General features: G+C 72.3%; 223 protein-coding genes and 3 tRNA genes (2 of these 226 only partly in view). 99 read left to right on the forward strand and 127 right to left on the reverse strand.

The annotated features are described in order from the left end of the window. From ACZDYF_RS09095 to ACZDYF_RS09110, 4 genes are all read right to left on the reverse strand, one after another. Window positions 1-386, reverse strand: partial view of a glycoside hydrolase family 3 N-terminal domain-containing protein gene (locus ACZDYF_RS09095; protein WP_475055698.1) — the 5' portion only. The gene continues 832 nt to the left of window position 1, outside the view; only the first 386 of its 1,218 coding nucleotides appear in the window; its start codon is at window positions 384-386; its stop codon lies off the left edge, out of view. Window positions 387-423: 37 nt separating this feature from the next. After that, window positions 424-1,041 (reverse strand): carboxymuconolactone decarboxylase family protein, encoded by a 618-nt coding sequence (locus ACZDYF_RS09100; protein ID WP_191789969.1) that lies wholly within the window; start codon window positions 1,039-1,041, stop codon window positions 424-426. A gap of 130 nt (window positions 1,042-1,171) precedes the next feature. Further along, window positions 1,172-1,762, reverse strand: a complete 591-nt coding sequence (locus ACZDYF_RS09105; RefSeq protein ID WP_475055703.1) for a TetR family transcriptional regulator — start codon at window positions 1,760-1,762, stop codon at window positions 1,172-1,174. A 27-nt stretch (window positions 1,763-1,789) separates the two neighbouring features. After that, window positions 1,790-2,290 carry an FBP domain-containing protein gene (locus ACZDYF_RS09110; protein ID WP_475055707.1) on the reverse strand — a complete coding sequence of 167 codons (501 nt, stop codon included), beginning with the start codon at window positions 2,288-2,290 and terminating at the stop codon, window positions 1,790-1,792. 227 nt (window positions 2,291-2,517) lie between these two features. Between ACZDYF_RS09110 and ACZDYF_RS09115 the strand changes: the two genes are divergently transcribed. From ACZDYF_RS09115 to ACZDYF_RS09125, 3 genes are read left to right on the forward strand one after another with little or no spacing between them, the layout of a single operon-like run. Further along, window positions 2,518-4,035: an amidohydrolase family protein gene (locus ACZDYF_RS09115; RefSeq protein WP_475055709.1), complete on the forward strand. Its 1,518-nt coding sequence runs from the start codon at window positions 2,518-2,520 to the stop codon at window positions 4,033-4,035. A gap of 43 nt (window positions 4,036-4,078) precedes the next feature. Next, window positions 4,079-5,794, forward strand: coding sequence for a S41 family peptidase (locus ACZDYF_RS09120; protein ID WP_475055711.1), 1,716 nt, complete (start codon window positions 4,079-4,081; stop codon window positions 5,792-5,794). A 21-nt stretch (window positions 5,795-5,815) separates the two neighbouring features. Further along, window positions 5,816-6,595: a uracil-DNA glycosylase family protein gene (locus ACZDYF_RS09125; RefSeq protein WP_475055713.1), complete on the forward strand. Its 780-nt coding sequence runs from the start codon at window positions 5,816-5,818 to the stop codon at window positions 6,593-6,595. Between the two features lie 13 nt (window positions 6,596-6,608). Here the strand turns inward: ACZDYF_RS09125 and ACZDYF_RS09130 are convergent, their stop codons facing one another. From ACZDYF_RS09130 to ACZDYF_RS09140, 3 genes are all read right to left on the reverse strand, one after another. Then, window positions 6,609-8,141 (reverse strand): ArnT family glycosyltransferase, encoded by a 1,533-nt coding sequence (locus ACZDYF_RS09130; RefSeq protein ID WP_475055716.1) that lies wholly within the window; start codon window positions 8,139-8,141, stop codon window positions 6,609-6,611. A 146-nt stretch (window positions 8,142-8,287) separates the two neighbouring features. After that, window positions 8,288-8,494, reverse strand: coding sequence for a hypothetical protein (locus ACZDYF_RS09135; protein ID WP_191789964.1), 207 nt, complete (start codon window positions 8,492-8,494; stop codon window positions 8,288-8,290). A gap of 131 nt (window positions 8,495-8,625) precedes the next feature. Continuing rightward, window positions 8,626-9,636: a LacI family DNA-binding transcriptional regulator gene (locus ACZDYF_RS09140; protein ID WP_475055718.1), complete on the reverse strand. Its 1,011-nt coding sequence runs from the start codon at window positions 9,634-9,636 to the stop codon at window positions 8,626-8,628. Between the two features lie 191 nt (window positions 9,637-9,827). Between ACZDYF_RS09140 and ACZDYF_RS09145 the strand changes: the two genes are divergently transcribed. From ACZDYF_RS09145 to ACZDYF_RS09175, 7 genes are all read left to right on the forward strand, one after another. After that, the gene (locus ACZDYF_RS09145; RefSeq protein WP_475055721.1) at window positions 9,828-11,135 is read left to right on the forward strand and encodes an ABC transporter substrate-binding protein; all 1,308 of its coding nucleotides are present in this window, start codon (window positions 9,828-9,830) and stop codon (window positions 11,133-11,135) included. A 25-nt stretch (window positions 11,136-11,160) separates the two neighbouring features. Continuing rightward, entirely contained in the window at window positions 11,161-12,081 is a 921-nt protein-coding gene (locus ACZDYF_RS09150; protein WP_191789961.1) for a carbohydrate ABC transporter permease, read from the forward strand. Beyond that, window positions 12,081-13,031 (forward strand): carbohydrate ABC transporter permease, encoded by a 951-nt coding sequence (locus ACZDYF_RS09155; protein ID WP_475055723.1) that lies wholly within the window; start codon window positions 12,081-12,083, stop codon window positions 13,029-13,031. The genes ACZDYF_RS09150 and ACZDYF_RS09155 overlap by 1 nt, the downstream gene beginning before the upstream one ends. 7 nt (window positions 13,032-13,038) lie before the next feature. Next, window positions 13,039-15,507: a beta-xylosidase/alpha-l-arabinosidase gene (locus tag ACZDYF_RS09160; RefSeq protein ID WP_475055725.1), complete on the forward strand. Its 2,469-nt coding sequence runs from the start codon at window positions 13,039-13,041 to the stop codon at window positions 15,505-15,507. Between the two features lies 1 nt (window position 15,508). Further along, window positions 15,509-17,239: a glycoside hydrolase family 43 protein gene (locus ACZDYF_RS09165; RefSeq protein ID WP_475055727.1), complete on the forward strand. Its 1,731-nt coding sequence runs from the start codon at window positions 15,509-15,511 to the stop codon at window positions 17,237-17,239. Between the two features lie 194 nt (window positions 17,240-17,433). Beyond that, window positions 17,434-18,930, forward strand: coding sequence for an MFS transporter (locus ACZDYF_RS09170; protein ID WP_475055729.1), 1,497 nt, complete (start codon window positions 17,434-17,436; stop codon window positions 18,928-18,930). 144 nt (window positions 18,931-19,074) lie between these two features. Then, window positions 19,075-19,545 carry a MarR family winged helix-turn-helix transcriptional regulator gene (locus ACZDYF_RS09175; protein WP_475055731.1) on the forward strand — a complete coding sequence of 157 codons (471 nt, stop codon included), beginning with the start codon at window positions 19,075-19,077 and terminating at the stop codon, window positions 19,543-19,545. 5 nt (window positions 19,546-19,550) lie between these two features. Here the strand turns inward: ACZDYF_RS09175 and ACZDYF_RS09180 are convergent, their stop codons facing one another. From ACZDYF_RS09180 to ACZDYF_RS09200, 5 genes are all read right to left on the reverse strand, one after another. After that, a complete protein-coding gene (locus tag ACZDYF_RS09180; RefSeq protein WP_475055734.1) occupies window positions 19,551-20,126 on the reverse strand; it encodes a VanZ family protein in 576 nt (191 codons plus the stop codon). A gap of 163 nt (window positions 20,127-20,289) precedes the next feature. Beyond that, entirely contained in the window at window positions 20,290-21,027 is a 738-nt protein-coding gene (locus tag ACZDYF_RS09185) for a HEAT repeat domain-containing protein (protein WP_475055736.1), read from the reverse strand. A gap of 115 nt (window positions 21,028-21,142) precedes the next feature. After that, window positions 21,143-21,895, reverse strand: coding sequence for a DinB family protein (locus tag ACZDYF_RS09190; protein ID WP_475055738.1), 753 nt, complete (start codon window positions 21,893-21,895; stop codon window positions 21,143-21,145). 47 nt (window positions 21,896-21,942) lie between these two features. Further along, a complete protein-coding gene (locus ACZDYF_RS09195) occupies window positions 21,943-22,965 on the reverse strand; it encodes a hypothetical protein (RefSeq protein ID WP_475055740.1) in 1,023 nt (340 codons plus the stop codon). A 1-nt stretch (window position 22,966) separates the two neighbouring features. Next, window positions 22,967-24,007 carry an SPFH domain-containing protein gene (locus ACZDYF_RS09200; RefSeq protein WP_475055743.1) on the reverse strand — a complete coding sequence of 347 codons (1,041 nt, stop codon included), beginning with the start codon at window positions 24,005-24,007 and terminating at the stop codon, window positions 22,967-22,969. A 96-nt stretch (window positions 24,008-24,103) separates the two neighbouring features. Here ACZDYF_RS09200 and ACZDYF_RS09205 point away from each other — a divergent pair, with 96 nt between their 5' ends. The 5 genes from ACZDYF_RS09205 to ACZDYF_RS09225 all read left to right on the forward strand — a co-directional run bounded on the left by ACZDYF_RS09205 (window position 24,104) and on the right by ACZDYF_RS09225 (window position 31,943). Beyond that, window positions 24,104-24,877, forward strand: coding sequence for an NUDIX hydrolase (locus ACZDYF_RS09205; RefSeq protein WP_475055745.1), 774 nt, complete (start codon window positions 24,104-24,106; stop codon window positions 24,875-24,877). Window positions 24,878-24,985: 108 nt separating this feature from the next. After that, window positions 24,986-25,462, forward strand: coding sequence for a VOC family protein (locus tag ACZDYF_RS09210; protein WP_475055748.1), 477 nt, complete (start codon window positions 24,986-24,988; stop codon window positions 25,460-25,462). Window positions 25,463-25,636: 174 nt separating this feature from the next. Continuing rightward, window positions 25,637-26,920, forward strand: coding sequence for an inorganic phosphate transporter (locus tag ACZDYF_RS09215; protein WP_191789949.1), 1,284 nt, complete (start codon window positions 25,637-25,639; stop codon window positions 26,918-26,920). After that, a complete protein-coding gene (locus ACZDYF_RS09220) occupies window positions 26,917-27,195 on the forward strand; it encodes a hypothetical protein (protein WP_364074876.1) in 279 nt (92 codons plus the stop codon). The genes ACZDYF_RS09215 and ACZDYF_RS09220 overlap by 4 nt, the downstream gene beginning before the upstream one ends. Window positions 27,196-27,485: 290 nt before the next feature. Then, window positions 27,486-31,943, forward strand: a complete 4,458-nt coding sequence (locus ACZDYF_RS09225; protein ID WP_475055754.1) for a DUF5979 domain-containing protein — start codon at window positions 27,486-27,488, stop codon at window positions 31,941-31,943. 55 nt (window positions 31,944-31,998) lie between these two features. On the opposite strand, the gene ACZDYF_RS09230 is transcribed toward ACZDYF_RS09225, so the two are convergent. Continuing rightward, complete coding sequence (locus ACZDYF_RS09230) at window positions 31,999-33,126, reverse strand: threonine aldolase family protein (protein WP_475055758.1); 1,128 nt, start codon at window positions 33,124-33,126, stop codon at window positions 31,999-32,001. A gap of 250 nt (window positions 33,127-33,376) precedes the next feature. On the opposite strand from ACZDYF_RS09230, the gene ACZDYF_RS09235 reads away from it, so the two are divergent. Together ACZDYF_RS09235 and ACZDYF_RS09240 are read left to right on the forward strand one after the other, a co-directional pair. Next, the gene (locus ACZDYF_RS09235; RefSeq protein ID WP_475055762.1) at window positions 33,377-34,852 is read left to right on the forward strand and encodes a tyrosinase family protein; all 1,476 of its coding nucleotides are present in this window, start codon (window positions 33,377-33,379) and stop codon (window positions 34,850-34,852) included. After that, complete coding sequence (locus tag ACZDYF_RS09240; protein WP_475055765.1) at window positions 34,849-35,712, forward strand: copper chaperone; 864 nt, start codon at window positions 34,849-34,851, stop codon at window positions 35,710-35,712. Before ACZDYF_RS09235 ends, ACZDYF_RS09240 begins: the two co-directional genes overlap by 4 nt. Window positions 35,713-35,725: 13 nt before the next feature. Here ACZDYF_RS09240 and ACZDYF_RS09245 read toward each other — a convergent pair whose 3' ends face one another. Further along, the gene (locus ACZDYF_RS09245; protein ID WP_364074860.1) at window positions 35,726-36,169 is read right to left on the reverse strand and encodes a YchJ family protein; all 444 of its coding nucleotides are present in this window, start codon (window positions 36,167-36,169) and stop codon (window positions 35,726-35,728) included. 28 nt (window positions 36,170-36,197) lie between these two features. Between ACZDYF_RS09245 and ACZDYF_RS09250 the strand changes: the two genes are divergently transcribed. From ACZDYF_RS09250 to ACZDYF_RS09260, 3 genes are read left to right on the forward strand one after another with little or no spacing between them, the layout of a single operon-like run. Then, the gene (locus ACZDYF_RS09250; RefSeq protein ID WP_475055767.1) at window positions 36,198-36,629 is read left to right on the forward strand and encodes a VanZ family protein; all 432 of its coding nucleotides are present in this window, start codon (window positions 36,198-36,200) and stop codon (window positions 36,627-36,629) included. A gap of 48 nt (window positions 36,630-36,677) precedes the next feature. Then, window positions 36,678-37,466 carry an SDR family NAD(P)-dependent oxidoreductase gene (locus tag ACZDYF_RS09255; RefSeq protein ID WP_475055771.1) on the forward strand — a complete coding sequence of 263 codons (789 nt, stop codon included), beginning with the start codon at window positions 36,678-36,680 and terminating at the stop codon, window positions 37,464-37,466. Next, window positions 37,463-37,981 carry a MarR family winged helix-turn-helix transcriptional regulator gene (locus tag ACZDYF_RS09260; protein WP_475055776.1) on the forward strand — a complete coding sequence of 173 codons (519 nt, stop codon included), beginning with the start codon at window positions 37,463-37,465 and terminating at the stop codon, window positions 37,979-37,981. Before ACZDYF_RS09255 ends, ACZDYF_RS09260 begins: the two co-directional genes overlap by 4 nt. A gap of 19 nt (window positions 37,982-38,000) precedes the next feature. On the opposite strand, the gene ACZDYF_RS09265 is transcribed toward ACZDYF_RS09260, so the two are convergent. After that, on the reverse strand, window positions 38,001-38,630 hold the full coding sequence (locus ACZDYF_RS09265) for a hypothetical protein (RefSeq protein WP_475055778.1): 630 nt from the start codon (window positions 38,628-38,630) through the stop codon (window positions 38,001-38,003). Between the two features lie 140 nt (window positions 38,631-38,770). Here ACZDYF_RS09265 and ACZDYF_RS09270 point away from each other — a divergent pair, with 140 nt between their 5' ends. Next, entirely contained in the window at window positions 38,771-39,526 is a 756-nt protein-coding gene (locus ACZDYF_RS09270) for an SDR family oxidoreductase (RefSeq protein ID WP_475055781.1), read from the forward strand. Between the two features lie 50 nt (window positions 39,527-39,576). Next, entirely contained in the window at window positions 39,577-40,038 is a 462-nt protein-coding gene (locus tag ACZDYF_RS09275; protein ID WP_475055785.1) for a hypothetical protein, read from the forward strand. 116 nt (window positions 40,039-40,154) lie between these two features. On the opposite strand, the gene ACZDYF_RS09280 is transcribed toward ACZDYF_RS09275, so the two are convergent. Further along, window positions 40,155-42,224 (reverse strand): beta-galactosidase, encoded by a 2,070-nt coding sequence (locus ACZDYF_RS09280; protein WP_475055787.1) that lies wholly within the window; start codon window positions 42,222-42,224, stop codon window positions 40,155-40,157. Window positions 42,225-42,423: 199 nt separating this feature from the next. On the opposite strand from ACZDYF_RS09280, the gene ACZDYF_RS09285 reads away from it, so the two are divergent. The 4 genes from ACZDYF_RS09285 to ACZDYF_RS09300 all read left to right on the forward strand — a co-directional run bounded on the left by ACZDYF_RS09285 (window position 42,424) and on the right by ACZDYF_RS09300 (window position 46,862). Continuing rightward, window positions 42,424-43,734, forward strand: coding sequence for an ABC transporter substrate-binding protein (locus tag ACZDYF_RS09285; RefSeq protein ID WP_475055789.1), 1,311 nt, complete (start codon window positions 42,424-42,426; stop codon window positions 43,732-43,734). A 106-nt stretch (window positions 43,735-43,840) separates the two neighbouring features. Then, a complete protein-coding gene (locus ACZDYF_RS09290) occupies window positions 43,841-44,803 on the forward strand; it encodes a carbohydrate ABC transporter permease (RefSeq protein WP_475055793.1) in 963 nt (320 codons plus the stop codon). Window positions 44,804-44,805: 2 nt separating this feature from the next. After that, complete coding sequence (locus tag ACZDYF_RS09295) at window positions 44,806-45,747, forward strand: carbohydrate ABC transporter permease (protein ID WP_475055797.1); 942 nt, start codon at window positions 44,806-44,808, stop codon at window positions 45,745-45,747. A gap of 134 nt (window positions 45,748-45,881) precedes the next feature. Continuing rightward, the gene (locus ACZDYF_RS09300) at window positions 45,882-46,862 is read left to right on the forward strand and encodes a LacI family DNA-binding transcriptional regulator (RefSeq protein ID WP_475056567.1); all 981 of its coding nucleotides are present in this window, start codon (window positions 45,882-45,884) and stop codon (window positions 46,860-46,862) included. 262 nt (window positions 46,863-47,124) lie between these two features. Here the strand turns inward: ACZDYF_RS09300 and ACZDYF_RS09305 are convergent, their stop codons facing one another. Continuing rightward, a complete protein-coding gene (locus ACZDYF_RS09305; RefSeq protein ID WP_364074849.1) occupies window positions 47,125-47,778 on the reverse strand; it encodes a chitinase in 654 nt (217 codons plus the stop codon). A 92-nt stretch (window positions 47,779-47,870) separates the two neighbouring features. Further along, window positions 47,871-49,028: a hypothetical protein gene (locus tag ACZDYF_RS09310; RefSeq protein WP_475055802.1), complete on the reverse strand. Its 1,158-nt coding sequence runs from the start codon at window positions 49,026-49,028 to the stop codon at window positions 47,871-47,873. Between the two features lie 269 nt (window positions 49,029-49,297). Between ACZDYF_RS09310 and ACZDYF_RS09315 the strand changes: the two genes are divergently transcribed. From ACZDYF_RS09315 to ACZDYF_RS09370, 12 genes are all read left to right on the forward strand, one after another. Then, window positions 49,298-50,338: a LacI family DNA-binding transcriptional regulator gene (locus ACZDYF_RS09315; RefSeq protein ID WP_475055806.1), complete on the forward strand. Its 1,041-nt coding sequence runs from the start codon at window positions 49,298-49,300 to the stop codon at window positions 50,336-50,338. Then, entirely contained in the window at window positions 50,335-51,303 is a 969-nt protein-coding gene (locus tag ACZDYF_RS09320; protein ID WP_204806975.1) for a carbohydrate ABC transporter permease, read from the forward strand. The genes ACZDYF_RS09315 and ACZDYF_RS09320 overlap by 4 nt, the downstream gene beginning before the upstream one ends. A 4-nt stretch (window positions 51,304-51,307) precedes the next feature. Next, window positions 51,308-52,135, forward strand: coding sequence for a carbohydrate ABC transporter permease (locus tag ACZDYF_RS09325; RefSeq protein ID WP_191789933.1), 828 nt, complete (start codon window positions 51,308-51,310; stop codon window positions 52,133-52,135). A gap of 80 nt (window positions 52,136-52,215) precedes the next feature. Next, on the forward strand, window positions 52,216-53,502 hold the full coding sequence (locus ACZDYF_RS09330; RefSeq protein ID WP_191789932.1) for an ABC transporter substrate-binding protein: 1,287 nt from the start codon (window positions 52,216-52,218) through the stop codon (window positions 53,500-53,502). Window positions 53,503-53,609: 107 nt separating this feature from the next. Then, entirely contained in the window at window positions 53,610-54,788 is a 1,179-nt protein-coding gene (locus ACZDYF_RS09335; RefSeq protein ID WP_475055814.1) for an ADP-ribosylglycohydrolase family protein, read from the forward strand. After that, window positions 54,785-56,179 (forward strand): ADP-ribosylglycohydrolase family protein, encoded by a 1,395-nt coding sequence (locus tag ACZDYF_RS09340; protein ID WP_475055816.1) that lies wholly within the window; start codon window positions 54,785-54,787, stop codon window positions 56,177-56,179. Before ACZDYF_RS09335 ends, ACZDYF_RS09340 begins: the two co-directional genes overlap by 4 nt. Further along, a complete protein-coding gene (locus ACZDYF_RS09345; RefSeq protein ID WP_475055818.1) occupies window positions 56,176-57,129 on the forward strand; it encodes a ribokinase in 954 nt (317 codons plus the stop codon). The genes ACZDYF_RS09340 and ACZDYF_RS09345 overlap by 4 nt, the downstream gene beginning before the upstream one ends. Continuing rightward, a complete protein-coding gene (locus ACZDYF_RS09350) occupies window positions 57,126-59,177 on the forward strand; it encodes an SUMF1/EgtB/PvdO family nonheme iron enzyme (RefSeq protein ID WP_475055820.1) in 2,052 nt (683 codons plus the stop codon). Before ACZDYF_RS09345 ends, ACZDYF_RS09350 begins: the two co-directional genes overlap by 4 nt. Then, window positions 59,174-60,382, forward strand: coding sequence for a CaiB/BaiF CoA transferase family protein (locus tag ACZDYF_RS09355; protein ID WP_191789927.1), 1,209 nt, complete (start codon window positions 59,174-59,176; stop codon window positions 60,380-60,382). The genes ACZDYF_RS09350 and ACZDYF_RS09355 overlap by 4 nt, the downstream gene beginning before the upstream one ends. Then, the gene (locus tag ACZDYF_RS09360; protein ID WP_475055823.1) at window positions 60,379-61,209 is read left to right on the forward strand and encodes an HpcH/HpaI aldolase/citrate lyase family protein; all 831 of its coding nucleotides are present in this window, start codon (window positions 60,379-60,381) and stop codon (window positions 61,207-61,209) included. Before ACZDYF_RS09355 ends, ACZDYF_RS09360 begins: the two co-directional genes overlap by 4 nt. A gap of 77 nt (window positions 61,210-61,286) precedes the next feature. Next, complete coding sequence (locus tag ACZDYF_RS09365) at window positions 61,287-63,824, forward strand: alpha/beta hydrolase-fold protein (protein WP_475055826.1); 2,538 nt, start codon at window positions 61,287-61,289, stop codon at window positions 63,822-63,824. Between the two features lie 290 nt (window positions 63,825-64,114). Beyond that, window positions 64,115-64,732 (forward strand): nucleotidyltransferase domain-containing protein, encoded by a 618-nt coding sequence (locus ACZDYF_RS09370; protein ID WP_475055828.1) that lies wholly within the window; start codon window positions 64,115-64,117, stop codon window positions 64,730-64,732. 66 nt (window positions 64,733-64,798) lie between these two features. On the opposite strand, the gene ACZDYF_RS09375 is transcribed toward ACZDYF_RS09370, so the two are convergent. After that, complete coding sequence (locus tag ACZDYF_RS09375; protein WP_475055830.1) at window positions 64,799-65,773, reverse strand: glycoside hydrolase family 19 protein; 975 nt, start codon at window positions 65,771-65,773, stop codon at window positions 64,799-64,801. A gap of 337 nt (window positions 65,774-66,110) precedes the next feature. After that, window positions 66,111-67,151, reverse strand: coding sequence for an ADP-ribosylglycohydrolase family protein (locus tag ACZDYF_RS09380; protein ID WP_475055832.1), 1,041 nt, complete (start codon window positions 67,149-67,151; stop codon window positions 66,111-66,113). Between the two features lie 158 nt (window positions 67,152-67,309). On the opposite strand from ACZDYF_RS09380, the gene ACZDYF_RS09385 reads away from it, so the two are divergent. Continuing rightward, on the forward strand, window positions 67,310-68,149 hold the full coding sequence (locus ACZDYF_RS09385; RefSeq protein ID WP_475055834.1) for a VOC family protein: 840 nt from the start codon (window positions 67,310-67,312) through the stop codon (window positions 68,147-68,149). Between the two features lies 1 nt (window position 68,150). Here ACZDYF_RS09385 and ACZDYF_RS09390 read toward each other — a convergent pair whose 3' ends face one another. Further along, window positions 68,151-69,128 carry an HNH endonuclease gene (locus tag ACZDYF_RS09390; protein WP_475055836.1) on the reverse strand — a complete coding sequence of 326 codons (978 nt, stop codon included), beginning with the start codon at window positions 69,126-69,128 and terminating at the stop codon, window positions 68,151-68,153. 255 nt (window positions 69,129-69,383) lie between these two features. After that, window positions 69,384-70,787: an exonuclease domain-containing protein gene (locus tag ACZDYF_RS09395; RefSeq protein WP_475055838.1), complete on the reverse strand. Its 1,404-nt coding sequence runs from the start codon at window positions 70,785-70,787 to the stop codon at window positions 69,384-69,386. Between the two features lie 133 nt (window positions 70,788-70,920). Between ACZDYF_RS09395 and ACZDYF_RS09400 the strand changes: the two genes are divergently transcribed. Continuing rightward, the gene (locus ACZDYF_RS09400; protein ID WP_191789918.1) at window positions 70,921-71,184 is read left to right on the forward strand and encodes a hypothetical protein; all 264 of its coding nucleotides are present in this window, start codon (window positions 70,921-70,923) and stop codon (window positions 71,182-71,184) included. 7 nt (window positions 71,185-71,191) lie between these two features. On the opposite strand, the gene ACZDYF_RS09405 is transcribed toward ACZDYF_RS09400, so the two are convergent. Beyond that, the gene (locus ACZDYF_RS09405; protein ID WP_475055840.1) at window positions 71,192-72,151 is read right to left on the reverse strand and encodes a hypothetical protein; all 960 of its coding nucleotides are present in this window, start codon (window positions 72,149-72,151) and stop codon (window positions 71,192-71,194) included. A 134-nt stretch (window positions 72,152-72,285) separates the two neighbouring features. On the opposite strand from ACZDYF_RS09405, the gene ACZDYF_RS09410 reads away from it, so the two are divergent. After that, window positions 72,286-73,227 carry a hypothetical protein gene (locus tag ACZDYF_RS09410; RefSeq protein ID WP_475055842.1) on the forward strand — a complete coding sequence of 314 codons (942 nt, stop codon included), beginning with the start codon at window positions 72,286-72,288 and terminating at the stop codon, window positions 73,225-73,227. A gap of 101 nt (window positions 73,228-73,328) precedes the next feature. Next, window positions 73,329-74,174, forward strand: a complete 846-nt coding sequence (locus ACZDYF_RS09415) for an SDR family NAD(P)-dependent oxidoreductase (protein ID WP_475055844.1) — start codon at window positions 73,329-73,331, stop codon at window positions 74,172-74,174. 148 nt (window positions 74,175-74,322) lie between these two features. Here ACZDYF_RS09415 and ACZDYF_RS09420 read toward each other — a convergent pair whose 3' ends face one another. From ACZDYF_RS09420 to ACZDYF_RS09440, 5 genes are all read right to left on the reverse strand, one after another. After that, the gene (locus ACZDYF_RS09420) at window positions 74,323-74,739 is read right to left on the reverse strand and encodes an Hsp20/alpha crystallin family protein (protein ID WP_475055848.1); all 417 of its coding nucleotides are present in this window, start codon (window positions 74,737-74,739) and stop codon (window positions 74,323-74,325) included. Between the two features lie 139 nt (window positions 74,740-74,878). Continuing rightward, window positions 74,879-75,688 (reverse strand): excalibur calcium-binding domain-containing protein, encoded by an 810-nt coding sequence (locus tag ACZDYF_RS09425; protein WP_475055851.1) that lies wholly within the window; start codon window positions 75,686-75,688, stop codon window positions 74,879-74,881. Between the two features lie 145 nt (window positions 75,689-75,833). Then, window positions 75,834-76,451 (reverse strand): class I SAM-dependent methyltransferase, encoded by a 618-nt coding sequence (locus ACZDYF_RS09430; RefSeq protein WP_475055853.1) that lies wholly within the window; start codon window positions 76,449-76,451, stop codon window positions 75,834-75,836. 254 nt (window positions 76,452-76,705) lie between these two features. After that, a complete protein-coding gene (locus tag ACZDYF_RS09435; RefSeq protein ID WP_475055855.1) occupies window positions 76,706-77,344 on the reverse strand; it encodes an SDR family oxidoreductase in 639 nt (212 codons plus the stop codon). A gap of 82 nt (window positions 77,345-77,426) precedes the next feature. After that, window positions 77,427-77,849, reverse strand: coding sequence for an organic hydroperoxide resistance protein (locus ACZDYF_RS09440; protein ID WP_475055857.1), 423 nt, complete (start codon window positions 77,847-77,849; stop codon window positions 77,427-77,429). Window positions 77,850-78,028: 179 nt separating this feature from the next. On the opposite strand from ACZDYF_RS09440, the gene ACZDYF_RS09445 reads away from it, so the two are divergent. Together ACZDYF_RS09445 and ACZDYF_RS09450 are read left to right on the forward strand one after the other, a co-directional pair. Further along, the gene (locus tag ACZDYF_RS09445; RefSeq protein WP_475055859.1) at window positions 78,029-79,513 is read left to right on the forward strand and encodes an amino acid permease; all 1,485 of its coding nucleotides are present in this window, start codon (window positions 78,029-78,031) and stop codon (window positions 79,511-79,513) included. A gap of 77 nt (window positions 79,514-79,590) precedes the next feature. Continuing rightward, on the forward strand, window positions 79,591-81,714 hold the full coding sequence (locus ACZDYF_RS09450) for an MMPL family transporter (protein ID WP_475055863.1): 2,124 nt from the start codon (window positions 79,591-79,593) through the stop codon (window positions 81,712-81,714). A gap of 128 nt (window positions 81,715-81,842) precedes the next feature. Here the strand turns inward: ACZDYF_RS09450 and ACZDYF_RS09455 are convergent, their stop codons facing one another. The 4 genes from ACZDYF_RS09455 to ACZDYF_RS09470 all read right to left on the reverse strand — a co-directional run bounded on the left by ACZDYF_RS09455 (window position 81,843) and on the right by ACZDYF_RS09470 (window position 85,107). Then, on the reverse strand, window positions 81,843-82,304 hold the full coding sequence (locus ACZDYF_RS09455) for a hypothetical protein (protein WP_204807050.1): 462 nt from the start codon (window positions 82,302-82,304) through the stop codon (window positions 81,843-81,845). A 10-nt stretch (window positions 82,305-82,314) separates the two neighbouring features. After that, window positions 82,315-82,542 (reverse strand): BrnT family toxin, encoded by a 228-nt coding sequence (locus ACZDYF_RS09460; RefSeq protein ID WP_204807052.1) that lies wholly within the window; start codon window positions 82,540-82,542, stop codon window positions 82,315-82,317. A 104-nt stretch (window positions 82,543-82,646) separates the two neighbouring features. Then, entirely contained in the window at window positions 82,647-83,561 is a 915-nt protein-coding gene (locus ACZDYF_RS09465) for a lysylphosphatidylglycerol synthase transmembrane domain-containing protein (protein ID WP_191789908.1), read from the reverse strand. Between the two features lie 199 nt (window positions 83,562-83,760). Further along, on the reverse strand, window positions 83,761-85,107 hold the full coding sequence (locus ACZDYF_RS09470; RefSeq protein ID WP_475055866.1) for an NAD(P)/FAD-dependent oxidoreductase: 1,347 nt from the start codon (window positions 85,105-85,107) through the stop codon (window positions 83,761-83,763). Window positions 85,108-85,384: 277 nt separating this feature from the next. Between ACZDYF_RS09470 and ACZDYF_RS09475 the strand changes: the two genes are divergently transcribed. From ACZDYF_RS09475 to ACZDYF_RS09485, 3 genes are all read left to right on the forward strand, one after another. Further along, window positions 85,385-86,326, forward strand: coding sequence for an ATP-binding cassette domain-containing protein (locus tag ACZDYF_RS09475; RefSeq protein ID WP_475055868.1), 942 nt, complete (start codon window positions 85,385-85,387; stop codon window positions 86,324-86,326). A 91-nt stretch (window positions 86,327-86,417) separates the two neighbouring features. Further along, the gene (locus ACZDYF_RS09480) at window positions 86,418-88,736 is read left to right on the forward strand and encodes a YhgE/Pip family protein (protein ID WP_475055870.1); all 2,319 of its coding nucleotides are present in this window, start codon (window positions 86,418-86,420) and stop codon (window positions 88,734-88,736) included. A gap of 22 nt (window positions 88,737-88,758) precedes the next feature. Continuing rightward, window positions 88,759-89,415 carry a TetR/AcrR family transcriptional regulator gene (locus ACZDYF_RS09485; protein ID WP_191789905.1) on the forward strand — a complete coding sequence of 219 codons (657 nt, stop codon included), beginning with the start codon at window positions 88,759-88,761 and terminating at the stop codon, window positions 89,413-89,415. A 36-nt stretch (window positions 89,416-89,451) separates the two neighbouring features. On the opposite strand, the gene ACZDYF_RS09490 is transcribed toward ACZDYF_RS09485, so the two are convergent. After that, window positions 89,452-90,189 carry an MIP/aquaporin family protein gene (locus tag ACZDYF_RS09490; RefSeq protein WP_138826684.1) on the reverse strand — a complete coding sequence of 246 codons (738 nt, stop codon included), beginning with the start codon at window positions 90,187-90,189 and terminating at the stop codon, window positions 89,452-89,454. A gap of 258 nt (window positions 90,190-90,447) precedes the next feature. Between ACZDYF_RS09490 and ACZDYF_RS09495 the strand changes: the two genes are divergently transcribed. Further along, a complete protein-coding gene (locus ACZDYF_RS09495; RefSeq protein ID WP_475055874.1) occupies window positions 90,448-92,181 on the forward strand; it encodes a M20/M25/M40 family metallo-hydrolase in 1,734 nt (577 codons plus the stop codon). A 109-nt stretch (window positions 92,182-92,290) separates the two neighbouring features. Here ACZDYF_RS09495 and ACZDYF_RS09500 read toward each other — a convergent pair whose 3' ends face one another. Next, a complete protein-coding gene (locus ACZDYF_RS09500) occupies window positions 92,291-93,835 on the reverse strand; it encodes an APC family permease (RefSeq protein ID WP_191789904.1) in 1,545 nt (514 codons plus the stop codon). Between the two features lie 128 nt (window positions 93,836-93,963). Here ACZDYF_RS09500 and ACZDYF_RS09505 point away from each other — a divergent pair, with 128 nt between their 5' ends. Next, window positions 93,964-94,656 (forward strand): MOSC domain-containing protein, encoded by a 693-nt coding sequence (locus ACZDYF_RS09505; RefSeq protein WP_475055876.1) that lies wholly within the window; start codon window positions 93,964-93,966, stop codon window positions 94,654-94,656. A gap of 81 nt (window positions 94,657-94,737) precedes the next feature. Here the strand turns inward: ACZDYF_RS09505 and ACZDYF_RS09510 are convergent, their stop codons facing one another. Together ACZDYF_RS09510 and ACZDYF_RS09515 are read right to left on the reverse strand one after the other, a co-directional pair. Next, window positions 94,738-95,262, reverse strand: coding sequence for a PH domain-containing protein (locus ACZDYF_RS09510; RefSeq protein WP_475055878.1), 525 nt, complete (start codon window positions 95,260-95,262; stop codon window positions 94,738-94,740). 48 nt (window positions 95,263-95,310) lie between these two features. Next, window positions 95,311-95,940, reverse strand: a complete 630-nt coding sequence (locus ACZDYF_RS09515; protein ID WP_475055880.1) for a histidine phosphatase family protein — start codon at window positions 95,938-95,940, stop codon at window positions 95,311-95,313. A gap of 217 nt (window positions 95,941-96,157) precedes the next feature. Here ACZDYF_RS09515 and ACZDYF_RS09520 point away from each other — a divergent pair, with 217 nt between their 5' ends. Continuing rightward, window positions 96,158-96,352: a hypothetical protein gene (locus ACZDYF_RS09520; RefSeq protein WP_191789900.1), complete on the forward strand. Its 195-nt coding sequence runs from the start codon at window positions 96,158-96,160 to the stop codon at window positions 96,350-96,352. 8 nt (window positions 96,353-96,360) lie between these two features. On the opposite strand, the gene ACZDYF_RS09525 is transcribed toward ACZDYF_RS09520, so the two are convergent. Then, on the reverse strand, window positions 96,361-97,029 hold the full coding sequence (locus tag ACZDYF_RS09525) for an N-acetyltransferase family protein (RefSeq protein WP_475055886.1): 669 nt from the start codon (window positions 97,027-97,029) through the stop codon (window positions 96,361-96,363). A 251-nt stretch (window positions 97,030-97,280) separates the two neighbouring features. Between ACZDYF_RS09525 and ACZDYF_RS09530 the strand changes: the two genes are divergently transcribed. Continuing rightward, on the forward strand, window positions 97,281-98,588 hold the full coding sequence (locus ACZDYF_RS09530; protein ID WP_475055888.1) for an ROK family transcriptional regulator: 1,308 nt from the start codon (window positions 97,281-97,283) through the stop codon (window positions 98,586-98,588). Between the two features lie 398 nt (window positions 98,589-98,986). Here the strand turns inward: ACZDYF_RS09530 and ACZDYF_RS09535 are convergent, their stop codons facing one another. Continuing rightward, complete coding sequence (locus tag ACZDYF_RS09535; RefSeq protein ID WP_475055890.1) at window positions 98,987-100,789, reverse strand: FAD-dependent oxidoreductase; 1,803 nt, start codon at window positions 100,787-100,789, stop codon at window positions 98,987-98,989. Between the two features lie 75 nt (window positions 100,790-100,864). On the opposite strand from ACZDYF_RS09535, the gene ACZDYF_RS09540 reads away from it, so the two are divergent. The 4 genes from ACZDYF_RS09540 to ACZDYF_RS09555 all read left to right on the forward strand — a co-directional run bounded on the left by ACZDYF_RS09540 (window position 100,865) and on the right by ACZDYF_RS09555 (window position 102,612). After that, on the forward strand, window positions 100,865-101,038 hold the full coding sequence (locus ACZDYF_RS09540; RefSeq protein WP_191789895.1) for a hypothetical protein: 174 nt from the start codon (window positions 100,865-100,867) through the stop codon (window positions 101,036-101,038). A 145-nt stretch (window positions 101,039-101,183) separates the two neighbouring features. After that, window positions 101,184-101,618, forward strand: coding sequence for a hypothetical protein (locus tag ACZDYF_RS09545; protein WP_475055895.1), 435 nt, complete (start codon window positions 101,184-101,186; stop codon window positions 101,616-101,618). A gap of 11 nt (window positions 101,619-101,629) precedes the next feature. Beyond that, the gene (locus ACZDYF_RS09550) at window positions 101,630-101,890 is read left to right on the forward strand and encodes a metal-sensitive transcriptional regulator (RefSeq protein WP_138826660.1); all 261 of its coding nucleotides are present in this window, start codon (window positions 101,630-101,632) and stop codon (window positions 101,888-101,890) included. 113 nt (window positions 101,891-102,003) lie between these two features. Continuing rightward, window positions 102,004-102,612 (forward strand): DinB family protein, encoded by a 609-nt coding sequence (locus ACZDYF_RS09555; protein WP_475055898.1) that lies wholly within the window; start codon window positions 102,004-102,006, stop codon window positions 102,610-102,612. 101 nt (window positions 102,613-102,713) lie between these two features. On the opposite strand, the gene ACZDYF_RS09560 is transcribed toward ACZDYF_RS09555, so the two are convergent. After that, window positions 102,714-102,983, reverse strand: coding sequence for a hypothetical protein (locus tag ACZDYF_RS09560; protein WP_475055900.1), 270 nt, complete (start codon window positions 102,981-102,983; stop codon window positions 102,714-102,716). A gap of 146 nt (window positions 102,984-103,129) precedes the next feature. Between ACZDYF_RS09560 and ACZDYF_RS09565 the strand changes: the two genes are divergently transcribed. Next, entirely contained in the window at window positions 103,130-103,801 is a 672-nt protein-coding gene (locus tag ACZDYF_RS09565; protein ID WP_138826654.1) for a DsbA family oxidoreductase, read from the forward strand. A 217-nt stretch (window positions 103,802-104,018) separates the two neighbouring features. Beyond that, the gene (locus tag ACZDYF_RS09570) at window positions 104,019-104,177 is read left to right on the forward strand and encodes a hypothetical protein (protein WP_191789886.1); all 159 of its coding nucleotides are present in this window, start codon (window positions 104,019-104,021) and stop codon (window positions 104,175-104,177) included. Window positions 104,178-104,326: 149 nt separating this feature from the next. Here ACZDYF_RS09570 and ACZDYF_RS09575 read toward each other — a convergent pair whose 3' ends face one another. From ACZDYF_RS09575 to ACZDYF_RS09605, 7 genes are all read right to left on the reverse strand, one after another. Next, window positions 104,327-105,163: an ABC transporter ATP-binding protein gene (locus tag ACZDYF_RS09575; RefSeq protein ID WP_475055902.1), complete on the reverse strand. Its 837-nt coding sequence runs from the start codon at window positions 105,161-105,163 to the stop codon at window positions 104,327-104,329. 2 nt (window positions 105,164-105,165) lie between these two features. Further along, entirely contained in the window at window positions 105,166-106,245 is a 1,080-nt protein-coding gene (locus tag ACZDYF_RS09580) for a FecCD family ABC transporter permease (RefSeq protein ID WP_475055904.1), read from the reverse strand. Next, window positions 106,242-107,300, reverse strand: coding sequence for a FecCD family ABC transporter permease (locus ACZDYF_RS09585; RefSeq protein ID WP_475055906.1), 1,059 nt, complete (start codon window positions 107,298-107,300; stop codon window positions 106,242-106,244). Before ACZDYF_RS09585 ends, ACZDYF_RS09580 begins: the two co-directional genes overlap by 4 nt. Window positions 107,301-107,313: 13 nt before the next feature. Then, window positions 107,314-108,372 carry an iron-siderophore ABC transporter substrate-binding protein gene (locus tag ACZDYF_RS09590; protein ID WP_475055909.1) on the reverse strand — a complete coding sequence of 353 codons (1,059 nt, stop codon included), beginning with the start codon at window positions 108,370-108,372 and terminating at the stop codon, window positions 107,314-107,316. A gap of 357 nt (window positions 108,373-108,729) precedes the next feature. Beyond that, window positions 108,730-109,698: a DNA-3-methyladenine glycosylase family protein gene (locus ACZDYF_RS09595; protein ID WP_475055911.1), complete on the reverse strand. Its 969-nt coding sequence runs from the start codon at window positions 109,696-109,698 to the stop codon at window positions 108,730-108,732. A gap of 138 nt (window positions 109,699-109,836) precedes the next feature. Continuing rightward, a complete protein-coding gene (locus ACZDYF_RS09600; protein ID WP_204807094.1) occupies window positions 109,837-110,430 on the reverse strand; it encodes a ribonuclease H family protein in 594 nt (197 codons plus the stop codon). A gap of 219 nt (window positions 110,431-110,649) precedes the next feature. Next, the gene (locus tag ACZDYF_RS09605; protein WP_030151190.1) at window positions 110,650-111,027 is read right to left on the reverse strand and encodes an FKBP-type peptidyl-prolyl cis-trans isomerase; all 378 of its coding nucleotides are present in this window, start codon (window positions 111,025-111,027) and stop codon (window positions 110,650-110,652) included. Window positions 111,028-111,150: 123 nt separating this feature from the next. Between ACZDYF_RS09605 and ACZDYF_RS09610 the strand changes: the two genes are divergently transcribed. Beyond that, on the forward strand, window positions 111,151-112,269 hold the full coding sequence (locus ACZDYF_RS09610) for a VIT1/CCC1 transporter family protein (RefSeq protein ID WP_475055914.1): 1,119 nt from the start codon (window positions 111,151-111,153) through the stop codon (window positions 112,267-112,269). A 195-nt stretch (window positions 112,270-112,464) separates the two neighbouring features. Here ACZDYF_RS09610 and ACZDYF_RS09615 read toward each other — a convergent pair whose 3' ends face one another. After that, window positions 112,465-113,877 (reverse strand): GntT/GntP/DsdX family permease, encoded by a 1,413-nt coding sequence (locus tag ACZDYF_RS09615; protein WP_364074687.1) that lies wholly within the window; start codon window positions 113,875-113,877, stop codon window positions 112,465-112,467. Then, window positions 113,874-114,494, reverse strand: coding sequence for a gluconokinase (locus tag ACZDYF_RS09620; protein WP_475055918.1), 621 nt, complete (start codon window positions 114,492-114,494; stop codon window positions 113,874-113,876). Before ACZDYF_RS09620 ends, ACZDYF_RS09615 begins: the two co-directional genes overlap by 4 nt. Window positions 114,495-114,624: 130 nt before the next feature. Between ACZDYF_RS09620 and ACZDYF_RS09625 the strand changes: the two genes are divergently transcribed. The 3 genes from ACZDYF_RS09625 (at window position 114,625) to ACZDYF_RS09635 (ending at window position 118,573) form a co-directional block, all read left to right on the forward strand. Then, window positions 114,625-115,311, forward strand: coding sequence for a FadR/GntR family transcriptional regulator (locus ACZDYF_RS09625; RefSeq protein ID WP_475055921.1), 687 nt, complete (start codon window positions 114,625-114,627; stop codon window positions 115,309-115,311). Between the two features lie 128 nt (window positions 115,312-115,439). Further along, window positions 115,440-116,801, forward strand: a complete 1,362-nt coding sequence (locus ACZDYF_RS09630; RefSeq protein ID WP_475055923.1) for an MFS transporter — start codon at window positions 115,440-115,442, stop codon at window positions 116,799-116,801. Window positions 116,802-117,085: 284 nt separating this feature from the next. Beyond that, window positions 117,086-118,573, forward strand: a complete 1,488-nt coding sequence (locus tag ACZDYF_RS09635; RefSeq protein WP_475055927.1) for a sugar porter family MFS transporter — start codon at window positions 117,086-117,088, stop codon at window positions 118,571-118,573. Between the two features lie 96 nt (window positions 118,574-118,669). On the opposite strand, the gene ACZDYF_RS09640 is transcribed toward ACZDYF_RS09635, so the two are convergent. Further along, window positions 118,670-119,356 carry a response regulator gene (locus tag ACZDYF_RS09640; RefSeq protein ID WP_475055929.1) on the reverse strand — a complete coding sequence of 229 codons (687 nt, stop codon included), beginning with the start codon at window positions 119,354-119,356 and terminating at the stop codon, window positions 118,670-118,672. Continuing rightward, complete coding sequence (locus ACZDYF_RS09645; protein ID WP_475055931.1) at window positions 119,353-120,810, reverse strand: sensor histidine kinase; 1,458 nt, start codon at window positions 120,808-120,810, stop codon at window positions 119,353-119,355. The genes ACZDYF_RS09640 and ACZDYF_RS09645 overlap by 4 nt, the downstream gene beginning before the upstream one ends. Window positions 120,811-120,937: 127 nt before the next feature. On the opposite strand from ACZDYF_RS09645, the gene ACZDYF_RS09650 reads away from it, so the two are divergent. Together ACZDYF_RS09650 and ACZDYF_RS09655 are read left to right on the forward strand one after the other, a co-directional pair. Then, complete coding sequence (locus ACZDYF_RS09650) at window positions 120,938-121,747, forward strand: GAP family protein (RefSeq protein WP_475055932.1); 810 nt, start codon at window positions 120,938-120,940, stop codon at window positions 121,745-121,747. A 104-nt stretch (window positions 121,748-121,851) separates the two neighbouring features. Then, window positions 121,852-122,508 (forward strand): class I SAM-dependent methyltransferase, encoded by a 657-nt coding sequence (locus ACZDYF_RS09655; protein ID WP_475055933.1) that lies wholly within the window; start codon window positions 121,852-121,854, stop codon window positions 122,506-122,508. A 12-nt stretch (window positions 122,509-122,520) separates the two neighbouring features. On the opposite strand, the gene ACZDYF_RS09660 is transcribed toward ACZDYF_RS09655, so the two are convergent. The 6 genes from ACZDYF_RS09660 to ACZDYF_RS09685 form a co-directional block, all read right to left on the reverse strand. Next, window positions 122,521-123,072 (reverse strand): DivIVA domain-containing protein, encoded by a 552-nt coding sequence (locus ACZDYF_RS09660; protein ID WP_475055934.1) that lies wholly within the window; start codon window positions 123,070-123,072, stop codon window positions 122,521-122,523. 93 nt (window positions 123,073-123,165) lie between these two features. Continuing rightward, on the reverse strand, window positions 123,166-124,647 hold the full coding sequence (locus ACZDYF_RS09665) for a flotillin family protein (protein ID WP_191789868.1): 1,482 nt from the start codon (window positions 124,645-124,647) through the stop codon (window positions 123,166-123,168). Window positions 124,648-124,717: 70 nt separating this feature from the next. After that, window positions 124,718-125,212, reverse strand: coding sequence for an NfeD family protein (locus tag ACZDYF_RS09670; protein WP_475055937.1), 495 nt, complete (start codon window positions 125,210-125,212; stop codon window positions 124,718-124,720). A 175-nt stretch (window positions 125,213-125,387) separates the two neighbouring features. After that, a complete protein-coding gene (locus tag ACZDYF_RS09675; RefSeq protein ID WP_475055941.1) occupies window positions 125,388-126,524 on the reverse strand; it encodes a phosphotransferase family protein in 1,137 nt (378 codons plus the stop codon). A 114-nt stretch (window positions 126,525-126,638) separates the two neighbouring features. Further along, entirely contained in the window at window positions 126,639-128,426 is a 1,788-nt protein-coding gene (locus ACZDYF_RS09680) for a pyruvate dehydrogenase (protein ID WP_475055945.1), read from the reverse strand. Between the two features lie 210 nt (window positions 128,427-128,636). Further along, entirely contained in the window at window positions 128,637-129,920 is a 1,284-nt protein-coding gene (locus ACZDYF_RS09685) for an MFS transporter (protein WP_475055948.1), read from the reverse strand. A gap of 144 nt (window positions 129,921-130,064) precedes the next feature. On the opposite strand from ACZDYF_RS09685, the gene ACZDYF_RS09690 reads away from it, so the two are divergent. Next, complete coding sequence (locus tag ACZDYF_RS09690) at window positions 130,065-130,364, forward strand: GNAT family N-acetyltransferase (RefSeq protein ID WP_191789864.1); 300 nt, start codon at window positions 130,065-130,067, stop codon at window positions 130,362-130,364. An 84-nt stretch (window positions 130,365-130,448) separates the two neighbouring features. On the opposite strand, the gene pgm is transcribed toward ACZDYF_RS09690, so the two are convergent. Continuing rightward, on the reverse strand, window positions 130,449-132,131 hold the full coding sequence (gene pgm / locus ACZDYF_RS09695) for a phosphoglucomutase (alpha-D-glucose-1,6-bisphosphate-dependent) (RefSeq protein ID WP_475055951.1): 1,683 nt from the start codon (window positions 132,129-132,131) through the stop codon (window positions 130,449-130,451). Window positions 132,132-132,243: 112 nt separating this feature from the next. On the opposite strand from pgm, the gene ACZDYF_RS09700 reads away from it, so the two are divergent. Beyond that, window positions 132,244-132,567 carry a rhodanese-like domain-containing protein gene (locus tag ACZDYF_RS09700; RefSeq protein WP_475055955.1) on the forward strand — a complete coding sequence of 108 codons (324 nt, stop codon included), beginning with the start codon at window positions 132,244-132,246 and terminating at the stop codon, window positions 132,565-132,567. Window positions 132,568-132,596: 29 nt separating this feature from the next. Here ACZDYF_RS09700 and ACZDYF_RS09705 read toward each other — a convergent pair whose 3' ends face one another. Beyond that, on the reverse strand, window positions 132,597-134,378 hold the full coding sequence (locus tag ACZDYF_RS09705) for a metallophosphoesterase family protein (RefSeq protein ID WP_475055960.1): 1,782 nt from the start codon (window positions 134,376-134,378) through the stop codon (window positions 132,597-132,599). 111 nt (window positions 134,379-134,489) lie between these two features. Here ACZDYF_RS09705 and ACZDYF_RS09710 point away from each other — a divergent pair, with 111 nt between their 5' ends. Together ACZDYF_RS09710 and ACZDYF_RS09715 are read left to right on the forward strand one after the other, a co-directional pair. Then, window positions 134,490-135,314: a DUF5926 family protein gene (locus ACZDYF_RS09710; RefSeq protein ID WP_364075713.1), complete on the forward strand. Its 825-nt coding sequence runs from the start codon at window positions 134,490-134,492 to the stop codon at window positions 135,312-135,314. A gap of 404 nt (window positions 135,315-135,718) precedes the next feature. Then, a complete protein-coding gene (locus ACZDYF_RS09715) occupies window positions 135,719-136,498 on the forward strand; it encodes a glycosyltransferase family 2 protein (RefSeq protein ID WP_191790042.1) in 780 nt (259 codons plus the stop codon). Between the two features lie 50 nt (window positions 136,499-136,548). Here ACZDYF_RS09715 and ACZDYF_RS09720 read toward each other — a convergent pair whose 3' ends face one another. The 6 genes from ACZDYF_RS09720 to ACZDYF_RS09745 all read right to left on the reverse strand — a co-directional run bounded on the left by ACZDYF_RS09720 (window position 136,549) and on the right by ACZDYF_RS09745 (window position 147,864). Then, the gene (locus ACZDYF_RS09720; RefSeq protein ID WP_475055963.1) at window positions 136,549-141,246 is read right to left on the reverse strand and encodes a hypothetical protein; all 4,698 of its coding nucleotides are present in this window, start codon (window positions 141,244-141,246) and stop codon (window positions 136,549-136,551) included. Between the two features lie 131 nt (window positions 141,247-141,377). Continuing rightward, a complete protein-coding gene (locus ACZDYF_RS09725; protein ID WP_475055965.1) occupies window positions 141,378-141,524 on the reverse strand; it encodes a hypothetical protein in 147 nt (48 codons plus the stop codon). Window positions 141,525-141,675: 151 nt separating this feature from the next. Beyond that, window positions 141,676-142,893: an AI-2E family transporter gene (locus tag ACZDYF_RS09730; protein WP_475055967.1), complete on the reverse strand. Its 1,218-nt coding sequence runs from the start codon at window positions 142,891-142,893 to the stop codon at window positions 141,676-141,678. Window positions 142,894-142,946: 53 nt separating this feature from the next. Then, window positions 142,947-144,191, reverse strand: coding sequence for a diacylglycerol/lipid kinase family protein (locus ACZDYF_RS09735; protein ID WP_475055972.1), 1,245 nt, complete (start codon window positions 144,189-144,191; stop codon window positions 142,947-142,949). A gap of 65 nt (window positions 144,192-144,256) precedes the next feature. After that, window positions 144,257-146,110, reverse strand: coding sequence for an ABC transporter ATP-binding protein (locus ACZDYF_RS09740; protein ID WP_475055976.1), 1,854 nt, complete (start codon window positions 146,108-146,110; stop codon window positions 144,257-144,259). Continuing rightward, on the reverse strand, window positions 146,107-147,864 hold the full coding sequence (locus tag ACZDYF_RS09745) for an ABC transporter transmembrane domain-containing protein (RefSeq protein ID WP_475055978.1): 1,758 nt from the start codon (window positions 147,862-147,864) through the stop codon (window positions 146,107-146,109). Before ACZDYF_RS09745 ends, ACZDYF_RS09740 begins: the two co-directional genes overlap by 4 nt. A 55-nt stretch (window positions 147,865-147,919) precedes the next feature. Between ACZDYF_RS09745 and ACZDYF_RS09750 the strand changes: the two genes are divergently transcribed. The 10 genes from ACZDYF_RS09750 (at window position 147,920) to ACZDYF_RS09795 (ending at window position 158,002) form a co-directional block, all read left to right on the forward strand. Next, entirely contained in the window at window positions 147,920-148,942 is a 1,023-nt protein-coding gene (locus tag ACZDYF_RS09750) for a helix-turn-helix domain-containing protein (RefSeq protein WP_475055981.1), read from the forward strand. A 58-nt stretch (window positions 148,943-149,000) separates the two neighbouring features. Beyond that, entirely contained in the window at window positions 149,001-150,020 is a 1,020-nt protein-coding gene (locus ACZDYF_RS09755) for an ABC transporter substrate-binding protein (RefSeq protein ID WP_191789855.1), read from the forward strand. A 102-nt stretch (window positions 150,021-150,122) separates the two neighbouring features. Continuing rightward, window positions 150,123-151,112: an ABC transporter substrate-binding protein gene (locus tag ACZDYF_RS09760; RefSeq protein WP_475055984.1), complete on the forward strand. Its 990-nt coding sequence runs from the start codon at window positions 150,123-150,125 to the stop codon at window positions 151,110-151,112. Then, a complete protein-coding gene (locus ACZDYF_RS09765) occupies window positions 151,112-151,987 on the forward strand; it encodes a siderophore-interacting protein (RefSeq protein ID WP_475056571.1) in 876 nt (291 codons plus the stop codon). Before ACZDYF_RS09760 ends, ACZDYF_RS09765 begins: the two co-directional genes overlap by 1 nt. A gap of 1 nt (window position 151,988) precedes the next feature. Next, entirely contained in the window at window positions 151,989-153,092 is a 1,104-nt protein-coding gene (locus ACZDYF_RS09770) for a Fe(3+)-siderophore ABC transporter permease (RefSeq protein ID WP_475055986.1), read from the forward strand. Beyond that, entirely contained in the window at window positions 153,089-154,165 is a 1,077-nt protein-coding gene (gene fepG, locus ACZDYF_RS09775) for an iron-enterobactin ABC transporter permease (protein ID WP_475055988.1), read from the forward strand. Before ACZDYF_RS09770 ends, fepG begins: the two co-directional genes overlap by 4 nt. A 53-nt stretch (window positions 154,166-154,218) precedes the next feature. Continuing rightward, on the forward strand, window positions 154,219-155,118 hold the full coding sequence (locus ACZDYF_RS09780) for an ABC transporter ATP-binding protein (protein WP_475055990.1): 900 nt from the start codon (window positions 154,219-154,221) through the stop codon (window positions 155,116-155,118). 73 nt (window positions 155,119-155,191) lie between these two features. Next, window positions 155,192-156,505, forward strand: coding sequence for a serine--tRNA ligase (gene serS, locus ACZDYF_RS09785; protein WP_475055993.1), 1,314 nt, complete (start codon window positions 155,192-155,194; stop codon window positions 156,503-156,505). Then, complete coding sequence (locus tag ACZDYF_RS09790) at window positions 156,502-157,443, forward strand: HAD family hydrolase (protein WP_318243678.1); 942 nt, start codon at window positions 156,502-156,504, stop codon at window positions 157,441-157,443. The genes serS and ACZDYF_RS09790 overlap by 4 nt, the downstream gene beginning before the upstream one ends. A 112-nt stretch (window positions 157,444-157,555) precedes the next feature. Next, complete coding sequence (locus ACZDYF_RS09795; protein WP_475055996.1) at window positions 157,556-158,002, forward strand: GNAT family N-acetyltransferase; 447 nt, start codon at window positions 157,556-157,558, stop codon at window positions 158,000-158,002. Between the two features lie 76 nt (window positions 158,003-158,078). Here ACZDYF_RS09795 and map read toward each other — a convergent pair whose 3' ends face one another. Next, a complete protein-coding gene (gene map, locus ACZDYF_RS09800; protein WP_475055998.1) occupies window positions 158,079-158,861 on the reverse strand; it encodes a type I methionyl aminopeptidase in 783 nt (260 codons plus the stop codon). A 226-nt stretch (window positions 158,862-159,087) separates the two neighbouring features. On the opposite strand from map, the gene ACZDYF_RS09805 reads away from it, so the two are divergent. From ACZDYF_RS09805 to ACZDYF_RS09825, 5 genes are all read left to right on the forward strand, one after another. Then, a complete protein-coding gene (locus ACZDYF_RS09805) occupies window positions 159,088-160,095 on the forward strand; it encodes a LacI family DNA-binding transcriptional regulator (RefSeq protein ID WP_191789850.1) in 1,008 nt (335 codons plus the stop codon). A 254-nt stretch (window positions 160,096-160,349) separates the two neighbouring features. Then, a complete protein-coding gene (locus ACZDYF_RS09810; RefSeq protein ID WP_475056000.1) occupies window positions 160,350-161,738 on the forward strand; it encodes an ABC transporter substrate-binding protein in 1,389 nt (462 codons plus the stop codon). 180 nt (window positions 161,739-161,918) lie between these two features. After that, window positions 161,919-162,908 carry a carbohydrate ABC transporter permease gene (locus ACZDYF_RS09815; protein WP_191789848.1) on the forward strand — a complete coding sequence of 330 codons (990 nt, stop codon included), beginning with the start codon at window positions 161,919-161,921 and terminating at the stop codon, window positions 162,906-162,908. Beyond that, window positions 162,905-163,843: a carbohydrate ABC transporter permease gene (locus tag ACZDYF_RS09820; RefSeq protein WP_475056003.1), complete on the forward strand. Its 939-nt coding sequence runs from the start codon at window positions 162,905-162,907 to the stop codon at window positions 163,841-163,843. The genes ACZDYF_RS09815 and ACZDYF_RS09820 overlap by 4 nt, the downstream gene beginning before the upstream one ends. Before the next feature lie 105 nt (window positions 163,844-163,948). Further along, window positions 163,949-164,842, forward strand: coding sequence for an EamA family transporter (locus ACZDYF_RS09825; RefSeq protein ID WP_475056005.1), 894 nt, complete (start codon window positions 163,949-163,951; stop codon window positions 164,840-164,842). 24 nt (window positions 164,843-164,866) lie between these two features. Here ACZDYF_RS09825 and ACZDYF_RS09830 read toward each other — a convergent pair whose 3' ends face one another. Beyond that, complete coding sequence (locus ACZDYF_RS09830) at window positions 164,867-165,550, reverse strand: bacterial proteasome activator family protein (protein ID WP_475056007.1); 684 nt, start codon at window positions 165,548-165,550, stop codon at window positions 164,867-164,869. Between the two features lie 46 nt (window positions 165,551-165,596). After that, a complete protein-coding gene (locus ACZDYF_RS09835; protein WP_475056009.1) occupies window positions 165,597-166,688 on the reverse strand; it encodes an NAD(P)H-quinone oxidoreductase in 1,092 nt (363 codons plus the stop codon). Between the two features lie 108 nt (window positions 166,689-166,796). Here ACZDYF_RS09835 and ACZDYF_RS09840 point away from each other — a divergent pair, with 108 nt between their 5' ends. The 9 genes from ACZDYF_RS09840 to ACZDYF_RS09880 all read left to right on the forward strand — a co-directional run bounded on the left by ACZDYF_RS09840 (window position 166,797) and on the right by ACZDYF_RS09880 (window position 177,644). Further along, window positions 166,797-170,471 (forward strand): sensor histidine kinase, encoded by a 3,675-nt coding sequence (locus ACZDYF_RS09840; protein WP_475056012.1) that lies wholly within the window; start codon window positions 166,797-166,799, stop codon window positions 170,469-170,471. A gap of 40 nt (window positions 170,472-170,511) precedes the next feature. Next, the gene (locus ACZDYF_RS09845; RefSeq protein WP_030151141.1) at window positions 170,512-170,961 is read left to right on the forward strand and encodes a roadblock/LC7 domain-containing protein; all 450 of its coding nucleotides are present in this window, start codon (window positions 170,512-170,514) and stop codon (window positions 170,959-170,961) included. A gap of 10 nt (window positions 170,962-170,971) precedes the next feature. Beyond that, window positions 170,972-171,388, forward strand: coding sequence for a DUF742 domain-containing protein (locus ACZDYF_RS09850; RefSeq protein WP_030151140.1), 417 nt, complete (start codon window positions 170,972-170,974; stop codon window positions 171,386-171,388). 295 nt (window positions 171,389-171,683) lie between these two features. Beyond that, window positions 171,684-172,325: a GTP-binding protein gene (locus ACZDYF_RS09855; RefSeq protein WP_475056016.1), complete on the forward strand. Its 642-nt coding sequence runs from the start codon at window positions 171,684-171,686 to the stop codon at window positions 172,323-172,325. Window positions 172,326-172,484: 159 nt separating this feature from the next. Beyond that, window positions 172,485-172,569, forward strand: a tRNA-Ser gene (locus ACZDYF_RS09860). Window positions 172,570-172,716: 147 nt separating this feature from the next. After that, a complete protein-coding gene (locus tag ACZDYF_RS09865; RefSeq protein ID WP_318243675.1) occupies window positions 172,717-173,988 on the forward strand; it encodes a threonine/serine exporter family protein in 1,272 nt (423 codons plus the stop codon). A 68-nt stretch (window positions 173,989-174,056) separates the two neighbouring features. Beyond that, window positions 174,057-174,752 (forward strand): TetR family transcriptional regulator, encoded by a 696-nt coding sequence (locus ACZDYF_RS09870; RefSeq protein ID WP_475056018.1) that lies wholly within the window; start codon window positions 174,057-174,059, stop codon window positions 174,750-174,752. Window positions 174,753-174,792: 40 nt separating this feature from the next. Continuing rightward, window positions 174,793-177,399 carry an MMPL family transporter gene (locus ACZDYF_RS09875; RefSeq protein ID WP_475056020.1) on the forward strand — a complete coding sequence of 869 codons (2,607 nt, stop codon included), beginning with the start codon at window positions 174,793-174,795 and terminating at the stop codon, window positions 177,397-177,399. 156 nt (window positions 177,400-177,555) lie between these two features. Next, window positions 177,556-177,644: transfer RNA gene (locus tag ACZDYF_RS09880), tRNA-Ser, on the forward strand. Between the two features lie 152 nt (window positions 177,645-177,796). Here the strand turns inward: ACZDYF_RS09880 and ACZDYF_RS09885 are convergent. Together ACZDYF_RS09885 and ACZDYF_RS09890 are read right to left on the reverse strand one after the other, a co-directional pair. Further along, on the reverse strand, window positions 177,797-179,161 hold the full coding sequence (locus ACZDYF_RS09885) for an FtsX-like permease family protein (protein ID WP_475056022.1): 1,365 nt from the start codon (window positions 179,159-179,161) through the stop codon (window positions 177,797-177,799). Next, complete coding sequence (locus ACZDYF_RS09890) at window positions 179,158-179,895, reverse strand: ABC transporter ATP-binding protein (protein WP_475056025.1); 738 nt, start codon at window positions 179,893-179,895, stop codon at window positions 179,158-179,160. The genes ACZDYF_RS09885 and ACZDYF_RS09890 overlap by 4 nt, the downstream gene beginning before the upstream one ends. Before the next feature lie 174 nt (window positions 179,896-180,069). Here ACZDYF_RS09890 and ACZDYF_RS09895 point away from each other — a divergent pair, with 174 nt between their 5' ends. Both ACZDYF_RS09895 and ACZDYF_RS09900 read left to right on the forward strand, forming a co-directional pair. Then, window positions 180,070-180,669, forward strand: coding sequence for a TetR/AcrR family transcriptional regulator (locus ACZDYF_RS09895; protein WP_475056027.1), 600 nt, complete (start codon window positions 180,070-180,072; stop codon window positions 180,667-180,669). Then, entirely contained in the window at window positions 180,666-181,988 is a 1,323-nt protein-coding gene (locus ACZDYF_RS09900; RefSeq protein WP_475056029.1) for a DUF418 domain-containing protein, read from the forward strand. The genes ACZDYF_RS09895 and ACZDYF_RS09900 overlap by 4 nt, the downstream gene beginning before the upstream one ends. Window positions 181,989-182,004: 16 nt before the next feature. Here the strand turns inward: ACZDYF_RS09900 and ACZDYF_RS09905 are convergent, their stop codons facing one another. Continuing rightward, window positions 182,005-182,742 carry a fumarylacetoacetate hydrolase family protein gene (locus ACZDYF_RS09905; RefSeq protein ID WP_475056031.1) on the reverse strand — a complete coding sequence of 246 codons (738 nt, stop codon included), beginning with the start codon at window positions 182,740-182,742 and terminating at the stop codon, window positions 182,005-182,007. A 283-nt stretch (window positions 182,743-183,025) separates the two neighbouring features. On the opposite strand from ACZDYF_RS09905, the gene ACZDYF_RS09910 reads away from it, so the two are divergent. Continuing rightward, a tRNA-Arg gene (locus ACZDYF_RS09910) sits at window positions 183,026-183,098 on the forward strand. Between the two features lie 114 nt (window positions 183,099-183,212). Here the strand turns inward: ACZDYF_RS09910 and ACZDYF_RS09915 are convergent. The 3 genes from ACZDYF_RS09915 to ACZDYF_RS09925 form a co-directional block, all read right to left on the reverse strand. Beyond that, complete coding sequence (locus ACZDYF_RS09915) at window positions 183,213-183,380, reverse strand: hypothetical protein (RefSeq protein ID WP_475056033.1); 168 nt, start codon at window positions 183,378-183,380, stop codon at window positions 183,213-183,215. 480 nt (window positions 183,381-183,860) lie between these two features. Further along, window positions 183,861-184,118, reverse strand: a complete 258-nt coding sequence (locus ACZDYF_RS09920) for a hypothetical protein (protein WP_475056036.1) — start codon at window positions 184,116-184,118, stop codon at window positions 183,861-183,863. A gap of 113 nt (window positions 184,119-184,231) precedes the next feature. Beyond that, a complete protein-coding gene (locus ACZDYF_RS09925; RefSeq protein WP_475056039.1) occupies window positions 184,232-184,387 on the reverse strand; it encodes a hypothetical protein in 156 nt (51 codons plus the stop codon). 168 nt (window positions 184,388-184,555) lie between these two features. Here ACZDYF_RS09925 and ACZDYF_RS09930 point away from each other — a divergent pair, with 168 nt between their 5' ends. Then, window positions 184,556-184,783, forward strand: a complete 228-nt coding sequence (locus ACZDYF_RS09930) for a helix-turn-helix domain-containing protein (RefSeq protein WP_475056041.1) — start codon at window positions 184,556-184,558, stop codon at window positions 184,781-184,783. 5 nt (window positions 184,784-184,788) lie between these two features. Here the strand turns inward: ACZDYF_RS09930 and ACZDYF_RS09935 are convergent, their stop codons facing one another. The 11 genes from ACZDYF_RS09935 to ACZDYF_RS09985 all read right to left on the reverse strand — a co-directional run bounded on the left by ACZDYF_RS09935 (window position 184,789) and on the right by ACZDYF_RS09985 (window position 193,829). Continuing rightward, a complete protein-coding gene (locus ACZDYF_RS09935) occupies window positions 184,789-185,295 on the reverse strand; it encodes a hypothetical protein (RefSeq protein ID WP_475056043.1) in 507 nt (168 codons plus the stop codon). After that, window positions 185,292-186,275 carry a M15 family metallopeptidase gene (locus ACZDYF_RS09940; protein WP_475056045.1) on the reverse strand — a complete coding sequence of 328 codons (984 nt, stop codon included), beginning with the start codon at window positions 186,273-186,275 and terminating at the stop codon, window positions 185,292-185,294. The genes ACZDYF_RS09935 and ACZDYF_RS09940 overlap by 4 nt, the downstream gene beginning before the upstream one ends. Window positions 186,276-186,338: 63 nt before the next feature. Beyond that, complete coding sequence (locus ACZDYF_RS09945; RefSeq protein ID WP_475056047.1) at window positions 186,339-186,620, reverse strand: putative phage holin; 282 nt, start codon at window positions 186,618-186,620, stop codon at window positions 186,339-186,341. Continuing rightward, on the reverse strand, window positions 186,617-186,820 hold the full coding sequence (locus tag ACZDYF_RS09950) for a DUF7620 family protein (protein WP_475056049.1): 204 nt from the start codon (window positions 186,818-186,820) through the stop codon (window positions 186,617-186,619). Before ACZDYF_RS09950 ends, ACZDYF_RS09945 begins: the two co-directional genes overlap by 4 nt. Continuing rightward, the gene (locus tag ACZDYF_RS09955) at window positions 186,817-187,098 is read right to left on the reverse strand and encodes a hypothetical protein (RefSeq protein ID WP_475056051.1); all 282 of its coding nucleotides are present in this window, start codon (window positions 187,096-187,098) and stop codon (window positions 186,817-186,819) included. Before ACZDYF_RS09955 ends, ACZDYF_RS09950 begins: the two co-directional genes overlap by 4 nt. 34 nt (window positions 187,099-187,132) lie before the next feature. Then, window positions 187,133-187,792: a hypothetical protein gene (locus ACZDYF_RS09960; RefSeq protein WP_475056053.1), complete on the reverse strand. Its 660-nt coding sequence runs from the start codon at window positions 187,790-187,792 to the stop codon at window positions 187,133-187,135. After that, window positions 187,792-187,944: a hypothetical protein gene (locus ACZDYF_RS09965; RefSeq protein WP_475056055.1), complete on the reverse strand. Its 153-nt coding sequence runs from the start codon at window positions 187,942-187,944 to the stop codon at window positions 187,792-187,794. Before ACZDYF_RS09965 ends, ACZDYF_RS09960 begins: the two co-directional genes overlap by 1 nt. A 9-nt stretch (window positions 187,945-187,953) precedes the next feature. Then, window positions 187,954-188,913 (reverse strand): hypothetical protein, encoded by a 960-nt coding sequence (locus tag ACZDYF_RS09970; RefSeq protein WP_475056057.1) that lies wholly within the window; start codon window positions 188,911-188,913, stop codon window positions 187,954-187,956. Then, window positions 188,910-189,989, reverse strand: a complete 1,080-nt coding sequence (locus ACZDYF_RS09975) for a hypothetical protein (protein WP_475056059.1) — start codon at window positions 189,987-189,989, stop codon at window positions 188,910-188,912. Before ACZDYF_RS09975 ends, ACZDYF_RS09970 begins: the two co-directional genes overlap by 4 nt. A gap of 10 nt (window positions 189,990-189,999) precedes the next feature. Further along, window positions 190,000-190,800 carry a hypothetical protein gene (locus tag ACZDYF_RS09980; RefSeq protein ID WP_475056061.1) on the reverse strand — a complete coding sequence of 267 codons (801 nt, stop codon included), beginning with the start codon at window positions 190,798-190,800 and terminating at the stop codon, window positions 190,000-190,002. Then, window positions 190,800-193,829 (reverse strand): phage tail tape measure protein, encoded by a 3,030-nt coding sequence (locus tag ACZDYF_RS09985; RefSeq protein WP_475056063.1) that lies wholly within the window; start codon window positions 193,827-193,829, stop codon window positions 190,800-190,802. Before ACZDYF_RS09985 ends, ACZDYF_RS09980 begins: the two co-directional genes overlap by 1 nt. A 186-nt stretch (window positions 193,830-194,015) precedes the next feature. On the opposite strand from ACZDYF_RS09985, the gene ACZDYF_RS09990 reads away from it, so the two are divergent. After that, window positions 194,016-194,228: a hypothetical protein gene (locus ACZDYF_RS09990; RefSeq protein ID WP_475056065.1), complete on the forward strand. Its 213-nt coding sequence runs from the start codon at window positions 194,016-194,018 to the stop codon at window positions 194,226-194,228. Here ACZDYF_RS09990 and ACZDYF_RS09995 read toward each other — a convergent pair. The 15 genes from ACZDYF_RS09995 to terL all read right to left on the reverse strand — a co-directional run bounded on the left by ACZDYF_RS09995 (window position 194,225) and on the right by terL (window position 205,095). Next, window positions 194,225-194,479 carry a hypothetical protein gene (locus ACZDYF_RS09995; RefSeq protein WP_475056067.1) on the reverse strand — a complete coding sequence of 85 codons (255 nt, stop codon included), beginning with the start codon at window positions 194,477-194,479 and terminating at the stop codon, window positions 194,225-194,227. The two genes, ACZDYF_RS09990 and ACZDYF_RS09995, sit on opposite strands and share 4 nt — an antisense overlap. A gap of 32 nt (window positions 194,480-194,511) precedes the next feature. Continuing rightward, a complete protein-coding gene (locus ACZDYF_RS10000; protein WP_475056069.1) occupies window positions 194,512-195,207 on the reverse strand; it encodes a hypothetical protein in 696 nt (231 codons plus the stop codon). A gap of 15 nt (window positions 195,208-195,222) precedes the next feature. Then, window positions 195,223-195,495: a hypothetical protein gene (locus ACZDYF_RS10005; RefSeq protein ID WP_475056071.1), complete on the reverse strand. Its 273-nt coding sequence runs from the start codon at window positions 195,493-195,495 to the stop codon at window positions 195,223-195,225. A gap of 95 nt (window positions 195,496-195,590) precedes the next feature. Beyond that, entirely contained in the window at window positions 195,591-196,112 is a 522-nt protein-coding gene (locus ACZDYF_RS10010) for a phage tail tube protein (RefSeq protein ID WP_475056073.1), read from the reverse strand. 6 nt (window positions 196,113-196,118) lie between these two features. Continuing rightward, a complete protein-coding gene (locus ACZDYF_RS10015) occupies window positions 196,119-196,304 on the reverse strand; it encodes a hypothetical protein (RefSeq protein WP_205307938.1) in 186 nt (61 codons plus the stop codon). 66 nt (window positions 196,305-196,370) lie between these two features. Beyond that, window positions 196,371-196,790, reverse strand: a complete 420-nt coding sequence (locus ACZDYF_RS10020; RefSeq protein WP_475056075.1) for a hypothetical protein — start codon at window positions 196,788-196,790, stop codon at window positions 196,371-196,373. Next, complete coding sequence (locus ACZDYF_RS10025; RefSeq protein ID WP_475056077.1) at window positions 196,787-197,155, reverse strand: HK97-gp10 family putative phage morphogenesis protein; 369 nt, start codon at window positions 197,153-197,155, stop codon at window positions 196,787-196,789. The genes ACZDYF_RS10020 and ACZDYF_RS10025 overlap by 4 nt, the downstream gene beginning before the upstream one ends. Continuing rightward, window positions 197,152-197,601, reverse strand: coding sequence for a DUF6093 family protein (locus ACZDYF_RS10030; protein WP_475056573.1), 450 nt, complete (start codon window positions 197,599-197,601; stop codon window positions 197,152-197,154). Before ACZDYF_RS10030 ends, ACZDYF_RS10025 begins: the two co-directional genes overlap by 4 nt. Next, window positions 197,601-198,005, reverse strand: a complete 405-nt coding sequence (locus tag ACZDYF_RS10035; RefSeq protein ID WP_475056079.1) for a hypothetical protein — start codon at window positions 198,003-198,005, stop codon at window positions 197,601-197,603. Before ACZDYF_RS10035 ends, ACZDYF_RS10030 begins: the two co-directional genes overlap by 1 nt. Window positions 198,006-198,031: 26 nt before the next feature. Continuing rightward, window positions 198,032-199,147, reverse strand: coding sequence for a phage major capsid protein (locus tag ACZDYF_RS10040; RefSeq protein WP_475056081.1), 1,116 nt, complete (start codon window positions 199,145-199,147; stop codon window positions 198,032-198,034). Window positions 199,148-199,161: 14 nt separating this feature from the next. Continuing rightward, the gene (locus tag ACZDYF_RS10045; RefSeq protein WP_475056083.1) at window positions 199,162-199,497 is read right to left on the reverse strand and encodes a DUF2190 family protein; all 336 of its coding nucleotides are present in this window, start codon (window positions 199,495-199,497) and stop codon (window positions 199,162-199,164) included. Between the two features lies 1 nt (window position 199,498). Then, window positions 199,499-200,671, reverse strand: coding sequence for a hypothetical protein (locus ACZDYF_RS10050; RefSeq protein WP_475056085.1), 1,173 nt, complete (start codon window positions 200,669-200,671; stop codon window positions 199,499-199,501). Between the two features lie 231 nt (window positions 200,672-200,902). Beyond that, window positions 200,903-201,964 carry a phage minor head protein gene (locus ACZDYF_RS10055; RefSeq protein ID WP_475056087.1) on the reverse strand — a complete coding sequence of 354 codons (1,062 nt, stop codon included), beginning with the start codon at window positions 201,962-201,964 and terminating at the stop codon, window positions 200,903-200,905. Then, on the reverse strand, window positions 201,964-203,556 hold the full coding sequence (locus tag ACZDYF_RS10060) for a hypothetical protein (protein WP_475056089.1): 1,593 nt from the start codon (window positions 203,554-203,556) through the stop codon (window positions 201,964-201,966). Before ACZDYF_RS10060 ends, ACZDYF_RS10055 begins: the two co-directional genes overlap by 1 nt. An 18-nt stretch (window positions 203,557-203,574) precedes the next feature. Beyond that, on the reverse strand, window positions 203,575-205,095 hold the full coding sequence (terL, locus tag ACZDYF_RS10065) for a phage terminase large subunit (protein ID WP_475056091.1): 1,521 nt from the start codon (window positions 205,093-205,095) through the stop codon (window positions 203,575-203,577). A gap of 41 nt (window positions 205,096-205,136) precedes the next feature. Between terL and ACZDYF_RS10070 the strand changes: the two genes are divergently transcribed. Beyond that, entirely contained in the window at window positions 205,137-205,316 is a 180-nt protein-coding gene (locus tag ACZDYF_RS10070) for a hypothetical protein (RefSeq protein WP_475056093.1), read from the forward strand. A gap of 223 nt (window positions 205,317-205,539) precedes the next feature. Here ACZDYF_RS10070 and ACZDYF_RS10075 read toward each other — a convergent pair whose 3' ends face one another. From ACZDYF_RS10075 to ACZDYF_RS10105, 7 genes are all read right to left on the reverse strand, one after another. Continuing rightward, complete coding sequence (locus ACZDYF_RS10075) at window positions 205,540-205,734, reverse strand: hypothetical protein (RefSeq protein ID WP_475056097.1); 195 nt, start codon at window positions 205,732-205,734, stop codon at window positions 205,540-205,542. Between the two features lie 38 nt (window positions 205,735-205,772). Then, the gene (locus ACZDYF_RS10080) at window positions 205,773-206,447 is read right to left on the reverse strand and encodes a hypothetical protein (RefSeq protein WP_475056101.1); all 675 of its coding nucleotides are present in this window, start codon (window positions 206,445-206,447) and stop codon (window positions 205,773-205,775) included. Beyond that, on the reverse strand, window positions 206,444-206,842 hold the full coding sequence (locus tag ACZDYF_RS10085; RefSeq protein WP_475056103.1) for a DUF6221 family protein: 399 nt from the start codon (window positions 206,840-206,842) through the stop codon (window positions 206,444-206,446). The genes ACZDYF_RS10080 and ACZDYF_RS10085 overlap by 4 nt, the downstream gene beginning before the upstream one ends. Continuing rightward, on the reverse strand, window positions 206,839-207,084 hold the full coding sequence (locus ACZDYF_RS10090; RefSeq protein ID WP_475056106.1) for a hypothetical protein: 246 nt from the start codon (window positions 207,082-207,084) through the stop codon (window positions 206,839-206,841). Before ACZDYF_RS10090 ends, ACZDYF_RS10085 begins: the two co-directional genes overlap by 4 nt. Continuing rightward, a complete protein-coding gene (locus ACZDYF_RS10095) occupies window positions 207,081-207,317 on the reverse strand; it encodes a hypothetical protein (protein WP_475056109.1) in 237 nt (78 codons plus the stop codon). Before ACZDYF_RS10095 ends, ACZDYF_RS10090 begins: the two co-directional genes overlap by 4 nt. A 111-nt stretch (window positions 207,318-207,428) precedes the next feature. After that, window positions 207,429-207,854 carry a hypothetical protein gene (locus tag ACZDYF_RS10100; RefSeq protein ID WP_475056112.1) on the reverse strand — a complete coding sequence of 142 codons (426 nt, stop codon included), beginning with the start codon at window positions 207,852-207,854 and terminating at the stop codon, window positions 207,429-207,431. Between the two features lie 146 nt (window positions 207,855-208,000). Continuing rightward, window positions 208,001-208,816, reverse strand: a complete 816-nt coding sequence (locus ACZDYF_RS10105; protein WP_475056116.1) for a hypothetical protein — start codon at window positions 208,814-208,816, stop codon at window positions 208,001-208,003. Between the two features lie 356 nt (window positions 208,817-209,172). Here ACZDYF_RS10105 and ACZDYF_RS10110 point away from each other — a divergent pair, with 356 nt between their 5' ends. Beyond that, entirely contained in the window at window positions 209,173-209,352 is a 180-nt protein-coding gene (locus tag ACZDYF_RS10110; RefSeq protein WP_475056118.1) for a hypothetical protein, read from the forward strand. A 57-nt stretch (window positions 209,353-209,409) separates the two neighbouring features. Here the strand turns inward: ACZDYF_RS10110 and ACZDYF_RS10115 are convergent, their stop codons facing one another. Next, window positions 209,410-210,345 (reverse strand): SRA domain-containing endonuclease, encoded by a 936-nt coding sequence (locus tag ACZDYF_RS10115; RefSeq protein WP_475056120.1) that lies wholly within the window; start codon window positions 210,343-210,345, stop codon window positions 209,410-209,412. A gap of 89 nt (window positions 210,346-210,434) precedes the next feature. Between ACZDYF_RS10115 and ACZDYF_RS10120 the strand changes: the two genes are divergently transcribed. Next, on the forward strand, window positions 210,435-211,001 hold the full coding sequence (locus ACZDYF_RS10120) for a hypothetical protein (protein WP_475056122.1): 567 nt from the start codon (window positions 210,435-210,437) through the stop codon (window positions 210,999-211,001). Between the two features lie 352 nt (window positions 211,002-211,353). Here the strand turns inward: ACZDYF_RS10120 and ACZDYF_RS10125 are convergent, their stop codons facing one another. From ACZDYF_RS10125 to ACZDYF_RS10220, 20 genes are all read right to left on the reverse strand, one after another. Continuing rightward, window positions 211,354-211,548: a hypothetical protein gene (locus ACZDYF_RS10125; RefSeq protein ID WP_475056125.1), complete on the reverse strand. Its 195-nt coding sequence runs from the start codon at window positions 211,546-211,548 to the stop codon at window positions 211,354-211,356. A gap of 430 nt (window positions 211,549-211,978) precedes the next feature. Further along, window positions 211,979-212,647, reverse strand: a complete 669-nt coding sequence (locus ACZDYF_RS10130) for a DUF4145 domain-containing protein (RefSeq protein WP_475056127.1) — start codon at window positions 212,645-212,647, stop codon at window positions 211,979-211,981. 51 nt (window positions 212,648-212,698) lie between these two features. Further along, window positions 212,699-213,004: a hypothetical protein gene (locus ACZDYF_RS10135; protein WP_475056130.1), complete on the reverse strand. Its 306-nt coding sequence runs from the start codon at window positions 213,002-213,004 to the stop codon at window positions 212,699-212,701. Window positions 213,005-213,215: 211 nt separating this feature from the next. After that, the gene (locus ACZDYF_RS10140; RefSeq protein ID WP_475056132.1) at window positions 213,216-213,359 is read right to left on the reverse strand and encodes a hypothetical protein; all 144 of its coding nucleotides are present in this window, start codon (window positions 213,357-213,359) and stop codon (window positions 213,216-213,218) included. Next, the gene (locus ACZDYF_RS10145; RefSeq protein WP_475056135.1) at window positions 213,352-213,681 is read right to left on the reverse strand and encodes a hypothetical protein; all 330 of its coding nucleotides are present in this window, start codon (window positions 213,679-213,681) and stop codon (window positions 213,352-213,354) included. Before ACZDYF_RS10145 ends, ACZDYF_RS10140 begins: the two co-directional genes overlap by 8 nt. After that, window positions 213,678-214,226, reverse strand: coding sequence for a DNA N-6-adenine-methyltransferase (locus ACZDYF_RS10150; RefSeq protein WP_475056137.1), 549 nt, complete (start codon window positions 214,224-214,226; stop codon window positions 213,678-213,680). The genes ACZDYF_RS10145 and ACZDYF_RS10150 overlap by 4 nt, the downstream gene beginning before the upstream one ends. Beyond that, complete coding sequence (locus ACZDYF_RS10155) at window positions 214,223-214,477, reverse strand: hypothetical protein (RefSeq protein WP_475056139.1); 255 nt, start codon at window positions 214,475-214,477, stop codon at window positions 214,223-214,225. Before ACZDYF_RS10155 ends, ACZDYF_RS10150 begins: the two co-directional genes overlap by 4 nt. After that, window positions 214,470-215,111, reverse strand: a complete 642-nt coding sequence (locus ACZDYF_RS10160; RefSeq protein WP_475056141.1) for a hypothetical protein — start codon at window positions 215,109-215,111, stop codon at window positions 214,470-214,472. Before ACZDYF_RS10160 ends, ACZDYF_RS10155 begins: the two co-directional genes overlap by 8 nt. A gap of 154 nt (window positions 215,112-215,265) precedes the next feature. Next, a complete protein-coding gene (locus ACZDYF_RS10165) occupies window positions 215,266-215,508 on the reverse strand; it encodes a hypothetical protein (protein ID WP_475056143.1) in 243 nt (80 codons plus the stop codon). Further along, complete coding sequence (locus ACZDYF_RS10170) at window positions 215,505-216,173, reverse strand: hypothetical protein (RefSeq protein ID WP_475056145.1); 669 nt, start codon at window positions 216,171-216,173, stop codon at window positions 215,505-215,507. The genes ACZDYF_RS10165 and ACZDYF_RS10170 overlap by 4 nt, the downstream gene beginning before the upstream one ends. Next, window positions 216,170-216,478: a hypothetical protein gene (locus ACZDYF_RS10175; protein ID WP_475056148.1), complete on the reverse strand. Its 309-nt coding sequence runs from the start codon at window positions 216,476-216,478 to the stop codon at window positions 216,170-216,172. Before ACZDYF_RS10175 ends, ACZDYF_RS10170 begins: the two co-directional genes overlap by 4 nt. Next, window positions 216,475-216,711, reverse strand: coding sequence for a hypothetical protein (locus ACZDYF_RS10180; RefSeq protein ID WP_475056150.1), 237 nt, complete (start codon window positions 216,709-216,711; stop codon window positions 216,475-216,477). The genes ACZDYF_RS10175 and ACZDYF_RS10180 overlap by 4 nt, the downstream gene beginning before the upstream one ends. Before the next feature lie 181 nt (window positions 216,712-216,892). Then, complete coding sequence (locus tag ACZDYF_RS10185) at window positions 216,893-217,048, reverse strand: hypothetical protein (RefSeq protein WP_475056152.1); 156 nt, start codon at window positions 217,046-217,048, stop codon at window positions 216,893-216,895. A gap of 178 nt (window positions 217,049-217,226) precedes the next feature. Continuing rightward, window positions 217,227-218,399, reverse strand: coding sequence for an AAA family ATPase (locus ACZDYF_RS10190; RefSeq protein ID WP_475056155.1), 1,173 nt, complete (start codon window positions 218,397-218,399; stop codon window positions 217,227-217,229). Further along, window positions 218,399-219,373: a hypothetical protein gene (locus ACZDYF_RS10195; protein ID WP_475056157.1), complete on the reverse strand. Its 975-nt coding sequence runs from the start codon at window positions 219,371-219,373 to the stop codon at window positions 218,399-218,401. The genes ACZDYF_RS10190 and ACZDYF_RS10195 overlap by 1 nt, the downstream gene beginning before the upstream one ends. Window position 219,374: 1 nt before the next feature. Beyond that, window positions 219,375-219,779, reverse strand: coding sequence for a RusA family crossover junction endodeoxyribonuclease (locus ACZDYF_RS10200; protein ID WP_475056159.1), 405 nt, complete (start codon window positions 219,777-219,779; stop codon window positions 219,375-219,377). 2 nt (window positions 219,780-219,781) lie between these two features. Continuing rightward, entirely contained in the window at window positions 219,782-220,270 is a 489-nt protein-coding gene (locus tag ACZDYF_RS10205; RefSeq protein ID WP_475056161.1) for a single-stranded DNA-binding protein, read from the reverse strand. 2 nt (window positions 220,271-220,272) lie between these two features. Further along, window positions 220,273-220,503, reverse strand: coding sequence for a glutaredoxin family protein (locus ACZDYF_RS10210; RefSeq protein WP_364075449.1), 231 nt, complete (start codon window positions 220,501-220,503; stop codon window positions 220,273-220,275). After that, complete coding sequence (locus ACZDYF_RS10215) at window positions 220,500-220,832, reverse strand: WhiB family transcriptional regulator (RefSeq protein ID WP_364075446.1); 333 nt, start codon at window positions 220,830-220,832, stop codon at window positions 220,500-220,502. Before ACZDYF_RS10215 ends, ACZDYF_RS10210 begins: the two co-directional genes overlap by 4 nt. Continuing rightward, a protein-coding gene (locus ACZDYF_RS10220) for a DUF2637 domain-containing protein (RefSeq protein WP_475056165.1) crosses the window boundary here: on the reverse strand, window positions 220,829-221,063 show its final stretch. 428 nt of this gene lie beyond the right edge of the window; the window shows 235 of its 663 coding nt (coding positions 429-663); the start codon falls outside the window, past its right edge — the gene reads right to left on this strand; it ends in the stop codon at window positions 220,829-220,831. Before ACZDYF_RS10220 ends, ACZDYF_RS10215 begins: the two co-directional genes overlap by 4 nt.

A 221,063-nucleotide genomic window follows, 5' to 3' on the forward strand; every position in this document is an offset into this window, starting at 1 on the left:
TCGGACACGAGGGCAGTGAACGAGTCGACGAGGTTCTTGACGCGCACCGACCCGGCCTGGGTGCGCCCCGCGAGGAACACGTTGCCGACGTGGTGCTGGTGCACCGCGTCGTAGCTCGCCTGGTCGATCTTCCCCACGTTCACCCCGACCATGAGGAGCTGGCCCACCTTCTGCTCCAGGCTCCACCCGGCGAGGGGGTCCGGGGCGTCGGTGGTCGGGTCGGGTGCGGGGGTCGGCGTGGGCGTCCCGGTCGCGGTGGGGGTGGGCGTGCCCGACGGCGGAGCGCTCGTCGGGGAGGGCGTCCCGCCTCCCGGGGAGCACGCGGCGAGCAGCAGGACGGTGGTGAGCAGGGCGGCGCTCGTGGCGCCTCGACGGGACGACCTCATGCTTCGACCCTAGGACGGTTCCCGGGGGGGCCGGGCGTCAGCCGGCGAGGTGTCGGCCCACGGGGTCCGGGGTCGCGATCGGCCGGCCCACGGTCAGGGCGTCGCGCATCGCCGGGTCGAGGTCGGCGAACACCGCGTCGGCCTGCGTCCCGGTCGCGTCGAGGACCGAGCTGAAGAAGCAGCGCGCAGACGCAGCCAGGATCACGTCGAGGATCTCGCCGTCGTCGAGCCCGAGGTCGCGCAGCTCGGTGAGGTCGGGCTCGGACATGTCGGCGGCCCCGGCGGCGACCTTGTCCGCGAGGTCCATGACGGCGCGGTCGATCGGGGAGAGCTGGACGGTGTCGTGCCCCTCGGCGACGTCGCGCACGGCGTCGGCACCGACGTGGTGGTCGGCGAGGACCGCGCCGTGCGCGAGCGCGCAGTAAGTCGACCGGAGCCGCAGCGCCGCCGCGAGGGTCGCGAGCTCGTACCGGCGCGGCGACATGGACGCCTTGATCGCGCCGTTGAGCCCGATCCACGCGTCGAGCACCGCGGGCCGGTTCGCGAGGAGCCGCGTGAGGTTCGCGACGTACCCCAGCGACTCCTGGTCCTTCGCGAACGCTGCCGCGACGGCGCCGCTGGGCTCGCTCTCGTCGGCCTCGCGGATCCAGCTCATGGCAGGTCTCCTTCCCGGGCGGCTGTGCGCTCGCGGTAGGGAGCACCGCGCCCCGGGGCTGTCCCTCCAGGCTGGCACGGCGGCGGCGGGACCGGAAGGTCTTCCGCGCCGGCACCGTGAGAGGAGGCCGCTAGGCGTGGGGTGGCGTGCGGAGGCGGGCGAACTCCTGTGCGATCGCTGACCCGACGACCTGCCCCGGGGCGATGCCGGTCTCGTCGGCCGGTGCGATCGCGGTCAGCCCGGCCAGACCGATCCCGACCATGAGCAGGCACAGGGCGGCGTCCCGGTTGCCGTCGTCGGGACGGGCCCGGTCGAGGAGCCGTTCGAGGACGGTGCAGACCTGCTGGAGCGACGCCAGGTACGCGGGGGCGAACTCCTGGGCGAACCGCGCGTACGAGCCGGCCTCGGCCCAGAGAGCGAGGGCGCCGCTGTCCTGCCCGCCGCGCAGGCCCTCGAAGAAGTGGCCGACCGCCTCCTGCGGGTCGAGGCTCGCCGTCTCGACCTCGAACTGCTCGACCTCGGTCCGGGTGTACAGGAGCCAGGCCTCGGCGACGAGCTGGGTCGTCGACCCGAAGTGGTGGTGGATCTGCCCCTGGGAGCCGCCGAGCTCGGCCGCCACCGATCGGGCGGTCACGGCGGCGATGCCGTCGCGTCCCAGGACGACCACGGCCGAGTCCAGGATGGTCCGGCGGCGCGCGTCTCGTGCGAGATAGCTCCCCATGGTGGTCTCCTCGGTGTCGGCAGCGGCCTATTGCATCACGACGGAGCGCACGAACGCGCTGGTCCGGGCGCGCAGCCCGTCGCGACGGGACGCGACGATCTGCGCGGCCGGCGGGTCGAGGGGGCCCGGGAGCGGGGTGCTGTGCACGTTCGTGTGGCAGTCGAGGTCGACGCACACGTAGATGCCGAGGGTGTCGAGGCGTGCTCGCTTGTCCGCCCCTGCGCGGGCGGCCGAGAACAGGGCGACCTCGTTGAAACGACGCGTGAAGCGGCACAGCACGCACATCACGGCGCGGCTCGCGAGCTCGTTGCGGGTCGCCGACTGGCGGAGCATGACGCCGTGGGGCACCTCGTCGACGAGGGCGACGAGGTACGCGCGCAGGGGTGACCGGGGGTCGCGCCAGCCGAGGTAGTCGAGGCGGGACCAGTCGAGCGAGTCGAACGTGGCGGGGAGCCGCAGGACCTTCGTCTCCTGCGTGGTCGTGTTCCTGAAGGCGTGGCGGGTCTCCTGCCGGGTCAGTGGTCGCACGTGCGGCTCCTCCGGTGTCCGTCGGTCAATTTGTACGCGTGTTCAAGTTGGACACTAGTACAGATGGATGCGGCAGGGCCCACCCTTTTCCGTCCCGTTCTTCTGGGCGGCCAGGGAAATCACCCTCCCGCTCCGTCGCCGACCCGGCGCGGCGGGTCTAGCGTCGAGAACAGGTACGCCCGTCGCTCGACCGGGGGGATCTCATGTGGGCGATCCGTGGACGCGTCATGGCACTGTCGGACGACCGGTCGGTCGCGCCGTCCGAGTCCGCGGTCTTCACGGGCCGCGTGTGGATCGACGACGACGGCCGCGTCGCCGACGTCACCCGCAGCACCCGGCCCGGCCCCGCACGATTCGACGGCTGCCCGGTCGTCGACGTCGGCACCTCGCTCGTCCTGCCCGGCCTGATCGACCTCCACAACCACCTGGCCTACGACACGCTGCCCCTGTGGACCGAGCCGTCCCAGGCCGTCCCGTTCGCGCACCACGACTCGTGGCCCCGCGCCACGACCTACGCCGCGAGCACCACGTGGCCCGCGTACGCGTTCATCACCGCGAGCCCGCACGAGCTCCTCGCGTACGTCGAGACCAAGGCCCTCGTGGGCGGCACGACCTCGGTCCAGGGTTCCCCGCCCATGAACCGCCCCCGCGACGGGTGGCTCGTGCGCGAGATCGACGACGAGAGCTTCGGGACCGGGGACCGCAACAAGGTCCTCGCGTCGGTCCTCACGGCCAAGCCCGCCGACCTCGCCGACCGCGCCAACCGCATGCGCGCCGGCTCGCTGTTCGTCTACCACTGCGCCGAGGGTCAGCCCGGCAGCCTCGTCGCCCGCGAGTACACCGACGCGGAGTCGGCCGGCTGTCTCCAGCCCCGGTTCGTCGCGGTCCACGCGACCGCGGTCGACGCGGCCGGCTTCGCCCGGTGGACCGACCCGGGGGCCGTGGTCTGGTCCCCCTTCTCCAACCTGTGGCTCTACGGCGTCACGACCGACGTCCCTGCGGCGAGGGACGCCGGAATCGCGGTGTGCCTCGGGGCCGACTGGGCGCCGTCGGGCAGCAAGAACGTCCTGGGCGAGCTCAAGGCCGCGCGCCTCGCCGCCGACCACGCCGGGTGGAACCTCAGCGACGAGGACCTCGTGCGCATGGTGACCTGCGTGCCCGGCGACGTCCTCGCGCGCGGCTGGGGTCGGCAGACCGGGCGGCTGCAGCCCGGGGCGCTCGCGGACGTCCTCGTGCTGCGCGCCGAGCGTGGCGCCGACCCGTTCCGGGCCGTCGTCGCCGCGACCGAGGAGGACGTGGACCTCGTCGTGATCGACGGCGTCGCACGCTACGGGACGCCCGCGCTCACGGCCGCGGCGGGGGCGCCCGATCTCACGCCCCTCACGGTCGGCTCGCGCGACGTGCGCCTGAGCCTCACGCACCCCGACGACGGGACGACGCCCTGGGCGTGGTCCGACGTCGTCGACCGCCTCGAAGAGGTCCGCGCCGACCCGCAGGCCGAGATCACCGCGGCCCAGGCGCGGGCCGCGGCGTGGGCAGGGAGCCTCGGCGACGCGGGCGCGCCGCTGCGCCTCGCGCTCGACATGCCCACGGGCGTCGGCCCGGTCGGCGGGCTCCCGCGCGACCTCGGGTCGATCACCGTCCCGCCGCTCGAGTCCCTGACGCCCGACGACGCCTGGCTCGCGCAGGTCGTCGGGCGCGGCTTCCACGCGGGCGTGCTCGACGGCCTGCGCGCCTACTACTGAGGTCGCACCGCAGCGATCCTGCCGACCCGGGGGAGGGAGCACGATGACCGGGAGCACGAGCACCGACCCGCGCGACGCCCGCGTGCGGCGCCTGCTCGCCGAGGCCGCCACGGGCACCACCCTCGCCGACGTCCCCTCGGCCGCGCACCTCGACGGCGGCGAGCGGCTCCAGGTCGTCGACACGTTCGTCACGGTCCTGGGCGGCCTCTACGCCCACCTGCCGGCCAAGCGCGCGGCCTACGCGAGCGACCCCGTACAGGGGCTCGTGCTGCTGCGCCGTCGCGCCGTCGACCTGACCGACGCCGAGTTCCACCTCGCCCTCACGGGCGTCCTCACGGGGCTGCGCGACGCGCACACCCGCTATGTCGGGCCCGTCGCCGCGCGGGGGCAGGTCGCGACCCTGCCGTTCCTGGTCGAGGCCTACGGGCCAGAGCACGAGCCGCACTTCCTCGTGACCAAGGTGGGGCCCCGCGCCACCACGGACAGGTCCTTCGCCCCGGGCGTCGAGGTCCTCGCGTGGAACGGCGTGCCCATCGCCCGCGCGGTCGAGGTCCACGCCGACCGCGAGACCGGCGGACGGCCCGACGCGCGGCGCTCGCGGGCGCTCGAGTCGCTCACGTTCCGCGCGCTCGACTACGGCCCGCCGCCCGACGAGCACTGGGTGGTCGTCGAGTACCGGACGCGCCGCGGGGCGAGCCGGGAGACGCGCTTCGACTGGACGGTCGTCGCTCCCGGGCGGGCCGAGACGGCCGTGGGCCGGGCTACGCGGGCCGCGCTCAAGGTCGCGGTAGACCCGGCCGCGGACGCCGTGCGCCGGGCCAAGAAGCTCACGTTCGTCCCCGAGCTGTGGGCCACCGAGGACGAGGCCGAGCCTGCCGCGCCACCACCGCCGCCCCTCCCCCCGGCGAGCGCGACGCGAGCGAGCGTCGCCCGCGCAGGGAGAGCGGCGCCGTCGGGCGGTGACTGGATCCCCACCCCGCTCCAGGACGTCCTCGCCGCGCGGGCGCTCGACGCCGACCACGGCCTGCTGCGCCTGTGGTCCTTCGACGTGGGCGACGACACCGCCTATCTCGACGAGATGACCCGGCTCCTGGGGCTGCTGCCCACGGGCGGGGTCGTCGTGGACCTGCGCGGCAACCCCGGCGGGCTCGTCTGGGCCGCCGAGCGCGCGCTGCAGCTCTTCACGGACCACCCGGTCGTCCCCACGCGCTTCAGCCTCGTCGCCACACCCCTCACCCGGCTCATGGCCGCCAGCCCGTTCAACCGGCTCGAGCTCGAGGCGTGGAACGGCTCGCTCCAGGACGCCGTGTCGACAGGCGAGCAGTACGCGCAGCCCCTGCCGCTGACCGACCCCGCCTGGTGCAACGACCGCGGACGGGCCTACCCCGGACCCGCCGTCGCGGTCGTCGACCCGAACACGTACTCGTCGGGCGACCTGTTCGCGGCCGGGTGGGTCGACAACGACGTGGGGCCCCTCGTCGCCGTCGGGCAGGCCACCGGGGGCGGCGGGGCCAACGTGTGGACGCTGTCCCAGGTGCGCGACGCGCTCACGGGCACCGAGCGCGCGCTGCCGCCCATGCCCGCCGGGACGTCGCTGACCGTCGCGGTGCGGCGGACCATCCGCTCGGGCCGGGGCGACGGCATCCCGGTCGAGGACCTCGGCATCGCGGGCGTCCCGTACGACATGACCCGCGACGACCTGCTGCGGGGCAACGTCGACCTCCAGGCGTTCTGCCTGGGGCTGCTCCGCAGCGGTTGAGCGGGGACGACAGGAGGAGACATGAGCACCGACCACGACCCCGGACCACCGCCCCAGGTCGCCGAGATCTTCGAGCGGCTCCCGGGCTACGGCGAGCACGCCGCGCTGTTCTGGCACGACTGGGGGCCGGTGTTCTACCGGGGTCGCCTCGACGGGTCCGCGCGCCTGCTCGTCATCGCGTCCGACCCCGGGCCGACCGAGCGCATCGCGGGCCGCTCGCTGGTGGGCAACGCGGGCCAGCGCGTCCAGGGCTTCCTCACCAAGCTCGGGCTGACGCGCAGCTACGTGTGCCTCAACGCCTACGCGTACGCGACGCTGCCCTCACGCGCGGACGAGGCCGCGCGCGAGATCCTGCGCGCGCCCGAGCACACGCGCTGGCGCAACGAGCTGTTCGACGCCGTCACGGGGCCAGGGCTCCAGGCGGTCGTCGCGTTCGGGGCCCAGGCGCGCGACGCGCTGGCGCGCTGGGAGGGCGCCCCGGACGTCCCCGTGCGCAAGGTCCCGCACCCCTCGAGCCGCGACCCCGAGGCGCTGCTCGACGCGTGGCGCGACGCGGTCGCCGCCCTGCGGGGCGTCGTGACCCCGGACCCCGACGGCGACCCGACCGTCCCGACCTACGGCGCGACCTTCGCGGAGAGCGACTACGCACCGATCCCGCGCGGCGACCTGCCGTACGGGATGCCCGCGTTCTACGGGGACGACGCCTGGATCCGCGCGCTCGGCGAGAACGGCAGCGTCCGGCGACCACGCAGCGACGCCCTCCACACGATCGAGTGGAGGGCGCCGGGAGGAGCGGTCTGAGGTCCTGGTCGCCCTACGGCTCGCCGCCCGGGACCAGCACCCGCACGCCGCGCAGGTCCAGGACCGTCGTGGTCGTCTCGTCGAGGGTTCGCGTCGTCGCCTCGTCGAAGCCGTTCCCGACCGAACGCACCAGGAGCGTCGCCGACCCCGACGTCAGGTAGCGCAACGCCTCGCGCTGCCACGCGGCGTTCCGGGCGCGTGGTACGGGGTTCCCCGCGGAGTCCTTCGACCCGACGTCGTACGCGTACCCCGACAGGTCGACGGGCAGCTCGCAGCCGCGGGCCAGGTCACGGCTCAGGACGTCGGTCAGCGCGAGCAGCGCGGGGGAGTCGGCGCGGACGCACCCGTCGACCGGCAGGTGGGAACGCACCTCGGCGGCCGGGAACGGCACGACGCGCTGCGTCGCCGTCACCCCGGCCCCGAGGGTGAAGCCCAGGCACGCGAGCGCCGCGACCGGCTCCCGCCAGCGCACCGGCACGAGCGTGACCGCTGCGGCCACGACGAGGACCAGCGCCGGGACGACGAAGGCCGCGTACTGCTGGTACGCCGACGGCGACGCCACGAGCACCACGGCCTGCACGACGAGCAGCACGACCCACAGGCGACCGCGCCGCCCGACCCAGGCGGCGACCGCCGCGACGACCACGGCGCCCAGCACCGCCCAGACCAGGGCGAGCTGCGCCGTCGGGGTCTGTACCCACTGCGCGTCGCCCGTGCCCGCGATCCACGTGAGCCGCTGGAGGACGCCCGTGTCGTTCTCGCGCGGTCGCCCGAGCTGGTCGAGCACCACCATGTGGAACATGTCCCCGCCCGCGGCCAGCGCGAACGGCGCGACCACGACCGCGACCGCCGCGAGGGCCCCTGCGGCCGCCCGCGCCGCGACCTTCCACCCCGCGGTCACGAGCAACCAGCCGACCACGACCGCGAGCGGCACGACGCCCCAGATCTTGACCGTCACGCCGAGCCCCAGGACCGCGCCGCCCGCCCACAGCCAGCGCACCCCGGGGCCGGTCGCGGGGGGCCGGTCCGCATCGAGGCCGCGCAGCACCAGGACGACCCCGCCCAGCAGGCACAGCGACCCCAGCGGCTCGAGCAGCGTGATGCGCTCTGCCCACGCCGCGGCGTACGACACGGCGTACAGGACGCCGCCCACGACCATCGCGGTCGTGCCCCACCGCCGCGCGACCCGCGTCACGAGGACAGCGTTCGCGGCGCCGACCAGCAGGAAGCCCACGCGCGCGGCGACCAGGGCGTCGCTGTCGCTCGTCCACGCGGTGAGCGCCGCGAAGGGCGTCAGGGCGAGCATCGAGCCGGGCGGGTGCAGGAGCAGGAAGTCGCGATAGGGCAGGAGGCCGTGCACGAACGACACGGCCGACGAGAAGTACACGCCGTCGTCGTACCCGTGATATCCGCGGAGGCCGACCGTCCCGCCGACGAGGTGCCACCGCACGAGGAACGCGAGCGCCCCGACCCCGGCGGCGACCGCCCAGCCCAGCGCAGCGCCCGGCCGGCGGTCCGGGCGGGGGATGCGGGGTGCGGGGCTCACTTCTTCGAGTCTGCCCGGCGTGGCGCGGTGCCGCGCGCGGAGGCCTGACGCCGCACCTCGCCGCCGCGCCGTCGAGTGCGGAGAAGCTGTCGTCGCGGCGGCGGATCGACGACGACTGCTCCGCACTCAGCGGGAGGGCGACGTCGTCAGAGGTTGAGGAGCGCGCCCGCGCCGATGCCCGCGAGGACGCCGACCGCGACGGTCGAGACCGTGAGCGCGACCGGGTGGGTGGGGGAGGTGTGCAGGCGCTGCCAGAGGCTCGGGGCAGGGGAGGCGGTCTGGGCGTGGTGGATCTCGCGGCGCGAGAGCCCGGCCGTGACGGGGGCGGGCTCGGTGGCGTGCTGGGTGCTCATGGTTCGTACCTCCGGGGTTGTGCGTTCACCACGGTAGACACGGTTGCGGGTCCCGCGTGACGCGAGATGCGCGTGAAGAGAGTCACGTGGCCCCCGGTGGCGGGGCGTACCGGCCTGAGGTATCCCCGGTGCTAGCGAGCCGCCGTGCTCCCGCGCACCACGAGGCTCGTCGCGAGGTCCATGCGCGTGTTCGTCACGTCGCCGTCGCGGGCCTTGAGGACGAGTCGCGCGGCCTCCTGGCCCATCTCCTGGAGCGGCTGGTGGACCGTGGTGAGGGCGGGGCTGGACCAGCGGGCCACGGGGACGTCGTCGTACCCGACGATCGAGAGGTCCTCGGGGACGCGCAGCCCGTGGCGGCGTGCGGCCTCGAGGACGCCGAGGGCCTGGAGGTCCGAGCCCGCGAAGATCGCGGTGGGCGGCTCGGGCAGGCTCAGGAGCTCCTCGGCGCGGTCCGTTCCGCCCTGGGGGTGGAAGTCGCCGAACCGCACGAGGTCGGGGTCGGCCGCAATCCCGGCCGTGCCGAGCGCCGACCGGTAGCCGTCGAGGCGCGCGAGCGAGCACATCATGTCCTCGGGGCCCGTGATGACGCCGATGCGGCGGTGGCCGAGCTCGATGAGGTGCCGCGTGGCCATGAGCCCGCCCTGCCAGTTCGCGGAGCCGACCGACGGGACGTCGGGCTCGGGGTCCCCTGCGGGGTCGATGACCGCGAACGGGATGGCACGTGAGCGGAGCTGTTCCTTGACGGCCGCGGGCAACGTCGAGAAGACGAGCACGACGCCGAGCGGCCGGCGGGCGAGGACGCCCTCGATCCACTCGGGCCCGGGGGCGTGCCGGGTGCCCGACTCGGTCAGCACGACGCTCGCCCCGTGCTCGCGCGCGACGTCCTCGACGCCGCGGATGAGCTCCATGGCCCAGATGCTCTCGAGCTCGTGGAACACGATCTCGATGAGGGGGGCCGAGGCGGTGGGGCTCTTGCGGCGCCGGTAGCCGTGCTGGACGAGCAGCGCCTCGACCCGGTCGCGGGTCCCCGCGGACACGTCGGTGCGCCCGTTGAGCACCTTGGACACGGTCGAGAGGGACACCTGGGCCTCGGCCGCCACGGCGGCGAGGGTGACCCGGCCGGGAAGAACGTCGTCGGTCATGCCGGTCAGCGTAGCGCCTCGCACAGAAAGTTTCGACGGGTGAACTCCGAGGTCTCGGCGGGCAGTTCTCAGGCTTCTCGCAGCAGATAACGGTTCAGACTCGGTGTTGACCGCGAGCAGTTCGCGTCTTAGAGTCCAGGGCAACCGAGTACTTTCGGCGCAGACGCCGAAACTTTCGAAAGGGTTCGATGATGAACACAAGAACGCGGAAGTCGCTCACGGCCGCCGCCGTGGCGTCGGCGCTGGTCCTCCCGCTCGCAGCGTGCGCGAGCGGGGACTCCGGTGGGTCGAGCCGCCCCGAGAACGAGATCCACGTGATGGTCTACGGGGACGCGACCAACAAGGTCGAGCAGCAGATGGTCGACACCTTCAACAAGACCTCGGACGTCAAGGTCGTCCTCGACACCATCCCCGGCGCCGACTACCAGCAGAAGCTCCAGACGATCATCGACACCAACGCGGCGCCGGACGTCTTCTTCAACTGGGGCGGCGGCTCGATCGAGCCCTTCGTCGACGCCGACCTGCTGCTGCCCCTCGACGACTTCATCGCCGAGGACCCCCAGCTCAAGGACGCGTTCCTGCCCGCGGTGTTCAACTCGGCCGTGATCGACGGGAAGTCCTACGGCATCCCCATGCGCGGCACGCAGCCCGTCATGCTGTTCCACAACAAGCAGGTCCTCGCAGACGCGGGCATCGAGGCCCCCCAGACCTGGGACGAGCTCCTCGCCGCGGTCGAGACCCTCCAGGCCAAGGGCGTCACCCCGATCGCCCTCGGCGGCGCCGACCAGTGGCCGACCCTCATGTGGTACCAGTACGCGTTCGACCGCGTCGCGGGACCCGAGCTCTTCGAGAAGGCCCTCGCGGGCGAGACCGACGTGTGGGACTCGGCAGAGAGCCACGAGGCGCTCGACAAGCTGTCCGAGCTCATCGACGCGGGCGCGTTCGGCACCAACTTCGACTCCGTGAAGTTCACCGACGGCGGCTCGCCCGCGCTCCTGCGCACGGGCAAGGCCGCGTTCGAGCTCATGGGCTCGTGGAACTACTCGACGCACTACGACGTCGACCCCGAGTGGACCGACGCCAACCTCGGCTACACCGCCTTCCCCGCGATCGACGGCGGCAAGGGCGACGCGGCCAACATCACGGGCAACACCAACAACTTCTACTCGGTGCTCGCCACGACCCGCTACCCGGACGCCGTGCGTGACTTCCTGAAGCTCATGTACTCGGACGAGTTCGTCGAGGCGCAGCTCGCGATCGGCAACCTGCCGACCACGACCAACACCGAGCAGTTCCTGGACCAGGCCGCGAGCCCCGAGTACGCCGCCTTCCAGTTCGACCTCGTGAAGAACGCGCCGCACTTCCAGATGTCCTGGGACCAGGCGTTCCCCCCGGCTGCCGGCACCCCGCTCAAGATCGCGGTCCAGCAGTTCTTCAGCGGCCAGATCGACGCCGACGGCTTCATCGCTGCGATGAAGTCCCTGCCGGCCTCGCGCTGACCCGGTCCCCCGGACGGAGATCGTCATGACCACCCGCGCACCCCAGGGGCGCACGCGCCCGGGCGCCGCCGACCTCCAGGTCGGTCGCCCGGGCGTGGTCTGGGCACTGCCCGCCGCCCTGTTCTTCGGGCTCTTCGCCCTCCTGCCCATGGTCCTCGTGCTCGTGCTGTCGTTCACGCAGTGGAGCGGCCTGGGCAGCCCCGAGTTCGTCGGGACCGAGAACTGGTCCCGTCTCCTCGACGATCCCGTGATGCTCAAGAGCATCGGGCTCTCGCTCGTGCTGACGGCGCTCGGCGTCGCGACCCAGACCCCGGTCGCGATGCTGCTGGGCGTGTGGGCCGCGGGCCACCAGTGGAACCGTGCGGTGCTCTCGGCGATCTTCTTCGTGCCGCTCCTGCTGTCCGCGGCCGCGGTGTCGGTCCTGTGGCGCGCGGTGCTCGACCCGAACTTCGGCGTCCCGGCCCAGATGGAGTGGCTGTTCGGCGACGGCAACCTGTTCGGCAACCAGTCGACCGCGATCGCGGTCCTGGTGTTCGTGAGCCTGTGGCAGTTCACGCCGCTGCACGCCCTGATCTACCAGGGCGCCGCGAAGGCCGTGCCGCCCATGCTCTACGAGGCGGCCGAGATCGACGGCGCCGGGCGTGTGCGCTCGTTCTTCGCGATCACGCTCCCGCAGCTGCGCAACACCATGATCACGTCGGTCATCCTCATGGTCGTCGGTGGTCTGACGACGTTCGACACGGTCCTCATCCTGACCAACGGCGGGCCCGGCACGGACACGACCATCACGGCCTTCTACATGTACCAGAAGGCGTTCCGCGGCTTCGACTTCGGTCTCGCCTCGGCGATCGCCGTGGTCCTGGTCGTCGCGGCGACCGCGATCTCGCTGGTCATGGTCCGCCTGTCCGGGTACGACAAGATGCGCAGCGAGCTGGAGGGCGTGTGATGAGCAACGACCTGAGCGTCACCCCCGCGGAGCAGGTCTCCGGCCCGACGACGTCACCCGGCTCGGGTGGTGCGTCCCGCCCGGGCACGACGAGCGCGGGCGTCCCTCTGCGCCGTCGGGCAGGAAAGGGCAGCCGCAACCGGCCCAACTGGGGCGCGGGCGTCGCGGTCACGATCTGGCTGCTGATCGTCGCGATCCCCCTCTACGTGCTCGTCACCGCGTCGTTCCAGACCCAGGCCGGGTACGCCCAGGGTGGCCCCCTGTCCCTACCGACCACGTTCACGCTCGACAACTTCACCAACGCGTTCGACCAGGGCTTCGGCCGCTACTTCCTCAACACGCTCGTCGTGACGGTCGCCGTGGTCGGGATCGTGGTGCTGCTCGTGCCGCCGCTGTCGTACGCGATCGTGCGCAACCGCTCGCGCGCCACCACGGGCATCTTCCGGATGTTCCTCCTGGGCCTCGCGGTCCCCGCGAGCGCCGTGATCGTCCCGATCTTCTACGTCATCTCGGTCGTGGGCCTGTACGACAACCTCATCGGCGTGATCCTGCCGACCGCGGCGTTCTGCCTGCCGATCTGCACGATCATCCTCAGCGGCTCGATGCGCGACATCACCAACGAGCTCTACGAGGCCATGGCCCTCGACGGCGCATCGCCCAAGCGCGTGTTCATGCAGCTCGTGCTGCCGCTGTCCAAGGGCGGCGTCGCGACGATCATCGTCTACTCGGCCCTGCAGGCGTGGAACGGGTTCCTGTTCCCCCTGATCCTCACGCAGTCCGAGTCGACCAAGGTCATCACGCTCGGCCTCTTCAACTTCCAGACGCAGTACGGCGTCAACATCCCCGGCCTCCTCGCGGCGGTCGTCATGTCGATGATCCCGATCCTGCTCGTGTACCTGTTCGCCCGGCGAGCCCTGGTCCAGGGCCTCATGGGCGTCGGCGGAAAGTAGCTCCACCATGACTCTTCAGACGAACCAGACCGACCTGCCCGTGTGGTCCGACCCGTCGGTCGACACCGCGACCCGCGTCAAGGCGCTCATGGCCGAGATGACGCTGCGCGAGAAGGTCGCCCAGCTCTTCGGGGTGTGGGTCGGCGCGTCGGCCGAGGGCGGCGAGGTCGCCCCCCACCAGCACGACATGGAGGACGGCGTCGACCTCGACGCGATCCTGCCCGACGGGCTGGGGCAGCTCACCCGGCCCTTCGGGACCAACCCGGTCGACCCGGCCCTGGGCGCGCTGTCCCTGCTGCGGACGCAGGAGCGCGTGCGCTCGGCGAACCGCTTCGGTATCCCTGCCGTGGCGCACGAGGAGTGCCTCGCGGGCTTCGCCGCGTGGGGCGCGACGGCCTACCCCGTGCCGCTGTCGTGGGGCGCGTCGTTCGACCCCGCGCTCGTGCGCCGCATGGCGGAGCGGATCGGGCAGGACATGCGCTCGGTCGGCGTGCACCAGGGCCTGGCCCCCGTGCTCGACGTCGTGCGCGACGCCCGCTGGGGCCGCGTGGAGGAGACCATCGGCGAGGACCCGTACCTCGTCGGGACCGTTGCCACGGCCTACGTGCAAGGCCTGGAGTCCGCCGGGATCGTCGCGACGCTCAAGCACTTCGCGGGGTACTCGGCCTCGCGCGGCGGGCGCAACCACGCGCCCGTCTCGATGGGGGCGCGCGAGCGCGCCGACGTGATCCTGCCGCCGTTCGAGATGGCCGTCCGCGAGGGCGGCGTGCGCTCGGTCATGCACGCCTACACCGACACCGACGGCATCCCCTCGGCCGCCGACCGCGAGCTCCTCACGGGGCTGCTGCGCGAGGAGTGGGGCTTCGACGGGACCGTGGTCGCCGACTACTTCGGGATCGCGTTCCTCAAGATCATGCACGGCGTGGCCGGCGACTGGGCCGAGGCCGCCGCGGCGGCGCTCGCGGCCGGGGTCGACGTCGAGCTGCCGACCGTCAAGACGTTCGGCGAGCCGCTCGTCGCGGCCCTCGAGGCCGGCGAGGTCGACGTCGCGCTCGTGGACCGCGCCCTGGAGCGCGTGCTGCGCCAGAAGGTCGAGCTCGGCCTGCTCGATGCCGACTGGGACCCCGTCCCCGCGGTGCTGCGCGACGTGCCCGCGGACGTGCTCGCCGGGGTGGCGGCCGGCTCCGACGACCCGGCTGCCGCCCTGCGAGGGACCGTCGACCTGGACGGCCCTGCCAACCGCGTGCTGGCCCGCGAGGTCGCCGAGCAGGCCGTGGTCCTGCTCGCGAACGACGGCGTGCTGCCGCTCGGTGCGGACGTGCGCCGGATCGCGCTCGTGGGTCCCACGGCCGAGGACCCCATGGCCGTGCTCGGCTGCTACTCGTTCCCCGCCCACGTGGGCCTGGCCCACCCCGAGATCCCGCTCGGGCTCGCGCTGCCCACGCTCGCCGAGTCCCTGCGCGCCGAGCTGCCGGGCGTCACGGTCGACGTGCTGCCCGCGATCACGCTCGACGGCACGAGCGACCCGTCCTCGACCGGGGCCGTGAGCACGGCCGAGGTCGCGGCGGCCGACGCCGCGGGCATCGCCGCGGCGGTCGAGCTAGCCCGCCAGGCCGACGTCGTCGTGGTCGCCCTGGGCGACCGGGCCGGGCTGTTCGGCCGCGGCACGAGCGGCGAGGGTTGCGACGCCGAGTCGCTGCGCCTGCCCGGCGCCCAGCAGGACCTGCTCGACGCGCTCCTCGCGACGGGCCGTCCGGTGATCGCGACGATCCTCTCGGGTCGGCCCTACGCGCTCGGCGCGGCCGCGACCCCCGCGCCCGGTGAGCCCGGTGCCGCGGCGATCGTCCAGGCGTTCTTCGCGGGCGAGGAGGGGACCCCCGCGGTCGCGGGCGTCCTGTCGGGGCGCGTGGCGCCGTCGGGCCGGCTGCCCGTGAGCGTGCCCGGGACCGAGGGCGCCCAGCCCACGTCCTACCTGGCCGCGACGCTCGCGCAGGCGACCGACGTGTCGAACATCGACCCGACCGCGGCCTTCGCGTTCGGCCACGGGCTCACGTACACGAGCTTCGACTGGTCGGACCTCGTGGTGAGCGCGGCCGAGGCCGCGACCGACGGGGCCTTCGAGGCGTCGTTCGTCGTGCGGAACACGGGCGGGCGCGACGGCGTCGAGGTCGTGCAGCTCTATGCGCACGACCCCGTGGCGTCGGTCGTGCGGCCCGTGCAGCGGCTCGTCGGGTACGTGCGCGTGCCGCTCGCCGCGGGCGCCTCGGCGCGCGTGAGCGCGACCGTGCCCGCCGACGTCCTGTCCTTCACGGGCCGTGACGGGCGCCGGATCGTCGAGCCCGGCGCGATCGAGCTGCGGTTCGGGGCGTCGAGCGCCGACGTGCGGCTCGTGGCCCCCGTGTCGCTCGTGGGCGACGTGCGCGTGGTCGACCACACGCGCGAGCTGCACGCGCCGCTCGTGGTGGACGAGGCCTGAGATGACGGACCCGAGGCCGGTCAGGCGGCTGACCCCCGTGCCGGCCTCGGGTCCGGCGGCCGGGGCCATGCCCGCCGGGTCCACGTTCACGAACCCCGTCCTGCCCGGGACGCACCCCGACCCGAGCGTCTGCCGGGTCCCCGGCTCGGGCGGTGCGCCCGACGACTACTACCTCGTCACCTCGACGTTCGAGTACTTCCCGGGCCTGCCGGTCTTCCACAGCCACGACCTCGTGACGTGGACGCATGTGGGCCACGCGATCCACCGCACCGACCAGGTGGACCTGTCGACCGTGCCGTCCTCGGGCGGGCTGTACGCCGCGACGATCCGGCACCACGACGGGACCTTCTACGTCGTCACGACGCTCGTCCACACCCAGGGGCAGGGTGGGCACCTCCTCGTGACCGCGACCGACCCCGCCGGGCCGTGGTCCGACCCCGTGTGGCTCGAGGGCGAGGGGATCGACCCGTCGCTCTTCGTCGACGACTCGACCGGGCGCGTGTGGCTCACCGCGACGCGCCTCGCCGACCCGGGGGAGTGGGAGGGCCAGACCGAGGTGTGGCTGCGCGAGCTCGACCTCGCCGCGGGCGCGCTCGTCGGCCCCGAGCACGTCCTGTGGCGCGGCGCGCTGCACGGCGCGGTCTGGGCCGAGGGTCCGCACCTGTACCGGGTCGGCGACCACTACTACCTGCTGGCCTCCGAGGGCGGGACCGAGCACCGCCACGCGGTGTCGGTCGCGCGCGCCGACACCGTCACCGGTCCGTACACGGGCAACCCCGCGAACCCGATCCTCACGCACCGCCACCTGGGCCGGGACTTCCCCGTGGTCGGCGTCGGGCACGCGGACCTCGTGGAGACCGCCGCCGGCGAGTGGTGGATGGTCCTGCTCGGCAGCCGCCCCTACGGCGGCTACTTCCCCAACCTGGGGCGCGAGACGTTCCTCGCCCCCGTCGTCTGGGAGGACGGGTGGCCAGTGGTCGCCCCGGGCGTGGGCCACGTCGCGGGGAGCTTCCCCCTGCCCGACGTCGGAGCGCGGCTTCCGGGGAGCGGCTCACCGGCTGAGGTGGTGGGCCAGCCTTCAGGGGTGGGTGCCGTCGTCGTGCACGAGACGTTCGACGAGGCGGACGAGGTCGACCTCGCGTGGAACCAGGTACGGACCGGGGAGCGCTTCTGGTCCCTGACCGAGCGGCCCTGGCACCTGCGGCTCCCGCTGCTGCCAGCGACGCTGTCCGACGTCGCGACCCCCGCTTTCCTGGGCCGCCGCCAGCAGCACGCGGACATGGATCTCACGGTGCGCGTCGACGTCGACCCCGCCGGGCCCGACGAGTGGGCCGGGCTCGCGGTGCGTCAGTCCGAGGAGGCGTGGATCGCGGCGGTCGTGACGCGGGCGGCCCCCGCTGACGACTCCGCAGAGGCGACCGGCGGGCGCGAGGTGCTCGTGGTCGAGCGCTTCGGCGGCGAGGAGGTCGTCGTGGGGCGGGTTGCGCTCGGGCCGCTGGGGCTGGCCGAGGGGCCCGTGGACGTGGTGCTGCACGCCACCGGTCAGGAGTACGCGCTCGGGGTCCGGACGCTGCGTGGCTTCCACGCCGTCGCGACCGTGCGCGGCGGGCGGCTCAGCTCGCCCGAGGCGGGCGGGTTCCTGGGCGTGTGGGTCGGTCCGTACGCGACGGGCCGCGGGACGACGACCGCGACGGTCGCGGACGTCGAGTGCGTGGAGTACCGGGGCCGCTAGAGCGCGTCGCTCCGCCCGGTGACGATGGTCGCTCCCGCGCGCCTCCGACCAGGCGAGGCCTGGCCTCCGCCGGCATGCGTGCAGGGCGTCTCCGTCGAGCGGCGGCCGCACCCCCGTGCAGGGTGTGGTTTGACACCCGACAGACATCGCCTCATTCTTGCTAAGAATATTGGTAATCAAGAATGCGAGGCAAGATGAGCACCGACCCGACCAGCGGCCCGTACCGATGGCGATGGCTGATCCTGGTGGTGATGATCGTCGCGGAGGTCATGGACCTCCTGGACGCCTCGATCGTGAACGTCGCAGGCCCCGCGCTGGAGGAGTCGCTCGGCGCGAGCTCCGTCGGCCTGCAATGGGTGATCGGTGGCTACGCCCTCACGCTGGGGGCCGGTCTGGTCCTGGGCGGCAGGCTCGGTGACCGGTACGGTCGCCGCCGGATGTTCCTGACCGGCCTCGCGGCCTTCACGCTGAGCTCGCTGCTGTGCGCGCTGGCGCCGAACATCGAGGCGCTGATCGTCTTCCGGCTGCTTCAGGGGGCTGCGGGGGCGATCCTGCTCCCGCAGGGACTGGGGCTGCTGCGCGAGAACTTCTCCGGACCTGAGCTCACCAAGGTCTTCGCGATCTTCGGTCCCGTGCTCGGGCTGGGCGGCATCATCGGCCCGGTCCTCGGCGGCTTCCTCATCGAGGGGGACATCCTCGGCCTCGGGTGGCGCGCGGTGTTCCTGATCAACCTGCCCATCGGGCTCGCGGCCCTGGCCGTCGCGGCCAGGTTCGTCCCGAAGAAGCAGGGGGACCGCACGGTGCGGGTCGACGTGGTCGGCGCGGGCCTGGTCATGGCGTCCTGCGCCCTCCTCGTGCTGCCGCTCAACCAGGGGCAGGAGGACGGCTGGCCGCTGTGGACCTGGATGAGCATGGCCGCGTCCGTCGTCGGGTTCGGCCTGTTCGCGCTGCAGCAGCGCCGCACCGCCGCTGCGGGCCGCGAGCCCCTGGTCACCCCGGCACTGCTGCGAAAGCCCGCCTTCACCGTCGGTCTCGGCGGTATCGCCCTGTTCTTCGCCGGGCTGGTCGGCACGCAGCTCGTGCTCACGCTGTTCCTGCAGATCGGACAGCAGTTCAGCGCTGGGGACGCCGGCCTGGGCAACCTGCCGCTCGCGGTGGGGACGGCGATCGGTGGCGCGATCAGCGGCGCGTTCCTCGCCGACAAGATCGGCCGCAAGGTCCTTCAGGTCGGGCCGGTGATCCAGCTCGCCGGCGCGGTGCTGCTCTGGTTCGAGCTCGACGGCGTGAGCACCGGCTCGTTCTCGATCTGGGACATCGCCCCGGGCATCGCCGTGTCCGGTGTCGGGGCAGGGATGGTGATCGCCGCTCTGTTCAGCTTCATCCTCGCGGCCGTCGACGACGACGAGATCGGCTCGGCCTCCGGCGTGCTGTCCGCGGTGCAGGCCATCGGCGGTTCCATCGGCGTCGCGGTCTTCGGCTCGGTGTTCTTCGCGCAGGCGAAGACCGGCGACTTCACCGCCGGCTTCCACCACGCGCTCGTCGGCCAGGCGTGCCTGCTGGTGGCGTTCCTGGCCATCACCTTCCTGCTGCCGACGAAGGGTCGACCCGAGGAGGAGCAGCACGGCACCGTCGTCCCCGCCGCGGGCGGTGTCCATGCCGCCGCAGGTGCCGAGCAGGGCGTCACGGTGTGACTCCACGTCCGGGGCCGTCCTGGCGGCGGCCCTAGGCCCGGTGCGTGGGGATCGCCGGAAGGTCGGTCGCCGTGCCCCCCGCCCGTGGAACTCACGCATCATTGATTGCCACGTCCTCAGCGATCCAGGAGCAGGGTCCCCGCCATGACTTCCAGCCAGCCCATCGATCCTCAGCCTGCGGCACCAGCGCAGGGGCCGATCCGTGACCAGCTGAGGAACCTCACCCGTCGTCAGCAGCGGTTCGAGCGGTACCTGGGCAGGCAGATGCACGTCGACCCTGCCGGGCTCGCGGTGATGGACCACCTCGTCAGCGCAGGTCCGGCGACCCCGACCGAGCTGGCTCGCGAGCTCAGCACGTCGACGGCGGCGATGACGCTGGTCATCGACCGCCTGGCGGACGGCGGGCACGTGAGTCGCCAACCGCATCCCAGCGACCGACGCAAGGTGCTCGTGACACCGGCAGAGCACTGGGAAGAGGATGCGTTCGAGCACGTCGGGCCCCTCGTCGTGGAGCTCGGCAGGATCGCCGAGTCCCTCACCGCCGAGGAGCAGGTCACGGTGGTGACGTTCCTCGAGCGGGCGGTCGCGGCCTACGACCACGCGACCAAGGCCTAGGCGGCTCAGGTCACGGTGTCGTGCCGCTCCTGGACCGCGGTGAGCTCGTGCCAGCGGAACCGGTCGACGACGGCGCTGACGGACGGGATCTTCACGAGCGCCGAGAACAGGGCGAAGCCGACCGCCCCGCCGGTGATGTTGAAGATCAGGTCGTTCACGTCCGCGATGTGCCCCCCACCCACCAGGTGCGCCGTCACGAGCTGGGTGACCTCGATCGTCAGGCTGAGGGCCGCTGCCGCCGCCACGGCCCGTCTCCACGAGGCCCGGGGCGCGAGCAGCGGCACGAGGACGCCGACGGGGACGAAGACCAGGACGTTCATGACCGCATCGGCGACCTCGTAGTCCACGAACGGCACGACGGCGAGATGGCTGCCCCAGGGGGCGCTGCTGACGGGCTTGTCCAGGAAGACCGGGAAGACCGTGTTCGCGACGATCCCGGCGACGTAGACGCAGAGCGCGAGGGCGACCGCGGCTCGCGGTACGGAGAAGCGCCCGCTGCGGATCAGTGACCACATCAACCCCGCGAGCACCGCCGCTGCGAGAGGGATGACGACCGGGAGGACCGGGACCTGGTGGAACACGGACGACCTGCACTTTCTCCGAGACCTGCGCGGCGGCTGGTGCCGCGGCTCCACGCAAGAGTGCCCGTCGCGCGACGAGCTCGGCATCCGTCCGTGGTCGGACCCGACATGACGGCGAGTACGACCGTCGTCGTCGCCCGGGCGCGCTCGTGCGGCGCCCGGATCACGCGGACGGGACGTCGGGCGGGTCGAGCAGGCGGCGAAGGCGGGTCTTCTTCTCGTTCTCGCGCACGACCCAGGCCACGTCCGGGTCGTCCGAGCCGCGCAGCGCGGCGAAGCGCGGCAGACCTGAGGCCGGGTCACCCGCGACGGCGACGCTCCAGCAGTACCCGAGGGCCTGGCGCAGCGTCCGGACGCCGGTGTCGCGGCGGGCGTCGGACGGGAGCGCGTGGATCGAGGCGGTCGCGGCCGCGCAGGCGTCCAGGGCGGTGGCCGCGGTGTCGGGGCTTCGGAGGAGGCGCGGCTCGCAGATCCCGGCGACCGCGGCTCGGCGAACCAGCGGGTCCTGGTCGTCGACCCAGGACGCCACGAGCGCGACGAGGGTGGCGGGCTCGGCGTCGCCGATGCGCTGCAGCGCCATCGCGACGGCCTCGCGGACGCGCCACGACCCCTCGGCCGCGCGGACGCGCAGCAGGTCGGTCAGGTCGGTGCGTGCACGGGCGGGGACGTCGACGACGAGCCGGCCGAGGCCGACCGTCCCGCAGCAGCGCAGGTACTCGTCGGGGGAGTCGGCCAGGGAGAGCACGAGGCCTGCCGGCGCGACGTCGGCGAACGCACCGATCAGCTCGAGGTTCGCCCGAGGCCCGGGGAGCCCTGAGCGGGCCGTGAGGTAGGCGCGCACGGCGGCCGGATCATCGTCGAGCGCGCGCAAGGCCGCCCGGTGCTCTTCACGCACGCTCATGACCAGCACGCTAGGGCTCCCGCCCCTGCCCGGGTAGGGCCGTTCGGCCGATGTGCGGCCGTCGAAAGACCCGTCTCGGCGGGCGTCGCGCGCTCTCGGCACCCGCCCCGGAGCCTCACGGCGACGCGGGCGGGGCCTCACGCAGCAGAGCGAGATCCCGGCGGACGTAGCGCAGGTGCGCCCACTCCTCCTCCAGGATCACGCGCACGCAGTCCCCGACGCTGGGGTGCCAGTCTTCGCCGCCCCACGGGTCGTCGCGTTCCTCCGCGAGCAGCTCCGTGGTGGCCGTCGCCAGGAACTCGGTCACCTGCCCTTGGCGCTCGGACCGCACCGCGAGGATCTCCTCGTACGTCGGTGTGTCCGTGCGGAAGATCGACAGGTCGAAGCCCATCTCGCCGGCGCCGGTGAAGATCTGCCCGATCTCGTGGAACGGTTGCTCGATCCGCAGGATCCCGCCGCGGAGCCAGGCGTCGGTCGCCAGGACGAGGTGCCGCAGGGTCTGGGCCAGGGACCACTCGTCCTCGACGTGGGCGTCCACCAGGTCGGGTGGCGTGCCTTCCACGGTCTCCTGCCACGCGGACTGCACGGCGACCCACCCCTCGCGCAGCCCGTCGACCGTCTGCGCCTTCTGCAGCTCGCGGCCGGGGAACTGCCGGTTGAGCTCGGCGTCCACGTACGGCACGACGTCGACCCCGTTGACGATCAGGCTGCCGAAGAACAGGTCGTGGCTGTCGATGTCGAGACCGCCCACGTCGACGCCGCGCATGGTCACGCCGCTGACGTCGGAGAACCGCACGGTGGCGCCCTTGAAGCTGGCCCTGACGAAGGTCGCGCCCTCGAACTCCTTTGTCCTGGAATAGGTCGTCATCGCTCCACGATGACGGACCCCGGGCAGTCCTGCCCGCTGACGACAGGTCACCCGACGACGAGTCGCAACCGGTTCTCCCCGACGCGGACCGTGACCTCCTGGCCCCAGGTCGCGACGAGCCGGTCCGACTCGACGCCGTCGCCGAAGACCACGAGCTGGTCCGACTCGACCGTGAGCCGGAGCTCGCCGCCCGCGTCGAGCAGCCCCTCGGTCAGGTCCGCGCCCGTCGCGGGCGACGGCCACGCCTCGCGCACGAACCACGCGAGCAGCGGGTCGGTGGGGCCGGGGAGGCGTCGCCCGCCGCGCTCGTGCGCGATCGACGCGCACCAGCCCGTCGCCCCGGCACCGGTCGCGACGATCACGCCCGACGACGACTGCCGCTCGACCCGGACGGACCCGCGCTCCCTGCCGCGACCCCCTCGCTCCCCGCCGGCGCCACGGCTCCCGCCCGGCCCGTCCGCGGTGATCCGGTACCGCGCCGACTGGTGCGACGGGTGCCCCACGAAGACCTCGTTGAGCGCGGACAGGTGCTGCCCGTCGTCGAGGTGCGCCACGACCGTCGTGAGGTCCTCGGTCCGCCAGCCGAGGCCGCCGAGGGGCGCGGCGCCGTCGGGCCGGGGGCTGGAAGGGCCGGGACCGGCCGGAGCGCTCGCGGTCCTTCCCGCGCGGGCCAGGAGACGCACGGCCGTGGTGACGTCGAGCCGGACGAGCGCGCCCGCGTTCGTCCCCGGCTCGGGGTCGACGCCCAGCACCGGCTGGTCCGTGAGGTACTTGGCGACGTTCGCGACGAGCCCGTCCTGCCCGACCACGACCACGACGTCCTCGGGGGCCACGAGGAACCGGCCGAGGTCGGCGCGCTCGACGTCGGCCCGCCGCCAGCCCTCGGGGATCGCGGCGACGACCCGGGCCCGGGCCTCGGCCACGGCGTCGTGCCGCTCCTGGACCGCGGCGAGCGTGCGGCCGCGCGTGCGGAGGAAGAACTCGGCCTGACCGCGGGTCGCGTGCCGGTCGAGGAGCTCGTCGAGCTCGGTCCGCCGGTGCACGACGACCACGCGTCGCTGGAGGGGCACGTCAGGCTCCCCGGCCGGCGGTGGCGCCGCCGCTGGCGGGGCCGCCCGCGGCTCCCGTGAACGCGGCGAGCGCCCCGCTGAGCAGGTCCGGCGTGATGGTCAGGCTGCCGATCTTGGGCAGCGCCCCGGCGAGGTCGCGCATCGCCACGGCCAGGATGGTCGACTGGTCCATGCCCTCGTAGACGTCCATGACGGTCCGGAACTTGGCGTTGTTCGCCTCGCCGAGCCGGCGGATCTCCTCGGCCTGCGCGGCCGACGTCAGGTCGCGACGCTCGGCCGCTGCGCGGGCCTCGACGAGCGCCGCGGCGGCGGTCTCCTCGGCCTCGCGCCGGAGGTTGGCGCCCTCCTGCGCGACGAGCCGCTCCCGGCGGGTCGCGAGCTCGATCTGGCTCGCGAGCTCGTTCTCCGAGATGGTGCGCTCGCGCTCGACGGCCAGCGCCCGTCGCTCGTACGTCGACCGGTCGGCCTCGGCCTGGACGTGCTCGCGCAGCGGGGTCTGGAGGGCGCGCTCGACGTCGCCGTCGGGGCGGACCGCGAGCACGTGGACCCCGAGGACCTCGATGCCGGTCGAGGCCAGCCGGGCGTCCGAGCCCAGTGCCTCCACGAGTTGGGCACGGACCTGGCTCACGCCCTGCTCGAGCGCGGTCGTCAGGGGGACGGCCGCGAGGTGGTCGATCGCGTGGCTCTGCGCGAGCTGGCCGATGATCGTCGCGACCTGGTCGCGCCCCGTGGTGGTCGCGGCGCCGGTGTCGGGGTCGATCCCGAAGTCGAGCCGCTGCGAGACCACGGCCGGGTCCGCGAACCGGTACGTCACGTTGACCTGGACCGTGACGTCCTGGTGGTCGCGCGTCGTGGCGTGGAAGAGGACGGGCAGCTCCTGGTCGTCTACCGGTACCTCGCTGAGGACCGAGGTACCGGGGCGGAACCAGAAGGCCTGGCCGATCCCGCGGTGCGCGACCCGTCCTGCCTTGAGGTGGATCACGGCGCCCGTAGGGCTGCCGAGGAAGTGCCGCAGCCAGGGGTAGCGCTTGATGGTGGCCATGGGAGGCTCCGTCCGTCGTCGGTGTTTATGTCACTTTGACGATAAGCCTCGACCGTCTTTAGTGTCAACCTGACGATAAGGAGATAGGATGGGGGCATGAGCGAGCACCCGGAGACCCCGCCGTCAGCCGCCCGGATCCCCGTCACGGTCGACGTCGTCGCGCTCACGGTCCGTGACGGCACGCTCCAGGTCCTGCTCGTGACGCGGCTCCTCGACCCCTTCCAGGACCGCCTCGCCCTGCCGGGCGGGTTCGTCCTGCCCGACGAGTCCCTGCCGCAGGCCGCCGCCCGCGAGCTCGCCGAGGAGACGGGCGTCGCGGTCCCCGGCCACCTCGAACAGCTCCGCACCTACGGGCCGCTCGGCCGCGACCCGCGCGGCCCCGTGCTGACCGTCGCGCACCTCCTGCTCGCACCCACGTACGGCCTGCCGACCGCAGGCAGCGACGCCGCGCAGGTCGGCTGGTACCCGGTCGAGGAGGCGCTCGCGGACCCGGACGGGCTCGCGTTCGACCACCACCGGATCCTGCGCGACGGCGTCGAGCGTTCCCGCGCGAAGCTCGAGTACTCGACGCTCGCGACGGCCTTCTGCGGCCCCGAGTTCACGATCGCCCAGCTCCGCGCCGTCTACGAGGCCGTGTGGGGCACCCGGCTCGACCCCCGCAACTTCCACCGCAAGGCCGTCGGCACCCCAGGGTTCCTCGTCGAGACGGGGGAGTCGACGTCGGGCGGGACCGGGCGGCCCGCCGCGCTCTACCGGCTCGCGCCCGAGGCGGAGCGCTCCGCCGGGGCGCGCGACGCCGTCGGGCAGGACGAGGCGCCCGCGTCCGTGCCCGCCGTGCTCAACCCGCCCCTCATGCGACCCGCGGGCTGAGCCCGCCATGCCTGGGGTGCTCGCCGGATGCGCCGCGGCGCACCGTCGCTAGCGTGAGAGACGTCAGCACGAACCGCTGCTGGACCGCACGGCACGAGGAGCCCGACGATGAGCGACACGACCGGCACGACCCCGAGCACGACCACCCCCCGCACGACTGCCACGACCCCGCGCGGCCTGACGACCGTGAGCTTCTGGTCCGACGACGTCCCCGCGGCGGTCGCCTGGTACACCGAGGTGTTCGGCGTCGACCCGTACTACGTCATGCCGCCCGCGCCGGCCCCGGCCGCCTACGTCGAGTTCCGGGTGGGCGACTACCAGCACGAGCTCGGCATCATCGACCGCTCGTACGCGCCCGCAGGCGCCGCGACGGTGCCCGGCGGGGCGGTCGTCTACTGGCACGTCGACGACGTCCGCGCCACGTACGCGCGACTGCTCGCGCTCGGCGGGACCGAGTACCAGCCGGTCACGCCGCAGGGAGACGGCGGGTTCGTGACCGCGGCCGTCGTGGACCCGTTCGGGAACGTGCTCGGCGTCATGGAGAACCCGCACTACCTCGCGGTGCTGGACGGGCGCGAGGGGTGAGCGGGCGGCCACCCGCGCCGCACCGTGGAGCGTCCGGATAGCGAGCCGTTTCCGCCCGCCAGACGGCGCCCACAGGGCACTTTCGAAGGGCCTTCGAACGTCAGATGAACACCAGGTGAACAGTCGCCGAAGACTCGCCGACTTGGTTCAGACCCCTGTCATCCAGCGTCCACCATGGAGTACGTGACCGAGACGATCCTGCTCGCGCTCGTGGTGGTGACGGCCCTGGCCTTCGACTTCACGAACGGCTTCCACGACACCGGCAACGCGATGGCCACGTCCATCGCCACACGTGCCCTCAAGCCCAAGACCGCCGTCGCGCTGTCTGCAGTCCTCAACCTGGTCGGGGCGTTCCTGTCCCTGGCCGTGGCGGCGACCATCGCCAAGGGGATCGTGGACGCGAACGTCATCACCCTCGAGGTGGTGCTCGCCGGTCTGGTGGGTGGCATCACCTGGAACTTGCTGACCTGGTTGCTGGGTATCCCGTCGAGCTCGTCGCACGCCCTCATCGGCGGCGTCGTCGGCTCGGTCCTGGCTGCGGTCGGGACGAGCGGGGTCCTGTGGACCGGTGTCCTGTCCAAGGTGATGATCCCCGCCCTGCTCGCCCCCGTGATCGCGATCGGGGTCGCCGCGCTCGGCACCTTCCTGGTCGCGCGCATCACCAAGGACCTGCCGCAGGACACGACGAGCCGCGGGTTCCGCTGGGGCCAGATCGGCTCCGCCTCGCTCGTCTCGCTCGCGCACGGCACCAACGACGCGCAGAAGTCGATGGGCATCATCCTGCTCGCGCTCATCGCGGGCGGTGCCGTCCCGTCCGACTCGGGGGTCCCGTTCTGGGTCGTCCTGTCGTGCGCGTTCTTCATGGCGCTGGGTACCTACCTGGGCGGCTGGCGCGTCATCCGCACGCTCGGCAAGGGCCTCGTCGAGATCGACTCGCGCCAGGGCATGGCCGCCGAGACCTCGTCGGCCGCGGTCATCCTCCTCTCGAGCCACTTCGGCTTCTCGCTGTCGACGACGCACGTCGCGACCGGTTCGATCCTCGGCTCGGGCGTCGGCATGCCGGGCGCGAAGGTCCGCTGGGGCGTCGCGGGCAAGATGCTCGCCGCGTGGGGCCTGACGCTGCCGGCCGCCGGCGTCGTCGGCGCGCTGTGCTTCTGGCTGCAGGACGTCATCGGTGGCGTCGGCGGGACCGTCGCGGTCTTCACGATCCTCATCGGCGTCTCGACCGCGATCTGGGTCGCGTCGCGCCGCAAGCCGGTCGACGCGTCGAACGTCAACGACGAGTGGGACGGCGAGGGCGAGACCGCTGTGGTCGACGCCGCCGAGTCCTTCACGGCCGTCGCCGTCGAGGTCACGGCCGAGGCCGAGGCCACGATCGCCGCGACCACGGCAGCGAACACCGCTGCTCCGACCGCCACCGCCCCGACCGCCACCGCCCGTGAGGGAGTCCACGCATGAGCGAGTTCATCCACTTCGACGCCCTGCTCCAGGTCGTGGTCGCCGGCGCGATCGTCGGCGCGGGCCTGCCCGCGCTGTTCGCGCTGGGCGTCCGCCTGCTCGCCCCGTCGCAGGGTGCGGCGCTCGCGGTGGAGGGTGCGCCGTCGGGTACGGACTCCGGCCCGACGACGGCGCGCCCCACGGGCCTTCGTCTCACCGGCGCGGTGGTGTGCTTCGGCACGGTGCTGGCCGCGTGCGCGGTGGGCATCTGGTTCCTCGCGTCCGGCGGTCACTGACCCCCCCCGCACGACCCCCGACAGGAGGCCGCCCCGTCGTTCGACGACGGGGCGGCCTTCGTCGTCCTCGCGGGAGGCGCCGCCCGCACGACGTGATGAGGCGAACACCACATCCGGGCGGTAGTGGTCGAATTACCACGGTCGCCCCACCTTGTCCCGCATGTCGAGGGGTTGATGTGCGACCGTGTCGCACGATGTGATCGGGAGCACGGGAATCTCCCGTCATACCGCCGTCGGGGTCTGGTCTTCTGGGTAGTTGGACAACTGTTCAGGTCACCAGAAGGAGCGTCATGAGCACCCCCCACCGGGCTCGTCGAGCGGGTACACCGTTCGGTCGGGCCGTCGCCGCCGCCACCGCCGCGGTCCTCGCCCTGACGGGAGCGGTCGCGCTGGGCGCGGGACCGCTCGCGGCGCCTGCGTCGGCGGCACCCAAGGCGCAGCTCCCGCAGTGCCCGGCGCCGGGGGAGATGCCCGGGATCGGGAACCTCCCGGCCTTCACCGACTCGAACATCGCGGTCTACGCAGGTGGCGACTACTCCGCGACGGGCACGGCGGCCGAGTCCGAGGGGCTCCTGGTCGTCATGGGCGACGCGACGTTCGACAAGGCCGCGGGCGGCATCTACAACGTCGGTTCGGCGGGCGTGGGCTCGCAGATCACGCCTCCGGGAGGCACGACGATGCTGGCCGTCGGGGGCGACCTGACGGTCGGTCCCCGGACCACCATGGACGTGGGTGCGAACGTCGTCGGTGGCGGCAACGTCGACGTCGGCGGCTCGATCACGAACACGGTCCCCCTCGCGCTCAACGGCGGCGTCGCGACCCCGAACATGGGCGCTGCGGCGGTCGCGTCGCACGCCGGCTTCCAGGACGTCATCACCGAGGAGTCGAGACTGCTCGCCCAGCCGGTCGGCACGCCCGGGACGATCGAGTCCTGGGGCGAGCTGCGCTTCACGGGTGACCCGGCTGCCTCGATGCACACCTTCACGGTCGACGGGGCGGCTCTGTCGAGCCTCGGGAAGAAGATGTCCGTCTTCTTCGACGACGTCGGCAGCACAGCACCGATCGTCGTCAACGTGACCGGCTCGACGGTCGACTTCGACGCGCAGTCGTTCTTCTTCGGCACGACGCAGGTCAACTCCCTCTCGTCCCCCGAGATCGGTAACGCCGCGTCGCGCATCCTCTGGAACTTCGTGGACGCGACCTCCGTCGAGCTCGGCGAGAACGACCAGTTCTTGGGGTCGGTCCTCGCGCCCCACGCCGACACGACGCTCAAGACGAGCACGAACGGACGCGTGTACGTGGGCAAGACGCTCTCCGTGGTCGGCACCGGCGGTGGCATCGAGCAGCACAACTACCCGTGGATCGGCCCCGGCCCGTTCGCCTGCCTCTCGGCCGAGCCGGGCGGGTTCACGGTCGCCAAGAGCGTGGTCGGTGACGGCGCGGACCTCGTGCCGGCCGGTACCGAGTTCACCGTCGCCTACTCGTACACCGCGAACGGGACGCCCGTCGCCGGCACCCTCACGGTGAAGGCCGACGGCACGGTCGTGGACGGCCCGGCGGATCTCCCTGCCGGGACCGTCGTCACGCTCTCCGAGCCCGACCTGCCCGTCGTCCCCGGCGTCGAGTGGGGCACGCCGTCGTTCGCCCCGTCGGACACCGTCACGATCGGTGCGTCCGGGACAGCCGCCGTGCGGCTCACCAACACCGCGTCGGCGCAGCTCGGCGGGTTCTCGGTCGCCAAGGCGCTGACCGGGCTCGCCGCGAGCCAGGTCCCCGCGAGCACGGAGTTCACCGTCGCCTACACCGTGACGGTCGACGGCACCTCGACCCAGGGGACCGTGACGGTCCTCGCCGACGGCACCGTGGTCGACGGTCCCCAGGACCTGCCGGTCGGCGCGGTCGTGACGTTCGCCGAGATCGACCTACCGACCGTGCCCGGCGTCGTGTGGGGCGCGCCGTCGTTCGACCCCGTCTCGATCACGGTCGCCGACGGCGAGAGCCCCCGGGTCACGCTGACGAACACGGCCGACGCCGCGGTGATCCCCGTCGGCGGGTTCTCGGTCCAGAAGGTCGTCGAGAACGCTCCCGCGGGCATGGTGCCCGCGGACACCGCGTTCACGGTCGCCTACTCCTACGAGCTCGACGGCGTCCCGACGTCGGGCACCCTGACGGTGCGCGCCGACGGCACCGCCGTCGACGGCCCGCAGAACCTCCCGGCCGGCACGGTCGTCACGTTCGGCGAGGTGAGCCTGCCCGACGTCGACGGCGCCGTGTGGGGAGCACCGGTCTTCAGCCCGGCGAGCCTCGTGGTCGGCGCGAACGAGAACGCCAAGGTCACGCTGACCAACACCGCCGAGGAAGCACGGGCGGGCGGGTTCTCGATGGCCAAGTCCGTCACGGGCGAGGCCGCGGACAAGGTGCCCGCGGGCACCGAGTTCACCGTTCGCTACGCCTACGACCTGGACGGGGTGCCCACCACGGGCACGATGACCGTGAAGGCCGACGGGACCGTCGTCGACGGCCCGCAAAACCTCCGCGAGGGCACGGTCGTGACGTTCGAGGAGATCGCGCTCCCCGCGGTCGACGACGTCGTGTGGGGCACCCCGGTGTTCAGCCCGGAGAGCCTCGTGGTCGGCGCGAACGAGAAGGCCGAGGTCACGCTGACCAACACGGCGCTCGACGCCCCGGCGGGCGGCTTCTCGCTCGCCAAGGCCGTCACGGGTCTCGCAGCGGACAAGGTGCCCGGTGCGACCGAGTTCACCGTCCGTTACACCTACGACCTGGGCGGCGTGACGACGACGGGCACCCTCGCGGTGACCGCGGACGGGACCGTCGTCGACGGCCCGCAGAACCTTCCGGTCGGCACGGTCGTGACGTTCACCGAGCTCGCCCCGCCGTCGCTCGACGGCGTGGTCTGGGGCACGCCGGTCTTCAGCCCCGCCTCGGTCACGGTCGCCGACGGCGAGAACACCCTGGTGACGGTGACGAACACCGCGAACGCGGTCGTCGTCCCGCTCGGCGGCTTCTCGATGGCCAAGGAGCTCACGGGCGAGGCCGCAGGCCGCGTCCCGGCCGACACCGAGTTCACCGCGACCTACGAGTACACGATCGACGGCGCCACGCTCGGGGGGACCCTGACGCTGCTCGCCGACGGGACCGTCGTCGACGGCCCGCAGAACCTCGTCGCGGGCACCGTCGTGACGTTCACCGAGCTCACGCCCGCCCACGTGGTCGGCGTCGAGTGGGGCACGCCGGTCTTCAGCCCGGCGAGCGTCACGATCGGCAGCGGCGAGAACACCGCCGTCACGCTCACGAACACGGCGAACCTCGCCGTGGGGACGTTCTCGATCACGAAGGTCGTCACGGGTGCGGCCGCCGACCTCGTCCCGGACGGGACCGAGTTCACCGTGCAGTACTCCTACGAGCAGGACGGCCAGACGCAGACCGGCACCCTCGCGGGCCTGACCGACGGCACGTCCGTGCCCTTCCCGCGCGACCTCGTCGAAGGCACGGTCGTCACGTTCGAGGAGATCGCGCTGCCGGACGTCGACGGCGTGGTGTGGGGGACCCCGGTCTTCAGCCCCGACGTCGTCACGATCGGTGCGGACGACACCGTCGAGGTCACCCTGACCAACACGGCGAACGCCGAGCCCGCGGGCGGGTTCTCGATGAGCAAGACCGTCGCGGGCGAGACGGCCGGCCAGGTCCCGGGCGGCACCGAGTTCTCGGTCCGCTACTCCTACGACCTGGGTGGCTCACCGACGTCGGGCACGCTCGTGGTGCGCGCTGACGGGACCGTCGTGGACGGCCCGCAGAACCTGCCGGTCGGGACGGTCGTGACGTTCACCGAGGCCGACCTGCCGGCGATCGACGGCGTGGTGTGGGGGGCCCCTGCGTTCAGCCCGGCGAGCGTCACGGTCGCCGACGGCGAGAACACGGTGGTCACGCTCACCAACACGGCGAACGCCGAGCCCGCTGGCGGGTTCTCGCTCACGAAGGTCGTCGAGGGCTCCGGAGCCTCGGTCGTCCCGGCGGGCACCGAGTTCACGGTCCGCTACGCCTACGAGCTGGACGGCGCTCCGGTCAGCGGCACGTCGACCGTGGCCGCTGACGGGACCGTCGTGGACGGCCCGCAGAACCTGCCGGTCGGGACGGTCGTGACGTTCACCGAGACCGACCTCCCCACGGTCGCGGGCGTGGTCTGGGGGACGCCGGTCTTCAGCCCGGCCCAGGTCACGGTCACGGACGGCCAGAACGCGGCGGTCACGCTGACCAACACGGCCGACGTCGTGGCCGCCCAGGTCGGCGGTTTCACGATCGCCAAGAAGGTCACGGGGCCGAGCGCGGCGAAGGTCGCCGCGGACACGCAGTTCACGGTCGCGATCTCCGGGACCGTCAACGGACAGCACACCGAGGGCACCCTGACGGTCCGCGCCGACGGCACCGTCGTCGAGGGCCCGGCGAACCTCCCCGCAGGGACGGTCGTCGACCTCGCGGAGGTCGACCTGCCGAAGGTCGAGGGCGTGCGCTGGGGGACGCCGGTCTTCACGGTCGACGGCGAGAAGGTCACGTCGGTCACTATCGGCGCGGGCCAGACCGTCGCGGTGACCCTGACCAACACCGCGGACGCCGCGGGCGGCGGTCTCGCGGCCACGGGAGCCCGGGTCGCGGGCATCGCCGCCGTCGCGCTGCTGCTGGTCGGCGGCGGTGGCGCGCTCCTCGTGGGTGCGCGACGCCGTCGGGCATGAGGTCCTGACCGGACCACCGCCCGAGCGTGCCGCGGAGCGGGCGTGACCTACCCGGTCACGCCCGCTCCGGCGTGCACGCCCCGAGCGCCGCGCGGACCGCCGCGGCGAACGCGTCGACGTCCTCCGCCGACGTGTCCCACGAGCACATCCAGCGCACCTCGACGCGCTCGTCGCCCGTGACGGGGTCGGGGGCGGCGGCCGCCCAGTCGTAGAACGCGAAGTCCGCGCGCAGGGCGTCGGCCACGGCGCGCGGCAGCACCGCGAACACCGCGTTCGCCTGGGTGGGCTGCGTGAACTCCAGGCCCGACGGCGTAGCCTCCGTCCCGCCGTCGGGCGCCTCTCGCTCGCTCGCCACGGGCGAGAGCGCGACCCGCAGGCGCGCGGCCATCGCGTTGGCGTGCGCCGCGTTGGTGCGCCACAGGTCGTCCTCGAGCAGCGCCGTGAGCTGCACCGAGACGAAGCGCATCTTGGACGCGAGCTGCATGGTCATCTTGCGGACGAAGTCGACGCCCTGGGCCGCGCCGGGGTCGAGGACCACGACGGCCTCGCCGAACAGCAGGCCGTTCTTGGTGCCGCCGAACGACACGACGTCCACGCCCACGTCGGTCGTGGTCGCACGCAACGACACCCCGAGCGCGGCCGCCGCGTTCGCGAGACGGGCCCCGTCGAGGTGGACCCGCAGGCCCGCGGCGTGCGCGCGGTCGCTGATCGCACGGATCTCGTCGGGCGAGTAGACCGTGCCCAGCTCGGTCGCCTGCGTGATCGAGACGACGAGCGGCTGCGCGCGGTGCTGGTCGCCCAGGTCGCCCACGAACCGGTCGACCGCGCCCGGCGTCAGCTTGCCGTCCGGGGCAGGGACCGTGAGGAGCTTGATCCCGCCGACTCGCTCGGGGGCGCCGTTCTCGTCCTGGTGGACGTGCGCGTGCTCCGACGTCACGACCGCGCCCCAGCGCGGCAGCATCGACGTGAGCGCGACGACGTTCGCGCCCGTCCCGTTGAAGACCGGGTAGGCCGTGGCCGCCTCGCCGAAGTGATGCCTGACCGACTCCTGGAGACGCTCGGTCCATGGGTCCGCGCCGTACGAGCCGGCGTGGCCCACGTTCGCCGCGGTCAAGGCCGCGAGGACCGCAGGGTGGGCAGGGGCGTAGTTGTCGGACGCGAACGAACGCGGGGTCGATGACACCCGGCCAGGGTAGACCCGGTCGTCGCCCGCCGAGGATGACGTGCCCTCCTGCCGAGGGTGACGCGTCTGCGCGGCCGGGCCCGCGCGACAAGGGCCCCCACGAGGCGCACCCTGGAAGAGCGGGGGCGGTCGCCCCTGCACGACGCAGGGGGACGCGGCGGGCGAGCAGCCCGTCCGCCCGGGCATCGCGGCCCGGGGCACGACCGACCACCCGCTCCCACGCCCCCGCCGGCACACGAGGGGGAACACCATGAGCACCGCACCGCACCCCGACCCGCAGCTGGGGGGACCGTTCGTCCGGCAGGACGTCTGGAAGCTCTACCGGCAGGGACCCGACGGCCAAGCCGTCATCACCGCCTACGCGAAGGCCGTCGGGGTCCTCAAGGCCGGCCCGTCCACGGGAGCCCGGTCCTGGCTGCACCAGACCCAGGTCCACGGCATGAACCCGGACCCCCACGACGGGCTGCGCAACCAGTGCCAGCACGGCTCCTGGTACTTCCTGCCCTGGCACCGGCTCTACCTGGGCTACTTCGAGGCGATCTGCCGCGACATCATCCGCAACCGGAACGACATCCCCCAGAAGGTCAAGGACACGTGGGCCCTGCCCTACTGGGACTACGACACGGCCACGACCAACACGCTGCCACCGCCCTTCCGGGACCCCATCGGGCCCGACGGCCTCGCCAACCCGCTCTACGAGGTGCAGCGCAAGAACGGCGTGAACGCCGGGACGGCTTCCCTCGACCCCACCGAGACCACCGCGAAGGGCTGGTTCTACCAGCCGCTCTTCACGTCGAAGATCCCGAACACGGTCACCTTCGGCGGTCCCACGACCGGGTTCAGCCACCTCGGCGGCACGATCGGCGCCCTCGAGGGCACCCCGCACGGCACCGTCCACAACTTCGTGGGCGGCAAGATGGGGAACTTCAACACCGCGGCCTCCGACGCCGTCTTCTGGCTGCACCACTCCAACATCGACCGGCTGTGGGAAGTGTGGCGGTCCCACGCCGGGCAGGGGCGCGACCCCGCGAAGAGCGTCTTCACCCAGAAGTTCGCGTTCCTCGACCCGTCCGGAGCCCGGAGGGAACCCGAGAGCTGGGAGGTGCTCGACACGAGCGCCTTCGGGTACGTGTACGCGGACATCGGCGTCCCACCGTCGGCCCGCACGCTGAAGCGAGAGAGGAGGGGGCCCGTGGCCGGCATCGGAGACGCGGGGGCCGAGGACGACGCCCGCCGCGAGGAGGAGGTACGTCGCCTCGAGCAGGTCCCGCCCGAGGCCGTCGCGGTCAACCGTGAGCCGGTACGCCTCGCGTCCCGGACGGCGAGCGTCGACATCGTGGTCGGGCCGGGCGCGGCCCGGGACCTGACTGACCGGGCGGCGTCACCGACCGAGCCGGAACGGCTGCTGCTCGTGCTCGAGCACATCACGCTCGAGGGCGACAACCAGCCGCCCACCTATGCCGTGTACGTCGGTGACACCGCGGACGACGACGCGCTCGTCGGGAACCTGCCGCTCTTCGGGGTCCGCGAGTCGCAGGAGTCCGACGCCGAGCACGGGCTGTCGTACGTCTTCGACATCACCGACGTCGCGGCCAGCCTCGGCGAGAGAGGAGCCTGGGACCCTGGCCACCTGCACCTGACGTTCCACCCCGTCGTCCACGACGAGCAGGAGGCGCTGGCGGCGCCCGAGGTCGTCGTCCGGACCGTCCGCCTCATGGTCCAGTGACCGTCGCGGCCGGGCGTCGCCCGCGCCCGGCCGCCGCGCGCGGGCCGGGGGTCCGGGCGGTGGGCGTCGAGGCGCGACGGTTCCTCGACCGTCATCCCGAGTGGCCGGTCCTGCTGGCGGCGGCCGCCGCGTGGGCGGCGCTCCTCGGCGCACGGTCGCCGACACCGGGCTCTGGCGCCCGCGGCCCGGTACCGGTGTCGGCGCACCACGCGTCCCCGGGGGTCCAGGGAGGGGGGTGGTCCACCGCGTGGCTCGACCCGGCGCCTCTCGCGACGGGCTGGGCCGACGGCGTGCACGGGTTCGTGCCCGGAGTGGCAGCGGGCTGGGGGCACTGGGCGCTCATGGTCGTCGCAATGATGCTGCCCGGGCTGGTCCCGTCCGTGCGGCACGCGGCGTTCGCCTCGCCACGCAGACGACGGCACGGGACCACGGCACTGTTCGTCGCCGCCTATCTTGCGCTGTGGATCGTGGTAGGACTCGGGGTGACGCTCGTCGTCGACCTGCTGCGCCCCGGGGTCATGGCCGCCGCCGCGGTACTCGTCGCGGCCTCGGCGTGGGAGCTGACCCCCGTCGTCCGGCGAGCCTTGGCCCGGTGCCATCGCTCGGTGCCGCTGGGCGTCGAGGGCCGGACGGCGGACGTCGCGGCCCTGCGGTTCGGCTGGTTCCACGCCCGTGCGTGCGCGGCCACGTGTGCACCGTTCATGGTGGCGGCGACCTTCGCGGGACACCCGCTCTGGCTCGCGCTCGGGATCGCGACCGTGACGTGCCTGCAGAAGCTCGGCGCCGACGCCGAACGCTGGGTGCACCCCGTGGCCGTCCTCGGGGTGCTGTCGGCCGTGGTCCTGGTCGGGACCAGCTGAGGGGGGCGGTGCGTCACCCTCGGCGGGCAGGGGCCTCACCGTCGAGGTAGTACCAGCGTCCGCCCTCCCGGACGAACGAGCTGATCTCGTGCAACGATCCACGCTCCCGCGTCTCGTCGGACCGGTAGTGGGCGACGAATTCCACGACGCCCGTCCGGTCGAGCGGGCCGCCCGCGCTCGTCGCGACGACGTCCAGACGGCGCCACGTCACGTCGTCGTCGAGGTCCAGGTCCGCGGGGCGCGTCGAGGGGTGCCAGGTGGCGAGCAGGTAGTCGGCGTCGCCGACCGCGAACGCCGCGTAGCGCGAACGCATCAAGGCCTCGGCCGTCGGAGCCGTCACCGAGTCGGCGCCGCCCGCGACGAGCCCGCGGTGGTACCGCCCGCAGCACGCCCCGTATGTCTCTCCGGACAGGCAGGGGCAGCGGGCGTCGTCGGGCAGGGGCGAGGTCGCGGTCACCCGACCATCCTTCCGTAGGGTGTGAGCCGTGCGCTTCCTCCGCTGGACCTTCGCCGTCTACCTCGCCGCCGTGCTCGTGGTGACGTGCTGGCCGTCCCCGCAGTCGACCGCCGCACCCGGGTGGGCGCTCGCGGTCCTGGACGCGTTCCGGTCGGTGGGCCTGCCGATGTCGTACGAGTTCCTGGAGGCCGCCTCGAACGTGGTGATGTTCCTGCCGTTCGGCGTGCTGGGGCTGCTCGTGCTGTCCGGGGCGCGTCCCGGGGTGCCGCTCGGGAGGGCGGTCGGGGCCGTGGCCGTGGCGGGGTTCGCCTTGTCGATCGCGATCGAGCTGTCGCAGCTCCTGATCCCGGGCAGGTACTCGACCGTGCAGGACGTCGTGATGAACACCACGGGGGCGGTCGTGGGTGCGGTCGCCGTGGCGGGAATTCTGGGCGCCCGTCGCCCGTTGACCCCAAGTTAGTGTCGCGACGACACTAAAAATTCTCGCATCGTCACACGGAGGTCCCCCATGTCCACCCCCCACGTCACCGGCGCACCGCTCGACGGCGCCCCGTCCTTCCAGGGCAAGGTCGCCCTCGTCACTGCCTCCGGGGCAGGCATCGGCGAGGCGGTCGCGAAGCGGCTGGCCTCCCTGGGGGCGGCCGTCGTCGTCTCCGACGTCAACGACGAGGCCGGTGCGCGGGTCGTCGCCGACATCGAGGCCACGGGCGGCCGTGCGGCCTACCGACGAGCGAACGTCGCCGACCCTGCGGACGTGAGCGCCCTCGTCGCGTTCGCCGTCGAGACCTTCGGCGGGCTGCACCTCGCGGTCAACAACGCAGGCGTGGGAACCCGGCCCTTCCGCCTCGACGAGATGCCCGAGGACGGCTGGGACCGCACGCTCGACGTCACGCTGCGCGGGACGTTCCTGTCGATGAAGGCCGAGATCGCCCACATGCTCGGCAACGGGGGCGGCAGCATCGTCAACATCGCCTCGATCGCGGGCCTCAAGGCGTCGCCCGGCCTGGCGCCGTACTCGGCCGCGAAGGCAGGCGTCGTGTCCCTCACGTACGGCACCGCGATCGAGTACGTGACCGACGGCATCCGCATCAACGCCGTCGCACCGGGCGCGATCGAGACTGCCGCGCTCGCGTCGCTGCCCGAGGAGGCCCGCGCCGGCTACGCAGCCGACGTCCCCATGAAGCGCCTCGGCCAGCCGTCCGAGATCGCGGACGCCGTCGCGTTCCTGCTGTCCGACCAGGCGAGCTTCATCACCGGTGTGGTCCTGCCGGTCGACGGCGGCACCCGGGTCGCGTGACCGACGCACCGCACCCCGGGGCGGGGCCGGGCGACGGCCCCGCCCCGGCGGGGGACCCGCGCGTGCCCGGGTACCGGTCCGACCTGCTCGACTCGCTGGTCCGCGTCATGGGCCTGTGGACGAGCGGCGACTTCCTCGCGGCCGTCGCTGCACGCGAGGGGATCGACCTGGACACCCCGGCGATCGTGGTGCTCACGGTCGTGTGGCGGCAGGGCCCACGACGACCCTCGGCCATCGCCGAGCACCTGTCCACGGGACCGTCGAACGTGAGCAAGATCCTGCGCCGCCTCGACGGCGCGGGGCTCACCGAGCGCCGCGAGGACCCCGACGACGCCCGGGCCTCGCGCGTCCACCTCACCGAGGCGGGGGCCCGCGTCGCCAGGACGTTCGTCGCCGCGGGGGACGCGCTCGTCGACGAGCTGCTCGACGGGTGGTCCGCGCACGACCGGTTGGCCTTCACCGAGCTCATGCGGCGCTTCGAAGGGGCGACCCAGGCCTTCCTCGAGCGGGGCTGACGGCTCCGCTGGTACCCGTCTAGGCCCACAGCAGGCGCCACCAGGTCTCGCCCGGCGCGTCCGCGCGGTGGATCCGGTGGATGCGGTGCGGCGCGTTGAGGGCGTCGTCGAGCCCCAGCTCGTCGACCACGTAGGCCCACAGGAGCTCGCACTCGCAGTCCGGGACGTGCTGCTCGGTCACGAGCAGGTCCGCCTCGAAGCGCAGGATCGCGCCTTCTGCGACCAGGCGCTCGTCGCAGCGTCCCGGTCCGACCACGAACCCGTGGAGCGTCACGTCGTCCGGGTGCTCGGCGGCTGCCCGGAGCAGGCGCCCCAGCGGCGGCGAACCGTTCGACCGGTGGACGAGCCGGGTGGGGGCGAGGCGTGCGAGGAGCGCCTCGGCCAGGGGCCCGTCGAGGTTCGCGAAGAACGTCGGTTCGAGCGGGTCGTCGTCGGGGTGCAGGACCGGTTCCAGCAGCTCGGGCACGGCGTCGTCGAGGAGCCAGCCGTGCGTGTGCGGCCCGTGGACGTGGTGGAAGCCGTCGGGGCCGTTGGCCTCGGCGGCCTGGCGTTCCCAGAGCGCCCGGAGGGTGGGCAGGCCCAGGGGAGATACCGGGTGCCGGTTCGTCGCGCGTCGTCGGGGGTGGGAAGGGCGGGTGCCGTGGCTCATGCCAGTAGGTTGCCGCGCCTGCGGGGACGCCCGTCGGGGCCGGCCTGGCCCCTGTGGACGAGGGCGCCGGAACGCGACCTGTGGACGACGCCGGATCGTGACGTCCGGCGGGCCCGAGCCCGACGCGAGAGGATGCGTTCATGACCACGATCCTCGTGACCGGCGGCACCGGCACGCTCGGCACCCCCACCGTGACGCTCCTGCGTGCCGCTGGGTACGACGTCCGCGTGCTCAGCAGGTCCACCCGGCCAGGCCCGGCCCTCGTGACCGGGGACCTCACCACGGGTGAGGGCCTGCGGGAGGCGTTCGACGGCGCGCAGACCGTCCTGCACCTCGCGACCCGTGGTCCCCGGGCCGACGTCGAGATGGGCCGCCACGTCGTGGCCGCGGCCCGCGACGCCGGGGTGGGGCACGTCGTGTTCCAGTCGATCGTGGGCGTCGACCAGATCCCGCTCGGCTACTACACGGCCAAGGTCGAGGTCGAGGACCTGCTGACCGCGTCCGGCCTGCCGCACACGATCCTGCGGGCCACGCAGTTCCACGAGTTCGTCGACAACCTCTTCGCGGCGCAGCGCTTCTCGCCCGTGCTGCTCACACCTGCGCTCGCCGTCCAGCCGATCGCGGTGCCCGACGTCGCCGCGCGCCTCGTGGAGATCGTCGCCGCGGGGCCCTCAGGTCGGGTCGCGGACGTCGGCGGGCCCGAGCGCGTCACGGGCCGTGAGGCCGCCCGCGCCTGGTTGCGGGCGACGGGCAGCCGCCGCGGGGTCGCTCGGGTACGGCTGCCGGGGCGGACCTTCGGCGCGTACGCGGCGGGCCACCACATGGTGCCGGGCGCCCCCTACGGGACGGGCACGTACGGCCAGCACCTGCTCGAACGGTACGGGCGCCCGCGCTAGCCGACCCCCCCGGGTTGCCGGGGCCCGGGCCGCGCGTGATCGTGGAGAGCATGACCCGAGCCCGTGGTGCCTCGCGATCCTCGTTCGACGTCCTCGCCCGGTCGCTCGCGATCGGGGTCGCCGCAGGCAGCCGTGCCTTGCTCGGCCTGGCTCCTCCGTTGCTCACGTCCTCGCTGTCCGGGCCGTGGGGGATGCTCGCCAAGGTCGTCGGTGCGCTGGGCGTCGCGGCCGAGCTCACGGGGGACAAGCTGCCGAGCGCGGGCTCTCGGCTCGAGCAGCCGGGCCCGCCGATCCGCATGACGTCGGGTGCGGTCGGTGCGCTCGTGATCGCCCGACGCGCCGAGGCCGGGGTCCTCTTCCCGCTGCTCCTCGGGGCGGCGGGCGGCGCTGCGGGCACCTGGGGCGGGGCAGCGTGGCGGGCGGCTGCGGTCGGCAGGTGCCCCGACTGGCAGGCCGCGGCCGTCGAGGACGCTGTCGCGCTCTCGCTCGCGGCGTTCGCGGTACGCCCCTGAGGCGACCCCACCACGGCCCGACGGCGCCGCTCACCTCTGAGGTGAGCGGCGCCGTCGGGCGTGGGGCGTGCCGGGTTCGTCACCCGACGCGCTCCCACGGGCCACGTGGTGGGCCCTCAGACGAGCGGGGCGCGCAGCACGCGAACCGCCCCCGCCGCGACCGCGGCGGTGCCGGGCGTGGCCTCGCCGGTCACGAGGTCCGTGGTCCCGACGAGGAGAGCGGGCAGCTTGACCTCGTGCCCGGTGTGGTTGATCGCGACGACGTACTCGGCGTCGTCTCCGCGGCGGCGCACGACCTCGAAGCCCTCGACCAGGCCTGACGGCGCCAGTCCCGCGTCCGCGTAGACGGCGCCCAGGAGCGTGCCCAGCGCGGCGACGTCGAGGCGCGTCGAGACGTACCAGCCCGTGCCCTCGCCGAGCGAGTGCCGCGTGATCGCGGGGGCGCCCGGGGCTGGGCCGTCGACGTACGTGCCCACGACCTGCGCGCCCTCGAGCGTGATGTCGTCGGCCCACACGTCGCCCGCGAGCGTGCCCGTCAGGGCGGGGGCCGTCTCGCCGCCGTCGAGCGCGACGCCCAGCGACTCGCCCTCCCGCAGGGGCAGGAACTCCTCGACCGTGAGGCCGAGCGCACGACGCAGCGGCGCCAGGAACCCGCCCGGGTGCACGGCGTCGTGCTCGTCGACCGCGGCCGAGAAGTACGAGACCAGGAGCGTGCCGCCGCCCTCGACGTAGCGCGTGAGGTTGTCGGCCGACCCCTGCGTCAGCAGGTACGACGCGGGCGCGACGACCAGGCGGTACCCCGACAGGTCCTGCGCCGGGTGGGCGAAGTCCACCTGGACCCCGTCGCGCCAGAACCGGTCGTAGAACGCGTCGACGCGCTCACGGTGCTGCGCGTCCACGCTCGGGCGCCACTCGAGGTCCTGCGCCCAGAACGACTCGGGGTCCCACAGGATCGCGACGTCGGCGTGCACGCGCGACCCGCGCAGCTCCGCGACCTTGCCCAGGTCGGCGCCGAGCGCCACCACCTCGCGCCACACCCGGCTGCTCGTGCCGGCGTGCGGCAGCATCGCCGAGTGGAACTTCTCCGCGCCCGAGCGCGAGGCCCGCCACTGGAAGAACATGATCGCGTCGGCCCCGCGGCCCAGGTGCGAGAACGCGTTGCGCGCCATCTCCCCGGGGCGCTTGGCGACGTTGCGCGGCTGCCAGTTCACGCCCGACGTCGAGTGCTCGAGCAGCAGCCACGGCTTGCCGCCCGCGACCGAGCGCGTGAGGTCCGCGGCGAGCGCGAGCCCCACCTCGTTGCGCGGGTCGCCGGCCCGCAGGTAGTGGTCGTTCGAGACGACGTCGACCTCGCGGGCCCACGCCCACAGGTCGGTCGACGGGCACTCGCCCGCCATGAAGTTCGTCGTGACGGGCACGGTCGAGTGCGCGCGGATCGCGTCGCGCTCGGCCACGAAGCAGGCCAGCAACGCGTCGTTGGTGAAGCGCGCGAAGTCGAGACGCTGCGCCGGGTTCACGACGGAGGCCGCGACGGCCGGCACCTCCACGTGCTCCCACTCGCCGTAGACCTGGCCCCAGAAGCGGGTGCCCCACGCGGCGTTGAGGCCGTCGAGGTCGCCGTAGCGCTCGCGCAGCCACTCGCGGAAGGCCGCGGCGCTCGCGGGCGAGTAGTCGTCCGAGACGGGGGCGCCGTACTCGTTGTGCACGTGCCACAGCGCGAGAGCGGGGTGCGAGCCGTAGCGCCTCGCGAGCTCGGTCGCGATGCGCACGCACGCACGGCGGTACTCGGGCGAGCTGGGCGAGACCATGCCTCGCGAGCCGAACCCGAGGACCGTGCCGTCACGGGTCACGACGCGTGAGTGGGGGTAGGCGTGGAAGAACCACGCGGGCGGGGACGCGGTAGGGGTGCCGAGGTCGACGCGGATGTCGTGGGCGTGGAGGAGGTCGACGAGGCGGTCGAGCCACGCGAGGTCGAACTCTCCCTCGCGGGGTTCCATGAGCGCCCAGCTGAACATCCCGATGCTCACGAGGTTGACCCCGGCCTCGTGCATCAGGGCGACGTCCTGCTCCCAGACCTCCTCGGGCCACTGCTCGGGGTTGTAGTCACCGCCGTAGCAGATCGCGTCGACGCCGGGCAGCCAGCCGTCGTAGACGGGGCCGACCGGGCGGGGCTGGACGGAAGTCATGCGCTCTCCTCAACACGTCACTGTGCACGATCACAGGTGTGACCGGCGCTGCAACACCTAGGTAACAGCATGAAACATGATGTTGACAAGAGCATGCAGGTCGTGAGTACTGTGACCGTGCACAGCCCACACTGTCGTGAGTCGCCGTGGCCCGACGCCCTGGCGAGAAGCGCGATGGTTCCTTGACGAGGAGGACCTCATGCGCCTGTCCACAGGCACGAAGGCAGCGGCGATCATCGCCTCCGCCGCACTACTGATGACCGCCTGCAGCTCCGGCGACGGAGCGGACGCCCCCGCGGCCGACGGCCCGGTCGAGCTCACCTTCTGGACCTGGGCGCCCAACGTCGACAAGGTCGTCGAGACCTGGAACGTGGCCAACCCGGACATCCAGGTCACGGTCAACAAGCAGGACGGCGGCGACCCCGCGATCACGAAGCTGCTCACCGCGGTCAAGGCCGGCAGCGGGGCGCCCGACATCATGCAGACCGAGTACCAGAAGATCCCCACGCTCGTCTCGGCCGACGCGCTCGCCGACATCTCGGGCGAGGTCGCGGACCTCGCGGACCAGTTCCCGGAGGGCGTCTGGAACGACGTCACTCTCGGCTCGGACGCGGTCTACGCCGTGCCGCAGGACTCGGGCCCCATGCAGTTCTACTACCGTTCCGACATCTTCGCGCAGCTCGGCCTGACCGTGCCCACGACCTGGGACGAGTACGCCGCGACGGCTGCCGCACTGCAGGCCGCGGACCCGACCAAGTACCTCGGTACGTTCTCCGCGACCGACGCGGGCTGGTTCACGGGCCTCGCGCAGCAGGCCGGCGCCTCCTGGTGGGGCATCGACGGCGACGCGTGGACCGTCGCGGTCGACGACGAGGCGACGCTCAAGGTCGCGGACTACTGGGGCGGGCTCGTCGAGTCTGGCGTGATCGACAACAAGCCCATGTACACCCCCGAGTGGAACGCCGCGCTCAACGACGGAACGCAGATCGGGTGGCTCTCGGCCATCTGGGCGCCCGGCGTCCTCGAGGGCAACGCCCCCGACACCGCAGGACTGTGGAAGATGGCCCCCATGCCGCAGTGGGACGCCACGGAGCCTGCCACGGGCAACTGGGGAGGGTCCGCGACGGCCGTGACGAGCCAGTCGAAGCACCCCGAGCAGGCCGCGAAGTTCATCACGTGGCTCAACGCGTCGCAGGAGGGCGTCGACCTCCTCGTCGAGCAGACCGGCGTCTACCCGGCCAACGTCCCGGCGTCGGCCGAGGCGCTGTCCGAGCCGCCGACGTTCTTCGCGAACCAGCCCGACTTCTACGAGATCGCGGCCGCGACGGCCAAGACCGCGGGCAGCTTCACGTACGGCCCCAACGTCAACGTCACCTACTCGGCGTACAACGACGAGTTCGGCAAGGCCACCGAGGCGAGGTCGCAGGCCGCGTTCACCGCTGCGGTCGAGGCCATGCAGAAGGTCACGCTCGACGACATGAAGAGCTCCGGCTTCACCGTCGAGGAGTAGGCCCGACGGCGGCCGCCCGGTCAGTCCGGGCGGTCGCCTCCCCCTTCCGCACCGAGCTTCGACCGCCGCCCGCACCCGACCGGCGCAGACCTTCCGAGGAGAGATCGTGACCACGACCACGCCAGCGCGGCCCGCCGCGCCGCCCGCGGCGCGACGCCGCCGACCCGGTGCGTCCCGGCGCCAGGGAGCCCCCTGGGCCTTCCTCGCCCCCGCGATCGTGCTGTTCGTCCTCTTCCTCGCACTGCCGATCGCGTACGCGGTGTACCTGAGCTTCCGCACCGAGAAGGTCAGCGGGCTGGGCCTGGGATCCGGGTCGCGGACCGAGGTGTGGAACGGGTTCGCGAACTACGTGGCGTCGCTCGCCGACCCGGAGTTCCTCGCGTCCGTCGGCCGTGTCGCGCTGTACGGCGTGATCGTCGTGCCGACCATGCTGGGCCTCGCGCTGCTCTTCGCGCTGCTGCTCGACTCGCGCCGGTCGCGCGCGACCAAGTTCTCACGGATCTCGATCTTCCTGCCGTACGCCGTGCCCGCCGTGATCTCCTCGCTCTTGTGGGGGTTCCTCTACCTGCCGGGCGTGAGCCCGTTCTACTACGTGTTCGACCGGCTCGGCTGGGACGTCCCGTCGTTGTTCTCGTCGAACCTGGTGATCTTCGCGGTCGCGAACATCGCGGTGTGGGGCGGTGTCGGCTTCAACATGGTCGTCATCTACACGTCGCTGCGAGCGATCCCGTCGGAGCTGTACGAGGCCGCCGAGCTCGACGGCTGCACGCAGGTCAGCACGGCGTGGCGGATCAAGATCCCCATCGTGGTGCCCTCGATCATCATGACGTTCGTCTTCTCGATGATCGCGACCCTCCAGGTCTTCGCCGAGCCGACGACCCTCAAACCGCTCAGCAACACGATCTCGAGCACGTGGACCCCTCTCATGAAGGTCTACCGCGACGCGTTCATCCGCGGTGACCTGTACTCGGCGGCCGCGACCTCGGTGATCATCGCCGTCGCGACGTTCGTCCTCTCGTTCGGGTTCCTGCGCCTGGTGCAGAGCCGTGCCTTCGGTCAGGAGAAGTGACCATGACTACCGACGCCGCTGAGACCACGCTCGTCGCCGAGACCGCGGGCTCCCGGGCGGGCTCCGTCCTGCCTCGTGCCCGCAGGGTCCCCAGGACCGGCCACCGGTCCGTGGGCGACCGGCCGAGCGGGGTCGCGACCGCGATCCTGCTCGTTGGCGCGCTGTACTGCCTGCTGCCCGTGCTGTGGGTCGTCGTCGCGTCGACCAAGTCCGGGAGCGAGCTCTTCTCGACGTTCACGTTCGCGCCCTCGGCCCACCTCCTGGACAACGTGTCCGACCTCAACGCGTACCGGGGCGGGCTGTTCTGGCGGTGGATGGCGAACACTGCCCTCTACGCCGGGGTCGGCGCCATGCTCTCGGTCGTCGTGTCCTCGATGGCCGGCTACGCGCTCGCGAAGTACCGGTTCCGCGGGAAGACCGCGGTCTTCAACATGCTCCTCGCGGGCGTCCTCGTGCCGGGCGTCGTCCTCGCGATCCCGCAGTACCTGCTGCTGGCCCAGGTCGGCCTCACGAACACGTACTGGGCCGTGCTCCTGCCGAGCATCATCAGCCCCTACGGCATCTACCTGGCCCGGATCTACGCGGGCGCCTCGATCCCCGACGAGATCGTCGAGGCCGCGCGGACCGACGGCGCGAGCGAGCTCCGCACGTTCGCCCAGGTCGCGATGCCCATGATGGCCCCCGGGCTCGTCACGGTCTTCCTGTTCCAGTTCGTCGCGATCTGGAACAACTTCATGCTGCCGTACATCATGCTCGGCGACGACAAGCTCTTCCCCCTGACGGTGGGACTCTCCGGGCTGCTCAACCAGGGTGCGTCGCAGCCCGCGCTGTACACGCTCGTCATCACCGGCGCGCTCCTGTCGATCGTCCCGCTCGTCGCCCTGTTCCTGCTCCTGCAGCGCTACTGGCAGGTCGACCTGGCCGCCGGCGCGGTCAAGGCCTGAGGATGTCCCTAGACTCACGTGTCGTGGAGCAAACTGGTGAGGACGCCACCCCCGAGCAGGAGCCGGGGGTCGCGTCGCAGCCTGCCCGCGAGAGGCGCGCGGCGCCGTCGGGCAGCGCGAAGCGACGTCCCACGATCCGCGACGTCGCCGCTGCCGCCGGCGTCTCGCGCGGGACCGTGTCCCGCGTGATCAACGGAGGCCACTGGGTCTCGCCCGACGCGCTCGCTGCCGTCAACGAGGCGATCCGGACCACGGGGTACGCCGCTAACCAGCACGCTCGCAGCCTCGTGACGGGACGGTCGAACTCGATCGCGTTCCTGCTCACCGAGCCACAGCACCTGCTGTTCGAGGACCCCAACTTCTCGATCCTGCTGCGGGGGGCGGCCGAGGAGCTCGCCAAGCGCGAGATGCCGCTGCTGCTCATGGTCGCGGGGACCCCCGAGGAGCGTCGCCGGATCGGTGGGTACGTCGCGGCGGGCCACGTCGACGGCGTCCTGCTCATCAGCTCGCACCAGGGCAACCCGATGCTTGCCGAGCTGCTCAAGCTCAAGGTGCCGACCGTCGCGTGCGGTGTGCCGCTCGGGTACGAGGGCCGCGTCGGGTACGTCGCGGCCGACGACCGCGCCGGGGCGCGGACCATGACGCAGCACCTGATGGACTCGGGGCGCACGCGCGTCGCGACGATCACGGGGCCGCTCGACACCCCGGGCGGGACGTTGCGCCTCGACGGGTACCGCGACGCCCTGGGCGACCGGTTCGACGAGTCGCTCGTCGCGCACGGCGACTACTCGCGCGAGCGCGGTCGGCTCGCGATGGCCGAGCTGCTCGAGCGTCGTCCCGACCTCGACGCCGTGTTCGTCGCGTCCGACCTCATGGCCGCGGGCGCGCTCGTCGCGCTCCAGGCGGCGGGCCGGAGCGTCCCGCAGGACGTGGCCGTGGGCGGGTTCGACGACTCGGGCGTCGCCGCGTCGCTCCACCCCGCGCTCACGACCATGCGGCAGCCGTTCGAGCGCATCAGCGCCGAGATGGTGCGCCTGCTGCTCGAGGTCGTCGAGGGGCAGGAGCCCGCAGCGATCACGCTGCCGACGTCGCTCGTGGTGCGGGACTCGGCCTAGCACTCCGGTCTTGCCGGCGCGCCCCCGGTGCTGCGCCTGTCCCGGGACCCGTCCACAGCGCCCCAGTGGTGGCTTCTCCACAGGCGAGTCCGGCTGGTCCGGAGCCGCGCCGCACGGGTGGCGCGCCGTCGGTGCGGTGCGGGGTCGGGGGGGCTCTGCGGAGTGACAACAATTGTTGGCGCTCCGCAGAGAACACCCCCGCCCCCTGTGGAGCAGATGGACTGGAGCAGTCCGGTCTCGGCCGTCGTGCCCGCCGCGGGCCTCAGCAGGTCAGGGCGTCGCCCGTCGTGGTGCCCAGGAGCTCGGCGTAGCGGCGGAACAGCGCGACGCGGTTCGCGACCTGGCGCGGGTTCCCGCCGTCGCACTCGAGCGGGCCGTTGATCGCGCGGATCGTCTCGCGGAAGCCGTGCTCCCCGACGATCGCCTCGTGGCACGTCATGGTGCCCTCGCCGGGCTGGGTGTTCCAGTACCAGAGCGCGGTCTTCCAGGCGACGGTCGGGTCCGTCTCGACGAGGAACGGGTTGTTCAGCAGGTCGATGCCCAGGGCGTCGCCCGCCGCCTTGTAGTTGAAGTTCCAGGAGAGCTGGATGGGGCCCTTGCCGTAGTAGGCGTCCTGGCCCGCGGGGCACCCGTACGGCTGCGACGGGTCGCAGTAGTGCGAGTACACGGCCGTGTTGAGCTCGCTCACGTGCAGCAGGCCGGTGCTCTCGTGGCTCACGTTCGCGAGGAACGCCGCGGCCTCCCGCTTCGCGATCTCGGTGCCGCCCGACGTCGCGAACTCCGGGTACGCCTCGGTCGCGGCGACCAGGCCCGCGTACGTGTAGAACGGGTTGCGGTCCGGGAACATCTCCTCGAACTGCGCCTCGGTCACCACGAAGCCCGTCGTGATGCCGCTCGTCGAACCTGTCTCAGCCATGAGCCACCCTCTCGTCACTGTTCCCGGCGGAACGTCGTCCGACGACTCGTCAGTGACTCGTCGGCACCCCCCGCCTGCGTTCAGCGGTCACCCTAGGGGACGAGCGAGCGCTCCTCGGCATCGGTGTGCAGTGCGCTCTGCGGGGCGTCCTCGACGTCCGGCTCGGGGTGGTCGCCGGGGCCGGGGGTGCCCTCGGGAGAGACGTCCGCAGGGGTTCCGCCGCCCGTCTTGGCGTACACGAGGACGGCGACCAGACCCGCGACCCACCCCGTGACGAGCGGCCAGAAGAGGCTCGCCTGCACGGTCGGCAGGACCACGTTCATGGTGGCCGAGTGCAGCCCGAACGCGGTGTACGTCGTGAACGACCGGGTCGCGGCGGGGACCACGGCCGCCACGACCGTGGCGAACCAGACCGCGAGCACCAGGGTCCAGCGCCCCGCGCTCGGCGGGAGCCGGCGGGTCGCGAGCCACGTCCCGCCCGTGACGAGCAGGCCCACGGCCAGGGAGAGGGTCAACTCCATGCCCTGGACAGGTTGCCCTTGCGGCGCGAAGCGGAAGATCATCGCCCCCGTGGCGGCCTCCGCGACGAGGTCGATCGGGCCGCGCGCGCTGCGGTGCCACACGAGCCACGAGCTGCCGGCCCCGACCGTGACCCACACGAGCGAGGCCGTGAGGCCTGCGACGAGGACGGTCGGCCAGGCGCGGGCCCGCAGCGGCTTGCGCGACCTGCGCGTCGCGGGGAGCGTCTGCGCGGAGGAACGGCTCGTCAGGGCGAGGGCCCCGACGAGCGCGATGCCCACGAGCCAGCCGTTGACCAGTCCCCACCAGCCGCCCTCGAACGACGCGGCGAGCAGGTGGAACGCCGGGTTCATGGGCGAGGGGAAGGAGATGTCCGCGACCGTGTCCGCGACCGAACCGGCGGTGCCGCCGGCCACGACCCCGAACCACGTCGCGAGGAAGACGCCCCACGTGCCGGTGCGTGGAGGCAGGCGCCGCGTCGCGAGGTACGCCACGACCATGACCACCAGCCCCGCGAGGAGCGCCGCGAGGATCGTCTGACCCGTGACCGCCGAACCGCCCGGGACCGTGCCGTTCGGGTGGGGGAGGAACGTCCGGACGAGCGCGCTGTGGACGCGGTACGTGAAGTTCGCGTGGACCCAGTCGCTCAGGACCGCCGTCCCGACCCACAGGATCGACGTGACCAGCCCGGCGACGAGCACGGCGGGGTCCCTGCGTGACGTCATCGGCATGCCCGCGAGGGTAGCGCACGCGCAGGAGGCGACGAGCCCGGCGAGGGGAGCCCGTGGCCCGGCCCTGCCCGACGGCGGAGCAGGCCCTCGCGCGCACGGTGGGCTCCGGCGTCGGGCCCGGAACCGCCCGGCGGTTGACACCCTCCGAGGGCGCGTGCAAGAGTGCCTCTCAATCCGGAAACGTTTCCAGAGTGTTTCGCACCGCTGCGTTGGAAACGTTTCCAAATCGAGATCTTCCGCACCACCTTCGACGGAGAGGGCAGGAACCGATGGCACCACGTGCAACGTTGAACGAGGTCGCCGAGCGCGCAGGCGTGTCGCTCGCCTCGACCTCCCGAGCGCTGCACGGCTCCGGCGCGAGCAAGGCCATGGTCGAGCGCGTGCGCGCCGCCGCCGACGAGCTCGGGTACAGCCCAGACGCCGTCGGCCGCTCCCTGCGCATGCGCCGCACGTTCCAGATCGCCTTCGCGGTCGCCGACATCGGCAACCAGGTCTACGTCGAGATGATGTCCGCGATCCACGCGGTCATCGCGCCCTACGGCTACCGGGTCGTCGTGACGACCACGGGCGACACGGCGGAGTCCACCACGGACCTCGTGCGCAGCCTCGCGAACGGCATGGTCGACGGGATCGTCCTGAGCCCCCTGCGCATGAGCGAGGAGCTCGTCCGCGCGATCCACGAGTCCGCGGTGCCGGTCGTCGTGATCGGCCGGTCGCTCGGCGCCCACGGCATCGACTCGGTCTCGACCGACTCGGCAGGCGGGATCGGCCAGGCCGTGACCCACCTGCTCGACATCGGCCGCCGCCGCATCGCGTTCCTCAACGGCCCCCTCGACACGACCCCCGGCGAGGCCCGCCAGCGCGGCTTCGACGCCGCCGTCGCCGCCCCGGGGTTCGCCGCCGACCACGTCGACGTCGAGATCGCCGAGGACTTCACGGTCGCCGCAGGCCTCGCCGCCGCGCGCACGCTCATCGAGCGCAACGCCGCCCGCGGCGGTCTCGACGCGATCGTCGCGGCCAACGACCTGCTCGCGATCGGCGCGATGCACGCGGCCCGCCAGAGCGGCCTCGACGTCCCCACCGACCTCGCCGTGACCGGCATGGACGACACCGAGATCGGCCGTGTCTTCTACCCGAGCCTCACGAGCGTCTCCCTGGGGTCCGCCGAACGTGGTCGGCGGGCCGCCCAGCTCCTGCTCGGACTGGTCGAGGGCAGCGACCAGGAGACCCGGCACGTGGACGTGGGGCCGACCCTCCTCGTCCGCGAATCCACCCGACCGACCGACGCACTCGACGGAGAGAAGTCATGACAGCCCCCACCGTGGAGGCCGGCCCCCGACCGACCGCCCCCGCACCCCAGCGGCAGAAGCCGCGCCGGACCGGAGGGATGGCCCGCTCGAAGCGGCGCGAGGCCATCGCCCTCGTCATCCCGTCGCTGCTGCCCATCCTCGTCCTGAGCGTCGCGCCCCTCCTGGTCGGCGTCGGCCTCGCGTTCACCGACGCCCGCCTCGTGCGCAACCCCGAGTACGCGTTCGTCGGGATGGACAACTTCGTCCGGCTCGCCGACAACTCCTTCTTCTGGGACTCGTTCCGCATCGGCATGATCTGGGCCGTGTCCGTGACGCTGCTCCAGCTCGTCGCGGCCATGGGCCTCGCGCTCCTGCTCAACTCCGACCTCAAGCTCCAGGGCCTGACCCGCGTGCTCGCGCTCATCCCGTGGGCCATGCCGCCCGTGGTCGTCGCGATCATGTGGCGGATGATCTACTCGCCCAACGCGGGGCCGCTCAACGCGTTCCTCGGCAGCGTGGGGCTGCCCGACGACATCAACTGGCTCGCGGACTTCTCGACCGCGCTGCCGGCAGTGATCGTCGTGGGCATCTGGGTCGGCATGCCGCAGACCACCGTGACGCTGCTCGCCGGGCTCCAGCAGATCCCCGACGAGCTCCACGAGGCCGCGGCGATCGACGGCGCGAACGCCTGGCGCCGCTTCACCGCGGTCACGCTCCCGAGCCTGCGCCCGATCATCACGTCGATCACCTCGCTCAACTTCATCTGGAACTTCAACTCGTTCTCCCTGGTCTACGTGCTGACCGAGGGCGGACCGGGCGGCCGCACCATGCTGCCGATGCTCTACACGTACCTCGAGGCGTTCAAGAACAGGAACATCGGCTACGCGGCCGCCATGGGCGTCGTGCTCGTGGTCGTCGTCGTCCTCCTGCTCGCGATCTACCTGTGGTCCCAGTTCCGCCAAGACCGCGACAGCACGGGGAAGTGATCTGATGCGTCATCTCGTCCGGCCCGCCCAGTACGTGGCACTGGCCTTCTACATCGTCTTCCTCGGCTTCCCGCTGCTGTGGCTCATCTCGGCGTCGCTCAAGTCGTCGGGAGAGCTCAACTCGCTCAGCGTGAGCCTGATCCCGCAGGACATCGAGCTCGGCAACTACTCGGCCGCGCTCGAACGCCAGGGACTCGTGCGCTCGGCGTGGAACTCCGCGATCGTCGCGCTCGTCTCGACCGCGCTCGTGCTCCTCATCGCGCTGCCCGGCGCGTACGTCCTCGCCCGGCTCAAGGGCCTGGTCCGCGGCATGGGCGTCGGGTGGATCCTGGTCAGCCAGGTCTTCCCCGTCATCCTCATCATCCTGCCGCTGTTCCTCATCCTGCGGACCATCGGCCTGACCGACAGCCTGGTCGGCCTGACCCTGGTGCACACGACGTACACGCTGCCGTTCGCACTGTGGATGCTGCAGGGCTACGTGAGCTCGATCCCGATCGAGCTCGAGGAGGCGGGCTCGATGGACGGCGCGAGCCGCCTGACGGTGCTCCGCCAGATCGTCTTCCCGCTCCTCATGCCGGGCGTCGTCGCGACCGCGATGTTCAGCTTCGTGTCGTCGTGGAACGAGTTCTTCTTCGCGCTCGTGCTGCTCCAGTCGCCCGAGAACTACACGCTGCCGATCACGCTCAAGATGTTCATCGGCGGCGAGGGCAAGGTCGCCCTCGGCCCGCTCGCGGCGGGCGCCGTGCTGGCCGCGATCCCGAGCATCGTCTTCTTCTCGATCATGCAGAAAAGGCTCACCGGCGGACTCCTGTCCGGTGCCGTCAAGGGGTGAGCGCAGTGCGCCCCCGCCTCGACGGAACCCGTCCCACCCACCCCACCCGCACGACCCCCACGCCTCAGAAAGGCAGACACATGAAGACTCGTGGTGCGTCCATCGCCGCATGCCTCACGATCGGCACCCTGTTCCTCACCGCTTGCGGAAGCGGCGGAGACAGCGACGCCGGTGGAGACTCCGGCCCGATCACGCTGAAGTTCCAGTCGCTGTCCGACCAGCCCGCGGCCATCGCCGCGACCGAGAGCATCGTCTCCGACTGGAACGAGGCCAACCCCGACGTCCAGGTCGAGATCGTCCCCGCAGGGTGGGACGGCATCTACGACAAGCTCATCACGCAGTTCAACGGTGGTGCGGCGCCGGACATCATCCACTACGAGGCCGCGAGCATCGTGCCCTTCGCGGCGGACGGCTACCTGGCCGACCTCTCCGAGTACATGTCCGACGAGTTCCGCGCGGACGTCCCCGAGGGCATCCTCGACGCGGTCACGGTCGACGACAAGGTCATCGCGTACCCCACCGAGCTCCAGTCCTACATGGTGTTCGCGAACAAGACGCTGCTCGACGCCGCAGGTGTCGCGATCCCCACGGGCGAGACCATGACGTGGGACGAGATGCGCGCGATCGCGCAGGCCACGACCAAGGACGGCACGTACGGCCTGGGCTGGGGGCTCAAGAGCCCCACCGCCGCGTACATGTCCTTCGCGCCGGGCTTCGGCGGCACCTACTTCGAGGGCAGCGGCGCGGACGCCACGCTGACGGTCGGCGAGGGCGAGATGGCCGTGCCGAACCTCGTGGACGCCATGGCGTTCGAGGACAAGTCGATCCTGCCCGTGACCCTGAGCCAGACCGGTTCGGAGACGCTCGCGACGTTCTACGCCGGGCAGGTCGCCATGACGATCCAGGGCTCGTTCCAGGCCGCGAACATCGCGACCGACGCCCCCGAGGGCTTCGACTGGATCGTGCTCCCGCCGCTCGAGGGGTCGGAGGGCGCCCAGCAGGCCGCCAACCCGCAGACCCTGTCCGTGAACATCGACTCCGAGCACGTCGAGGAGTCCGCGGAGTTCATCGAGTTCTTCACGCAGACCGACAACCTGGCCGCCCTCAACGAGGCCGACGCCCTCATCCCCGCGACGACGTCCGCGCAGGAGGCCCTCGCGGCCAAGCTCGGCACCGAGAACGGCTGGGACGTCATCCTCTCCTCGGGCCAGCACCTCGTGTCCGCGCCGTACCTCTTCGTCGACGCCTACGCGCAGTGGAAGGACACGGTCGCGACGCCGGCCTACCAGCGCTTCCTCGCGCAGGAGATCGACGCCGACGGCGTGGCGACCGAGCTGACGGCCGGCTGGGAAGAGATCACCAAGTAGTGCAACCCGTGCGGACGGCCGGGCAGACCGGCCGTCCGCACGGACGACGACCACGGGTGGCCGCGAGTCGCCCGGACGCAGAACGACGAACGACAGGGAGTGACCTCGTGAGCTGGCTGGACGAGAAGGCAGTGGCGGTGATCACCGGCGCAGCCGTCGGCGACGCGCTGGGTGGGGCGACCGAGGGGTGGACCCCGGAGCAGATCGAGGAGCGCCACGGCGGACGGGTCACGGGCATCGTCGGGCCGTTCTACCCGAACTGGCAGGACGCCCGCCCCATCGCGCCGTACCACAAGGGCGACGGCCACATCACGGACGACACCCTCATGACGCAGGCGCTCGTCGAGGTCTACGCCAAGCGCCGCGCGCACCTCGACGCGTACGCCGTGGCCGAGGACCTGGTCCCGCTCATGATCGGCGAGCCCCGCTGGATCCCCGAGCTCGAGTCGACCGCCCTGCTGCTGCAGCGCGTGTTCCTCGCGGAGAAGTGGATCGTCGCGCGCCTCCACTACGGGCACGTCGACCCTCGCGAGGCGGGCGTCGGGAACATCGTCAACTGCGGCGCGGCCATGTACGTGGCCCCTGTGGGGCTGGCCAACGCGGGCGACCCGCGCGGCGCGTACGCCGAGGCGATCGACCTGACCGGCGCCCACCAGGCGAGCTACGGCCGTGAGGCCGCGGGCGTGTTCGCGGCCATGGTCGCGGCGGCGGTCGCGCCCGGAGCGCGCGTCGAGGACGTCGTGGCCGCCGCGCTCGACGTCGCGCACGACGGGACGCTCGCCGCGCTGCGCGCAGTCGTCGACGCGTTCGACGGCTGGACCACGGTCCCCACGACCGACGAGGAGGAGCGCGCCCTGGCGCGCACGATCCGCGAGGTCGTGGCGCCCTTCGACTCGGTGGGCCCCGAGTACCGGCAGATGTCGATGGACGCCCGTCGCCCCTCGCGCACCAAGGCCATCGAGGAGCTGCCCGCCGCGCTCGGGTTCGTGCTGGGCCACCGCGGCGACTTCCGCGGTGCGGTGCTCGGTGCGGTCAACTACGGGCGCGACGCCGACTCGATCGCGGTCATGGCAGGGGCGATCACGGCCGGGCTCGGCGGGACCGAGGTCGTGCCGACCGAGTGGCTCGACGAGATCGAGCGCGCGAGCCGGACCGACGTCCGTGCGACCGGACGCCTCATGGGGCAGGTCGCGGGCGACATCCTGCGCACCGACCGCGAGGCCGCGAAGGCTCGCCTCCTGGCCCTCGACGAGATCGAGGCCGCGACGGTGGGAGCCTCGGCGTGAGACTCACCTGGGCCCAGCCCGAGGACCTGCTCGCGCACGAGCTCGTCCAGTCGACCATCGAGGGCAAGGACGTCTCCGCGGTCGTCGCACGATGGACCGCGGCGGGCGGCGACACGGTCCCGGCCGTGAGGGGCGCGGGCCCCGTGCCCGCGCCCCCGGCGCTCCGCGCCCTGGCGCGCGAGCTCCTCGACGAGCTCGACGCCCTGCCCGCAGCGCCGGCCCCGGCCGAGCCGGACGGGTGGGCGCAGATCGCCGCGCTCCTCCCGGCACCCCCGGCTCTCCCCACGGTGCCCGACGACGAGCTCGCCCGCCGCGTGCACGGCGCCTGGACCGGACGCTCGGCAGGGTGCCTCCTGGGCAAGCCCGTCGAGAAGATCCCGCGCCAGGGCATCGAGGAGATCCTGCGGGCCACGGGCCGCTGGCCGCTCGACACCTGGTTCACGGCCGTCGGGCTCCCCGAGGACGTCGCGGCGCGCTGGCCCTGGAACCGGCGCAGCGCCCCGACCTCGCTCGAGGAGAACATCGACGGGATGCCCGAGGACGACGACCTCAACTACCCGATCCTCGCGCTCGCCCTGCTCGAGAAGCACGGCACGGGCTTCACGACCGACGACGTCGCCCAGCTCTGGCTCGACAACCTGCCCGCGGGGCGCGTCTTCACCGCGGAGCGCGCGGCGTACCGCAACATCCTCGACGCGCGTCCCGTGCCCGAGACCGCGACGCACCAGAACCCGTTCCGCGAGTGGATCGGTGCGCTCATCCGCACCGACGTGCTCGGGTGGGTCGCCCCGGGCGACGTCCGGAGCGCGGCGTACCTCGCATGGGTCGACGCGCGCCTGAGCCACACGCGCAACGGCGTCTACGGCGCCATGTGGGCGGCTGCGCTCGCGTCGGCCTCGATGGTCTGCGCGAGCGTCGAGGACGTGCTCGACGCGGCACAGACCGTGCTGCCCCCGGACAGTCGGATCGCGCAGGCCGTCCGCCTGGGCCGCGAGGCCGCGCAGGACGGCGACGTGAGCGTCGGTCTCGACCGGATCCACGCCGCGTACGGGGACCTGCACTGGGTCCACGTGCTCAACAACGCGGCCGTGATCGCCTACGCCCTGACCAAGGGAGCGGGGGACTTCGGGTCGAGCGTCTCGATCGCGGTCACCGCGGGCTGGGACACCGACTCGGCCGCCGCGACCGTGGGCGGCGTCGTCGGTGCCCTGCTCGGGACCGACGGGATCGGGGAGCGGTGGACCGCGCCGCTCGACGGTCGCATCGCGACCTCGCTCCCCGGCGGGGAGCAGCGCATCGACGACCTCGCGGCGCGCACGGTGGCGCTGCGGCTCACGGAAGCGGTGGTCCCTGCGGCCGACACTGCCGACACTGCGAGGGCCGGCGCATGAGCCCCGACCCGAGCACGCACCGCCGGGGGAGCGTCGTCGTCGTCGGCTCGGCCAACGTCGACCTCGTGGTCGACGTCCCCCGGCACCCCGGCGGCGGCGAGACGATCCTCGGCGGCGACCTGCGCCGCAGCCCCGGCGGCAAGGGGGCCAACCAGGCCGTCGCCGCGGCCCGGGCGGGCGGCGCCGACACGACCTTCGTCGGAGCCCTCGGCCGCGACGAGTCGGGCGAGCTGCTGCTCGCCTCGCTCGATCGGGGGGGAGTGCGCACCGACCTCGTCGAGCGCACGACCGCCCCGACCGGCACGGCCCTCATCACGGTCTCGCCCGACGGCGAGAACGCGATCGTCGTCGCGCCGGGGGCGAACTCGCACGTGCGCATCGGCCCGGCCCAGGCCGAGCGGATCGCGGCCGCCGACGTCGTCCTGGCGCAGCTCGAGATCCCGCTCGACGTGGTCCTCGCCGCGGGTGCCGCCCGTCGGCCGGGGGCCGTGCTCGCGCTCAACGCCGCGCCGTCGCGCGACCTGCCCGACGCGATGTGGGCCGCGCTCGACCTGCTGATCGTCAACGAGCACGAGGCGCGCGACCTCGCGGGGGAGGCCGCCGCCCCCACGGACCCCGTCGACGCCGCCGAGCACCTGGCCGCGACCCTGCTCGCCAGGGTGCCCGCCGTCGTCGTGACCCTCGGCGGCGCGGGCTGCCTGGTCGCGCAGCGCGGCTCGGCCCCCGTCCGCCTCGCGGCCCCGCGCGTCGACGCCGTCGACACGACCGGCGCGGGCGACACGTTCTGCGGCGTGCTCGCCGCCGCCCTCGCGGGCGGGTCCACCCTCGTGGACGCCGCCCGGACCGCCTCGTTCGCAGGCGCCCTGGCCGTGACCCGGCCCGGTGCCCAGGACGCCGTGCCCACGGCCGACGAGGTCACCACCTTCGCGCACCCGGAGCAGCAGCCATGAGCTACACGTTCGACCCGCTCGTCCCCCGCCCCATCGACCTCCCGACGGTCGTCCCGCTCGACGCCGCCACCGGTGCCACCGCCGACGCCACGCAGGACCTCGCCGCGCTCGACCAGGCGAAGATCTTCGCCGCGCCCGACGACCCCGCGCAGTGGGCCGCGTGGCGCGAGCGGCTCGAGGCGTGGCGCACCGACGCGCGCGAGCGCCACGGCTTCACGGGCGCCGTCTACGAGCGACCGCAGGCCGCGTGGGCCGCGAGCTGCTTCACGATCGCGCAGGTCTGGCTGTGGGACGAGCTGCTCTACTCGTTCGAGGAGAACCGCTTCACGCCCGAACGCTTCCTGGCCGACGCGCGCGAGCGCTTCGCGGACCTCGACGCCGTGGTGCTGTGGCACGCGTACCCGGTGATCGGGATCGACGACCGCAACCAGTGGGACTTCTACCGCGACGTCCCGGGCCTCACGGGGCCGGACGGCCTGGTCGCGACCCTGCACGCCGCAGGCCTGCACGTGTTCGTCGACTACAACCCGTGGGACACGGGAACGCGCCGCGGCGAGGACGACCTGACCGAGCTCGCCGCGGTCGTCGCGGACCTTCCTGCGGACGGCGTCTTCCTCGACACGCTCAAGAAGGCCGAGCCCGAGCTCGTCGAGCGGCTCGAGGCCGCCCGGCCGGGCATCGTGCTGGAGGGCGAGTCCAAGCTCGCGGTCGAGCGCATCGAGGACCACTCGTCGTCGTGGGCGCAGTTCTTCGCCGACTCGTCCGTGCCGGGTGTGCTGCGCGCGCACTGGTACGAGCGCCGCCACATGCAGCACCACGTGCGCCGCTGGAACCGCGACCACACCGACGAGCTCCAGTCCGCCTGGATCAACGGCGTGGGCGTCATGGTGTGGGAGGTCGTGTTCGGGGTGTGGGTCGGGTGGAGCGAGCGCGACGCCGCGACCCTGCGCCGCATGGTCACGGTCCAGCGCGCTGCCAAGGACCTGTTGCTCGACGGCGAGTGGACCCCGCTCACGGACCTCGCCCCCGAGGCGCGCGAGGCGGGCGTGCACGCGTCCCTCTTCTCGCGCGACGGTGTCTCGCTGTGGACGCTCGTCAACCGCGGCGAGCAGGACTACACGGGTCCGGTGCTCACCGGCGCGCCCGCCGGGCGCGTGATCGACCTGACCGGACCAGTGATCCCGGGGCGCGGCATCGCCGCGCTCGTGCACGTCGCCCCCGGCGCCGAGGAGCCCGACTGGCTCCCCAGCCTGGTCGAGGACATGCGCCGCCACGCGCCCAGCGCGGACGCACGGTTCCCGCACCGCCTCGCGCGCAGGATCGCGCCGGAGATCCCGGCATCCTGGGCCGACGGCGCACCGACCCACGCCGGGACCGGGCCGGGCCGGGACGCGGAGGCGAGCGCCGTCGTCGTGCCTGCGGGGCCCTACGTCCTGACCGTGCGCTACCGCGCCCGGGAGACCGGGATGTATCAGGGCGCGCCCTACGTCGAGGAGTGGAAGCCCCTCTCGCCCCGCCTGCACGACCCGCGCACGCTCCAGCGTGACGGCGAGCTCGCCGTGCCCGTCGCGGTCGCGGCGACCGAGGTCACCAACGCGCAGTTCGCGGCGTTCCTCGACGCCACGGGCTACCGGCCGGCGACCCGGCACCGGTTCCTCGCACACTGGGTGGACGGGCGACCGCCCGCGGGGCGCGAGGACGAGCCCGTGACGTTCGTCGACCTCGACGACGCGCGCGCCTACAGCGCGTGGCGCGGGGGCCGCCTCCCGAGCGAGGACGAGTGGCAGCTCGCGGGGGAGACGGGCGGCCTGCTGCGCGGCGCGCCCGTCGTGTGGAACTGGACGGAGAGCGAGCACAGCGACGGCCGCACGCGGTACGTCATGCTCAAGGGCGGTGCGGACCACGAGTCGGTCGGGTCCGAGTGGTACTTCGACGGCGGCGTCCAGCGCCCCGAGTTCAGCGCCAAGCTGCTCCTGCCTGGTCTGGGTCTGGCGCGCAGCGCGAGCATCGGCTTCCGCTGCGCGTGGACCGTGGAGGTGACGGCATGACGGTCTCGCGCGACCCCCAGGACGGCGCGCTCGCGGGCCTCAAGGTCGTCGACGCCTCGACGCTCTTCGCGGGCCCCATGGCCGCGATGCACCTGGGCGACATGGGCGCCGACGTGATCAAGGTCGAGCACCCCACCAAGCCTGACCCCTCGCGCGGTCACGGCGCCTCGAAGGACGGCGTCAACCTCTGGTGGAAGACGCTCGGGCGCAACAAGCGCGCCGTGACCGTCAACCTGTCGAGCGACGGGGGCCGCGAGGTCTTCCTGGCGCTCGCAGCAGAGGCCGACGTCGTGATCGAGAACTTCCGTCCCGGGACGCTCGAACGCTGGGGCCTGGGCTACGACGAGCTCTCGGCGCACAACCCGCGCCTCGTGCTCGCGCGCATCAGCGGGTTCGGGCAGGTGGGGCCGTACCGGTCGCGCCCCGGGTTCGGGACGCTCGCCGAGGCCATGAGCGGGTTCGCGGCCATGACGGGCGAGGCGGACGGCCCGCCGACCCTGCCGCCGTTCGGCCTCGCGGACGGCGTCGCGTCGCTCGCGACCGCGTTCGCGGTCATGGTCGCGCTCCAGAGCCGTGAGCGCACGGGGCGCGGCCAGGTCGTCGACACCGCGATCATCGAGCCCATCCTCGCGATGCTCGGGCCCCAGATCACGCGCTGGGACCAGTTGCGGACCGTGCAGCCGCGCACGGGCAACCGCTCGGCGAACAACGCGCCGCGCAACACGTACCGCACGAGCGACGGCCAGTGGGTCGCGGTCTCGACCTCGGCGCAGTCGATCGCCGAGCGCGTCATGCGCCTGGTGGGGCACCCCGAGGTCATCGACGAGCCGTGGTTCGCGGTGGGGGCCGAGCGCGCCCAGCACGCCGACGAGCTCGACGCGGCCGTGGGCGGCTGGATCGCGCAGCGCACGCGCGACGAGGTCGTGGCGGCGTTCGAGGAGGCGCAGGCCGCGGTCGCGCCCATCTACGACGCGCAGGACATCGTGGGCGACCCGCAGTTCCAGGCGCTCGGCACGCTCCACGAGATCGAGGACCCCGACCTCGGGCCCATGCTCATGCAGGGCCCGCTGTTCCGGCTCTCGGACCACGACGGCGTCATCGGGTTCACGGGCCGTGCGCACGGCGCCGACACCGACGAGGTGCTGGGCGAGCTGGGCTTCGACGCCGAGCGCGTCGCCGCGCTGCGGGAGGCGGGGGCCGTATGAGCACCCCGCCGCTCACGCTGCTCTACGCCCCGGGGGACCGGCCCGACCGCGTCGTCAAGGCGTTCGCGACGTCGGCCGACGTCGTGATCGTCGACCTCGAGGACGCGGTCGCCCCGGCGGCCAAGGAGTCCGCGCGCGCCTCGGCCGTCGCGCTGCTGGCCGAGGTCTCGCGCCGGGTCCAGGTGCGCGTCAACCAGCGCGGCACGCCCTGGCACGCCGACGACGTCGCGGCGGTCGCGATGCTGCCACGCGCCGTGGGGGCTCGCGTGCCCAAGGTCGAGTCGGCCGACGAGGTCCGCGACCTCGCCGCCACGCTGCCCGGGCGCGACCTGCACCTGCTGATCGAGTCGGCGCTCGGCGTCGAGCGCGCGTTCGAGATCGCGTCCGCCTCGCCCCAGGTGGCGTCGGTCGGGCTGGGCGAGGCCGACCTGCGCTCGGACCTGCGCGTGGACGACGACGGCGCGCTGGCCTGGGTGCGCAGCCGCCTCGTGGTCGCGGCGCGGGCCGCCGGACTGCCGTCGCCGTCCATGTCGGCGTACACGCACGTCAAGGACCTCGACGGGCTCGTGGCCTCGTGCCGCGCGGGCCGTGCGCTCGGCTTCCTGGGGCGCACCGCGATCCACCCCGTCCAGCTCGACCCCATCCGCGAGGCGTTCCTCCCGAGCTCCGACGAGGTGTCGCGAGCGCGTGAGGTGCTCGACCGCGTCGGCACCGCTGCCGCGCGCGGGGTCGGGGCGATCGCGCTCCCCGACGGCACGTTCCTCGACGTCGCGATGGTCGAGCGCGCGCGCTCGGTCCTAGCGGTCGCGGGGGAGACCCCGCACTGACCCTGCACCACCCGTCCGCACGCACCGGGCCGGTCTGACCCGCGCGGCCCCGATCACGCTTCTCAAAGGAGAGAACCATGACCACAGCACTCCCGGCGACGCCCCCGCGCGCGCCCCGCTCGCGACGGCGGATCGCCGCGCTCCTGGCCGGGGTGGTGGGAGCGGGCGGCGCCGTCGTCGGGCTCCCGCTCGCCGTGGCCGGACCTGTCGCGGCCGCCGAGCAGGGCACGCTCGTGCCCGGCAGCGCGCCCTCGGAGGCGCTCGGCGCGGGCGGCGCCGTCGACTACACGGTGTACCTCCCGCCGGGCTACGACGAGGACGCCGAGCAGCGCTACCCGACCGTCTACCTGCTGCACGGGCGCGGCGACACGCAGGCCGCGTGGCAGCGCGTCGCGACCGACCTCGACGAGCTCATCGGCACCGAGGCGATCCAGCCCCTGGTCGTTGTCATGCCCGACGCGCCCTGGAACGACCGGGGGAGCTGGTACACCGACTCGGCGTACGAGGGCGCTGACGGTGCTGGACCCGGCGGCGGCACCGGTGCCGGCTTCCAGGTCGAGACCGCGCTCACGCGCGATCTGGTCGGGCACGTCGACGCGACCTACCGGACCGTCGCCGACCGCGAGGCGCGCGCCGTCGGCGGCTACTCGATGGGAGGGGCCGGCGCGCTGCGCCTGACCCTCGCGCACCAGGACGAGTTCTCGGCGGGCGTCGTGCTGAGCCCCGCGGTGTACGTCCCGCAGCCCCCCGCGGACTCCTCCGTCCGTGACCACGGGGGCTACGGCGTCGGGCACGAGCTGTTCTCGCCCGAGCGGTACACCGAGCTCTCGTACCCGGCGGCGCTCGCCGCGCTCGACCCGGCCCTGCCCGTGCACCTGTTCGTCGCGGTCGGCGACGACGAGTGGGCCAACCCCGACCCCGCCGAGGCCAGCCACGACATCGACTTCGAGTCCGCCCGGCTCTACAACACCGCGCGCCGCGTGCCGGGAGTCACGGCCGAGCTGCGGGTCATGAACGGCGGCCACGACTGGGACGTCTGGCAGCCCGCGTTCCGCGAGGCGATCGTCGACGTCTCCTCGCGCCTGCGCACCGAGCCCACCGTGCCGTGGGACGCCGAGCTGCTCGGCTCCGCGGGTGACGACCGTGCGGGCGGCATCCTCGCCACGCCCGACGGCGGCACGACCGTCGCCCTCAACCTCGCCGGGGCGTGGGCCGGGTCGCAGCCTGCGGGCGGCCTCGACGTCGTGCTCGCGCGCCGCGACGCGGACGGGGCCACGCTGTGGCAGCACCCGATCGCGACGGCTGCCGACGAGCGCGCCTACGGCGTGGTCGCCGGGCGGGCCGGGACGACGCTGGTCGCCGGGTACACCAAGGGCGACCTCGACGGTAAGCACCCGGGCTCGACGCGCGACGACGGGTTCGTCGCGGCCGTGACCGCCGCGGGCGAGCGCGCCTGGACGCTCCAGACAGGTGACCCCGCCGCGGCCGACCGCTTCTACGCCGTCGCGTCCGACGGTGCCGGCGGCGCGTACGTCGCCGGGTACACGAGCGGGACCGTCCCGGGCGGGAAGAGCGCGGGCGACAAGGACGCGATCGTCGGGCGCGTGTCGGCCGGTGGCGAGCTCCTGTGGCTGCGCCAGGTCGGCGGGCCGGGCGAGGACAAGGCGCTCGCCGTGGCCCCCGGCCCGGACGGGTCGGTGTACGTGGGCGGGGTCGCGGGGCAGGGCATGCCCGGCGCGCAGGCGGCGGGGGCCAACGACGGGTGGGTCGCACGGTACGACGGCGCGGGCGAGCTCGTGTGGCTGCGCGGTGTCGCGACGTCGGCCAACGACCAGGTGAGCGGGCTCGTGGCGCGGGCCGACGGGTCGGTCGTCGCCGTGGGGCACACGCGCGGCGCGCTCGACGGGGAGTCCGCGGGGGACAACGACGTGTTCGCGCGGGCGTTCGACGCCCGTGGCGAGGTCCTGTGGACGACGCAGACCGGCACGGCGACCGACGACCGCGGCGTGACCGGTGTCGCCGGGGCCGACGGCACGGTGCTCGTCGTGGGCACGACGTACGGTTCGCTGGGGACGCCCGTCGGCGGCGTGGACGTGTTCACGCTGGCGCTCGCGGCCGACGGCGCGCCCGGGGCCGTGACCCAGCTCGGGACGCGTGAGCGCGACGGGGCCGACGAGTGGGACGACGCGAACTTGTTCGCCGCGGCGGCCCCCGGGGCGGACGGCGTGTGGCTGAGCGGTCTGACGTTCGGGGCGCCGGCCGGTCTGGTGAACGCCGGGGCGGGGGACGTGTTCGTGACCCGGGTCGAGTTCGCGACCGGGCCGTCGGCGCCTTCGACCGAGGTCGTCGTCGAGGCGACGGCGCGCTGCGTCGGGGGCAGGGCGCAGGTCTCGGTGCGAGCTCTCAACGGCGGCGACCACCCCGTGGACGTCGCGGTGTCGACGCCGTTCGGGACCAAGAAGTTCACGGCCGTCGGGGCGGGGAAGAGCGCGCAGCAGACGTTCTCCGCCCGCGTGCCGGCGATCGAGGCGGGCGCGGCGACCGTGACGGTGAGCGAACCGTCGGGGCCGGTCGAGGTCCTCGCGCCGTACGCGGCGACGGACTGCGGGGCCTGACGCGGCGGGCCGTCCACATGCCTCGATCTCGGCAGGCTCTCCACAGGAGCGACCAGGCGTCACCGCGCGCCGCTGCGAGGACGACACAGTGGTCGGCGGGGCTCCGGTAGGCGCCGCTCGGCGGGAGCCGGGGGTGTTGTTTCGAGAATCACCAACAATTGTGGGCGATTCTCGAAACACCCCCCGCCCCCCCAGCGCAGCCCCAGCACCGTCTGTGTGCACACGCGGGCTACCACCACACCGCACGAGAGGGGAAGCCCGTGGACTGGAGCCGACCAGTCTCGGCGGTCGTGCCTGGGCTCGAGGGCGCCGTCCTGCGGGGGCTCTGGGCTCGGCAGGACGACGAGCTGTCGGGAGCGCAGGTGCACCGGGTCGCGCACGCCGGTTCGTCGGAGGGCGTCCGCAAGGCGCTCGCCCGGCTCGTGCAGCAGGGGGTCGTGAGCCGTCGGGGCTCGGGGGCAGGCGCTTGGTACCGGATCAACACCGATCATGTGTGCTGGCCGGCGATCGAGGGGCTGTTCGAGGCACTCCATCCCCGCCGTGAGCTGCGACGTCGGGTCGAGAGCCTGCTGTGCGACGTCGTGCGGGACGACGAGGTCCGTGCGGAGATCGGCGTCGCGCTCGTCGGTTCGGCCGCGCGAGGGGACGGTGCCGCCGCCGACGACCTCGACCTGCTGGTCGTCGTCCCGGACGGCCTGGAAGGGTGGATCGCCGCGGAGCTGCTCGACCGGCTGTACCGCGACGTCCCGCGATGGACGGGGAACGACGCCGACGTCCACCTTGCGACGCCCCCACAGCTCGTCGCATGGAGCCTCGGCGCCGCCCGGCCGGTGCTCGAACGCTGGGCCCGTGACGCCGAACAGCTCTGTGGCCCACCGGTGCACGCGCATCTGCCGTTTGTCGTCTGACGCCCGACGGCGGAGCGCACCTCCCAGGAGAAGGTGCGCCCCGCCGTCGGGCCGGGAGGGAACGACTCAGCAGGTGAGGTTCGAGCCCGTGGTCGTGCCGAGGATCTGCGCGAAGCGCTGGAACGCCGCGATGCGGCTCTGCACCTGCGCAGGGTTGCCGCCGTTGCACTCGAGCGTGCCGTTGATCGACCGGATCGTCTCACCGAAGCCCGCGCCGCTGACGATGGCCTGGTGGCCCGACATGGTGCCCGGGCCCGACTGCGTGTTCCAGTACCAGAGGCCCGTCTTCCAGGCCACGGCCGCGTCGGTCTCGACCAGGTACGGGTTGTTCAGCAGGTCGATGCCCAGGGCGTCGCCCGCAGCCTTGTAGTTGTAGTTCCACGAGAGCTGGATGGGGCCCTTGCCGTAGTACGCGGACTGACCCGCGGGGCAGCCGTACGACTTGCTCGTGTCGCAGTAGTGCGAGTAGTTCGCGGTGTTGCTCTCCTTGATGTAGACCAGGCCACCCGTCTCGTGGTTGATGTTCGCGAGGAACGCCGCAGCCTCACGCTTGGCGACCTCGCTGCCGCCCGACGTGGCGAACTGCGGGTACGCGCTGAGCGCCGCGACCAGGCCCTGGTACGTGTAGAACGGGTTCCGGTTGGGGAACATCTGGTTGAACTGGGCCTCGCTCACCACGAAGCTGCCCGTGCCGCCGCCGGTGCTGCCACCGGTCGTCCCGCCCGTGGTGCCACCGGTGGTGCCACCCGTGGTGCCGCCGGTCGAGCCGCAGGCGCCCTGGGAACGCCAGACGCCCCACTGGCCCGTGGTGCCCGGGGCCTCGCCCTGGGTCCACCACCCGGCCTTCCAGTTCTGGTTGTCCTTCGAGACGACCGCGCCGCCCGTGTAGACCGCGGACGAGGACCACGCCGGAGCGCACACCTCGGCAGCGGCCGCGCGGGGCGCGGGTCCGGCGATCGACCACGCGAGGGCCGTCGTCAGGAGAAGAGCAAGGAGGGCCAGCACCGTCGCTGGTCGTCGGATCGTTCGTGCCGTGAGCATGCACGTGCCTCTCGTCGATTACAGGGGACGTCTGCGAGCCTGGCGGGCGGTCCGCGGAATGGTCAACGCACGTAGGGGGTACTACGTAGGCGGAGGCGTCCCTCCTCCGTGAGAGCATGACCGGCCACCAGTGATCGTTGGTGGAGGGCAACGTACCTGGACGAGGACGCTGGAGCTCGATTTTGCCGAGAGGGCGGGCCTCGGCAACGTTTCGGCACGTGTCACGTTTCGCGACATCGGACTTGAGCAACACACGAACGTCTGGCCCCGGATGGTGGGCTGACGTCTGGCGGCAGCGGCAGGATCGCCGGAGTTGCACCGTCCGGACGTTTGCCTGTCAGACGGTGCGCCTGCCCCGCTGGGCAGTCGCGCGGGCGAGGTCGCCGAGGCCAGCCACATCCAGGCCCGGCCAGCCGTGGACCAGGTCGAGCCACTCGGCGGGGAGGCCCGTCGTCCCGTAGCGCGCGCCGAGGAGCGCACCCGCGATGGCGGCCACCGTATCGGTGTCGCCCCCGATCCTGACCGCGGCCTGCAGCGCGCGCACGGTGTGCGGCGCATGCTCGGCCACGGTGCCCGACGACGCAGCCGAGCCGTCGCGCGCCAGGTGGGCTCCGCCGTCGGGCACGTGGGTGGAGGCGATCGCGTGCCACGCGGCCTGCAACGCCGTGACCGTGAAACCGTTCGCCCCGAGATCGGCGGTGGGGCGCTCCTGCTCGGCATCCGCGATCCACGCCTCCCACAGGGTGCGTCGATCCGGAGGCAGGAGGTCGAGGCCTGCGCGCACGTCGAGCCTCTCCTCGGCGACCGCGACCCGTACCGCCTCCGACCACAGCACGCAGGACTCGCCCGCGAGTGGGTCGGTGTGCGTGAGCTCGGCGACGGCGCGGGCCGAGCGGGCCGTCTCGTCGCGGTCGTCCAGGGCGACCACCCCGACGATCCCGGTGCGCATGAGCGCACCGTTGCCCGCTGTCCGGCCGGTGGAGGCGTGGAGGGCCTGGCTCGCCGCGCGCAACCTCGCGGCCGGTTGCCCGGGGAGGTGCGCCGCGTTCCTCAGGACGGCGGCGGTCTGCGTGCCGACGTCGGACGCGCCCCCGGTGAGCCACGCCTCGAAGGCTGCGGCGACGTCGTCGAGCGGGCCTTCGGTCGTCAGTCCGCGACCTTGCGCCGCGACGCGCGCGATGCACACCGCCATCTGCGTGTCGTCGCTCCACTCGCCGGGTGCGTAGGGGCCGAGCCCACCGCCGCGCATGACCGCGGCCTCGTCGGCGCGGGGCGGCGTCGCGAACTCGTACGGGACGCCCAGGGCGTCGCCGCACGCCTGCACGACGAGGACGCCTGCGGCACGGTCGAGAAGGTCGGGGGCGAGGTGAATGGTCACGGGGAGAGCGTAGGGGGACGCTGGACCTCGGGGAGCAGCGGGGGCTGAGCGACGAGCGCGGTGTGCCCGCCGAGTAACCCTCCAGAGGTCCGTGTCGGCGGCGGCTGGGAAGGTGGGACTCGGGAGGCCCCGCACCGGGCGGGACCGGGAAGGTCGCCATGAGCTCACCGACGCAGCCCCGCACGTACCCGCACGGGGTGCCGTGCTGGGTGGACACCGAGCAGCCCGACGTCGACGCCGCCACCGCGTTCTACGGCGCCCTGTTCGGGTGGACGTTCACCGACAAGATGCCGCCCGACGCGCCGGGGCGCTACGTCGTCGCCGCGCTCGGCGGGCAGGACGTCGCGGCGATCGCCTCCCCACCCGACGGGGACGACGCGACGCCCGAGTGGATCACCTACGTCGCGGTCGACGACATCGGTGTGACGGCTGGGGCGGTGGCGGCCGACGGCGGCGTGCTGCTCTCCGGCCCTGAGATCGTCGGCCCACCCGGACGGATGGCCTCGGTCCAGGACCCGCAGGGCGCACGGTTCCGCCTGTGGCAGGCGGGCACACGCCTCGGGGCGCAGCGCGTCAACGAGCCGGGGACCTGGAACTTCAGCAACCTCCTCACCCCGGACCCCGACCGCGCCCTCGACTTCTACGGTCCGCTGCTCGGGTGGGAGCTCGACCCCGAGCTCGGCGCCGGGATGTTCCGCGTCCCCGGCTACGGCGACCACCTCGCACGGACCGTCGACCCCGGCATCCACGAGCGGCAGGAGTTCGCACCCCCGGGTTTTGCCGATGTCGCCGCAGGCGTCGCGCGCGTGTCCGGGCCGGCGCGGTGGGACGTGGCGTTCTCCGTCGCCGACCGCGACGAGAGCGCGGCCGCGGCCGAGCGGGCCGGTGGGGTCGTGCTGTCGACGTCGGAGAACGAATGGGTGCGCGAGGCCGTGGTGCGCGACCCGCAGGGAGCGGAGCTGACGCTGTCGCAGTTCGCGCCGCAGGAGTCGGAGTAGTTCAGGGCTTCTCGTTGCGGTGAAGGCCGTTGAGAGCAGCCCCCATCGGTCGGTGCTCGTTCCAGTGCTTGCCCAACCAGTCAATTTGCGCGTCTTTGAGGGGCAAGGTCAACCGCTCGTCGTGCAGCCGGTCATACTGCGGAAAGGCTGCAAGGTCAGCGGCAACGTCGATCCGAAGGTGGAATGGATCCACCGCTAGCAGTCCGTCGTCGAAGAGCCTGTGAATGTCGCGCCGCAACATGAGGCCGCCATGCTCGAAGTGAGTTCCGAGCTGTGCATAGCTGTAGAGGTGCCCGGCTTCCAGCACACGTTCGGGGGCGGGACCGGTGAACGCGCACACGCTGCCATGGATGCCCAGGGTCTGCTCCCTGAAGCGCTGTTGCCCTCGGCGGACGCGGACGAGTGCGTGACTGAAGCCCTGGGGATGCTCGAGCTGCATTTCGGTCGCCGGCTCTTTCGAGAGATGGACGCGGGCGGCCACTCGGTCAATGGCTCTGGTCGCGTCCTTTGCTACAAGTGCCTCGCGGAATGTGCCCCAGTCAAGAGGGCGCATGGCATTGATGTCTCCCGCCTTCACCTGAGCCGCCGTGAGTTCGTTCCTCCCGAGCAGCCCCTCTAGTGACGTCCACGCGGCGTCGTATCTCGCGACGTACTGGTCTACCTCAACGATCGTGGCAACTGGAGCAGAAAACTCGTGACGGCACTTGGAGCACCGCCATGGTGGCTTAGCTGTCTTGCGCCTGACGATGCGGGTCTTGGCGCACAGCGGGCAACGATTTTGGAGCTTCGGGCCGTGCCGCGTCTCGATCGCCTCGATGACTGAGATTCCGAGCAGTCGCTCTTTGTCCCACAGAGCAACGGGGTCGCCGACCTTCAGGTTCTTGTAGTTGGGAACCTTCTCGTCCCATGAGTAGTAGGCGTCGTGCTGGTCGTCATACCCGGCATTGCCGCCATGACCGCGGTCGTCGCCGGCCACCATGAGCAACCATCCTCGCCGTGGTCCGCGGTTCTCCATGCGCCACAGCTTGGCACAGCCTCTGCTTCCCCGTGCCGGGGCAAAGTGGTGGGCGGAGGCAGCACGGCGCGGCGGAGCCGCCTCCACTCATCGCTGTGGACAACCAGGAGTGCCCAGATTCCCGCCAGGATGGTTGCGCCTCCGACGCACGACGTCACCGCACCGTGGGAACCATCCGGGCCCGTCGAAGCCACGCGGGCATGACGTACCCCCGCGAGGTCACCCGAGCGAGACCCGCCCCAGCAGCTCCTCGAACACCCGCTCGCTCACGACCGGGATCCCGTACCGCCGAGCGGTGCGCGCCTTCCCGGACAGCGAGTCCGGGTCGGCGGCGATGACGACGCGCGTGCGCTTGGTGACGTTCGGCCAGGGCGCAAGTCCGGCTGCCCGCGCGTCACGCTCCCAGTCCTCGCGCGCCCGGGTCATGGCCCCGGTCAGCACGATCTCGTCGCCCCGCCCCAGCGCGAACCGCGGCCTGTCGGCCACGGTCGCCACGGCCGGAGTCACCGCGACCACCACTGCCGGAGTCGCTGCAACCGCCACGACCGTGTCCACAGCCCCGGTCGGTCCGCCGTCAGCGTCGGCAGCACCGCGGCCAGCCCCCGGCCCGACGGCGCCGCTCGCCTCCGCGCCCGGGCGCGCTCCGCCGTCGGGCAGGGTGGCGAGCACCGGACCGGACGCCGCCCGCTCGACCGCCGCCGCGACGTCGTCGGCGTCCAGGCCGAGCTGATCCGCCACCTCGTGGAGGTCGGCGACCTCGGCGTCGGAGAGCATGCCGTCCGCGAGGGCGACCCGCGCGAGCGCGTCGAGGTACCCGTGGTGCAGCGACTCGACCTGTGCGCGGCCGAGCCCTGCCTCCTCGGCGGCGGCGAGCAGGGCGCCGCGCTCGGTGAAGGACACGTACCGGTCGAGCAGGGCGAGGTCGAGGAGCGCGAGGTAGTCGTCGGCCTGGGGTGGGAAGGGGACGCGGTCGAGGCGGTCGGACAGGCCGGACAGCCAGTGGCTGGTCGGGCGGCTCGCGCCGCGCAGCACGGGGGTGAACGCCCCGGGAGAGGGCAGCCACGGCCACGAGTGCGTGGCGGACGCCTCGTGCGCGACGCCCCAGAGCGGGTCGGCGTCGTCGAGCCCGAGGTAGTGCTCGAGGAGCCCGGCCGTGGCGCGGGCATCGCCGAGGGCCGAGTGGGCGCCGTCGTGCACGACGCCCGCGAGCTCGCAGCAGATCGCGAGCCCGCGCGGCGCGGACGGCAGGAACGTCCCGGCGAGCCGCATGGTGCACAGGCACGCGAGCGGGTCGATCCCCACGGGCAGGCCGACGCGGCCGAACTCGGCGCGCAGGAACCGGGTGTCGAAGCTCGCGTTGTGCGCGACGATCACGCGCCCTTCGAGGAGCCGCGCGAGGTGCGGCGCGACGACGGCGAACGTGGGTGCGAGCCCGACGTCGGCCGCGCTGATGCCGTGCACGTGCTGGGGGCCGAGTTCGCGCTCGGGGTTGACGAGCGTGCACCACTCGTCCTGGACGCGGCCGGCGGCGTCGGTGAGGACGACGGCGACCTCGGCGATGCGGTCGTGCTGGCGGGGCGAGAACCCTGTGGTCTCGAGGTCGATCACGGCGAATCCGGGCACGGGGGACAGCGTGCCAGGTCGGGGCTGCGGGGTGAAGTCCGCGCATAGGAGGCGTCGAGGGAGTTCTCGCCGAGCGAGACGCGCGAATCGTTTTTAACCTGGACGGACATACCAATTCATCGGGGGAGCCGTAGTGCGCACTGCCGCCATCACGACCACAGTCCTGCTGTCCGTCGCCGTGCTCACGGGCTGCAAGGGCGGGGAGACGGGCCCCGGGCAGCCCACGCCGACCCCCACCTCGACCACCTCCCCGACCCCCTCTCCGACGACCCCGCCAGTCACCCCGACGCCGACCCCCACGCCGACCGACCCCACGACGCCCACCGAGCCCGGCGAGAACGAGGTCTCGATCCGGGTCCAGATCCCCGAGCGCACGGCACCGCCCTCGGGCGACTGACGCCGGCTCAGCTCTTCGCCCGCGCCGTCCGCCGTCGACGCCTCGCCTCCTCGGCCTTCCGCTCTGCGTCCTCGAGCTCACGGTCCACGGCGGCCAGCTCCTCCTCCGCCGCCGCGAGGGTGTCCCGCGCCTGGTCGAGCGCCGCGAGCATGTCCTCGCGCTCGGCGGTCAGCCGGGCGATCTGCTCGTCGAGCTCGCTGAGCCGCGCGTCCAGCGGCCCGACGGCGTCGCTCGCCTCCCGCACGACGTCGGCGGCCTGGTCGCGGCGTCCTTCGAGCCGGTCGATCTCCGCGGCCGCGTCGGCGACCTGACGCTCCGCGTCCGCGAGGGCGGTGTCCGTTCCCGAGCGCTCGGTCACGGGTGGGGGAGCCTCCTCGCCCTGCTGCCCGGCGGCCCGCGACCGCGCCCCCGTGCCGCGTCGCGCCGCGCGCTCCGCGCTCAACGACACGACGTCGGCGCTCTCGCCCGACTCGTCCACGATCCCGAACCCGACGTACTGGAGCGCCTGCGTCAGGCGCCCGGCCAGCACGAGGGCCCCGGCGTCGCGGTCCATGACGGCCGCGGTGAGCGTCTCGCCGAGGCGCCGCAGCACCTCGCCCGACACGGCCCGCCCGCCGACCTCGCCCGCGCGCGACACCTCCCGCACCAACGCGTCGACCTGGCGTCGGCGCTCGTGGTCGAGCTCGGTGAGTCGCGCCCGGTCGCGCGCCTCGGTCGCGGCGCGCAGGTCCTCGCCGAGTGCGACGAGGTTACCGACCTCGTCGGGGTGCGTGCGGGCGACCTGGTTGACGACCCACGCGGCGACGGTCGGCTTGGTGAGCGCGCGCAACCGTGCGGCGCCCACGGCGTCCCCGGCGGTCGTCGCGTGCTTGGCGGCGGCGTTCCGCGCGGCGACGAACTCGTCGAGGGGCAGGGCGAACAGCCGGTCGGCGGCCTGCTCGCCGCTCGTGCCGGGCTCGTCGCTCATCGGTCCAGCGTCGCACCGTTCCCGGGCCGGCACCTTCCAGGTACCTGACGCAACGGAGAAGGTAGGGTCCAGGGTTGACCGCGTCCGGCCCGAACCCGGGCGTCGTGCACAGTCGTCGACACGCAGGGGAACCCATGGACCAGGAAGCGCCGCTCAGCGTGGCCGTCGCCGACGCGCCGACCGACGCGCCGACCGACGCCACCGCCGCCGACGCCACTGCCGACGCCACTGCCGACGCCACCGCCGCCGACGACGCGACGGACGCTCCGCCGTCGGGCAGCGTGGAGCGCGACGGCAGCGAGGAGACCGCGAAGAAGCCGCGCCTCGACGCCCTGGTCACCGGCTGGGTGGGTCGCGCCCTCGACGCCTACCCGCGCCCGGCCCTGCCGCTCACCGAGCACTGGGACGCCTCGGCCGCAGGGCTGGTGCGCCAGGTCCCGCTGGTGCCGCGCTTCGCGACCAAGCCGCTCGAGCTGCTCGACCGGTTCGGGGCCGTGCACGTCGGCCCGCGCGAGGTCGGGTTCGACGGCGGCGCGATCGACTGGGACCGCGTGCTCGAGGTGCGCACGCAGCCTGCGTGGTCGAGCCTGTCGGCCGACGCGCTCGAGGCGAACTTCGCGCAGTACCTGCGCGTGATCCCGCGCGTGCCGGGGCGCGGCTGGGTCCTGGGCAAGGTCTCGGAGCTGCTCGTGTCGCTGTACCTGAGCGTCGTCCCGCTGCCCGACGACGCCGCTCGTCTCCTGGAGCCGGGCGACACCACGGACGAGGCGCGGGTCGGCGGTACGGCGCCCGCAGGCGGCTCGTTCACGCGGCGGACCGTGACCGAGATCCTCTACAAGCGGCGCATCGGCGAGGGGGAGCGGCAGGCGAGCACGACGTCGGTCCTGCTGCAGCTCGCGTTCCCCGGGTCGACCGACGCGATGCTCGCGCTCGCGGCCGAGCGGGGCGTGCGGGTCGTGCACGTCCCGGTCGACGAGGGCGAGATGGGCGCGACGATCAAGCGGGCCGCAGCGTGGCGCTCGACCGCGCTGGGACTACGGGACCGCTTCACGCGAGACACCGGCCCGACGGCGTAGCCCGGCCCGGGCGGCGACCGCGCCGCCCTGCCTGGCCCCGGCGCGCGGTCTACGCTCCGAGAGGGGCACGGGCGACGGCACGACACGAGGCGGGACGGCACATGGCACGCAGGACGATCGTCATCACGGGAGCGAGCGACGGGATCGGGGCGGCGGCAGCCCGGGCGCTCGCCACGGACGGGCACGAGGTCGTGGTCGTGGGGCGCTCGCCCGAGAAGACCGCAGCCGTCGCGCGCGAGCTGGGAGCCGACCACTTCGTGGCGGACTTCGCACGCCTGGCCGAGGTGCGGGCGCTCGCCGCGCAGCTGCGGGACCGCTACGAGCGGATCGACGTCCTCGCGAACAACGCGGGCGGCATCATGGCCGACCGTCAGGTCTCCGAGGACGGCCACGAGCTGACGTTCCAGGTCAACCACCTCGCGCCGTTCCTCCTCACGACGCTGCTGCTCGACCGCTTGGAAGCGAGCCACGCGAGCGTCATCAGCACGAGCAGCGCCGCGCACCGGCTCTTCAGCGACTTCCACGTCGACGACCTCGAGTCCGAACGGTCCTACGCGCCCAACACCGCGTACGGCAACGCGAAGCTCGCGGTGAACCTGTTCACGCGCGAGCTCGACCGCCGGTACCGCGCGGCGGGCATCTCGGCGGCGTCGTTCCACCCGGGCGTGGTCGCGACGAACTTCGCCGCGACGTCGACCAGCAGCATGCGCGTCATGTACCAGACGGTGCTGAGCCGCTTCCTCACGTCGTCGACCAAGGGGGCCGACACCCTCGTGTGGCTCGCGACGACGACCCCGGGCGTCGACTGGGAGCCGGGGAGCTACTACGTCAAGCGCAAGGTCGCGACGACCCATCCCCTCGTGGGCGACCCGCGGCTCGCGGCCGAGCTGTGGGAACGGAGCGCGGCGATGGTCGCCGACGACGACGCCCCGGGGGCGGCGGCCTGAAGACTCCGGCCTGACCGGCGCACCGGCCGCACGTGCGCACGGTCCCCGGACAGCACGACGGGCCCGGTGCTCTCGCAACCGGGCCCGTCGACTCACCGCGCCGCCGGCCGAAGGGGGGTGACCTGCGGCGGGGAGGTCTGGAAGACCGTCAGGACGCGGAGGTCGTGACCTCGATGCGCTGCGGCGTCGTGCCGGCGTAGACGCCGGCGACGGTGACGGTCAGGACGCCTGCGTCGTAGCGGGCGCTGATGGCGCTCGCGTCGGCGGCCTGGGGGAGGGTCACGACGCGGTGGAACGCGCCGTAGCGGACCTCGCGGACGCGACGGCCCTCGGTCTCCTCGGCCCGCTCGTCCTTGCGCTCGCCGCGCACGACGAGCTTGCGGCCCTCGACCTCGACCGTGACGTCCTGGGCGGGGTCGATCCCCGGCAGGTCGAAGCGGGCGACCAGGTCGTCGCCGTCCTGGAAGACGTCGGCGTGAGCCGGGACGCCTGCCACGGGGCGGGGGGTGAGCAGGTCGCGCAGGGCGCGGTCGAACGCGGGGGCGGTGGTCAGGGTGGTCGTCATGGTGACTCCTTCGGTCGGTGCTGAACCTCTGACCGGTACAACTTGAGTCGCCTCCGCTCAATTCCGGATCGGCGTTCGCCCTGGACGAACGACCGACGACCCCGGAAGGCACGCCGACCGGGCCCCGTCGTGGCCGAGGCTACTCGCAGCCCACGCCGTCGCCGTCGCGGTCCAGCTTCTTGCTGTACCCGGGGTCTCCGGACCGGATCGGCGCCTTGCCAGCAGCCCGGACCGCGTCGCAGTTCGCGTAGGACACCGCGCCGCCCCCGCTCCCGCCGACGATCCCGGCGGGCGCGTCCGGCGTGGTCACCTTCGGTGCGCTCGACGACGTGCCCGACGACGTGCCCGAGCGCCCCGTCGCCGCGCTCCGCGCCTGGAGGTCGGCCTCGGCCGCGGTGACCGCGCCCTCGCGTCCTTCGACCGCTGTCAGCCGGGCCTGGAGGTCGGCCTCGGCCGTCACGGCGGCCGACTCGCGGGTCGCGAGCTCGGCCTCCTTCGCGACCGCTGCCTCCTCGCGGGCCGTGACGTCGGCCTGAGCGGTGGCCAGCTCGTCCTGCGCGGTCGTGAGCGCCGCGCTGTCCTCGTCCAGGGCGGCGCGAGCCTCCGTCGCCTCGCCCAGGGTGGCCTCGGCGGCGGCGAGCCGCGAGCCCGAGGGCACGGCGCCCAGCAGCAGCCCGACGATTAGGAAGGCGAGGCACAGGAAGGCGACGAGCACGATGCGCCGCGTGCGACCGTCGTGACGGCCTGCCACGGCTCCCGCACCGGTGAGGCTCGCGACCGGCAGTGCCATGGTGTGCTCGGTCGGCTCGCCCGCTGCGGGGGCCTCGACCCAGAGCGGCCAGTCGGCGGGCTTCGCCGGCCAGCGAGGGTCGGGCGTCCAGTGGGGGTCCGGCGTCCAGCCCTCGGGCGGGGTGGGCCAGCCCGGGGGCGGGTTGAAGCGAACGGTCATGGCAGGGCTCCTCGTCGAGCGGGCACGCGCGCGGCGGTGCCGGGGCGACCGTCGTTCGGTCGACACCCCGGAGGCTAGGGGGAGCAGAGCCCTCGCGTCTGCACCCGGGAGGGGGTGAAATCCCCCGGGAGCGGACCGCGACGCGTCAGTTCTCAGGTGCTCCCAGCACGGCGACGAGGAAGTCGCCGTCCTCGGCGAACGGCCGCAGGTCCCACGTCGAGAGCTTGAGCTGAACCTTGAGCCCGGCCTCGGCGGCGTCGGCGAAGAACGCGTCGAACGCGTACCCGCGCCCCGCTCCGAACCCGACGACGACCCGACCGCCCGGCGCCAGGTGGGCGCGGAAGCGGCGCAGCACCTCGACCTCGGTGCCCGGCGCGAGGAACGTGACGACGTTCCCGGCGCACACGATCAGGTCGAACGGCTCGGCGATCCCGGCCGCGGGAAGGTCGAGCTCGGCGATGTCCCCGACGAGCCACGTCGAACCGGGGTGGTCTGCCTCGGCGGCCTCGATGAGCACGGGGTCGACGTCGACGCCCACCACCGTGTGACCGCGCGCCGCGAGCTCGGCACCGACGCGCCCCGGGCCGCTGCCCGCGTCGAGGATGCGGGCGCCGCGGGGAACCATCGCGTCGACCAGCCGGGCCTCGCCCGCGAGGTCGGCGCCCTGGGCGGCCATGGCGCGGAACCGCTCGACGTACCAGGTCGAGTGGGACGGGTTCACAGCGGTCTTCTGCTCCCAGCGGGTGGGGTTGGCCTTGCTCACCGGTGGCTCCTCGGGGTCGGGCGGGGCTCTGAACGGGCTCAGCGGCGGCCACGAGAGCGGGCTGCCGCATCTTCGACCGTACCCCCACCGGGTACTACCCCGGCGACCGTCCAGCGCCGACCAGACCCGGTCTCACCGACCGGACCCGGACCCCTCGCCCACCACGAGGTTGCCTGCGGTCGAGAACGGGATGGAGGTCGGCATCGGCGGCAGAACGACCTCAAGCCCGTTCTCGGCACCCCGGGGACACCGGGTTAGCGGCCGAAGACCTCCAGGACCGGCGTCTCGCCGTCGACGAAACGGACGAACTGCCCCACGGTCGACGGCGAGCGCAGGGCCTGCGCGACGACGAGGGCGACGTTGCCGCGCGACGTCTTCCCCTCGTGCGCGTCGACCGTGATCATGCCGGTCGGCTCGTCGTTCGTCAGGGTGCCCGGGCCCAGGATCGTCCAGTCCAGGTCGGTGCCGCGCAGGTGGTCGTCCGCGGCAAGCTTGGCGTCGGCGTACGGGAAGAAGCTGTTGTCCTCCGGGACGCCGTGGTCCGGCACCGAGCCGATCCACGACACCATGACGTAGCGCGAGACGCCCGCGGCGGCGGCCGCGTCCATCGAACGGATCGCGGCGTCCCGGTCGACGGCGTAGGTCCGCTCCGGGCTCCCGCCACCGGCCCCGGCGGACCACACCACGGCGTCGTGCCCGCGCAGGGCCTCGGTGATCTCCTCGGTCGTGGCGTTCTCGACGTCGAGCAGCAACGGCGTGCCGCCGAGCTCCTCGACGAGCGGGAGCTGCGACTCGTGCCGCACGATCCCGCTCACCTCGATCTCGTGGTCCTTGAGGATGGGGACGACCAGGCGACCCACCTTGCCGTGGGCTCCGATCAGGGCGACGTTCATGGTTCTCCTCGTGGTGTCGGTGACGGTGCTCCCTCCACGGTGCACCGAGGACGCGCGCTCCGCCCGCTGGGGGCAGGCCGGACTACTCCTCGACGACCGCCACGGTCACCTCGATGTTGCCGCGCGTCGCGTTCGAGTAGGGGCAGACCTGGTGCGCGGCCTCGACGAGCTCCTGGGCCACGGAGCGCTCGACGCCGGGCAGGCTGGCCTCCAGCTGCACGGCGAGGGTGTACCCGCCGCCATCGAGGGGGCCGATCGAGACGCTCGCGCCGATGGCAGAGTCGACGACCGAGACCTTGCGCTGTCGCGCGACGCCCAGCAGGGCCGAGTGGAAGCAGGCCGCGTAGCCCGCGGCGAAGAGCTGCTCGGGGTTGGACCCGTCGCCGGTGCCGCCCATCTCCTTGGGTACGGCCACGTCGAGGTCGACCCGCCCGTCGGTGGACCGGACGTGGCCGTTGCGGCCCTCTCCGGTGGCGAGTGCTTCCGCGGTGTAGAGAACCTTCATCGTGCTACCTCCAGGGTGGGGCGGTCGGGCGAACCCTTCGAACGTATGTCGCTCGGGGCAACAAGGTGTGGTCGGTTCGCGCAGAGCGCAGCGGCCGCACTCCCCGCCGTCGGGGTGCGGGTACCGTGGAACGGCCGCCGTCTCGGCGCCCCCCTCGACCACGGACTGACCGCACCCCCATGAGCAACGCACCTACGCCGTCGGGCACGCCTGACAGCGCTTCCCCCTCCCTGCCCGACGATGCCGCGCACCCCACCGCGCCCCTCGCCCCCGAGGGCGAGCAGCTCTCCCACGGCCTGCGCACCCGGCACCTGACCATGATGGGACTGGGCTCCGCGATCGGGGCCGGCCTGTTCCTCGGCAGCGGCGTGGGGATCGCGACCGCGGGGCCCGCCGTCCTGGTCTCGTACGCGGTCGCAGGCCTGCTCGTCATCCTCGTCATGCGGATGCTCGCCGAGATGGCGTCGGCCGTGCCGTCGAGCGGTTCCTTCTCGGTGTACGCCGAGACCGCGCTGGGGCGCTGGGCCGGGTTCACCATGGGCTGGCTCTACTGGTTCACGCTCATCATGGTGCTCGGCGCCGAGATCACGGGTGCCTCGCAGATCGTGTCCGGGTGGGTCCCGGGCGTGCCGCAATGGGTCGTCGCGCTCGTGTTCGTGGCGGCGTTCGCGGTCGTGAACCTGTGGGGCGTCAAGCACTTCGGCGAGTTCGAGTTCTGGTTCGCGTTCATCAAGGTCGCCGCGATCGTGGCGTTCCTCGTGATCGGGGTGCTGCTCGTGCTGGGCTGGCTGCCCGGCACCGACCCCGTGGGGACGACCAACATCTTCGGCGACCCGGCCTCGCTCGCGGGCTTCGCGCCCCACGGCCTGCCCGGCATCGCGGCGGGGCTGCTCGTCGTGGTCTTCGCGTTCGGGGGGATCGAGATCGTGACGATCGCCGCGGCCGAGGCCCGCGAGCCGCAGAAGGCCATCGTGACCGCGACCCGCTCGATCGTGTGGCGCATCCTCTTCTTCTACGTGGGTGCGGTCGCGATCATGGCGCTCGTCCTGCCGTGGGACGCCCCCGAGCTGCTGAGCGGCCCGTTCGTCGCGGTGCTCGACCTCGCGGGGCTGCCGAGCGCGGCGCGGCTCATGGAGGCCGTCGTGGTCGTCGCGCTCCTGTCGGCGTTCAACGCCAACGTCTACGGAACGTCCCGCATGGCGTTCTCGCTCGCGGGCCGCGGCGACGGGCACCCGGCGCTGACCAAGGTGTCGCCGACCGGTGTGCCGTGGGTCGCGGTGCTGCTGTCGGTGTTCTTCGGCCTCGTGTCCGTGGGGCTCAACTGGCTGCTGCCGGGCGAGGTCCTGGGCATCCTGCTCAACGCCGTGGGTTCGGCGCTGCTCGTCATCTGGGTGTTCATAGCGGTCTCGCAGCTCCGGCTGCGCCCGCGCCTCGAGGCCGCCGCAGGTGGCGCGGACAGGATGACGCTGCGCATGTGGGCCTACCCCGGGCTCACCTGGGCGACGCTCGCGGGGCTCGCCGGGCTGATCGTGCTCATGCTGTTCGACGACGTCGCACGCGTCCAGCTCGTGTCGACGCTCGTGCTCGTGGGCGTCATCGTCGGGATCTACGCGGTGCGGTCGCGGCTGCGGAAGCGGACCGAGCGGCCCGGCGTCGGGTCCTGACCCGTTGACACCCGCCCCCTCGCGGGTGTGCGCTGGAATCTCGCGCCAGGGAGCACCGGGAGTCTCGGGGAGAACCCATGTCTCGCATCGCCGGCTGGATCACGCACCGCTACGCCAAGTGGGTCGTCATCGCCTTCTGGGCGGTCGTCCTGGCCCTGACCGCGCCGCTGGCCGGAAAGCTCACGGGCGCGCAGGACAACGACGCCAAGTCGTGGCTCCCGGCCGACGCCGAGTCGACCCAGGTGCTCGACGTCGCGAGCAGCTTCACCTCGCCCAACACGATCCCCGCGGTCCTGGTCTACGTGCGCGAGTCCGGCCTGACCCCCGAGGACCTCGCCAAGGTCTCCCAGGACGTCGCGACCTTCGGTGAGCTCGACACCCTGGACGGGGACGTCGTCGGGCCGATCCCGTCCGAGGACGGGCAGGCCGCCCAGGTGATCGTGCCCCTCGACCTGGGCAGCGAGGGCTGGAACCTCGCGGCCGACGCCGTCGCGGACCTGCGCGCGACCGCGGAGGACGGCGCGAACGGCATGGACGTCTACGTGACGGGCCCGGCGGGCGCGGCCGCCGACTCCTCGAAGGCGTTCGAGGGCATCGACTCGACGCTGCTCTACGCAGCGGCGGGCGTCGTGATCGTGATCCTGCTGCTGACCTACCGCAGCCCCACGCTGTGGCTCCTGCCCGTGGTCTCGGCGGGGGTCGCGCTGACCGTGTCGCAGGCCGTGGTCTACGTGCTCGCCGACCGCACGGGCCTGACCGTGAACGCGCAGAGCGCGGGCATCCTCACGGTCCTGGTCTTCGGTGCGGGGACGGACTACGCCCTGCTGCTCGTGGCGCGCTACCGGGAAGAGCTCCGTCGCCACGAGGACCGGCACGAGGCCATGTCGCTCGCGCTGCACCGCGCGGGCCCGGCGATCGTCGCGAGCGGTGCGACGGTCGCGATCGGCATGCTGTGCCTGCTGTTCGCGCAGATGAGCTCGACGGCCGGGCTGGGGCCCGTCGCGGCGGTCGGGGTCGTGGTCGCGCTGCTGGTGATGCTGACGCTGCTGCCTGCGCTGCTCGTCGCGACGGGCCGGTGGGTGTTCTGGCCGCGCGTGCCGCACGTGGGTGACGACGAGCCCACCGAGCACGGTGTGTGGGCGCGGCTGGGCGGCCGGATCGCGAAGCGGCCCCGGCGTGTGTGGGTCGTGACGTCGATCGTCCTGGCCGTGCTGGGCCTGGGCATCACGCAGCTCGACGCGAACGGGCTCTCGAGCGCCGAGTCGTTCCGGGGCGAGCAGCCGTCGATCGTGGGCGAGCAGGTCCTCGCCGAGCACTTCCCGGCGGGGTCGGGCTCGCCCGTGGTGGTCGTCGCGGACGACTCGTCGCCCACCGCGGTCGCCGCGGTGCACGACGCGTTCGCGGGCACCGAGGGGATCGACGCCTCGAGCGTGACCGAGCCCGTGTCCGCGGGCGGGTACGCGTACATGGAGGGCACGCTCACGTCCGAGCCGGACTCGCAGGCGGCGTACGACACGGTCGACCGGGTCCGGGACGCGGTCCACGCGGTCCCGGACGCCGACGCCCAGGTGGGCGGGGCGAGCGCGATCACGCTCGACGTCCAGCGCGCCTCGGCCGCGGACAACATGCTCATCATCCCGATCATCCTGCTGACCGTGCTGGTCATCCTCGCGCTGCTCCTGCGCGCGATCACGGCGCCGCTCGTCCTGGTCGCGACGGTCGTGCTGTCCTTCACCGCGGCCCTCGGCGTGAGCGCGCTCGTCTTCAAGTACGTCTTCGGCTTCGAGGGCGCCGACACGTCGCTGCCCCTGTTCGTGTTCGTGTTCCTCGTCGCGCTGGGGATCGACTACAACATCTTCCTCATGACCCGGGTGCGCGAGGAGTCGCTGCGCGTCGGGACGCGGCGCGGCGCGCTGATCGGGCTGGCCGCGACGGGCGCGGTCATCACGTCGGCCGGGCTGGTGCTCGCGGGGACGTTCGCGGTGCTGGGCACGCTGCCTGTGGTCGCGTTCGCGGAGATCGGGTTCGCGGTCGCGTTCGGCGTCCTGCTCGACACGCTCGTCGTCCGGTCGGTGCTCGTCACGGCCCTCAACCTCGACGTGGGACGGCACATGTGGTGGCCGAGCGCCCTGGGCCGCAAGGAGGACGTGCCGGTCGAGGCGACCCCGGTGGTCCCGACGGGCGCACCGGTCCGCGAGTAGCACCCGGTCAGGACGGCCCACGCCCGACGGCGGAGCGCACCGCCGGAGGGTGTCGGACCATGCCGTCGTCGACGAGGACCCGCCAGAGCGCCGCCTCCGATTGCTCGGAGGCGGCGCTGACGGTGGGTTCAGGCGGTGGGGAGTGGCGACTCGCGGAATCGAATCTGTGCGGCCTGTCGAGTCACCCCGAGTGTGCGTCCGATGTCGGCCCAGGTTCGCCCGGCTGCTCGGGCCTCACGCACGGCTGCCCTGAGCTCGGCCTCGGCTTCTTCAACACCTCGCTGTGCGAGACCGACCCGACGAAGCTCGCGCGGGTCATCGGCCGGAGTCGACGCCGGGTCGAGGGAGTCGAGCCAATCTTCTGCTTCTGCCGTTTCGCCACGGGGCGCATCTGCTGGTCGCGGAACGACGTAGATGACCTCGATCGGCTCTCCGAGTGATTCGTCGAGTTCGTCGAGCGGCGTCTCGTCGGCCGAAGCGAGACTGAGATGCGCGACCTTCAACAGGCGGCGGGCCTCGTCGAGAGCGTCGTGACGAGTGGTCAACACCCGGCCGGTGACGGCTGGGTCCTTGCGCGTTGTCTTGGTCATCGTCATCACCTCACAGGTAGTCGTAGAACTTGGGGCGAAGGGCCATTGCGTGGATCACGCGAGGGTCGTCGCCTTCGGGATCAGCAACGACGAGCTCGAGAAGCGTCCCAGCGCTCGTCGCCCCGATGACGAGCATCTTCTCAGTGCCTTGGCGGACCTCCCGCATCGGCACCTGGAGAGCGGAGCGGATCTCTTCGCGGGAGACACCGTGCTTCAGGGCATCGGGGAGGATCCGCATCTGTCAAAGGTACTTTGACAGATCGATTGCGTCAAGCCTGCTTTGACATTCGCCCGCTCCTGCGGTGTCGGTACGAGAGCCGTCCCGTCGAGTGTGTCGTCGTGTCAGACCACGTCCTCGCGCTGCAGCCGGCGCAGCGTGATCCAGCCCAGCAGGACCGGGACCCAGCACGAGATCAGCCGGTAGAGCAGGACCGCGGGCAGGGCGATCGCGGACGCGATCCCGAAGCTCACGAGCCCGCCCGTGAGCGCGGCCTCGACCACGCCCACACCGCCCGGCGTCGGGGCCGCCGACGCGAGCGTCTGCCCGACCATGGTCGAGAAGGCCGCGGCGACCGGGTCGCTGCCGCCGCCGAGCGCCAGGAGGCAGGCCCACAGGGTCGCGGCCGAGGAGACCGTGGTGCCCATCGCGCCCAGGACCGCGAAGGAGAGCCGACGCGGGTCCTTCGCGAGCCCGCCGAGCTGGCGGAAGGCGGGCAGCACGTCGTCACGCGCGTACGTGCGGACCGCGTGCCGGAACCGCGGCACCGCGAGCACCACGACCCCCGTGACGACGACCGCGACGGCCGCGGCGAGCAGCGCCCACCTGGCCCAACCCGGCACGTGGTGGTCGATGCTGCGCCCCGCGACGAGCGCGAGCACCGTCAGGAGCACGAGGTGGACCAGGACCTGCACGATGCTCTGGAGCGCGACCGTGCCCGTCGCGAGCGCCGTGCTCATCCCGGACTTCGACAGGTAGCGGACGTTGAGCGCGAGCGACCCGACGCTCGCCGGGGTCGCGGTGCCCGCGAACGCGTTCGCGAGCTGGACGCGGGTGGTCCGCAGGAACGGCAGGTGCCTCGGGGAGCACGCGGCGAGCGACGCCGCGGCGGCGAAGAACCCCGTCGCGGCGAAGAGCACGGCCAGGAGCGCCCACGCCGGCTGGGCGTCGCGCAGGGCCTCTCCCATGCGCGGGATCTCGCTGATCTCCGGGATGACGACGTACGTGAGGCCGCCGATGAGCACGAACCACACCAGCACGCGCAGGGCGTGGCTCGTGGGGGACCGGGTGGGCTTCGGGGGCGGGCCCGGGGCCCGGTACGAGGCCTGGGGCTCGGGGTCGGGTGCGTGCGTGATGACGTGCTCCTTGCCGAGGATGTGCGGGCCGTCCCGTGACCCTACCGACGCGCGGGGTCCGGTGCACCGGACCCCGCGCCGGGCGGCCGGGTTGACCGCGCGGTCAGTCGTTCGGCGTGACCTCGGGCAGCGGCGCGGGGCCGTCCGCGGGCACCCAGCCCTTGGGGGGCCGGACCGTCGGGACGTCGCCCACGATCGGCACCGGGCGGCGGTGGAACGGGAAGCCGTAGCGGGTCACGAGCCCTGCGAGCGTCGTGAGGCGGTTGCGCGGCCCGATGAGGCTCATGATGTGCACGAACAGCCACGCCAACCACGCGGTCCCGCGGGTCAGCCGGAGCTTCCCGGCGATGTCCGCGACGGCCGCGCGGCGTCCGATGACGGCCATGGTGCCCTTGTCGAGGTACTTGAGCGACGTCGTCGGGCGTCCTTGGACGAGCGCGCGGATGTTGCGTCCCACGACCTTGCCCGACTGGATCGCGGGCTGGGCGAGCTGCGGCAGGCCTGCGGGCGAGACCGCGACGTCTCCCGCCGCGAAGTGGTCCGGGAACCCCTCGACCTGCAGGTCGTCGCCCACGCGGATGCGCCCGCCCTCGCCCAGGGGCAGGTTCCAGCGCGAGACCTCCTCGTGCGGGGCGACGCCCGCGGCCCAGATCGTGAGGTCCGAGCGGATGAAGTCGCCGTCGGTGAGCTCGACGCCGTCGGGCAGGACCTTGGCGACGCCCGCGCCCAGGTGCAGGTCCACCCCGCGGCGCTGGAGCTCGCGCGCCGCGTACGTGCGGAGCTTCGCGGGGAAGGGCTTGATGAGCTCGGTGCCGCGCTGGACGATCTTGACGCTGAACGCGTCGCCGTGGATCTCCGGGTACGCGGGCGCCAGGCCCTGCGTGCGGAGCTCGGCGAGGGCGCCCGCGACCTCGACGCCGGTCGACCCGCCCCCGACGACGACGACGCGCAGGCCGTCGTCGGTGCCCGGGGAGGCCGCGGACTTCTCGAGGCGGACGAACAGGGTGTCGCGGATCTTCAGCGCCTGCGAGCGCGAGTACATCGCGAACGCGTGCTCCTTGGCGCCGGGCGTGCCGAAGAAGTTCGTCGTGACGCCGTTGGCCAGCACGAGGTAGTCGTAGCGGATCTCCTCGTCGTTGAGCAGGCGCAGCGTCTTGGTGTGCGGGTCGAGGCCCACGAGGTGCTCGTGGACCACGCGCACGTTGCGCTGCCCCAGGCGCAGCGCGCGCAGGAAGTACGTGACGTCGCCCGGGTTCAGGCCGCCCGTGGCCACCTGGTAGAGCAGCGGCTGGAACGTGTTGTAGACGCGGCGGTCGATCAGCGTGACGCGCACGGGTGCGCCTGCGAGCGCCTTGACGGTCGCGAGGCCTGCGAACCCGCCGCCCACGACGACGACGTGGGGGAGCGGTGCCCCGGTGGGTGCGGGGTGGGCGGCGGTGCCGTCGTTCACTGTGTGCCTTCCGATGAGCCGGGTGGTCCGGGGCACGAGCGTATGTCGCCCGGGGGGCGGTTGCGAGACGGGCCGCGCGGCCCGAGGTGGGTGGTCCGGACCGGGGCGCGAGGGCCCGTCTCGGTCCGGTGGACCCGTCTCGGCGGCCGCGCGTGACGGGGATCACGGGACCGGGTATCTGACGCTGTGTGGACAACGAGGGTTCCCGGCGCGTAACTTCGAACTGACCGGTCAGTCTAAAAGAGTGATCGGACCTGGAACTCTCGGAGGAACCCCCATGAACCAGCCCGTCGCACGGCACGGCAGCGACGAGGCCACGTACCTCGTGCAGGCCCCGACCACCGCGCCCGACCACGGCACCGCGGCGAACGTCAGCAGGCCCGACGGCGCCGCCCACCTCCCGCAGGGCGAGCTCGCCGCCGCGGACATCGCCGCCGACCTGACCCTGCGCGGCCCGCTCGGCGGCGAGATCGCCGAGCCCGACACCCCGCCCCTCGGCGACGGCACGTCCCCGCACGCGGTCAGCGCCTACGACCTCCAGCTCCACGGCCCGCGCGGCCTCGTCTACGGCCCCGTCGACCTCGAGATCCCGGCCGGCGAGGTCGTCGTCCTCCAAGGCCCGCAGGGGGCCGGCCGGTCGAGCCTGCTCCTGACCCTCGCGGGCCGCATGGCCCCCGACCACACCCCCGACGGCTGGCTCGTCGTGCTCGGCGAGAACCTCACGGGCCGGCGCGCGCGTCGCACCGCGGTCCAGCGCCGCGCCGCGATCGCCGGCTTCCACGGGATCGACGAGCTCGACGACGCGGTCACGGTCGGGGACTCGGTGCGCGAACGCCTCACGTGGCTCGCGCCCTGGTACCGCCGGACCCCCAAGGTCACCCAGGAGGTCTACGAGCGCGTGGCCCGCCCCGTGTTCGGGCGCCGCGAGCTGCCTGCGCTCGACGCCATGGTCTGGGACCTCGACGAGGTCGACGCCATGCTCCTGCGCATCGCGATCGCCATGGCCCAGGACCCCGAGCTGCTCGTCGTCGACGACCTCGACCAGGTCCACGACTCGGCCCGCCGCCAGATCGTCTGGGGACGCCTCGAAGCCCTCGCGGCCACGGGTGTGACCGTGATCGGCTCGGTCGCCTCCGCGGGCGAGGTCGACGCGATGCGCTGGGGCCGTGCCCCGCACGTCGTGCGCCTCGCGACCGGCCCGCAGCTCGTCGCGGCCTGACCCACCACCCCGGGCGACGGTCGTCGCCCCGCCCACGCTCCGCCGTCGGGCCCCATCCTTCGCACGAACAGAACGGAAGACACCTCTCGTGATGTCCTGGACCTCCACCGGTACGGAACTGCGGCGGTTCCGCCGCGGCCTCCTGCCCAAGCTCGCCGTGGGCGCGATGATCTTCGTGCCCCTGCTCTACGGGGCCATGTACCTCTGGGCCTTCTGGGACCCGACCGGCAACCTCGACAAGCTGCCCGTCGCGATCGTCAACGCCGACACCGGCACCGAGGTGGACGGTGAACGCCTCGACGCGGGCGAGGAGGTCACGTCCACGCTCGTCGACTCGGGCGACCTCGAGTGGGCGCGCGTCGACGCGGCCGAGGCCGAGAAGGGCGTCAAGGACGGCACCTACTACTTCGCGCTGACCATCCCCGAGGGCTTCTCCGAGGGCATCGCGAGCGCCGCGGGAGACGACCCGCAGTCCGCGCAGCTCATGGTCACGTACAACGACGCGAACTCGTTCCTCGCCACGACCCTGGGACGCAGCGCCATGACGCAGGTCCAGGGCGCGGTGCGCGAGGAGATCGGCGCGCAGGCCGTCGACAAGGTCCTCGTGGGCCTCGGCAGCGCCCGCGACGGGTTCGCGCAGGCCTCCGACGGCGCGCTCACCCTCACCGCCGCGAGCGGTCAGCTCACCGACGGCGCGACGCAGGTCGCCGACGGCGCGACCTCCGCCGCCGACGGCGCGGGCACGCTCGCGTCCGGGATCGACCGGCTCGCCGACGGTGCAGGGTCCGCCGTGGCGGGCGCCGGAAAGCTCGCGACCGGCGCGGGCGCGCTGTCCCAGGGCGCGACCTCGGCGAGCGCGGGCGCCTCGAAGCTCGCCGCCGGAGCGTCCTCCGCCGCCGACGGCGCCTCGGCCCTCGCGGCCGGTGCGGCCACGACCCAGTCGGGCATGGTCCAGCTCGCCGACGGCTCGCAGAAGCTCGTCGCGGGCTTCACGGCACCCGACGGGCTCGTGGCCGGGGCCGACAAGGCCGCCGCAGGCGCCCAGCAGGTGTCCGACGGCGTCGCGCAGGTCCAAGGACAGGTCACCTCGCTCACGGGCAGCGTCCCCACGCTCCGCGCGCTGCTCCAGCAGAACGCCGCGACGCTCGGCGCCTCGGCCGACCCCCGGGCGCAGGCGCTCGCGGCCGCGAACCAGCAGGCCCTCGGCCAGCTCCCGTCCGACGCCGAGCTCGCCAAGAGCGCAGCCGGGCTCCAGGCCCTCGCCGACGGCTCGAAGCAGGTCGCGGCCGGGCTGCCCGCCCTCTCGACCGGCCTCAGGACGGCCTCTGCCGGAGCAGCGCAGATCGACGCGCAGCTCCACCCGGGCTCGGGCACGCAGACCGTCCGCGACGGCGTCGACGGCGTGGCCGCCGGGGCCGCGACCCTGAGCGACGGCCTCACGACCCTGCGCGGCGGTGCCTCCGACCTCGCGGCCGGGAACGCCTCGCTCGCGTCGGGAGCGGGCACGCTCGCCGCCGGCACCTCGTCCCTCTACTCGGGTGCCCAGCAGCTCGCCGACGGCGCACAGTCCGCCGCGGCCGGCGCCGGGGCGCTCGCCGACGGCACCAGCACGCTGGCCGACGGCGCCACCCAGGTCGCCGACGGCGGCGCGCAGCTCACCGACGGTGCGCAGACGCTGACCGACAAGCTCGCCGAAGGGTCCGAGGCCATCCCCGACGACGGCACCGCCCTGCGCGAGCAGCGCGCCGACGTCATCGCGGCCCCGGTGACCGTCGCCGACCACGACCTCGCCGAGGCCGAGGGCTTCGGCGAAGGGTTCGCGCCGTTCTTCATCCCGCTCGCCCTGTTCGTGGGAGCGCTCATCACGTGGCTGCTCATGCGCCCGCTGCCCTCGCGGGCCCTCGCGACGCCCGCCTCGGGCCTGCGGACCACGCTCGCCGGGTTCCTGCCCGCGCTGTGCATCGGGTTCGCGCAGGTCGCCGTGATGCTCGCCGTCATCCACTGGGGCGTGGGCCTCGACATGACGCACGCGCTCGGGACGCTCGCGTTCACGACGCTTGTCGCCGCGACGTTCCTCGCCCTCCAGCAGGCCCTCATGGCGCTGCTCGGCCCGGCCGCGGGCAAGGTCGCGATCCTCGCGCTGCTCATGCTGCAGCTCGCGTCCTCGGGCGGCACCTACCCCGTGCAGACCACGCCCGCGTTCTTCCAGGCCATCCACCCGCTGCTGCCCATGAGCTACGCGGTCGACGGCCTGCGCCAGACGATCACGGGCGGGGTCGACGGACGGCTCTGGTTCGCGGTGGTCTACCTCGGCGTGCTGCTGCTAGCGTCGCTGGCGATCAGCGCCTGGCGTGCGGGCCGCATGCGCACCTGGACCCTCGACCGCCTGCACCCCGCGCTCGAGATCTGACGACGAAGAGGCTGGACGAACGATGACGACGACCAAGGCGGACCCGACGGCGGATGGACCGGGCGCCGTCGGGCCCCTTGAGCCCGGCGCCACCGCAGAGGCCGGGACCCGGCGCGAGCAGGCCTTCGCGGCCCGCCGCGCCGGGACCCGGCAGCAGATCATCGACGCCGCCGTGAGCCTCATCGCCGACCAGGGGTTCACCGCCACGTCCGTCGAGGACATCGCGGCCGCCGCGGGCGTGGCCAAGGGCAGCGTCTACTACAACTTCGGGTCCAAGTCCGACGTGTTCGAGGCCGCGCTCGCGGGCGGGCTCGAACGCCTCACCCTCACGCTCTCCGAGGCCCGCGGAGGGCTGCAGGGCAAGGAGGCGCTCGCGGCGCTCATCGCGTCGCTCCTCGAGCAGATCCGCGCCCACCCCGACTTCGCCAAGCTCCTCGCGGCCGAGGTCTTCCGGGTCGGGCGCGAGTGGCAGGAGACGGTCGGGCACATCCGTGCGCGCGTCATCGAGTTCTACGCGGCCGCGCTGCGCGAGGAACGCCCCGGGGACGACGTGTCGCTCCTCGCGGCGTCGGTGTTCGGGGCCACGCTCGTCGCGGGGCTCGAGTGGCTCGTGTTCCAGCCCGAGCGCGGGTTCGGCGAGGTGCTGGCCGCGGTGCTGGAGCTGGTCGCGGGCCTCTGAGCGCGTCCCCCGCCGAGGGTGACGTGCCCGCCCGGCTCAGCCCAGCAGCAGCTTCCAGCAACCCACCCCGATGAGCCCCGCGAGCAGCGGTGCGACGACGGGCACCCACGCGTAGCCCCAGTCGGAGGGGCCCTTGTGCTTGAGGGGCAGGAGCGCGTGCACGATGCGCGGCCCGAGGTCACGGGCCGGGTTGAGCGCCGGACCGGTCGGGCCGCCGAGCCCCGCGACGAGCGCCCACACGAGGAAGCCGAGCGCCATGTGCGCGAGTCCGGGCTCGGTCGTGGTCAGCGGCGAGTTGACGATCGCCAGGGCGCACGAGAACAGGATGACCGAGCCGAGCAGCTCGTTCGCGAACCCGTTGACGCGGCTGTGCGCGGCGTTGACGGTCGAGAAGGTCGCGAGCACGTCGTCGACGTTCTCGGTGCGGTCGTAGTACGGCTTGTGGGTCGCGACGATCGCGAGCTGCCCCGCCATGGCCCCGAGCATCTGCGCGACCACGTACGGCGCGACGTCGGCCCACGGGAACAGGCCCCACGTCGCGAGCCCGATCGTGAACGCCGGGTTGATGTGGTTCCCGCTGATCCCGCCGAACATCAGCGCCGGGATCATGACGCCGAACCCGTACCCCATCGCGATGAGGCTCCAGCCGCCGCCGTATCCCTTGGACCCCTTGAGGTGCACGTTCGCGACCGTGCCGTTGCCGATGATGATGAGTATCGCCGTGCCGATGAACTCGCACGCGGCACGCACCGCCAGGGAGTAGTCCGGATCCATGCGCACACCCTGCCAGGGGTGGGCTGCGGGCGGGTGGCACGACACCCCGCGAGACGGGGTCTCGCACGATCGGGCCCGACGGCGTCGCCCGCCGCGGTCGGTCCCGTCACCTTCGGCGGTCCTGCCCGTCGCCCTCGGCGTCCCACCGTTCCTGTGTCGCGTATCGCCCCTTGCCCGTACGCTCGCGACAACCGAACTCCCGCAGCGTCGCGTCGAGTGTGCGGTCTGCTGCTGGGAGACCAGTGGAGGAGAAAGAGTGTGAGAACACGTCCGATCGTCCCGTCCGTCGCCGCGCTGAGCCTGGGGCTCGCCGCGGTGTTCGTCCCGCCGGCCGCCGCCGCGCCGCCGTCACCACCCGCGCCGCTCGAGGACCACGTCACGGGCGCCGCCGTCATGGAGCACCTCGAGCAGTTCCAGGCCATCGCGGACGCCAACGGCGGCAACCGCGCCCTGGAGACCCCGGGGTACGAGGCGAGCGCCGCGTACGTCGAGCAGGTCCTGACCGACGCCGGGTACACGCCCGAGCGCCAGTACTTCACGTTCGAGGACCTCGTGACCGACGAGCTGTCGCTCACGGCCGGCGGGGTCGCGGTCACGCAGAGCGTCTTCCCGGCGGAGTTCGCGCCCGACACCCCGCCGGAAGGCGTCACGGGACCCGTCGTCCAGCCGGCGGACGCCCTCAAGCAGGGCTGCACGCCCGACGCGTGGGCAGGCGTCGCGGCCACGGGCGGCGTCGCCCTGGTCAGCCGAGGGGCCTGCAACTTCTCGCTCAAGGTCCAGCACGCTGCCGCCGCGGGGGCGGCGGCCGTCATCATCTACAACAACACGGCGGGCCCCATCAGCCCGACGCTCGGCGAGCCCAGCGACGCGTGGGTGCCCACGGTCGGCATCACGCAGGCCGACGGGCAGGCCATCATCGCGGGGGTCGCGGGCGGGCAGACGAGCGCGACGTACGTGCTCCAGACGTCGACCGTCTCGCACACGACGTTCAACATCCTCGCCGAGACCGGCACGGGCCGGGCGGACAACGTCGTCATGCTCGGCGCGCACCTCGACGGCGTGCCCGAGGGGCCGGGCATCAACGACAACGGGTCGGGTTCCGCGGCGATCCTCGAGACCGCGGTCCAGCTCGCCGAGCACGGCGGCCCGCTCGACAACCAGGTGCGGTTCGCCTGGTGGGGCGCCGAGGAGGTGGGGCTGGTCGGGTCGACGCACTACGTCGACGACCTCGTCGCGAACGACCCGGCCGCGCTCGACCAGATCGCGACCTACCTGAACTTCGACATGGTGGGCTCGCCCAACTACGTGATCGGGGTCTACGACGCCGACGAGTCCACGTATCCGGCGCCGGTCGAGGTGCCGCCGGGCTCGCCCGAGACCGAGGACGTCTTCACGGACTACTTCGACTCGATCGGGCAGGCGTGGGTCGACTCGGAGTTCTCGGGCCGCTCGGACTACCAGGCGTTCATCGCGAACGGCGTCCCCGCGTCGGGCCTGTTCACGGGCGCCGACGACGTCAAGACCGAGGCCGAGGTCGCGCTGTTCGGCGGCACGGCGGGGATCTGGCAGGACCCGAACTACCACTCGGCGAACGACGACATCGAGAACATCGACCCGGTCGCGCTCGACATCAACGCCAAGGCGATCGCACACGCCACGGCGTCGCTCGCGGCGGACACGTCGGCGATCAACGGCGTGGTCTCGCCGGTCGACCCCGAGCTGACGGGGCTGTCGGCGACCGCGCGATGCACGGGCAAGGTGGCCTCGCTGTCGGTCGTCGCGACCAACGGCGAGGACCGACCGCTCGACGTCCGCATCACGACCCCGTTCGGCGAGAAGACGTTCAACCACGTCAACCCGGACAAGATCGCGCACCAGTCGTTCAGCGCGAGGTCAGGGTCGCTCGCGGCGGGCAGCGTGACGGTGCGGGCGTGGGACGACACGGGCTCGCAGGAGACGTACACGCTCGACTACGCGGCGCTCACCTGCTGACCTTGCCGTGAGACCGAGGTCGCCTCTACCTCGGCGGCAGTGCACGACGGCGCCCCCTCCTCCGGTGAGACTCTCGCCGGAGGAGGGGGCGCCGTCGGGCACGGGGAGGTCAGGCCGGTGGGGCCGGGTCGCCCGGCGAACCCGGTGGGCCGGCCGCTGCGGCCGCCTCCGCCTCGCGTGCCGCGACGTTGCGCTTCGAGAGCAGGCTGTGCCGGTACCCGAACGACGCGTAGATCACGAGCCCGATCACGACCCACACGAGGAACCGCAGCCACGTGAGCGTCGTCAGGTTCGTCATGAGCCACAGGCACGCGACTCCCGAGAAGATGGGCAGCACGGGGGACCACGGGACGCGGAACCCGCGCTGGATGTCGGGCCGGGAGCGACGCAGGATCGGGATGCCGAAGCTCACGAGCACGAACGCCGACAGCGTGCCGATGTTGATCATCTCCTCGAGCAGCTCGACCTGCGCGAGCCCCGCGATGAGCGCGACCACGATGCCAGCGCCCACCTGGAGGCGGACCGGGGTGTGGAAGCGGTGCGAGGTCTTGGAGACGCCGCGCGGCAGCAGGCCGTCGCGGCTCATCGAGAACATGACGCGGGTGAGCCCCAGGAGCAGCACCATGATCACGGTGGTCAGGCCGATGAGGATGCCGACCGAGATGACGCGTCCGGCCCAGTCGGCGCCCACCAGGATGAAGGCCGTGGTCAGGGAGGGATCCTCGGAGGCCGCGAGGTCGGTGTAGGAGACCATGCCCGTGACGACGAGCGTCACCAGGATGTAGAGGACCGTGACGACCGCGAGGCCGCTCAGGATGCCCTTCGGGATGGTCTTCTGCGGGTCCTTGGCCTCCTCGGCGGTGGTCGCGACGACGTCGAACCCGATGAACGCGAAGAACACGAGCGCCGCGCCCGCGAGCAGGCCCATGACGCCGTACGTCGTGGGCTCGAGGCCCGTGAGGAAGCCGAACAGGGGCTGCTCGAGCGCCGACTTCTCGGGCGCGGGCTGCGACGGCGGGATGAACGGCGTGTAGTTCTCGGCCTTGACGTAGAAGAAGCCGACGACGATCACGAACAGCGTGATCGCGACCTTGATGATCGTGAACACGCTGTTGATGCGGCTGCTGAGCTTGGTCCCGATCGCCAGGAGCGTCGTGAAGACCGCGACGATGAACACCGGCCCCCACTCGAGGTCCACGGGACCGATCGGGATGGTCAGCGGCAGGTCCACCCCGAACAGCGAGAACGCGTCCGCGAGGTAGATGCCCCAGAACTTCGCGATCACCGACGCAGCGAGCAGCATCTCCAGGATGAGGTCCCAGCCGATGATCCACGCGACGAGCTCGCCCATGGTCGCGTAGGAGAACGTGTAGGCCGAGCCCGCGATGGGCAGGGCCGAGGCGAACTCGGCGTAGCACATGACGGCGAGCGCGCACACGATCGAGGCGATGACGAACGAGATGATGACCGACGGCCCGGCGAAGTTCGCGGCGGCCGTCGCGCCGACCGAGAAGATGCCCGCCCCGACCGCGACCGCGACACCCATGACCGCGAGGTCCCAGGCGTTGAGGTCGCGCTTGAGCGACCGTTCCGGGTCGTCGAGGGCTGCGAGGGACTCCTCGACGGACTTGAGTCGTAGAACACCGTTGGCCATCGGACCAGTCTGTCCGGCGGGTCGCCAACACGCGCGGCGGGGGCGCGCGCCGCCCACGGTGACGGGACGGACTCGCCGGTGCGACGCCGTCGGGCCGGAGCGGTGCGCGGACCTGGGAGAATCCTCCGGTGACTCTCTCGACCCCGGAACCCGTCCGACCCGGCGCGAGCACCGCGACCGGCGAGCTCCTCGCGGTGTGCCGCGTGCACGTCCTGCTGCCCGACGCGGGCCCGGTCGGAGTGACCGCGATCGACAAGCGACCCGTCGAGGGACCCGTCAAGGTCCGGCCCCTGGGGCTGTACGCCGACGTCCAGGCCGACCGCGCGCACCACGGCGGCGAGGAGCAGGCCGTGTACGCGTACTCGCAGGAGGACGCCGACCACTGGTCGGCCGAGCTCGGCTACGAGGTCACGCCCGGGCTGTTCGGGGAGAACTTCCGCACGCGCGGCGTCGCGGCGAGCGGGGCCCTGATCGGTGAGCGCTGGCAGGTGGGGACCGCGGTCCTGGAGGTCACGCAGCCGCGCACGCCGTGCTCGACGTTCGCGCGGCGGCTCGGCGAGGAGCGCTGGGTCAAGAGGTTCACCGACGCGAACCGCACGGGCGCGTACCTGCGGGTCGTGACCCCGGGCGAGGTGCGGGCCGGGGACGCGGTCGAGGTCGTTCACCGGCCCTCGCACGGCGTGCGCATCGCGGACTGGTTCGGGGCGCGCGTCGCGGGCACGACGGTCGAGGTCTCGCAGCGCCTGCTCGACGCGGAGGCCGCAGGCGAGGTCCGGTTGTCGCACGAGGTGCGGGAGCGCGCCGAGCGCGCCGTCCGCTGACGCTGAGTGCGTGATTCGGCGGCGACACGCCCGGCGAATCACGCACTCAGCTGCGCACCGGACCGCGACGGGCCGGACGGCTCAGGCGCGCCGCGGCTCGGCCGGGGGCCACTCGCCGTCGTCCGAGCCGTCGTCGGCCGCGAACAGCAGCTCGTGCAGCCGGACCTGGACCTCCTCGACGTGCGGGACGTCGGGCAGGGTCATGCCGGGCTTGGCGGTCGCGTCCGAGATGATGAGCGTCCCGCAGCCGAACATGCGGTCGACCAGGTCCTTCTCGTACGTGACGTCGTTGATGCGGTAGAGCGGGATGTCGCGGCCCGTGCGCGTGAGGATGCCGGTGCGTGTCGACAGGCGCTTGGTCGTCACCGTGTACTTGGTCGTCAGCCAGCGCAGGTGCGGCACGACGACCCACACGAACGCCGCGACCGCCGCCACGCCGAGCGTGCCCCACAGGATCACGGGGTGCTCGGGGGAGAACCAGAGGATCGCCGTCGCCGCGGCCACGATCAGGACCAGGACCAGGATCGGCAGGAACAGGGCCTTGGGGTGGGTCCGCAGCTCCATGACGACGGTCTCGCCCTCGGCGAGGTTCTTGTTGACGCTCATGGGGAGCATCGTGCCACCCCGGGTGGGTGTCGCGGCGCGGTGTCCCGGTCAGGCCGTCGGCAGGTTCCACCCTTCGACCGTGCGCAGGCCGTGCCCGTGGCCGAGCAGGCTGATGCTCGCGGTGCCCAGCTCGAACCGCGCGGCGGTCGCGGGTCCCAGCTCGAGCCAGACCGCGGCGAGCACGCGCAGCAGGTGACCGTGCGCGACGAGCAGGACGTCGCCGCCGTCGCGCAGCACGGGGTCGACGCGCCTGACGACCGCCCGCGCCCGGTCGGCGACGTCGTCGAGCGTCTCGCCCCGCCGGGTCCCCGGCTCGCCCGGGGCGCCCTCGGCACGGGGCACCACGTGCACGCCGTCGCGGAAGATCAGCCAGTCGCGCCCGATCTCCTCGCTCACGTCGTCGGCCGTGCGGCCCTCGACGGGGCCGTAGTCCCACTCGGCGAGGTTCGGTTCGGCGACCGCGTCGGGGTAGCCCGCGAGCTCGGCGGTCCGCCGGGCGCGCAGCAGCGGGCTGCGCAGGGCGAGGGCGAACGAGCGTCCGGCGAGGAACGCCCCGGCCGCCCGGGCCTGGTCCTCGCCGAGCGGGGTCAGGGGGATGTCGCTCGTGCCGGTGTGCTGGCCGGAGCGGCTCCACTCGGTCTCACCGTGCCGCAGGAGCACGAGCTGGGGGTCGGGCATGGGGTCCTCCGGGGTCGGGGTGCTGTTCCGAGCATCCCCCAGGCCCGACGGCGGAGCACCCGCTGGGCGGCGGTCGTACCCCGCGGACGGGTCGCCCGGGGGACGGGCCGGCCGCCGCCGAAGGGCCTCCGGCGGCGGGTGCACGGGGAGGCCGCGGGCGGGTGTGACCGAGTCGGGGGTCGTCCTGGAGCCTGTTCTGGCCCTAGGCTCGTCCGTCATGACCACCTACTCGATCCTGACGGCGACCGCTGCGCTGCGAGGCGAACCGTTCGAGGCCGAGACCGACGAGGCGGCGCTCGACGTCGTCCGGTCACGCAAGCGGAGCGGGAACCTGCCGCTCACCTCGTTCTCGTTGCAGACCTCGGACGACCGCACGGTCGCGTCGTGGAGCGGGGCGCACGAGGTCGTCTGACCCGCTGGCTACCCGGCGCGCAGCGCGTCCGTCGAGGTGTCGTCCGGCCTGGCCGCGTCCTGGACGCCGAGCGTCGTCCCCAGGGTGAGCCCGCCGTCGTCGGGGTCCGAGAGGGGGGCGAGGCCCAGCCGGGAGTAGAACGCGATCGCGCCGTGGTTCTCGGCGCCGACGCCGAGGTGCAGTCCCGGGACGCCGAGGTCCACGAGCTGGCCCGTGAGGTGCTCGATCATGCGTCGTCCCCAGCCGGTGCCCTGCGCCTCGGGGAGCAGGTCGATGTGCAGGTGCGCGGGGTGCGTCGCGGGCTCGGCGAGCCAGGGTCGCGGCGTCGCGGCGGTGCGGTCGTGGATCTGGCGGACCAGGCGCGCGTCGGGCGTGGGGTCGGCGGGGTCCGGAAGGGGGTACCGCTCGCGCAGGGGCGGCCACCACTCGCGCTCGCGCCACTCCTCGAAGGCCAGCGTGTCGCGGCAGCCGATCACGTAGCCGACGACGCGGTCGTCGTCGGTGACGAGCACGCTCACGAGCGACGGGTCGTGGGCTGCGTAGGGCGCGGCGTAGATCTCGCCGAGAAGGCGTGGGTCGGAGTAGACGGCGGTCGCGTCGCGGCCGTTGTCTCCCGTGCGCAGGCAGATGTCGTACAGCGCGTCCAGGTCGCGGGACGCGTAGGGCCGGATTCTCACGGTGGTGCTGTTCCTCGGGTCCGGGAGGTCGTCGGGCGCTCCCGGTCGCGTCTTCTCGGCGAGACCTCGTGCGGCGGCGACGGGGGATGTGCTGCCAGTCAAGTTTACAGACGATCGCCCGGCGCCCGGCGCCCGGCGCCCGGCGTCCTGCGCCAGGGCGGTCCCGGTGGGATCTCGATGCCGCTCCGGGTTTCGGGCACGCTTGAGCCCGAGCACCGCGGACGCCGGGGCCGGAGGAGGAGAACGACGTCGTGAGCACGGACAGCACCAAGAGGGTCGGCAACGCGACCGTACTGCGCGCCCTCAACGACGGGGCCGCACTCGAGGCTCTGTTCCGGCACGGGCCCATGACCTCGGCCGGCCTCCAGGAGATCCTGGGGCTGTCCAAGCCGGCGACCGCGACCCTCGTCGCGCGGCTCGAGGCCGCGGGTCTCGTCGAGCGCTCGGGACACCGCGACGGCCGGCCCGGACCGCGCGCCGTCGTCTGGACGTTGCGCGGCGCCTCCGGGTACGCGGCGGGTGTCGACGTCACGGTCGGTCAGGTCTCGGTCGTGGTGGCCGACCTCGCCGACAAGGTGCTCGGCAGGTCGGCGCGCGCGGTCGTCTGGACCGCCGACGAGAGGCTGCCGGACGCGCTCCCGCCAGGCGCGCACCTCGACGTCGTTCGGGCCGTCGTGGACGAGGCCTGCGCACGGGCCGGGATCTCCCGGGCCGACCTCCTCCAGGTCGTCGTCGGTTTCCCCGGGTCGGTCGACCCGGCGACCGGTCGCCTCGCGTACGCCCCTCACCTCGCGGTCTGGAACGACCAGGACGTCGAGGCACAGCTCGCCCGGACGCTCGGCGTGAGGGTTGCGGTCGAGAACGACGTCAACCTCGTGGCGCTCGCGGAGCTCGCGCGCGAGGACCTGGCCGACGTCCGGGACCTGTTCGTCCTGTGGGTCGACCAGGGCGTGGGGGCCGCGACCCTGCTCGACCGGCGCATCCGCCGAGGTCGCCACGGAGGTGCGGGCGAGATCGACCGCGTGCCCGTCCCCGACCCGGCCCGCCGGGGGTGCGAGGGCCGGAGCAGGGTCGCCGACCTCGTCCAGCTCGACGCCGTCGCGCGCCTCGCGCAGGCCTACCGCCTGGCGCCGTTCGACGCCGCGCCCCTCGACACGTTGCGCATCGCCCCGGCCTCGGCGGGACGGGGGGCCGACGTCGCACGCAGCCCGCAGGTTCGCGAGGCCGCGTCGCGCGTGCTCGCGGCGGCGGCCCTCGACCCGACGGGCGACGCGGGGGACTTCCTCGACGACCTCGCCCGCCGCATCGCGGTCGTGCTGAGCATGGCGATCGGGATCCTCGACCCCGACGCGGTGGTGCTCGGCGGCGAGGTCGCTGCTACCGGTGGGCAGGCCCTGCGGGACCGGGTCGCCACGGCGCTGCACACCGAGCACGGGGCGCCGACCTCGGTGCTCCTGTCCACCGCGCAGGGCGACGGCGTGGTCGAGGGGGCGCTCGCGGCGGCCCTCGACGACGCCCGGCGCCGCGTCTTCGGCGCGGGGAGCGTCACCGCGTCCTGACCGCGGGTCGGCGACCGCGGTCCTCGTCCCGCCCCGTGGACCGCACGCCGCGAGATGCGGCCAACAGGGGTCGAGACCTCGGTGCGACCCCAGTTGGCCGCATCTCGCAGGACGGGCCGTGACCCGATGTGTCAGGCGACGCCGTCGATCCCCACGATCGACAGGAAGACCACGAGGGACCCGAGCAGCACGACGGCGACACCGACCGAGATCAGCAGGACGGTACGGGGACGGACGGGCATGGGGCTCCTGCCGGGTAGGGGTCGCGCGCACGGACGTCCGTGCATGTTGAGGGAACCCGACCATCGTAGGCAGGGCCGGCACCTTCCCGGCGCGGGTCCCGTCGGAGGCGGTTGGCGCGACAGTGGCGGGCGGGTCTCTCCGCCCGCCACCGTCCGTCAGGCCGTGGGGCTGCTGGACGCCGCGAGCTCGTCGGTGCGGGCCGTGCGGCGGGCGAGCGTCCCGTCCCGCCACGTGAGGTAGCCGCCGTCGAGGTTGCGCACGTCGTACCCGAGCTGGGTGAGCAGGCGCGCGGCCGTGTGCCCGCGCTGCCCCACCTGGCAGTGCACGACGACGGGGGCCCCGGCGGGGATCTCGGCCGCGGCCCGGTCGCGCAGCTCGTCGAGCGGGACGTTGAGCGCGGGCAGCGTCTCCGCGTCCTCGCCGTCAGCAGCGCGCACCTCGACGGTCCCGCGCGCGTGCTCGCCCGGCGTGCGGACGTCGACGACGGTCGCGCCCTGGGCGACGAGCGCGTCGAGCTCGTGCCACTGGGCGCTGCGGGTCTCACCCGCGCGCAGGTTGTCGGCCACGTAGCCCAGCATGTTGACGGGGTCCTTGGCCGAGCCGTAGGCCGGGGCGTACGCGAGCTCGAGGTCGGCGAGGTCGGAGGCCGTGAGCCCGCCTGCGATGGCCGTGGCGAGCACGTCGATGCGCTTGTCGACGCCGTCGCGGCCGACTCCCTGCGCGCCGAGGAGCAGGTCGGTCTCAGGGTCGACGAGCAGCTTGAGGGCCATCTGGGTCGCGCCGGGGTAGTAGCCCGCGTGCTGCGCGGGGTGCGTGTGGATCGCCCGGTAGGGGCGCCCCTCGGCACGCAGGCGCTTCTCGTTGCGCCCGACGCTCGCGGCCGTCAGCCCGAACACCCCGACGACGGCCGTGCCCATCGAGGGGCGCATGCCGTTGCGGCGCCCCAGGATCACGTCGGCGACGTGGCGCCCGTGCCGGTTGGCGAGGTTCGCGAGGGGGATGAGGGTGGTCGGCTCGTCGCCGGTGGACGAGGCGTCGGAGGCCTTCGCGGCGAGCGCGTCGCGCTTGGTCGCGGCGTCGCCCACGGCATAGACGTCGGGCACGGAGGTGCGCAGGTCCTCGTCGACGAGGATGCCGCCGCGCGGGCCGACCTGCGCTCCGGCGAGAACCGCGAGCTCGACGTCGGGGCGGACGCCGATCGCGGCCACGACGAGGTCGGCCGGGACCGTGCCACGCGGCGAGCCGTCGGCCGAGGACAGGTCGGCCGTGTCGGGGCCGAGCGCACCGACCTGCGTCGAGGTGCGCACGTGGACGCCGTGGGCCTCGAGCTCCTGCTGGACGCGGATCGCCATCTCTGGGTCGAGCGGGGCCAGGACCTGGTCGGCGAGCTCGACGAGCGTGACGTCGAGACCGCGGTGGACGAGGTTCTCCGCGACCTCGACCCCGACGAACCCGCCGCCGATCACGACGGCCGAGCGGGCAGGGCCGGGGGGCGTCGTGCCGCGCGCGCCGTCCGTTCCCGTGCCGTCGATCGCGGCGACGATCCGGTCGACGTCGGCCACGTCGCGCAGCACGAGGGCGCGCTCCATGCCGGGCGCGGGCGGGACGATCGGGCGGGCCCCGGGGCTCAGCACGAGCCGGTCGTAGGTCTCGACGGACTCTTCGCCCGTGGCGAGGTCGCGGACCGTGACGGTGTGCGCGTCGGCGTCGACGCCCGTGACGCGGTGGCGGACGCGCACGTCGATCCGGAAGCGGGCGGCGAGCGACCCGGGGGTCTGGAGGAGGAGCGCGTCGCGGTCCTCGATGACTCCTCCCGCGTAGTAGGGCAGGCCGCAGTTGGCGAACGAGACGTGATCGCCGGCTTCGAGGACGACGATCTGCGCGTCCTCCGACAGGCGGCGAAGACGGGTCGCCGCGGACATGCCTGCCGCGACGCCTCCGACGATGACGATCTTCATGGTTTCCTCCTGGGGTTCAGGAAGCACTATACCCCCGGGGGTATAGTGGGACCACATCCACCAAGGAGGAAAAGCGTGTGTAGAGCTGTGACCTGCAAGAAGTGCGGCAAGACGACGTGGGCCGGCTGCGGCCAGCACGTCGACCAGGTCATGCGGGGCGTGCCCCGCGCCGACCGCTGCGAGGGCCACGCGGCCGAGGCCAAGGCACCTGCGCAGGGGTCCTTCCTCTCGCGCCTGTTCAAGCGCTGACCCCCGACCCGACGACCACGAGGAGAACCACCATGTGCAGCCCCGCCCGCTGCGGAACCTGCCGCAAGATCACCTGGACCGGCTGCGGCATGCACGCCGACGAGGTCCTCGCCGAGTTCGAGCCCTCCGAACGCTGCACCTGCCGATGAGCCCGGCGCCCCGGCGCGCCGTGCCCGACGCCGTGCTCGACGCCCTGCCCGTCCAGGTGCGCCGACCTGCGTGGGGGAGGCGACGGCTCGTCGTCGTCGCCGCCCTCGTTCCCGGGCTCCTCGTACTGCTCGTGGAGGCGGGCGGTGGCTGGACCTCCGGCGTCGCACCCCTGTGGCTGGGGCTGCTCGCGGCCGTGGCCGTCGTCGGCGGCCTCACGCTCGCGAGCTACGTCCCGGCCCGGGGCGAGTCCTGGCGGGATACCCTCGGGTGCTCGCCGTGCGCCGTCGTCTCGGGCGGCACGGTGCTCGCCGCCGTGTTCCTGGTGGGCCAGGCGCCGCACCAGGCCGGGATGGTGCTGCCAGCGCTGGCTGTTGTCCTGTTCGGGCTCGTGCAGCGCACGAGCAGCACGCGCGACGCGTGCGTGCGATGAGAGGAAGAGTCATGGAGCTCGACAAGGACGAGATGAAGAAGGTCTCGAACCGGCTCAAGCGTGCCCAGGGGCAGCTTGCCGCGGTCGTGCGGATGGTCGACGACGGCGGCGACTGTGCCGACCTCGTGATGCAGCTGTCCGCGGTGTCCAAGGCGCTCGACCGTGCCGGGTTCGCGATCATCGCGTCGGGCATGAAGCAGTGCCTCACGGACGAGGAGAACGGCACGGCGGACGTGCAGAAGCTCGAGAAGCTCTTCCTGTCGCTGACCTAGGTCGACCGCGCCGGGAGGCGACCGCGCACGCCCCGGGGGATGATCGCGAAGGTGAGCAGGACTCCCGGGGCGAGCGGCGCCGTCGGGTAGGAGCGACCCCTCAGGAGCCACCCATGAGCGACGACGCGACCTACGGCAGCCCCGTGTTCGACTGGTCCGTGCTGACGGTCCCGACCCCGCTCGCGATGGTGCGCGGGCAGCTCGGGTTCTCGTGGCTCGAGGTGCTGGGACGGCTCGTGACCCTCGACCAGGACGAGTTCGAGTGGGAGCCCGCGCCGGACGCGCTGCGCGTCGTGCGGCGCGGGGAGGAGCGCTCGCCCCGGACGCTCGGGATCGGCGAGTGGGTCATGGAGTGGCCCGAGGGGTCGGACTCGCCGCAGCCGCGGACGATCGCGTGGCTCGTCGCGCACCTCACCGAGGCGTTCTTCGAGCGGTGGGAGTGGACGTTCGGCGACCGCGTCGCCCGGCGGGACGCCGTCGCGTTCTCGGGCGAGGTGGACCCCGCGATCGAAGGTCTGACGCGCTGGGTCGACCTGTGGCGCGACGGCGTCGACTCGCTGCCCGACGACGAGGTGTTCACGGTCGGGCTGAGCCAAGCGACCGAGATCGACGCCCAGGCGCCGTTCGGGCACCTCGTGCTCCACATGAACCGCGAGCTCATCCACCACGGCGCCGAGATCATGGTGCTGCAGGACCTGTACCGGGCGCGGCACGCGGACTGAGTCACCCCGACGACGGCGCGCCACCCCACAGGGCGGCGCGCCGTCGTGCTCCGCGGACAGGACCGTAGCCGTCCTCTCGGCGACGTCGCCGAGGTCGTCGGTCAGCGCCGGGCGATGAAGTGGTACTCGCCGCCCGAGTACGTGCAGGAGCCGACGATGTACCCGCGGTTGCGCCACTCGGCGCGTCCTGCGTTGCAGCTCGCCAGCGTCGTGAAGCCACCGACGACCTGTGAGCTGAGGAGCGCGACCTGCCCGCTGAGAGGTGCGGCCTGGCCGCTGAGGGGCGCCGCGCTCGCCGGAGCCGCAGCTCCGACCAGAGTGGTGACCCCGACTGCTGCGGAGACGAGGGCTCCGATGACCTTGTTTCGCATGTTCTCCCCTGATTCATCCGAATGCCCCGTAGTGGGCACGACGCCAATGGTCGTCACAGAGCTGGACGGCCCGCAACCGGAGAGGCGTCGGCAGGATCACACCCTTGCGGGGAATCCTCGGCCCGTCGCCGCGGTTGAGAACGGGCATGAGCGAAAAGGTGAAGGTCGACATCTGGTCCGACGTGGCGTGCCCCTGGTGCTACGTCGGCAAGCGCCGCTTCGAGACGGCGCTGGCCGGGTTCGCGGGCCGCGACGACGCCCCCGAGGTGGAGATCGAGTACCACTCGTTCGAGCTCGCGCCGGACACCCCGGTCGACTTCGAGGGGACCGAGGTCGACTTCCTGGCCAAGCACAAGGGCATGCCCAAGGGGCAGGTCGAGCAGATGCTCGGACAGATGACGACGGTCGCCGCTGCGGAGGGCCTCGCGTACGACTTCGACGCCCTCCAGCACACCAAGACCCTCAAGGCGCACGAGCTGCTGCACCTCGCGAAGTCGCGCGGCAAGCAGGTCGAGATGAAGGAGCGCCTCCTCAAGGCCTACTTCGAGCAGGGACGCCACGTCGGCCGCATCGACGAGCTCGTCGCACTGGCGACCGAGGTCGGGCTCGACGCGGACGAGGTCCGCACGGCCCTCGAGAACGGCGACTTCGCTGACGACGTCGAGCAGGACATCGCGCAGGCGCGCGCCTACGGCATCAGCGGCGTCCCGTTCTTCGTGTTCAACGGCAAGTACGGGGTCTCGGGCGCGCAGGACCCGGCCGTCTTCACGCAGGTCCTCGACCAGGTCGTCGCGGACGCCGCCGAGTCCGTGGCCTGACGCCCCGGTTCGACCGTGGCCTCGGACGCCTCCACCTACCACGTGGAATGCGACCGAGATCACAACAGGAGCGGTAGCGAATGCGACCGAGTATCAGCCAGACTGTCGGAAACCCGCAGCGTCGCTGGTCCCGGTGGCCCCGCAGGCGTCCGCCCGTCGAGACGGCCGGCCATCCCACCACCCACGAGCACCGCAGCACGTGACATCAGGAGATCCCATGACTGACACCCAGGAAAACCTCTTCCACTCGATCGCGAACCCGCGCCGCACGACCCTCATGACGGTCTCGGCCGCTGAGGCCGCCGCGCCGTTCACGATGGTCGGCAGCGACGACGGCGCTGTGTGCGTCGACGGGGTGTGCGCTCTCCCCGAGTGATCACCGGCCGATTCTCGGCCTACCGCCGACAGATGCCCGGCCCGGCCCTGCGCCGGGTGTGACGAACGGGTCGCCGCGTGCGACCGCTGACCACCCGTTCGTCACGCCCGGGGCGGGGCCGCGCCTGCCTGATCGGCAGTGCGAACGACTCAGCCCCGGTGGTGGCGGCCCATCGGCACGAGCGTCGGGGTCCCCGTGATCGGGTCGGGCACGACGAGCGAGTCCAGGCCGAACACCTCGCGCACCATCTGCGCGTCGACGACGTCGCCCGGTGCCCCCTCGGTGTGCACCGTGCCGTCGCGCATCGCGACGAGGCGGTCGGAGTAGCGGCACGCCATGTCGAGGTCGTGCAGCACCATGACGACCGTGGTCCCGCGCGAGGTGTTGAGGTCGACGAGGAGGTCGAGCACGTCGATCTGGTGGGCGATGTCGAGGAACGTCGTCGGCTCGTCGAGCAGCAGCAGGTCGGTGCGCTGAGCGAGCGCCATGGCGATCCACACGCGCTGCCGCTGCCCGCCCGACAGCTCGTCCACGGACCGCTCGGCGAGGTCGAGCGTCCCGGTCGAGGCGAGCGCGTCGGCAACGGCCTCGTCGTCGTCCGCGGTCCATCGCCGGAACCAGCCCTGGTGGGGGTAGCGGCCGCGACCCACGAGGTCCGCGACGGTGATGCCGTCGGGGGCCACGGGACCCTGCGGCAGCAGGCCGAGCGTGGTCGCGACCTGCTTGGTGGGCATCGAGCGGATGTCCTCGCCGTCGAGCAGGACGGCCCCGCCCACGGGCTTGAGCAGGCGCGCGAGGCCGCGCAGCAGCGTCGACTTGCCGCAGCCGTTCGAGCCGACGATCGACGTGATCTTCCCGGCGGCGACCGTGAGGCTCAGGTCCTCGACGACGCGGCGCTCGTCGTAGGCGAGCGACACGTGGTCGGCGGCGAGCGTGTGCGTCCCGGCGGTGCGCGCGCCCCCGGCGGTCTCGGGGTGGTCGGTCATTCTCAGCCTCCGCGTCCGGAACGGTTGGTGCGCACGAGCAGCCACAGCAGGTAGGGGGCGCCGACGATGCCCGTGACGACGCCGACGGGCAGCGTCACGTCGGGGATCGTGAACTGTGCGACGAGGTCGGACCCGAGCACGAGCAGCGCGCCCACGAGGGCCGCGGGCACGAGCGCGAGCCGCCCGTCGCCGAGCGTGCGGCGCGCGATGGGGGCCGCGACGAGCGCGACGAACGCGACCGGGCCCACGACCGCGACGGCCGAGCCCGCGAGGCCCACGGCCACGAGGATCAGCAGGAGACGGGAGCGTTCGACGCGGATGCCGAGCGCAGCCGCGGCGTCGTCGCCCAGCTCGAGCGAGCGCAGCCGCGGAGCCAGGTAGGCCGTGAGCGGTACGAGCACCACGAAGCAGACGAGCAGCGGGTTGAGCGTCGACCAGTCGGAGCGGGCGAGCGAGCCCGTGATCCACACGAGCGCGGCCTGCGCGTCGCGCACGTCGCTCGTCGTGAGGACCCACGAGACCACGCTCATGCACAGGGCCGCGACGCCGATCCCGATCAGGACGAGCCGGTACCCGGCCACGCCGCCGCGCCACGCGAGCAGGTAGATCGCGACGGCCGCGACGAGCGACCCGACGAGCACCAGCCCCGTGAGCGCGAGCCCGCTGATGCCCAGCACCACGACGCCCAGGACTCCCGCGGCGCTCGCGCTCTGCGTGATCCCGATGATGTCGGGGCTCGCGAGCGGGTTGCGCACGATCGACTGGAAGAGCGCGCCCGACAGGCCCAGCGCGGCACCGACGACCAGGGCCGTGAGGAGTCGCGGCAGACGCAGCTCGACGATCACGAACTGCGTGAGGACGTCGGCGCGGCCCAGGACGGTGTCGAGGATGCCGGACAGCGGGACGGACGCGTCGCCCAGCGTCATCCCGACCGCGGCGAGCACGACGAGCGCGACCGACAGGCCCGTCACGAGCCGCGCCTCGCGCAGGCGCCCGCGGTGACGCGAGGCCCGGGCGACGTCGACACCCTGGTGGGCGGCGCCGTCGGGCAGGCCGTGCGGGGCCGTGGCCGGGGCGCTCACAGCGACACCGTCTTCCCGCGCCGGACCAGCGCGATGAACAGGGGTGCCCCCACGACGGCGGTGACCACGCCCACCTGGAGCTCTCCCGGCCGGGCCACGACGCGGCCGATCACGTCGCACCCGACGAGCAGCACGGGCGCCGCGACCGCTGCGTACGGCAGCACCCACCGGTAGTCCAGCCCGACGACGTAGCGCGCCACGTGCGGGACGACGAGCCCCACGAACGCCACGGGGCCGACGGCCGCGGTCGCGGCCCCGCACAGCAGGACGATCGCGACGCCCGCGACCACGCGCGTGCGGGTCACGTCCTGGCCGAGGCCGCGGGCGACGTCGTCGCCCAGGGCCAGGCCGTTGAGCGACCGCCCGAGCGCGAGGGCCAGCACGAGGCCCACGACGACGAACGGCAGGACCTGCCACACGACCGTCGAGCCGCGCGCCGCGAGCGAGCCGACCTGCCAGAAGCGCATGAGGTCGAGCGCCGCGCGGTCGACCAGGAGGACCGCGGTCACGACCGACGTCAGCGCCGCCGTGACGGCCGCACCGGCGAGGGCGAGCTTGACCGGGGTCGCGCCCTCGCGCCCCACGCTCGCGACCCCGTAGACCACGGCCGCCGCGACCGCAGCGCCCGCGAACGCGAACCACACGTAGCCGCCGACCTGCGAGACCCCGAAGAACGAGATCGCACCGACCACGAAGAGCGACGCACCCGCGCTGATGCCGAGCAGGCCCGGGTCGGCGAGCGGGTTGCGCGTCAGACCCTGCATGAGCGTGCCCGCGGCGCCGAGCGCGGCCCCCGCGACGAGGCCCACGAGCGTGCGGGGCACGCGCTTCTCGATCACGACGAGGTGGTCGGGGTTGGTCGGGTCGTAGCTCGTGAGGGCGTCCATGACGACGCTCAGCGGCAGGGCGTTGGCCCCGACCGCGAGGCTCAGCGCGCACACCGCGGCGAGCGCCACGACCAGGGCCACGAGCCCGACGACGAGACGCCGAGCACGGGCCGGGCGACGAGAGGTCGCCCGGCCCGTGCCGGCGTCTGTGCTGTGGGTCGTGCTCATGAGTGGTGTGAGACTACGACACCTTCTCGGCGGCGGTCGCGAGCTGCGGCACGTACTGGTCCAGCATCCACGGGATGGACAGGACCGTGGGCGCGCTCGACGCCATGACGAACGACTCGCCCACGATCGGGGCGAAACGGCCCTCGGCGACCGCGGGCATCGCGGCGATGACCGGGTCGGCAACGAACGTGTCGACGTCGGCCTGCGTCGCGAAGTACATGATGAGGACGTCGGTCTCGATCTTGGAGACGTTCTCGTAGCTCAGCGGGTACCAGAACGTCCCGGACGACGGGTCGGCGTCGAGCTCCGCGACGCTCGGCGAGATCGTCATGCCGAGGTCCTCGACGACCTGCACGCGCGGGTCCCCGGCGCGGTAGACGTTGAGCTGGTCGGCCGTGTTGGCGGCCGCGTAGAAGAAGGACTTGTCCTTGATGACCGGGTAGGCGTCCGACTGCGCGGCGATGCCGGCGTCCGTCTCCTCGAGCAGGGCGTCGGCCTCCTCGGACAGGCCCAGGGCCTCGCCGACGATGTCGAGCTGGTCCTGCCACGAGAGCGACCACGGCTCGTCGGGGTACGCGACGACGGGTGCGATCTTGGAGAGCTTGTCGAACTCCTCCTGCGTGATGCCCGAGTAGGGGGCCAGGATGACGTCGGGCTTGGCGGCCACGACCTCCTCGAACGGCACCTCGCTCGTGTCGCCGCCCGAGAGGAGGGTCGGCGTCTCGGCGCCCATCTCGTCGAGCGTCGAGGCGACCCAGGGGAGCACGCCGTCGGCGTTGCCGCCGTACTTGTAGGCGGGCATCGCGACGGGCACGACGCCGAGCGCGAGGACGGCGTCCTGCGTCGACCAGCCCCACGTCACGACGCGCTCGGGCTTCTCCTCGATGACGGCCTCGCCGAGAGCGCTGTCGATCGTCACGGGGAAGGCGCCCTCGGACGCGGTGCTGTCGGTCGCGGGCGACGAGGCGTCGCCGGTGGACCCGCCGGAGCAGGCTCCCAGGGCGAACGCGGTGGCGACGGTCGCGGCGACCAGCGCTGCGGGCCGGAGCCGTCGAGAGACGGTGCGAGACATGATGCTCCTCGGTCGGTGCTGCACGGGGGTGGTGGTGCTAGAGGTAAGGCTAACCTCATGACCTGGGAACCCTCGACGAAGGGGGCCAGCGCGATCCAGTGGGATGGTTCACAACGTGCTGTCATCTCCCGGCCGGGGTGTGTCGCGGAACTGCCGTCCGGGGGTGGTCGGTTTGCTGGTGCTGAGCACGAGGTTGCGGTCGTTATGACCGGCTTGGTGACCGCAACCTCGTGCTCGACCGCACGGAACCTCGTGCTCGGCAGTTCGATCTCAGCCGCACGGTCGACCGACGCCCACCGCATGGTCGGCGGTGAAGGGCCGGAGGGTCGGCTCGTCGACCACCCGACCCCGACCCGCTCAGTTCCCCCGGTGGTCCTGGATCGAGAGCCTCGGACCGCGCCGCGGCGCGTGCCCCAGGCCCGACACCTCGAGCAGCCGCACGACCCGGTACCGGTGCGGCGCGTAGGGCGCGAGCAGCGCCAGCATCCCGGCGTCGTCGGTCCGTTCGCCGGTCAGCGCCCACCCGACGGCCTTGGCCAGGTGGAAGTCCCCGACCGACACCGCGTCCGCGTCCCCGAGCGCCCGCTGCGCCACCTCCGCGGCCGTCCACACCCCGACCCCGGGCACGAGCTGCAACCGCGCCTGCGCCGCGGCCGGGTCCATCACCGCGCACTCCTCGAGCCGCCGGGCGACCCGCGCGCACTCGACGACGGTCCGCGCCCGCCGCGGGTCGACGCCCGCGCGGTGCCAGTCCCACGTGGGAATCGTGGCCCAGGTCCGGGCGTCGGGCACCACGCGCATGCCGTCGGGCGCGGGCCCCGGCGCGGGCGTCCCGTAGCGAGCGAGCAACCAGCGCCACGCGTGGTGCGCGGTCACGACCTGCACCTTCTGCTCCAGGACGGCAGGCACCAGGGCCTCGAGCACCCGCCCGGTGCGGGGGACACGCAGCCCGGGGTGGCGGCGGTGCGCGTCGCGGAGGCGAGCGGGAGGGGCGAAGGAGGCTGCGTCGTCGGGCTCGCCGAGGAGCGACGGGAGCGACGCGGCGAGCTCGCCTGCCCCAGGCCCCCACGCCTGCCCGACGACGTCGCGCGCCCCCGCCTGCACCAGCCGGTAGGTCACGGGGCCGGTGGGGAAGAGGCTCGTGCGCCAGGTCCCGGCGTGCGGGCCGCCCGGCACGACGCGGAACGTGGGGTCGTAGGGGCCGCGCGCGAGCTTCGCGAGCGTCGACCGCAGGTCGAGCGGGCGCTCGGAGCGCAGTGCGAGGGGGACCGCGTCGGCAGCCCCAGGCCCTGCGAAGGCCGGGGCGGAGAGGGGGGACGCGGTCATCGCCCCAGTGTCGCACCGGAGCCTGGGCGTCCTGGGCGCTCGTGAACCGACCGGGCTCGGCGGGTGGGTCCAGAACGGGTTTGAGGTCGCCACCGACGCGGTGGCGACCTCAGACCCGTTCTCGGCAGCTCGCGAGGGTCAGTCGAAGAGCGTCGACTCGGTCCACGCCTCGGCGGCGGCGCGGCTCGCAGCGGTGGCCCCGACCTTGGCCGCGGGGCGAGCAGCCGCTGCCGGGCGCTTCGCCGCAGGCGCGGCCACGAGGTCGTCCGTCCCCGCGAGCGTCGCCCGCTCCTCGCCACGCCCCGCAGCCCAGTCCTGGGCCGCGAGCCCCGCGAGCTGGTCGGCCCGCTCGTTGAAGTGGTTGCCGACGTGCCCGCGCACCCACCGGAAACGCACCGGTCCGGGGCGGGCCGTGATCGCGGCCTCGATGCCCTGCACGAGCTCGAGGTTCTTCACGGGGCTGCCGCCGGCGGTCCGCCAGCCCTTGCGCTTCCATCCTTCGAGCCACTCCGACGCGCACTTGATGGCGTACTGGGAGTCGGACTCGATGAGGAGCGGCTCGGCGCTGGGGTGGGCGCGTACCGCTTCCAGCAGAGCCATGAGCTCCGCGATCTGGTTCGTCCCGGAGGCTGCGCCGCCGGAGTCGAAGGTTCCGTCGTGGTTGATCCACGCCCAACCGATCGCTCCACCCGGGTTGACCAGGCACGAGCCGTCGGTGCTGACAGTGATCACTTGTGCGTCCTCGCTCATCGGAGTCGGAAGTCCGTCGGGCCCATTGTCCCCGACTTTCCGAGGCCCGAGGACCGCGGCTCGCGCGCCCGCGGGTGATGTCGGAGCGAGCGTGACCCAGACCTCACGCTGGTTCTGACAGCCCCGGGCCGGTCCACGCACAGCGCCCCCGCTCCCCGCCGCGAACCGGGGGAGCGGGGGCGCCGCAGGATCAGGCCGTGGTCAGCTGACGCCGAGCAGGTCGATCACGAAGACGAGCGTCTTGCCGGACAGGCGGTGGCCACCACCGGCCGGACCGTAGGCGAGCTCCGGGGGGCAGACGAGCTTGCGGCGCCCGCCGACCTTCATCCCCGGGATGCCCTGCTGCCAGCCGGCGATGAGGCTGCGCAGCGGGAAGTTGATGGACTGGCCGCGGCTCCAGGACGAGTCGAACTCCTCGCCGGAGTCGTACTCGACGCCCAGGTAGTGGACGTTGACGGTCGAGCCGGGCTGCGCCTCGGCGCCGTCGCCGACGATCAGGTCGGTGACCTCGAGCTCGGTGGGGGCCGGGCCCTCGGGGGCATCGACCTCAGGACGGGTGCGTTCGGTGTTCTCGGACATGTTCCGATCCAACCACGCCGCACCGCCGCGCGGGCTGTCGGAACTCCCGAGAACCGCAGAACCGTGCGGAAAAGTTGGGGATCCCGAAACCCACGGGGGGCCTTTTCTTGCCATGATGAGCGCATGACTCCCCCCGCCACCCCGACCTCCGGCGTGCCCGCAGACGCTGGTGCGGACCGCCGTCGGACCCCTCAGGACATCCGCCGCTGGCGCCGCTACCTGGCCGACGAGCGCGCCGAGGCCGCGACGTACCGCGACCTCGCCTCGCGTCGCAGCGGCGAGGAGAAGGAGATCCTGCTGGCGCTCGCCGACGCCGAGAAGCGGCACGAGGACCACTGGCTCGCGCTGCTCGGCGACGACGTCGGCAAGCCGCTGCGCGGCGACTGGCGCACGCGGTCCCTCGGGCTGTTCGCGCGCCGGTTCGGCGGGGTGTTCGTGCTCGCGCTCGCGCAGCGGGCCGAGGCGCGGTCGTCGTACGAGACCGACGTCGACGCGACCGCCACGATGGCGGCCGACGAGCGCATCCACGAGGAGGTCGTGCGCGGCCTCGCGACGCGCGGGCGCATGCGCATGTCGGGGACGTTCCGGGCCGCGGTGTTCGGCGCGAACGACGGCCTGGTGTCCAACCTCGCGCTGATCCTCGGGATCGGGGCGTCGGGTGCGTCGAACGCGACCGTGCTGCTGTCGGGCCTCGCAGGCCTGCTCGCGGGTGCGCTGTCGATGGGCGCGGGCGAGTACGTCTCGGTCCGCTCGCAGCGCGAGCTGCTCGACGCGTCGACGCCTTCGCCGCTGGCGTCCGCGGCCCTGCCGCACCTCGACGTCGACGCCAACGAGCTCGCGCTCGTCTACCGGGCGCGTGGCCTCGCGCCCGACGAGGCCGAGAAGCACGCGGGCGAGGTCCTGTCGACGTACACGGCCGCGACCGTGATCGCGCCGGCGGTGGAGGGGGACGAGTTCGAGACGCACGGCTCTGCGATGGGCGCCGCGGTGTCCTCGTTCCTGTTCTTCGCGTCGGGCGCGCTCATCCCCGTGCTGCCCTACCTGTTCGGCCTCCAGGGCGGGGTCGCGGTGCTCGTCGGGAGCGGACTCGTGGGGCTCGCGCTGCTCGGGACGGGCGCCACGGTCGGGCTGCTGTCGGGTGCCTCGCCGATCAAGCGGGCGCTGCGCCAGCTCGCGATCGGCTTCGGCGCGGCAGCCGCGACGTACGCGCTGGGCCTGGTCTTCGGGGCGACGGTCGCGTAGTCGTTTCCGGGGCCCGACGGCGGAGCGCGCCCTGCTGGCGGCGGCTCGCCCGGGCGGTGCCGGCACGCGCGGTGCCGGGCGGGCGCGTGCGGCCGAGGCGATCTCCCGGAGGGTCGTGCTTCTGCGGAGCGGCAACGATTGTTGCCGCTCCGCAGAAGTGCACCTTCCTGGTGGCTGGTGGCCCGGGCCTCAGCGCTAGACGACCAGGCCCAGCAGCAGGATCACGACCAGCGCCACGACGGACAGCACGCACTCCATGACGGACCACGTCTTGAACGTCTGGCCCACGGTCATGCCGAAGTACTCCTTGATGAGCCAGAAGCCGGCGTCGTTGACGTGGGACAGGAACACCGATCCCGCGCCGATCGCGAGGACGAGCAGCGCGGCATGCGTGGGCTCGAGGCCCACGGCGAGCGGGGCCATGATCCCGGCGGCCGTGATGGTCGCGACCGTCGCGGACCCGGTCGCCACGCGGATGAGCGCCGCGACGAGCCAGCCCGCGAGGAGCGGCGAGAGGTTCGCGTCGGAGATGCCGCTCGCGATGACGTCGCCCACGCCCGAGTCGACGAGCGTCTGCTTGAACCCGCCGCCCGCACCCACGATGAGCAGGATGCCCGCGATCGGGGCGAAGGACTTGTCGACGAGCGTGCTGATCTCGTCGCGCGTGCGGCCCATCGCGCTGCCGAACGCGACGAGCGACACGAGCGAGGTGATGAGCAGCGCGACGAGCGGGGTCCCGATGAACTCGAGCCCCTTGCCGACGGGCGTGTCGAGGGTGCCGGTCGTCTCGACGACGGTCCGGGCCAGCATGAGGATCACGGGCAGCAGGACCACGGTGACGGCGACCGCGAAGCTCGGGCGCGGGGCGTCCTGGTCACGCTCGGACACACCCAGGACGGTCGTGGGAGGGGGCAGCTTGACCCACACGGCGAGCGGCTTGGCGAGCAGCGGCCCGGCGACGATCACGGTCGGGACCGCGACGAGGAGGCCGAGCCCGAGCGTCAGGCCGAGGTTGGCGCCGAGGGCATCGATCGCGAGCAGCGGGCCGGGGTGCGGGGGCACGAGGCCGTGCAGCGCCGAGAGGCCAGCGAGGGCCGGGATGCCGACGAGGATCGGGGAGACCTTGGACCGGCGGGCCACCATCATCACGACGGGGATGAGCAGGACGACGCCGACCTCGAAGAACAGCGGGATCCCGATCACGAACGCGATGAGCGCCATGGCCCACGGCAGACGTTGCACGGGCGTGCGCGCGAGGATCGTGTCGACGATCTGGTCGGCGCCGCCCGAGTCGATGAGCATCTTGCCGATGATCGCGCCGAGCGCGATGAGGACGCCGACCCCCGCGACGGTCGAGCCGAGCCCGGCCGAGAAGCTCACGAACGCGCTCACGAAGTCGATGCCCGCGACGATCGCGAGGACCGCCGAGCCGATCATGAGGGACAGGAACGGGTGGAGCTTGAGCCACACGATCAGGACGATGATCGTCGCGATGCCGACGACCGCCGCGAGGATCAGCTGGGCCGTCCCGGCGTCGGTCGTGGGGGTCTCGGTGGCTGCGCGCAGGGCGCCCGCGGCGAGCGGGTGCGAGGCGAGGGTGAGCATCATCGCTCCTCGGTGTCGGTGTCGGTGCGGGGGTCGCCCGCCAGGTGGCGGGGCGAGCGGGGGATCGTGGGGTGGGGCAGGGCGCTGGTCGCGAGGATCCGGTCGACGAGCTCCTCGGGCGGGGTGCCGACGTCGAGCGTGATCCCGTCCTCGTCGTCCGCGAGGGGTTCGAGCGTCGCGAGCTGGGACGGCAGGAGCGACGCCGGCATGAAGTGCCCGCTGCGGTGGGTCATGCGCTCCTCGAGGAGCTCGGGGCTCCCGGTGAGGTGCACGAACCGCACGCGGCCGTGGGCCGTGCGGAGCAGGTCGCGGTAGGTGCGCTTGAGCGCCGAGCAGGTCACGACGGCGGAGTCGCCCTCGGCGGCCTGCTGGTCGAGCCAGTCGCGCATCGCCCGGAGCCAGGGCCAGCGGTCCTCGTCGGTGAGCGGGGTGCCCGCGCTCATCTTGTCGATGTTGGCCTGCGGGTGGAACTCGTCGGCCTCGGCGTAGGGGCGGTGCGTGCGCTCGGCGATCAGGGTCGCGACCGTGGTCTTGCCCGATCCTGCGACGCCCATGATGACGAGGTGCACGGGTTCGGTCTCGCTCCCCGGTGTCGGGGCGGGGCTGACGTCTGTGTCCATGAGGGGTTCCTTGGCCTGTCGACTGCTGCGTCGTGCGCGGACCTCTGCGGCCGCTGTTCGAGCATGCATGATTGGTATCACCTTTGGCAAACAATGGTGTGACCAATGGTGGACGCCGTAGGCTCGACCCATGTCCGCGACGGTGCTCCACAGCTCGGTGACCGACGTCCTCGGTCAGCGCATCACCGCAGGTCACCTCCCCGCGGGCAGCACGCTGACCCTCGACGGGATCGGCACCGAGTTCGGCGTCTCCCGCACGGTGACCCGCGAGACCATGCGCCAGCTCGAAGCGCTCGGCCTCGTGCGCTCGGGCCGACGCATCGGCCTCGTCGTCCTCCCCGAGCAGGACTGGAACGTCTACGACGCCCGCATCATCCGCTGGCGCCTCGCCGGACCCGGCCGCGACGCCCAGCTCAGGTCGCTCACGGAGCTGCGCTGCGCCGTCGAACCCCTCGCCGCGGCCGGCGCCGCCCGGCACGCGACCCCCGAGGCCCGCACCGAGGCCGTCGAGCTCGCCGCGCGCATGCGCGAGCTCGGCGAGGCCGGGCGCCTCGAGGAGTTCCTCCAGCTCGACATCCGCCTGCACGCCCTGCTCCTGCGCTCGTGCGGCAACGAGATGTTCGCGGCGCTCACCGGGGTAGTCGGCGAGGTCCTCGCCGGGCGCACGCACCTGGGCCTCATGCCGCAGGCGCCCGTCGCCGAGGCGCTCGACGAGCACGAGGCCGTCGCCCGCGCCGTCGCGGCGGGAGACCCCGTCGAGGCCGAGCGCGCCATGGCGGCGCTCGTGGGCGAGGTCCGAGCGGCGCTCGCGGAGTGAGCCGGGCGACCGCGGGCCGTCGCGCGGACGGCCCGACGGCGTCGGGCACCGCGCGCGGAGGAACCACCTCCTGAGACGGTCGCCCCGGGAGACGGTTTTCTGGCCGGTGCGAGGTAGCCTCGTCGGTCGTGCCCCGCCTCGACGGCATCCTTGCCGACACGACCCCGCTCCGCGTCTCCCCGCCCTTCCGCCGGCTGTGGTGGGGGCTCGGGATCTCCAACCTCGGTTCCCAGCTCACGGTCGTCGCCGTGGGCCTGCAGGTCTACGCGCTCACGGGCTCGACGCTCGCGGTCGGCGTGCTCGGGATCTTCGCGCTCGTGCCCCTCGTGGTGCTCGGCCTGTACGGGGGCGCGCTCGTCGACGCGTACGACCGCCGCAAGGTCGCACTCCTCGCGTCGTGGGCGCTGTGGGTCGTCACCGGGCTGCTCGCGCTCCAGGCGTGGCTCGACGTCGGGTCGGTCGGGGTCCTGTACGGGCTCGTCGCGCTCCAGTCCGCGGCGTTCGCGATCAACAACCCCGCACGCTCGGCGATCATCCCGCGCCTGGTCGAGCCCCGGCTGCTGCCCGCCGCGAACGCCCTCCAGACGATCTCGTGGAGCATCGCGCTGACCGTCGGTCCGCTGCTCGGGGCGTTCCTCGTGGCGCTGTGGGGGTACGGGATCGCGTACACGATCGACGCGGTGCTGTTCGCGGCGGCGCTGTGGGCCGTGTGGCGGTTGCCGTCGATCCCGCCGGTCCTCACGAGCGACGTGTCGGAACCAGCGAGCACTCCGGGCCACGGTGGTCCTGACAACCCTGCGGGGGATGGGGCGGCGCCCCGCCGCAAGGTCGTCGGCATCAGCTCGGTGGTCGACGGCCTGCGCTACCTCGCGACCCGGCCCAACGTCCGCACGACCTTCCTGGTCGACCTCGCCGCGATGATCCTCGCGTTCCCACGCGTGCTGCTGCCCGCGGTCGGCGTCCTGTTCATCGGCGGCGGCGAGACCACGACGGGCGTCCTGAGCGCGGCCTTCGCGGTCGGTGCGGTGCTCGCCGGGGTGTTCTCCGGTGCCCTGTCGCGCGTGCGCTGGCAAGGGCTCGTCATCGCGTGGGCCATCACGGCGTGGGGCCTGTCGATCGCGGCGTTCGGCGCGGTGCTCCTCGTCGTCGGGCGGACTGAACCCTCGCAGGTGCTCGTCGGCGGGCTCGTCGCGGCGTGTGTCGCGCTCGCCCTCGCGGGGGCCTCCGACGCCGTGAGCGCGGTCTTCCGCCAGACGATCCTGCAGACCGCGACCCCCGACGACATGCGCGGCCGCCTCCAAGGCGTCTTCATCGTGGTCGTCGCGGGCGGCCCGCGCCTGGGCGAGGTCGTGCTCGGTGCGCAGGCGAGCTGGTTCGGGGAGGCGTGGGCCGCGGTCGCGGGAGGCCTGGCCTGCATCGTCGTGGTGTGGCTCATCCTGCGCGCGCAGCCGCGCTTCCTGCGGTACGACGCGCTGCACCCCGAGCCGTAGAGCGGGTCCGGTTCGCCTCTCTCGCCGGTGCGCCCGTGTCCCCGAGTCCCCATGTGCCCGACGACGTCGCGCCGGACGCGTGGGTCCGCTCACCGAGCGTGCAGCTCGGGCGGTCCCGCGCGCTGAGAGACAGCCCGTACTGCACTCTCGGCGTGATGGGGGCGACGTCGACCCTCCGACGCCGCACGTGACCTGCTGCGTGACCCTCACCACGGTCGCTCACCGCGCGACCACGCCCTCTCCTCACTATCGTCAAAGGACAACCTGACACGGAGGGGGTCGTCATGACCAGCAACGACGCGGGAGCGGCTGGGGACGCACAGGCCCAGGCCAGGGCCAAGCGGCTGAACAAGAAGGTCGTCGGGATCAGCCTGGCCGCCGCACTGGGTGGCTTCCTGTTCGGGTTCGACACGGCGGTGATCAACGGGGCCGTCGACTCGCTGTCCGAGACGTTCGAGCTCAACGCGGCGATCACCGGCTTCACGGTCTCGTCGGCGCTCATCGGGTGTGCGGTCGGTGCCTGGTTCGCGGGGCCGGTCGCGAACAAGATCGGCCGCATCAAGGTCATGCTCATCGCGTCGGCGCTGTTCCTGGTGTCGGCGTTCGGTTCCGGCCTGGCGTTCGCGGTCTGGGACCTCATCATCTGGCGCGTGGTCGGTGGCCTGGGTATCGGTGCCGCGTCGGTCATCGCGCCCGCGTACATCGCCGAGGTCTCCCCGGCGCGCATCCGCGGGCGGCTCGGCTCGCTGCAGCAGCTCGCGATCGTGACCGGCATCTTCGCCTCGCTCCTCACGGACGCCGCGCTGGCGGGGGCCGCGGGCGGCGCGTCGAACGTGCTGTGGCTGGGCCAGGAGGCGTGGCGCTGGATGTTCATGGCGGCCGCGGTCCCGGCGGTCGCGTACGGCCTGTTCGCGCTCCGCATCCCGGAGTCGCCGCGCTACCTGGTGGCGAAGGGCGAGACGAAGAAGGCAGCCGAGGTCCTGCGCGAGTTCACGGGGGTCCAGGACGTCGACCACAAGATCGCGGACATCGAGAACTCTCTCAAGTCGGACACGAAGGCGTCGATCAAGGACCTGCGGGGCAAGCGCCTGGGGCTCAAGCCGATCGTCTGGGTCGGCATCCTGCTCTCGGTCTTCCAGCAGTTCGTCGGCATCAACGTGATCTTCTACTACTCGACGACGCTGTGGCGGTCGGTCGGGTTCTCCGAGGACGACGCGCTCCTGACCTCTGTCATCACGTCGGTCACGAACATCGTCGTGACGATCGTGGCGATCCTCCTGATCGACCGGATCGGCCGCCGCATCCTGCTCCTCGCGGGGTCGACGGGCATGTTCGTCTCGCTCGGCATGATGGCCATCGCGTTCACGCAGGCCACGATGACCACGGCCTCCGACGGCACGTCCACGGCCTCGCTCGACGGCGCCTGGGCCACGGTCGCGCTCATCGCGGCCAACGCGTTCGTGGTGTTCTTCGGGGCGTCGTGGGGGCCGGTCGTCTGGGTGCTGCTGGGGGAGATGTTCCCCAACCGCATCCGCGCGAGCGCGCTCGCGGTCGCTGCCGCCGCGCAGTGGGTCGCGAACTTCGCGATCTCGACGACGTTCCCCGTGCTGGCCGACATCGGCCTGAGCTTCGCGTACGCGTTCTACGCGTTCTTCGCGCTGCTGTCGCTGTTCTTCGTCTTCTACAAGATCCCCGAGACGCGCGGCAAGGAGCTCGAGGACATGCGCGACGACTTCGTCATCAAGCGCGGGCACATCGTCGAGTCGGCCTGACGCGCCGTCTCGTCCCTGCCGAGAAGTGAGCAGATGCCCCTGATCCCCACGGTTCAGGGGCATCTGCTCACTTCTCGGCGGGACGGGGGGCGCGCGTTATGCGAGTCCTGTGTCGCGGGCGACGATCGCGGCCTGCATGCGGGTCGTGACCTGGAGCTTGGCGAGCACGCGCGACACGTGGGTCTTCGCGGTGGCCTCGCTGATGACGAGCGCGTCGGCGATGCCCTGGTTGGACAGCCCGCGGCCCAGGGCCGCGAGCACGTCGGTCTCGCGCGGGGTCAGGTCGGACAGCCGCGGGTCGCCCGGCGTCCCCGTGCCCGACGGCGCCGCTCCCCCCGGGAGGTGAGCGGCGCCGTCGGGCCTCGGGGCGGACGCGAACGCCGCGAGGAGGCGTCGCGTGACCTCCGGTGCGAGGACGCCGTCCCCGGCCGCGACGCGGCGGACCGCGTCGATGAGAGCGGCGGGCTCAGCGGTCTTGAGCAGGAATCCCGCGGCCCCCGCGCGCAGGGCCTCGTCGACGTACTCGTCGAGGTCGAACGTCGTGAGGACGAGGACCTCGGCGAGGCGCTCGGCGACGATCGTGCGCGTCGCCTCGATGCCGTCGACGCCGGGCATGCGCAGGTCCATGAGGACGACCTCGGGGCGCAGGGCGCGGGCGTTGGTGATCGCGGCGGCGCCGTCGGAGGCCTCGCCCACGACCTCGACGTCCGGCGCGGAGTCGAGCAGGAAGCGCAGCCCGGCGCGGATGGCGGCGTGGTCGTCGGCGAGCAGGACGCGGATCATGCAGGGGCTCCGGGGGAGTCGTGGCGGGCGGCGGAGGACGGGGGCGGGGGCGGGCCGCACAGCGGCAGCTCGGCCCGCACGGTCCACGAGCCGCCCGCGTCGGACGGGCCCGCCCGGAACGTGCCGCCGAGCGCCTCGGCGCGTTCGCGCATCGTGAGGAGACCGGTGCGGGCGCTCAGGCTCGGTGCCAGCGGCCCGGGGCGGGCGGTCAGCGTGCTCGTGACCTCGACCGCGAGGACCTGCTCGGGCGGCTCGGCCAGCCCGAGCAGAACCCGCACCCGGCAGCCCGGGGCATGCTTGGCGGCGTTCGTCAGCGCCTCCTGCACGATCCGGTGCGCAGCCTGGTCGAGAGCCGAGGGCAGGTGCACCGACCGGACGTCGCCGGGGTCCTCGACCTCGACCGTGAGGCCCTGGGCGCGCGCGGACGACAGCACGTCGTCGAGCCGGGCGAGGCGCGCGGGGGCCGCGACGGCCTCGCCCGCGAGCACAGTGCCGTGCGGTGCGTCACGGGTCGCGGGGTCGGCCGGACCGACCGTCGACGTGAGGCCGTCGCGCGTCAGGTCCGAGCGCAGCAGCAGGATCATGGCCCGCATCTCCTCGAGCGACGTGATGCTGCTCGACCGCACGAGCTCGAGCGCCGCCCGGTCCTTGACCGCGTCGGGAGGGGACGCGAGCGCGGCCCCCGAGTGGATCGCGATGGCCGACAGGTGCGACGCGATGACGTCGTGCAGGTCGCGCGCCATGGCCGCGCGCTCGGCCCGCACGGCCTCGTGCTGACCGAGCTCGGCGATCTGCTCCAGGTCGGCGGCGCGCTGTGCCTCGAGGTCGGCCCGCTCGGCGGACAGGACCGCGAGATCGGTCTTCTGCCGCACGTTCGCAGCCCACCACAGGGGCGTCGCGATGATCGCCGCCGCCTGGATGCCCCCGAGGGCGAAGCCCTGCACGTCCCGGAAGTACTCGCCAGTGGCCACCGCGGCCGCGACGGCGAGCACCGACACGACGACGTTGACGACCGTCCGCAGCCGCTTGCTCCCGTAGAGCCCGCACGCGAACAGCAGCTCCCACAGGACCAGGAGGATGCTGAGGCTGCCGCCGATCAGGAGGTCGGCGACGACCACGAGGGTGCCACCCACGAGGGCGAGCGCGGTGTGCCGGCGCTTGGCGAGCAGGATCAGGCAGCCGACCGCGAGGGGTACGACGTGCCACCACCGGTTGGCGGGCTGGACGAACGCCGACACGGACCAGACCGAGACCACCCCGACTGCGAGCAGCGCGACCCCGATGAGGAACGTGCCGACCGCCCCGTAGGGGTCACCGGCCGGACCGTCGTCACGGAACCCGGCGTCGATCCGGCGCACGACGCGCCGCACGCGCGAGGTGTGGCTCGGCGCCGCGGTGTCGGCGCGCGCGGTCGGGGCCTCGGCGTCGGCGGCCGCAGGCAGGGGGTCGGGCACGCCCCCATCTCAGCACAGCTACCCGGCCCGGGGATCGCCCGAACGATGTACGGCGCGGCGCCCGCCGGCCCGAGGATCACTCGTCCGCCCGACGACGCCGCCCCCCGTCCTGCACGAGCCTTGCGGCATGGAACTCCTGCCCCTCCTCGGCGCGCTCGTCGTCCTGGCGCTCGTCGACTCGACGAGCTTCGGGACGCTGCTCATCCCCGTCTGGCTGCTCATGACCCCGGGCCGGGTCCGCGTCGCGCGCCTGCTCGTCTACCTCGGCACGATCGTCGGGTTCTACCTCGTGGTCGGGGTCGTCATCGCGCTCGGCGCGGGGGCCTTGGCCGACGGGTTCGGCGAGCTCTTCGAGACGCGGCCCCCCCGGATCGTCGAGCTCCTCGTGGGAGTCACGCTCGTCGCGTACAGCTTCCGCCTCGACCGGCGGTCCAAGGGGGCGTCGAACGGTCAGGGCCGCGTGCTGCGGTGGCGGGCCCGCGCGATGGGGGCGTCGGACGAGACGGGAGCGGCGCCGTCGGGCAGCACGCCTCTGCCCGACGGCGTCGCGCGCCCTGCGCCCGACGCTCACTCGGGTGTGGCGACCGCACCGCGCACCGGTTCCGTGACGGCCCTCGTGGGGCTGGCGCTCGCGGCCGCGGCGATCGAGCTCGCGTCGATGCTGCCGTACCTCGCGGCGATCGGGATGATGACGCGCGCGGACCTGGGGTGGCCTGTGACGGCGGTCGTCCTGGCGGCGTACTGCGTCGTCATGGTGCTGCCCGCGCTGGTGCTCCTGGCGGGCCGGGTCCTCGCGGCCCGCCAGGTGGGGCCGCTGCTCGAGCGGCTCAACGCGTGGATGACGAGGAACGCGGCGTCGACCACGGCGTGGGTCGTGGGGATCGTCGGGTTCCTGCTCGCGCGGGACGCCGTGGTGTGGCTCGGCTGGATGGGGTAGACGTTTGCCGGAACGGCAACGGCGCTTGCGCGAGGGCCGAGCCAGGCCTCATGGTCGGGGAAGACGGCCGACCCCTGCGGCCCGCCCCGACCCGAGGAGCCCGCGTGGCACACGACCACCAGAACCACGAGCACGGCCACCAGCAGCACCACCACGACCAGGCGTTCTGGGACGAGCGCTACGGTTCCGCGGCGTCGGTGTGGAGCGGCAACCCGAACCCGCAGCTCGTGGCGCAGGCCGCCGACCTGACGCCGGGTCGTGCGCTCGACGTGGGGGCGGGCGAGGGGGCCGACTCGGTGTGGCTCGCACGCCAGGGGTGGGACGTCGTCGGGCTCGACATCTCCCCGGTCGCCCTCGGGAAGGCCGCGGCCCACGCGGTCGTCGCCGGCGTCGCCGACCGCATCGAGTGGCGCCAGGCGGACCTCGTCGAGTGGGAGCCGGGGGACGAGCGCTTCGACCTCGTGACGGCCCACTTCATGCACCTGCCGGCCGACCTGCGCCGCCAGGTCTTCCCGCGCCTCGCGCAGGCCGTGGCACCGGGTGGGCGGCTGCTCGTCGTCGGGCACCATCCCGAGGACCACGAGACGGTGCGCCGCGAGTTCGACGAGCACTTCTTCTACACGGGCGACGACCTCCTGGCCGAGCTCGACCTCGACGGCTGGACGGTCGAGACCGACGAGGCGCCCACACGCGAGATGCTCGACGCCGAGGGGCGTCCGGCCGCCATCCGCGACACGGTGCTGCGGGTGCGGCGCCCGTAGTCCCGGACCGGGCTACGCCTCGGGCGCGGTGCGGAGCGTGATCCCCTGCGGGCCCGCGTCGAGCGCGGTCACGTGGGCGCTCGAGCCGTCGGGGAGCAGCACGACGAGCCGGTCGCTGCCGTTCGCGCGGACGCGCGCGTACTGGAGCTGGGTGGTCAGGTCGTGGATGCCGAGGGGCCGGGCGTCGGCAGCGGCGGCCGGGTCCGGTGCGGTGGTGTCCTGCCGCCCGACGGCGTCGCTCGCCGCCGCGCCTGGGCGCGGGACGGGCGGGGGCGCCGTCGGGACGGTGCGGGACTCGTAGGACCGGAGCGTGCCGACGATCGCGTCGATGAGGTCGTCGACCTCGGTGACGTCGTAGCCCTCCCGCCACTTCGTGGCCGCGAACCGCACCTCCCCGGCCGTGGCCGAGGGGAGCAGCCCCGTGCCGGGGCGGCCGCCCGCCTCGTACGCCTTGAGCGTCGCGCTGACGTCGTCGAGGTAGATGTCGACCTGCTCGACGTCGTAGCCCTCGCGGAACTTCGTCGCGGTGAACGTCGTGTCCAGGACCTGCTGGGCGGTCAGCATGGGGGCTGCTCCGAGGGTGAGGTGGGGCGAGTCGCCCGCCGAGGTGGACCCCGAACGGGTCCCCTCGGCGGCGCGGCGGGCGTCAGGGACGGATCAGTTGGACGACGCGGGCGAACCGGCCGACCCGTTCGAGGCCGACTGGCCGCTCAGGTGACCGCCAGCGAGCCCGGCGATGAGCTGGTTGATGTCGACCCCGGTGAGCTGCTTGATGACCTGCTGGCCCTCGCCCAGCACCGACGCGACGTTCTTGGTGACCGCGCTCGCGCCGTCGGTCGAGATGACGGTCATGCCCTGGATCTTGCCGATGGGCTCGGCCGCGGCGCGGACGATCTCCGGGAGGCGCTCGATGAGCTCCTGGACCAGGGCCGCCTCGCCGTACTTCTTGAGCGCCTCGGCCTTGGCGTCCGTGGCGACGGCTTCTGCGCGACCCTCGGCCTCGACCGCGAACGCCCGTGCCTCACCCTCGGCCTTGATACCGACGGCCAGGGCGACCTGGCGGTCACGCTCGGCCTCACCGGCGCGACGGACGGCCTCGGCGGACGCCTCGGCGTCCTGGATCGCGGCGGTCTTGTTGGCCTCGGCGATCGTGGTGCGCTTGTAGGCGTCGGCCTCGGTCGCGGCGTTCGACGAGTCGCGCTGGGCGTTGGCGCGCTGGACCTCGGCGTAGGCGGCGGCCTCGGCGGGCTTGCGGATCTCGATGTCGAGGCGCTCCTGCGTCACGCGGGCCTGCTCGGCGAGGGCCTCGCGCTCCTCGACCGCGACCAGGCGCTCCTGCTCGGCCCGGGCGAGCTGACCTGCGGCCTCGGCCTCGGCGTTGGCCTTGTCGGTCTCGGCCTTGATGATCGCGCGCTTGAGGTCGAGGGCCTTCTGGCGCTCGGCGATCTGCTCGGCGGCGTCGATCGCGGCGAACTCCGACGCGCGCTGCGCCTCGGCCTCGGAGACCTCGGCGACCTGGCGGGCGCGAGCGGCCTCGGCGCGACCGAGGTTCGCGAGGTAGTCCGAGCCGGGCGTCGAGATGTCCGAGATGTTGAGCAGGTCGACCTGCAGGCCCTGCTCCGAGAGGTCCGTCTTGGTGGACTCGACGACGCGGTCCGAGAGGCCCTTGCGGTCGGAGATGATCTGCTCGATCGTCATGTCGCCCACGATCGAGCGCAGCGAGCCCTCGAGGGACTCCTTGATGATCTCGGTCAGCGTGCCCTGCTGGGACAGGAAGCGCTGGGCCGCACGGCGCACGCCCTCCTCGTCACCACGGACCTTGAAGTTGATCGAGGCCTTGATCGCGATCTTGATGCGGTTCTTGTCCACGCCCTCGACCGTGATGCCGATCTGGCGCTGCTCGAGCGAGATGGAGAAGCCCTGCTGGAGGATGGGCCACACGAACGTACGACCGCCCGTGACGACGCGCTGGCCCGTGCCGGCGGCCTCCTTGCGGCCCGCACCGCGCCCGACGATGATCAGGGCCTCGTTCGGGGGGACGCGGCGGATGCGCTTGGCGATGAAGGTGATGATCGCGAAGAACGCGATGACCAGGGCGATCGTGGCGATGATGCCGACGAGGTTGGGATCTTCGAGCATGTCGGTACGCGCCTGCGGCGCGACTCCTTTCGGTGGCGGGTCGTGCGAGCGGGTCGTGCGGTGGGAGAGGTCAGTCGTTGGGGAAGTACCGCCGGACGCGCACGCGCGTGCCGGACTGCTCGAGGACGACGACGCGAGCGCCCGAGGGGATCGGCTCGTCGGCCCAGGCGAGGCGTCGTTCGAGCTCGTGCGCGGCGTCGAGCGAGACCTCACCGGTCGCGGGCGAGATGTCGCTCGTCGCGGTGCCCTGGACGCCGACGAGCGAGACGGGGACCGCGTCGTCGGACGCGCGGAGCTTGGCCGTGAGCACGGCCACGAGGAGGATCGCGAGAGCCGCGAGGACCACGGAGCCCACGTACGCGAGGACGACCGGCAGGTCGTTCGAGACGACGATCGCCCCGGTCGCGCCGAACACGATCGCCCCGACGCCCAGCGAGGTCCCGGAGACGGCGCCGTCACCGAGCTCGATGAACTCCCCGAGGATCATCGAGATCAGGACGAGCGCGAGCCCGACGATGCCGACGACGACGAACGTGATCACCGCATACCCCCCAGGGTCGCTCACGTCGCGCCGCCGAGCTCTGGCCGCCCGAACACTTGACGTGATCGTGAACTTGCCCGAACTCTAGCGTGACTCAACCCTGCCCCAGGACGAGACGGGTAGTCCTCCCCGTCGGGAGCGCTCGTGCCAGGACCAGCGTGGCCTCGGGGTCACGCGGTCCTGACGCGGCGCTCAGGGGTCAGCGTGAGAGCTGGTCCAGCAGCACGTCGAGGTTCGCCGCGGCTGTGTCCCGATACCCCTGGACCCATTCGCCCTGGTAGTCGCGCGGGACGACCTCGGTCACGAGCACCGCGCTGATGTATGCCCGGTACAGCAGCAGGCGCACGTCACCGGCCCCGAGCGTGCTCGCCCCGGGGCGCACCCGCCCGACGGCGTCGCGCTCGAGGGGAGCGCCGTCGTCGGGCGGGATTTCACCCGGTGTGGGAGACGTGGACCACGGCTCCTCGACGGGAAGCAGGCCGCCCGCCGAGCGGTAGCCCTCGGCGATCGCGGGCGGCACGGGACCCAGGCCGAGCTGGTCGGCGCCCGCGAGCTCGTACAGCGGGTCGGCCCACAGGCAGCGCTCGGTGTCGATCACGCCGCTCAGCCGCAGCGGGGAGGGCCCGTCGGCGGGGTCCGCCGGGTCCGCCGTGGCGTCCGCCACGTCGAGGGGCCCGGCCGCGAGGAAGAGGTTGCCCGGCCACAGGTCGGCGTGGACGAGGCGCGGCACCGTGACCTCGGCGAGGGCGTCGTGGTGGCGCGCGACCACGGCCCGCAGAGCCTCGGCGGGGAGGTCCACCTCCCAGGTCTCGGCGTCCGCGAGGAGAGCGTCGACCATGAGACCGAACGCCTCGGGCCACGTCGGGGCGCTCATCCCGGACGCGGGGGCGGGGTAGCCGAACGCGTCACCCGTGACGGTGTGCAGGCGGGCCATGAACGCGCCGAGGTCGTGTCGCACACGCTCCGTCGCGGCGTCGTCGAGCGGTGGCAGGGCGTTCCACACGTCGCCGTCGAGGAACGTGACGACCAGGGCGTCGCCGTCGAGCGCGGTGCGGCTGAAGTCGCTGTGGACGACGCGCGGCATGAGGAGGTCGGGGCGGTCCGCGACGCGCCGGTAGACGTCCTCCTCGGTGCCGAGGATCCCGTGCTCGTAGCGCAGGAGGCGGGACGTGTCGGCACTCGTGATCTTCACGACGAGGCGCCGACCGTCCGTGAGGTCGACCCGGAACGTCGAGGCGAACAGACCGCCGTCCAGGGGAGCGGCGTCGGCGATCTCGCCGAGCGGGGACACGATGCGGGAGAGCTGGTCGTCGGTGACCGTCATCTTGGTGAGCACGCTGGCGATCGTATCGATTCGAGGCGCTCGGCGGAAGGGGCTGGGCACCGGGGCGAGCGACCCGGGGCCGGGGCCGGGGCCGCGGCCCGAACCGGGCCGGCCCTCGGGCCGGGGCTACGGCCGCGGCACGTTGCGCAGGTTCGCCCGGGCCATCGACACGACCTCGCCCATGCCGCCGCCCAGGACCTCCTTGCTCATCGCGACCGCGAAGCCGCGCACCTGCCCGGCCGTGATGGTCGGGGGCAGGGACAGCGCCCGCGGGTCGGTCACGACGTCGACCAGCGCGGGGCCGGGGCGCGAGAGGGCACCGCGCAGTGCGCCCCGTACGTCCTTGGCGCGCTCGACCCGCACCGACGGGATGCCGATCGCGTTCGCGACCGCGGCGTAGTCGACGTGCGGCGACTCGGTGCCGAACATGGGCAGCCCGTCGACGAGCATCTCGAGGCGCACCATGCCCAGGCTCGCGTTGTCGAACAGGACGATCTTCACGGGCAGCTCGTAGGCCTTGATGGTGATGAGCTCGCCCAGCAGCATCGACAGCCCGCCGTCGCCCGCCATGGCGACGACCTGGCGGTCGGGCTGCGCGGCCGCGACGCCGATCGCGTGCGGCACCGCGTTGGCCATGGACCCGTGCAGGAACGAACCGATGACGCGCCGCTTGCCGTTGGGGCTGATGTACCGGGCGGCCCACACGTTGCACATGCCCGTGTCCACGGTGAACACCGCGTCGTCGGAGGCCTCCTGGTCCAGGACGTCCGCGACGTACTCGGGGTGGATGGGCGAGTGCTTCTCGACGTCCTTGGTGTACGCCCCGACCACGCCCGTCATGGACTTCTCGTGCTTGGCGACCATGCCGTCGAGGAACGAGCGGTTCTTGGCCGTGTTCACGAGCGGCAGCAAGAGCCGTACGGTCTCGCCGACGTCGCCGACCACGGCGACGTCGAGCCGGGTCCGACGGCCCAGGTGCGTGGGGTCGACGTCGACCTGCGCGGTCCGCACGGAGTCCGGCAGGAACTGGTCGTACGGGAAGTCGGTGCCCAGCAGGACCAGGAGGTCGGCCTCCTGCATGGCGTCGTGCGCGGCACCGTAGCCGAGCAGGCCGCTCATCCCGACGTCGAACGGGTTGTCGTACTGGATCCACTCCTTGCCGCGCAGCGAGTGGCCGATGGGAGCCGCGATCTTGTCGGCAAGCGCGATCACGTCGTCGTGCGCCCCGCGGGTCCCCACGCCCGCGAAGATCGTGACCTTCTTGGCCTTGTTGATCGCGTCGGCCAGGGTCCGGAGCGCGTCGGGGTCCGGGACGATCCGGGGCTTCGCGGGGTGGACGGCGACGTCGATGACCTCGGCCGCCGCGTCGAGGTCCGCGACGTCACCCGGGATCGTCAGGACCGCGACGCCCGGGGATCCGTACGCGTGGTGGATCGCGGAGTTGATGACGCGCGGCGCCTGCGTGGCCGACGAGATCATCTCGGAGTACACCGAGCACTCGGTGAACAGCCGGTCGGGGTGCGTCTCCTGGAAGAAGCTCGTCCCGATCTGCGCGCTCGGGATGTGGCTCGCGATCGCGAGGACGGGCACCTTGGAACGGTTGGCGTCGTACAGACCGTTGATGAGGTGCAGGTTGCCGGGACCGCACGAGCCCGCGCACACCGCGAGCTTCCCGGTGACCTCCGCCTCGGCCGCGGCGGCGAACGCGGCGGCCTCCTCGTGGCGCACGTGCACCCACTCGATGCCCTTGCCCTTCCCCTTCTGGCTGCGCCGGACCGCGTCGACCACAGGGTTGAGGCTGTCGCCCACGATCCCGTAGATGCGTTCGACCCCCGCTTCGATGAGCTGCGCGACGAGCAGGTCGGCGACCGTCCTGTTGCGCTTGTCCTGGGGCCGGCCGAGTCCGAGAGCCATGAGGAAACCTCCGCACGAAAGGGTTGGGGACCTCTCCATCGTGCGCCGGAAGCGTGCGGGACGCAGCCGCAGGGGCCGTTCCCCTCGTCACGTCCGGGTGTCAGGTCCGCGTCACAGTGCGGGCGTGCCGAGCGTGCAGCTCGGGCGGTCCGCAGCGCCTCGGGACGGCCCGCACCGCACGCTCGACGTCGTGCGGGACAGGGGCGCGGGCTACGCCTCGTCGGGTGCGAGAGCCTCCGACGGGCCGGACGTGTCGGTCGTGTCAGGGCGCGGCGCCCCCCGGCGCAGGACCCGCAGCGACGCGAGGACCGCGACCACCGCGAGGCCCGCGGCGATCATGACGACCTGGAACCCCGCGTGCGCGCCGGCCGCGTCGATGCGCGAGCCCGCGATCGACGCCCCGAACGACACGCCCACGCCCAGCGACGTGCCGACCCACGCGAGCCCCTCGGTGAGCTGGTTGGGCGTCACGAGGTTCTGCACCAGGGCGTTGCCGTTGATGAGGGTCGGGGCGATCGTGAAGCCCGTGACGAACATGACGACGGCCAGCATGGGCAGCGACGTGACCACGAAGAACAGCGAGACGCCCAGGGCGAGCGCGACCATGCCGATCGCGAACCGCTTCCACAGCGGCGAGACCCAGTGGCGTGCGCCGTAGGCCAGGCCCGAGATGAGCGAGCCCATCGCGAAGACCGCCAGGATGAGGCCCGACGCCGACTTGGACCCCTGCTCCTCGGCGAACGCGATGGTCGAGACGTCGGTCGCGCCGAAGATGAAGCCCATCGCGACGAAGACCACGGCGAGCACGATCATGCCGGGCGACCGCATCGCCGAACCGTGCTTGACGCCCGGGACGACCGGGATCACGGGCGGTTCGGTGCGGCGCTGCGACAGGAACCACACGCCGCCCACGACGGCCGCGACCGCGGGGACGATGATGCCCGCGGAGTCGGTGACCTCGGTCGCGAGCAGCGTCGCGAGGACGGGGCCCACGACGAACACGAGCTCGTCGAGCGCCGACTCGAGGGAGTAGGCGGTGTGGAGCTGCCGTGGGTCCTTGACGGCGTGGCTCCAGCGCGCGCGGACCATCGAGCCGTACGAGCCGATGCTCGCGCCCGCGACGACGGCGCTCACGTAGAGCCAGATCTCGGGGGCCTGGTTGACCGCGGACAGGATCAGGCCCACGAGCCCGAGGGTGCTCACGACGAGCAGCGGGCGCATGACCTTGGCCTGGCCGACGCGGTCGACGTAGCGCGCGATCTGCGGCGAGGCGATGGCCTGCGCGATCACGTAGGCCGCGGACACGCGTCCGGCCAGGGCGTACGAGCCGTAGATGCCCTGGATCATCAGGACGATGCCGATGCCCACCATGGACATCGGGAGCCTCGCCACGACGGCGGCGGCCGAGAAGTTCAGCGCCCCCGGCTTGCTGAGGACGACACGGTAGGGGTTGCGGGAGTCGTCTGCCGCTGCGCGAGAGGGGTCTTGTACCACCGTCCCATTCTCCCATCTGTCGCCCCGGTCGACGGCGCCCGTCCGGCGCACGGCCCACCCTTCGCCGGTCGGACACCGGCACGTACCGAGTGTCACCGTTCCACCGGGCGCGCGCGAACTGATCCCCGACCGCATGATGAACGGGTGAGCGAGCAGACGCAGGAGATCGCGGTCGTCGACAACCCGGCCGAGGAGCGCTTCGAGGCACGCACCCCGGAGGGGGAGGTGGCGGGCTTCGCCGCGTACGTGCGCCAACCCGGCCAGGTCGTGTTCACCCACACCGAGGTCGACGACGCCTTCGCGGGGCACGGCGTCGGGTCGACGCTCGCGCGCGGGGCGCTCGACCAGGTGCGGGCCTCGGGGCAGAAGGTCGTGCCCCTGTGCCCGTTCATCCGGGCGTTCGTGCAGCTCCACGAGGAGTACCAGGACCTGGTCGCGCGCTGAGGGCACCTCGCCCACCCGTCCCGGCCGCACAGGCGAGGTGCCCGACGACGGCGCGCGCCGCCGTCGGGCCCCTCACCGGGGGCGTCAGCCGCCCAGCGCGTCCGAGACGACCTGCTTGGCCTCGTCCTGCACCTGCGCCAGGTGCTCGGCCGAGACGAACGACTCGGCGTAGATCTTGTACACGTTCTCCGTGCCCGAGGGGCGCGCCGCGAACCACGCGTTCTCCGTGGTGACCTTGAGGCCACCGATCGCCGCACCGTTGCCCGGCGCCGTCGTGAGCTTCGCGGTGATCTCCTCGCCCGCGAGCGTCGTCGACGTGACCTGCTCCGGGCTGAGCTTCGCGAGCGCCGACTTCTCCTCGAGCGAGGCCGGGGCGTCGACGCGGGCGTACCAGGACTCGCCGTACTGCTCGACGAGCCGGGCGTGGTGCTGCGACGGGGTCTTCCCCGTGGTCGCGAGGATCTCTGAGGCGAGCAGCGCGAGGAGCAGACCGTCCTTGTCCGTGGTCCACACCCCGCCGTTCGTGCGCAGGAACGACGCGCCCGCGGACTCCTCGCCGCCGAACCCGACCGAGCCGTCGAGCAGGCCCGGGACGAACCACTTGAAGCCCACCGGCACCTCCTCGACGCGGCGACCCAGCCCACCGCCCACCCGGTCGATGAGCGACGAGGAGACGAGCGTCTTGCCGATCGCCGCGTCCTGGCGCCACCCCGGGCGGGCCCCGCCGTACAGGTAGTCGATCGCGACCGCGAGGTAGTGGTTGGGGTTCATGAGGCCCGCGTCCGGGGTCACGATCCCGTGGCGGTCCGAGTCGGCGTCGTTGCCCGTCGCGACGTCGAACGTCGAGGTCGCGTCCGGGTCCGTCATCTTCTGCACGAGCGAGGCCATGGCGTACGGCGACGAGCAGTCCATGCGGATCTTGCCGTCCCAGTCGAGAGTCATGAACGCCCAGCGCGGGTCCACCTGCGGGTTCACGACCGTCAGGTCCAGCCCGTAGCGCTCACCGATCTCGCCCCAGTACTCGACCGACGCCCCACCGAGGGGGTCGGCGCCGATCGAGACGCCCGCGCCGCGGATCGCGTCGAGGTCCAGGACCGAGGCCAGGTCGTCGACGTACGCCGTCAGGAAGTCGTGCCGGTGCGTGGTGTCCGCGGTCAGGGCGCGCTCGAGCGGGACGCGCCGGACCTGCCCGACGCCCGAGCGCAGGATCTCGTTCGCGCGGTCCGCGATCCAGCCCGTCGCCTCCGAGTCCGCCGGGCCGCCGTGCGGCGGGTTGTACTTGAAGCCGCCGTCGCGCGGCGGGTTGTGCGACGGCGTCACGACGATGCCGTCCGCGAGCTCCGGGCCGCTCGTGCGGACACCCTCCTCGGTGGCGGCACCGTTGTGCAGCAGGATCGACTGGGACACCGCCGGGGTCGGCGTGTACGAGTCGCGCGCGTCGATGTACGTCTGGACGCCTGCCGCCGCGAGCACCTCGAGCGCGGTCTGCCAGGCGGGCAGCGACAGGGCGTGCGTGTCGCGGCCGATGAACAGCGGGCCGTCGGTGCCCTGCGAACGGCGGTACTCCACGATGGCCGCGGTGATCGCGACGATGTGCGCCTCGTTGAACGCGTGGTCCAGGCTTGACCCGCGGTGGCCCGACGTCCCGAACACCACCTTCTGCGCGGGATCGTCGACGTCGGGGGTCAGGTCGTAGTAGGCGCCGACCACGGCGTCCACGTCGATGAGGTCCTGGGGCTGGGCGGGCGTACCGGCGCGTGGGTCCATGGACCGATCCTGCCACTGGTGGGGGTGTCGGTGCCGGGCGGGCAGACGTCCGGTGGACCCGGCCCGTGAACTCCGCCCGACGACGTCTCGTCAGAAACGTAGGCTGGTCACCATGTTCCCGCCTCAGGTACCCACGACCGACGTGTCCGAGCTCGACGCCGAGCACCCCGTGCCCGAGGGCGTCGTGCTCCTCGACGTGCGCGAGCAGGACGAGTGGGACGCGGGCCACGCGCCCGACGCCGTCCACATCCCCCTCGCTGAGCTCCCCGTCCGCTGGGGCGAGCTCGACCCCGACGTCCCGATCCTCGTGATCTGCCACTCGGGTGGGCGGTCGGCGCGCGCCGCGGCCTGGCTCAACCAGGGCGACTTCGACGCGACCAACCTCGACGGCGGCATGGTCGCCTGGTCGCAGCGCGGGTTCCCGGTCGAGGCGTAGTCGCTCGGTCGCGGGACGACCCGCCAGCGCTACGCTGCCGGGACCTCGCCCACCGGGGCCCCGTCCTCGACGGGCGGCGGCACGTCGGTGCTCCCGTCGCCCGGGAGCACGGCGCCCTCGTCCAGGGTCGCCTGGTCGACGACGGGTGGCCACGGCTGACGTGGCCCGACGGCGGCGGCCCCGTCCGGGGTGACCGAGACGATCTGCCAGTCCACGATCCGCCGTTCGGTCGGGTCGAACCGCAGCAGCGTCATCTCGGCCGTGCCCTTGAGCGGCCCGATGCGGGAGGCGTTCGCGATGGCGCCCGCGGTGCTCCCGTTGACGTAGCGGATGCCGCCGCCGACCTGCTCCGGGTCTGCGCGGGTGTGCATGTGCCCGGAGAGCTGGGCGGGCACGCAGCCGGACTCCATGGGGACGTTGCCCACGCGGGGGGTGTGGATGAGCAGGATGTCGATCCCGTCGTCGGCCGTGCAGGCGACCTCGGTCAGCTCCTCGGCCTGCGCGGTCGCTCCTCCCGCGCGGGTCGTGGGTCCTTCGATGAGGCCGGGGGCCATGGCGTCGCTGTCGCCCAGGATGCGGATTCCCTGGACCTCGAGGATCCCGCCGTCGAGCACCTTGGCGCCTCGGGAGCGCTCGCGCGCCGAGGTCTCGGTCGAGTCGTGGTTGCCGTCGGCGACGACCATGGTCGTGCCCTTCGGGAGCGCCGACATGTAGGCGTCGACGCAGAAGTTCTCGACGGCGGTCCCGTTCATGGTGGTGTCGCCCGCGTTGAGGACCAGGGTCGCGTCGGAGCGATCGATGGTCGTGCGGATGAGCGGGGCCATCCCGATGTTGCAGTGCAGGTCGCTGATGAGCAGCATCGTCACGAGCTCGGCGTCGTCGGTGGGAGTGGGCGTCGGCGCGGACGGCTCGTCGCTCGCGCGGGGTCCGGTGGTCTCCGCGCCGTCGGCCGCGTCGGGCGGGTCCTCGCCCGCACCTGCCTCGGCCTGGGCCGCGGCCTCCGCAGCCGCCTCTGCCGCGGCCGCCTGCGCCGCCTCGGCCTCCTCGATCGCGTCGCGCTCGTCCCACGCGGCGACCAGGTTCTTGTCGGCCATGTCGTAGAACTCGTCGTTCTCCCGCAGGAAGTCGACGACCATGCCCCCGTAGGTGTCGACGATCCCCGCGAGCCGTCCGGTGATGCGGGCACCCTCGAGAGGGGTCCCGGCGAAGACGGCGGAGGTGGGGGTCGTCGTCCCGAGGTCGCGCTCCTGGGTCGACGAGGACAGCGACCCGGCGACGAGGGAGACGATCGCGACGCTCGCCGTGATCTCCCAGGTGCGGGGAGCGAGGACCGAGGTCAGCTCGTCCCTCCTGGCCGCCCCGAGGACCACGTACCCGAGGGCGCCCACGGCACCGGCCACGAGGATCGCGAACCCCGTGCGTCGTAGCGCGTCGAGGACCAGCGCGCGGACGGCGTGCCCGATCGACTCCTGCGGCCCGCTGAAGAACTGGAGGTAGCCCTCGAGGTCGTTCGTGAGACCGGCGAGCGTCGTCGCCTGGTCGACCGCGGTGAGGTCTGCCGGGATCTCCTTGACCGTGACGCTCGCCCCGAGACCGGCGGGGAGCGGGGAGTCGATCTGCAGGGTGCCGAGCGGTCCCAGGTCGACGGTGACGACGCTGTCCGTGGTCACCTCGTAACGGGCCTCGTGGGGACCGAGGCTGAGGTCGGCGGTCGCGGTCGTCACGCCCCAGACGACGCAGGGGACGAGTACCGCGACGACGGAGAGGGTCCAGCGGACCCATCGGGGAGGCGTGCGGTGCGTGGTGGTCATCGGATCCAGCCTTGCCGATCAGGAGGGGGGTCGCCATCGGCGCGCCGTGCGCACCAGGGGTGGATTCGTCACAGGGGTCGGCGTGCAGTTCAGTCCTACTACACTTCGTCCATGGCCAAGAACTCGACGCCCGACTTCGTGCTGCGCCCCTTCGAGGGCCTCCCCGGCGAGACCGACTGGGTCGCCCTGCGGGAGGTCGTCCCCTCGGCCTCGGCACCTGCCCGCACCACGAAGGAGTTCGGCGCGCGCGACGTGCTCGTGGTCACGGTCCTGCCTGCCGGCTGGGCTGCGCTGCACCGCCAGGACGGCACGATCCTCCTCGCGCTCCAGACCATCGCGGGGTCCGGAGACACGAGCCGCGACCTCGCGGCCGCTCTCCTGGAGGCCATCGAGGCGGAGCCGGGCACGTCGATCGAGCTGGGCGAGCTGCCCGGACCGGGTCCGCGCCTGCAGGACGTCCTGGACCTGTCGGTGCCCTTCGAGGTCACGGTCCATGACGACTTCTCGTTCTGGCTCGATCCGACGACGGACGTCACCCCGGACCTCAAGGCGTCCCTCGACCAGGCGTCGGAGTCGATCGTCCCCACGGTCAAGCTCGCGTCGGTCGAGTCGGCCTACTGGTGCTCCATGAGCCGTGAGTTCCTGCGCTGGGCCTGGCCCGTGGGCGAGGAGGCGCTGATCGACGCGATCTCGCGCCTGCACGCCAAGCGCGAGTCGGGTCTGGGCGGCGGCAAGTTCGTCGGCGCGTTCCGCTCGAGCGGTCTGCTGGTGCCCGTGTGGGAGCTGCCGCGCGGCACCGAGGCGGCGGACATCGAGGAGCCTGCCAAGGAGCTCAAGGCGAAGCTCGACGCGGCGCTCGCGGTGACCGAGCCGCTCGACGCGAACGAGCGCCGTGCGCGTGCGGGCATCGTGTCCCGCCAGGTCACGCTGCGCTGACCTCGGCACCGAGGGCATAGAGGTTCGGCAGGGGGCGACAGCACCCGGGCGTCGCCGGTACGGCGTCCGGGTGCTGACGCCCCCTCCGCCCACCCCCCTTCACGTCACTCCGGGTACGCCCGGAGTGCGCGTCCTCCAGGCACGACCGCGACGTGGCGGCCGACGGGGGACGGCAGGACGCAATACCTCGTCAAGAACCCGGGCACACCGTTCTCGGGGAGATCCCGGGAAGACGGCCGTGACTTTGCCACCAAGAGTGTGGCAAACTGCGGGAAACTCTTTGCACTACTAGGCTGGACGGCGTGAACGCGGACCATCGGTCGACCGAGTCAGGAAAGAACCCCACCACCGGCACCACCGGCGAGGCCGTCGGCGTCCCCGCGAACGGGACGCACGCGCTCCCGGTGGCGAAGACCCCGCGTCCCGCACCGCTCACGGGTGGCGGCCGGCAGAAGCAGCGCGTGGCGGTGATCATCCCCGCCAAGGACGAGGCGCGCCGCATCGCGGCGACCGTCCGCGCGGCCAAGGCGATCCCGCACGTGGACCTCGTCCTGGTCGTCGACGACGGCAGCGAGGACAGCACCCAGCACGTCGCGCGCGAGGCGGGTGCCGTCGTCGTGCGTCACTCGCACAACCGCGGCAAGGCCGCGGCCATGGAGACGGGCGCGGCGGTCGTCGCGATGCGTGACGTCGCCGACCGGCCCGCGCGCCTCCTGCTGTTCATCGACGGCGACCTGGGGGAGACGGCCGTCAACACGGCCCCCCTCGTCGACCCCGTGCTCAACGGTGCGGCGGACATGTCGATCGCGCTGCTCCCGCCGCAGCCCGGCGCGGGCGGCCGGGGCATCGTCGTGGGAGCCGCACGTCGGGCGATCCAGTCGATGACCGGGTGGACGCCCACGCAGCCGTTGTCGGGCATGCGCTGCCTGACGCGCGAGGCCTTCGAGGCCGCGACGCCGCTCGCGCGCGGCTGGGGCGTCGAGACGGGTCTGACGATCGACCTGCTCCGCAAGGGGTACGTCGCGGTCGAGGTGCCGTGCGACCTGCGCCACCGCCCGTCCGGCTCGGACCTCAAGGGGCAGATCCACCGCGCGAACCAGTACCGCGACGTGCAGCTCGCGGTCGGGGCGCGGCGCGTGCGCAGCGCGATCGACGCGCTGAGCGGCACCAAGCACTCGAAGTAGTCCTTCACGACGAAGCGCCCGGGCGGTCTCCGCCCGGGCGCTTCGTCGTCCTACCTGCCCGACGCCGCAGGTTCCGCCGCGTCGGGCGGTGCGGCTCCGTCGTCGGGCATGTCGTGCGGCGCCGTCGGCCGCGCGGGGGCCGCGCCGACCGGGACGTCGGCCGTCGAGGCCTCGGACGGTTCGGGATCCTCGCCCGGGAACGCCGACGCGTGGAGCGCCGCGACCGTCAGGAGCGGGATCGCCGGGATGAGGGCGATCATCGCGATCCGCACCCCGAAGTCGTTCACGACCGACCCCGCCACGGACACGATCCACAGCGCGAGGAGCGCCGGGCGCAGGAGCGGCCAGGCCGCCTCGGTGCGGGCGAACCATCGTGGCGTGAAGCGCCTCGACCCGAAGAGGAGCAGCGCGGCCGCGACGAGCACGAGGATCGTGAGCCACACGGGGACACCGCCCAGCACAGAGCGCAGGGCGTAGCCCGCCTTGCGGGCGAGCGTCTCCCACGCGCTGCCGTCGACCACCTGGGCGACGAAACGGCCGAGGTGCGACCGCTGGTCCGGTGGTCGGAGCCAGTCGAGGACGCCCACCGCGGCGACCGCGGCGACGCCCACGGCCGCCACCGCGAAGAACCTGCGCCAGGTGACGCGGGCGCCAGAGGCGGCCAGGCCCAGCACGGCGAAGGCCGGCACGAGGACCAGGCCACCGCCCAGGTCCGCCCCCCACGTGGGCCACACGTCGATCGCCATCGTGACGACGCCGATGACCCCGACGGTCACGGCGGCGGCGACCCGCCGGTGCCGCAGCACGAGCCACTGCGCGAGCGCGGCGGCCAGGACCAGAGCGGCCACGGCGTACACCGAGAAGGTCGGGTTGCCGAACCCGTAGAAGCGCGCGCCGAACGTCGGCGCCGACCCGAGCGGGCTGGCGCGGTTGAGCGGGGTGCCGATCATCGCGTCGAGGCTCAGGGCGACGAACGTGATGCCCGCGACGATCCCCGGGGCCAACCAGGCGGGCCGGCGTGGAGCGAGCGCCCCGAGAGCCGCGACGATCGCCGTCGCGCCGACCGTCGACAGGACGATCGCGAGCGTCGGGTTCGCGAACCGCCACCATCCCGTCAGCGAGGTGAGGAAGGCCGCGGTGGGGACGGCGGCGACCACGAGCGCCGCCCCTCGGGCCCACACCCAGGCGCGGGCCCACCTGGCGCGGGCTCGGGCCGAGCGTGCTCTCGAAGCCACGGGGGCGAGCGCGAGGCACGCGACACCGAGCGCGAGGCCCGCGTAGAGGGGGACGTCGACGAAGAACGAGTACACGGTGCGCCGCACGTGGTCTCGTGAGGTGAGGTCGGCCAGCGAGGACGCCGTCGTGGCCGCGTCCGGGGCACGGACCGACCCCCATGCCAGGGGTGTGTCCTGGATGCGTGGTGGGGGAGTCACTCCGGCCGCGCTGAGGATGGTCGCGGGGACGTCGAGGAGCCGGGCCACGCCGTCGGTCCGGGTGGCCGCGCTCGTGAGGAAGCGCGCCTGCTCCGGGCCGTCGGTGGTCGGTCGGGCCAGGGCGACGCCGAGGACGGGACGGGCCCCGGGGTTGCCGCTCACGTCCACGACCAGGACCGTCGCACCGGACGGGGCGCGGTCGAGAACCGTGCGCACGCGCTCGTCGACCGCGCGCAGCCGCTCGGTCCGAGCGGCTGCGCGGTCGGCGGACTGCTCCGCGGCCGACCGGGTGGGGTCCAGCGGTGGCACGGTGGCGTCTCCAGCGTCGACCACGGTGAGGGGGCAAGCGAAGGTGTCCGTCCCCGGAGCGAACGCCCCGGCGGCCTCCCGGTAACGCGGGACCGCGCCGTCGGACGTCGCGAGGGCTGCTGCGGCTCCCGGCCCGACGGCGGTGGCACAGGTCGTGGTCAGCGCGTCCCCGAGCACCCCGAGCCGGGCCTGGTAGGTCGACCCGCGCTGCAGGGCGACCAGGCCGTCCCACCCCGACACCTGGGCACCGTCTCCCGACACGACGGGGGTGAGGTCCGGGCAGGCCCAGGACCCGTCGGCGGCGCGCTGCGTCGTGACCTCCGCGAGCTGGCCCGCGGACAGGGCGAGCCACCCGCCCGCGACACAACGTCCCGCCGCGCCGGTGGGCTGCGAGACACCTGCTGCGCCCGCGCCGTCGGTGAGCATGTCGTTGAGCGTCGGGGCCGACCCCGACGAGACGTCCTCCCAGGTGACCCCCGCGGTGCCCACCACGACCAGCGGCTGGTCCGCGGCGACCACGTCGGACCTGCTCGGGGCGACCTCGGTCCCGGCGGGCACCGTGGCGTGCGGCGAGCGCACCCCGGCCGCGCTCAGGACGCTCGAGGCGAGGAGGATCACGACGAACAGGCCGCCGCCGATCGTGGCCACCATGGTGGGCATCCGGCGGACACCGGGCGCTGCCAGGGCCTCCGCCGTGGTGAGGACGGCGCGGGCGTCGCCGTCCGGGCGGCCGGTCGACCCGGCGTCCGCGGGCGCGAGGTCGTCGGTCATGAAGCCCGGCACGAGCATCGCTGCCCCGACCACGAAGACCATGATCCCGATGATGATGCCCGAGTCGTTGAGGACGGACCCGACCCCCGCGACGACCACCAGGGCGATCGCCGTGGGCTTGAGCAGCGGCCATGCCCGGTACGCCGCAGCCACCTCCGGAAGGCGCCACCGCTCGGGGCGCAGGAGGACGATGCTCAGGCCGACCACGAGGACGGTGGCGAGCACACCCCCCGGGTTCGCGATCGTCTTCCACGCCCCGGCAGCCTTGCGGGCGATCACCTCGAAGGCCCCGCCGTCGAGCAACGACTGGACGAACCCTCCCAGGTGCGAGCTGCCGGTCGGCGAGAGCCAGTCGATCACGGAGATGACGGCGACGACGAGGACCGTCGCCCCGGCCACGACCGCGATCCGCAGCAAGGTCAGCCGGACCTTCCCGACGAGGAGGGCCAGGACCGCGAAGGCAGGCACGAGGGCAAGGATCCCGCCGAAGTCCGCGCCGAAACCGGGCCAGCCGTCGATGACGACCGTGACCGTCCCGACGGCGGCGACGAGGGCCGCCGCGAGCCGTCGGCGTCCCCGCTCGACGGCCGCGCTCGCCAGGCCGCCCGCGAGGACGAGGCCCGCGACCGCGTAGACGGCGAAGGTGACGTTGTTGAAGCCGTAGAAGCGCGTGAAGTCGACCACCGCGGACGTCCCGAGCAACGAGGCCTGCTGCAACGTGGTCCCCGTCGCCCCGTCGATCGTGAGCACCAGCCACGTCACGCCCCCGAGCGCGGTCGGCAGGGCCCACGGGCGCCGGGGGAGCAGGCGCGAGCAGGACCAGGCCACGACCGCGACCAGGACCGTGGCAGCGGTCAGGGCGAGCGTCGCGGCGGCGTTCGGGGCGCTCCAGACCCACCACCGGGCCAGGCTGGCGAGCGACGCGCCGACGGGGGCCGAGGCGACCACCAGCAGGACGGCCGTCGTGACGCGCCGTCCCACCCGGCCGGGCGGCACCGGTGTCGGGGAGCCGCGTCGCTGAGCCGCCCTGCGCACCCACAGCAGCCCGCCCAGCGTCACGACGAGCGCCGCGATCAGCAGGCCGACGAGGACTGGGTAGAGGCTCGGGATGGTGCTGGTCAGGACGTTGAAGTACTGCCGGTTCTCGACCGTCCGGGAGACGTCCATGCGACGGGTCTCGCCCAGGGAGATGGGGGCACCGTCGAGTCCCTCGGTGCTCCCGCCGGCCTCGTGGACGATGGTCGCCGAGACGTCGACGAGCTGGACGATGCCGTCCGTCTGCGTCGAGGGGGAGTGGAGCCAGGTGCCGGTCACGACCTCGGGCCGCCAGTCGACCACGACCTGCGGGCCGGGCTCTCCGACGGGTCCCGCCGAGACCCCGGCGATCAGGACGCGGGTGCCCAGGTCGGCTTCCTTCACGATGCGCCGCAGCGTCGCGTCCAGTGCCTCGAGGCTCTCGCCCCGTCGTCCGGAGCTGTCGAAGAGCTCTCCCTGGTCGATCACTGTGACGGGGCACGACTGCAGGTCGCCGGCCGGGATCTGGTCGATCCCCGAGACGTAGCGGGACACGTGCCCGCCCCCGTCGGCGAGCATGACCGCGGCACCCGGCCCGACCGCCGTCGCGCAGACGTCGACGTCGGCGAGTCGCTGCGCGACGGCGCCTGCCGGGTGCTGGGCCGCGACGTCGTCGGGCTGCTGGGTCAGGGTGGCCCACCCAGGGATCGTCGCGGGCCCCTCGAGGTCGCCGCTCGCGGCGACCGGCTGCGGCAGCTCGGGGCATCCCGTGACCGCGGGGTCCGCCGCGCCGTCCTCGCCGTCTTCACCGGGCTCGCCGGGCTCGTTCGTCGGGGCGGAGGCAGGCGCGTCGGCTGTCGAGACCATCTGGCCCGCCGAGAGGGTCAGCCAGGCGTCGGTGGTGCACGCCGTCCGCCCGGCGACGAGCGACGCGACGGAGCCGGTACGGATCATGCTCCAGAGCGTCGGCGTGGCGGTCCGGGAGATGTCACGCCAGTAGAGGCCCGCCACGGCGACCAGGATGGTCGGCGTCGGTTCGGTCGACTCCGCAGCCGGGGCCTGCGCGAGCGTCGGCCGGGTCTCGGTGGGGGCCGAAGTCCCCGGCAGGGCGTGCCCGGGCAGCGCGGTGCCGACCAGGCAGACCAGCGCGAGCAGGACGGCGACGGCCGCCCGGAGCGTGCGCGGTCGCGAGAAGGGCAGGTCAGCGGCCGGTTTCGTCACCGGACCAGCGTACGGGGAGCGTCTCCGGGGGCCCGCTCGACCAGCGGGTCGGGCACCGTTCCTCCACGAGGTCGGCCCAGGGTGGTCGCGGCGGGCCGGGCCCGAGGCGAGGTCCGACGGCAAGGCGGCCCCTACATCTCCGGTCGCACCGACTGCTGGAGGAAGGCGAGGACGGCAGCGACCCGGTTGTTGGCCCCGCCCTCGAGGTCGAGCAGCTTGTAGATGGCCGTGAGGTGGGACTCCACGGCCTTGGTCGTGATCCCGAGATGCTCGGCCACCGCACCGTTCCCGTCCCCCTGGGCGACGGCAGGACCGTCCGGGACCGTGCGAGGGAGGTGCCCTGCGCACAGGAAGAAGCCTGTCTCAGGCGCAGGTCAAGAAGATGCCACCGCTAGGTAAGACCCTAGGGAACGGGGGAGAAGCGCGGGTTCAGCGGTCGCGGGAGGGGGCTGAGACGTCCGTGTCCGGTGCCTGCGCGGCGGCCTGAGGCGGGGCGTCCGGGGCCGGAGCGTCGGCACCGCCGCTCGGGCCCCGGCCGTCACCTCCGTCGTCGATGTCCTCGCCGAGAGCCTCAGGAGGCGCTGCGCCAGCGCCCGCCGAGGTGTCCCCTGACAGGTAGCGCAACCAGCCGGAGCCCGGGTCCCCCTCGAGGACGAGCGCCCGGGTGAGCAGTGTCAGCGGGATGGCCAGGATCGCACCCAACGGCCCGATCACCAGGGTCCAGAACACGACCGAGAAGAAGCTCAGCGTGAGGCTCAGGTTCACCGCGTCGGCCACGAACTTGGGCTGGACCAGCACCTGGAGCACCACGTTCACCACGCAGTACACGGCGACCACGGCCAGGGCGAGCGGCCAGCCGCCCACGACGAGCGCCATGACCGCGGGCGGGACCAGGCCGAGCACGAACCCGATGTTGGGCACGAAGTTCGTGACGAACGCGAGGATCGCCCAGACCGCCGGGGCCGGGACCCCCATCCACCACAGGGCCAGGCCGTCGATCACGGCGACGACGGCACCGAACGACGCGTTGACCACGAAGTAGCGGCGGACGCCCGAGTTGTACGCGGTGATGCGGTCGAGGGTCGCGGGGCGCTCCGCACCGAAGCGCGAGCGGGCGTCCTGGTAGCGGGTCGCGTCGGCGGCCATGAAGATCACGTAGGCGAGCACGAAGAAGAAGGCCGTGAGGACCGTCATGGCGGTCCCCCCGATCGTCGCGGCGAAGCCCGCGAGAGTGCTCGGGTCGAGCCAGGACGCCAGCGCGTCCGTGACCTGCCCCTCGACGCCGAACGACTCCAACCACGTGGTGGCCTGCGCGACCATGTCCGACAGGTCGTCGAGGTACTGGCCCACGAGGCTCGCGAACTGCACCCCCGCGAACGCGAGCAGGGCCGCGAGGGCGCCCAGGATCAGGTAGGCCGTGACGATGGTCGCGGTGGTCGCCCCCCACCGGGACCAGCCTCGCCGCTGGAGCGGGCCCCGGACCGGCTGCACGATGATGACGACGACCGCGGCGAGGGCGAGGGGGCCGAACAGGCCGCGCGCGAGGTAGATCCCGGCGAGGACGATCACGGCGGCGGCCAGGCTGAGCAGGGTGCGGGTCGAGGGCGCGAGGCCCGGCGGCCGAGGGGCGTCCTGCAGTGCGGTCATCTAGGTGGTGCTCCTCGGTAGGACGGTGCGTCAGGTCGAATGATGCCCTCCGGTCAGGCGGTCCGCACGACCAACCCGCCCGGCTCGACCCAGGCCTCGAGCTCGACGGCCTTGCCCAGCAGGTCGCCGTCGACCTGGGCCTGCTCACCGCCCTCGACCCGGACCCGGACGCGCTTGGCGCGCGCATGGTCGATGCGACCGATCTTCGCGGGCAGGTCGTTGCGCACGCCGAAGCCCTGCATGACGACGTCGCCGAAGAGCTGGGCCCAGCCGACGACTCCGCCCCGGGTGTCGATCGCCGCGACGTCGAGGATGCCGTCGTCCAGCACCGCGTCCGGGAGCAGCGTGATGCCGCCGGGCAGCTTGCCGCAGTTCCCGACCAGCAGCGTGCGGAGCTTCGCGCTGACCACCGGGGTGTCGTCGAGCTGGATCTGCGCGCGCAGGCGGCGGCCGTGCAGGTGGCGGATGCCCGCGACGAAGTACGCGACCCATCCCATCTTCGCCTTGAGCGACGCGTCGGCGTCGGCGACCATCGCGGCGTCGAAACCGAGTCCCGCGATCACGAGGAAGATGTGCGCGGTCTCGGTGTCCTGCTCGGGGAGGGCGTCCCCTGCCGTGTCGTTCGCGCCGTCCGTCCCGGTCCCGGCACCGACCTCGTCCGCCTCGCCGGTCCCGGGCGCCTCGGTCGCGTCGTCGCCCGCCGCGCCCGAACCCGTGGTGCCGGTCCGTGCGGGGTCGTGCGCGGCGCCGTCGGGCTGGGCGAACTCCAGGACGCGGGCCCACCCGACGTCGATCACGCGGTCCGCGCCCGCGACGACGATGCGCAGGGCCTCGTCCGGGTCGGCGATGGGCAGGTCGAGGTTGCGCGCGAGGAGGTTGCCCGTGCCGAGCGGCACCAGGCCCATGGGCTTGCCCGTGCCGACCATGCCCTCGGCGACGGCCCGGACCGTGCCGTCGCCGCCGACCGCGACCACGATGTCGGCGCCGCGGGACAGGGCTTCGCGGGTCTGCCCGACGCCCGGGTCCTCGATGGTGGTCTCGAGCCACAGGGGCTCGGGCAGGTCGGCGTCGGCGCACACGCGCCGGACCGTCCGCTCGAGGTTCGCGACCGCGGGCTTGGAGGGGTTCGCGACGAACGCGATGAGCTGACCGACGTCCTCCGTGAGCGCCTCGGCGACCGCGAGCGGGGGGTCGAGGCGACGACGACGTCGCTGCTGCGACCAGACCGTCATCGCGACGGTGAGCGCGACGGCGGAGATGGCGACCGCCGCGACCCCCAACCACATCTCCCAACCCATGGTCGACACGGTAGCGCCCGGGATGCCGACGATGACGTCCGAGCCCGCCGAAGGTGACGTACCCGTCACCCTCGGCGGTCTCCCGCACCTCGCTCCCAGGCCGCCCACAGCTGCGCGTACTGGCCGCCCGCCCGGCGCAGCTCGTCGTGCGTCCCCGACTCGACGATCCGCCCGGCCTCCATGACGACCACGCGGTCCGCGACCTGGGCCTGGCTCAGCCGGTGCGCGATGACGACCGCGGTCCGCCCGGACAGGGCCGCGTGTGCGGCTCGGTCGAGGGTCGCGGCGCCGTCGGTCCCGACCTCCGCGGTCGCCTCGTCGAGCACGACGACGGCCGGGTCGAGCAGCAGGATCCGCGCGAGCGCGAGCTGCTGCGCACGGTCGGGCGACAGGTCGAGTCCGCCCGCGCCGACGACGGTGGCGAGGCCGTCGGGCAGGTCGTGCGCCCAGTGCGCCTCGACCGCGTCGAGCGCCGCTGCGAGCTCCGCGTCGCTCGCGTCGGGGCCCGCGAGGCGCAGGTCCTCGGCGAGCGTCCCGCTGAACACGTGGACCTCCTGGCTCACCATCGCGGCGTCGGTCCGTCGGCCGTCGTCGTGCGGGGCCCGACGGCGTCGTCCCGGCGCCGTGCCCAGGACGTGCACGGCGCCGCGCGTCGGGCGGTGGATGCCCATCGCGAGCTTCGCGACCGACGTCTTGCCGGCCCCGGAGGCCCCGACGAGCGCGACGTGCTCGCCCTCGGCGACGTCGAGGTCCACGTCGGTCACGACGTCGCGCCCGGGCGTGTAGGCGAACGTCACGCCCCGGAGCACGACGGCGGAGCGCGGCTCCCGGGAGGCGGTCGCCGGACCGGGGTGGTGGTCACCCTCGGCGGGGATCGTGTCACCCTCGGCGGGCTCCGCCGTCGCCGCCGTCACGCCCACGAGGCGGGCGAGGCCTGCACCCGCCTTCTGGATCTCGTCGAACTCGCCGAGCACCGTCCCGATCGGCCCGAACAACCGGTGGAAGTACAGGGCCGCCGCCGTGGCCGCGCCCACGGTCACGGCGTCGCCCGAGACGAGCCAGAACCCCGTGGCCAGCACGGCCCCGAGTCCGACGAGCTCGGCGACGTTGAGCCGGTTGTAGAACCGGGTGAGCAGCCCGATCCCGGTCAGCGACAGGTCGATCGCCCGCAGCGACGACGCAGCGACGAGCGCCTCGTGCCGGTCGCCGTGCCCGAGCGTCGTGACGGTCGTCGCACCCGCGACCGTCTCGATGACCTGCTCGGTGCGCTGCGCCTCGGCGACGCGCACCTCCCGGTACACGGGGCCCGAGCGGCGCAGGAACCAGCGCAGCGACACGACCTGCAGGGGGGCGGCCGCGACCGCGGCGAGCGCGAAGCGCCAGTCCAGGGCCCCGAGGCCCACGAGCGTCAGGACGATCGTGAACGCGGCCGACGTGACCGCGGGCAGCACGCCCGAGATCGCCTCGCTCACGGCGTCGACGTCCCCCGAGACGCGAGCCACGACGTCGCCGACGCCCGCCTGCTCGACCTGTTCGAGGGGCAGGTCGAGCGCGCTCGCGAGGACGTCCTCGCGCAGGTCGGCGAGCGCTCCCTCGCAGATCCGGGCGAGGAGGGTCTGGCCGAGGTAGCCGAGTCCCGCGCTCAGCACGCCGGCCCCGAGGAGCAGGAGCGCGTAGCGCACGAGGTCGGCGGTCTCGCCGTCCTCGACCACGACGTTGACCAGGACCCCGAGCAGGGCGGGCATCGCGAGGCCCGCGACCGACCCGGCCAGGAGGACGGCGACGGTCCCGGCGAAGAGCCATCGGCGGCGGGTGAGCATGCGCCACAGCGCCGCGTTGGTCGCGGCGGTCGAGGCGACGGGCAGGATCTCGTGCGCCGGGGCGGCGCGGCCGGCCCCGGTCGCGGCGGCGGCGCTCACGACGCGACCAGCTCGGCGCCGGTGCCGACCGAGCCGGCCGAGCCAGCCGAGCCGGCCGAGCCGGCCGCACCGTGGACCCCGGCCGCACCGGGCGTCCCGCTCACTGCCACCACCACGTGGTCGCACGCCGCGAGCAGCGTCGGGCTCGTCGTGACGAGCAGCAACGTGCGCTCGGGGAGACCGCGCAGCGCCGCCGCGATCCGGGCCTCGGTCACGGTGTCGACGGCGGTCGTGGGGTCGTGCAGCACCAGCACGGGTTCGGGGCGGTGCAGCGCCCGGCCGAGGACGAGGCGTTGGCGCTGCCCGCCGGACAGGTGCTGGCCGCGCCCGGTCAGGTGGGTGTCGAGGCCGTCGCCGAGGTGCCCGAGCACCTCGGTCGTCCCCGACGCGTCGAGCGCGCGCGGGTCGAGCGGGCCGTCGGGTGCGAGGTTGTCGCGCACGCTCGCGCTGAACAGCGACGCGTCGTGCCGGGCCGCGAAGACGAGGGCGCGTCCGGTCGCGGGGTCGAGCGTGGAGAGGTCGGTCCCGTCGACGACGACGGCTCCTGGTGGCGCGGGTGCACGGCACCCGAGGACGTCGACGAGCGCGGCCGCGTCCCCGGCGTCGGGCACGACGACGCCCACGACCTGTCCGCGGCGGACCGTGACGGACGGGAGCGTGGAGCCGCCGAAGACCCCGGCGAGGGTCACCGAGCCGCCCGACGGCGTCGCACCCGCCACGCCCGCGTCCACAGGCCGGGCCGGGGCGCTGTGGACGGTCGGCTCGCCGAGCAGGAGCAGCAGACGGCGTGCGGACGCGCGCTTCTGGGCGAGCTCGACGCCCAGGAAGCCTGTGCGGGACATGGGTTCCTGGACGAACTGCGCGAGGCCGACGACGGCGACGAGCTCGCCCACCGTGATCTGCCCGGCGAGCGCCGTGCGTCCCGCGAAGAGCGCGACCGTCGCGAGGAAGACCACCGAGAGCCCTTCGCTCACGGCCTGGTACGCGGCGCGGGACCGGACGGCGCGCAGCGCGGCCGCGAGCGAGCCGCGGCTCGCTCGGCGGTAGCGGTCGGCCGCGGCCTGCTCCGCGCCCAGGCCCTTGAGGACGCGCAGGCCCGTGACGAGATCGGTCGCGAGCCCGCCGGCGCGGGCCGCGGTCTCCTGCTCGGCCTCGCTGCGCGCCTCGAGGGGGACGGACAGCCGGTGCATCACGAGGAGCATCACGGGGGTCGCGACGAGGACCGCGACGCCGAGCGGGACGGAGACGAGGAGGAGGCTCACGGCGGTCGTCCCGATCGCGGCGAGCGCGCCGAGCTGTCCCGTGACGAGCCAGGCGATCCCCGCGACGCGGTTCGTGTCGGAGGACGCGATGGTCAGGGTCTCGCCCGCCGCGCGGCGCCTGGCCATGCCGCGCGGGTCGAGGACGCGCGCGACGGTGAGCTGACGCAGGTCGTGCGCGGCGAACGAGAACGCGCGGACGGTCGAGCGCATGCCGATCCGCCAGGCCATGGTCAGGACGAGGAAGACCGCCGTGAGGACCCCGAGCCACAGCCCGAGCGCGGCACCGTCACGCGGCATGATCGCGCGGTCCACGACCACGCCGATCAGCACGGGCACGAGCGCCTCGGCGACCTGGTGGACCATGAAGCCGCTCGCGCCCGCGGTCAGCAGGAGCCACCGGCGGTTCCCGGTGAGGACGAGGCGGAAGACCTGGCCGACGGTCGTCGGCGGGGGCCCGCCGCGGCGTGCGGGACGACGGGTACGGAGGGGCATGCTTGCTAAGGTAATGCTTACCTTCCTGAGCCGATGTGGGATAGCCTGCCCAATCATGTCGCTCATCGGCCAGGCGTCCTCAGCCTCCTCCGTCCCCCTCGTGCACGTCCGGTTCCCGGGCGGCGGGCACGACGCCGCGGACGGCCCGCGTGACGCCGACACCGCCGAGGCCGCAGCGCTCCTGGCGGCCGCGCGCGAGGTCCGCTCGGTCTCGACGTCGCACTTCCCGCCGAGCGCACCGGGCCTGTGGCCCGTGCACGTGCACGCGTTCCACGAGCTGCTGTGGGGCACGCAGGGCGTGCTGACGGTCGAGACCGAGCACGGCTTCTTCGCGGTCCCGCCGACGATCGGGCTGTGGATCCCTGCGGGTGTCGCGCACGCGGTCCAGACCGCAGGCGGCACGGGCTTCTACTGCACCTATGTGGACGCGGACGGTGCGGCGGCGCCCGCCGAGCCGCTCGCGACCGCACCCGCGGCGTCCGCCCCGGAGCCCACGGACGACCCGTTCGTGGCGGTCCTCGACCGCGCGCACCGCACGACCGCGGTCTCGGTCCCGCCCGCCGCGCGCGAGCTCATGATCCACCTGTCGCAGCGCGACATGGCCCCGGCGGCCCGACGGCGCAGCGAGCGCGTCGTCGTCGACCTCCTGTCTCCCGTGGACGTCACGCCCATGGTGCTGCCCATGCCCTCGGACGCGCGCCTGGCGTCGGTCGCCAGGCGTCTGCTGGACGACCCTGCCGACACGCGTCCGCTCGAGGCGTGGGCGCGCGAGGTGTCGGTGAGCGTGCGGAACTTCTCCAGGCTGTTCCACCGGGAGACGGGCATGACGTTCGCGCAGTGGCGGATCCATGCGCGCGTCCGGGTCGCGATCGGGCTGCTCGCGGGCGGGATGCCGGTGGGGACGGTCGGTCGGCGGGTGGGGTACCGGACGGCGAGCGCGTTCGTGCAGTCGTTCCGCCGGGTGCTCGGGCACACGCCGGGCTGGTACGTGGCCTCGGTGCGGGCCGATGCGGAACATCCCCTGGCCGCTGCCGGCGACGATCGGCCGGTCCCGGAGCGGCAGGCCTGGTTAGGGTAGGGATACCTAACCAACCGATGTCGACCGTTGCGTCGCCGTCCCCTGCCCGGGAGCTCCTGTGACCCTCGTCCTGCCTGCCCGCACCGACGTCCCCGACGTGACGCTCCTCCCGGTCGCCGAGGGGCAGTGGCAGCGGATCGTCGCGGCGATCACCCGCCGCGACTTCCTCATCGGCGCCGGGGCACTGACGGTCGCCGGGATCCTCGCGGCGTGCGGCGACGGGGCAGGGTCGGCCGGGGCCGGCTCGGCGGGCGGCGGGACCCAGCCGTTCGAGCACGACGGCTACCGCACCGACCTGCCCCTGCACCCCGAGCGGGTCGTCGTCCTGGAGGCCCGCGCGGGCCTCGAGTTCGCACTCCTCGCCGGGCTGCCGATCGTCGCGACCGAGTGGTCCGACGAGAGCCACCTCATGGCACACCTGCCGAAGGGCGTCGAGCGCCTCGGCGGCTCCAACATCGAGCCCAACGCGGAGTCGATCCTGTCCCACTCGCCCGACATGCTCGTCGTCGGCGCGGGGTGGTGGAACTACTACCAGGAGAACGAGCTGCTGGCCGAGGGCATCGCGCCCGTCCTCGTCGTCGGCGACGACGACCCCGACTGGAAGGCGTCGCTCCGGCGCCAGCTCGCCGCGTTCGGCCGCGAGCAGCAGGCGACCGAGGCGATCGACGCCTACGACGCCACGGTCGCGGACGTCTCCGCCGAGATCGGCCCGCTCGTCGCAGGGCGCACGGTCGTCATCGCGGGCGCCGACGAGGAGGGCTTCTGGATCCAGGAGCCCGACAGCTTCTGCTCGGGCATCGCGCGCGACGTCGGCATGGACCTCGTGGTCCCCGAGGCCGGGCAGAGCAACGGCTCGGTGTCGAGGTACTCGTTCGAGAACCTCGACGTCTTCCACGACGCCGACCTGATCGTGCTCCAGAACCCCGAGGACCCCGCGACCGCCAACCCGGCCTGGCAGGCCGTGCCCGCCGTCCAGGCGGGCCGCGTCGCCGAGCTCCGCTACGACCGCAACTTCGGGCTCGCCCTGACCGCCCAGGTCTTCGCCGAGGACCTGCGCGAGGCCGCGCGCCTGCTCTGACCCTGGGGCGCCGGCCCGGCCGAGAGGCCGCTGCACCCCGGCCGCCTCCTCCTCCACCCCGCCTCATCCGCCGCGACTCCCGCGCCCGAACAAGGACGTCCCATGACCACACGCACCACCCGTCGCTCTGCCCGCTCAGCCCGCTCAGCCCTTGCCGCCGCCTCCGTGGCGACGTTCGCCCTGCTGCTCGGCGCGTGCGCCTCGGGCACCGACGCGGGTTCCGGCTCCGGTGCCGGCGAGGTCGAGACCCGCACGGTCGACAGCGCGTTCGGCGAGACCACGATCCCGACCGACCCGCAGGCCGCGCTCGGTGTCTACACGACCGACCTCGACATGCTCATCACGCTCGGCATCCCGCTCGCGGACTCCCAGCCGATCCGTTCGCAGGGGTACACGACCTTCCCGTCGTTCTTCGACCAGAAGGCGCTCGAGGGCATCAAGACGTTCGAGAACTTCCCCGAGTACAACTACGAGGAGATCCTCGCCGCGAAGCCCGACGTGATCCTCAACGGGCTGGGCTACGACGACGAGCTCGTGACCAAGCTTCCGGACATCGCCCCGACGTACAGCTTCAACGGGTTCGACGGCCGTGACTGGCGCGAGAGCTTCGCCGAGGTCGCGAAGGCGTTCGACAAGGTCGCCGAGCACGACGCCTGGACCGCGAAGTACCAGGCCAAGGTCGAGGACGTGAAGGCGCGGCTCGCCGCGGCCGGCATCGACCCGGTGGTCGGGCCGGTCGGCTACGGCGACGGCGAGGTCATCGTGTCCTGCTACGGCACGCCGTGCCTCGTCTTCGACGACCTCGGTCTGAAGATCACGCCGCTCGCCGAGGGCGAGGAGGGCACCACGCTCGGCACCGAGCAGCTCGAGCAGCTCGCGGGCATCGACTGGGTCTTCACCTCGACGGCCCCCGACGAGAAGACGGGCGAGCTCACCGACCCGTTCGCCGAGCTCGCGGGCAACGGCCTGTGGACCTCGCTGCCGTTCGTCGCGAACGGGAAGGTCGCCGTGCACGACCTCGAGATGATCTACGGCTCGCCCAGCGGCCAGTACGCGTTCCTCGAGGTCGTCGAGAAGGCGCTGCTGCCGTGATGCGCATCCACCGCGCCGAGGTCGTGGCGGTCGAGCGCCTGACCGCCGGCATGATCCGGGTCACGCTCGGCGGCGAGGGCCTCGCGGACTTCGAGTCCACGGGCGTCGGCGACGAGTACCTGCGGGTCTTCCTGCCCGCGCCGGGTGAGGCCGAGCCCGTCCTGCCGTTCGCGACGGAGGACTCGTGGGACTACCCCGAGGGCGTCCAGGCCTCACCCATGCGGACCTACACGGTCCGTGCGGTGCCCGCGCCGGGCCTGGTCGTGATCGACTTCGTCGTCCACGACGGGGGAGTCGCCGCGACCTGGGCCCAGCAGGCGAAGCCGGGCGACGCCGTCGGGCTGAACTCCCCGCGCGGGCTGTACGACCCGCCCGCGGACCTCGCCTGGCAGATCCTCCTCGCGGACGCGACGGGCCTGCCCGCGGTCGGCCGGCTGATCGAGCAGGCCCCTGCGGGCGTGCGCACGCGCGTCGTCGTCGAGGTGCCCGACGCGGGCCACCGCCAGTCCTTCCCCGCCAACCCGGACGTCGACATCGCGTGGGTCTACGGCGGCAACGGTCACGGCCCGTGCCGGCTCGAGGAGATCCTGCGGAGCATCGACCTGCCCGACGGCGTCGGGTACGTCTGGTTCGCGGGCGAGACCACGGTGCTGCGCGCCGTCCGCAAGTACCTGCGCCACGAGCGCGGCCTGCCGGTCACGGCCTACAAGACCATCGGGTACTGGACCGCGAGGGCCGAGGAGTGGGAGGAGCGCTGGGAGAACCTCGACCCGAGCGTCAAGGCGTGGATCGACGCCCTGTGGGCGGACGAGGACCGCGACGAGGAAGAGGTCACGGACGCGTACTTCGACAAGCTCGAGTCGCTGGGGCTGTGAGATGACGACGACCGAACGGGCCCCCGCGCCCGCCCAGGACGGTCCTCCACCGGGCGAGACCCGGGCCGCGAGCACCCCCGACAAGGCGCCCGGCCTCGCCGCGACCAACGCGACGCGGACCGCGTGGCTGCTCGTCGCCGTCGGGGTCCTGGTCGCGATGGTCTTCGTGAGCCTCGCCGTGGGCTCCAAGACGATCCCGCTCGCCTCGGTGTGGTCCGCGCTCGGCGGCGCGCCCGGCGCCGACCCGAACGACGTGGTCATCCTGCGCGACCTGCGTCTGCCCCGCACGGCCCTGGGACTGCTGGTCGGGGTCGCGCTAGGGCTCTCGGGCGCGCTCATCCAGGCGCTGACGCGCAACCCTCTCGCCGACCCCGGCATCCTGGGCGTCAACGCGGGCGCGGGGTTCGCCGTGGTGCTCGGCGTCGCGACGTTCGGCGTCGTCAACATCCAGCAGTACATCTGGTTCGCGTTCCTCGGGGCGATCGTGACGACCGTCGTGGTCTACCTCATCGGTTCGCTCGGGCGCGGGGGAGCGACACCGATCCGCCTCACGCTCGCCGGCATCTCGATCGGCGCGGTCCTCGGCGGGATCTCGTCGGGGATCACGCTCCTCAACCCGCAGGTCTTCGACAAGATGCGCTACTGGGGGGCGGGCACGCTCAGCAACCGTTCGTGGGAGATGGTCGGGACGGTCACGCCCTTCATCCTCGTGGGGGTCGCGCTCGCGGTCGTCGCCGCGCGCCCGCTCAACGCGGTCGCCCTCGGCGACGACCTCGCCCGGTCCCTCGGCGCCCACATCAACCGGACCCGCACGATCGTGGTCGTCGCGGTCACGCTCCTGTGCGGGGCGGCCACCGCCGCCGCGGGCCCCATCGGGTTCGTGGGGCTCATGGTCCCGCACGTCGCGCGCTGGATCGTGGGACCCGACCAGCGGTGGATCCTGTCCTACACGCTCGTCCTGTCACCCATCCTGCTCCTGGTGTCCGACGTCGCAGCGCGCCTGGTCCTGCGGCCTGCCGAGCTGCAGGTCGGCATCGTCACCGCGTTCGTCGGCGCCCCGGTCCTCATCTGGCTCGTGCGACGCAGGCAGGTGAGCGGGCTGTGACCGCGCCCGTGCAGACGCCGCGTGCTCGCCTCGACTTCGGCCGACCCACCCGGGTCGTGCGCTCGCGCCGCGGACGGTTCTCCGCACGACTCGACGTGCGCGCCGCCGTCGTGACCCTCGTGCTCGTGGTGCTCGCCGCGGCCGTGGGTGTCGTCGCGCTCGGTGTCGGCGACTACGCCGTCGCCGTGCCCGACGTGCTGCGCGCCCTCACCGGCGACGCCCCCGAGGTGATCCGCATGGTCGTCGTCGAGTGGCGCCTGCCCCGCGTCCTGCTCGCGATCCTGCTCGGCGGGGCGCTCGGGATGAGCGGCGCGATCTTCCAGTCCCTGACCCGCAACCCCCTCGGCAGCCCCGACATCATCGGTTTCAACACCGGCGCCTACACCGGGGCGCTCGTCGTGATCCTGCTGCTCGGCGGCTCGTACAGCGCGGTCGCGGCCGGCGCCATGATCGGCGGGCTCGTGACCACGGGCATCGTCTACCTGCTCGCGTACAAGAACGGCGTCCAGGGCTTCCGGCTCATCATCGTCGGCATCGCCGTCAGCGCCATGCTCGCGTCCGTCAACACCTGGCTCATCCTCAAGGCGGACCTCGCGCGCGCCATGGCCGCCGCGACCTGGGGGGCGGGCAGCCTCAACGGGCTGTCCTGGACCCAGGTGCTGCCCGTCGTGCTCATCCTCGCGGTCCTCGTGCCCCCGCTCTTCCTCCTGGGGCGGCGCATGGACGTCCTCGAGATGGGCGACGACGCCGCGCAGGCCCTGGGCGTCCGCTCCGAACGCACGCGGCTCTCGCTCGTCGTCGTGGGGGTCGCGCTCACCGCGCTCGTCACGGCCGCGGCCGGACCCATCGCGTTCATCTCGCTCGCCGCACCCCAGCTCGCCCGACGACTCACGCGCGGCGCGACCGTCGGCCTCGCGTCCTCGGCCGCCATGGGTGCCGCGCTGCTCGCCGCGAGCGACCTCGTCGCGCAGCGGGCGTTCGCGCCCACGCAGCTCCCCGTGGGCGTCGTGACCGTGAGCATCGGCGGCTGCTACCTCGTGTGGCTGCTCGCCCGGGAGGCGAGGCGGCAATGAGCACCCGGACCCGCACGGCCCCGACCAGCCCCACCCCTCCCGAGGAGACGGCGATGACCGCCACGACCACGACCCCGACCCCGGCGACCACGAACCCGGCCGCGGCCGACGCTCCCTCGGTGGGCTCCGCCGTCGGGCCGGCTGGGCCTGGTGCGCCGGGCGGGCCCGGCGAGCCCCGGCTGCGCGCCGAGGGGCTCGGCATCGGGTACCACGAACGCATCGTGTCCCAGGGGCTCGACGTCGCGATCCCCGACCGGTCCTTCACCGTGATCGTCGGGCCCAACGCGTGCGGCAAGTCGACCCTGCTGCGCGCCCTGTCGCGGCTGCTCACCCCGAGCGCCGGGCAGGTCGTGCTCGACGGGAAGACCATCACGTCCTACAAGGCCAAGGAGGTCGCGCGGCGGCTCGGGCTCCTGCCCCAGACGTCGATCGCGCCCGACGGCATCACGGTCGCGGACCTCGTGGCCCGTGGCCGCTACCCCCACCAGAAGCTCCTGCGGCAGTGGTCGCGCGAGGACGAGGACGCCGTCGTGCGGGCGCTCGCGGCCACGCAGGTCACGCCGCTGTCGGCGCGGCCCGTCGACGAGCTGTCCGGTGGGCAGCGCCAGCGCGTGTGGGTGTCCATGGTGCTCGCGCAGGAGACCGAGCTGCTGCTGCTCGACGAGCCCACGACGTTCCTCGACATCGCGCACCAGATCGAGCTGCTCGAGCTGTTCGGCGACCTCAACCGCGAGGGCCGCACGCTCGTCGCGGTGCTGCACGACCTCAACCACGCCTGCCGCTACGCGACGCACCTGGTCGCGATGAAGGACGGGGCCGTGGTCGCGCAGGGGGCGCCCGGGGAGATCGTGACGGCCGAGCTGGTCGAGGAGGTGTTCGGGCTGCGGTGCACGATCATCGACGACCCGATCACGGGGACGCCGCTGGTGATCCCGCTGGGCCGCCGGGGGTGAACGGCCTGCCCGCCGGACGTGCCGTCGGCGGGCCCCGTGCCGCGCCCTCCCGCACGTTGGATACCCTCTAGTGGTGATCGATCTTCGACTTCTGCGCGACAACCCCGACGTCGTCCGCGCCAGCCAGGTGGCTCGCGGCGACGACCCCGCCCTCGTGGACCAGGCGCTCGACGCCGACTCCCGCCGTCGCAGCGCGCTGACGGACTTCGAGCAGATGCGCGCCGAGCAGAAGTCCCTGGGCAAGAAGGTCGCGCAGGCCAAGGGCGACGAGAAGACCGCCCTGCTCGCGCACACCAAGCAGCTCGCGGAGGGCGTCAAGGCCCGCCAGAAGGACGCCGACGACGCCGAGGCGCAGCTCAAGTCGATCCTGTACAAGATCTCGAACGTGATCGAGGGAGCGCCCCCGGGCGGCGAGGACGACTACGTCGTGCTCCGCGAGGAGGGCACCGTCCGCGACTTCGCGGCCGAGGGCTTCGCGCCCCGCGACCACCTCGAGCTGGGCGAGGGCCTGCGCGCGATCGACACCGAGCGCGGCGCCAAGGTGTCGGGCGCCCGGTTCTACTACCTGACGGGGGTCGGGGCGCGCCTCGAGCTCGCGCTGCTCAACGCGGCCATGGACCAGGCCACGCAGGAGGGCTTCACGCCCGTCATCACGCCGACGCTCGTGCGCCCCGAGATCATGCAGGGCACGGGGTTCCTGGGTGAGCACGCGGACGAGATCTACCGCCTCGAGGCCGACGACCTGTACCTGGTCGGCACGAGCGAGGTCGCGCTCGCGGGCTACCACTCGGGCGAGATCCTCGACCTGTCGGACGGCCCCAAGCGGTACGCGGGCTGGAGCGCGTGCTACCGCCGCGAGGCCGGCTCGTACGGCAAGGACACGCGTGGCATCATCCGCGTGCACCAGTTCCACAAGGTCGAGATGTTCAGCTACGTCGACCCGGCCGACGCCGAGGCCGAGCACCAGCGTCTCCTCGCCTGGGAGGAGGCCATGCTGCGCAAGTGCGAGCTGCCTTACCGCGTGATCGACACGGCGGCGGGCGACCTCGGGTCGAGCGCGGCCCGCAAGTTCGACTGCGAGGCCTGGCTGCCGACGCAGGAGCGCTACCTCGAGCTGACGTCGACCTCGAACTGCACGACGTTCCAGGCCCGCCGTCTGGGCGTGCGCGAGCGCGTCGAGGTCGACGGCAAGTCCGAGACCCGCACGGTCGCGACGCTCAACGGCACGCTGGGCACGACGCGCTGGATCGTCGCGATCCTCGAGAACCACCAGCAGCCCGACGGCTCGGTCCGCGTCCCGGAGGGCCTGCGGCCCTACCTGGGTGGGCTCGAGGTCCTGGAGCCCGTGGTCGCGTCGTCGAAGTCCACGTCGAGGGGCACAGAGTGACGGGCCCTTCGCAGGTCGCCACGAGCACCCCCCGGCCCGACGACGTCGCTCCCGCGAGCGCGCCGTCGCACCCGGGCGAGGTGACGCCGTCGGGCGCGGACGCCCGGTCGGACGCGGCCCGTGCCGCGCACCCGGCCCGTCCGGGGGAGGGGCCGCTGCTCGTCGCGCTCGACATCGACGGGACGATCCTGAGCCACGACGACGTCCTGAGCGACGGTGTCGCGGACGCGATCGCCGCCGTGCGCGCGGCGGGGCACCACGTGCTGCTGTCGTCGGGGCGGTCGCTCATCGCGGTGCTGCCCATCGCCGAGCGCCTGGGCCTGTCCGAGGGGTACATGGTGTGCTCGAACGGCGCCGTGACGGCCCGCTTCGACGACGCGTCGCCCACGGGGTACGTGGTCGACGAGATGATCACGTTCAACCCGGAGAACGCGCTGCGCCTGCTGCGCGACCAGCTCCCGGACGCGCTCTTCGCGGTCGAGGACGTCGGGATCGGCTTCCGCATGAACGACCTCTTCCCGCACGGCGAGCTCGACGGCGTGCACGACGTGGTCGACTTCGAGGAGCTGTGGTCGGGCGAGGTCACGCGTGTCGTGGTGCGCAACCCGGGGTCGACGAGCGAGGAGTTCAGCGCGCTGGCCGGGTCCCTGGGGCTGAGCGACGTCACGTACGCGGTGGGTTGGACCGCGTGGATGGACATCGCGCCGCTCGGCGTGACCAAGGCGAGCGCCCTCGAGCGCGTGCGCGGGCTGCTGGGCGTGGCCCCGGGCGCCACGGTGGCCGTGGGCGACGGCAGCAACGACATCGACATGCTGCGCTGGGCGGGTCGCGGGGTGGCCATGGGCCACGCCGAGCCAGAGGTCAAGGCGGCGGCGGACGAGGTCACGGGCAGCATCGACGAGGCCGGTGCGGTCGCGGTGCTGCGCAGCCTGGTCTGATGCTCTTCGCTGATCCCCGTGCCGAGATAGAACGCCCTGCGCGAGGTAGAACGCCCCGCGCACTACTTCGCGCAGGACGTTCTATCTCGCGGCATCCCGCTAGGCTGCGCGCGTGAACGACGCAGCAGCCACCACGATCGTCCGGCCGGCCGCGGCCGACGACCTCGACGCCGTCTGGCCGTTGGCCCGTGACTTCGCGACGTCGTTCAGGCCGCGCCGCGAACCCTTCGAGTCGACGTTCGGGGTGCTGCTGGCGGCTCCCGACGCCTTGCTGCTGGTCGCGGACCAGGGGAGCGGCGCCGTCGGGTACCTGCTGGCGCACCGTCACCCGACGTTCCTCGCCAACGGCACCGTGGTCTGGGTCGAGGAGGTCATGGTCGACCCAGGGCTTCGTGGTCAGGGCGTCGGGCGGAAGATGATGCTGGCTGCCGAGACCTGGGCTGCCGAGTCCGGGGCTGCCTACGTGTCGCTCGCGAGCAGACGGTCGGGCGACTTCTACCGCGCGCTCGGCTACGAGGACTCGGCGACGTTCTACAAGAGGTCGGTCGCGGCGAGGTAGGACGTCCTGCGCGAGGTAGAACGCCCTGCGCACTACTTCGCTCAGGACGTCCTACCTCGCGGTCAGCCGCGGAGGGTCAGTCGCGCGCCGTCAGGACGAGCGGGCCGTCCTCCGTGATCGCGACGGTGTGCTCCGAGTGGGCGCCGCGCGAGCCGTCGGCGCTGCGCAAGGTCCACCCGTCGGGGTCGGTGAAGATCTCGTCGGTCGTCTCGAGGAACCACGGCTCGATCGCGATGACCAGGCCGGGCTTGAGGGGGAAGCCGCGGCCCTTGCGGCCGTCGTTGGGCACGTGGGGGTCGCCGTGCATGGTGCGGCCCACGCCGTGCCCGCCGAAGTCGGTGTTGATCCGGTAGCCCGCCCCGTGGCCCACGGCGGCGATCGCGGCCGAGATGTCGCCGACCTTGTTGCCCGGCTGCGCGGCCGCGATCCCTGCGGCGAGGGCCTCCTGGGTCGCGACGATGAGCTTCTGGTCCGCGGCGCCACGGTCGCCCGCGCGCGGGGTCCCGACGACCAACGACACGGCGCTGTCCGAGACCCAGCCGTCGACCGACGCCGCGAAGTCGAGGCTCAGCAGGTCGCCGTCCTGGAGGCGGTAGTCGAACGGCAGGCCGTGCAGGACGGCGTCGTTGACCGACGTGCAGATGACCTTGCCGAAGGGGCTCGCGCCGAACGACGGGTGGTAGTCGATGTAGCAGGACTCGGCGCCGCGGTCCTTGATCATCTCGTGGGCCATCGCGTCGAGCTCGAGCAGGTTGACGCCGACCTTCGCGGCCGCGCCGACCTGCGTGAGGACGTCCGCGACGAAGCGGCCCGCCGGGCGCATCTGCTCGATCTCGCGGGGGGTCCTCAGCTCGATCATGGTGTTCCTCTCGGTGCGTGCGGGTGCGTGCCGGGTCGCCGCGGGAAGTCGCGGCGGCCTCCGACCTGCTCCCAGGGTGTCACGGGAGGGTGCCCGGGGTGCAACCGCGCGGCCTCCGGGGCCGCTCGTGGGGGCCCGTCGTGAACCACCCGCGCCGCCCGGATCGTCGCCGTCCGCCCGCGCCGTGAATCGCTTCTGCTCCGTGGACGGGGGACAATCGCTCCTCGTGGCAGGAATTGACGAGGTAGCGCAAGCGGCTGGTGTGTCGACCGCGACGGTCTCGCGTGCGCTGCGGGGGCTGCCGAACGTGTCGGCCTCGACGCGGGCACGGGTGCGCGCGGAGGCCGAGCGGCTGGGGTACGTCCCGTCGCCGTCGGCGGCGTCGCTCGCGACCGGGCGGACCCGGACGATCGGCGTGATCACGCCGTGGGTGAGCCGGTGGTTCTTCGCGAACGTCATCGAGGGTGCCGAGCGGGCGCTGCGCTCGGTGGGCTACGACGTGCTGCTCTACACGTTCGAGGTCGACGACGGGCGTCCGCGCCGCACGGTCGACCCGACGGTGCTGCGGCGCCGTGTCGACGGCACGCTCGTGGTCGGGCTGCCGCTCGAGGACGACGAGGTGGCCTCGCTCGTGGCGCTGGGGACGCCCCTGGCCTTCGTGGGCTCGGGGCCGGCGGACCAGGTGACGGTCCGCCTCGACGACGTGCGGACCGGTTCGCTCGCGACCCGTCACCTGCTGGACCTGGGGCACCGCGTCGTCGGGCACATCACGGGCCAGCCGGACCTGGTCTCGTCCTGGTCGCCGCCGGTCGAGCGCTCGACCGGGTACGAGCGCGCGCTCCGCAAGGCCGGCATCGAGCCGTCACCGGACCTGATGGTCAACGGCGGCTTCGACGTCGCGGGTGGGCGGTCCTCGACCAAGGAGCTGTTGCGTCGTCGCCCGGACGTCACGGCGATCTTCGCGGCGTCGGACGAGATGGCGATGGGCGCGATCCTCGCGGCGCGCGACCTGGGCCTGGACGTGCCGCGCGACCTGTCGGTGATCGGGGTCGACGGGCACGACCTGGGCGAGCTCGTCGGGCTGACGACGATCGGGCAGGACGCCTACCAGCAGGGGGCGGACGCGTCGATGCTGCTCATGGAGATGATCAACGGCGCCCCGGTGCCCGAGAGCCTGACCTACCCGACGCACCTGGTTCGTCGGTCGTCGACGTCGCAGCCGCGCCGCCGGTGATCGGGGCCTGCTGACCCCCTTTCCGGCTTGCTGGCGGGCTTTCGCAGGTCACCAGGGGTGGGAGCGCGACCACCGTGAGCGGTTGCAAGGCGTCATGAGTAACGGAATCGTTACTCGCGAACGGGCCTCCTGCGCTTGCGCAACAGCGATGTAAACGCTTGCATGGCAAGTGGGGCGGTCGAGTCGAGGACGACGGACCGCGACACCCGCGGGCCGACCGCGATGTCAGCACCACAACGCTGTGGAGGAATGTCATGACCAGAAGCACCCTGTCACCCAAGCGCCGTGCCCTCGCGGCCGTCGCCGGCGGAGCAAGCCTCGCGCTCGTGCTCACCGCCTGCGGCGGTAGCGGAGGAGGCGACGAGACGTCCGGCTCGTCCGGCGAGGCGTCCAGCATCGACTGCGCCCCCTACGAGGAGTTCGGCGACCTCGACGGCAAGTCCGTCAACGTCTACACCTCGATCGTCGACCCGGAGGCGCAGACCCAGAAGGACTCCTACAAGCCGTTCGAGGACTGCACGGGCGTGACGATCGACTACGAGGGTTCCCGCGAGTTCGAGGCCCAGCTCCTCGTCCGCGTCAAGGCAGGCAACGCACCTGACATCGCCTACCTGCCGCAGCCCGGCCTCCTTCAGACGATCGTGCGGGACACCGGCACCATCGTCCCGGCGCCGGACGCGACCGCGAAGAACGTCGACGAGAACTGGGAGGCCTCCTGGAAGGACTACGGCACGGTCGACGGCGTCTTCTACGCCGCCCCGCTCGGCGCCAACGTCAAGTCGTACGTCTGGTACTCGCCCGCCGTGTTCGAGGACAGCGGCTACGAGGTCCCCGAGACGTGGGACGACCTCATGGCGCTGTCTGCCCAGTACTCCGAGGACAACGACGGGGCCCTCCCGTGGTGCGCAGGGGTCGAGTCCGGTGACGCGACGGGCTGGCCGGGCACCGACTTCGTCGAGGACATGATGCTGCGCACCGCAGGTCCGGACGTCTACGACCAGTGGTACAAGCACGAGATCCCCTTCAACGACCCCCAGGTCGTCACGGCGTTCGACGCCGCCGGCGAGGTCCTCAAGGACCCGGCCATGGTCAACGCAGGCCTCGGCGGGGTCGACTCGATCGCCACGACCCCGTGGACCGACGCGGGCTTCGGTCTGCTCGACGGGACGTGCTTCCTGCACCGCGCCGCGAACTTCTACCAGACGCAGTTCCCCGAGGGTACCGACGTGTCGAAGGACGGCGACGTCTTCGCGTTCTACCTGCCGACCAACCAGACCGACATCAAGCCCGTCGAGGTGGGCGGCGAGTTCGTCGCCGCGTTCAACGACCGCCCCGAGGTCCAGGCCTTCCAGACGTACCTGTCGAGCGCCGAGTGGGCCAATGCCAAGGCAAAGGCCACGCCCGACGGTGGGTGGGTCAGCGCCAACAAGGGGCTCGACCCGGAGAACCTCTCGACCGAGTTCGACAAGCTCTCGGCCGACATCCTCGCCGACCCGTTGACCGTCAGCCGCTTCGACGCCTCCGACCTGATGCCGGGTGCCGTGGGCGCCGGGACGTTCTGGACCGGGATCGTCAACTGGCTCACCGGGGCCAGCACCCAGGAGGTCGTCGACCAGATCGAGGCGTCCTGGCCCGCCTCCTGACCGAGGACGCCAGCAACGAGGCGTGAGGGGCCGGGGCCCGTCGTCCACGCGACGGGCCCCGGCTCAGCACGTCCTCGCAGGCGACCGAGCACCAGCGCAGCACCGCGCCCGCCGGACCACGACCGCGGGTGACCGAACCGCCCCAGCCCGCCGACGCCGTCGGGCAGACCGGAGGCCCTCATGGACTTCTTCACCACACCGGAGACCACCGCCGAGAAGCTCGGCCTGATGGTCTTCGCGATGCTCCTCTTCGTCGTCGTGATGGGAGGCCTGCTCTTCGCCGTCGACAAGCCCAAACGCGTCCCGCGCTGGGTCGTCGTGCTGTGCTTCCTCGGGCCGGCCGTCCTCCTGGTGATCTTCGGCCTCGTCTACCCCGGGATCCTGACCATCCTCTCGTCGTTCAAGAACAAGACCGGGGCCGAGTGGGTCGGCCTCGACAACTACGTCACGGCGTTCACGACCGACCAGTTCCAGATCGTGCTGCGCAACACCGCGGTCTGGGTCATCCTCGTGCCCATCGTCTCGACGTTCATCGGCCTCGTGTACGCGGTGCTCGTCGACCGCACCCGCTTCGAGAAGGTCGCCAAGGGCCTGATCTTCCTGCCCATGGCCATCTCCATGGTGGGCGCCTCGATCATCTGGAAGTTCGTCTACGAGTACCGCCCCGACCAGGCGAACATCCAGCAGACCGGCCTGCTCAACCAGCTCCTCGTGTGGATCGGCATCCCCCCGCAGCAGTTCCTCATCAACCAGCCGACCAACACGCTGTTCCTCATCGTCGTCATGATCTGGATCCAGACCGGGTTCGCGATGACGATCCTGTCGGCCGCGATCAAGGCCATTCCCGACGACATCGTCGAGGCCGCGCGTCTCGACGGGCTCCACGGCATCGGGATGTTCCGCTACATCACCGTGCCCAGCATCCGACCCGCGCTCGTCGTCGTCGTCACGACCATCGCCATGGGCACCCTCAAGGTCTTCGACATCGTCCGGACCATGACGGGCGGCCAGTTCGGCACGTCGGTCGTCGCGAACGAGTTCTACACGCAGAGCTTCCGGCAGTCCAACGAAGGGCTGGGAGCCGCGCTCGCGGTCATCCTGTTCGTCCTCGTCATCCCGATCGTGGTCTACAACGTCCGCCAGCTCCGCCTCTCCGAGGAGGTCCGATGACCGCCGTCCCGCCCACGCTGCCTGCTTCCGTCGACGCGGAGGCGTCGAAGGACATCCAGCGCGTCGGCAAGCTCTCGCGCGCCGAACGACGGGCGATCGCCGTCAAGGGCAGGCTCAGCTCCCCGTGGGCGTCGGGCCTCGCGATCGTCATCGCGATCCTGTGGACGATCCCGTCGGTCGGCCTCCTCGTCACGTCGTTCCGGCCCGCCCTCGACATCCGCCGCTCCGGCTGGTGGACCACGCTCAGCGACCCCCAGTTCACGCTCGACAACTACAACGACGTCCTCTTCGGGTCCGCCGACCTCGCGTCGTTCTTCGTCAACTCGATCGTCATCACGCTCCCGGCGGTCGTCATCCCCATCTCGATCGCGCTGCTGGCCGCCTACGCGTTCGCGTGGATCGACTTCAAGGGACGCAACCTGCTGTTCGTCGCGGTGTTCGCGCTGCAGATCGTGCCCATCCAGATCACGCTCATCCCGCTCCTGTCGGCCTACGTCGACGCCGACATCAACGGCACGTTCTGGACCGTGTGGCTGTCCCACTCGATCTTCGCGCTGCCCCTCGCGATCTTCCTCCTGCACAACTTCATGAAGGAGATCCCCTCGTCCCTCATCGAGGCCGCGCGCATGGACGGCGCGGGACACGTCAAGATCTTCTTCCAGGTCCTCATGCCGCTGCTCGTCCCGGCCATCGCGTCGTTCGCGATCTTCCAGTTCCTGTGGGTGTGGAACGACCTCCTCGTCGGCCTCACGTTCGCCAACCAGGACTCGCGCCCGCTGACCGTCGCGGTCGCCGACCTCGCCGGGACGCGCGGCAACGCCTGGCACCTGCTCACCGCCGGAGCGTTCGTGTCGATGATCGTGCCGCTCGTCGTCTTCCTGGCGCTCCAGCGGTACTTCGTGCGAGGCCTCCTGGCAGGTTCCGTCAAGGGGTGAGGTGCCCGCTCGCCCGACTGCTGTGGGCCCCCTCCCTGGTGCCGTCGCGGCTCACGGGGGTGCTGGTGCGTGAGGGGACTCCTGGCGCCGACGTAGGGTCGTCTCGTGTCTTCGCGTCCCGGTCGTGCCCTCGGCAACGTGGCGGGCCGCATCCCGCCGCCCGCCCTCTTCGTCGTCTCGGGGCTGACCCAGTACCTGGGGGCCGCGATCGCGGTCGGGCTGTTCGCCGTCGTCGGGGCGCCCGAGGTCGCCTGGCTGCGCATCGTCGTCGCGGCCCTCCTGCTGCTCGCCTGGCGACGTCCGTGGCGGAAGCGCTGGACCTGGCGCACGCTCGCGTGGGCTGCGGTGTTCGGTGTGGCGCTCGCCGCGATGAACGTGACGTTCTACGTCGCGATCGACCACCTGCCGCTCGGGTCGGCGGTCGCGATCGAGTTCATCGGCCCGGTGGCCGTCGCGGCGATCACCGGCCGGGGCTGGCGCGAGCGGGGCGGGATCGCGGTCGCCGCGGTCGGCGTGGTCCTGCTCGCGGGGGTCACCCTCACGTCCGACCTCCCGCACGAGGACGTCGTGATCGGGCTCGTCGCGATCGGCATCGCGGCCGCGTGCTGGGCCGCGTACATCCTGCTCGGGCGCCGCGTCGCGCTGGCCGGGTCGGGGGTCACGTCGCTCTCCGTGGCGATGACCGCGGGGGCGCTGGTGTTCGCCCCGTTCCTCGCGCCGTCGTCGGGCGCCGTGCTCGAGGACTGGCAGCTGCTGCTCGCCGTCGTCGGGATCGCGGTGTGCTCGTCGGTCGTGCCCTACGTGCTCGAACAGCTCATCTTGCGGCGCGTCAGCGCGGCGACGTTCTCGGTGCTGCTCGCGATGCTGCCGGCGACCGCGGTGGTGATCGGCGCCGTCGTGCTCCAGCAGTTCCCCTCCTGGCTCGAGCTCGTCGGACTGCTGCTCGTCTCCGGGGCCATCGCCATGACCGCGCAGCGGACCGACCCGCCGCCCGCATAGCGCGCGACCCGCTCCGAGAGGTCCCTACAGGTACTGCCCGGGCGAGGGGCGACCGTCGTCCCCCTCGCGTCGCACGCCGGGCGGTGCAGGCTGCGCGGGGTGGCCCGGCATGCCGGGGACGGGGATCGCCCCCGGCGGCAGGGCCCGACGGATCTGCGAGAGCTGCGCCTGCGCGGCCATCTGCTGCGCCACGAGGGCGGTCTGGATGCCGTGGAACAGCCCCTCGAGCCACCCCACGAGCTGCGCCTGCGCGACGCGCAGCTCGGCGTCGGACGGCACCGTGTCGTCCGTGAAGGGCAACGAGATGCGGTGCAGCTCCGCGACGAGCTCGGGGGACAGGCCCTCCTCGAGCTCCTTGAGCGACCGTTCGTGGATCTCGGCGAGCCGGCTGCGGGCCGCCTCGTCGAGCGGCGCGTCCCGGACCTCCTCGAGCAGCCTCTTGATCATGCCGCCGATGCGCATGACCTTGGCCGGCTCCTCGACGGCCGCGCCCGGGTCGCGGTCCTCGTCCGTCGCTCGCACCGCTCCCGCGCGCGAGGCCTCGTCGTCCGACCCGTCGGGCGCGACCTCCGTCCCGTCGGGGGAGATGACCGTGTAGCCGCGCCCGCTCCCGGAGCCGCTGTCCGCACCCCGCTCGCGCCCCCGATCCGGGGGAGCGGGCTGCTCGGACCGTTCGGGGGACAGGTCGCCTCGCGCGTCGTCGCTCATGCACCCAGTCTGTCCCGAACGGCGGCCGAGCGCGACGGCCCGGCGCTCACGGCACCAGCAGGACCTTGCCGAACACCTCGCCCGACTCCATGAGCCGGTGAGCGTCGGCCGCCGCGTCGAGCGGCAGCCTCGCGTGGACCACGGGGCGCACCCGCCCCTGCTCGACCAGGGGCCACGCGTGCGTCAGCACGTCACGGACCAGCCGGGCCTTCTCCTCGGCGGGTCGGGCGCGCAGGGTCGTCCCGGCGACCGTCGCGCGCTTGGCGAGCAGCATGCCCAGGTCGAGCTCGCCGCGGCGCCCCTTCTGCATCCCGATCACGACCAGCCGCCCCCCCGTGGCGAGCGCGCGGAGGTTGTCGGTCAGGTACGCCGCCCCGACGACGTCGAGCACCACGTCCGCACCGGCGCCGCCCGAGGCCTCGCGCACCGCGGCGACGAAGTCCTGGGTCCGGTGGTCGACGGCGACGTCGGCACCGAGCGTGAGGCAGCGGGCGACGCGCTCGGGTCCGCCTGCGGTCGTGACCACCCGCGCTCCGAGCGCGGCACCGATCTGCGTCGCGACCGAGCCGACCCCGCCCGACCCGCCGTGCACGAGCAGCACGTCGCCGCGGGCGAGGCGCCCCACGTCGACCAGGTTGCTCCACGCGGTGCACACGGCCTCGGGGAGCGCGGCGCCGTCGACGAGCGAGACGCCGCCCGGCAGAGGGAGCACCTGGGACGCCCGGACGCAGACCTTCTCCGCGTAGCCGCCCCCGTCGAGCAGCGCGACGACCTCGTCGCCGACGTCCCATCCTGTGAGACGCGCCCCGACGGCCGAAATCACCCCAGATACCTCGAGACCCGGCCATACCGGCGCACCCGCTGGTGGGGGGTACTTTCCGGCACGTTGTAGCAGGTCAGCAGGGTTCACGCCACTCGAGACGACGTCGATCAGCACCTCGTCCGGACCCGGGACGGGGTCAGGGAGGTAGGACACGGTGAGTTCCCCTGGGCCACCCGGGGCGGCTATCGTGACGGCTCGCACACGAAAGACACTACGGCCTCGTCGACGAGGGCGGGTGTCGGGCCTCGTCGGAATCCTCCACGAAGCCTCCGGCTTGCCCTGGATGACCGGATTAGGTCCCTGGGGCAAGTGCACCGATAGTTAGTACGCACGTCTGGCGAGTGGGGGATGGTCGCAGCCGACCGGACCTCACGACGATCCGCTGGTCACAGGGTATGGAGAGAGGTTCGTATGCTCCGCAGGTTGAGCGTTCGCGGGAAGATCCTTGCGGCACTCGCGCTGCCTGTCTTCGTCCTGTTCCTGGCCGCAACGGTCTTCTCGGTTCAGGCGATCAACGAGGCGCGCGTGGCCAACCAGACCGTCGCCCTGGTGGAGGCCTTCGCCTCCCAGGACGTCGCCGGCAAGGCCGTCGCCGCCGAGCGCGCCGCAGAGATCCAGCGGGCCCGGGGGGTCGAGAACGCCGACGCGCTGGTCGAGGAGGCGCGCGCCGAGACCGACAAGGCGCTCGACCGACGTGACCGGATGTACGGCGACGTCACCATGTCCATGCTGGACCCCCGCGTGACCCGGGCCGTCGACGCGACCGTCAAGGACCGCGCCGAGCTGGACGCGCTCCGCAAGAAGATCGACAACCAGACGATCCAGGAGCTCGGCTTCACGTCGTCCTACAACACGCTGATCGACGACGCGCTCGACGTCCCCCGCGTGCTGGCCGACACCGCGCAGGACCGTGGCCTGGCCCAGGTCCTCGACGCGTACGTCGCGTCGAACGTGCTCATGAGCCAGGTCGCGCTCGAGCTCCCGGTCGTCTCGTTCCTCTTCCAGGACATCGCCAACGCCGTCCCGAACATCGACGACGACTCCCAGCGTGCCGCCCGACTCGTCAGCGAGGGCGAGACGAAGGCGGCGGCCGCCCGCAAGGCGGTGCGCGAGCTGCGCACCGGGCTCGCGATCCCCTCCCCGCTCGGCTCCTACGTCAACCTGCGAAACTCGCTCGCGGCCAACGGCGCCAAGGGTGTGACGAACAAGGAGGACTGGGCCACCGCCTCGACCAACGACCTCGCGAACATCACCCCGGTCCGTGACGAGGTCCGCAAGGAGGCCGGCGAGACGGCGTCGGACATCGCGGCCGCGGCCGTGACCCGAGCCGTGCTGACCATCCTCGTGACCCTCGTCGCGTTCGCCGCCAGCATCCTCGTGGCCGGTGCCATCGCCCGCCAGATCGTGAACCCGCTGCGTCGACTCACGAGCGCGGCCCAGGACGTCCGGGACCAGCTCCCGCGCATGGTCGAGCAGGTCTCGGTGCCGGGCCAGGGCCCGGGCATCAACATCCAGCCCATCACGGTCGAGTCGAGCGACGAGGTCGGTCAGCTCGCGAACGCGTTCAACGACGTGAACTCCACGACGATCCAGGTGGCCCGCGAGCAGGCGGCGCTGCGTGGGTCGATCGCCGAGATGTTCGTCAACGTGGCTCGTCGCGACCAGGTGCTGCTCAACCGCCAGCTGGCGTTCCTCGACGACCTCGAGCGCTCCGAGGAAGACGCGAACACGCTGTCGAACCTCTTCCGCCTCGACCACCTCGCGACCCGTATGCGCCGCAACGCCGAGTCGCTCCTCGTGCTCGCGGGCATCGACTCGGGCCGTCGCGTCCGTCAGCCCATGCCTGCCTCCGACGTCATCCGTACGGCGTCGTCCGAGATCGAGCTGTACGACCGCGTCCGGCTGAACCTCGTCGTCGACCCGCTGATGCTGGGGCACAACGCGCTCAACGCGGCGCACCTCATCGCAGAGCTCCTCGAGAACGCGACGATGTTCTCCGAGCCGCACACGCCGGTCGAGGTCAGCACCGCGCGCGACGAGCGGTTCGTCAAGATCATCATCCGCGACCACGGCCTGGGCATGACGCCCGAGGAGATCACCGAGGCGAACCGCAAGGTCAACGCGCACGCCGCCTCGGACGTCGTGGGGTCGCAGCGACTGGGCCTGTACGTGGTCGGGCGCATCTCCGACCGCCTCGGCGCGAGGGTCACGTTCGAGCGCGCCCCCGAGGGTGCGGGCACCCTCGTCACGGTCAGCTTCCCCAACGTCCTCTTCGTGCCGGACTCGAACGTCCCGCTGCCGATGCCGACCGACCCGCTGGACAACCGCACGCAGGTCGCCGCGAACCAGCTCTCCGCCCCTCCCGCGCAGCCGTCAGCCCCCGTCTACTCGGGCCCGGCCACGACCGCGACCCCGCAGATCGACCAGGACGCGCCCGTCGCGATCCCGGTCGACCTCGCGGCCCTGACCGACGGCGCGACCTCGACGGGCATGCCTCGGCGCCGCTCGCGCGGCATGGACCCTGCCGGGTCCGCGCCGAGCGCCTCGTTCGTCCCCGGCCCGCAGACCGGCTCGATCGTGCTGCCGCCGCTCGCGACGCCGTCGCTCCCGCTCGACCTGCCGGCCTCGCCCGAGGCCTGGTCCCCACCCGAGGGCGTGGCCTCGTCGGGTTCCTCGCTCCCGAGCAGGGCCCGCGCCGCGAGCCCTGCGGAGACCACCGGCGTCATGCCGCCCCTGCAGCCGCAGTCCGCCGAGATCCCCGTGCTCGACGTGAGCACGCGCTCGGCCATGTTCTCGAGCTTCCGCGCCCTCGGCGCGGTCGACCCCACGACGTCCGAGCAGCAGGCCGTCGAGCTCGACGCCGCACCGGACGTGTCGGCGACCGACATCTCCGTCCCGGACTTCGTGCCCGACGACGGCACCTGGGCCCCGCAGTTCGCGATCGAGCCGCTCGCACCGAGCGAGGCTTCCGCGACGGTCACGGAGGACCCTGCGGCCGCTGTGTCCGACGTGAGCGAGCCGCAGGCCGCGCAGGCCCCGGCGGTCGCGCTCCCGCAGCGCTCGGCCCCGACCGCGCAGCCCACGCAGGACGAGGCGCCGGTCGCGCACGTCGAGACGTACCGACCCCCGGTCGGGCAGCCGGTCCAGCAGTACCAGGACCAGCAGCAGGTCGCGCCCCAGCCGCTCCAGGAGCAGCACTACGAGGCCCCGGCCGCCTTCCAGGTCGCTCCGCAGCAGCCCGCGCCCCAGCAGCAGCCCGCTGCCCAGCAGCCTGCGCCCCCGGCGCGGGAGGAGATCCCCGAGGAGCTGTCCTTCGAGGCGCTCCCCAAGTTCGAGGACCTCATGGCCGACCTGCCGACGCGCAGGTCGCTGCGGGAGAGCCAGGCACGCAAGCGCGGCATCTTCAACCGTCGCCCGCGCACAGGGGCCATGCCCGTCGTGACCCCGTCGGCCGCGGCGCTCGCGTCGCAGCCGGCCGGTGCTGCGCCGCTCACGCAGGCCGCACCGGTGCAGCAGCCGTCCGCCTACCAGCCGCCCGCTCCGTCGCCGCAGCAGGCGCCGGTCGCGTACCAGCAGCCCGCTGCGCCGACTGCGTTCGCCCCGCCGCGTGCGCAGGCCCCGGCGTCGCCGGCAGGTGAGTCTTCTGGCGCCCCGGCAGGTTCGACGCCGCTCGTGCGTCGCCCGGCACCGGAGCCCATCGAGCCTCTCGAGGCCGGCTACGTGTCGGACTCCGTCGAGGCTCGCTCGGACTGGATCGCCTCCGCGGTCCTCTACGAGGAGATGTCGACGCTGCTGCGCAACGGCCCGGAGGTCCAGGGCAAGGCGTACGCCGAGTCCGCGGGGACGTACAGCCCCCAGGAGCGCTCGGACGTGACGAGCTCGGGCCTGACGCGTCGAGCCCGGACCGTGAACCGCGAGGAGTACGTCGACCGGTTCACGGCAAAGATCGATCGCGACCCGGAGCAGCTGCGGGCACGACTCGCAGCCTTCCAGTCGGCGACCGCACGGGGACGGGTCGAGGCCGACGACGAGACAAGTTCGACGGAACGTGCCTCGCACGGCAATGATGTCCCCGACTCAGCGCCGCAGTCGCGGTGACGTACAGCTCGCCGTCTGTGGCAACTGACAAGGAGGAAGTGTGAACGCGCTCAGCACCGAAGCAACCAATTTCGGGTGGTTGCTCGACAACTTCGTGCGGACCGTCCCGGGAAGCCGGCACACGCTGGTGGTGTCGGCCGACGGCCTGCTCATGGCGATGTCCGACCAGCTCGACCGCACGAGCGGAGACCAGCTCGCGGCGATCGTGTCCGGGATGTCGAGCCTGACCCGCGGTGCGGCCCGCCAGCTCAACGGGGGCAACGTCCGCCAGTCGATCGTCGAGATGGACAACGGCTTCCTCTTCCTCATGAACGTCTCGAACGGGTCCGTGCTCGGGGTCGTCGCCGAGTCCACGTGCGACATCGGCCTGATCGGCTACGAGATGGCCCTCCTCGTCTCCCGCACCGAGGCGACGTTGACGCCTCAGCTCATCTCGGAGATGCGCGGTAGCCTGCCCGTTGACGGAGCAACCCGAGCCCCGGTGGGATGAGGACAGGTCGATGACGAACGCACCTTTTGGCAGCTTGGGAGCGCACAGCTCGGACTCGTACGAGGCCGCGACGGTCCGTCCGTACGCGGTGACCGGCGGACGTGTCCGTTCGGCCACCTCGGACCTCCCGCTCGAGGCGCTGGTCGAGGTGATGCCGGGTGCTGTGAACAGCTACGGCCTGCCTCCTGAGAAGCGTGCGATCCTCCAGCACGCCGCGCACAACTACGTGTCGATCGCCGAGCTCTCGGCACTCCTGCGGATGCCCCTGGGCGTCACCCGCATCCTGGTCGCCGACCTCGCCGAGGAGAACTACCTCACGGTGCACACGTCGACCCCGCTCAACGTCCACACCGGCCACGGCAGCAGCAACTCGGGACTGTCCCTGAGTATCTTGGAGAGTGTTCTCAATGGCATTTCCACCCTCTGACGGTGCTGTCGGCCAGCCGCAGGCTGCTGGTGGCACCGGTCTGATCACGGGCGCCCCCGGGTCGTCGGCACCCGCCGCCGGCGGCGCGTCGGGGCCTTCGTGGTCTCCCGTCTCGGCCCCGGCGGCTGCAGCGCCGGCCCCGGCCGCCTCGGCCCCGTCCGCAGGGTCGCCGACGTCGGCTCCGGTCCGCCAGAGCGTCCTCGGCGGTCAGCCCGGCAGCACGCCGGCGCCGGCCCCGCAGGCTCCGGCTCCCGTCGCCACGCAACAGGCGCCGACGGTCCACCAGACCCCGCCCGTGCAGCAGCAGGCGAGCCCGGCCCCGACGGCACCGCAGCCGGTCGCCCCGGCCGCGACACCCGCCCCGCAGGCGGCACGCACGGCGCCGACGGTCGTGAAGATCGTCGTCGCGGGCGGGTTCGCCGTCGGCAAGACCACCTTCATCGGCTCCATCTCGGACATCGAGCCGCTCAACACCGAGGCCGCGATGACGGAGCACTCGGTGGGCGTCGACGACGCGGGTGGTGTGAGCGACCGCAAGATGACGACGACGGTCGCCATGGACTTCGGTCGCATCGAGCTGCCGGGGTCGCTCTGGCTCTATCTGTTCGGCACCCCGGGGCAGGACCGCTTCCTGTTCATGTGGGACGACCTCGTGCGTGGCGCGATCGGTGCCGTGGTGCTCGTGGACACCGACCGCCTGGAGCAGTGCTTCCCCGCGATCGACTACTTCGAGTCGCGTGGCATCCCGTTCGTCGTGGGCGTGAACTGCTTCGACGGCGTGGCCAAGCACAAGCTCGAGGACGTGCGCGAGGCGCTGCAGATCCCGGCTCACGTCCCGATGCTGTACACGGACGCCCGTTCGCGCGCGGCGACCAAGCAGACGCTGATTTCGCTCGTGCAGCTCGCGATGCGTCAGCTGCGTTCGGGCGCTGCCTGACATCCTCGACGACGATCCCAGATCGTCGCGCGACGCCCCACCGCACGACGGCGGGCCACCCCTGCGGGTGACCCGCCGTCGTCGTGCACGCGGCCTCTCGGGGAGGCACAGGGGCGCCCGAGCGCCCCGACGTGCCAGAATGTGCGTCGGAGCATCCCAGGAGGGCTGACAGAGCGGCCTAATGTGACGGTCTTGAAAACCGTTGTTGCGCAAGCAACCGGGGGTTCGAATCCCTCGCCCTCCGCCTGCCGAGAGGCCCCGGACCGGGTCGGTCCGGGGCCTCTCGCCCTCTCTCCAGGACGCTGACCCGCAGGCGGGGAGCGTGGACCGGACCGTCTCACCGCACCGGCCCATGAGTGCACGCGCGCGCCGGACGGGCGATCATGTCGGGGTGACAGCACACGCGACCGACGAACCAGGCCTGGGCCCGAGCGAGCTGGTCCGGCAGTCGGGGACGGTCCTGAGGGTCGGCCACCTCGCACTCTCGGCCGGGACCGGCAGCTACCGCGTGAAGTCCCACATGACGCGCGTGGGCCGGGCGCTGGGCCTCGACCGCACCGCAGCGCACGTGACGCTCACCGAGATCACCGCGACGTCCTACCGGGACCGCAACTTCCGCACCGAGGTCGCCGAGGTCCGGGCGGTCGGCATCAACTCCGACCGGCTGTCCGAGCTCGAGGCCTACGTCGGCGACCTGCCGGAGCAGGTCACGGCTGCGGAGGTCGACGCGGAGCTCGAACGGATCGCCGCCAAGCCGTTGCTCTACGGGGCGTTCCTCAACGCCTTGTGGGCCGCGATCGCCTGTGCGGCGTTCGCGTTCCTCAACAACGGCGGGGTCATCGAGTGCGGTGCCGTGTTCGTCGGGGCGTTCTTCGGTCAGATGGTGCGTCGGGCCATGCTGCACAAGGGCATCAACCAGTTCGGTACCACGATGCTCGCAGCGACGGTCGCCGCGACGGCCTACCTGCTGATCGTGCTCGTCTTCGAGAACCTGATGGGGGTCGCGGGGGGCCACGAGGCGGGCTACGTGTCCGCGGTCCTGTTCCTCGTCCCGGGGTTCGCCCTGGTGACCGCCGCGCTCGACCTCGCCAAGCTCGACTTCTCCGCGGGCATCGCCCGCATGACGTACGCCCTGATGATCCTGGCGTCGGCCGCCCTCGCGGTGTGGGCGATCTCCGCGATCGCAGGGCTCCAGCCCGACCGGCTCCCTCCGCCGGCCCTGGACGAGACGCTGTTCGTGGCGCTGCGCGCGCTCGCGAGCTTCGCGGGCGTGCTCGGCTTCGCGCTGATGTTCAACAGCCCGTGGAAGATGGCCGTGGGAGCGGCGTCGATCGGCATGGTCGCGAACGTGGCGCGCCTCGAGCTCATCGACGCGGGCTTCGCGTCGCAGGCCGCCGCGGCGGCGACCGCGCTCATCGTCGGGGTCCTCGCCGCATACATCGCGCCGGCCATGAAGGTGCCGCGCATCACGATGTCGGTGCCCGCGGTCGTCATCATGGTGCCGGGCGTCACGGCCTACCGCGCTGTCTACGAGTTCAACAGCGGTGCCACGCTCGACGCCCTGGCGTCGACCGTCGAGGCCGGGCTGGTGATCGTCGCGCTCGCGATCGGCCTCGCGGTCGCCCGCATGCTGACGGACAAGAACTGGACGTTCGAGCGGTAGACGTACGCAGCGCGGGGGCCTGACCAGGCTTGTTGCACCGAGTGCATCGATGCACTTAGCGTAGGGACATGTCCCTGCCTGTCGTCGACCGTCGTGCTGCGCTCAAGGCCCGCCACCGGCGGGCCATCGTCGACGCCGCTGCGGCGCTCATCGGCGAGTCGGGCGGGACGAGGTTCTCGGTGGACGAGCTCGCGGAGCGCGCCGACGTGTCGCGGCGCACGGTCTTCAACCACTTCGCGTCGCTCGACGACGTGGTGACCGAGGTCTGCAGCGAGGTCGTCGGCGCAGCGCTCGACCGGCTCGACGCGATCGCGTCGGACCAGCAGGTCGGGCGGGACCAGCAGCGCCAGCGGGACCAGCAGGCCGGGCCCCCGCACGACGTCACGCTCTTCGACGAGGTCGCGGACGCCCTGCGCTCGACCGACTTCGTGACTCCGTTGGTCTATCTGACCCGCGTGCTGGGCGACGAGGGCGGCCCCTCGCCGCGGCGTGCCTACACCCTCATCAAGGTCTTCGCCGACGTGAGCATGCGCCTCACGGCCGCCCTGGCCGCGAGCCACCCCGACGCCGACCCGTTCGACGTCGAGCTCCTCGTCGGCTCGCTCATGAGCGGGCTGATCGTGGTCTACCTCCGCTGGGTCGACGTGACGGGGGCGGTCGACGACCCGACCTCGCGCGAGGCCTGGACAGCCCTGCTCGAACGGCTCCTCGACGCGACCCGGACCGGCCACGAGCCGGTCGCCTCGTCACGCCGCACCCGCTGACCCACCCATCCGCGTACTCGCGCGCAACCGAAGGACTCTCATGGCTGAATTTCTCTACCGCGTCGGCCGCTGGTCGGCGCGCCGCGCGAAGACGGTGATCGTCGCGTGGCTCGCGATCCTCGTCGCGGCCGGCGTGGCGTTCGCGCTCGGCGCGGGCACGCTCGCGACGACCTTCTCGATCCCCGGCACTCCCACGGCCGAGGTGACCGACCGCCTGCAGAGCGACTTCCCTGACGCGTCGGGCGGGACAGGGACCGTGGTCGTCCAGTCGGCCGACGGTGAGGCGCTCACCAGCGCGCAGCAGGACGAGATCGCGGGGCTGGTCGCCGAGGCCTCCGAGGTCGACGGCGTCACCGCGGTCATGGACCCGTTCGTGACCGAGGCGGACCGCGCCGCGCAGCAGCAGCAGGTCGAGGACGGACGCGCCCAGGTCGAGGGCGGGCGGACGCAGCTCGAGGCCGGTCAGGCCCAGCTCGACGCGGGTCGTGCGCAGCTCGAGGCCGGTCAGGCCCAGCTCGACGCCGCCCGCGCCCAGGCCGAGGCCGCGGGCATGCTCGCGCAGGCTCAGCCGCAGCTCGACGCGCAGCAGGCCCAGCTCGACGCGGGGCGCGCGGCGCTCGACGCGCAGCAGACGACGCTCGACGACGGTACGAGCCAGCTCGAGGAGCAGAGCGCCCAGCTCGAGCAGGGGGCGACGCTGCTCGACATGGCCTCCGAGATCCGCATGGTCTCCGAGGACGGCACGACCGCGATCGTCATGATCTCGTTCACGGACCCGCAGATGGAGATCCCGCAGGAGACCAAGGACGAGCTCGTCGGCATCTTCGACGACGCCCCCGCGGACCTCACCGTGAACCTCTCGGCCGACATGACCATGGGGGCCCCGAGCATCATCGGCGCCGGAGAGATCGTGGGCCTGCTGGTCGCCGCGGTGGTCCTCGTCGTCATGCTCGGCACGCTCATCGGCGCCGGTCTGCCGATCCTCACCGCTCTGATCGGCGTGGGCATCGGTGCGCTCGGAGCGCTGTCGCTGTCCGGGGTCGTCGAGATGGCCTCCGTGACGCCCGTGCTCGGGCTCATGCTCGGCCTGGCGGTCGGGATCGACTACTCGCTCTTCATCGTCAACAGGCACCGCCGTCAGCTCAAGGCGGGCGACGACCTGCACGAGTCGATCGCGCTGGCGAACGGGACGTCGGGCAACGCGGTCGTGTTCGCGGGTACCACGGTGCTCGTCGCGCTGCTCGCCCTCAACGTCACGGGCATCCCGTTCCTGGGCCTCATGGGCACGGTCGGTGCGGCCTGCATCGCGATCGCGGTGCTCATCGCCGTGACCCTCACGCCGGCGTTGCTCGGCCTCGTGGGTGAGCGGATCCTCAGCAAGAAGGAGCGCGCGCGACTCGCCGGCCCGGCGAACGGTGCGACGGGTACCCAGGGCGCACAGGACGCCCAGGTGGTCGCCCCTGCGCCCGCCGAGGTCCGTCCCATGTCGACCGGCTGGGCCGTCGTGCGCGTCGTCGTCGGTATCGCGGCACTGCTGCTCGTGGCGCTGCCCGCGCTCGACCTGCGGCTCAACCTGCCGGACGGCTCGACCGAGCCGCACGACTCGACGCAGTACCAGGCGTACTCGACGCTCGCGGCGAAGTTCGGCGAGGGCCAGAACGGGACGCTGCTCGTGGTCGCCGACCTGCCCGCGTCCGAGGCCGGGACCGAGGCAGGTTCCATGACGGCCCAGGTGGAGATCGCCCAGACCCTCTTCGACCAGGACGACGTCGTGGCGGTCGCGCCCATCGGCACGTCCGAGGACGGTACGGTCGCGGCGTTCCAGGTGGTGCCCGCCGAGGGCCCCACGAGCGAGTCGACCGAGGAGCTCGTGCACACGCTGCGCGACATGTCGCCCATCGACGGGACGTACGAGATCGGGGTCGCCGGCTCGGCGAGCGGCAACGTCGACATCTCGGAGAAGCTCGCGTCCGCGCTGCCGGTCTACCTCGCGGTCGTGGTCGGCCTGTCGCTGATCATCCTGGTGCTGGTGTTCCGGTCGATCTTCGTCCCGGTCATCGCGACGCTCGGGTTCATCCTGTCGTACTTCGCCGCCCTCGGCGGCGTCGTCGCGATCTACCAGTGGGGCTGGCTGGGCGGCGTGTTCGGCGTCGAGAGCCCCGGCCCGATCCTGAACTTCCTGCCGACCATCCTGGTGGGCATCCTGTTCGGGCTCGCGATGGACTACATGCTCTTCCTCGGGTCGGGCATGCGTGAGGCGTACGCGCACGGTGCTCCCGCGCGCATCGCGGTCGTGCAGGGCGTCCGGGCCGGTCGCTCGGTCGTGACGGCCGCGGCGATCATCATGATCGCGGTGTTCGGCGGCTTCATCTTCTCGCACAGCGCGATGATCCGGCCGATCGGCTTCGCGCTCGCGTTCGGCGTGCTCGTCGACGCGTTCGTGATCCGGATGATGGTCGTGCCCGCACTCATGCATCTCGCGGGGGACAAGGCGTGGTGGCTGCCGCGCTGGCTCGACAAGATCCTGCCCGACGTCGACGTGGAGGGGGCGTCGCTCGAGCGGCGCCACCCGCACGTGGTCGCCGGCGTCTCGGGGGCCGCTCCCGAGGGCGACCTCGACAAGGACGCCGCGGGCGTCCGAGGCTGACCTCCTGGAGCCGCCCTCCTCACCACGAGGGTGGCGGCTCCAGCAGTCCTGGGGCGGCCGTCGCGGCACCGGGACGCGCCCGTCGGCACCCCTGTTTTGCTCCGCAGTGCTCCGAGAAGGTAGCCTTGCGACGCTCGGTGCCTAGCATCCGAGCATGGAGACGTCGCATAGTCAGGTCTAGTGCGCCACCCTGCTAAGGTGGTAACGGGGCAACCCGTTCGAGGGTTCAAATCCCTCCGTCTCCGCTCAGGAAGGTCCCGGCTGCGTCAGGCCCGGGGCCTTTTCTGTTGCCCCGGAAGAGTGCGCCGAGACGGCGCCCCCACCGCTCGTCCCGCACGCCGCGGCCCGACGGCGGGACGAGAGCTCCGCCGTCGGGCCGCCGTGAGCGTGGCGAACCTCAGGCCGCCATGGCCGAGCGGACCACGAACCGTGACGCGGCCGCCCCGGCGAGCACGAGCGCTGAGGCCCCCGCGACGCACGCCAGGAACTGCAGCACCACGTCGACGTTCGCGAACGTGTTGAGCCCGAGGACAGGCACCATGAACAGGAGCGAGGCGACGGTCGCGAGGCCCACGCTCGCTGCCAGCGGGATGACGGTCTCGCGGAACCGCGCCTTGTCGAGGGTCTTGAGGTCGGTGCCCGCGAGGGTCAGCGCGCGATACTCGCCCCGCTGGTCGATCACGCGCCCGGCCTGCATGACCCCCGTCGAGACAGCAGCCAGGACGCCCGCGATCGCGAGGGTCAGGAAGCCGCCCGTGACCAGGTCGCCCACGAACTGGACCTCTTCGGGGTCGGCGCCCATGCTCGGGTCGAACAGCGCGAAGATGCTCGTGATCCCGGCGATGAAGGTCGCGAGGGCGACCCCGCCGACCGACCGCCACGCCGTCTTGGGCGAGTCGACGATGCGACGGCCCGCGAGGAGCGTCGGCACCCTCTTCGCGCTGCGCGCGGTGATCCGCCCGACGACCCAGATGACGAACGGACCGACGACGTTGAGCGTCGCGAACCCGGCCACGAGCACGAGGGTGAGGATCGCGATCGTGACCCCTGCCCCGCCGAACGAGACGTTCGTGACGACGAGCATCGCGACGAAGGCGACCGCGATCGAGAGCAGCCGCACGGCCTTCATGCCCGGAGGGGTCACCCGGGCCGCGACGCCCAGGGGGGTGATCGCCACCCGACGCAGCGAGACGGCCGCCGAGACCAGCGCGACGAGCACGACGCCCACGACCGCGAGAAGCAGCGCCGGGACGCCGACCCACAGCTCGGCGAGGCCGAACGTCCGCCCCTGGAAGCGCAGCTGTGCGACCAGCGGCAGCAGCGCCGCGTAGCCCACGAGCCCGGCCAGGGCGCCCACGAGGGCCTGCGCGGCCGCGTCGAGCACCGTGAGGGTCGCGACCTGCCCGGTCGTCGCCCCGGCCAGGCGCAGCGACGCCAGACGGGCGTCTCGACGGGCCACGGCGAGGCGCGCCGCGGCCCCGCCCAGCGTGACGAGCGGGATGAGCAGCAGGAGGGACGCGATGGCCGCGAAGATCGGGTACTGGCTGTCGTAGGAGCCCGCCCCTGCCTCGGTCCCGGCCGACATGCCCTCGATCCCGCCCGCGCGCTCCACGAACGCCCCCACGCCGCCGACGACGACGAGCAGGATCGCGGTCGTCGCGGCGAACGCGATGATCGCCAGCACGTTGGTCAGCCCCTGGGGATCGCGGCCGTCGGAGCTGCGGCGGCGCAGGAGCCACCACAGGTCGAGGGTGGCCTTCATCGGGCCGCTCCCTGCGTGGGGGTGGCGTGGAACTCGCCCGAGATGCGGCCGTCGCGCATCGTGACCGTGCGCGAGCAGTAGTGGGCCACGCCCGCGTCGTGCGTGACGATCACGAGCGCCGCGCCCGACGCCTGGACCGCGGACGTGAGGACCGAGAGGACCTCGGCACCCGTGCCCTGGTCGAGCGCGCCCGTCGGCTCGTCGGCGAACACGACGCCTGGGGACCCGACGAGGGCCCGTGCGATCGCGACACGCTGCGCCTGCCCGCCCGAGAGCTCGCCCGGGCGGCGCTGCTCCATGCCCGCCAGGCCCAGGTGCGCGAGCCACGACGCCGCGACCCGCGTCGCCTCGGCGCGCGGCGTGCCCGCGAGCATGAGCGGCAGGGCGGCGTTCTCGACCGCGGGCAGCTCGGGCAGGAGCTGGCCCGACTGGAACACGAAGCCGAAGTCCTGGCGGCGCAGGGCCGTGCGACGGCCCTCGCTCAGGGTCGTCAGGTCCTCGCCGCGCCAGGACACGGTGCCCGACGTGGGCTTGACGATGCCCGCCAGGCAGTGCAGGAGCGTCGTCTTGCCCGAGCCCGAGGGGCCCATGATGGCGACGGACTCGCCGGGGGAGACGGTCAGGGAGACGCCCGCGAGGGCGTGCGTGGCGGTGTGGTCGGTGCCGTAGACCTTCGTCAGCCCGGAGGCGACGAGAGGCGAGCCGGTCGAGGGGGCAGGGCCGAGGTTCGTCATGCCCCCATCCTTCGCGGGGGACGGGGCCTGCCGCGTCCGGCCACGGTGTGGGCCTGCCCGACGGCGGGTCATGCCCTGGGGGGACCGGTGGCCGTCCTCGCGGCGTACGGGGCTTGCCCCGCCCGAGAGCGTTCTGTATCTTTAAGTGAGTACTCAGTCAAAGAAAGGTAAATCATGAGGACGGTCGACGAGGAGCAGCGTGCCGCTCGCCGGTCAGCGCTGCTCGACGCGGCGGAGACCTGCTTCGCCGGGCGCGGCTACGACGCGACCCGCACGGCCGACATCTGCGCGGGAGCGGGCATGAGCGCCGGCAACCTCTTCCACTACTTCCCGACCAAGCACGACGTGCTGCTCGCCGTCGTCGACCGGGACGCCGAGCGCACCGCGACCGGCGTGAGCGAGCTCGCCCACGCCGACGATCCCTGGGAGGCGCTGCTCGCGCTCCTCGACGAGGTCTGCCGACTGGCCTCCGACCCCGTCGCCGCCGGGCTCGCGCTCGAGATCTCCGCGCTCGCCCACCGCGACGAGGACGTGCAGCAGCGGATGCAGGCCGGCGACCGCGCCTTCCGCGCGGCCCTCGCCGCCCTGCTGGCTGCTGGGGTCCGGACCGGTCAGGTCTCGAGGACGCTGTCCGTCGAGGAAGGTGCGACCTGGCTCGCGGCACTGGTCGACGGCGTCTTCGCGCGCGTCGCCGCAGACCCCGGTTTCGACGCAGGTTCGCAGAGCACCACGCTGCGGCACGTGGCGACGGCGCTCCTGGCGGGCGAGTCGTGAGGGCGGGGCAGGAGGCGCGCGGTGCGGCGGGACGCGCACCTGCGGTCGTCGACGGTTCCGCGGGGGCAGGAGATCCCGGCCCTGCGGGCGCAGCAGGCACTGCGGGCGCAGCAGGCCGGACGGGCTCGTCGCGCGCAGCGGGAACGACGGGCCGAGGGCGACGGCTCGCCGACGTCGACGCGCTGCGCGCCTTCGCGCTCCTCGGGATCCTCGTGGTCAACGTGTGGGCGTTCGCGGACCCCTACTACGCGACGGCGAGCGGGAACCCTGCGTTCGACGGCCCGGTCGACCACGCGGTGCGGTTCGTCGTCGCCGCCCTGTTCGAGACCAAGTTCTACCTGCTCTTCTCGTTCCTCTTCGGCTACTCGTTCACGCTCCAGATGGCCTCGGCCGAGCGGGACGGCGTCTCGTTCGTGGGGCGGATGCTCCGGCGGGTCCTGGGGCTCGCCGTCCTGGGGGCGGTGCACGGCGTCGCGCTCTACTCCGGCGAGATCCTCGTGGTCTACGCGGGGCTCGCCCTCGTGCTCCTGGTGGCCAGGAACATGACCCCGCGTCGAGCCGTGGTCCTCGGGAGCGCGCTGCTCGCGGCCGTGGCGGTCCTGTGGGTCGGGCTCGGTGTGCTCCAGCTCACCGCGGGCTACCCGGCGGCTCCTCCGGGGGCGGGGGCCGGCGAGGCCCTCGCGAAGGCGACGGCTTTCGGGGGCGACGCGGGGGAGACGTTCGCCTTCACCGCGGGGCACCGCGCGGAGGTCGTGGCGGCGATCGTCCTCCTCCAGGGCCCGAGCGCGCTCGCGATGTTCTTCTTCGGGTTCGCCGCCGGCCGGCACGAGCTGTTCGCCCGCGCGCTGCCACGTGCCGCGGTGCGGTGGTCGCTGGGACTCGGTCTGACGGTCGGGCTGGCGGGCGGGACCTTCTACGCCTGGACCGTGGTTCGCGCACCGGGGGGAGGGCTCGAGACGCTCGCGTTCGGCGTCGGGCAGCTCACCGCCCCCTTCCTGACCGCCGCGTACGCCGTCGGATGCCTCGCGCTGTTCCGGCGCTCGCCGCGCGTCCGAGACTCGATCGCGCCGGCCGGACGCATGGCGCTCACGGGCTACGTCGGCCAGTCGGCCGTGCTCGCGCTCGTCTTCACGGGCTACGGCCTGGGGCTCGTGGACCAGGTCGCGCCGGCCGCGGTGCTCGGGCTCGTGGCGGTCGCCTTCGCGGCCCAGCTCGTCCTGAGCCGGTGGTGGCTCGGACGGCACGTGTACGGGCCGCTCGAGTGGACGCTGCGGTGGGTCACGAACGGGCGACGCCCGCGGTGGCGGGCGTCGCGCTGAGCCCCCGGCGGCCAGGTCAGACGATCGGGTTCGTGAGCGTCCCGACGCCCTCGATCGTGATGGAGGAGGTCTGGCCGGGCACGACGTGCGCCGACGTGCTCGGCGACCCCGTGAGCACCACGTCGCCCGGGCCGAGGGTCAGGTGCGACGTCAGGTAGACGAGCTGCTCGACGACGTCCCACGCCAGGCCCGACGTCGACGCCTCGGCCTGCGTGGCGCCGTCGACCTGGACGTCGATCGCGAGGTCTCCCGGGGTCGCGAGGTCCGTCTCGATCCACGGGCCGAGCGGCGTGAAGCCGTCCCCGTTTTTGGACTGCGTGAACTTGTCGTCGAGCGCGCTCTGCTCGTACGCCGTCACGTCGTTGCCCACGGTCCAGCCGAGGATCACGCCGGGAACCTGCTCGGGCGTCAGGTGGCGGGCCGTGCGGCCGACGACGATCGCGAGCTCGCCCTCGACCACGACCCTGCCGGCGGCCGGGTCGAGCCGCACGGGCTCGCCCGGCCCGACCACGGTGCGTGCCGACTTGGTGAACGCCTGCGGCGGGACGGCCCGGTCCGCGGGGCCGCTGTTGTGCGCCATGCCGAGCACGACACGCGGCTCGCACGGCGCGAGGAGGCGTGCGCCGTCGACGGGGTAGGTCTCGCCCGTGCGCTCGAGGACCGGGGCGTAGTGGTCCACGACGACGGCCCAGAGGTCGCCGTCCTGCACGACGGGCCGAGGGCCTGTGGGGGTGTCGATCCGAGCGAGTCTCACGGTGGGTTCCTCCGTCTGCGGGCGATCGGTCCGCGGGCGTCGCTCGCGGGTGTCGGCGCGGTCGTGCCGGCTGAGGCGAGAGTACAGGAGGTATGACGTCCGATGTGCACCAGATGCGGCTGGTGCGAGGAGCGCTCCGCCGACGCTCCGGACAGCCTCGACGAGGGGCGCCCGAGGTGTCGTGCGTCACGAAGCGGCTGGTCAGGCCGTATCGGTTTGAGTATCCAGCGAATCTCGTTGTAGTCTTCTCGACGGCTGCTCAAGAGAAATCACGAACAGCCGGGCGCCCGTAGCTCAACGGATAGAGCATCTGACTACGGATCAGAAGGTTGGGGGTTCGAATCCCTCCGGGCGCACAGTACGCGAATCGGCGCGGTTCCTAGGAAACTAGGGGCCGCGCCTTCGTCGTTCCAGGAGCCCGAACTACACCAGGTGTAGCCAACCCTGTAGCCAACGGCCCAGAATCCGGGTCACGCGGACCGCAACCAAAGCACCCGCCACCCCTCGGGGACATCGGAGAACAACTGGTCCCGCGCCTCCTCGTACGTGGCCGCCTCGATCCTGGTCTCGCGCGTGACGCGCTCACCCTCTCCGGTCGAGTCGGCGGGGGTCTGCTCGAGCATCGCGTTGAGGATCATGCGCTCAGGGTAGGTCGGCTAGGCTCCCGGCCATGGCAGGGGAGTGGGTGATCCGCGAGCTCGCGGAAGAGGTCGGGGTGTCTCCGAAGACGGTGCGCACGTGGGTCGCGGCGCAGGGCTGGCAGAGAGCGTCCGGTTGGTGGGTGCTCGACGACGATCAGGCGCGGCTCGTTCGCGAGCACTTCGCCGAGACTGCCCGCCTCCGCGCTCCGGCCGAGCGTGCCGAGTGCGGCGTCGTGGGGTGCGAGCGGCCACGGGTGGGGCGCCAGGACGTGTGCAGGGTCCACTACCGGCGCCGGGCCCGCACAGGGAGCACGGAGCGGTCGGGGCGCGGGGCTCGTCAGCTCGAGAAGACGCACTGCCCGGCCGGACACGAGTACACGCCAGAGAACACCTACCGCTTCCCCTCGGACAACCAAGCACGGCGCAGGTGCCGAGCCTGCCGCATCGCCCGCTCGACAGCGTGGAAGAGGCGTCGAGCTATCGCCTGACGACGGCTCCAGCCCAGACCCATGCGGTGTCGGGGCGCTCGAACCGGTCGATGTAGCTGATGTGGACGGCCCGCTTCGTCCAGGCGATCGCGTCAGCATCGATCTCGAACTCGTCACCCTCCATCGTCACGATCCACGCCCGGACCGGCATCGGCGTCTCCGGCGTCGTGACCTCGTGCCCGTACTGCTTCGGGCTCAGGGTGCGGGCCCGCTTCGGGAATGACGTGTTGCCCGTCGGTCTGCTCACGAGACCAGGGTATCGAACATGTGTTCGAGGATGGTGCCCCCTGATCGCTCGCTCGTCACAGGCCAGAGTGACAACGAAAAGCCCCGCCCTCCTTCGGGAGAGCGGGGCTTTCGTCAGTTGAAGGGGTGGCCGGCCTCGTCGAGGCCGGTTGCATCCTGGGTGCGCGCGTTGCTCGGGTCGCGCTGAGAGGCGTTGCCGGTCATCTGCACATCGACCACACTCCCACAGGCCGGGCAGTACCGGACCTCGGTCCAGTAGCGGTACGGCATCGAGTTCTCGTTCCTGCTTCGATCGGACCCTCAACGCGACCTTCCGCACGCCCACCCGATGGTGACGTGAGCGTACCGCCGAACGCGTGACCTGGTCCCATGACGACGAAGTGCCCCGCCCTCCCGAAGGAGGGCGGGGCTGTTGGTCGTGCTGCGTAGCCTGAGGCGATGAGCAACTTCAACGCAGAAGTGAGCCAAGCCTTGCGGGACTACATGACGCACCACAAGGTCAGTCAGAAGAAGGTCGCGCGCCGCCTCGACCGATCGCAGGGGTACGTCTCCCATCGGCTGTCCGGCAAGAACGCCCTCAGCCTGGACATCGTGGACGCCGTCGCACACGAGACGAGTGCCCCTCCACGCGAGCTCCTTGCGCTCTTGATCCGCCCGACGTCCTGAACCAATCAGGCCAGGTCGCCCGGGTGGTACACCGCGACGATGTCGGAGCCGTCGAGCCGGACGCCGTAGTGCCAGCCGTCGTCGCGCTGCTCAGCGTAGAAGACCTTGCCGCCCTGGCCGGTGGCGGTGATCGTGACGTGGTCGCCGCGCTCGAACACGCCGGGCGGGGTGCCCGACGCCGGCGGCGCGTACTCCTTGAGGACGCCGATCTCGGCGTCGCGGACGTACACGGGGGTCTGTGCGGAGCCGAGGACCAGGCGCGTGAGCCAGTCGGGGATGCGGGGTTCGGCCCATCGCCACAGGGCGTACCAGGCGGCGATGGCCGCGGCGGTGACGAGGGCGAGGGTGGTCTCGGCGCTGAGCCAGGTCGCGAGGGCGGTGCCGAGGTCGCCGGGCAGGTGCGGGGTGATCGCGCGCAGGATCGCGGCGACGACCGAGCCCCACAGGACGGGGACGACGGTGCGCAGGTAGGACACGGCGCGGTCGGAGATCGGGTGCGTGGGCGTGGTCATGCGGGGTCCTTTCGGGGGGCGAGGCGGGCGGCGAGGCCGTCGAGGACGGTCTTTGCGATGTCGTCGGGCAGGGCGTCGATGACGGCCTGGGCGAACGCGTCGGGGTCGAGCGCGGCGCCGCCGCCGGTGGGTGCGGAGACGAGGTCGCTGACGCGGTAGGCCAGGACGGTGAGCCACTCGACGGCCGGGTGGACCTCGACGTCCGTGGTGCCGGGGCGGCGCCCGATCAGGGGCGCCATCCAGATGGCGTTGGGCAGGGCGCGGAGCAGGTCGATCGTGGCGCGCGAGTGCGCGAGGACGGTCGAGTCCGGCTTGGTGTTGAGGCCGCCCTGGGCGCCCAGGACATCGCGGAGCTGGCGGGAGTTGAGCAGGAGCTCGGCCTGCTCGGAGTCGGTCAGTGCCATGAGGGGGCCTCTCGGGGTGATGGGGGCCGGTCGGCCCGGGATGGTCGGTGTGGTGATCGAGCCGCCCGCGCCCGGGACGGGGCGCGAGACGAGGTGCGTGTCTCGGGTGGGGTCGTAGACCAGGTGCCAGGGCTCGCGGATGGAGCCGCGGCCCTCGGTGTCGGTCCATCCGTGCTCGGCGAGGAGCGGGTACGTCTTGGCGCGGCGGGGGTGGTCGAACTGCCCGACTGTCCCGAAGTCCTCGACGTCGACGGCGGTGCCCCAGCCGTGGTTGGAGGTCCCGGGCGGTGCGGCGTGCGCGGTTCCGGTGAAGGCGTAGGGACGTCCTTGCCAGTAGCAGCAGACACGTTCGCCCTTGCGGGCCAGGCGGTGCCGCTGCAGGTAGAACAGGACCTGTTCCGTGCGGGTGCGGTTCCAGCCCCGGACCCGGAGCGTGATCCCGGTCCGGCGCTTGACCTCGGCCCGGGCCCTGTTCCAGGCTGCGGCCGCGTCGGCCCGCAGGAACGCGTCGGGCTGCCCGTCGAGCGGTGCGAGGGCGGACTCGGGCACGGATCCGTTCGCGTAGGTGGTGGCCATGTCTGCCTCCTGGCATGACGAAGGCCCCGACGTCGTGCGTGTCGGGGCCCGGGGTGGGGTGGGTCAGGGACGGCGTTGGGCGCGCAGCATCTGGACGGTGCGCTGGACGAACAGGACCGCGGTCGCGGTGTAGACGATGGTCTGGGCGACGCGGCGCCCGGGGTAGTCCGGGACGAGGGCCTGGGCGACAACGAGCCCCAGGACCGCGGCGACGGCTAGGGAGACCCCCATGACGTTGCGCCCGGTCGGGGACTGCCACCACCGGGCGTGGACCCAGTACAGGATGACGAACGCGAGCGCGGCGGCCAGGGCCAGGCACTGCAGGACGAGGATGAGCGCGGTCACGTGGGCCTCCCGTAGGCGGAGCGGATGCTCTCGGCGAAGTGGTTCTGGCGCTGGAGCTCGCGCAGGCGGTCGGCGACGTGCCGGGCTTCCTGGGCGCGGAGCACGGTGCCGTGGAGGTGGTCGACGGACTGGGTGAGCGCGGCATCGGCCTGGGCCTGGGCGCGGTCACGTGCGTGGCGCTTGCGGCGGGAGAAGATCACGGGCCCTCACCCCGTTCGGCCTGCGCCTGCAGGACCTCGAGCACGCGGACCGTGGTGCGCGAGTTCTCGAGGAGCTCGACGCTCGTTGCGTCCTTCTCCTGGGACGCAGCACGTTCGGCCTGCCATGCCGCCTGCCAGGTGTCGGCGCGGACCTTCTCGGCGTCGACCTCGCGGCGGAACGCGATCCCGCCCTTGCCGAGCAGAAGCAAGACAACGATGAGCCCGACTACACCCCACCCGGACAGGTCCACGATGCCCGTGGGGATGCCCTCGATCATCGGCGGCCCTCGACGCGCGGGCACTCCGGGGGCGTCACAGGACGCCTCGCGGGGTGGCGTCGATGTACCACTGGCGGGCGTTGTCGGCCTGCACGATCGCGCCGACGCCGACGGCCTGGAGTCGCACGTCCCAGGTGTGGGCGGAGTCGTCGGTGATGTAGGCGTCGTCGGCGATCCGGACGGTGACGAGGGTGTTCGCCGAGCCGCGGTTCTCGGTGTACGTGGCCGCGTACTGGGTTCCGTCGCGGTGGACCTCCATGCGGGCTGCGCCACCGGGGGCCAGGACCACGCCCATCGAGGCGCGCTGGGTGACCCGGTAGGGCACACCTGGACCGAAGGGCGCCGCGGGGGTGGTCTGGGTGGGGCCGATGGAGACGTACACCCCGGCGCCCAGGCTTCCCGCGGCCGTCGGGGTGATGTAGCGCGAGAGCGTGCCGCCAGAGACCGGGCGCCACTTCGTGCCCTCGACCGTGACCTCGAGTTCGAATCCGGGTGTCGCGTCCGCGCGGGCGACGAGCAGGGGGCGCGGCCAGGTGTGGCCCGCCGCGACGACGTCGGCCACGAGCTGGGCGCGCTCGGTCGTGTTCGCGACGGGCACGACGTCGTTGATGCTGCCCGCGAGGTCGTTGATCACCTGCCGGCGCGGTGTCTCTCCGGCGGCGGGGACGACGTGCTTGCGGGCGCTGACCGCCATCAGACGACCTCCTTGCTGGTGGGCGCTGGGCCCGGGGTGGGTTCAGGCTCGGGGGATGGGGTGGGCGGGGTCTCGCCGCGGGCCGCGTGCCAGTCGGCGTGCAGGCCGATGAGGGCCACGACGGCCCCGCAGATGTCGCAGTAGATCCACATGGGCGCCTCCTAGGCAGGTCGGGTGTAGGTCACGGACAGGGCCATGCCGTCGCCGTTGCCCGCGCCCGCCACGGCCCAGTACTGGGGGCCGACGAGCGCGAGGGCCTTGATGGCACCGGTGCGCATGCCCTCGCAGGTCGCAGCGGCCAGGTCGGTCCATCCGTCGCCGGTGGAGACCGGTCCAGAGGAGACCGGGGAGCCGCTCGGCTGGGAGGCGTGGGGCGAACCCTGCACGCTCGCGGGACCGGCCGCGCCGGCAAGGCCGACGCCGCCGAGCATGACCTGGACCCGGTCAATGCTGGTCGCGCCGAGGTTGGTGAGCTGGTCGCCGTAGGTCGCGAGCCCGATCATGGGCCCGGAGCCGAACCCGGAGCCCTGGTAGAGGGTGGAGCGACCGCCGTACCGCCCGGTGTTCCACCGGTCCCAGTCGCCCGCAGTGGTGCGCCATGACCCCGACCACTGCGGGGTGATGGTCTGGGTGACCTGGATCGTGCCGCCAGGCGCGGGAGGAGGCGTGCCGCCGCCGCCGGTCGGGGCGACCGCCGAGGGGCCCAGGACCAGGACGGGTACGCCCCAGTCGGACAGGGAGACCCACACCGAGACGGGCGGGGTTCCGTAGGCGCCTGCCAGGTAGGGCAGGGCGTAGGAGGCCCCTGCCCAGGAGACCGTTGCGACCGTCGCGGTGGCAGCGGTCATGGTGGCTGGGGCGACAGGGTCAAGCGGGTCGACCGGGCCGAGCACGAGCTCGGGGCGCCCGGTGAGGGGGTTGACCAGGACGCGCGCCAGGCCGCCGGGGCCAGCTGACGGGCGGTAGCGCCCGGGCTGGGCGGGCAGCCACAGGGGAGTGCCGTGCACACCGACCCGCACAAGGCGCGCCGAGGTGTTCACCTCGTAGCACGGGCCCACGGTCGTCAGCGCGTCGTCGGAGGCCGCGCTGGGATTCGGGAGCATGAGGTCGAGGTCGCTCACATGCTCACCCCCACGTCTACGCGCATCTCGCCGTCGGCGACGGTCAGGGGCAGGTCGTATCCGGTGACCCAGCCCCACGTGCGGTCCCCGTCGCGCAGGATCTCGACGGGGTCGTCGAGGTCAATGCGGGGATCGGGGACGCACCGGACCGGGACAGAGGTAGCCGGGAGGACGGAGTTGGCGAGCATGGTCTGTGCCGAGGCGAGCGCCATGGCGTCCGTGGTGATGAGCGGGGAGGACCAGATCTTGGTGACCGGCCCGTACTCGCCCGTGACGGCCATGGGCCCGGTGGCCTGCTGGGCGATCGCCTGGATGTCCTCCGAGCCGGACGCGGACGAGCGGGCGACGATCTGGTTGTAGGCGCCGTCACGAGTATCCGAGCGCCCCGCAGAGGCCAGTGTGCCGCGCTCCCCGTCGCGCAGCGTCAGCACCGGCACGGGGATCGGCGGCAGGGGGCGGCGGTAGACGATCTGTCCCCACTCGTCGGTGCGCAGTAGCGCAGGCCACGCGTCGGCGATCTCCTGCAGGGCCGCGAGGCGATCCTCTGACCAGGCCATCCCGGCTGGGCATGGTCGGTCGACCAGGGCCGGGTCGAAGCCAGCGCTCATCCCAGGCGGGAGCAGGCGCCGGGCCTCGGACATGAGCGTGGCGCCCATCTCGGGCTGGGTCGGGGACGTGAGCTTGGCGTCCTGCGGTCGGCGCAATCGCCCGGCCGCGACGACCTGGATCGTGCCGTCGTCGCCGTCGTCCCAGTCGGTGACGAGGAATCGGCCGATACGGGTCTCCCACGTGTCGGTGTCGACAGCCGAGGAGACCAGGATCGAGACCTGCAGCTCCTGCCCGTACCGGGCCAGCGGATGGTCGACCTGATCACCGGGGCGCATGTCCCGCAGGCCATCGAACCGCGGCACCGTGAGCGTGAGCCGCTCGGGGACCTTCTGCCCGACCTGTGCCACCACGCGCCCGCGCCTGACCGGGACGTCCGCGTCGAGCAGGCGACCGCCGAGCCACGAGGACACCGCCGGCGCCCACCCGCACGTTCCGGACAGCACCTCCTGCGGCGGTCCTGCCCTCATCGGTGCCTCCTCACAGCAGCTGCCCCCAGGGGTAGGTGTCCCACTGATCCCAGGTGGACGACGCGAACAGGGCATCGTGCTGGGCCCACGTGCGAGTGGCCATGGCGGCGTCGAAGTCGTCCCACGTCCACGCGCTGAGCACCGCCGAGGGCTCGGGGTCGTCGACCAGGACGTACTCCAGCGACCACACGCGCTGGGTCGAGAGCCCGCCGTCGCCCGCCCACAGGACGTTCGACGGCTTGCCCACGACCTGGATCAGGTCGACCGCGTCCAGGTCCCGGATGCCCCCGTCCGTCCGCACGACGATGGGGCGACCGGCGCGCAGCAGGTCGCGCATGTGGACGGTGTTCTGCCGGTTCGTGCGAATGCGCAGCGCCCCGCCACCGTCCCCGCCCGGCGCGTACCGCACCGGCGGGCGGGCCCGCCCGGGGACGTCGAACACCGCTGTGTTCGAGACGAAGTCCCGGGGCATCCCGTTGTCGTCCCACACGAAGTCGACCGACGTCTGCCCGTCGAGCGACTGCAGCACAGCCCGCCCTGGGTGTGACACGGTCACCGGCGCCGCGACGTAGGTCACCCCCGCGACGACCGCCTGGTACACGACCTGAGCGTTGAGCGCGGACCGGTTGTCGACGAGCACGACCTGCTGACCCGTCGACAACCCGACCCCGCCGGGCACCGGCCACGACGAGCCGGCGCCCGTCGTGCCCGTCACCAGGTACCCCACACCCGCAGGAACACCCGCAAGGACGATCTGCACCGGCTCCGGCGAACCCGCCGGCACCACGGACGCCGTGATCGAGACAGCCATCAGCCAGCCCTCCGAGCCTGAGACGTGCGGATCGACCGGACCGCCACCGCCTCCATGCGCGCCTCCAACCCGTTGCCGAGATCGAGTGTCCCCACCAGCTGCAGGCCGGTGAGGTCGAGCGTCGGGGCAGCGATGGGTGCCTGTGTGGCGCCCGCGTAGGCGTACTGGGGAGCCGACGGCGATCCGCCAGCGGAGAAGCCCGCGAGTACCGCCTTCGGGATCTGTCGGTACTGCAGGGCCCGCATCACGCCCGCGCCGTAGTACTCGACTGCGGGCTGCGGCTGGATCCACTCCTTCGAGCGGACCATGAGCGGACGTCCACGCTCCGTCATCGCGAACACGTTGTCGCGCGTCGGATCGGACGGAGGCGTTCCCGGAACCTGACCGCCCGCCGCGAAGCCTGCGATGCCGCCGACCTGCCCGCCGGTGAAGCCCCCGGGAATCCCAGGGATCACCGCGGTCATCGACCTGATGGCCGCGATCGCGCGCCCGACGGCCCGTTCTGCAGGACTGACGTCCGCGTCGACCGAGACAGACGTGCCCCGCGGGGTGTTGAGCCACGCGTTCGTCGTCCGGTTCGCGTTGAACGGGTCAGCGTTCAGCTTGAACGGGTCGGGCACCATCTGCCCGAACGCGTTCACCGTCCCTCGGGCTGTCGCCTCTGCCCTCGACGGATCCGCACGCAGTTCCCACGGCGACACCGACTGACCGAACACGTACAGCTCGCCCGCGAGGATCTGCGCCTCGATCGCGGCCGAGTCACGGTTCGCGGTGATCTCCCACGGGCTCACAGACTCACCGAAGACGTGCAGCTCCCCAGCGAGGATCTGCGCCTCGATCGAAGCAGCCGACGTGTCGACCTCCACAGCGATCGGCGGCGGGGCGTACAAGCCGTCAAGCGCGACCTGCAGGTTCCCGGTCGCGTCGACGCCGCGCTGGAACGCGGCCTCCGCGCGAGCGATCTCCTCGTCGGTACCGTTCGCGAGATCCTGGACCGCCTTGGCGCCAGCAGGGCCGAGCGCAGCCAGCTTCTCCATGAGCCCCTGCGAAATACCCCGCTCGCCGAGGCGAACAAGGTTCGCCGACCAGCCCTCCAGGGCGCCCGCTTGCGCTTCGAGCTCGGCGAGCCAGCCCCCGAGGGAGTACTTCGCCTCGTCGAGCCCCTTGGACCAATCGAGGAAGCCACCCGCGGCGCTCCCGACGCCCTCGAGGAACTTCGCCATCGCCTCGGACATCTCTTCGACCGGAGGCGTCGCGACTGCCGCGGCATCGCCGACCCCGGCGACGCCCTCCTCTGCGGTCCTCGCCGCCTCGTCGACGCCGACAAGCGCGTCCTCGGTCTCCGAGAACGCGGTCTTGATCGTGTCTAGGCTGATGCCGCGCGACTCCGCCTCGGCGTAGATCTGCGAGAGCGTCTCGCGGACGTTGTCAGCTGCGCCCGACGAGGCCATGTTGGCCATCACCTTGTCGAGGTTGGTGAACCGTTCTTCGGCGAGCTCGACGTAGGACGTCACGCCGGGCAGCGCCCCGCCCCATGATGCGATCGTGTCGGTGAGGTCCTTCTTGAAGACCAGATCCATGGCGGACCCGAGGTCCGTCACCGACGACCTCGACATGCCGAGGGCTGTGCCGAAGTTGTCGAAGTTGGAGTTGAGGTCCTCCAGGTTCCCACCGTTGGCGAGATCGTTGACGGCCTTGGCGATCGCGTTTGCCTTGGGCGCTGCGTCCCCGCGTGTGAGCGCATCAACGAGGATCCCGGTCGCCGCCGCGGTGGCGCCGACCGCGAGTGCTGCGCCACCGATCCTGACGAGCGAGCCAGCGATCGAGCCGAGCTTCGCCGCGACGGGAGGGGTGATGACGCCGAGGTCTCGGAGTGCCTTGCCCGTCTCAATGACGCGGGGGAACGTGAGCAGGAAGCCGCCGGCGAGTAGGGAGACACCGCCTACGAGGGCGCCCAGGCCCAGGCCTGCCTGCTGGACCCATGGCGGGAGTCCCGCGAGGGAGTCGACGAGGGAGTCGGTGCCCTGCACGAGGGAGCGCAGCGGGCCATTCGCGCCTTCGCCAGCGCCGATCATGAGCGTCTCGAGCGATCCCGAGAGCCCCTCGAGGTCGCCCTTGAGGTTGTCCATCTTGGTCGCGGCGACCTCGGCGGCGTACCCCTGGTCGTCGACCTGCTCGGTCCAGTACTGGATCGCCCCGGCGCCCTCGGCGTACAGGATCCGGGCAGCGGTGATCTGCTCGTTGCCGAACATGCGGCCCAGCGCTGCGGAGCGTTCCGCCTCTGTGAGGCCACCAAGCTGCGTCTGGAGTTGCCCGGCAAGAGAGGTCAAACCGACGAACTTGCCCTGGGCGTCGAAGGCGGAGATGGCGTACTCGTCCATCGTCACCTGTGCGGCCTTGGTGGGCGCCGTCAGGGACATCAGGATGCCGCGCAGGCCCGTTCCGGCCGAGTCGGCCAGGAGGCCATTCTGTGCCAGGAGCGCGAGTGCACCTGAGGTCTCCTCAAGGGAGACCCCGAGCTGTGCAGCGACCGGGCCCACGTACTTCATGGCGAGGCCGAAGTCGGCGACTTCACCGTTCGCCTTTCCAGCGGACGCGGCAAGGACGTCAGCAATGTGCCCGACGTCGCGGCCCGTGAGACCGAACTGGTTCATCACTGTCGACGCGATGCCTGCGGCGTCGGCGACCTCGATCTGTCCAGCAGCGGCAAGGCTCAGTGCACCGTTCAGTCCACCGTTGAGGATGTCCGTCGCCGAGACGCCCGCCTTGGCCATCTCCTCGATGCCGTTCGCCGCCTCGGTCGCGGAGTACTTCGTGTCTGCGCCAGCGGCGATCGCGGCCGAGCGCAGCTTCCCGAGTTCGGCGGTGGTGGCGCCCCCGGTGGCGGCGACGCCCGACATCGCCGCGTCGAAGTCGGCGAACTTCGACACTGCGATTCCGACGACGGCCGTCGTGGCCACGCCGAACCCGGTCATCGCAGCGCCCGCGGTGTTCCACGCCTGGCTGTTCTGAGAGGCCGACTGGACCATGCGCCCGAGGGCCGTGTCTGCCCTTGCCGCCGAGTCCTCAGTGCCACGCCCGACCCGCTCCGTAGCGCGCGTCGCCTCTTCCATCTGACGCCGGAAGTCCGCGACCTCGGCCCGCAGACGCACAGAAACAGTCCGGTTGGTCATGTCACCCCCCGGGTGTTGGTGCTATGCGGTTGAATGGGCGCCATGAGCGAGATCGAGCAACGGCGCAAGGCCTACGACCGGCGCGCACGCGCGTGGATCTGCCTGGTCATGGGCGCGCTGGTGCTGTGGCTACCGGGCATCGGCGGCCTCGGGGCGGACAGCGCGGTATGGAACGTGATCGGGTACGTCGCGATCGCCGGGGGCGCCGCTCTGGTCGTGGCAGCGTTCGTGCTGTTCCAGAAGCCCCGCCCCTAGCCCCCGTTCTGGGTGTCCACCACGACCGGGTAGGCGCCCGGCTCATGGCCGCCTTGAGCGCGCCAGTTCTCCACGGCGGCGGACGCCCAGTTGATGCGTTCGTCGACCTCGAGCCAGGACCCCTTCTCGGGGTCGAGCGCGACCTCCCACGGGATGCCGTGGGGGTCGAACGCCTTCTCGTGCAGGAGTAGGGCTTCTGCGAGGGTCCGGTCGACGGCGGACCACTTCTTGAGGTACTTCGTCGGGCGCACACTCCAGGCGCGGGCGGCCTGGAGCGCCAGGACTAGGCCTGGACGTTCGCGGAGCGCCCGTTCGACGTAGGGCGGGGCAGTTCGGCGTCCGTCGACGTTGCGGCGTTCACGGCGTCGTACAGGCGGTCGATCCACTGCTTGCCGTGAGGGCGCGCGCGCAGCGCCTTGAGGGCGTCGAACGTGATGCCCTCCGCGGTGCCCTTGGCAGTCTCGATGCTCACGACCGCGGACGAGACGACTGCCAGCTTCCGGTCCTCGTTCGCCTGGGCGTGAGCCACCTGGGCCAGGCGTGCCTTCTCGGCGTAGGCCTCGCGGACAGAGTCCGGGGCCGCTTCGAAGTTCTTCGGCAGGACGGGCTGCTTCGGGATGGGCACGACGTCGAAGGTGGCCTCGACTTCGGGCTGCGAGATCGCCCGCACCGTCCACAGGGACTTCGACTGCTCCCACCGGGCGGCGATGTCGTCGCGCTGCGCGAGGAGTTCGGCGATCTCGTCCGTGTGGGTGTCGCCGAGGGTGGCCTCGGAGCGGTCGTCGTCGCGGGAGCGGGGCGCGGTGTCGGGCTCGACCCACCCGGCCTTGGCGAGGCGGGCCTCGACGGCTTCGTATTCCTCGACGAGTCGGGGGTCGTTGTAGATCGTGACCTCGCGGCGCGCGATCGTGCCGGACTGGATCCAGTCGAGGATGTCGAAGTCGGCGGGCGTGCTGTCGGTGCTCTGGTTCTCGTTCACGGGTCTCTCCACGGGTCAGTTCTTCACGGGGGTGATGCGGGTGGTGCGCTCGTCCTCGGGGACCCGGCGCACGGGGATGAACACGCGGTGCTTGATCGCGCCGCCCGGCTTGCCGGTGTGATAGCGCTTGCGGCCGGCCTCGTCGAGCTCGAACACGAGGGCGTGGACGCCGTCGGATGCGTAGCGAATCTCGCTGATGACGTCGGCGTTGAGGCCGATGGCAGCGAGGGGTGCGAGGTACTGCTCGTGCGTCAGGAACTCGGGGACGCCTTCGATGGTCTTGCTCATGGGAACCGCCTCTGCGGGTCTCGGCACGGGTCGGTGGTGAAGGGGTGACCGGCGGGCCCGGACCCGTGAAGAACGGGCCCGCCGGGGTCAGGAGGTCAGGCGCCGGCGGCGACCGTGATGAACGGCCACGCGGCCTGCATCTCGCCCGGGACGCGCCACTTCACGAAGCCGCCCAGGTCCGACGGGGGCTGCGGCTCGTCGGTGAGGAACTCCCCGCCGAGGTAGATCTCGTCGGACGCGGCCCACGCCTCGGTCGACTTCTTCGACGTCTTGCGGGCGTACCCGTAGAGGGTCGTGCCCTTGGACTTGAGGGCCTGGAACACGTCGTCGCCCTCGTCGGTCGCGGACGCGCCGGTCGTGGCGTCGAAGTACCGGAACGGCGTCAGGCCGACCTGGTAGTTCGATGCGCCGAGGCTGTTCGCGTTGTTCTCGACGCACAGCGCCTTCTCCGCGACCTTGTCCGAGTCGGTGGCGCCCCACAGGAAGTCGGACGCCATGAGGTTGCACGACGCGTCGATGCCCGCGTTGAGCTCGGTGGCCGTCGGCTTCGCGGGGTCGGCGGGCTTCGTCGTGAGGATGGTGAACTTCGTCTTGCCGTCAGCCAGGGAACGAGGCATGCCGGATCACTCCTTCTTGTCCCCGGCGGCCGGGGTCTTGGTGGTGGTCGCCGCGGTCGCGGCCTTGTCCGCCGCCGACTGGCGGGGGGTCTTCGAGAGGTGCCGCGACAGCGACGGGACGTCGAAGAAGTGCGCGGGGACGCGCGTCTTCTCCCCGGTGCGCTTGTCGTAGGCGTCGACGAACTCAGCCATGACTGGCCTCCTTCTGGGCATGGGTACGGGCCCCGCGCCGGTCGACGGGGGCTGCTCGGTGGCGGGTCAGGCGCCGGTGGTGCGGAAGATCATCGGGACGAAGAACCGGGCGGGCTTCACGACCGGGTCGACCTGGACCGGGACCGAGACCTCGTCCTCGACGAGCGGCCCGGTGAGCGGGGTGAGGTGCTTGCCCGCGAGGGCCTTGCGCACCAGGGCCGCGGCTTGCAGGACCCACAGGGGCTCGCCTGCGGCGACGGTGAACTGGGCGGGCCAGGTGAGCTCGTCACCGGGTGCCGCGTCCAGGGCGCCAGCTTCCGTCTTCGGGTAGTGCCCGGCGGAGGGCCACACGACGACGTACGGGTAGGTGCGCCCTGAAGTGTCCGCTGGCGGGCTGTCGGGGACCTTGCCGTCGTAGACCCCGATGGTCGGGACCGCCCGCAGCAGCGCGAGGGCCGCGGTGTGGAGCTCGGCCGCGCTTGTCACAGGAAGTCCCCGACGATGTCCTCGAGCGCGGACACGAACCCGGGGGAGCGGCGATCGAACGCCGGGCCCATGAACGCGTGGGGCGCCATGCGGGAGGTGCCGAACTCGACGAAGACCCCGTAGTTCGCGGTGGGCCCGATCTCGACCTCGAGCGTGCCGGACTGCCCGACCGTGCGCAGGTCGGAGTGGCCGATGCTGGACCGGAGGTTGCCGGTGTCGACGGGGGCGAGTGCCTTCGCGTCGGCTTCGATGTCGCGCGCGGTCTTGCGCATGACGGTCTGCACCTTGGGGCCGATCTTGCCGGCGACGTTCGAGAGGTCCGCGGCGAGGGCGTTGAGCTCGGACGCGTCGATGCTGAAGCTCAAGGCGCCTCCTGGTTGGTGTGGTCGTCGATGCAGGTCAGGTCTCGCTCCCATCGCAGGGACGAGTACCGGGCGTCGGAGACCGTGAGGGTGCGGCCGGGGAGGGCGCTGTCGCCGTTCTGGTCGATGGTGAGGATGCGGACCTTCGCGCCGGCGTCGCCGGTCGGGATCACGGGGGCGTCCGCGGTGATGACGACGAGGTAGGTGTGCTGGGTGACGAGTTGGCCTGCGGCGTCCCCTGTCGTGGGGGTGGTCGCTTGGGCTTGGATGCGGCACTTGCCCTCGTACAGGACGGTCTCCGCACCAGGGCCGGTGGCACCGGTGCCGGGGCCCCAGCCGCCTGCGCCGCCGGTGGTGATGCGGCACGTCGCGCCCATGGCGCCCTCGGTGACGGGCTTGTGGTGTGCGGCCCACCCGGCCGGGATGACGGTGGTTCCGGGGAACGGCATCAGAGCCACGCCCGCTCGGTGAGCTCGGGCCCGCGGGACGGGTATGGGTGGAACTCGACGACGCCGAAGAACCCGTCCTCCGCTGCGGCCTCTTCGTCGTCTGCCGCCTTGCGCCGGGCCACGGCCTGGGCTCGGAGCTCGGCGGCGACCTTCGCACCGTCCGTGGACAGGTCGAGGGACTTGATGACCTTCGACACGAGGACCTCGGACGTCGCGATCGCGTCGAGGGCGTCTGCCGCGGCCCGCTTCACCGACCACGAGGCCGGTTCCGCCTCGTCGGCGGGGACGCCGTTCAGGGCGAGGTAGCCCGTGAGCATCTCGTCCGAGAGGAGAAACGCGCCCTCGTTCACGTCCGCGATGAGGAGGCGCACCTGCCCTACGGGGGTGGTGTAGTCGATCGGCATGGTGCGCCTCCTCGGTCAGGGGACGGTCAGGACGAGGCGCCCGTGGCCGCGTAGGTGTGCGTCGGCAGGAGGCTCGCGCCACCGGCGACATGGCGGACGCGGAAGTACACGCCGTCCTCGTTGAACGACCCCGCGTCGGCACCGAGCGCGCCGTCGCTGACGGTCGTGCCCTGGTCGTTCTTCTTGCGGATGTCCGGCGTCTCGTAGCCGCGCAGGAACGCGACCGCGAACGCGGGGCGGGGTGCCGTCGGGGCGGGGAGCACGAACCACGCCGTCCCCTTGAGGCGAGCGTTCACGACGAGGGTGATGGCGCCCTTGAGCCAGTTCGGCTCGAGCGTCGTCTTGTTGCCGCTGGTGACGCGCACCTCGGTGGCGTTGAGGAGCTGGCGGGCGTTCATCTCCTGTGCGGGCCCGACCTCGAGGATCAGCGCGCCGGGCACGAGGATCTCGCCCTCGGCGTCCTCCTTCGTGGAGACCTTCGTGATCGCCGCGGAGAGGTTGTCGTGGTCGAGGACCTTCGTTTCGGGGGCGTTCCCGTTCGCGGCCTTGAAGAACCCGGGGTTCGGGGCGCCCGTGCTCGTCACGAGGAGCGAGTTCGCGACCTTGTCCTCGGTGACCGTGGCGGCGATCGCGAAGTTCGACGGCATCTGCTTCAGCTCGTCGATGTCGTCGTTGATGCTCGCCTCCCACGAGTACCCGAACCGGCGACCGAACTTCTTCACCGAGATCTCGTACTCGTCGGTGTCGTGGGCACCCTCGGGGTACTCGGACAGCTCGGGGACCTCGTCGAGGGCCTCGCGGCCGCCGAGGATGTCGACGAGCTTCTTCGGCTTGAAGTCCTTCACGCTCGCGCGCGTGGCCCACTGGGTCCACTGCGCGGGCGTGTCGTTGTACTTCGTGAGGAGCTCGCGGTCCAGGACGTCGCCGGTGACGGACCGGAACAGGTCCGACGTCGACAGGGCTTCCTTGACGAGGAGCGCTGCGCGGTCGTTGCCGTCCCACGCGCGGCCCCACAGCTCGGCGGCCTCGACGATGGCCTTGGCGCGGGCGGGGGAGTACTGGCGGCGCTGGGTCGGGCTGTTGCCGAGCATGGTGCCGGCATCGGTGAGGCCGAACGCCTCACCCACGTTGGAGATGGTCATGAGGGGGTCCTTTCTCAGACCTGGGCGAGGATGACCGGGAGCGGCCCGGTGCCGGTCCCCTTGGTGCCGTGCGAATACCCGAACAGGGTGTTGTCGGTCGCGGTGGCGGTGAGCGCGTTCGCGCTCGTGATGTAGACGGGCAGACCCACGGACGCGATCGCGCCGGCGACCTGGAGCTCGTAGGAGCCTTCACGCCAGACGGTGGCGTAGCCCTCGGCGTTGCCGCCCTCGCCCTCCGCGGTGGCGGTGACGCCGATGAGGGAGCCGACCTTGACGGGGGCGCCGGACTTGGTGTCGGCGGGAACGGGCAGCGAGATCTTGCGCGCCTCGTTGAAGATGAGGTTCCTCATGTCACGCCTCCTTCACGGAGCGGCCGAACGCGGTGGCGATCGACTCGTCGACGTCGGCGACGCTCGGGGCGGCGCCGCTGGGGGTGGTGCTGCCGCCAAGGCCGCGGACGCTGCCAGCGCCCTGGGCCTCGGCGATCTTCGCGGCGTGCTCGGCGACGGCCTTGGTGAAGGCGTCGGTGTCGAGGCGGCCGGACTCGGCGATGCGCGGAGCCGAGGCCAGGAGGCCGGCGGTCTGCAGCTCGTCGAAGTCGACGTCGGCCTCGGCGATGATGCGGGCGGCCGTTGCGGTGTCGGTCGCGGCGTGGGCCTCGGCGAGCTCGCGGCGGGCGGTGTCGCGCTCGGACTCGAGCGCGGTGGCCCGGCCGGCGTCCTTCTCGAGCTGAGCCAGGCGGCTCTCCTCGATCTGGGTCGTTGCCATGTGATCCTCCTGGGATTCGGTGGCGGTGGTCTGCCCGGCCGGACGGCTCGGGACATCTGCGGGGGTGACGGGCACGTACTCGGTGCGGACCCGCACCTCGATGCGGTCGCCGGTGAGCGTGGTCGCGACGTCGTCACTCACGTCGTAGGACTGCTGGTAGATACCCGCGTCCTCACCGGTCTCGACCTCGAACCACACGGTCCGCGCGGTGTCGTCGTGATCGCGGATCCACACCCAGGTGTTCTCCGCGCTGTACGCGTCCTTGAGGAGCGTCGAGAGTTGCTCGCGGCGATCGTTCGCCTTCGCCTCGGAGACGCCGGCCAGGGCGGACTCGAGGACCTGCAGGATCTTGCCGCCGCGCCCGGCCTTGGTCACGAAGTCGACCGAGGTTCCCTCGACGAGGCGGGTGATGATGCGGCCCTTGCGGCCGTCGGCCTCGCCTTCCTCGACCTCGGCGGCGGCGCGGATGCTGACCCCGATCGCCTCAGCCATCTCGGTCAGGGGCTCGCGCCACTTCGAGAACACGACCGCTTCGGCGACGAGCTTGCCGCCGTCCCAGTGGGCGTCCTCGGCGAGGACCGCGGCGAGCGTGTTCAGGTCGCGCTCGGGCCGCTCGTAGTTCTCGGTCGCGGTCGGGTGGTTGACGTACATGTGCGTGCCGGCGGGGAAGATCCGGTCGCGGGCCGCGGCTTCGAGGACGTCCTGGGAGTAGTACCCGGAGGACCCCCAGCCCGGGTTGATGATCTGCACGTTCATGCGGCCTGGCCCGTGGGTGGGGGCCGCTGCTTCGGCGAGGCCAGATTCGGCCAGGGTTACCGTCACTGGTACCTCCGGTGGATGATGGGGCGGTGAGCGAAGCCGACAAGGTCGACTGCGTCGAACACGTGTGGGTGTTCACGGGCGCGGTGCTGGGACGTGATGGTGCGCATCTGGAGCACGAGTGCTCCCGGTGCGGGTCGACTGCGCTCGAAGGTCCAGAGGACCGGTTCAGGACGACGCCAGGGCTGACACCGGGGTGACGGTGTAGGAGTCGCGCCACCCGGTCGCGGTGCGGCGCTGTGACAAGTCCTCCCAGCCGATGTCGCCGGACTTGAGCAGGTCGAGTCGGGCGGGGCCCATGATCTGCAGCTGGTCCTTCTCGGGCAGGGCGTCGAACCACGCGCGGGCGTCCTGGGTGAGCGACTTCGGCTCCTTGATCCCGGTGAACCCGAGGTCGGCCCACGACTTCGTGACCGGGACGCGGGCGCACCGGCCCTGCTGGTGGTCGTAGGGCCCCGGTTCGTCGATCGGGTGTTGGCGGCCGTGCTGCGCCAGGCAGGACGGGCACGTGCGCCGGTCGAGGGCCGCATGCCACTCCCACGCCGCGAGGACGTCAGCGTTGGCCTGGTCCTGCGCGTAGGCGGCGCCGCGGTGAGCGTCGAGCATCTCGGTCCGGGCCACGTTCATGGCGCGCGTGAAGCCACCGTTGAAGGTCGACTCGATGCGCTTGAGCATGGCCCGCGCCGCAGCCTTCGGGTTCTCGCCGAGCGCGACCCCGCGGAGCAGGGCCGCGTTCAGCGACGCGGCGGCTTCCGCGGACAGCGGCAGGAGCGTGGAGGTGATCTGCTCCGTCGTGCGCGCCACGATCGCCTCCAGCGCGGAGGCCTCGACCCGGTTGAACTGGGCGCTGAGGACAGCCTGCGTGCCGGCCTGGGCGGGCATCTGCGACGCGGTCAGGCGCGCCTGCCACTCCGCGGACTCGGCCGCGATCGCAGCCAGGTCCTCGACGATCCGGACCCCGGCCTCGCGAGCGAGCCGCTCGAGCGCGTCCTGCGTGGCGTCGAGGGCCCGCAGGACCCGCTCCGCACGGTAGATCGTCGCCCGTGTGGGCCAGGCGCCGTCCTGCGCCTGCGCGATCAGGTCCGTCAGGGCGAGCTCCCAGTCGTGGGAGAGGGTGTCCCACGCGTACACCCACGCCTTCACGAGGTCATTCGTCGCGGCGTCGACCGTCTTGCCCAGGGCCACGCGCATGGACCGCAGAAGGCGTTGCGTCTCCCGGTTCACGGCCATCAGCGCACCGCCTCGGACGGATCGACACCTCGCCGGAACGCCGCGGTGGCTGCGTCTCCGACGGCTTGCCCGACCGTCTTGTAGGGGTCGAGCCAGTTCCCCTGGTCGTCCGTGAGGTCGTCGATGATCTCGTCGGCGTCCTTCACGCCGAGCGCGGCGAGGAGCAGCTTCGCGATCTGCACTGGCGGCAGGGTCTTGGTCGCGTCGGCCTTCGAGATGGCCTCGATGATGACGTTGAGCGGGACCTCGTCGATTGCGGGCCAGTCGATCTCGATGGTGGTGTCGGTGTTGCCGGCGAGGACGAGGACCTCGCGGCCAGTGAACGAGTCGCGGGTGATTGTGCCGCGCAGGGGGCCGCGGGGCGCCTTGGTCGCCTGGAGGATGACGTACTGCGCGATCGACCGGACGGTCTCGGCCCACAGGGAGCGGCGCTGCGTCATCTCGAGGCGGGTCGGGAGGTTCAGGGTCTCGGCGACCGCGCGGGCCCCGGTCTGGCCCGGGTCGGCGAGGAGCGTCGTGACGGGCACACCGAGAGCGGCTGCGATCATCGCGGCGAGCGGGCGCCCGGACTCGGAGTCGATCGTGGCGCCGGTCTTCGGGATCGCCTCGAGCGTGGTGTCCGGGCTCATGACCGCGGTCGCGCCGACGCTGTTCTCGTTGCCGGGGATGCTGGACCCGCCGGGGCGGCGCGCGACCGCGGCGCGCGCCTTCTGCGCCTTCGAGCCCTTCGACGTGAGACGGAACGCGAACTGCGACAGCGCCTTGATGAGCGTGGCCCAGTCAGCGAGGAAGTCCTTGTAGGCGCGGGCCCAGGTGATCGCGGCGTAGGCATCGCCGATGCCGAACTTCCACCCGTCGAGGCGGTTCACGCTGGTGTGGTGCACCGGGGAGTCCCAGTGGACTGGGTGCCCATCGATCGTGCGGGGGCGGGTCGCGGGACGGAACGTTAGGGCGGGGTAGAACGCCGTGAGGTTCTCGGTCGTGGTGCGGCCGTCGTTCCCGATGCGGGTCTGCGTCCACACGCGCTTGTAGAACCAGGGGTCGTCGAGGTCGTCCGGGTTGGTGATGACGTCCGTGATCTCGTCGAACGGCAGGGACCGGACCTGCACGAACCCCGTGAGCGGGGACGTGAAGCAGGCGAGGAACACGTTCCCGTCGGTGCCGAGCGCACGCTCGAGCTCTTCCTGGGCCTGGTCGCCGGTGAAGGCGGCACGGTTGCCCTGGTCGTCGAGGAAGGCCTGCACGACGGCGTTCACGTCCTGCTCGCCGTTCTCGCCGGTGGCGCGGGCCTGGATCTGGACGCCCTGCCCCCACACGTACGCCTGACGGATGGACAGGCCACGCTTGATGAGGGGGTTCGCAACGGCCATGACCCGGGCGGTCTGCGCGTTGCGACGCAGGCCCTCACGGGAGAACTCGCGCTCGCCAGTGGCGTTGAGGACGTCCCAGCCGCGGTCGTCCAGCGCGCGCTCGAGGTCCGCCATGGACTCGACGGCGAGCTCGACGTTCTGCTCGGCGATGCGCGCACGCTCGAGCGCGGCGGTCACGACGGGGGACTCCTGGATGCCGAAGATCTGGCGGATGCGCAACACGTCACCGCCTTCCAGGGGTCAGTAGCCGCCGAGGTAGGCGTGCGGGTTGTCGTCGACGAAGTCGTCGGAGTCGAACGTGTCCTCGTCGAGGAGCGGGTTGAGGAGCATGCGGTTCGCGGCCTGCGACATCGTGTCGACCGTGTCGTCGTGGGAGCCGGCGGGGAACGTCTTGCACTCGTCGACGAGCTCTTCCACGTTCGGGAGGAGCTCTGCGGTCGGGAGGATGAGGTTCCCCGAGTGCGCGAGCGGGCTCACCGCGGACGCACGCGCGAACTTCGACCCCTCGGGCTCGATCGGGATGAACCCGGGGATCGTGCGGGACAGGGCGTTGATGACTGCGGGCCCGTTGGCCTTGTCCTCGACGAACTTCTGGACGGCTTGGGGCCAGCGTGCGGAGAGGCGCTTGACGGCTTCGCAGGTCGCGTTGAAGTTCATGCGGGCACGGACCTGGTCGAGGAGGTAGAGGTCGACGCCTATGCGGAGCCACACCTGCCCGACGACGTAGTCGCTGGCCTTGGTGTCCTTGAACGTCATGTCCCAGGACTGGGCGAGCTCGAAGTCGTGCCCGGGGATCCACCGGGACCCGTCGGCGCGTTCGACCCACATGGGCTGGTCGTACCGCTTCCACGTGGCGGGGAACAGGCCGCCGGTGTCGGGGGAGGGGCGGCCCTGGTAGAGGGCGTTCCAGACGCGGGGTCCGACCTCACGCCGGGTGGACTCCCACTCGGCGGCGGATCGCTGCTCGCCGGTCTTCTCGTTCCGTCGGGCGGAGTCCATCCACTCGCCAGGCTCGCGTCCGAGCGGGTCAACCTCGCCCTTCTCGGGGTGGTGGTCGGCCTGCGCGGGGATGTTGATGACCCGCCACCGGTGGCCCTCTTCGGAGCGCAGCAGGCGCCCGGCGAGGTCGTCGTGGTGCCACCGGGTGAGGATGACGATGACCGGCGCACCGGGGGCGAGGCGAGTGCGGGCGACGGACGTCCAGAACGACCACGCGCGTTCGCGGTACGTCTCGGACTCGGCTTGCTCCATGTTGGAGATCGGGTCGTCGATGAACATGACGTCCGCGGGGCGCCCGGTGAGGCCACCGGCGATGCCGACGGAGCGGACTCCGCCGAGGTGCCCGTCGAGCTTCCAGGCCGTGACGGCGCCGTTGTCGGGTGCGATGCGTAGCCCGAGGTCGAGCGTGCCGTCCTGGCCCTGGTTGGAGGCGATGAACGTGCGGATGTCGCGCCCGAACTCCTGCGCGAGGGACTCGGCGTAGGAGGCGACGACGATGCGGCGTTCGGGGTTTCGCAGGAGGAACCACAGCGGCCCGGTCTTCGTGACGCGGGTGCTCTTGCCCTCCTGGGGCGGCATCGAGATCACGAGGCGGTCGCAGCGGCCTGCCTCGACGTCGATCAGGGCTTGGTCGATGACGTCGAGTGCGGGGGTCTGGATCGTGCCGGGGGTGACGGCCTGGGCGAGCGCCCCGGGGGTGGGGTAGGGGTCTGCCTTGGGCTCGAAGGCGCGTGCGGCGTGCTCGAGGAAGGCGAGCGACATTTCACCCTCCCTGGGGTCGACGCCGTCGCTAGCCTTCGGGGATGGCTGACGCGAAGTTCGAGACGAAGACCGTCAAGATCGACACGCAGAGCAAGCGTGGCGCCAAGCAACTTGCCGCGCTTGTGGGGGAAGGGTGGGAGGTGGTGTCCCAGTCGCGGAAGGGTCTTCTCGAATGGGGAGACAAGTCGAAGGACATGATCGTGCTTCGCCGTTCGAAGTGACTTGGGCCCTGACGGGTCGGGTCGCTCACCGCGCTGGTCTCGACCGTTGTTCGCGGGGTTCCGGCGACTCCGTCAGGGAGTGTGTGGTGTGCGATTTCCGCGCTGAACCGGGCACGCGAAGAGCCCGGGGCCTGTGCGGCTCACCGGGCTCTTGTGACACGTCCTTCGATTCGACATGAACGTATCACCGCAAGATCGGGCACGTAACCCCTGCGGATTCCGGTCAGCGTCGGGTGACGTACCGGTGGATCTTCACCATCCGCGTGATGCCGATGACGCCCCAGACCAGCGCGAGCACCAGGAGTAGGAACGGGACCACGGGGACCTGGGCGACGGCGAGCAGGATGCCGAGGATGAGCGCGCCGAGCGCGAACCAGAGCTGGTATCCGACGGGCTTGAGTTCACTCGGTGCGGTCATGCGGCGAGTATGGCGCGAACCACCGACATGCGGGACGGTCACGCGCCGTTGGCGATGGCGCGGAGTTCTCGTGGGACGACGTCGGCGACAGCGGTCTGCCACGCGTCGGTGAGCTGGTCCGCGGTGAGCCCGGCAGCGAGGAGTGCGGCGTGGAGGCCGTCGAGGATGCGGCGGATGACGGCGACGACGAGGTCGCCTTGCTGTTCGGCGAGGCGGACCTTGCGCTCCTCGACGCCGGCCTTGAGCGCCGCCGTGCAGACGGCGACGAGGTGGGCGCGCTCGGCTTGGTAGAGCGAGTACCAGACGCTGGGCTTCGCTGACACCGTGGACGAGGTCTCGCGGCCGTTCTTGTCGGAGTCCTTCTCAGACTCCGTCGTCGTGCCCCAGACCAGGGCTTGCTCGTCGAGCTCCTGGACCTTGGTGCGGAGCCACTGGACGTGCCCCGCGGTCCACTGGACTTCCTGCAGCAGGGCGTCGGTGGGGGTGATGTCGACGGCGAGGCCGAGGGTCGCGACCTGGCGTGCGGCTTCCGCTTCCTGGGCGCGACGAAGGCGCGCGGCGCGGACTTGGGGTGCGGCGCCGCCGTGGCTGTTGCAGGTCTCGCCGGGCAGGCAGGGGCGTGCGCAGGGGAGTCCGGCGCGGGGGCCGTTCTTGGTGTGGCCGGTGCAGCCGGGGTGGGGGTGGCCGCACTTCTCGCAGGTGGGTTGAGTCACGGCCGCCATGCCTCGTCGTAGTCCGGGTGGTCGCTGTACGGGAGCGCGAGGTCGCGCAGTGTCGCCTCGGCGTGCTCGTTCGGCCAGATCGGGGTCGAGTGCGCGACGGTCGGCATGTGCGTCTCGTCGAACGCGCTGGCGAGAAGCCGGTCAGATTCCCGCCAGACGACTGCCACGAGCGGGCGGCAGCGCTCGACGATGTGCCGCTTCGCCTCGCACTCCGCCAGGACGCGATCGGGCGGCACGTGGAAGGTGTAGAGCCCCCAGTCGTCACCGTGTGGGCCGATCGTGGAGTAGAAGACCCGGTGGGGGCCGTCCCCCAGCGGCGCGAGCGCATCGCGCGCCACGGCTTCGTCTTCGGCGATGCGGGCGAGGAGGAACTCGGTGAGCGTCACGGTGCGACCTCCACGGGTGTCGTGAGCGGCAGGTTCTCGGTGGTCCAGGTGCCGACGGCGAGCGTCATGGTCTGTCCTCCGGGGACCTGCTCTGACTCGTCGGACCCGAGGTGCATCTCAGTGATCCAGTCGGTCTCGACGCGGAGGTTCCGAAGCTGGCCCGTGACGCGTGCACCGGGCCCGTCGATGGTGACGGTGTGGCCGATGTGCTGCGGGGTCAGGTCGCCGACGGTCAGGCTCACTGGGTGTCCTCGGTTGGGCGGTGCTTTGGTCGCTTGGGGGCGCCGTGGCGTTCGAGGACCTTCCAGTACCCGGCGCCGGACAGGCCGGACGCGTCGATGATCTGGTCGGAGGGGTAATTAGCTCCGTGGGCGGTAAGGATCGCAGCGTCTCGCGCGGCGCGTGCTTCGGCTTCGGCGGTGATGGTGTCGCGGTGGGCGGCTGCTGCCTTGCGGAGGTCGTCGAGTTCTGCCATGTTCCATAGTTTACCGAGGTGAGTTCCATCGCGGAACAGGTGAAGAACGGAAGTAAACCCGGTCTGGACCTAGATCAGACCGCAACCAGTAGGACTTCCGTGTACTTCTCCTCAATCATCTTCGCGAGCCCCATCTGTGTCTGTCGAGGTTTCCGATGCTGGGGGATCGAAGTAGACGATCTTGGCAGGGCTGGTTGTGAGGATCACAGGCTCCCAGGCGGATGGCCCGTTGGTGAAGATCCGGTCGGTAACCACTTTGACTGGTGAGCCTGGGTAGATCGCGACCACGGTTGTTGGGTCCGTAAGAGGCCTCTCCACCTCGCGACGATTCGGGCCAGTGCCTACGGTCTGCCGGCCGACGCCCCTGAGCCGCTCTCCAACCGTAGCGGTCCACAATTCAGTTCGGGAGGTCCAGGCGACAGATTGGATCCGCATATCGGGAGGTGCCGCGGGCGCACCCGCCGCGGTGGCGAGCTTCTGATAGAAGTCCTCAGGGTCGGCGCCCTCAACAAGGTTGGGAACAAAGAACTGCGTCATGCGGAGAGCGTAGTTGTCTGCGCTGAAATTGGATACGTCTATCGGTAGATGTACTCAGGCGCCCCGCCCAGCCGAGGGTCTGTGCTTGGGCCCCGCCTATGCGATCTCGCGGACATTGGTGGTGGCTCGGCGCAGCAGGCCGGCGCTCACTCGGCAACCCTCCTTCCCTTGCGTGCCGCTGCCAACGCGGCGAGGTGGCGGACGTCCCCGACCCGGTACATGGGCCGGTCGGGTGTGCCCCTGTTCGTGAGGCGGTCTCGCGCGCACCACTCGTGGATGCGCTTGGCCCGGACCTCCGTCCCGAGGCCACCGAGGGCCTTCTCGAGCTGGGGGGCGGTGAGGAGCATGTCGTTCGCCTGCTCGAGGAGTTGCTCCTGGCGGGTGGTGAGTTCGACGGTGGCGGTGCAGTCGCGGCAGCGGGCGAGGCGGGCCTGGTCGTAGGCGATGAACTCGCCGGTGCAGTCGGGGGTGGTGCAGGGCCCGGCGTACTTCCGGTCGGCAGGGCGGTCGATGACGCGGGTCGCGTTGCGGAGCGCCGCGGTGATCTCGTCGAGGGCTTCCGCGCCGGCGGCCTGGGCTCGGAGCCAGGTGACCTGCTGCTCAAGGAAGGCGGCGAGGTCGCGGAGGAGGTAGGCGGGGTGGGGGAGGCCGCGTTGCTCGGCGATGAGCGCAGTCCACGTGGCGAGGGCGGAGAGCAGGACGGTGCGGGCTTCGGACGCGCTGGTGTTGAACAGGACCGGGGTCTCGCCGGACGCGCCGCTGGTGCCGAAGTTGGTTTCACGGGTGATGGCGGTTTCGAGGTCGGTGGCGAGGCCGGGGATGACGCGGCGTGGTGGGCCTTCGATGAGCTCGTCTTGGACGGACTGGAGGAGGCGGGTTGCGGCTGCGCCGCAGGGTGGGCAGACGTAGGCGGTGTCTGGGACTACGCGGCCGCAGTCGAGTGCGCAGTCCTGGTTGGTCATGGAACTAGCGTAGGTGTAGCGAGTGGTTCATGGAACTGTTGCCGGTTGACAGTGGAACTAGACCGCGTATAGTTCCAACCATGAACGCAAACCGGACACGGTGACGTTGACCAGCATGAACGCGCGCCCCCCACCACCCCAGCCCTGACGAAAGGCCCCCGATGACCAGCACCCGCGGCCCACCAACCCCGCCCCAGCACCGCACCAACCGGACCTGCAGACCGGAAGGACGGCCATGCCACCAACAACACGAAGACCCCCGACTCGAAGACGAGCCGGGGGTCTTCTGGTGTCACCGGGTGAAGAACGGCCCGACACGCCGCATTCCGTAGACGGCTCCCGCTATGGTCGGCGCCATGTCTCAACTAGAAGCGCAACGCGCATTCGCAAACGCCCAGGTTGCCTCCATCAACGCACAGGACCGCATGTACCACCTGCGCAACGCTGGACAGGCCACAGAACGTGACCTCGCCTTCGAAGAGCTGGCGCGGGCAATCAACCTTCTCGCTACAGGTCTCAAGGAACTCTCGAAGTAGCACAACGAGGCCTGAGGCTAGACGAGGTTGCGGTCTGGTCTCAGGCCGGGGGGGCAATCAGGAAGGCGACGGCGTCTCAGTAGTGAACGTCTTGCCGTCCTCGTAGACGAGGGTGAACCCGCAGGAGTGGATGAGGTCGACGAGGTCTTGTGGTGGGCGGACCGGCAGCAGGACCGCGCAGACGGGTGCCGGCTCGATGAAGCGCCGGTAGTCGAGCAGCTGACCGATCGCCGTTCGTACGGTGTCGCGGGTCGTGGCGCCCTTCGCCTCGTACAGGGTGTTGGTGGTGAAGTCGAAAGGGTCGGTCCAGAGCGAGCCGGCGTGGCCGGGTGGGCGGACCTCGAGGCGTTCGACATCGTGACCGTCTGCGAGTAGGCCGGTCACGAACCTGTTGACGAGGTCCCACTCGCGGCGAACCGCGACGACCGTGCCGGCGCCTGCGCGCTCGACCTCGGGGGCGTTGTTCGGCTCGAGGGGAGCTCGTTGAACCGTTGGGCGATCCGCTGGGGCAGGGGCTGTTGTTCCTGTGCCGCGGGTCGTCTCGCCGTCAGCGAGGAGTCGGAAGACGATCACGGAGCGGAGGATGCCGTCCGCTCCTGGTGCGTCTTCCCGCCGATATGGCTCCGCCGGGTCAACACGGAACGGCCCGAGGTACGTCTGCTGCTTCGTGCCGGCGCGCTGTCCGGGTGGTGCCTGGAAGAGGCGGAGAACCTTGCCACGTGCGACGTGGTTGAAGATCGAGAGGTTGCGCTTCCAGAGCTTCTGGTCGCCGTGGCGGCCGTCGCCGGTGAAGTAGAAGACGTCGGAGTCGGTGGGGTCCCATCCGTCGAAGCTGTACCCGTTGCGTTCGCCGACTTCGGGGTCGGTGAAGATCATGATGTTCGGGGTGGTGTTGGAGGGTTCGATGCCTCCGTAGAGTGCCCCACCGAACCTGCTCGCGACTGCCTTGCGGGTGGTGGTGGTGCCTACCGGGATGTCCCACTCGACGCTCATGCCCCGGAGCGTAGCGGGTCACGTCGCAACGGTGCCGGCATCTGTGGCCGCCGGGACGTCAGTCCAGAGCGTTGTGGGAATATCCCCGCGTGGACAACGCAACGCAGGGATGGATCGCTGGCCTCGTCGCCGCGGCAGTCACGTTCGCATTCACGGCATGGTGGGAGTCTCGCCAGCACCGACGCCGCCAACTCGACGATGCAGTGACCGCGCTTGCCGACGCACAGCTTGAGCTGTCCTTCGAAGTGGTCAAGATGGTGGCCGAGGAGTGGGACCCTGCGCGGATGGCCCAGTTTGCAACCCCTGTCTCGTCGTGGCACCTGCGCGTTCGAGCCTTGGCAGGGCGTCGCGTAGTAGGAGTTCCGGCTCGATTCGTCGCACCGGCACGCGACGGTCTACGACGATCTGTAACCTCTCGCGCTGAGGCTTTCAACGAAGTCATGAAAGCGATCGCGCGGACGATCCCCGTGAGGCCCACAAGTGTGGAGACGTACAAGGAGGCGCTTGACCGTGTCATGCCGTTGCTGCAGGCGAGTACCAGCGACGTGGCTGTCTGCAACGCGTGGCTGAACAACCCTTGGCGCTTCTACCCGTGTCGCGACCTCAGCGAGTGGGCCGAGTCAGAGGAAGGAAGGACTAACGGCGGGTTCACTTAGCAAGCCTCGGTCTCAGCAACCTGGTCTTGCGTTCCCGTTGGTCAAGGTTGCGGGCTCAACCTTGACCAGTCAGCGGCGGCGGCGGATCTTCTGCGGACCCCCGTGCCCCTCCGTCTGTCCCACGGCCTTCGGCAGGTCAGAGTCTGGCGCGACGCCGAGCGAGGCCCTGTATGCGGCGTCGTTGGCAGACCGGGCGGCAGCTCTGGCATGTGCTTGTGCGCGAGCCTGGGCCTTCCGTCCGGGGCGCCCGCCCGTGGGAACCTTGCCCGTCCCTAGGCAGACCGGACACCTGCGCTCGGTGAGACGACCGATTCCGGAACAGGTCTCGCACGCGCGACTCCCCGCCATGTCGTCAGCTCTCCGGGGAGAGAGCGGCGATCTCGTCGTCGTCGAGTCGGCCGTCAACAACCGGGCCCGAGCGCGCCGCCCATGACTCTTCCTCGCGCCGGCGTTGGTCTGCCTCTCGTCGCCGTCGCGACGGCGACTTCTCGATGCCGCCTGTCGCCTGGCCGGTCTTCTGCTTGCTGCGCTTGTCGCCCTTGGCCATCGGTGTCGCCTCCTCGCGGGGTGATGTGGTGCGGGGTAGCGGCGCATCACTCGGCGCCTGTGACCTCCGGGGTATACACCGCGAGACCGGAGATCGTCGAAACCGGCAGAAGTCGGCTCGCCTTCCCGTCAGCTGGCGCGACGTGGAGCATCGTCCCTTCGGGTCTGTCATCCAAGGAGACCCACTCCCCGACGAACACAAACCCGCGCCGCTGCCGAAGCTGGGGAAGTGCAACGGTGACATAGGCGGGTTGGCCACTCGCCTCGACCGCTTCCCGCAATGCTGCAACGGCATGGGCGGCGCCTGCCGGCGATGTAGCGGACAGGTCGATCGCTCCGAACAGTCGGTGCCCCGCGGGGGGAGGCGAGGCTACGAGCGCGGGCAGGTCCGGAACGGTCGGGGTGGCGTCGGGCACGAGTGGGCTCCCAAACTAGAGTGTGATGGTGGTCGGCCCGGGCGTTGGGTCACTTGCGGAGGGCTTGGTGGCTGCGGTCTTCTGCGCCTTCGCAGCGAGCTGTCTTGCTTTGCGGCGTTCACGCATCGTCGCGCGTTGCTGGGGCTGGACGTAGATGATCTCGCACGCTTCCTCGATGAGGCTGGCGACGTCTTCGATCTCGTCTCTGTCGTAGAGCAGGCCGTCGTGGATGCTCGTGTTGCCGAGCATCCTGGCTTCGTGGAGGTCTGTCTTCAGGCCTGCCTCGACCTTGAGGTCGTCGATGCGCTCGAACAGGTTCTTCCCCGACGTCTTCTGCTCCTTAACGATGGCCTCCACGGCCGCGCGGTACATGACGCCAGCAGCACGAAGGGCTCCGGCGGCCTCGGCGATGCTGGCTTCGTGGTAGAGCGACCGCACTTCAGGCGCCACGTATTCCGACAGTTCTCGTGGCTGCTCGCTGGGCAAGATGATCTCGTAGAGCGTTTCGTCGAACAAGTCTTCCTTGATCACGAGTGAAACCCTGCCGCATCCCTGGCAGGCTGCGCCGTGGAGAAAGAGGCCCCCATTGAGCGCGTGACCAAATTCGGTCTTGAAGTGTGCATCTCGGTTGCAGTGCGGGCACGTGCCTACCGCATTGCGGGCGATCTGTTCGGCGTTGGACACCAGTTGATCTAACACCATGAGCGTCGAGCTGGTCCACGGTTTCGATGCGGGTCATGACTCCCCTTCGAGGGCGGTGCGGATGTGGCTGGTCCAGTAAGGTCGCCCTGGTGATGAGAGCGCCTCGGCGGCGTCGGCGACGGCCCGTACGCGTTCGAGTGCTGCCCGCGCCGCATCACGCTCGGCTCGTAGTCCGTCGATGATCTCGATGTGCATGGCGGACGTCCGCTTGCGGCGCTCGTTCTCGGCCCGTAGTCGGTCTACCTCGTCGGCCAGCTCGATGAGGAGGGCCGGTGCGGACGCTGTCGGCGCCCAGGAGGCGACCTCCCTCGCGCGTCGAACCAGGTCGTCGGTGCTCATGCGTCCTCCAGTGCGGTCGTGACAGCCTTCACGGTCGGACAGGGGTAGTCGCCGCCGCAGGTCTTGCACCCGTTGCTGAGGTGCGGGTGCCCTCGGTACAGGTCCTCTTGGTGCAGGTCTAGTACTGCGCGGAGTGCGGCGGTCGCATACGCCGCGACGAGGGCCGGGTCGTCGCGTGCGTCCACCTGGTCAAGCCAGGCGCGTGCGTCAGTCATGCGGGAGCCCCGTTCTCTTCGCAGGTGTCGCAGTCGATGTCCAGGTACTCGGACGAGATGGTGAAGCAGGTCGGGGCGAACAGCAGGGCGAGCTCTTCGATGTCGCCGCATGTCGGGCAGTGTGCGCTCAGGTCACTCATCGGATGCGTCCTTCCAGTCGGTCACAGTGCGGGAGGCGAGGGTCCACCCGGTGCTGGCCGCGTAGGCAGCGGCGTCTGCGTCGTTCGGGCCGTACTCGACCACTCGACGTGCAACCCTGACGCCCCATTCGGTGTGCGTGGGGATCAGGCCCGCAGCAGCCAGCGCCTCCGCCTGATGCGTACGGTGCGCAACGTGGTTCGGCCACCCGTTCGCGTCCGGGATGGCCCATCCGCAGGCGCACTCGTCGGTGTGCGAGAAGCCCCGCGCCTTGTGCACGCCCAGCAGCCCGGCGACCTGGGCCACGTAGTCAGGGGCGGTCATGACGCTTCCCTCTCGTCGACGCGGTCGTTTCCGAGTGGGACGGTGTGCCCCAGGACGTGAAGCGGGGCGAGGTCAAGCCCCCAGCCGAGGATCGCGCTTGGATGCGAGGCGGCCTGCTGACGGCCGTTGTCTCGCGGGATGCCGAACTTCAGCCGCCCCTTGACCCACGTCACCGAGTGCGCGATCGCGAGAGCCTCCTGAAAGATGCGGGTGTCCGGGTGGGCTGGGATCAGAAGTGCCACACGAGCGCCCCCCGCTCCTGCTTCGATGCACCTGCGGACCCACCGCTCCTTTGCTCGGGAGTAGGGCGGGTTCACGAAGATGGAGTCCGCATCCCAGGGCAGTTCCGCCCCGTCGACGGGCAGGCTGTAGAACTCTCGCGCCCTGGTGGGGTTGTCGGGCTCGGTGCAGGGGTCGAGTCCGATGTGGCCGCCGAGAGCGGCACGGATCGGCTCTAGCGCGTAGGGCGGGGTGAGCTGCGTCTGGTTCGGGTGGTAGTCATCGCGGTACCGAAGAGCGTTGCTGAACCGACTTGCGGCGGTCATCGGGTTGCTCCTCTCGCGATCCGGGCGGCGTGCTCGCGGATGTAGGCCGCGTAGTGGGGGACCCCGGTCACCGACCGGCTCGGGAGGTCCTCGATGTCCTGGGCGATGCGCTCCCGAACCTCCACCTCATGGGCGGCCAGGAACCGGTCCAGCGCCTCACCCCGCTCGCGGTGGGTCATGGTCCACCGGTCGGCGGCGCCCATGACGACCTCGCGCACCTCGTCGGTCGTGGGCGTGTACTCGTCAGCCACGGGTTGCTCCTCTCAGGCGGGCGGCGCGGTCGCGCAGCCATGTGACGGGGTCCTCGTACAGGGCATCGCGCGCCCCGATTGCGGAACCGACGCCCGTCGTGCCGGCCGGGACAGCCGTGCTCTCCGCAGCGTCACCGAGTGCGATCACCGCTTCCATGTCGTCAGCGGCCTGCCCCAGCACGCGCGCCGCCTCGTCCACCACGGGCGGGGCAGGGAGCACGGCCAGGGCAACGTCCGCGTAGCCCAGGTACTCCTCGCGGCGAGACTCGTGCACCTCCGCCCAGTCGAGCGGGTTGGACCAGCCGTAGCGCCGGGCGTTCAGCGCGTACATGCACCGCGCCACGTCCTCGCGCCGGGGGCCGGACACCGGGGCGGGGTGGGCGGCTTCTGACAGGGCAGCGGCCATCGCTTGGTAGTGCGTTCCGTCGATCTCGTCCGGCAGCAGCCCCATCTCGTGCGCCCAACGCTGCACGGCACGCTCAACGCGCTCCTCGTCCGCCTCTGGTGCCGGGTGAGCGGCGAGCAGGGCATCGAGGTTGGCAGCGACAGCCGCCGGGCTCTGGTCGTCGGAGTCGGCGAGGTACATGTCTCGCAGCTTGGTGAGGGCGGTGCGCAGGTCATCGTCGTTGGTCATCAGGACTCCTCCGAAAGGTGGCAGTCGCAACCGCCCATGTAGTTGCGCCCTCGCCAGGTGCTGCACTCGAAAGCGTGCGTGTGCTCGTCCCCATACGCCGCACGACTCTCGGCGACGAAACATGCGATCTGGTCCTCGGACCACTTCTTCAACATCAGGACTCCTCGGGGGTGTCGTCGGGCGCTGGGTGAGCGGCGAGCAGGGCACGCAGGACGGCTACCGAGACGGATGGCGTCCCGGCGCGCAAGCCGCCAGGAGGGTCGGCACGGTCGATTGCCGTGGCGAGGGCGGTGCGCAACCCTGCGTTGGCCGCTCCGTTGTCCAAGGTTGTGGCCGGATCCTTGGATACCGTGAGGTCGGCCGGTGTCAGGGGCTTCGGTGAGGTCGGGGCGGTCACGGGGTCTCCTCGAGGATCGGTTCGGTGCAGTCGGTGCAGTCGTCCTCTGCGCCAGGTGCGTAGGTGAGTCGGCGGCTGCCGCGCTGGTCACGCTCGCTGTAGTGGTCGTGCTGCGTGGGAGCCGGGCCGCACGGGTAGGGCTTGATCCGGTCGACCGGCACGCCGTGGTCGTGGGCCCTCTCCCAGGCGCACTCCATGCCGTCCTGGGCACGCTCGTTCGCCCAGAGCCAAGCCTCGTCACCGGTCATGCCCTGCTGCAGCGCGTCCGCGAGGAGCGCGGCGCGCGCCGCCTCGACGAGGTTCATGATGCGGTCGCCCATGTCCTTCGGCTCTGCCCGCGACCACTCGGTGCCGGACACGTCGAGGCCGACGAAGCGCGAGTAGAGGTACGGGACTTCGACCGCGAGTGGGCGCACCTGCCCTTCGTCGGGGTGTGGGTACAGCTCGTGGGCGTAGCGGCGCTTCGTGCGACGCGTGGTCGGGGCGGTCATGGGGCACCTCTCGGCGGTGTGGGACTGGCGGATGGTCTTGCCCGCGGCGAGGGAGTGCTGGGCGCAGGCGGGGTCGATGCGGCTGCCGTCGATGAGCCCGCACGGTTCTTGGGGGCAGGGGCAGGCGTCCTCGAGCGGGTGGCTGTCGAACGATCGGCTGATGTGGTCGCTCATCGGGCCATCACCCCGAGGAAGGAGCCGCGCTTTGTGTCCTCGTCCTCGACCGGGACGACGTCGAAGGTGTGGCCCTCGCCGCAGAAGCACGGGACGGTGCGGTAGCGGCCGACGTCGACCTCACCGGTCGACCACCCGGGCGCGTAGAGCGCGCTCGGGAAGTCGATGTCGTATTCGACGAACATCTGCCCTTCCCCCTGGTGCAGCAGGTCCAGGAAGAGGTCGTCCAGGTCGACTGCCTCGGTCAGGCTCACGAAGAGCTGGCCTTCGGGGTCGAGGCGCTCGATCTTCCGGACGCCGTTCATGCTGCGGCCGTCATGATCTCGAGTCGGCGCGGGTTGGCGATGCTGATGGCGAACGCGGTGACGGTGGCGCCGTCGGTGGTCTGCCAGACGTCGCGGCCGTGGGTCTGGGCGTTGCCGACCTTGATAGCGAGGACGGTGCGGCCGTGTGCAGCGGTGCAGTGGAGCGGGGTGCCGACGGGCAGGGCCTCGACCCACTCGGTCGACACGGACTGGACGATCGGTGCGGGGCTCATGCTGGGGCTCCGGTGTGGGTGCGTTCGGTGGACTGGTTCCAGGCGTTGCGGAGGGCGCGGATGACATGGCTCGCGCCGGTCTTGTGCCGCTTCCCGCGGAGGGGGCCAAGGTCGCCGGTGACGGCGGCGGTGTAGGCGCGGGTCTCGAGCTGGACGTTGGCCGGCGCGGCGTGACGGCCCTTCATCGGTCGGCCCAGACGAGGCGGCCGTCGGGCGTGATCTGGAAGAGGGTGCGGAGCGGGTGGGCGCCGTCCTTGGTGTGGCCGTCGGCGTCTGCGATGACGTCGGTCAGGCCGGGGTGCGCTTCGCGCAGTGGCCGGATCGTGGGCTGGTCCATGGGGAGAGGTCCTTGTCTGTGGTGGATGACATTGGAACTCTAGCGGGTAAAAGTGGAACTAAGCAAGAGGTGAGTCAGACGAGTTCCGCGCTGTTCTGAGACGAGTTCGCGGCCGGGATGGTCCGGAGTGCCGGGCGGGCCTGTTCGTCCGCTCCTGCCCCCGTCGCGCGTGCCGTGGCTACATCCAGGGCCAGTAGCCGCCGCGGCGTAGGTCGTTCGGCCAGTCCCGTTCGTCGCGATCGCCTCGCCAGCGAACGAGGTGAGCGAGGTCGTTCTCGGTCTGGTCGAGGGCAATGCCCATGCCGAACTCCGGCCAGCCCATGAGGGCCGATGACCCGCGGGGCCGCAGGTCGCGGTCGCCGCCGCGGGTGGTGGCGTGGCCGGCGTGAGCTTCCATGACGAGCGCGAGACCGCGTGCTCGGAGCGTGTCGAGTGCGGCGAGCATCGGTGCGGCGTCGTCATCGGAGTTGATGGCGCGGGGGATGAGGCGGTAGAGCGGGCCGATGACGAGCAGGTCTGGTTGGTGTTCGTCGACGAGGCGGTGGATGGATCCGAGGTCCTTCTCGGTGGTGATGTCGACGCGGCGGATGCACGCCACGTGCAAGGTCTCGGAGGGGTCAGCGCTGCCGTTCTCGCGGGCCTTCGCCGTGAGTGGGCGGGCGTTGCGGCGCCACTGCTTCTCGCTGTTCTCGGCGTCGACCACGAGGACCCGGATCGGGGGGATGCGGTTGAACGTTGTCGGATGGATGCCGGCGGCGGACATGATCGCGATCTGCCGGACGAGGGTCGACTTCCCGGCGCCTTCGCCACCGGTGAGGATGAGGCGGTCCTGGCGCTCGAGTAGTCCGGGGATGAGCCAGTCGTACTCGTCGGATCCGTCAAGGATCTCCCCGAGGGGCTTCGCGACGAGCTCACTGCTGATCGAGCCGCGGACGGCGTCCCACTCGTCGCGGGCCGCGGACATGACCTCGTTCAGGTCGACGGCGGCCCCGGATAGCTGCATGGCCCGCTGCCCGAACGCTTGCAGTCGGCGCCGGATCGCACCTTCGTAGACGATGCGGGCGTAGTAGCCCGCGTTCGCGGCGGTCGGCGTGGTCGACATCAGCTCGTGGAGGGAGGCGCCGTTGACGCCGGGGATCTTCTGCTCCCGGGCTGCCTTGTCGACAGCGATCGGGTCGACGGGCAGGCCTGCGGACCGCATGCCGACGATGAGGCCGTAGACCTTCCCGAGGAGGACGTTCTCGAAGTCGGTGGGCTGGACGTGCTCGGCGGTGAATCGGATGGTGTCGGGGTTGATGAGCGCGGCTCCGACGACGGCCTTCTCGGCGTCGTGGATGGTGTCGCCGCGCATCAGCGGTGCCGCCACTGGTCGTAGACGACGGGCTTGGGCCCGTCACTTGGTCGGGCTGGGGCGAGGGTGTCGGTGTGCTCCTTGCGGAGCCAGTTGCGCCAGACCGCGACCCAGTCGAGCTTCACGCCCTTGGCGCCGGGTGCCGCGCGCCAGTAGTCGACGAACCGGTCTGTGGTGGCCTTGTGGTTGAGCCCCGGGGTCTCAGTGCGGGCCCACTCGACCATTGCCGGAGTGACGACGAACGGCTCCGGGATCCGAGTGCCGTCCTTCGTCGACTTCTTCGGCTTGGCGACCGCGTCAGCGGGAGCTGTGGAAGGTGCGTCGTCGGCAACGTGACCAGACAGGAGTAAAGGAGCAGGAGCAGGAGCAGGAGTAGGGGGTACCGAAACCGACCCCTCAACCGACCCCGAAACGCTGCCCACCGTTTCCCCCAAACCAGGCCCAAACCCAGGGGGAAAGTCAGGGGTAAACCCATCCCCAAACGGGTCCTTCGGCAAGGCCCTGGCGCGAGGGTCGAGGCCGGTCTTCGCGAGGATCGTCTGCACCTGCGGCTTGGCCCACCCAGCGAGAGCAGGCTCGATCTGGTGGAGCTTCTGCGTCTGGTGCACGAGGACGCCGCGGAGCGCCATCGACGCGACGTCGGCGCACGCGTTCGCGAACGACACCGCCATCCGGGGCTGCTTGAGGAGGCCGTCCCAGCGGGCCCATGACCGGATCAGGCACTCCTCGGTGACGGGGTCGATGACGATGAACAGGCGCGCTTCGAGGCAGTCCGCTGCCGCCTGCACGTCCTCGACGCTCCACGCCCCGGCCATGGCCGAGATGCGACCGGGCCGCCAGTCGACCACCCCCGCGTAAGACAGCGAAGGGTGGGTCCAGAGGACGAAGAACAGGTGCTGCGCAGCGGGCGGGAGCGCGCGGAAGTCGTCGTCCTGCCAGATGGAGATGTTGACGGGAGCGAAGTCGCGGCCCATGTCAGTGGTCCTCCGTGATCGTGATGGTGAGGCGCACTCGCGCACCGGTGGTGCGGTCGGCGCGGAGTGCGGGGTCTGTGGTGTGGGCGGGGAAGACGGTGCGAGTGACGTGCTTGTCGGAGTCGTCGGTGATGAGGCCGGCGTCTACGAGGCCGTCGATCGCGGCCTTGGCGGTGGGCCACCAGTTGGGGGCGTCGCGGCGGGCGTTGCGGCCGAACTCGAGTTGGAGTCCGACGTGGACGGGGGTGGTGAGGGGCGCGACGCCGTGGGCGGCGTGGCGGAAGGCGCTACGGATCGCGTCGGTGCGTGGAGCGCGTCGGTAGGGCGCGGAGTCTGCTCTGCGGTTGGAGTTGAGCGTGGTGTCGGCCGGCAGGACGACCGACACCACGCGCGACTGTGGGGACATGGCTACAAGGGCGGCTCGTCGGTGAAGCGGCCCGTGCCGGCCGGGGCGGGGGTCGTGGCCCACGGGTCCTCGCCGGAGGCGCCCGGCACGGAACCCGCGGCGTGCCGGGTCACCCCACCACTGGTGCGCTGAGCGCGGGTGACCTTCGCCGTGGCGTACTTGAGCGACGGCCCGACCTCCTCGACCTGGAGCTCGACGACGGTGCGCTTCTCGCCCTCGCGTGTCTCGTAGGACCGCTGGACGAGGTTGCCCTGGGCGATGACGCGCATGCCCTTCGTGAGGGACTCGGCGACGTTCTCCGCTGCCTCGCGCCAGATGGAGCAGCGCATGAACAGGGTGTCGCCGTCCTTCCACTCGTTAGCCTGGCGGTCGAACGTGCGAGGCGTGGACGCGATCGTGAAGTTTGCGACGGCGGCCCCGGCTGGCGTGAAGCGGAGCTCCGGGTCGCCCGTGAGGTTGCCGACGATTGTGATCTGGGTGTCTCCGGCCATGGTCAGTTCTCCTTGGTGAGTGCGTGGATCTGGTCGGGGCGGTACCCGGACCAGTGGGTGTCGCCGGCGATGACGACGGGGGCCTCGAGGTACCCGAGGCTGCGGACGAGTTCGCGCGCTTCGGCGTCTTGGGTGACGTCGATCTCGGTGAACTCGACGCCGCGCTTGGTGAGGAGCCGCTTGGTGGCCAGGCAGGGCTGGCAGGCGGGCTGGGTGTAGACGGTGACGCTCATGCCGCCGCCTCCTGCGCTGCTGCTGCGCGGGCAGCGCGGGCGAGGTTGGCGCGTTCCTCGGGGCGGAGCCCGCCGCGGATGGTGGCGATCCGGGCCAGGTTCTCCGTGCCCTCCTGACGGATCGCAGAGTCGAGGCAGGCCTGTCGGACGGGGCACTGGGTCTTGCAGATCTCGACGGCGTCGTCGCCGCCGGCCTTGCCGACGGTCCAGGCGTCGGACTCGTTCGGGAAGCGCCGGCAGAGTGCCAGGTCCTCCCACGGCTCAGGTCTGTAGTTGAGGGCCTCGAAGAACGGGTGGGTCGGTCGTGGTGGTGGGGTGTTGCTGGTCATGCGGGCTCCCCGTGTGCGGTGAGGACGTTGTGGACGGTGGTCTTGCCGATGCCGAGGTGGGCGGCGATGGCGCGGACGGACAGGCCTTCGTCGCGGGACAGGCGGAGGATCTCCGTGTCCCGGTCAAGGACGGTGGCGATCGCGGACGCCGTCGGGACGAGCTCGGCGCGGACGGCGTGTCCGGTGACTTGGACGGGGGCCGGGACAGGGGTGTCCAGGGCGTCCCGGTCA

The organism is Oerskovia sp. PE-21s, assembly GCF_056158145.1.

Bases quoted from the DNA above. Each gene is read 5' to 3' on its own strand.
- ACZDYF_RS09100 (WP_191789969.1), bottom strand. From the start codon at position 1,041: ATGAGCTGGATCCGCGAGGCCGACGAGAGCGAGCCCAGCGGCGCCGTC.
- ACZDYF_RS09105 (WP_475055703.1), bottom strand. From the start codon at position 1,762: ATGGGGAGCTATCTCGCACGAGACGCGCGCCGCCGGACCATCCTGGAC.
- ACZDYF_RS09115 (WP_475055709.1), top strand. From the start codon at position 2,518: ATGGCACTGTCGGACGACCGGTCGGTCGCGCCGTCCGAGTCCGCGGTC.
- ACZDYF_RS09120 (WP_475055711.1), top strand. From the start codon at position 4,079: ATGACCGGGAGCACGAGCACCGACCCGCGCGACGCCCGCGTGCGGCGC.
- ACZDYF_RS09125 (WP_475055713.1), top strand. From the start codon at position 5,816: ATGAGCACCGACCACGACCCCGGACCACCGCCCCAGGTCGCCGAGATC.
- ACZDYF_RS09135 (WP_191789964.1), bottom strand. From the start codon at position 8,494: ATGAGCACCCAGCACGCCACCGAGCCCGCCCCCGTCACGGCCGGGCTC.
- ACZDYF_RS09140 (WP_475055718.1), bottom strand. From the start codon at position 9,636: ATGACCGACGACGTTCTTCCCGGCCGGGTCACCCTCGCCGCCGTGGCG.
- ACZDYF_RS09145 (WP_475055721.1), top strand. From the start codon at position 9,828: ATGAACACAAGAACGCGGAAGTCGCTCACGGCCGCCGCCGTGGCGTCG.
- ACZDYF_RS09150 (WP_191789961.1), top strand. From the start codon at position 11,161: ATGACCACCCGCGCACCCCAGGGGCGCACGCGCCCGGGCGCCGCCGAC.
- ACZDYF_RS09155 (WP_475055723.1), top strand. From the start codon at position 12,081: ATGAGCAACGACCTGAGCGTCACCCCCGCGGAGCAGGTCTCCGGCCCG.
- ACZDYF_RS09160 (WP_475055725.1), top strand. From the start codon at position 13,039: ATGACTCTTCAGACGAACCAGACCGACCTGCCCGTGTGGTCCGACCCG.
- ACZDYF_RS09165 (WP_475055727.1), top strand. From the start codon at position 15,509: ATGACGGACCCGAGGCCGGTCAGGCGGCTGACCCCCGTGCCGGCCTCG.
- ACZDYF_RS09170 (WP_475055729.1), top strand. From the start codon at position 17,434: ATGAGCACCGACCCGACCAGCGGCCCGTACCGATGGCGATGGCTGATC.
- ACZDYF_RS09175 (WP_475055731.1), top strand. From the start codon at position 19,075: ATGACTTCCAGCCAGCCCATCGATCCTCAGCCTGCGGCACCAGCGCAG.
- ACZDYF_RS09185 (WP_475055736.1), bottom strand. From the start codon at position 21,027: ATGAGCGTGCGTGAAGAGCACCGGGCGGCCTTGCGCGCGCTCGACGAT.
- ACZDYF_RS09190 (WP_475055738.1), bottom strand. From the start codon at position 21,895: ATGACGACCTATTCCAGGACAAAGGAGTTCGAGGGCGCGACCTTCGTC.
- ACZDYF_RS09200 (WP_475055743.1), bottom strand. From the start codon at position 24,007: ATGGCCACCATCAAGCGCTACCCCTGGCTGCGGCACTTCCTCGGCAGC.
- ACZDYF_RS09205 (WP_475055745.1), top strand. From the start codon at position 24,104: ATGAGCGAGCACCCGGAGACCCCGCCGTCAGCCGCCCGGATCCCCGTC.
- ACZDYF_RS09210 (WP_475055748.1), top strand. From the start codon at position 24,986: ATGAGCGACACGACCGGCACGACCCCGAGCACGACCACCCCCCGCACG.
- ACZDYF_RS09215 (WP_191789949.1), top strand. From the start codon at position 25,637: ATGGAGTACGTGACCGAGACGATCCTGCTCGCGCTCGTGGTGGTGACG.
- ACZDYF_RS09220 (WP_364074876.1), top strand. From the start codon at position 26,917: ATGAGCGAGTTCATCCACTTCGACGCCCTGCTCCAGGTCGTGGTCGCC.
- ACZDYF_RS09225 (WP_475055754.1), top strand. From the start codon at position 27,486: ATGAGCACCCCCCACCGGGCTCGTCGAGCGGGTACACCGTTCGGTCGG.
- ACZDYF_RS09235 (WP_475055762.1), top strand. From the start codon at position 33,377: ATGAGCACCGCACCGCACCCCGACCCGCAGCTGGGGGGACCGTTCGTC.
- ACZDYF_RS09255 (WP_475055771.1), top strand. From the start codon at position 36,678: ATGTCCACCCCCCACGTCACCGGCGCACCGCTCGACGGCGCCCCGTCC.
- ACZDYF_RS09265 (WP_475055778.1), bottom strand. From the start codon at position 38,630: ATGAGCCACGGCACCCGCCCTTCCCACCCCCGACGACGCGCGACGAAC.
- ACZDYF_RS09270 (WP_475055781.1), top strand. From the start codon at position 38,771: ATGACCACGATCCTCGTGACCGGCGGCACCGGCACGCTCGGCACCCCC.
- ACZDYF_RS09275 (WP_475055785.1), top strand. From the start codon at position 39,577: ATGACCCGAGCCCGTGGTGCCTCGCGATCCTCGTTCGACGTCCTCGCC.
- ACZDYF_RS09280 (WP_475055787.1), bottom strand. From the start codon at position 42,224: ATGACTTCCGTCCAGCCCCGCCCGGTCGGCCCCGTCTACGACGGCTGG.
- ACZDYF_RS09285 (WP_475055789.1), top strand. From the start codon at position 42,424: ATGCGCCTGTCCACAGGCACGAAGGCAGCGGCGATCATCGCCTCCGCC.
- ACZDYF_RS09295 (WP_475055797.1), top strand. From the start codon at position 44,806: ATGACTACCGACGCCGCTGAGACCACGCTCGTCGCCGAGACCGCGGGC.
- ACZDYF_RS09305 (WP_364074849.1), bottom strand. From the start codon at position 47,778: ATGGCTGAGACAGGTTCGACGAGCGGCATCACGACGGGCTTCGTGGTG.
- ACZDYF_RS09310 (WP_475055802.1), bottom strand. From the start codon at position 49,028: ATGCCGATGACGTCACGCAGGGACCCCGCCGTGCTCGTCGCCGGGCTG.
- ACZDYF_RS09315 (WP_475055806.1), top strand. From the start codon at position 49,298: ATGGCACCACGTGCAACGTTGAACGAGGTCGCCGAGCGCGCAGGCGTG.
- ACZDYF_RS09320 (WP_204806975.1), top strand. From the start codon at position 50,335: ATGACAGCCCCCACCGTGGAGGCCGGCCCCCGACCGACCGCCCCCGCA.
- ACZDYF_RS09325 (WP_191789933.1), top strand. From the start codon at position 51,308: ATGCGTCATCTCGTCCGGCCCGCCCAGTACGTGGCACTGGCCTTCTAC.
- ACZDYF_RS09330 (WP_191789932.1), top strand. From the start codon at position 52,216: ATGAAGACTCGTGGTGCGTCCATCGCCGCATGCCTCACGATCGGCACC.
- ACZDYF_RS09345 (WP_475055818.1), top strand. From the start codon at position 56,176: ATGAGCCCCGACCCGAGCACGCACCGCCGGGGGAGCGTCGTCGTCGTC.
- ACZDYF_RS09350 (WP_475055820.1), top strand. From the start codon at position 57,126: ATGAGCTACACGTTCGACCCGCTCGTCCCCCGCCCCATCGACCTCCCG.
- ACZDYF_RS09355 (WP_191789927.1), top strand. From the start codon at position 59,174: ATGACGGTCTCGCGCGACCCCCAGGACGGCGCGCTCGCGGGCCTCAAG.
- ACZDYF_RS09360 (WP_475055823.1), top strand. From the start codon at position 60,379: ATGAGCACCCCGCCGCTCACGCTGCTCTACGCCCCGGGGGACCGGCCC.
- ACZDYF_RS09365 (WP_475055826.1), top strand. From the start codon at position 61,287: ATGACCACAGCACTCCCGGCGACGCCCCCGCGCGCGCCCCGCTCGCGA.
- ACZDYF_RS09375 (WP_475055830.1), bottom strand. From the start codon at position 65,773: ATGCTCACGGCACGAACGATCCGACGACCAGCGACGGTGCTGGCCCTC.
- ACZDYF_RS09385 (WP_475055834.1), top strand. From the start codon at position 67,310: ATGAGCTCACCGACGCAGCCCCGCACGTACCCGCACGGGGTGCCGTGC.
- ACZDYF_RS09390 (WP_475055836.1), bottom strand. From the start codon at position 69,128: ATGGTGGCCGGCGACGACCGCGGTCATGGCGGCAATGCCGGGTATGAC.
- ACZDYF_RS09405 (WP_475055840.1), bottom strand. From the start codon at position 72,151: ATGAGCGACGAGCCCGGCACGAGCGGCGAGCAGGCCGCCGACCGGCTG.
- ACZDYF_RS09410 (WP_475055842.1), top strand. From the start codon at position 72,286: ATGGACCAGGAAGCGCCGCTCAGCGTGGCCGTCGCCGACGCGCCGACC.
- ACZDYF_RS09415 (WP_475055844.1), top strand. From the start codon at position 73,329: ATGGCACGCAGGACGATCGTCATCACGGGAGCGAGCGACGGGATCGGG.
- ACZDYF_RS09420 (WP_475055848.1), bottom strand. From the start codon at position 74,739: ATGACGACCACCCTGACCACCGCCCCCGCGTTCGACCGCGCCCTGCGC.
- ACZDYF_RS09425 (WP_475055851.1), bottom strand. From the start codon at position 75,688: ATGACCGTTCGCTTCAACCCGCCCCCGGGCTGGCCCACCCCGCCCGAG.
- ACZDYF_RS09435 (WP_475055855.1), bottom strand. From the start codon at position 77,344: ATGAACGTCGCCCTGATCGGAGCCCACGGCAAGGTGGGTCGCCTGGTC.
- ACZDYF_RS09440 (WP_475055857.1), bottom strand. From the start codon at position 77,849: ATGAAGGTTCTCTACACCGCGGAAGCACTCGCCACCGGAGAGGGCCGC.
- ACZDYF_RS09445 (WP_475055859.1), top strand. From the start codon at position 78,029: ATGAGCAACGCACCTACGCCGTCGGGCACGCCTGACAGCGCTTCCCCC.
- ACZDYF_RS09450 (WP_475055863.1), top strand. From the start codon at position 79,591: ATGTCTCGCATCGCCGGCTGGATCACGCACCGCTACGCCAAGTGGGTC.
- ACZDYF_RS09455 (WP_204807050.1), bottom strand. From the start codon at position 82,304: ATGACCAAGACAACGCGCAAGGACCCAGCCGTCACCGGCCGGGTGTTG.
- ACZDYF_RS09460 (WP_204807052.1), bottom strand. From the start codon at position 82,542: ATGCGGATCCTCCCCGATGCCCTGAAGCACGGTGTCTCCCGCGAAGAG.
- ACZDYF_RS09475 (WP_475055868.1), top strand. From the start codon at position 85,385: ATGAACCAGCCCGTCGCACGGCACGGCAGCGACGAGGCCACGTACCTC.
- ACZDYF_RS09480 (WP_475055870.1), top strand. From the start codon at position 86,418: ATGTCCTGGACCTCCACCGGTACGGAACTGCGGCGGTTCCGCCGCGGC.
- ACZDYF_RS09485 (WP_191789905.1), top strand. From the start codon at position 88,759: ATGACGACGACCAAGGCGGACCCGACGGCGGATGGACCGGGCGCCGTC.
- ACZDYF_RS09490 (WP_138826684.1), bottom strand. From the start codon at position 90,189: ATGGATCCGGACTACTCCCTGGCGGTGCGTGCCGCGTGCGAGTTCATC.
- ACZDYF_RS09500 (WP_191789904.1), bottom strand. From the start codon at position 93,835: ATGGCCAACGGTGTTCTACGACTCAAGTCCGTCGAGGAGTCCCTCGCA.
- ACZDYF_RS09510 (WP_475055878.1), bottom strand. From the start codon at position 95,262: ATGAGCGTCAACAAGAACCTCGCCGAGGGCGAGACCGTCGTCATGGAG.
- ACZDYF_RS09515 (WP_475055880.1), bottom strand. From the start codon at position 95,940: ATGCCCGACCCCCAGCTCGTGCTCCTGCGGCACGGTGAGACCGAGTGG.
- ACZDYF_RS09520 (WP_191789900.1), top strand. From the start codon at position 96,158: ATGACCACCTACTCGATCCTGACGGCGACCGCTGCGCTGCGAGGCGAA.
- ACZDYF_RS09535 (WP_475055890.1), bottom strand. From the start codon at position 100,789: ATGAAGATCGTCATCGTCGGAGGCGTCGCGGCAGGCATGTCCGCGGCG.
- ACZDYF_RS09545 (WP_475055895.1), top strand. From the start codon at position 101,184: ATGAGCCCGGCGCCCCGGCGCGCCGTGCCCGACGCCGTGCTCGACGCC.
- ACZDYF_RS09550 (WP_138826660.1), top strand. From the start codon at position 101,630: ATGGAGCTCGACAAGGACGAGATGAAGAAGGTCTCGAACCGGCTCAAG.
- ACZDYF_RS09555 (WP_475055898.1), top strand. From the start codon at position 102,004: ATGAGCGACGACGCGACCTACGGCAGCCCCGTGTTCGACTGGTCCGTG.
- ACZDYF_RS09560 (WP_475055900.1), bottom strand. From the start codon at position 102,983: ATGCGAAACAAGGTCATCGGAGCCCTCGTCTCCGCAGCAGTCGGGGTC.
- ACZDYF_RS09565 (WP_138826654.1), top strand. From the start codon at position 103,130: ATGAGCGAAAAGGTGAAGGTCGACATCTGGTCCGACGTGGCGTGCCCC.
- ACZDYF_RS09570 (WP_191789886.1), top strand. From the start codon at position 104,019: ATGACTGACACCCAGGAAAACCTCTTCCACTCGATCGCGAACCCGCGC.
- ACZDYF_RS09575 (WP_475055902.1), bottom strand. From the start codon at position 105,163: ATGACCGACCACCCCGAGACCGCCGGGGGCGCGCGCACCGCCGGGACG.
- ACZDYF_RS09585 (WP_475055906.1), bottom strand. From the start codon at position 107,300: ATGAGCACGACCCACAGCACAGACGCCGGCACGGGCCGGGCGACCTCT.
- ACZDYF_RS09590 (WP_475055909.1), bottom strand. From the start codon at position 108,372: ATGTCTCGCACCGTCTCTCGACGGCTCCGGCCCGCAGCGCTGGTCGCC.
- ACZDYF_RS09595 (WP_475055911.1), bottom strand. From the start codon at position 109,698: ATGACCGCGTCCCCCCTCTCCGCCCCGGCCTTCGCAGGGCCTGGGGCT.
- ACZDYF_RS09605 (WP_030151190.1), bottom strand. From the start codon at position 111,027: ATGTCCGAGAACACCGAACGCACCCGTCCTGAGGTCGATGCCCCCGAG.
- ACZDYF_RS09610 (WP_475055914.1), top strand. From the start codon at position 111,151: ATGACTCCCCCCGCCACCCCGACCTCCGGCGTGCCCGCAGACGCTGGT.
- ACZDYF_RS09615 (WP_364074687.1), bottom strand. From the start codon at position 113,877: ATGATGCTCACCCTCGCCTCGCACCCGCTCGCCGCGGGCGCCCTGCGC.
- ACZDYF_RS09620 (WP_475055918.1), bottom strand. From the start codon at position 114,494: ATGGACACAGACGTCAGCCCCGCCCCGACACCGGGGAGCGAGACCGAA.
- ACZDYF_RS09625 (WP_475055921.1), top strand. From the start codon at position 114,625: ATGTCCGCGACGGTGCTCCACAGCTCGGTGACCGACGTCCTCGGTCAG.
- ACZDYF_RS09635 (WP_475055927.1), top strand. From the start codon at position 117,086: ATGACCAGCAACGACGCGGGAGCGGCTGGGGACGCACAGGCCCAGGCC.
- ACZDYF_RS09640 (WP_475055929.1), bottom strand. From the start codon at position 119,356: ATGATCCGCGTCCTGCTCGCCGACGACCACGCCGCCATCCGCGCCGGG.
- ACZDYF_RS09650 (WP_475055932.1), top strand. From the start codon at position 120,938: ATGGAACTCCTGCCCCTCCTCGGCGCGCTCGTCGTCCTGGCGCTCGTC.
- ACZDYF_RS09660 (WP_475055934.1), bottom strand. From the start codon at position 123,072: ATGCTGACCGCCCAGCAGGTCCTGGACACGACGTTCACCGCGACGAAG.
- ACZDYF_RS09665 (WP_191789868.1), bottom strand. From the start codon at position 124,647: ATGCTCGAAGATCCCAACCTCGTCGGCATCATCGCCACGATCGCCCTG.
- ACZDYF_RS09680 (WP_475055945.1), bottom strand. From the start codon at position 128,426: ATGGCTCTCGGACTCGGCCGGCCCCAGGACAAGCGCAACAGGACGGTC.
- pgm (WP_475055951.1), bottom strand. From the start codon at position 132,131: ATGGACCCACGCGCCGGTACGCCCGCCCAGCCCCAGGACCTCATCGAC.
- ACZDYF_RS09700 (WP_475055955.1), top strand. From the start codon at position 132,244: ATGTTCCCGCCTCAGGTACCCACGACCGACGTGTCCGAGCTCGACGCC.
- ACZDYF_RS09705 (WP_475055960.1), bottom strand. From the start codon at position 134,378: ATGACCACCACGCACCGCACGCCTCCCCGATGGGTCCGCTGGACCCTC.
- ACZDYF_RS09710 (WP_364075713.1), top strand. From the start codon at position 134,490: ATGGCCAAGAACTCGACGCCCGACTTCGTGCTGCGCCCCTTCGAGGGC.
- ACZDYF_RS09730 (WP_475055967.1), bottom strand. From the start codon at position 142,893: ATGACCGCACTGCAGGACGCCCCTCGGCCGCCGGGCCTCGCGCCCTCG.
- ACZDYF_RS09735 (WP_475055972.1), bottom strand. From the start codon at position 144,191: ATGGGTTGGGAGATGTGGTTGGGGGTCGCGGCGGTCGCCATCTCCGCC.
- ACZDYF_RS09745 (WP_475055978.1), bottom strand. From the start codon at position 147,864: ATGCCCCTCCGTACCCGTCGTCCCGCACGCCGCGGCGGGCCCCCGCCG.
- ACZDYF_RS09750 (WP_475055981.1), top strand. From the start codon at position 147,920: ATGTCGCTCATCGGCCAGGCGTCCTCAGCCTCCTCCGTCCCCCTCGTG.
- ACZDYF_RS09760 (WP_475055984.1), top strand. From the start codon at position 150,123: ATGACCACACGCACCACCCGTCGCTCTGCCCGCTCAGCCCGCTCAGCC.
- ACZDYF_RS09765 (WP_475056571.1), top strand. From the start codon at position 151,112: ATGCGCATCCACCGCGCCGAGGTCGTGGCGGTCGAGCGCCTGACCGCC.
- ACZDYF_RS09770 (WP_475055986.1), top strand. From the start codon at position 151,989: ATGACGACGACCGAACGGGCCCCCGCGCCCGCCCAGGACGGTCCTCCA.
- ACZDYF_RS09780 (WP_475055990.1), top strand. From the start codon at position 154,219: ATGACCGCCACGACCACGACCCCGACCCCGGCGACCACGAACCCGGCC.
- map (WP_475055998.1), bottom strand. From the start codon at position 158,861: ATGATCGAGCTGAGGACCCCCCGCGAGATCGAGCAGATGCGCCCGGCG.
- ACZDYF_RS09810 (WP_475056000.1), top strand. From the start codon at position 160,350: ATGACCAGAAGCACCCTGTCACCCAAGCGCCGTGCCCTCGCGGCCGTC.
- ACZDYF_RS09815 (WP_191789848.1), top strand. From the start codon at position 161,919: ATGGACTTCTTCACCACACCGGAGACCACCGCCGAGAAGCTCGGCCTG.
- ACZDYF_RS09820 (WP_475056003.1), top strand. From the start codon at position 162,905: ATGACCGCCGTCCCGCCCACGCTGCCTGCTTCCGTCGACGCGGAGGCG.
- ACZDYF_RS09830 (WP_475056007.1), bottom strand. From the start codon at position 165,550: ATGAGCGACGACGCGCGAGGCGACCTGTCCCCCGAACGGTCCGAGCAG.
- ACZDYF_RS09850 (WP_030151140.1), top strand. From the start codon at position 170,972: ATGACGAACGCACCTTTTGGCAGCTTGGGAGCGCACAGCTCGGACTCG.
- ACZDYF_RS09870 (WP_475056018.1), top strand. From the start codon at position 174,057: ATGTCCCTGCCTGTCGTCGACCGTCGTGCTGCGCTCAAGGCCCGCCAC.
- ACZDYF_RS09875 (WP_475056020.1), top strand. From the start codon at position 174,793: ATGGCTGAATTTCTCTACCGCGTCGGCCGCTGGTCGGCGCGCCGCGCG.
- ACZDYF_RS09885 (WP_475056022.1), bottom strand. From the start codon at position 179,161: ATGAAGGCCACCCTCGACCTGTGGTGGCTCCTGCGCCGCCGCAGCTCC.
- ACZDYF_RS09890 (WP_475056025.1), bottom strand. From the start codon at position 179,895: ATGACGAACCTCGGCCCTGCCCCCTCGACCGGCTCGCCTCTCGTCGCC.
- ACZDYF_RS09895 (WP_475056027.1), top strand. From the start codon at position 180,070: ATGAGGACGGTCGACGAGGAGCAGCGTGCCGCTCGCCGGTCAGCGCTG.
- ACZDYF_RS09915 (WP_475056033.1), bottom strand. From the start codon at position 183,380: ATGATCCTCAACGCGATGCTCGAGCAGACCCCCGCCGACTCGACCGGA.
- ACZDYF_RS09925 (WP_475056039.1), bottom strand. From the start codon at position 184,387: ATGCCGTACCGCTACTGGACCGAGGTCCGGTACTGCCCGGCCTGTGGG.
- ACZDYF_RS09930 (WP_475056041.1), top strand. From the start codon at position 184,556: ATGAGCAACTTCAACGCAGAAGTGAGCCAAGCCTTGCGGGACTACATG.
- ACZDYF_RS09935 (WP_475056043.1), bottom strand. From the start codon at position 185,295: ATGACCACGCCCACGCACCCGATCTCCGACCGCGCCGTGTCCTACCTG.
- ACZDYF_RS09940 (WP_475056045.1), bottom strand. From the start codon at position 186,275: ATGGCCACCACCTACGCGAACGGATCCGTGCCCGAGTCCGCCCTCGCA.
- ACZDYF_RS09955 (WP_475056051.1), bottom strand. From the start codon at position 187,098: ATGATCGAGGGCATCCCCACGGGCATCGTGGACCTGTCCGGGTGGGGT.
- ACZDYF_RS09960 (WP_475056053.1), bottom strand. From the start codon at position 187,792: ATGGCGGTCAGCGCCCGCAAGCACGTCGTCCCCGCCGCCGGAGAGACA.
- ACZDYF_RS09965 (WP_475056055.1), bottom strand. From the start codon at position 187,944: ATGTGGATCTACTGCGACATCTGCGGGGCCGTCGTGGCCCTCATCGGC.
- ACZDYF_RS09975 (WP_475056059.1), bottom strand. From the start codon at position 189,989: ATGAGGGCAGGACCGCCGCAGGAGGTGCTGTCCGGAACGTGCGGGTGG.
- ACZDYF_RS09980 (WP_475056061.1), bottom strand. From the start codon at position 190,800: ATGGCTGTCTCGATCACGGCGTCCGTGGTGCCGGCGGGTTCGCCGGAG.
- ACZDYF_RS09985 (WP_475056063.1), bottom strand. From the start codon at position 193,829: ATGGTCCAGTCGGCCTCTCAGAACAGCCAGGCGTGGAACACCGCGGGC.
- ACZDYF_RS09990 (WP_475056065.1), top strand. From the start codon at position 194,016: ATGAGCGAGATCGAGCAACGGCGCAAGGCCTACGACCGGCGCGCACGC.
- ACZDYF_RS10005 (WP_475056071.1), bottom strand. From the start codon at position 195,495: ATGAGCAAGACCATCGAAGGCGTCCCCGAGTTCCTGACGCACGAGCAG.
- ACZDYF_RS10010 (WP_475056073.1), bottom strand. From the start codon at position 196,112: ATGCCTCGTTCCCTGGCTGACGGCAAGACGAAGTTCACCATCCTCACG.
- ACZDYF_RS10015 (WP_205307938.1), bottom strand. From the start codon at position 196,304: ATGGCTGAGTTCGTCGACGCCTACGACAAGCGCACCGGGGAGAAGACG.
- ACZDYF_RS10030 (WP_475056573.1), bottom strand. From the start codon at position 197,601: ATGCCGTTCCCCGGAACCACCGTCATCCCGGCCGGGTGGGCCGCACAC.
- ACZDYF_RS10035 (WP_475056079.1), bottom strand. From the start codon at position 198,005: ATGCCGATCGACTACACCACCCCCGTAGGGCAGGTGCGCCTCCTCATC.
- ACZDYF_RS10040 (WP_475056081.1), bottom strand. From the start codon at position 199,147: ATGACCATCTCCAACGTGGGTGAGGCGTTCGGCCTCACCGATGCCGGC.
- ACZDYF_RS10045 (WP_475056083.1), bottom strand. From the start codon at position 199,497: ATGAGGAACCTCATCTTCAACGAGGCGCGCAAGATCTCGCTGCCCGTT.
- ACZDYF_RS10050 (WP_475056085.1), bottom strand. From the start codon at position 200,671: ATGAACGTGCAGATCATCAACCCGGGCTGGGGGTCCTCCGGGTACTAC.
- ACZDYF_RS10055 (WP_475056087.1), bottom strand. From the start codon at position 201,964: ATGGCCGTGAACCGGGAGACGCAACGCCTTCTGCGGTCCATGCGCGTG.
- terL (WP_475056091.1), bottom strand. From the start codon at position 205,095: ATGTCGCTCGCCTTCCTCGAGCACGCCGCACGCGCCTTCGAGCCCAAG.
- ACZDYF_RS10070 (WP_475056093.1), top strand. From the start codon at position 205,137: ATGGCTGACGCGAAGTTCGAGACGAAGACCGTCAAGATCGACACGCAG.
- ACZDYF_RS10075 (WP_475056097.1), bottom strand. From the start codon at position 205,734: ATGACCGCACCGAGTGAACTCAAGCCCGTCGGATACCAGCTCTGGTTC.
- ACZDYF_RS10095 (WP_475056109.1), bottom strand. From the start codon at position 207,317: ATGGCAGAACTCGACGACCTCCGCAAGGCAGCAGCCGCCCACCGCGAC.
- ACZDYF_RS10100 (WP_475056112.1), bottom strand. From the start codon at position 207,854: ATGACGCAGTTCTTTGTTCCCAACCTTGTTGAGGGCGCCGACCCTGAG.
- ACZDYF_RS10105 (WP_475056116.1), bottom strand. From the start codon at position 208,816: ATGACCAACCAGGACTGCGCACTCGACTGCGGCCGCGTAGTCCCAGAC.
- ACZDYF_RS10110 (WP_475056118.1), top strand. From the start codon at position 209,173: ATGTCTCAACTAGAAGCGCAACGCGCATTCGCAAACGCCCAGGTTGCC.
- ACZDYF_RS10115 (WP_475056120.1), bottom strand. From the start codon at position 210,345: ATGAGCGTCGAGTGGGACATCCCGGTAGGCACCACCACCACCCGCAAG.
- ACZDYF_RS10125 (WP_475056125.1), bottom strand. From the start codon at position 211,548: ATGGCCAAGGGCGACAAGCGCAGCAAGCAGAAGACCGGCCAGGCGACA.
- ACZDYF_RS10135 (WP_475056130.1), bottom strand. From the start codon at position 213,004: ATGAGCACCGACGACCTGGTTCGACGCGCGAGGGAGGTCGCCTCCTGG.
- ACZDYF_RS10140 (WP_475056132.1), bottom strand. From the start codon at position 213,359: ATGAGTGACCTGAGCGCACACTGCCCGACATGCGGCGACATCGAAGAG.
- ACZDYF_RS10145 (WP_475056135.1), bottom strand. From the start codon at position 213,681: ATGACCGCCCCTGACTACGTGGCCCAGGTCGCCGGGCTGCTGGGCGTG.
- ACZDYF_RS10150 (WP_475056137.1), bottom strand. From the start codon at position 214,226: ATGACCGCCGCAAGTCGGTTCAGCAACGCTCTTCGGTACCGCGATGAC.
- ACZDYF_RS10160 (WP_475056141.1), bottom strand. From the start codon at position 215,111: ATGACCAACGACGATGACCTGCGCACCGCCCTCACCAAGCTGCGAGAC.
- ACZDYF_RS10170 (WP_475056145.1), bottom strand. From the start codon at position 216,173: ATGAGCGACCACATCAGCCGATCGTTCGACAGCCACCCGCTCGAGGAC.
- ACZDYF_RS10175 (WP_475056148.1), bottom strand. From the start codon at position 216,478: ATGAACGGCGTCCGGAAGATCGAGCGCCTCGACCCCGAAGGCCAGCTC.
- ACZDYF_RS10180 (WP_475056150.1), bottom strand. From the start codon at position 216,711: ATGAGCCCCGCACCGATCGTCCAGTCCGTGTCGACCGAGTGGGTCGAG.
- ACZDYF_RS10185 (WP_475056152.1), bottom strand. From the start codon at position 217,048: ATGGACCAGCCCACGATCCGGCCACTGCGCGAAGCGCACCCCGGCCTG.
- ACZDYF_RS10190 (WP_475056155.1), bottom strand. From the start codon at position 218,399: ATGCGCGGCGACACCATCCACGACGCCGAGAAGGCCGTCGTCGGAGCC.
- ACZDYF_RS10195 (WP_475056157.1), bottom strand. From the start codon at position 219,373: ATGGGCCGCGACTTCGCTCCCGTCAACATCTCCATCTGGCAGGACGAC.
- ACZDYF_RS10200 (WP_475056159.1), bottom strand. From the start codon at position 219,779: ATGTCCCCACAGTCGCGCGTGGTGTCGGTCGTCCTGCCGGCCGACACC.
- ACZDYF_RS10205 (WP_475056161.1), bottom strand. From the start codon at position 220,270: ATGGCCGGAGACACCCAGATCACAATCGTCGGCAACCTCACGGGCGAC.
- ACZDYF_RS10210 (WP_364075449.1), bottom strand. From the start codon at position 220,503: ATGAGCGTCACCGTCTACACCCAGCCCGCCTGCCAGCCCTGCCTGGCC.
- ACZDYF_RS10215 (WP_364075446.1), bottom strand. From the start codon at position 220,832: ATGACCAGCAACACCCCACCACCACGACCGACCCACCCGTTCTTCGAG.